Source organism: Streptomyces sp. NBC_00273, from assembly GCF_036178145.1.
In the GTDB taxonomy this organism is placed as follows: Bacteria; Actinomycetota; Actinomycetes; order Streptomycetales; family Streptomycetaceae; genus Streptomyces.
In genome coordinates, this window is record NZ_CP108067.1 from 9,352,775 (window position 1) to 9,579,208 (window position 226,434).

Consider the following 226,434-nt stretch of genomic DNA (forward strand, 5'->3'; position numbering starts at 1 on the left):
TCCGGCCGCTCCCGGATCCCGCTAGGGCCGTTGAGCCGGGTGGACGCGGCGATGATCTCTCTTCCGGCCGTCCGCCCAGCTCGTTCCGACGCACCCGCTCGAGGAGACACCCCCTTGGTCACCGCCGATCTTCCTGGCCCCGACTCGCTGCTGCGCCGCACGTTGGGGGAGTGGCGGATCGGATTGGTGGCATGGCGGCTGCTGGTCCTACAGACCGCAGATCCGGCGGTCGCCGCCGGCATGCGCGACTTCTCCACCTACCGCGCGCACCCCTGGCGGCGCATCGAGCACACGATGGACAGCGGGAAGCGGCTGTTCTTCTCCGACCGTGAAGGGCTGCGCCGCGAGGTCGCCCGCCTGGAGCGCACGCACCGCCGTCTGGCAGGGACCGACGAGCAGGGCAGGCCCTTCACCGCGTCCGACCCGGCGGTGCGGGTATGGGTCCTGGTCACCTTGTACGAGTGCATGACGGCGATGCGGGAACTCTCGGGACGCCCGCTGGCGCCGCCCGAACTGGAGCAGATGTACGCAGAGTTCCGTGCGGTGTGTTCCGAGTTCGGCTTGTCCGACGACCTGTTCCCGGCCACGGCCGCCGACGTGCCCGCGTACATGGACCGCACGATCCGCGAACGCCTCGAATACAGCGAACCCGTGCGCTACTTGCTCTTCGACATGCTCCGCGAAGCCCCCGCACCCCGCCGCCTCGGCCCCCTGAAGCCGGCTTGGCCGCTCATGCGCACGGCGGCCGCCCAGGTGATCGGCGCGCTGACCGTCGCGGACCTGCCGGAAGCCTTCCGCGAGCGCTTCGGCCTGCTCCGCACCCGCCGCGCGGCCCTGCTGTCCTTCATCCTGCACCGCACGATGCGCGTGCTGATGAACGCCCTGCCCGAGCACCGCCGCTACCGAACCTCACCGGCCGGCGCCGCCTTGACCCCACAACCCTCCACCGCCTCCACTGCCTCCGCCGACCACACGTCCACGCCGGCGGCACGCCCCGTCCGGTTTCCCGTACCACGTCGCCGCAAGGGCGGTGATTCCCGCCCGGCGCGTCTGCGTACCTTCTTCCACCAGGTCCTGGACCAGACCGGCGACGGCCGGATCAGCTCGGCCGATCTGCAGGCCATGGCGCACAACGTGTGCTGGCCGCTCGAACTCGCCGCTGAACGCGAAGCCACCGTCTACGCCGCCTTCGAGACGTGGTGGCAGCAGCTACGGACCGGCATGGACGCCGATGGGGACGGACAGGTGACCTGCGAAGAGTTCATCACCGCCATGCTCGCCGGAATCGACTCCGGGCCGGCCTACCTCGAGCAGGGACTGCACGTCGCGGTGCGGGCGGTCTTCCACGCGGTGGACACCGACGGCAGCGGACACCTGTGTGCCGATGAGTACCGCAGGGTCTTCGGCGGCTCCCGGGTCCACCTCGCCGAACTCAACCACGGGTTCCGCCAGCTCGACCACGACGGAGACGGCCGCATCACCGAAGACGAGTTCGTCCAGGCGTTCACCGACTACTTCACCGCCCGCACCGACAACACGGCCGGCAGCCAACTCCTCGGCCGCCCGTAGCGGGCGGCGTGCCGGGCGGCCGCTGAGCCCACGTACTCGGCCTCGCACCACACCCACGACCGCGCGCACGCAGCACGGCCCTGCCCGACCGTGCTGCCGTTCCCCACCGCCCGGCGGCCACTGCGGCGGACGGGCTCATTGACCGGTGCGGATCTCGTCGATGTGCTTCGCCAGCGCCTGCGTCTCTGCGATCAGCCGCGCGTGCGCCTTCTTCTGCTCCTGGTCACCCTTCGCCCTGAACGCGGCGCTGAAGTGGGGCTGGAGCTGGGTCCACCAGCCGTAGTCCAGCATCGCCCACGCCTGCGGACACAGGGGGGCGCGGGTCTTCGGGAGGTAGCCGCTGTCGACCAGGGACCGCTGGTACTTCTTCGGGTCGCTGCCCTCCAGGTAGCACAGGAAGTTGAAGGCCCGTTGCTGGGTGATGGGGTGGTCGCTCGACATGCCCTCGAGAGTCGGCGTGCCTTCCTTGCGGGCGATCTCGTCGAAGAGGATCGCGGCGGCCAGCGACGGTCCCGGCCCGACCTCGTTGACGGTGTAGAAGGACGCGTAGCCGTCAGCGGCGTCCTCCTCGAGGCCGAGGTTGGCCAGGAGGAGCTGGCGTTGCAGGGCGTGGCCCAGCTCGTGGCCGAAGATGAACTCGGTCGACAGCACGGTCAGGTCGTCGGTGTTGTACTCGGACGCGGGGAACGGGGCGGGCCGTTCGACGGTCTTCACGACGTCGGCGAGGGCCTTCTCGATCTCGGTCAGGAACGACGGCGGGATGAAGATCGTCCTTCCGTCGGGCTGGGTGACGGCGTCGGTGACGCCGGGCGGCACGTCGGCGGTGACCCGCACGACCATGTCGTGCGGGAGGGTGAGTGCTCGGTTCACCCAGTCGGCCGACCGCTCCAGCACACGCGACTTCCGGATCAGTGCCACGGCCTCCCGGTCCTCCGGTTTGACCGTCCGGGTCTCGTAGACGACCGTGACGGTGCCGGAGCGCGCCGCCTGGGGGCGAGGTCCGGCTCCCGGCTCCTGCCCGGCGTCGCGGGCCTCACCGCTGCACCCGGTCACGACGACCCCGACGAGGACCAGCACGCCTGACAGGGCGATCCGCGCCCTCTTCGAGCAACCAGCGGTGTTCGGCATCCTTGGTCGGCTCCCGTCGCATGTTCCCGCACCGATCCTCACGCCGGCCGCGGGCCCCTGCCCGTCGGGTCGCCCGTTCGGGGGACCGTTCGCCCGCTCGCGATCTTCCCCTCGCGCCTGCGGCCCCGGTCGCCCGGAGATGGGTGCTGACACCCATGGACAAGATCACCAGCGGGTTGCAGGGTGGCACGGAGCGCAGGTTCCAGCCACGGGTCACAGCGACGGAGAGAAGCAGATGCCGGGGGACCGGGCCTTGAGGAACAAGACGGGGGGGACAGCAGTGAGGGGGAAGACACGATGCCGGGCCGTGCCGGTGAAAGCGTTCCCCGCCGCCGGAATCTGCCCGGCAACGCTGGGCGCAGCCGCAGCATGGCTCACCCCCGGGCGCGAGCCGTCCCCGCCCTGCAACGGCCTGGCGCAAGACACGCACGTGCGGACCTCGATGGGGGCCGCGATCCAGCCCGGCATGAGCTGCGGGGCACTCGGAGAAGCCATCGTGAAGGCGACCGCAGGCAGCGAACCGGGCCGTCACACCCGAGCACAGGCGCAGGCGATGAAGGACGTCCTCTTCGCGCTCGCCCGGGTACAGCCGAAGAACTTCGACGTCGACCCCGCACTGAGGGTCCCCCTCGCCACTGCCCTGGCCGATTACGGGCCCGACCTGCACGAGATGCTCGCCGGTTTGGACAGCGATTACGTACTGAAGGCGGGCCACGACACGCCGCCCTGGGAAGCAGGGGGTACCTACCGCCTGTCGGTCTACCACACCGTGTTCCGCGCAACCCTGCGAGCGGTCGCCGAGGACCCCCGGGCCTACGCCTTGCTCCGGCTGGCCGAGACCCGCACCGCAGCCGAGCGGCTCGCCGCCGTCCCCGCAGGTGCGACCGGCAGCGAACTCTCGCTACAGCCGACGAGGAACGGCCGGCACGCGTGACGGCGACCGCGGCCGTGTCGAGCCGAGTGCGACGGGGTGCGCAGGCACCCGGCTTTGCTCAGGAGATGGGGCTCTGGTGGTACCGGATCTCGGGGCCGGGACGGTAGCGGCCCAGGAAGGAGGGACGGTGGGGACCTTCGACAAGGTCCAGCAGGAACTCCGTGACGGGGCCGGGAACCTCGTGCCAGTCGCCCTCCTCCGTCTCCACCACGACCCGCCAGTCGGCCGGGTCCGGCTCCTCAGGAAGGAAGGAGTAGACAGCGCCCCCTTCGTCTCCGCCCCATTCGATCAAGCCGCCGGCCTGAGGGCGGAAGGGGAACGGGTAGCGGTCGGAGCCGGAGCCGGTACACCCGCGCCCGGACGGCGGCCAGAGCCGCGCCACCTCCTCCGCCGTGCCGTTCACGGGCCGGTCCATCCAGAGGAATCCGTCGAAAGCGCCGGGCCCGTACAAGTCGAGGAACGCCTTGTAGTCGGCAGGGAGGCGGACACCGAGGTGCTCCTCGGCGGCCTCCCAGAGGCGCGGCCGTGCCCAACCCCAACAGGCCGGCTCGCCGAGCAGTTCCCTCAGCCTCTCCAAGGCGCCTGCCATTTCTCCTCCCAAACGACGACGTGACCACGGCCGTGAGCAACCCTCGCATGCGGCTACGACAGAGCCGTCAGGACGAGGCCATCACGACGGGGTTGCCGCTCTTGGCCCCACGGGCTCACCCGTCCGATTCGAGGAGCGTGGTGACCGTCCCGTAGCTGACGGTCTTGTCGCCCGTCGCGTCGACCGCGGCGATGATCCCGTCGAGTTCGGCAACGGAGACGATGTCAGCCAGGCCCTCCCGCAGCTGGTCGGTGTCGAAATGGGCGTCCAGGTGTCATGGGTGCGGACCTGTCTGCGTCCATGGCCCCATGATGCGACGCAGGGGGCGTCAAGGAATTCTTGACAAGTCGGCCGCGTCAAGGTTTCCTTGACGTATGTTGATCTTGAAGTTGAAGGCCCGGCATCGGAACCTCTTCCCTGCCTCCACCTCCATGGCCGCCGTGCTGCCGCTCGCCGTGAGCCTGCCGGCCATGACGGTGGTGTTCGGCGGCCGGCTCGGCACCGCCGTCACCATCGCCCTGATCGTCGCGGGCCTCGCGCTCATCGCCTGCACGGCCGGCCTGGCCGCCCGGGCGGCAGCCCGCGACTCGGCCGAGCGGGCGCGCCACGACGAGGCGGTCCTCGACGCCCTCGAACCCCTTGCCGGGTTGCACCGATGAGCGGCGAACCCCTGCTCCACCCGGTGGAGATGGACCGGATCCGGGAAGGGATCGCCGCAGCCGTCCTCGGCGCCCCCGAGGGGCTGGCCGACTCGCTCGAACACGACGCCCACGGTTACCTGCGCCTGGTGGACGCCTCGCGCGTCGGAGCCGAGGAGGCGAGCCGGCTCCTGCGCGAGGCAGTTCAGGGCGCCAGGGCAGCCGGCCACAGCTGGGACACGGTGGGCCGCGTCCTGGGGGTGAGTCGCCAAGCCGCCCAACAGCGCTTCGCGGGCAAGGGTGCGGCCGCGACCGCGTCGGCACCGTCCGCCGGGGGACCCGACGACCCGAAGCGCCGCACCCTCGGCGGGTTGACCGCGTTCAACGAGATGGCCGCCTTGGAGGAGGCCGGCCGTGACGGCTGGCACATGGTCGGCTACGGCCCCTTCTTCCACGAGGTGGAGGCGTCCGGCCACCCCTGGGAGCACTGCCGGGTCACCCTTCCTTCTCCCGCGCGACACCGGCGGCTGGAATCGGAAGGGTGGATGCCGGTCGGCGCGGGCTGGTTCCCGTGGCGGTACTACAAGCGGCCCGTCGACCCCGGCACCAAAGTCCCTACCTAGAGGGTGTCTTGTCGGTCGGACCGGACCAGGAACGGACCAGCGCGGTCCGTGCTGCTCGGACGCAGGCGCGGCACGGGCACGACGGGGGCGGGGGAGGAGGCCTGGGGGCGCGTACGTCCCCAGGCATCGGGATCTGAGCGTCACGAACTTCCCCACCCCGGCGGTCGCAAGCCCCCATGAAGGCGGTGACCGTGGGCAGCCCCTCCCGAACCTGTGGCCGAAATCCGCTGGACGCGGAACGGATACTGACGTCATGGCCGTTACTCAGCAGCTCGCCCGCATCCCGGAGGCGTATCTCGTCGCCTGCCGTCAGTCCGCCAGCGCGTCGCCGGACCGCGATCCCCACTGGGATCCACCGGCGTACGACGTGTTGGACCTGTCCTGGGCGCCGGCGCTGCTGAAACGCGTCGGGGAGGTGGCTGGACTGGAAGGGGCCCCTCTCGACGCTTTGCGCCGGGCCATCGACGGCGACACTGCTCTGGACCTCGACTTCCTCGACACTCACCCGCACGCCATAGCCCCTTTCGGGGGCGCCCCCACCGGCCTGGACGTCTCCCAAGTGGCGCGCGTCTGCGAACTGCTCGGCCAGATCGACATGCCCGCCCTTCTCGCCGCCCTGCCGGCCGACGAGCGTGACGCCGGATCCTTGATCGGCCAGGTGGGCGCTGTCACCGGCGGTCTGAGGGCGTACCTGCTGGAGCACTTCAACGCCTTGCGCGACTTCTACCTCGACGCAGCCGAGCGCCACCTGCTCGTCGTGCTCTGGTGGGACTGACCCGCAACCCAGTAGGCGTCCCCACCACGAGCACCTGGGAAACTGCGCGACCGTCCACACCCGCTCCTTTCGGCGGGGGCCGGAGTTGTCCCAGGCGCGGCCGGCCAGACCGGACCGGGGGACCGGAGGATCAGCAGCTCTGAGTCGCCATGCTTTACCAATCGGTCGACCCATCATCAGTGCAGGTCACATAGCTTCTAGTCATCCGAAGGGGGTCCGGCGGATGTTACGCCGGGCCGAGAAGGAGAAGTGTGTCGTGACCCTGATCAACCTGATGAACACCGCAGCGGATCTTCCGGAAGGGTGGCGTTCGCTCGTGCTGGGGGAGGTGGGCACTGCCTGCGTGAAGGTGCTGAGGATGGACGAAATGCCCGTCGAACCCGAGAGCCACGCAGCCACCGAGGCCCTGCTCGTCCTCGACGGGCAGCTCCAACTCGAAGTCAGCGGCCGGCGGATCTCGGTACGTGCAGGCGAGCTCTACATGATTCCGGCAGGAACGACCCACGCGGTCGGCCCCGACAGCCGGGGCACACTCGTGATCGTGGAACTCCGAGAAGACGAACTCGAAGACTCCCCGTAGGTCGCACCTGGGGGTCCGGTGGTCGGCCGCAGCCGGATTCCGGGTCCGTCGGCCGAACGGGGACCGGGCCCCGACGACATCACCCTGCCGGTCGGCACCGACACCGGTGTCTCAACGGCCCGGTGGACGAACCGGCCTGGATAGGGTGCTGGCATGGCGACGATCCTGCGGCGCCCCAGACCCGGATTCGCATGGGATTGGTGGGCCGTGGACGCCGCGGGATTCCTCGTGCAGTTCTGCGACGGGCCTGCCCCCGAGCACCTGCTCGCGCATGTGGACCGCGTCGACGCCGCATCTTTGTGGGCCGAGGAACACCGACCTGCATGGTTCAACCGTAGCCCCCTGCCGCTTCACGCCTTCGGCTGCAACGGCGAGTTGCCGACCTACACCCGGCAGGGTGTCCCGGACTTCCCGTTGCGGCTGTCCGACGCACCAGCAGTCATCGCGGAGGTTGCGGCCTTGGTCGAACTGAACCGGGCGGTGGGAGGTGCCTGGACGATCTACCTCGACGACGGATGGGTCTAGGCAGTCCCTTCATCTGGTCAGCTCGCTGACCGGATGAACATGGTGGCGCGGCGGACCTCGTTGCCCTGGCTCTCGCTCTCGTCGCGGGTGAGGGCGGAAGGGAGGCGACCGGGCAGCCCATATCCCGGGCGACCGCCAGCGGCAGGGCGCCGATCGAGGCCGGCTGGTCGACCACGACCAGTACCGTTGCGTGCTTGGCCCGGAGTTTCGCGAACGGCTCGCGGAGCTTGGGTTCGGTGTGGGGCAGGCGTCTGTGCCCCCGGATCATCAACCGCAAGAAGGGGGTAAGTCATGCCGGATCCGAAGGCCGGAGGCCCCCTTGCGGAGCCACGAAAAGGGTAACGGGGGCTGGCAGGTCAGTCCGCGGGTTCCAGCCCGAGGGCGCTACCCACCGGGATCGCCCGCCACATCGCGCTGACCTGCGGAAGCGTTTCGACGAACGTGGCGATCCGGGCCAGTGCAGCGGCACGTTCATGACCGATGGGATCGAAGTCGAAGCCCATGCTGTCGGCCCAGGCCATGTCTTCCAGGTCGGCCCAGGCGGGAGAGTCGGCAAAGAACAGTTCGAGTTCTACGTTCCAGCGCTGCGGCTGCCAGGACTCGTCATCCTCGTCTTCCTGGTCACCCTCGTTGCGCACCGCGAACTGCCTGGTGAAGACCAGTGCGGGGCGGTCCTCGTGCCAACTCCACCGCCCCCACTGCACGATGAACCCGTCGCCGTCGTCCTCTGCAGGCTCAATCCCGTCGACCGGCACCTGGACGAACTCCTGGAACGCAGACCATGCCCGCGCAACGTCGTCGACCGCATCCGGGTCAAGCCCGTGACGTCGAAGGGCGAGCACGAACAGCTCAGGACCGTTCTTCCAGTGCGCGGCCACGCCGGATGCTCAGCGACCCAGCCGGGCCGCGAGCCCGTCGAGCACGCAGTCCAAGCCGAACGCGAACTCGACGTCGGGATCGAGTTCCTCGGCTTCCAGGACGCGGCGGGCGAGCATCGGGTGTTCGCCCGCCGCGAGGACTTCACTGATGTACGGGCCGACGCTGCGCTGCCACTCCTCCTCGCTGAGCCCGGTGCGCTGCTCCGCGCGTCGAAGGGCCTGCTGGGCGGCGACCGAACCCAGTACGTACGCGTGCACGGCGCCGAGCGCCTGCGAGGCCAGGGTGATGTCGGGCGTGAGCGCGACCGCGGCGCGCAGCGCGGACTCCGATCGGCGCAACGAGTTGGGGCCGAGCGCGGGCCTGCCCGCCAGTTCACCCGCCAACCAAGGATGCCGCAGCAGCGTCGCACGCAACAGGTGCGCGACCGCCCCCAGACCGGCACGCCAGTCCTCGGTGGACTCGGGCAGCGGATCCTCGCCCTGTGCCGCGTCGACCATCAGGTCCACCAGCTCGTCGCGGTTGGTGATGTACCGGTAGAGCGATGCGGTCCCGGAACCGAGATCACCCGCGACCCGCCGCATCGACACCGCCGCCAATCCCTCCGCGTCCGCGACGGCCAGCGCAGCGGCCACGTACTGGTCCACCCCGGGCGCGCGTCGACGCGGTTCGGGGCGCGGCCGGGTCCACACCGACGAGGGCACGGGTTCGGTCATCGGGGCGGGTCCTTTCCTCGTTGACCCTCATCCTATCTTCTGGCTACGGTGTATCCATGACAGAGACGATGTATCCAGAAGTTCCGGTGCTCGTGGTCGGAGGCGGCAGCGTCGGCCTGATCACCACAGCACTGCTCACCCACCACGGCGTCCCCGCCGTGCTCGTCGAACGACGGGCCGGGCCGTCCGTGCACCCGCGCGCCACCGGCATCGGCCCGCGCACCGTCGAGGTCCTCCGCGAACTAGGACTCGACACCGCCGTCGACGCCGCCGCGGTCGACCTCCGGGGCGCCGCGGGCAAGGCGGTGGCACGGACCGTCGTCGAGATGGGCGCGGGCGACGTCGTGACCGTGCCCATGCCGACCCCGTCCGCCGACGAACTGGACGTGACGCCCTTCAGGCTGCGCGGCGTCTGCGCCCAGGACCGGCTCGACGCCGTCGTCGCAACCGACCTCGCACGCCGCGGAGCGGACCTGCGCTGGTCGACCCGACTGGTCGGCATCGCACAGGACGCCAACGGGGTCGACGTCGAACTGGAGGGGCCCGACGGCCGCTACTCGCTACGGTGCGCGCGCGTGGTCGCCGCCGACGGCACGCACAGCACCGTGCGGACCGCACTCGGCGTGGGTACCTCCGGGCCGGGCGACCTGGGCAAGTCGATGATCAACATCCTGTTCCGTGCCGACCTCCGACCGCACCTGCGGGGAATGTCCTTCGCCACCTGCACGATCACCACCCCACAAGCCCCCGGCCTGCTGGCCACCGTGGACGGCGAGACGAACTGGGTCTTCCACGTCCCCTGCGACGTCGACGCCGGCGAACGCCCCGAGGACTTCACGCACGAACGCTGCGCCGCGGTCGTCCGGGTGGCGGTCGGCGATCCCGAACTCGACGTCGAGGTGCGCAGCGTACTGCCGTGGCGGCCCAGGAGCGCAGCGGCCGAAAGCTTCGCCGTCGGCCGGGTGTTCCTCGTCGGCGATGCCGCGCACACCGTGTCGCCCCTGGGCGCGTTCGGCCTCAACACCGGGGTCGCCGACGCGCACAACCTGGCCTGGAAGCTGGCCGCCGTCCACCACGGCGAGGCCGGTGCCGGGCTGCTCGACACATACGCGCACGAACGCGAACCGGTCGCCGCGGCCACGCTGGACCAGGCGATGCGCAGGCTCGCCGACCCGCAGTTGCACTGGGGACGCGGACCCGAGGCCGACGCCGCCAGGGCGGCGGCGGGGGTGTGGGCGGCGCCGGTCGTGCACCTCGGCCAGAGGTACGACTCGGCCGCCGTCGTCGACCCGCAGCCACTGCTCCCCTCCACCGTGGACCTGGTGCTGGACGGATCGCCGGGTTCACGAGTGCCCCACGCGTGGATCGACGGGGTTTCCACGCTCGACCTGGTGGCGTCCCGGTGGACCCTGCTGGTGGGCGTCGCCGGTGACCGCTGGCTCGCCGCCGCGGCGGACGTCGCACTCCCCGTACATCGTGTCGCGGTCCCCTGGCTCCCCGACGAAGGGGCGCTGCTCGTCCGTCCGGACGGGATCGTCGCGATGCGCGCCACCGCGGCGGCGACGGATCCGACGCGGTTCCTCACCGAAGTCTTGGACCAGGTACTGGCCAGGCCGGTCCCGATACCGAGCACCTGAACGGGACACCTCAACGGAGGAGCCCCGAGGAGTCCCCTCCGCGGCCGGAGCTTCGTCGCGACGGAGGCCCCCAGGGGGTCTGTCAAGTCCCGAAAGCTCGCGGCATGACGTGGTGCGGGAGCGGAGGGCTTACTCAGGAGATGGAAGCACGCGTAGGGGACGGTCCCCGCCCAGGCGTTTCCAGATGTCCAGATGGCCGGAGTTCCAAATTTCCAGGTTCCACCTCCGGGATGTGGAGGCGTTGACGGTTCGGAAGGAGTGAGCGCATGCGAGTCACCACGGTGTACCCACCGCCCTGTGCTGGGGGGCGAGCGTCGTGAATTCCCTGCCCCCTTCCTCCGAGCGTCCCACCGGCCCGCCGCCCGGCCCGTTGTCGGGCCGGGGCGAGCACGTAGAGCCGCCGCCGCCCCCGCCGCCCCCGCTGCCGCCACCAGGCCCTCCGCCTCCCTCGGGGCCCCCGTCGGGGCCCCTACCGTTCTCGTCCGGCGGGTCTTCGCTACCGCCGGCGGGTGGCGGTGGCCGGGCTCGCGGGTGGCGATCGCGCAAGGCCGTACTGGGCGTGAGCACGGCGGTGGCCGTGGTGTCGGCGGCGGTCCTCAGCTTCACCGTGCTGGGCGGGAACACCGCGATGAGCGGTGAGGTCTTCCTCCAAGCCGCTCCGGAGGTCGGGCCCGACCCGTTCACTCCTTCGACGGCCACACGAGCCCAGAGCGTCGCCAAGGTCACGCCCATGACCGCGGGCATGAACGCGAAGGACGGTACGAGCCCCAACGGAACCACGGGTACTGCGAGCGCCACGAACGGTGCGCGCACGCTCGAGGTCGACGGCGGGTATCCCGGGCTGTACGGCGGAACGCGGAACGTCGCGAGCTGTGACGTCGAGAAACAGATCCGGTTCCTCACGCAGTACCCGGACAAGGGCAGGGCATTTGCCGTCTCGCTGGGCATCCGCCAGCCCGAGATCCCCTCGTACCTGCGGTCGCTGACGCCCGTCCGGCTGGGTTGGGACACCAGGGTCACCAATCACGGATACCGCAACGGCGTGCCCACCAGCTACCAGGCGGTCCTGCAGGCCGGCACTCCCGTACTGGTCGACGGCCGGGGCGTGCCCCGGGTCCGTTGTGCCTGCGGCAACCCCTTGGATCCGCCCGTCGCGGTCAGAGGCGGGCAGACGTACAGCGGCGCGAAGTGGTCCTCGTTCCGGTCGTCCGACCTCGTCGCGGTCAAGCCCGCCGTGAAGCCGGTGAAGACCGTCACGGTCTTCGACCAGGACCGCAGGGGATGGTACGCGCGCCCGAGCGGAGCGGCGGAGAGCAAGCACGACCGCGAGGTCCCGCCCCCGAAGGGCCAGACCCCCGGCTCTGCCTACCCGGTCCTGCCGGCGGCCCACCCGGGATCAGTCCAGCCACCCCCGAACACGACCCCGAACCAGCCCCCGAAGACCAACCCTGGCCAGAACCCCGGCCAGAACCCCGGGAACGCACCCGCTCAGATCCCGGGCAACGTCCCAGGCCAGAAGCCGGGCGAGGGCTCGGAGAAGGTACCGGGCCAGGACCCGGTGAAGGACCCGGGTCAGGAGACGGGCGAGAACCCGGGCCAGGAGCCCGGACCGGACGCAGGCAAGGAGCACGGCCAGGCCCCGGGCAAGGCTCCCGGGAAGAAGCCTGGCAAGGACTCGGGGCAGGAGCCGGGGAAGGAGTCCGGCCAGGAGACGGGCGAGGACCCGAGGAAGGAGCCGGGCAAAGAGTCCAGCCAGGAGACGGGTGAGAAGCCCGGCCGGGCTCCCGGGAAGGCGCCGGGCAAGGAGTCGGGCAAGGAGTCGGGTGAGAAGCCCGGCCGGGCTCCCGGGAAGGCGCCGGGCAAGGAGTCGGGCAAGGAGTCGGGCGAGAAGCCCGGCCGGGCTCCCGGGAAGGCGCCGGGCAAGGACTCGGGCAAGGAGTCGGGCGAGAACCCGGGCAAGGAGTCCGGCCAAGCCCCGGACAAGACCCCCGGGAAGGACTCGGAGAAGGTTCCGGGCCGGGATCCAGACCAGGATCCTGCGAAGGTGCCCGGTCAGCAGTCGGACGAGGGCCCGGGGAAGGAGTCGGGGAAGGCGCCTGACCAAGAGCCCGACAGGGGGCCCGCCCACGATCCTGCGAAGGTGCCCGGTCAGCAGTCGGGTAAGGGTTCCGGGAAGGTACCCGGCAAGGATCCTGGCAAGGGGGCGGGGCAGGGCTCGGACACGGCTCCCGGGAAGGCGCCGGAATCCGGCCACGACACAGGCCAGGACACCGGTAAGGAGTCCGGGAGGTTGCCGGGTCACGAGCCGGGCCATGCCCCGGACACGGGCGCCGGCCACGATGCCGGAACGGCGCCCGGGAACGGGTCGGGCCAGGGCCAAGGTTCCGGGAAGGCGCCGGGACAGGGTTCCGGGAACGGCCAGGGCCAAGGCCAGGGTTCTGGGAAGGTGCCCGGCCAAGGCCAAGGCCAAGGCCAAGGCCAAGGCCAAGGCCAAGGCCAAGGCCAAGGCCAAGGCCAAGGCCAAGGCCAAGGCCAAGGCCAAGATTCCGGAAACGGCCAGGGGCAGGGTCAGGGTTCCGGGAACGGCCGGGGCCAGGACCAGAGCCGGGGCCGGGATTCCGGAAACGGCCAGGGCCAGGGCTCCGGAAACGGTCGGGGTCAGGGTCAGGGTCAGGGTCAGGGTTCCGGGAACGGTCGAGGTCAGGGTCAGGGTCAGGGTCAGGGTTCCGGGAACGGTCGAGGTCAGGGCCAGGATCAGGGCCAGGGCCAGGGTTCCGGGAACGGCCAAGGCCAGGGTTCCGGGAACGGCCAGGGCAACCGCTCCGGCAACGGCTTCCGGCGGTGAGCCGAGGAGGAACAGTCCTGGCGACCCCGTGGGTCGAATACCCGGGCGATGACGCTCCGGCCGAGCCGCCGCCGGCTGATGCCCGCGGTGGCTGCGTCCGTGCGTGGGGCGACGAGAGCCACTCCATCGGTGACGGCCTGATCTCGTCGTCCCCGGACCGGTGAAGGCCCTTTCACGGCCCTCGTTCCTTGTCACGTTCTTGTGAAGATCGTTAGCATTTCCCGCAGTCGCCCTCCGGGGGTGCGGAGGGGGCAGCTGTGTCAGAGGTACCGGCATTGGCAGGGCGGCGGGAGGAGATCGCAACGCTCACCCGGGCCATCGAGGACCTCGGCGCCGGCAGAGGCACGGTCCTCGAGGTCGCGGGGGACCCGGGCATCGGAAAGACCGCCCTGCTGAACCTGCTCGCCCGGCTCGCCGCCGCACGAGGCGCCACCGTACTGCGGGCCCGGGCCCGGGCCCGTTCCGGCGAGGGGGCCAAGCCGTACCAGGTCTTCCGCGAGGCCTGGCAACGGTCCGCGCCCCCGACGGCCGCCCCCTATCCGCCCACCGCCGAGGCCGGTCCGCCGTGGGACACCGCCGCAGAACACGCGCTGGTACGCGCACTGCTCGACGGGTGCGCGCGCCGGGACGGAGGCCGCGGGAGCGTGATCGTCCTGGACGACCTCCACCACGCGGATCCCGCCTCGGCCCACCTGGTGGAAGCCCTCGCCGAGGAATGCGCCGCGCACCCGCTGGTCCTGGCTCTCGCCCTGCGACCCCGGCAGACCCCGCCGGCCCTGCTCGCCGCCCTCGACGACGCCTCGCACACGGGACGCCTCGTCCGCGTGGAACCCGCACCGCTGGACGCCGCGGCCATCGTCTCCCTGGCCGGTCGAGGGCCGGCCGAGCAGCTGGCTGCGGGCTCCCTGGGCAACCCGCGCGCCCTGCGCGTCCTCCTGGCGGCGGGCCACGACCCCGACCAGTGGCCGGCGCGGTCCGACGCGGCGGCAGGCCCGCTGCTGCGCGCCGCGGCGCCGGTGCTCGCCGAACTCGAAGCCCTCCCGGGCGACTGCGCCGAGGTGCTGGCCGCCGCCGCCGTCCTCGGAGAACCCTTTCGCCCCAGCGACGCCGCGCACGTGGCCGGGTACTCCGGCGACCGCACCGCCGCCGCCCTCGGCACTCTGGCCGCCGTCGACCTGATCCGGTCCGACGGACCGGCCGGCACCCTGGTCTTCCGCCACCCCGTACTGGGACACCTCCTTCACCACCGGATGAACCCCGGCCTGCGGCACGACGCCCACCACCGCGCCCTGGACCTGCTCGACGCCCGCGGCGCAGCGCCCGCCGCCCGCGCGCGGCACGCCGAACACGTACTGCCCGCCGCCGCCGACCCCGCCCAAGCCATACGCGTACTCGCCGAAGGCGCCGCCGAGGTCCTCGCCCGCGAGCCCGCCACCGCCGCCCGCTGGCTGCGCCTCACCCTGGATTACTCACCCACCGCAGGCGCAGGCGCAGGCGCAAGCGCAGGCGCCGGAGCCCGCGCCCGCCTCGCCCTGGACTGCTGCCGGGCGCTCACCGCCGCCGGCCGTCCGCAGGAGGCACGCGCCCTCGCCCACGAGCTCCTGCGCACCCCCGGTGTCCTGCCCGGTCGACTCCGTACGGAGGCACTGGCGGTGTGCGTCGGCGTCGAGCGCCTCCTCGGACGGTACGAGGAGGCCGACGCGACCGCCCGCACCGTGGTCGACGCCCTGGCCCGGCCCCTGTCGACACCGCTGCCCGTAGAGACGGCGGATCTCGTCTTCGACTACGGCCTCCTCCACGCCCTGCGCGGTACCGCCGCCGAGGTCCGCGGCCTCGCCCACGAAGCCGCCCGGGCCGTCGCCGGAGCGGACGAGGACGGACGCACCGCGCTCGGCGTCCTGGCCGCCTTCTGCGACAGCTACGTCGGCGACTTCACACGGGCCGCCCCCGAGGTCGCCCGGTGCGCCCGGCTCGTCGACTCCCGCCCCGACACCGTGGCGGGCCGCGCACCCGAGGTACTGGCCCTACTGGGCTGCGCCGAACTGTTCGTGGAGCGGTTCGCCGACGCCCGCCGCCACCTCTCGCGGGGCCTGGCCAGCGCGGGCGGCGGCGCGCACAAGCACATCGCCGTCAACCAACTGCTCGGCCTGTCGATCCTGGACCAGTGGGCGGGCCGCCTCGACACGGCACAGCACCACGCCCGCGAGGCCGAGCGGCTCGCCGGGGAGATCGGCGCCCCGGACGCCGCCGGACTCGCCATCGCCCTACGCTCCTCGGCACTGCTGTGGGCCACCCCGCGGCGCAGGACCCCCGAAGCAGTGGAGCTCGCCGAGGCGGGGCTACGGGCCACCGTCCCGGGCACCGGCTGGTGGGCGGGCTCCGCCCTGGGCCTGCTCGCAGTGGCCAAGCTGCTGGGCGGCGACCCGGCCGCTTGTCTGCGCACCCTGCTGGAAGGCGGCGGCGAAGACCTCGCGCTGCTCCAACCCCCCTCCCGAACCTCCCTGTTCGCGCTGATGACCACCGCGGCGGCCCAGTGCGGCGACCTCGCCGCTGCCGCAAGCGCCGCCCGCGCGGCCGACGCCGCCGCCGCACGGCTCGGCAGGCCGGCGTTCCAACAAGCACAGGCGGACCGAGCAGGAGCCGCACTCGCCCTCGCACAAGGAGACCCCGCACGCGCGGCCGCTCTCTCCCTGAACGCCGCACGCGCCTTCAGGGCCTTACGGATGCCGGTCCTGCGGGCATGGACGCTGATCGCCGCAACCCCCGCCCTGGCCGCGACACACGGAACCGCGGCGGCCCTCGGCCCACTCGACGAGGCCCTGGAAGCCGCACGGGAATGCGGGGCGCTGCGCCTGTGCGAAGACGGCGCGCGGGCCCGGGCCGCACTCACGGCCGCCACCCCCGCCTCCCGCCCGCCGGACCCGCTCGCCGCGCTCAGCGTCCGGGAGCGGGAAGTGGCCGAACTCGCCGCCGCCGGACTGTCCTCGCGGCAGGTCGCCGAACGCCTCGTCCTCAGCACCCGGACCATCGACACCCATCTCGGCAACGCCTACCGCAAGCTCGGCGTCTCCTCACGGGTGGCCCTCACCCGACTGCTCGGACCCCCACCGGGCGGCCTGGGAACCCCGGTTGCGTAGGTGCCTTGCGTAAACCTACGGATGTCCGCCGACAGACCGGCCGCGAGACTCCTCCACGACGGAGGTGCGCACCCGCACCCCGCCCCCGAACTCACCTCCCGTGGAGAGACCGTGCAGCTCAAGACCGCGCTGGGTGCCGTCGCACTCGGCGTCACCGTCCTCACCGCCGCGCCCGTCCTGGTGGTCCCGCAAGCGGCGTTCGCCGCCGACTGCTACACGAGCTGCGACCCCTGGGACGACTCCAACATCAACGACCCCATCATCATCACCGGGCCCACGCCGCCCGAGTCGGACCACCTCGGCCAGCCCTGGTTCCCGGGCGGCGGCGGCGGATCCGGCTCACAGACCAACGCCTACGTGGTCAGCCAGGGCCAGAAGTGGGAGGAGCAGGCCGACGACGACTTCAAGTGCACGCGCAACAGCGGTGACACCGTCCTCCAGATCAACCGCACCCTGACCTACACCGTGTCGGTGAAGGTCAGCGCGAACCTCACGGCCGACCTGACCGCCGCGCTCAAGGCCGCCGTGGGAACCGAACTCAACACCACGATCAGCAAGTCCTACGGACTGGCCACCAGCATCAACCCGGGCCAGAGCGTCGGCCTCTACGTCGAGTACCAGACCAACGTCTACGCGATCACCACCACCAGCGCCGCCGGCACGACCACCCAAGCGGTCAACGTCACCGCACCCACCGGCGTGGTCACCGCACGCAGCTGCTGATGGTCACTCCCTCCACCACGGCGGTACGACGGATCCGCCCCGTCGTACCGCCGCTGGACGCCGTCTGCATACCGGATGGGGCCCGCGCCCGTGCCCATGAGGCGCTGGCCACCCTCGCCGAGGCCACCGCCCTGCACCTCGCCAATCCCGACCTCTTCCACCGCCCCCGCATCCGCACACGGCTGCACCTGCGCCACGTCCACCCCGCCACACCCGCGCTGCTCGCGGAGCGCATCACCGACGCCGCCGAAGCCCGCACCACCGCCGGCCTGCTCGCCGTCGCCTCCGTACGGGACGAACTGCGCGAACGGCCCGGCCGACGGCCCTGCTTCTCCCCGGAATCGCTCGCCGCACTCCACCGGATGCTCGTGGCGGACGATCCGAACATCCCCGGCCCGGGCGGCTTCCGACGCGCCCCCGCGCGGGTCACCTGGCCCGACGGCCGGCGCTTCGCCATCACCGTCGCTCCGGGCCGCGCCCTACACGGTCACGTCGAGCGCTGGTACCGCTGGGCCGTGCGGAGCGCCTCGCCGGCGCTGGACGCCGCCGCGTTCGGGATGCTGCGGCTCTTCACCGTCCACCCGTTCCCCGACGGCAACGGCCGCACCGCCCGCCTGCTCGCCCAGTGCGACCTCGTGGGCGCCGGCCTGCTGCCCGGCCTGCTGCTCGACGTCGAGGGCTGGGTCGACGCCCACCGCGCGGAGCACGACGAGGCCGTCGTCGCCGGTGCCGAGGGGGAGTGGGAACGCTGGGGCGCCCTGTTCGCCCGGGCGGTCACCGACACGGCCCGGCACCGCACCGCCACCGTCACCGCGTACGGGAACCTCCTCGACGAGGCACTCGACCACGTCGCGTGCGACCCGGCCGCGGCCGAGGTGCTGGGCCACTTCCGCTCCGGCCCGGCCGTGTCGGCCCCGTGGCTGCGCGGACGCACCGCCCACGCCCCCGGGCCCGCACTGGCCCGGCTACGGGACGCGCGGATCCTTGTGGCTCACCCCCGGCTACGGGACGCGCTGGTCCACCCGGGACTGCTGGCCCTGCTCGACGCGCCGTACGAGGAAGCCGGTGCCGCGAGGACCACACCCTGCGCGGTGAGCGCGTAGCCGCAGCCGCATGGTTCAGCCTTCCGAAAGGCGGACGATGGCGTTCAACTGTTCGGCCAAGGTCGAGGGGACGGACGACGGGATCGGCTTGGTCACCCAGGCGCGGGGGCCCCTCACCGTGAGCGCATACGTGAACGCGGGGGCGCCGACCACATCGGGGTCGCCCGTCCAGCCGCCGGCGTTCATGACGACGTACCCGAAGCGGTACTGCGAGAGCTCGTGCCAGCGGATGAGCAGGTCACCGTCCTTCCCGGCGTGCCGCAGCCCCATGCTGGTGACGGCCAGGCGGTGGCCGCCCCGGACGGCGATGAGCTCCTCGAACGGGCCGAGGGCGTGCCGCCGACGCGCTCTGCGCACCGTCCAGGACTCCGGCGCAGCGGGTGCGACCAGATCCAGGGGGGTCCAGGGCTGCCGTTGCAGGTACTCCCTGACGAGTTCCGGCATCCGCGCGGGCACTCCCGTCCGCTGCGGTGGCGCGGGCGGGCCCGGCAGGCGTGGCCCCGGCGCACTGTGGTGAACCAATCACCCTCGTCAACGACCGTTGGGCTCATGGTCGATACGGCTTCGGGGGGTGGGGAACGGTCGGCTGCAGTGCCTACAGCTTCACCGCACACGGTGGTTGGGACGGGCGCCTGACCAAGTCCGAGAAGGCGCAACCACGTACTCGCGGGCAGCGAACGGGGCGCGAGGAGTTCCCTGCCTGGCCCGGACTCCAGCAGCAGCGGCGCGAGGCCGAGCGCAAGGAGCAGGAGGCGGCTGCACTAGCGGCGACGCGCTTCGCGCCGGCCTTGGCCAGGGCCGTGAAAGCCGCCGAAGAAATCATCGCGGATCCGGGCAGCACCACGTTCCGGACCCTGGAGCGTCGCCGCCAGGCGGTCTGCGCGGCCATGGAACAGCAGGCCCGCAGCACGGCCGCCGCCCGCCTCAAACCCTCCGAAGCAAGAGGGTACTTCGCTGCTGAAGACGAACTCCAACGGCTCTTGCAACTCACCCAGCAGCTGTTCCAAGCACTGCGCGGCGCGGAAGAACTCCTCCCTCCAGCCGAGGCGGTCAAGGCTGCGAAGAGCCGCTACGCCGCGCGCATCGACCAGATCGCGACGGAACGCTACGGCTCCCTTCCCACCAGCGGCGATGGCGCCCATACGGAGCGTCGCGCATGGGACGCGGCCCGGCGGCGCGTCGAGCAGTCGTAGCCGGAAGGTACGGCACAGCGGCAAGAGTGACGATTCATCTCACTTCGCCACGAAAGGGGGAGCTGTTGGGCGGCTGGGCGTCCGGCAGCGTGGTCGAATCCAAGCCGACGAGACACCCCCGTCGATATCGATCGTGCGCGCGAAGAAGAGGGGGTTCGAGCGCACCTCGCCCTTGGGGGAGGGCGGTTCCCCCCGCGGCGGCCCACGAAGCTACCGGCCGGTCCAACTGGCGGAAAACATCATGCAGTTATTCAGCAGCACTTAATATGACGGCCTGTGCCAGTGGCACAGGTGCCTCGTCAGCATCCGCGCTTGCCGCACGTCACGCCTCTGTCCGCTCTGGACGGGGAGATACGGAGCAACTCCTCCCGTGTATCTCGACAGCTACTCCGCGCGCGGTTTCCGCTCCCTGGCCCACGTCACGGACATCCCGATCAGCCGTCCCACCGTCCTGGCCGGCCGCAACGACGGCGGCAAGAGCGCGGTACTGATCGCGCTGGCCTTCCTCCTCGGTACGCACCGCCTGACCGACGAGGACCGCACCTACGCGCAGGACGAGGAAGGCGCCAAGGGACGACGGTGCGCCGAAACCTGGGTGGAGGGCAAATTCCGGCTCGACGCCGAGGAACAGCTCCACAGCGGGCTCGGCGAACACGTGCGCATCCGTCGGCGCTCACGACTGGGGGAGGCGACCTGCCTGGAGTACTTCGGCAGCCAGCCCGCCGATCCGCAACTGCGCGACCTCAGCCGGCTGCTCAAGCCGGCGCTGACGGCGCTCATCGCCGAGTACGGCCTGTCCCCGGCCGGAACCCTCAAGGAAGACCTCCTCGCGGAGCTGACGGCACACGCCAGGACACTTCCCCACGACCAGGAATGGCAGCCACTGCCCAAAGCGCTCGAGGAACGACTTCCACGGCTCTTGTCGTTCGGCGGGAAGGAGGAGCGCCCCGACGACGCCGTACGCATGGCTTTGAGCAGCAGCTACAAGACGCACCTGGAAGACGAGACCGTTCAGGGCCGCGTCCGGGAGATCGAGGAGGAGATCACCCAGCGGCTGGAGAAGGAGGCCGACTCCCTGTGCCACCACATCCGCCAGCACTGCGCCGAATACCTCAGCGTCAACGTCAAGCCCATGGTCTCCTTCAAAGGAGGCTTCCAAGGCGCCCCGCTGCACGTCTCGCGAGCGGACGGCGAGCCCGTCGACCTGACACGCGCCGGCCAGGGCAGCACCCGCCGCATCGCCCTGGCGGTATGGGAATGGACCAGCAACCTCCTGGAGAACGCCGAACTGGCCGCCTCGACGGAACAGGGAAGCACCCAACCCACGCAGACCATCGTGGTCTACGACGAGCCCGACACCCACCTCGACTACCGCCACCAGCGCACGGTCATGGACATCATCCGCAAGCAGTGCACCCTGCCCCACGTCAGCGTCATGGTCGCCACCCACTCGATGAACCTCATCGACGGCGTCGACATCGCCGACGTCGTCCACATGAGTCTCGGACCCAGTGGGCGCACCGTCATCGAACACCTCGATGACGACCAGCACGACGGGATCGACTTCCATCTCGGCCAGATCGCGGCATCACTGGGGCTGCGCAACTCCGTCCTCCTCCACGAGCGCTGCTTCCTGGCCGTCGAGGGCGACACAGAGCAAAAGAGCCTGCCGCTGCTGTTCCGCCTGGCCCAGAACATGTCCCTCCAGGCAGCGGGCATCGCCCTGTGGGGTTGCGAGAACAACGAGGGCGCCCTTCACCTGGCCCGCTACCTCGTCAAACACCGGCGCACCGTGATGCTGATGGTGGACGCCGACAGCCGCACCAACAAACTCTTCAAAGAAGAACGTCTCCGGCGCGCCGGCCTCGACCTCGAAAAGCACGTCTCCTACGTCGGAGAAGCCGAGGGCTACAACGAGCTCGAAGAACTCTTCAGCGACGATCAGTGGGCCCATGCCGCCAACACCCACTGGCCCCGCCCGGCCCCGCAGACCTGGCAAGCCGATGATTTCACCGCCCATCGCGACGGCAAGAAATTCAGCGCCCACATTCTCGGCATGATCCAAAACCAAGCCGAAGACAACAGCCCCAACGGCAAACCCGCCATGGTCTACGGGCTGGCCAGCACCCTCACCACGGCCCAGGACGTGCCTCGTCAGCTACGGGACATCTTCGCCCACCTGCAACAACTCGCTCACTGATCCGGCGCCGACCGCTGAGCACGACGCGCCCGCATACGCTCTTTGCGCTGCTCGTCGGTCGGCGTTTCCCACACGTGCCAGCCAACCGATTCCACCCATTGACGGGCATGGATCCGAGCATCGATCCCGCACCACCTGCACCCGCCCGGCGAGGGAACGCAGGCAGCACGAGCAGACCTTGGAGAGGACATCTCTCCTCCTTCCCACGTTCTCCATCTTCCCTGCCGACACTGACAATCACGCTGAGCGACAAAGCCGAGGTGTATGCGCATGAGGTTTCTCCACACATCCGATTGGCACCTGGGACGCCGATTCCATTCGGAAGACCTGACTCCCGCCCAGCGCACCTTCCTCGACCACCTCACCGACACCGCCCGCACCCAGAACATCGACGCGATCTTGGTGGCCGGCGACGTCTACGACCGAGCCATCCCCAGCCTCGACGCCGTACGCCTGTTCAGCCACGCCCTGCACGAGCTCGCGGACCTGAACGTACCGATCATCATGATCAGCGGAAACCACGACTCCGCCCACCGCCTCGGCGTCGCATCCGGCCTCCTGGCACGTACCGGAATCCACCTGCGCACCGACCCGGCCACCTGCCACACCCCCGTCCTCCTGGAAGACGCCGACGGCCCCGTCGCCATCTACGGCATCCCCTACCTCGAGCCGTCGATGGCCCGCACCCCACTCGAAGCCGGAGCCACCTCCCACCACGCCGTGCTGAGCGCAGCCCTGGACCGCATCCGCACCGACCTCGCCCAGAACCAGCCGGCCGGCACCCGCTCCGTCGTCCTCGCCCATGCCTTCGTCACCCCCGGCACCGGACAGCCCGAAGAACGCGAAGCGACCGAGGAATCCACCAGCGAACGCGACATCACCGTCGGCGGCGTCGCCCACGTAGGCGCCGACATCTTCAACGGCATCGACTACGTGGCCCTCGGCCACCTGCACGGTGCCCAGCGCATCACCGACCGCATCCACTACAGCGGCTCCCCCCTCGCCTACTCCTTCTCCGAAGCCCACCACACCAAATCGATCACCCTGGTCGACCTCGCCCCAGGAACCGCCCCCACCCTCACCCACCAGCCCTGCCCCGTCCCACGCCGTCTCGAACGCATCACCGGCTTCATCGACGACCTCCTGACCCACCCCACCTACGAGCCGCTCAAGGACGCCTGGCTCGAGATCACCCTCACCGACACCGCCCTCCCCTTCGAGGCCATGGCCCGTCTGCGCCGCCGCTTCCCCCACACCGCCACCCTCAAGCACAGGCCCGCCCGCATCCCCGCCCAGAACACGACCACCCCCACCTACAGCGAACGCATCCGCGGCCGCAGCGACCTCGACATCGCCAGCGACTTCATCCACAACATGCGCGGCACCACCCCCACACCGGACGAAGACGCCCTGCTCCAACAAGCCGTCGAAGCCTCCCGCCTGAACGAACAGCACAAGGAAACCGTCTGATGCGCCTGCACAACCTGCGCCTGCAGGCCTTCGGCCCCTTCGCCACCACGCACACCATCGACTTCGACGCCCTGTCCGCCGACGGCCTCTTCCTCCTGCACGGCGACACCGGCGCCGGCAAGAGCACCATCTTCGCCGCCATCTGCTTCGCCCTCTACGGCAAACCCCCCGGCGACCGCGACCTACTGCTGCGCAGCCACCACGCTCCCGCAGACCTCCTGACCGAAATCACCCTGGAGGTCACCCTCGCGGGCCGCCGCCTGCGCATCCACCGAACCCCCGCCCAAATGCGCCCCAAGCGCTCCGGCGAAGGCGAGACCCTCCACAAGCCCGAGACCCACCTCAGCGAATGGGCCGCCGACACCCACGGTCAGGGCCGCTGGGAAGCATCCAGCAAATCCCACCAGGAAGCCTCCGCCGAGATCACCGACCTCCTGGGCATGAGCCGGGACCAGTTCTGCCAGGTCGTCCTCCTACCCCAGAACGAGTTCACCAAGTTCCTCCACGCCGATGCCCACGGCCGGCGCGAACTCCTCGGCAAACTCTTCCGCACCGGCCGCTTCTCCTTCATCGAACGCTGGCTCAACGACCACAGCCGCACCACCGAGAAGAACCGCGACGCCGCCCGCGCCGACGTACTACGCCTGGCCGAACGCATCCACCAGGCCGCCGGCAGCGTCCTCTCGACCGAACGCACCGCGCCCGCCCCCGAGGACCCCCACACCCTCACCGAGCCCGCACGAGCCTGGGCCCAGGACCTCCTCCACGCCAGCCACATCCACTACGACGACACACTCCGAGCAGCCGCAACGGCCAAGGAGAACCTGACCAAACAGCAGATCCTCGAAGCCGCGGCACGCGAACTCCATCAGCAGCAAGCCACCTACGCCAGTGCCCGGCAGCAACTCGACCTGCTCCAGGAACAGGCACCGCACCAAGACACCCTGATCCACCGCCGCGACCAGGCCCGGCGCGCCCAACGAGCAGCACCACAGCTACACGCCGCCGACACCGCCGCAGACGACCACGCCCGCACCCGGCGCGCCGAGCGCAGCGCCCGCGAACACCTGCTGCCCGAACACACGGACCTGGATGCCGGTCAGCTGGAAACCGCCGAGCAGCGCACCCGGGCCGAAGCCGCCGTCCTGACCGCCCTCATCCCCGAAGAAGACACCGTCCGCCGACTGGCCGCAGAGCTGGAGCGCGTCGACGCCGAACGACAGGACTTCACCACCCAGCAACGCACCTCCCAGGACTGGCTCGAGGCAGAGCCCGACCAGCGCCGCGCCCTCGAAGTCCGACGGGACGCCGCCCGCCTGGCCGAACAAGAAAGCCGTCGCCACCACGACGCCCTGAACAGCCTCAAGGCCCGCATCGAAGCCGCCAAGCGCCGCGACACCCATCTCGGGCAAGTCGCCAAGGCCGAACAACACCTGGCAGACGAACAAGAGGCCACAGCCCAGACCGGCCAGACCTACCTCACCATCCGCCGCCAGCGCACCGAGGGCATGGCCGCCGAACTCGCCGCCACCCTCACCGACGGCGCCCCCTGTCCGGTCTGCGGATCCTGCACCCATCCGGCCCCCGCAGCTCCCCAAGACGGACAGCCCACACGCCAGGACGAACAGGACGCCGAAACCGTCCACGAACAGGCCAAGGCCGCACAGGAAGCCGCCGCGGCCGCCCTGCACGACCTCCGCGAACAGGCAGCCGCCGCTACCGGAGAAGCGGGCGAGACCCCGCTGAGCGACCTGCAGAGCCAACATTCCGCACTCGACGCCGAGCTGGCCGAAACCCTCGACCGCGCGGCCGACCAGGGCACCGTCGAAGAAGAACTCCGCACGCTCGACGCCGAGCACACGGCCCGGACCGAGCAACACAACACCGCAACGGCCGGCCTGTCCGCCCGCAACGCCGACTACGACACCCTCAGCCAGCAGCTCGCCGAGCTGACCGGCAAACTCACCGCAGCCCGTGGTACCCACCCCACCGTCGCCGCCCGCGCCGACGAACTCACCCGCACCGCCAACCGCCTCAAAGAAGCCGCCGAGGCCTCCCGCAGCCTCGCCGCCGCCGTCCAGACCCTCACCCACCGCACCGACGAGGCCACTGCCGCCGCCAAGGCCCAGAGCTTCGACACCCTGACGCTCGCCCAGCAGGCCCTCCTCAGCGACGAAGACCTACGCGCCATCGAAGAAGAGATCACCCAGTGGCGCGAGGACTGCGCCGTACACACCGCAGTCCTGGATAACCCGACACTGCAGCAGGCCGCCGCACGGCCCCCCGCCGACCTCGACACCGCCACGGCCGCACGGGCCGCCACGGACGACCAGCACGCCGCCGCAGCCGCTGCCGCCAGCGCCGCCCACACCCGCAACCAGGACCTCACCGCCCTGGCCGCCGAACTCGAGACCGCCGTGCAACGCCTCGGCCCGCTCGAACAGGCCCACAGCACCGCACGTCACCTGGCCGAACTCGTCACGGGCAACTCACCCAGTGCCCGCATCCGCATGCAACTGGAGGCCTACGTCCTGGCCGCCCGACTCGAAGAAGTCGTCACCGCCGCCAATACCCGCCTGCACATCATGTCCGAAGGCCGCTACACCCTGTCCCACTCCGACCACCAAGCCGCCCGCGGTGCACGCTCCGGCCTCGGCCTCCAGATCACCGACTCCTGGACCGGCCGCCCCCGCAAGACCGACACCCTCTCCGGCGGCGAATCCTTCTTCGCCTCGCTCTCCCTCGCCCTGGGACTGGCCGACGTCGTCACCCACGAAGCCGGCGGCAACCCCCTGGACACCCTCTTCATCGACGAAGGCTTCGGCACCCTCGACGAAGACACCCTCCTCAAAGTCCTCGACGTCCTGGACTCCCTGCACGCCCACGACCGCACCGTCGGCGTCATCAGCCACGTCCCCGAACTGCGCCGCCGCATCGCCCAACGCCTCCACGTCCGCAAGAGCCCGACCGGCTCCACCCTCACCCACCTGAGCGAAGCAGCCGAATAGCCCGACGCTCACGGACGGACGGACGGGACCAGGACGGGGCCGGGGCCTTGAACGCCCCCAGACGGGGCGGGGCGTCCCGCCCCGCCCGGACCGGGAGCCGGCCGCCCTCAGACGGCGGCCGGTGCGGGCTCCTCGCCCTTCACCTCCCCCGCGGGCGCAGGGGTGGCCTCGGGCACGGGCCAGGTGTAGAGCACCAGGCCCTGCCGGTTGTCCCTCTCGAGGCCGTTCTTCTCAACGAGCCGCTGCAGGGCGTTGCGGATGGTCTGAACCGACGTTGCCCGCTCGGGGTGCGCCTCCTCCAGCTCGCTCTGGATCTCGCTGACCTTCTTGGGCTCGCCGGGCTGCTTGGACAGGATGTCACTGAGAAGCCGGCCAAGCGTGGGGCCCGCCTGCACGGTCTTCCCGGCCCCGGCCACCGCGGTCTTCTTGACGGCCGCCTTCTTCGCGGTCGCGGTCTTCTCAGGAGGGGTCGCCGCAGCCGTCTTGGCAGTGGCCTTCTTGGCGGCCCTCTTCCTGGCCGCAGGCGCCTTCTTCGCCGACGCCGCGGCGTCTGCCACCTTCTCCGCCCTCGGCAGCGGCACGGCCGCCGCATCCGCGCCGTCGCGGACCGGGGGAGCGCTGCTCGAGGGCTGGACGGACACCGGCACCGGCGTCGGTACCGGCGTCAGCGTCGGCTCAGCGCTGACGACCGACGGCGTGTCCGCCAGCGCTGCGGCGAGCCACTTCTCCTCTCCCTGGAGCTTGCCCAGGCGTGTGCTGAGGGTCGCCTGCTCGGCCTGGTTGGCTGCGAGGGCGGCGGCCAGATGCTCCGCGTACTCGGTTTGGATCGGGGTGTTGACCGGCTCGTTGGCCACGGCAGTCCACGCTCCTTCTGGAGGGATGTGCGTTGGAGCGGGATGTTACTCGCCGCGGGCAGCAGCCGGTTGGCGTATCCCACCACCTCATCCCAGGGCGGGCGGCGCCCGCACCTGCCCGCGACAGCCCCATCCGGTCGGGGCCCGGCCGGCAACCCCCGCCTTCAGTACGGGAGAAGGCACACCGGGAACCGTCGCCGCGGCTGCTTCCCGATGCCCTCCGGGACGCTACCCGGCGGGGACCAGTTCGAGAGGGACCGTACCCTCGCTGACCATGACGTTGCGAAGACGGATGTGGGATGCGGCCTCCTGGACGCACGGGCGGGGGCGGTGGTGCTGGCTGAACTCGAAGGCCTGATCACCGAACTGGAACGGCTGACCACGCGGGCCGGCTGCTGCTGTTGAAGGCCCGGATGTTCCGCGCGTGGGTGCTGATCGACGAGGGCCGACCCGCTGGGGCGGAGGCCGACGCCGTCCTGCGGGCGTTGACACGGGACCGTGTAGGTACCGCCGAGTCAGGCAAGGTGTATCCCGATCCGCTTGCTGGCGACGCCGGAGGGCTCGAGCTCGCCACGGCCATGGCCCTCGACGGCCCGGGCCGCCACGAGGAGGCGAGGCGGAGGCCGGGTATCCCAGCTTCCCACCCGACGAGGTCGCAGTACGGCGCAGACCGCGCGGGGCGCCCCCTGTTGACGGATGCTCAAAGAGCCCGGTGGGAGGGGGTTTCCCGAGGGTTTCCCGTTTCCCGTTGCAGTGGGCGACCCGCGCCTCCTCGACACGCAGGGGCGGCGGGGCACAGTCTCGAAGTGCCCGACGGGCGGCCGGTCCGTGCTCCGTAAGACGAGCACGATGAGCACGCCGCGAACACCAAGACGAACACAACGCCCCGCGTGGACACCGCGTGGCACGGACAGGGGGACCAGACATGGCGATGCGGAGAACAGCAGTGGCGGCGGTGGCGGTGCTCACCCTCCTCGCCACCTGGGGAGGGGCCCACGACACCACGGCGGCCGCAGCACCGAAGAGGGCGGAGACGGCGGAGGCGTGCGGCGTGCTCGCCCCCGGGGCCTCCACGGCGGCCGAGCAGGCCGTAGGAGCGGCGTGCGGACAGATCGGTGTCTGGTACACCTGGGGCGGCGGCCACGGGCAACAGCCGGGGCCGACGTACGGTCAGGTCGACCCGAGCGACCCGGACAGCGCACACGACCCCGAGCGGCTCGGCTTCGACTGCTCGGGTCTGGTCCGCTACGCCTACCACCGTGCGGTCGGCGGCGACCCGCTCCCCGGCAACGCCTACCACCAGTTCCACTCACCGCAGGTACAACAGCGATTCACCGCCGTGCAAGGGACCGCCCCGCTGCTCCCGGGGGACCTCCTGGCCTGGGGTTCGGGGGGCGCCATCCACCACATCGCGATCTACCTGGGCGAGGGGAAGATGGTCGAGGCCCGGGAATCGGGCACCCGGATCACCGTCAGCGACGTACGGCTGGGCGGGGACTACGCGGGAGCGGTCCGCATCGCACCGGCCGCAGCACCCGGCACGTTCAGCACCTGGGGCACGGACGTGTGGACCCACGAGGAACCGTCCACCGGCAGCCCGGGGGTACACCGGTTCCCCGGCCCGACCACCGTGCGCATCGAGTGCCAGAAGCACGCCCAATCGGTGACGGCGGAGGGCTACACCAACGACGCCTGGTCCTACCTGCCCGAGTACCGGGCGTGGATCACCAACATCTACATCAAGGGTGCCGCCTGGCTGGACGGCGTACCCACCTGCCCCTGAGCAGCAGCCACCAGCACCGATCACGCACAACCGTCACCCGGCTCCCGAGGGAGCCCTTCCGAGGAGGAAGCATGTACGCAGGCAGGAAGATCGCCCTGGGCTTCGCCACCGTCGCACTCGCGGGCGCCATGGCCACCGTGACCGGCCCCGCCCAGGCGACGTCCGCCACCGGGACGAGCGCGGCCGCCGAATGCGGCGTGCGCGCCGACGGCAAGCTGTGGTGCGGCAACCGGGTGGGCGCCAAGGGCTACGAGCACCGCCGCTACGACTCCGCGGTGCGGGGGCCGCTGAACACGAGCCCCAGCTGGTTCCAGTGCTGGGGCCGCGGTGACCAGCACGCCGGCGGCAACAACGTCTGGTACTGGACCCAGCTGGACAACGGCCAGTGGGGCAACGTCGCGGCCGTGGACGTCCACACCTCGGTCGACCCCGCCCCGGGCCTGCGCGAGTGCTGACACCTTGAGGAGCGTGCCGCCACCTCCCCACCAGGAGGCGGCGACACGCGGAGGGGGCCGACGGCACGGCCGTCGGCCCCCTCACTCATCGGCAGGGATCAGCAGGTCCCGGCCGGCCGCTCCCGGACCACCAGATCGGTGGAGCCGGTGGTCGCGTCCAGCCAGGCGACCTGACGGCCCGCGCCGGCCGCCGGGTAGCTCTGCTCACCGCGGTTGCAGGAGACCCGCTCGCGACGTGAACCGTCGGTGGTCAGCTGCCACAGCTTGGGCAGGGACTCGTTGCGGTACCGGGTGTCGGGCGTCTGCGCTACCAGGGTCAGCGCGTCCTGCGAGACCGTCAGGTCGGAGGCGATGAAGGCGCCCGGCTTGTGCTCGCTGCTGACGATGTAGGTGCCGCGGCCGTCCAGGCCGGAGCTGATGACCGACATCAGACCGCCGTCGCTCTCGTCGGTGTCCGCCAGCCAGAACACGTTCTTGCCGTTGATTCCGGTCTGGCCGAGGCTCACCGGCTCGTCGAGCTGCTCGGTCATGACGGCGTTGCCGGTGGCGAGGTCGACGACCTCCACGCCCAGCCGGTAGGAACCGTTCTGCGGGTACAGCTTCGCGTAGGCGATCTTGTTGTCGCTGATGGAAGGCAGGGCGGTCAGCGTGTTCCACTTCCGCCCGTCGGTGAAGACCGGGGCCTTGTCGGTGGGCCGCATGTAGCCGACGTGCCGGCCGCCGAAGATGTCGTACTCCTCGAACACGACCGTGTTCTTCTCCACACGCAGACCCGCGACGCCCGTCGCCGAGCTGTACAGGGTCTTGATCGGGCCGCCCGCCACGGGACGGGTCAGGACGTCGACCGAGGTCGGGCCGTACGCCGTCCACACCACGGTCTTGCCGTCGGTCGCCGGGGCGGTGTGGTAGCGGCCGTCGTTGGGGCTGATCACCTTCGGGGCGCCCTTGCCGTCCAGGCGGCCGGCGTAGACCGAGTAGGGCTCGGATCCGTCGTCATTGGACTTGGAGGCCGTCCACCAGCCACCGCCCGCACCCACTCCGGAATCGGTGGTGTTCAGCTTCCCGAAGAGGGTGTCGGTGTCGATGCCCAGGGCCTGCTCCCAGTCCGGGACGATGCCGTGGGCGTTGAACGACCGCTTGACCGTGTTCTGCTGGGCGGAGGTCGCGCCCAGCGCCTTGGCCGCCGCGAGCACCGCGCCCCGGGCCTCGGTGAACCCGTCGAGCGGCGTCATGTACTCGGTGACGGCCTTGTACACGATCTTGTCGGCCAGGGCGCCGCCCAGGTCCTCGCGCATGTCCCACAGCGCGCCGGAGAAGATCGTCGAGTTCAGGTGCACGCCGCCGTTGTCGGTGGCGAACGACACGCCCAGGAAGCTCTTCGAGGTGGTGGCCCCGTCGTTGAGGTCGCGCAGGGCGCAGTCGGCGGCCGCCTTGGTGCGGCACAGGTTCTCGCCGATCAGGCCGGCGGTCGGATCGCTCATCGGCGTCCCGCTCGCGGTGACGTCGATCGCGTTGCCGAAGTAGTCGGCCAGGGCCTCGTTCAGGGCGCCGGACTGGCCCGCGTAGACCAGGTTCGCCGTGTGCTCGATGACCCCGTGGGTCATCTCGTGGCCGACGACGTCCGTATCGGCCGACATCGGCTTGAACTCCGCGTCCCCGTTGCCGTAGACCATCTTCGTGCCGTCCCAGAACGCGTTGGCGTAGGGCAGGCCGTAGTACGTCACGCCGACCAGGGAATTGACGGCCCCGCCGCTCCCGTCGAGGCTGTCGCGCCCGAAGTTCTTCTTGTAGAAGTCGTAGACCTGGCCCGCGTTCCAGTGGGCGTCCACGGCTCCTGAGTCCGTTGCCGCGGCGCCGAAAGCGGTGTTCGGAGAGGAGAACATGGTGATGCCGGAGGGCCACGTGCCCGAGGTCTCCGACACCGACTTGCCGCGTGCGTCCCACGTGCCCAGCAGGCTCTTGCTGGAGGCGCGCATGCGGCCCGCGTCCGCGAGCAGGTAGCTGCCGGCCGCCGGGTCGTAGGCGATGTCCAGCGAGGTCGCGGCGCCGCTCAGCCGGGCCCCGGACCCGGTCTCGGGGACCAGGTTCGACGGAGTGGCCGGCGGGCCGCCCGCCGTCGGGCCGTCGGCGGCCTCACCGGCCGTCCGGGCCGCGGGAGGCGCCATCGTCTTCAACGCGCTGTACTGGAGCGCCGGATAGCCAGAACGGGCGTCCACGTACACCTCGTCCACCACCGGTGCCCCGGTGCCGGGTGCGGTACCCCGCACGGTGACGCGGTAGGCGAGGACACCGCCGCCCTTGGGCAGGACGACGAGCCCCTTCGCGTCACCGGTCATGCCGGTGGCCGCCGGATCACCGGACTCGGACTGCGGCGCCCGGTTCTTGTCCAGGGCCGCTCCCAGCCGGCGGGCCGTGGCGGCCACCGCACGGCGGACCGCGACGTCCTCGCTGACCTGGGGGGTGACGTCGGTGCTCAAGGCGGTGAAGTAGTGCCCCGAGGTGCCGGTGACCACGCGCTTGCCGTCCTGCTTCTGCATGCGCACGACGTACTGGCCGCCCAGGACGTCGACACCGCGGTGCTTCTGTTGCAGCCGGACCGTCTCGTCCTTGGACCCGGTGGCCGTCGCCGCCAGGGGGACGAGGTCGCTGCCGGCCCGCGGGATCTTGTAGCGGCTCTTGTTCGCGGCGAGGTGCTGCCGTGCCGCGTCGGCCGGGGCGGCCTTGGCGTCCACCGGCTCCCGTATGCCCTCGACGAGCACCGGGGTCGCGGTGTCCTGGCCGGGAAGGGCGTTCGAAGGGCCGGAGTCCGCGGCCCACGCCGGCGACGCCTGCAAGGTCATTGCAGCGGCCAGCAGAACCGCTATTCCTCCGGCGGAGCGGAGCTCTTTCCGCCATATCCGTCGTGCGGCGGGGGTGGGCGCCGACGAACCTGCGCTGTACTTGGGCAAGAGGTCTCCTCAACCATGAGTGCCTGGTGCGTTGCTGTGAGTCGCCGCCATACAAGCGCCGCGGGCGGTTCCCGACCAGACCCGAACCCCCCTCAGAAGTGGCCATGCACACTTGTGGGGGCTCTGTGAAGGCGGTCAAAATCCCCCGCATGATCGAAACCGACCCGCACGACCGGACTCCGGCCCGCACGCAGGACGACAGCAGGGCGGTGATCCACACGGCCGCCGACCCGGCCGCCGTACTGCACGTACTGATCCAGCGCCGACAGGCCCTCCTGCACCAGGAGTCGGCGGACCTGAAGTCCCTGCGCTCCTACGCCGACCGGCTGGCCCACCGGCTGCCCCCGCAGCCAGCGAGAACCCCCGGCCCGCCGGCCGGCATCGAGATCCTCACCGGCACCGAAGCGGCCGGGGCCCGCCTCGACACCATGCTCGAAGCCGCCGAGACGGAGGTCCTGATCCTCGACCGCGCCACGCGGGCGTCCTCGCCGCCCGGCAGCACCGGGGCGACCGGCAGCACCGGGGCGACCGGCAGTACCGGGGAAGCGAGCGCGGACCGCATCCGCCGCCTGCTGGCGCGCGGCGTCGCCGTACGGACGGTCACCGACCGGCGCGGCACCGACTTCCCCGACCGGGCACAAGAGCTGATCGCCCTCACCGGACTGGGCCTCCAGGCCCGCATCGGACAGAGCTTGCCCACCGCCCTGGTCCTCGTAGACCGACGCACCTGCCTGCTACCCCCGCCGCCCGGCAACGACGAAGGAGGCGACGGAGCGGCCCTGGTGATCGGCGACCGCCTGCTGCACCGGGCCGCCCTGCCGCTGTTCGAATCCCTGTGGGTGCGCGCCACCCCCCTCGGCAACCCCGGCGGCCCCCTCACCGCGGACCAACGGGAACTCCTCGGGCTGCTCGCCTCCGGACTGAAGGACGAAACCATCGCACGCCGGCTCGGCGTGCACGTGCACACCGCCCGCCGCCGGATCACCCGCATGCTGGAGGAACTCGATGCCGACACCCGCTTCCAAGCAGGCGTCCAGGCCGCCATCCGCGGCTGGCTCCCCCCGCACCCCGACCCGGCCGGAGAGCACTTCACCACGTCCAGCGGCCCCGGGCCGACCGCGATGGCGAACGGCTGACCCACAAGGACGCGAACGGACCGGCCCGGTACCGCTGCGCGCACGTACGAGCAGTCGTCATACTGCTACGGCCCGCACTCCGCTGCCGGGCCAACCCCCGTCAGGACGGAGCCCCCATGCCTTCTTCGGCCGCTCTCATAGAGCCCTTCACCGAACGGCTGAACACCTTCGTCACCGATCCCCGGGCACGCGGGGACCTCCAGCGCTACTTCGGGATCAGCCAGCCCTCCGGCACCCCTGCGTACACCGGCAGCCGGTTCGAGCACCTAGCGGGCGGGGGAGACCGCCCGGACATCGCCGACCGGATCACCGCGGAGGACCTCGTCGCGGTGCAAACCCTGTCGGTGACCGTTCCGGCGCCCGTCGCACTGGACGTACTGGAGGGCCCTCTCGGAGCGCGGCTGTCCGATCTGCTGCAGGCCGTTCCCCGCGGCATCGACATGGCCGATGCCGCGGCCGCCGTCCTGTCCGACGGCTCGCCGGCGGCCCGAGCCTGGCAGGCCCTCCGTGACCAGCACGATGTCGGCTGGGTGATCGCGGGCAAACTCCTCGCCCGGAAGCGTCCACAGCTGCTGCCGGTCTACGACAGGGTCGTGCGCTGCGCCCTGGGGCGCCCGCACCCCTCGTACTGGCTTGCGCTGCACGCCGCACTGCGTGCGGACGACCACGCCCTGCACCGCCAGTTGCTCGCGCTGCGCACAGCCGCGGGGGTGGCGGAGACGGTGAGTGCGCTGCGGGTGTGCGATGTGGTGGTGTGGATGGGGCACCGGGCGGAGGGCCACGCCTGCCCGCGCTGACCCGGCCACGCGCCGGCCAGCAGTGCGGCGGGGGAAGCACGGCGTCCGTGCAACGTGTGCGGATCCCGAGGTCCGCATCGCCCCATGGGCCTGACACACCCGACGCCAGCAGACGGGACACCACCGAAGCGATCACCGGCACGCTGGTGCAGCGGGTTGTCAGTGCTGTTCGGCAGGGTGTGCACGTGACGAATCGAGACGAGGAACGTGGCACCCCCATCTGGGCCGGACTGCCTCCGGCGGCCAGAGAGCTGCTCATGGCAACCCAATGGGACGCCTTGCAGCATGCGTACGGGAGCGCTGAGGACACTCCGGCGTACTTGTGCCAACTCCTGGACGAAGATCCCGAGGTGCAGGCCGAGGCGCTGGGCATGCTCGACATGTCCGTGCTGCACCAAGGGTCCCTGTACAGCTCCACCCCGCCGGTCGCACGGTTCGTGGCAGCGATCCTGACGCACCCCCAGACTTTGGCCGAGCACGAGAGCTTCTTCCCCTGGGACGACCGGACGCGTCCCCTGCGGGCCGCACTACTGGACTGGCTCGGCCAGATCGTCGACTCGGCCGCCTACGGCGAGGAGCCGGGCAGCGAGGGCGAGTACGGGGATGAGGACGGGGATCAGTACGACGGCGAGGACGAGGACGAAGGCGAGCGCGAAGCGATCCGCGCGTGCCGGAGCATCCGTCCCGAGCTCTACGATGCGGTCGAACCGATCCTCGACGATCCGCATCCGGATACCCGAGAGGCCGCCCTCGGAGCGGTCACCCTGCTTCTGAAGGCACCCGACCTCGCCGAGTTCGTCCCCCGCGCCGCCCACCGCCTGCGGAGCGTTCTCGCAGCTGACGGCAGCCGACGAGAACGCGCGTCCGCAGCCCTGGCGATGGGCGCCTGGGGCCAGGACACCACCGACTTCCTCAACGACCCTGATCCGGCCGTGCGGGCGTGCGCCGCTCTGGCCTCCGGCTGTGCGCACGTGCCCCGAGCCACTGCCGTCCTGCTCGAAGCCCTGCAGAACCCGATCGAGGTAGACCACTGGTTCCCCGACCCCCTCCCTCAGGTCGACGGCTGGCTCCGCTTCACCCTCCTGGAGGCCGTCCTCGACCGTGTCGACGCCTTCGAGGACCTGGCCCCGGCGGCCATGGCCCTGATACCGCTCGCCAGCGACTACACCGTCGACCGCGACTGGGGTCCGCTGCTCGTCAAAGCGTTCCCCAACGGCTACAACCCTGGCCAGCCGCTGGCGGTGGGCCAACGCGAGCTTCTGGAAGCCGTCACCGCCCATGAAGAATGCTGGGGGAACACGGGCAACAAGCTCCGCTGGCTCAGGGAAGCCGGCCTGCCGGAGCGGCGCGACGCCGTCCGGGCCCTGCTCTGATCACACGGCCGTCGGCTGATCCGTTCGGGTCGACTCGAAGCCCGCGGGAGGATTCGATGCCGAGGTGGTGGACTGGGCACAGCCAGGAGTGGACGGAGCCGGGACACCGGCTGATCTCGGGGCGTGATCTCGTATCGCTCGCAGGCATCGCCGCCTTGCCCCGGCTGGTGCGCCTCGCGAAGGGGAGCGCGGGGGCTCGACACCTGGCTCGCCCAGCGGCACCTCCGCTACGTTGGCACAGGCTGCCTCGTGGCCTTCGAAGCGAACCTCTACTCGGTGCCGGTTCTACGGATCCGCCCGCGGCAGCTGGTCGAGATCAGAGCCACGAAGTCCCAGGTCACCCTGCATGCCACCACACCCGACTGCCAGGGAGAGGCCCGGCTGGCCACCCACCCGCGGGCGGTTGGCCGCGGCGCCCGCGTCGTGGACGGACGGCACTGGGACGGTCTGCCCACCGGAGCCGGCCGCCGCGTCACGGCGGGCGGAGACCTGCCCGCACCCCGCGGGCAGAACAGCGGGTCGGAGACGGGATCGCTGCTGGCCTTGCTGAACCCGGGCCGCGGCCACCCAGGTCGAGGTCGGCCGACGGCCGTTGTCGGTCTATGACGAGCTGACCGGAACCCGCCCCTTCATCGACCTGGTCCTCTCCGAAGAAACTCGCCGTCCGTGACGACCGCCGATTCCGCCTGGGCCTGCGACTGTCGAAGCTGCCGCACCGCGGAATGCTCGATGACTACGACTTCTCGTTCCGGCCCGAGCTCGACCCCCGCAAGGTCAAAGACCTCGCCACCCTCTCGTTCGTCGAGACCAAGGCCAACGCGGCCCTGCTCGGGCCGCCGGGGGACTTGCCGCCATCGAGCGAGACCGGCACGACTCGGCCTGACAGCAGGCCGGCGTCCCGGATCTACCTGGGCGAAGTGCCTCTACGTGCGGTGCCTCGACGGGAACTGCGAGCCCCCGACGTTCCCCTGAGAGTCGAGAACTCGTTCGCCCCCTCCACGAGTCGGCATGCTCCGGTGTCCTGATCGACAAGGATGGGCCAGTTTCCGCCCACTCGGATCGGACGCCCGTCCTCGTCCTTCGCGGTGGGGTGCCAGGTGAAGCCGAACATGCCCGTGACGGCCGGAGTCGCCCACAGGCCGAGCTCAAAGGCCCACTCGTCCCACCGCTCGGTCAAGCCACGACCGAACTCCTCCGCAAGGCGCCTCGCCTCACTCTCCTCCAAAGGACCCCCTCCTACGGCGTTCAAACCCACGGGCAGACCCTACGAGAATAGGCTCCGACCTGGTGCACGTATCTCCGTACTCGGCGGAGCACTCAGAGGAGTACGCCGACAGCCCTCGCCGCGGTAGCTCTCGGAGGCGCGGTGGACGGTGCGGCCGGAGATGTAGTTCACGGGCTGGTCGTGGCTGAGGCGGATCGCGATGGCCAGGGCGGTTCCGCCGTCGGCCAGGTCGATCCTCAAGGCCACCTCGTCGCCCAGGGCCAGGACGTCGGTGAGGAGTTCAAGAACCTCGGGTTCGTCGTTGGCGACTCGCCGGGACAGCAGCCGGTGGCCGCTCTCGTCGATCGCGACGCAGTGATGACGGTTCTTGCCTGCGTCGATGCCGGCCCAGATCGCGGCCATGTGGTGCCTCCGTGCGGTGGGGTGTGCTGGTGCCTCCCGACGGACGACCTCGCTGTCGATTCCCCACGGAGCGATCATTCGCAATTCCTGATTGGCAGCCGAGTCGTCGTGGGGTGTCGGACGGCCGATCGGTGGTTGCCACGACCGGCAGAAGGTTGAAAACCATGCCCGACGCCCTGGGTGGGAGAACCATACGAAGGGCTCGCCCTGTCCCGCAGACAAGGTAGGGAAGGATCGAGCGGATGTCCCTGCGCGGCAGCGCCGCAGACCGATGTCAGTGCTTGCAGGCAGGATCACGGGCATGACGCCGTTGCTTCTTTCCGACATCGAACGAGCCGTTCGCAGCAGCTGGAGTGCCGAGACATGCACGCCTGAGTTCCGATTGCGCTGGACCGAGGACAATCCGGCTCGGGACCAGTGCGGGGTGACCGCCATGGTGCTCAATGACCTGCTGGGAGGCGAGCTGATCCGCGGGGAGGTCCACGCCAACGGAGAGCGTGTGGACTTCCACTGGTGGAACCGCCTGAGTACGGGCATTGAGGTCGATCTCACCCGCGAGCAGTTCGGGCCCGAGGAGACTGTCATGGGCGGCGTTGTCATCCCCCGTCCGCCGGTGAACGAGTGGCGCAGGCTCCGTGAGGAGTATGAGCTTCTCCGCGACCGGGTCTTGGAGAAGCTCAATCGGCAGCAGGCGTCAGCCTCCGTGGCCGTGCCTCGGCAGCCATGTGTGGAGCTCGTGGACGAGATGGTCGAGCGTGTGGACGAGCAGGACCAGGTCTTGGCCGTGGTCGGCCGGGGCGAGGCCGTTCGCCGTGGCTGGTTGCATCGGATTGCCGTGACGGTATGCCGGGATCGGGAAGGCCGGATCCTCGTGCACCGCCGATCCGAGCACGTCGATCGGTTCCCGGGACACTACGAGGTGGGGTCGGGCGGTGCCGTTGCCCCGAGCGAGTCCTATGAGGAAGCCGCATCGCGCGAACTGGCCGAGGAGCTGGGTGTTCGAGCGCCGGTCCGGTTCATCGCGAAGTTCCTGAACCGTAGCGGGCTCAGCCCCCATTGGCTCGCGGTGCACGAGGCTGTCCTGCACGACAACCCGTGTCCTGACCCGGACGAAGTGATGTGGCACGGCTGGCTGTCGGAGTCAGAGCTCCTCAAGTCGATGCGGGAGAACCTGTTCACTCCGGATACCCACGACGTTCTGAGTCACTACTTCTCCGCCGTGGAGCGGAGAATCGTCTGATCGCCTCGGTCCTCCTCGCTTTGCCACCACAGACCCTCGATGGGGGACCACTCGCTGCGAGAGATCATCCGGGCTGACCTGTCGCAGCGAGGGTCGAGTGTTCTCATCGAACGTCGAGCGCCATCGGGTCGGTGCGGCTAGAGGTTCATGGCCCATGCGCACCCGGCCGAGGCGGTCGCCGCGTGTACCCCCTGGTGGGCGAGCCGTTCAACGCGGCCGTCGCCGGGAGTAGTGCCGATGTGGCCGCGCAGCGCGCCGGCAGTCTGTCGGCCCCGTCGTCAACTCCGGCTCAACCGTTGCGCGATGGCCTCCAGCAGCACATCCAGTGCCGCCCCGTGCGTCCGCCCCCGAGGCCGGGCCAACCCCACCCGGCTGGGCGAGACCCCGGAGACTGGACGGAACACCACGTCCGGGTGGGAGTAGAAACGGGGCACCGACGCCGGGGCCAGGGCCACGCAGCCGCCAGCCACCGCCCCGAGCCACTCGTCGGGACGGCTGGTGACCGCCCCGACCCGGACGGGGTGCCCGTCCCGCTCCTCCGTGGCCAGCCAGTGCTCCCTCCAGGCTCCGGTCTCGGCTCCGGCCGCGACGAACGGCTCGTCCGACAGCTCCCGGAACTCCACCGTCTCGCTGTTCGCCAGCGGATGCCGAGCTGGTAGCAGCACCCCACGCTCCTCAACGAACAACTCTCGCACCGTCAACATCTCCTGCCCCGGAAACGGCAAGCGCACCACTGCCGCATCCACCTCCCCCCGAGCCAGGCCGGCAGTCGGATCCGACCAGTCGAACTGCCGCAGTTCCACCCGCCACTGCGGCTGCGCCCGGCGGAACTCGGCGATGACCTCAGGTACGGCACCCACCGCGCCCGCGTCCAGGAAGCCCAGGCGCAGCACCCGCGCCGCCCGGCCGGTTGCCCGCACCGCCTCGTCCCAGCCGTCCAACAGTGCGGGCACCCGCGAGGCGAGCTCACGGCCAGCCTCGGTCAGCGCCATCCCCGACCGTGAACGCGCGAAGAGCCGTACCCCAAGACCGTCCTCGAGGCGCCGGATCTGCTTGGTCAGCGCAGGCTGCGAGACGAACAGCCTCTCCGCTGCCCCCGTCAGACTGCCCTCCTCCGCCACTGCGGCGAAGTACCGAAGCAGGCGCGTGTCCAGGTCCATGCCACCAGGTTATAGAAGCAGGTATTGGACGGTGCCGAAGTGCCCGCGGACCCTGAAGACATGACCGGTACCCAGCTCGTGCTCCTCGCCGTCACCCTGCTCACCGCCGCCGCCAACGTCGGTATCGCCGCCGCCGACCTCGCCGGGGCGCGCTTCGTGCTGGTCAACTCCGCGGAGGTGGGCGTTCCCCAATCCTGGCTACCCTGGCTGGCCGCCCTCAAACTGGCTGGTGCGGCGGGCCTCCTCCTCAGCCTCTTCGACGTCGCACCGCGCCTCCTCGGCGCCGCCGCGGCCTGCGGTCTCGTCCTGCTCTACCTGGGCGCGCTCGCCTTCCATCTGCGCGCCCGTGTGCTCTACAACCTCGCGTTTCCCGGCTTCTACCTCGCCACTGCCGTCGCCTCGCTGGCATTGACCGTGTCCTCTTGAAGGCGGCACCACTCAGTGTTCGATGAGAACACTCAGCCGTCGCTGCGACAGGTCACCGGCCCGGGCCCGGAGCAGGCGAGTGTAAACCGAACAACCTCACAAGGTTAATTCCAAGGATAATGAAATCGGGAATCCAAGGTTAAGGTGTGCTAGTTTCGGTATATGCCAACCGAGGATGAGCTGTTCGCGGCCGTGGATGCCCTGCTGACGGGTGAGCCCGAGATGCCACCGCCGGCGGAGCGGGCCCGGCTGCGCGAAGCGGCCGGTATCACGCAGGCCCGACTCGCCCAAGTCCTGCAGTCGACGACCCAGTCGGTGAAGAACTGGGAAGCGGGACGGTCCGAACCGAGGCCGCCGCGCCGTCAGGCATATCAGCGGCTGCTGGACGGCTGGGCCGCCCAGCACCCCGCCAACCCGAGCACGCCGATGCCCGCCACACCGGCCGCTGCCCCCGCCCCGGCCGTCTCCGTACCGGCCGCCCCGTCAGCCGCGCTCAGCAGTCCCGGCGTTGCCGAGTCCGTGGTCCGTCCGACGGCCACCTCGCAGCGACCCGCGGCGAAGAAGGCCGCCCGGCCCGCCACGCCTGCCCCCGCAACCCCCGCCGATCCCCGTTTCCCACACGGCCCGCTCGCCGTCCTCGACGGTGACGGCAGCGCGTACGCCGTCGACGGGATCGTGCTGGACTGCCCCGCCACCACCATCACGGAGTTGGTGGAGTGGACGTTGAAGGAGTCCGGGCTCGGCGCCCCGCGCCTGAACCGCAACGGCAAGGACTCCGACCCGCTGATCGTGCTCACGGCCTCCGCCGCCGTGCGGCTCGGACTCCCGGAGCGCCTCGAGGGCCGTGAGGAGCGCCGCTCCCTGCGACTGGCGGAGGACCACCCGGTCGTCAAGCAGATCGCGAAGGCGAAGTGGCAGCTCACGCAGCGCGGTTTCGGTCCGTGGGCGCGCGTCTACCGCAAGACCGAAGGCAGCACACGTCAGTGCGTGCAGCTCGCGATGCTGTCCTGGGACGCCCTCGATGCCCGGGCCTGGCCCGGCGTCGCCGACATGAACCCCGCCGACATCGCCCGTGTCCTGGGCGTCTACGCGCGGCGGGTCATCACCCCGCGCGGTTCCACCGCCGTGTCCGGGCTGGAACTGATGACCGCCCTGCGTCCGCCCACGCGCGCCGTGCAGGAGAACGGGACTTGGGTGTCGGGCTACAACCCCGGCAGCCTCGGGTCGGAGCCGGTGGACCCGGCCCCGCCGGAGGCCATTGCCGAACACCCCGTCGTCGTCCGGTCAGGCTGGAACGGGGGTTTCCTGAACGAGGAGGCCTACCAGTGGGTCCGCGACCCCGCCCTTCTCTCCGACACCGAGTGTCTGCTGCCGTACGCGGTGGGCCTTGACCTGAACACCGCCTTCCTCGCCGCGTCCGCACGCCTGATGGTGGGCCTGTCCGCCCCCGACCACTTCCACCGGCCGGTGTTCAACAAGAAGATTCCCGGCTCCTGGCTGGCCGACCTCTCCCACATCGGGCTCGACCCCCGCCTGCCCTCCCCGTTCACCCCGGACGGCACCCGGCCGACGGGCCCGGCCTGGTACCAGACCCACACCCTCGCCTACGCCCAGGAACTCGGCCACGACGTCCACCCCATCGAGGCCTACCTGCGCCGGGAGACCGGCGCGTACCTGGACCCGTGGCACGACCGCCTGAAGACCGCGTACGTGGACACCCTCGCCGACCTCGGAGTCACCGCCGACCTCACCGACGCCGACTTCCTGACGGCGATGGAGGTCCACCAGCAGACCGACCCGGCCATGGCCGCCGTCCTCGCGGCCGTCAAGGCCACGGTCAAGGGCGGCATCGGCAAGCTCCGCGAACGCCCCCAGGGCCGCACCTACCGCGACGGCGACCCGTGGCCCGCCATGCAACGCCCGACCTGGCGCCCCGACATCCGCGCCGCCGTCATCTCCAAGGCCCGCGTCAACATGCACCGCAAGCTCGCGAACATGGTGAAGCTGACCGGGCTGTACCCCCTCGCGGTCCTCTCCGACTGCGTCGTCTACCCCTCGCCCGGGCCCTCGCCGCTGGACTTCCTCCCGTACGCCGCCTCGGGCAAGCCGATCATGGGCGGTTTCCGCCTCGGCCCCACCCCCGGCCTGGCCAAACTCGAAGGCGTCCAGGAAATGTCCTGGGCGGTCGACCTGATGGAGAAGGGCCTCAACCCCGCCCGCCACATCAAGGGCGGCGACGCCGTCCTCGACGACGGCGAATAGGGCCGGACCGTGGCCCCCAGCAACGGCGTCGCCGGAGGCCACGGCGGACAGACCGCTCAAGCTGCACGACCTGAACCCCTGTTGAGGAGCTGAACCGCTGTGGGAGAGATCGATGACGCCATCGTTCGAGCCGACCAGGAGGCCTTCACCAAGGCCCCGCCCAAGACCTTGAAGGGCAGAATCAACTTCCTGCTCAGACAGCTGAAGTCGACCAAGGCCGTCGCCGCGGAGCTCGGGGTCAGTCAGCGGTCAGTGGAGCGTTACCGCAAGGGGGACCGGAGGACCCCGCCCAAGCCTGTCGCCGCCCGTATCGACGCAGCGGTACGCGCCCGCTGGCAGCCCGTGGTGCGCGGCCGCCGCCGCAAGCAGGCGGCCGCCAGCACCGGGATCACGGTGGAGACGCGGGCCCGGTTCGGCTACACGGCACCCGTCGGCACCACCGACGACGGCCGTGTCCGCCGCCTGACCGTTCACCTCCCACCCGCGTACGCGCAGCGCCTGTTCGACGCCCGCGCCCGGGGCGCCGATGACCGCGCACTGCGGGCGATCGTCGCCGAGGGACTCCAGGAGATCTACTTCAAGGACGGCGGAACCCGAGCCGACCAGCTCCGGGTCGAGTTCACCGACATCGACTACTTCGACGTCTCCTTCTGAACCGCACCACGAGGGCAGGACCGGCAGCCGTCAGTCGATGGCGGAGATGGCGTCGAGGCAGTAGCTGCAGCCGCCTTGGTAGCCGCTCAGATTCCGTTGATCGAGGGGTTGGAAGCGCGGGAGGCGGCGGGTCACGGCCCGAGGTGCGGGTGGTGGGCGCGATCACGGTGCCGTACTGGCGTGAGGGGCCCTGAAGGTGAGGGTGCACGGTGTGCACCCGGTCATGTGGGGCGGATCGGTCGACAACTGGCGGAACGTCACGCCCACCAAGGACTCCGTGTCCGTGAGCCGCACGGGCAACGCGTATCCGACATGGAGGTCGTGCAGTACCAGAAGCACCGGAAGTCGCTGTGGATCGCCCACGACAGCATGGTCCACACCAGCGGCTGCGGCCCCCCGACGGTTTCGACGGCTTGTTCTGCAAGGACCGTGACGACCGGACGTGGGTCAATGGCACCTGTGCGAAGAGCTGCTGAGATGAGGAAACTGCCATGAGTACGGGAAGATGGCTGTGGGTTTGCCTACACCGCTACGTCATGACCGCCGCTCTCGGCTGGCTGGCCGCGGCCCTGGTGCTGCCCGTTCTGGGCGACGATCCCTTCTGGTCGTCGTTCGGCGCGGGCCTGGGTGCGGGGCTGATCGTGGTGCCGCTCCTGACGGTCGTGACCATGTTCGTACTCGTCCTGCTGGCCGGTCGGCGGTTCGAGCCGCCGACCGGCGGTCCCTCGCGGATCCGGGGCGGCTGGCTGATCGTGTTGCCCCTGGTTCTGCTGCTGCCCGTGGCCCTGCTCGTGCCACTGCAGTACCTGTTCGTGCTCGGCGCGCAGCTCGCGTACCTGGTGTGGGTGCTGCCCTGTCAGGACGCCCGCGACACGGCGGAGGTGCTGCGCTCGCTCGCCGACCCGGCCGTCCCGGCGGAGCAGCGGGCCCGGATGGCACGGGCGGTCGCGGGACTGCAGGGCAGGCCGGTCGTCGAAGCCCTGGTGCAGACCTCGGCCGACGCGGAGCCGGAGGTCGCCGAAGCGGGCCTGGAGACCCTCTGCACCATTTGGCGGCGCGACGGAGTCGTCGGCGAGGACCTGCTGCTGAAGCTCGACCCGCAGGCCCAGGACCGCGTCCGGGCCCTCGGCGTCAGGGTGCGGAGCCCTTGGTGAGAACGGCGGCGATCGACCGCGCATGACACGGGCCCGGCCCTCCCGAGACCACTCGGGAGGGCCGGGCCACCTTTCTCTTCCCGGGGTCGAGGACACGGTCGGCCGCGGGGCCACGTGCTCCCGCGCGTCTCCCCGAAGGCCCTTAGACGTCATCTCATTTGGTGAGTTGGATAGGCTGGCGGCCGTGGCGGGGATCGTTGAGCGGCTGGTGCCGGATGAGTTGTGGATGTTGTTCCAACGGGTGGTGCCGGAGGCGCCTTCGCGGCCGCAGGGCGGTGGCCGGCGTCGGCACAGTGATCGGGAAGTGCTGGCCGCGATCGTGTTCGTGGCCACATCGGGCTGCACATGGCAGCAGTTGCCGAAGGCGTCGTTCGGGCCGTCGGGGGCGACAGCCCACCGGCGTTTCACCGAGTGGACGAAGGCACGGGTCTGGGCCAAGCTGCACCGCCTCGTCCTTGACGAGCTCGGCGCCCAAGGTGAGCTGGACTGGTCCCGCTGCGCGATCGACTCGGTGAACATGCGGGCCCTGAAAAGGGGGACCTGACGGGTCCGAATCCTGTCGACCGGGGCAAGTACGGCTCGAAGATCCACTTGATCACCGAGCGGACCGGTCTGCCCTTGTCCGTCGGTATCTCAGGGGCGAACGTGCACGACAGCCAGGCACTTGAACCCCTCGTCCGCGGCATACCGCCCATCCGCTCCCGCCGTGGACGCCGACGGCGCAAGCCCGGCAAGCTCCATGCAGACAAGGGCTATGACTACGCCCACCTGCGGAAATGGTTACGTCAGCGCGGCATCACACACCGCATCGCCTGCACCCTCATCTGCTACCGCCGACTCGCCAAATGAGATGACTTCCTAGGCCGGACCATTGGGCCGCTCAGCTGGGCATCGAGGAACCGTCACGCGTGGTTCGCGGCGTAGGGGGAGGCCGCGCGGTAGCAGGCGGAGTGGACGGTGAAGGCGAGCATCGGCTCCTTCCCCCCGCCCTGGAGGGCGGTGGCCTGTACCGAAAAGTGCTCCGTCTCGTTCACGGCGTAGATCTCGGGGTGCTGGTCCACGCTGTTGGTCTTGCCCTGCCTGATGATCTTCCAGCCATTCTCGCCAAGCGCCTGCCGCAGGGTCTCCATGCCGGTGTCGACCTGGTCGCCGGTCAGGCCGTACAGCGACCAGGAGTGGTCCATGGCGAAACGGTCGTCGGCGTACGTGTCGCATGGCGTGCCGCTCATGCCGGACTCCGTGACCCTGCCCTTGACCCCGGCCATCTCCAGCAGGCGGCTGGAGACCTCCCTCGTCTTCGTGCGCGCCGGGTCGGGATCCATCCGCACCGGCGTGTAGTTGAGTTGCGGGGTGTCCACCCCACACCCCACAGACAGCACCGACAGCGACGTGACGGCGACCGCAATAGCCAGAGCCCTCACACCCGAGACACCTCGGCGATCGACCGCGCGTCGTATGTCAACCACGTTGCACCTCGCCGCACCGCGCAGCGACCACCCTGGCCTGATTTCGATGCTCAACGACTGATCTCTCCATTTGTCGGTGCGGCTCTCGGAGCCGCCATGAGTGGGCCGCCACCGCTGGACCATCGAATACACCAGGGCCTGGCTCGCCGACTGCCGTCGACTCCACCGCCGCTACGAACGCAAAGCCGAACACTTCCTCGCCTGCACCCTAATCTGCTCCCCCAGACTCGCCAAATGAGATGACCTCTTAATCGTGCCCCTAGTTGGCAGAGTTGGCGCTCCTCCAGTGCGGCGACGCTGAACCGTAGGTACCGCTCGTCGGAGGGCGTCAAGAGGGAGCCCGGGAGCCCGGGAGCACGGCGACGTCCTGTTCCCGCACTGACCTGCACGCCCTTCGACATCCGCGGCATGACCAGCCCCCGCGGCGACGGTGCCCGGTGCCCGGCCATGCTCCGTGGCGGGCGATCAGGGCCACGATGCCGGAAACCTCCGTGGCGTAGGAGCGCCGAGCGTATTGCTACTCCAGCAGCTTTCACCGGGTGCAGTAGCTTGCCAAACGCCCCCTGGGAACGACCAGCATGCCGCAGTACAGGACAACCGGAGGATCGCCCATGCCCCGAGAGGCGCCGTACCTCGCAGTGGCCGACGTGCTGCGCGCACGGATTCTCGCGGGAGAGTGGGAGATCGGGGAGCGCCTGCCGTCCCGGGCGCGACTCGCCGTGGAGTACGGGGTCGGACGCAACGTCATGCAGAGGGCCGTGGACCGTTTGATCATCGACGGTCTCCTCGAAGGGCGTGCCGGATCGGGCACCTACGTCCGCATGCCGCGAGAGCGCCTGCGGTTGGTCCGCTCGCGACACCACGAACGTAGGGAGGGCTCCCGCCCCTGGCCGGACAGGAAGGAGCGGGGCAGGGCCGACGCCTGGGATTCACACAGCCAGGTGCGCGTACCCGCCCCCGAGGCAATCGCCGAGCGGCTCGCCATCAGCCCCGGGAACCTTTGCGTCAATACGCACTACGAGTTCCTCGCCGACGGGCAACCCGTCCAGCTCTCCGAATCCTGGGAGCCGATGGCCATCACGGACGGAACGCCGATCGTGCTGCCCGAGATGGGCCCCCTGGCGGGAAAGGGAGTGGTTGAGCGAATGCGCTCGATCGGCGTGGTCATCTCGACCGTGGTCGAAGTGCCACGCCCTGCTCGTGCCACCCGGGTGCAGGCGAACCTCCTGGGGATCAGCGTGGGAGACCTCGTGCTGCAGATCGAGCGGACCATCTTCGACACGGACGGACGTCCGGTGGAAACGGCCGACATGGTCATTCCGGACGCGCGCCGCGAAGTGGTCTACGAATTCGGAGTCGACCGCCCGTAGTCGTTGAAGGCATCAGAGAGACGTCACGCATTCGACAGTAGGGCATTGGAATGTCAAAACCTTTCCGGCTCGGCCTCTTGCACGATCGGGACTTCGGACGATTGTTCGCCGCGACTGCGCTCGGCCAACTGGGCGACCGCGTCATCTTCCTGGCCCTGCCGCTGGTCGCCATCGCGGCACTGCATGCCGATGAGTTCCAGGTCGGAGTGCTGACCGCGGTGACCACGGCAGGATCGTTACTGGTGGGGTTGCCGGCAGGCGCCTGGGTGGACCGCATGCGGAAGCGATCGGTGATGGTCAGCACTGATCTCGCTCGCGCGCTCGTCCTCTTGACGATACCGGTGGCGTGGTGGGCTGGCCTTCTCACCATCTGGTGGCTCTACGCAGTCGCCCTGGTTCATGGAATGTTGACCGTCTTCTTCGATGTTGCGTACGTCAGCTATCTCCCACACTTGGTCGGGCGCGGCAACCTCGTGGAAGGAAACTCAAAGCTGTCAGCAATACGCTCGGCAGCCAGTATCGGCGGGCCGGCGTTGGCCGGGCCACTGGTCGGCCTGGCAGGGTCCCCTGCAACGCTTCTGATGAGCTCGGCAGGGATGGCCATGTCGGGGTTGCTCGCGATCACCATCCGGAAACGCGAACAGGTGCCAGAGCCGAGCGGGAACCATCAGCTGGGTCGAGAGATCAAAGAGGGGCTGAAGTTCCTCATCAAGCATCCCGTCTTGCGCGCAATCGTGTTGGGGGATGCGATATTCAACGTCTCCCTGGTCATGTACCAATCCATGTTGTTGGTCTTTTTGGAGCGGGAGATGGGCCTCCAGTCCTCCGGCATCGGCCTCGTTCTGTCGGGAATGGGATGCGGCGCCTTGCTGGGTGCCCTGTTGGCAACCAGAGCCTCGAAGTGGGTCGGGCAAGGTCCGGTCATCTGGCTCGCGCCACTCGCCACCTGTCCGTTGACCGTCCTCATGCCGTTCGCACGCACGGGTTGGAGCGTGCACGTGGCTGCGCTCGGACTCGCGGCCCTTTCCCTGGGTGGAGTCGTGCGCGTGGTGGCTCAATCGAGCATCCAACAGGCCCTGACGCCAGATCGACTCCTGGCCCGGACGAGCGCAACAGCCCGGTTCGTTGCCTGCGGCGGCATTCCCCTCGGTGGGCTTTTGGGCGGAGCCTCTGGCTCTGTGTTCGGAGTAACGGACACCCTGTGGATCGGTGCAGCCGGTATGACGCTGAGCGCCCTTCCGGGCTTCCTCTCACCGCTTCGAACGCTTCGAACACTGCCCGCGGAGAAGGCCCCCGAGCTCGCACGCTGAGGCACGAGCCCCGTCGGCCTCCTCGACCCGCTCGGCAGGACCGGCGTGCCCGTAAGGGGAGCAGTCGCCGATGCAACAGGACGGTCAGCTCAGTCGGCCCCGCGGCGGGCCGTCGTAGTGCGGCGCTGCCCTCGTCACTGCCGTCTCCGACGCGGCCCGAAGTACCACCTTCTTTCCTCTCTGGAAAGAAGGTGGTACTTTCCTCATGAGAAAGTACATGGAAGATCGACGAGCAGGAACGCCAACATGACCGCTTTCGACGCCCAGACCGCCCTCAACGCCATACATCACCGTCAGGAGCAGACGCTCGACGAATACGTTCGCCATGCCCACTCCCGCCCCTACCTGATCATTTCGGCGCTGGGCCTGTTCGCCGTGTGCTCGTCCTTCGATCTCCCGAGCCCCTGGAAGGCCGCCGCGGTCCTGGCCGGGAACGCTCTGACCCTGGGAGGCCTCTTCGTGCACCAACGCAGGGCCCCCGTCCGCCGGAAGATCGTCGGCTCGGAGGCACTGTTCTACGCGGCCATAGGAGTGCTCCTTCTCGTGCTTTTCTGGGTGGTGGCCATCGGCGCCTACTTCCTCGGCCTGCCGGCACGGCACACCCTCGCCGCAGCCGTCACCGCCCTTGCCACCGTGGTCGCCTCGTACGCGCTGCGCCCGGTCGTCGGGACCATCATCCGCAGGAACGGCCACGCCTGATGGATCCTGACTTCGACGAGTTCCTGCACGTCCCGGCGCGACTCTCGGTGGTCGCGCTCCTGGCTCCGGCCGACTGGGTGGAGTTCGGATTCGTCCGGGACGCGGTCGGCACCAGCGACTCGGCCCTGTCCAAGCAGGCCGCTGCGTTGGCAGACGCCGGATATGTCGAGGTCCGAAAGACGCGGAACCGCACGGGACGGCAAACCCACCTCCGTCTCACCCCGTACGGGCGCCAGGCATTCCAGCGGCACGCCTCGGCACTGGAGCGGATCGTGGCGGCAGCGCGCAACCGCCCGGAATAGCCTCAGAAGTGCACCTGACGACGCGCAATGCGGACAAGACCGACGCGCCCGACGCCCGAACGGCCCGGACTTCCCGGACGGCGCGCGAGTTCGTGGGCCGTGGACGGCCTTGAGGAACTGCAGGTACAGCCGCTCACGCAAATGCGGCGGAGCGGCGGTGTCCGCGAGGCCGCCAGACCGTCAGCAGGATGTGACCGGCTCCCGGGCAACCACACGCCCAACTCCCCATCGGGACCCGGCAGATCACACCACCCCTGCGACGGTGAACATCGTGGCCCCGCCCCCCATGCACCCGGAGCCCCCATGAACCGTACCCCTGGTTTCTCCCTCTCCCGCCGCGGCCTCATGCGCACCGGTGTTGGCGCTTCGCTCGCCGCGCTCGGGTTTGGCGTCGGCGCTCAGACCGCTTCGGCTGATGTGACCGTGACCAAGCGGTTCGACCTCACGGAGTCGTCGTACGACCTGTTCCGGTCCAAGGACACGCACGGTGCACGCGTCCAGCAGAGTTTTGCCTTCGACTGGGTGAACAAGTTCCTGTTCGTGGCAACCAAGCGGAGCGGAAGCGACGAGTCCGACGGGGACCTGTGCATCAACAAGATGGACTTCGACGGGAACTACCTCTCGTACATGCACCTCAACGGCTTCGGCCACGGCGTCGCCTTCGCCGCGCTGCCGAGCGGTTCCGGCACCGAGCTGTGGATCGAGTGCGCCGCGAACACCAGCGGCTACGGCACCGCGCTCGCCCCCATCCGTTACACCGCCAACGCCACCCTGGACTCGCCGGCCGCCGCGGCCGCCTACCGGCCGATCTCCGGGGCCACCGAGTACACCTGCTCCGTCGACCCGGTCTACCGGCGCATGATCGTTCGATACCACACCAGCGCCGGCAAGCGCATCGCCGTCTACCCGCTCTCCGCCTTCGAGACGCGCAACTTCGGCTCCCCGCTGGTCGACTTCAAGCGCCGACGATCTCCGGCACCCCACAGGGCTACACCCTCTACGGCTCGTACATGTACTACCTGACGGGTGACGCGTACCCCGGCGACGGCACCCCCACCGGCGACGGCAACACCTACGTCACCACCGTCGACATCAAGACGGGCACCGTGACGCAGGGCCCCGTCCTCACCAAGGCCGGCTCCACCCTCCACCACCGCGAGCCCGAGGGCCTGGCGATCTACCGCACCGACGCCGGCGAGGCCCGACTCTTCATCGGCTTCACCACCGGCGTGGAGGGTGACCGGCGCTCCAGCATCTTCTACAAGAACGCGCTGGTCTGAGTCATGTCCGCCCGGCGGCGCGTCGTCCGCCGCCGGGCACCGGTCCCCGGCCCGAGGTCCCCGGCGACCGGCAGCCGTCCCCATCGTCCGCCGCCGTACCTGACGCCGTACGAGCCCCCTCGACGCGACGCCCTGACCAGTCGCTATTGTCCCTCTGCCGGGCCTGGCCCGGTTCGTGAAACGCGGGCTCCGCGGGGAGGGCAGGCACAGCGGTGGGCGACGACGACAAGACGGTGCAGAGGTTGGACCTGGAGGTCGACGAGCGGTCGTTGTCCCACCTGGGCTGGCGGATCGACGAGATCGAGGCGCGCCTGATCACCACGACCTACGGGGAGTGGGAGCACCACCAGGAGATCGCGCTCTCCGCAACCGCCCGGTTCCTCGGGGAGGACTGGTCCGACCGCTTCGGCGGCGGTGACTACGCGCCCGCCCTCCTGCTCGGAATCGGCCGCACGGGCTCGCCCACCCCACCCCTGTACAAGCGGCTTGTGATGGAGACCGTGACGAAGGTGTCCGAGCGCCCCCGGCGCATCTGCGAGACGAGCAGCTCGTGGGAGCGTGAGAGCCCCCTCGCGCCCGAAGAGATCACCTTGCGGATCACCGCCCTCGACGTGGAGGAGATCGAGTCCGACTTCGACCTCGCGCCCGAGAAGCACTCGGCGCTCCCGGTCGAGGTGATCGACGAATCGACACAGACCAGCGCAGTACGGCTCACGGTCACCACGAGCAGCGCCAATGTCCTGCACGACCTGTGGGACAGCCGGCTGCGCGTGCACCTCGCCGGCAGCGCCGTGTTCGGTGCCCCCGAGCAGCTGCTCGCCGCCCACCTCGCCGCGCACGACTGGCGCGACCAGGACTCGACGCTCGAGGACGTGTGCCCCTTCGAGGTGAGCCTGCCCGGACTGGTCGTCGAGGTCCTGGAGGAAGGGGGAACCCTGCTCCGTGAGATGGAGATCAGCTTGTACGGCAGCATCCCCGTGGGCGAGGCGGGCAAGCTGCCCGCGCGCAGGCCCCGTTGGATCGCCGACGCCAACTACGACCTTCCCCGCACCGCCCTTGAGCCCGCGCGCGTCATCGTCCGGATCGTGGACGACGACGGCCTGTGAAGTATCCGCCCGGGACCGGGCAGGACCAGGCGGGGGAGCGCGGCCGGGCCGCAGCACGCTGCCGTCACACGCGGCATTCAAGAACCTCTCCTCTGCCGAACCGTCCCCCCGCCGGCACCGGGAGACCGATCACGTGATCGGCTGTGTGGTCCCGTCAGGCAGCGCGCAGGTTTCGCCGGCGTAGGGCCGTGCCGTGACCTGCCCGCCCGCAGCAGTGCACTCGTCCCGGGTGATGTTCGGAGACGAGGCGGCTTCGGCGCTGACAGCACCGACGGCGCTCGCGCCGGCTAGGGTCGCCGCGGCCAGGGCGAGGCCCAGGATTCTTCGCACCCGCATGACTTCCTCCTCTCGGGCGCCTCCGTTCGGCCTTGGGGAGGAACAAATCTCAGGACGAGGGCGCCCTCCTACTCAGCATGGGCGTTCCACATGAGGCCCGCAGCTCGACGCCACGGGCGCAGGCCCGCCCAGTAGGGGTGGGTGCGTAGGCTCCCGGCGAGGGCGATCAGCCGGCGCCGCAGGTCGTACCGGCTCCGGGGCGGAGGCCGCGCGAGCTCGGCAAAGACCTGCTCGGTCCGCTGCCACGCCCTTTCGAGCGTGATCAGGTCCTCGGGGAAGCTAAACGGTGGTCACCGCATCCAATGTGAAATTCATATGCGATATCTCGGTCGGTGCCCCACACCGGTCATCGGCCGCACGCGGTGTGACTGATTCCCCATCATGTTCGTCAAGGGCGCCGGGTACGCGGTGGAGGCCGGGAAGTGATCCCGGCGCTCGCCGCGGCAGCGGGTGGGATCCTGAACGGATGAACGAGGCATCCGCTGCTCTGGCGACCGCCCGGTGGCCGCTGACCGCGGCTGGGGAGACTGATTGGCTGCGGGAGCTGGCCGACGATGACGGGCTCACCGGCTTCGTGCCGCCGGCACTGCCCGACGCCGCCTGGGTGCTCCACTCCATGTACGAACACGAACTCGGGCCCACCGACATGTCCTATGTCGCGTATCAACGAGCCGTGCTGAACGGCGGCGGGCCCGAGATCATCCCGGGCCTCGACCCCGCGGACGTGTTCGGGGGGACGCCGGGCGAGCCCCGCGGCCCGCGTTGGCGCCGGCTGCGCTGGGCGGAGCTCTCGCGGCGGACCGGTGATCCCGTGGCGCCCGAGGGGCGGCTGCCCTGCTACCGCTCCTTCCCCTCGCTCCGGGAGCCGAGCGGATGGCCGGTCGGCATCGACGGGCCGTCCGAGGGCAGCCTGGACCGGACCGACTGGAACCGCCTCGTCGACATCCTCACCGAGCACAGCCCGCAGGGTGCGGAGACCCGCTGCCTGGCCTACTACAACCCGCTGTTGCAGAGGGCCGAGGACTTCGACAACCTGCACGTCCGGGCCGGCACGCTCGCGGATGCCAAGGCGTTGTACGACCACCCCGAGGAGGACGGTTGGACCCCCTCCAACCTCTGGGCTCAGGACCGGTCCTGGGTCCTCTGCACGGACTACGACCTTTGGGCCACCAAGGTCGCGGGCCCCGCCCCGCTCGTCGAGGCCCTCCTGAACGACACGGAAATCGAGGCCCTCCGACTGCCCTGGGCCCACTGATCCCGACCGTCCGGCCTGGGAACGACGAGGTCTGGCCGAGAGGCCGTATGAGGCCTTATGAAGCGCACAGTCACCAGGGCGACATGAAGGTCTTCGAGGTGGGGCAGAAACGGACTGCGATCTGCACGTCGATGTCAGCGATCTCATCGTCCAGAGCCAACACCGCCCTGGCCAGGGTGCTGACCACAGCCGCAGGAGTCCCCTTCTTCGCGACCCCGGACCGGCTGACTGCCTTCGCCGGCCTTGCGCCGGTTCATGGGACGCGAAGCGTCGAAAGGGTGCCGATCGAGGGCCCACTTGGTGCTGTCAGAGGTGTCTGGCAGGGTGTGCCCCGTGAATGAGCAGGCGACGGATTCGCGTTCCGCAGCAAGTGGAGCGATACGGCGGACACCCACCCGCCCGGTCGACGTGGTGGGACTCGTACCCGGCCTGGCAGCATGGGCTCGGGAAGCCATCCGTCTCCACCCGAGGCGCGGCACGCCGTCGAGCAGGCAGAGTTCCGTGGGCGGTCCCCTGCTGTGGCCGGAGGACGAGGCGTGGCCGGCGTGCACGAGGCCGCACCAGGACCTCGGTATGGGCATGCCGAGCAGCGCGCCGGTGCCGATGGTGCCGGTCGTGCAGATCTTCCACGCGGACGTACCGTCCGGCGGCGTGGTGCCCTTCCCCCTCGGCAGGGATGTTCTGCAAGTCCTGTGGTGCCCGTTCAATCACCTTTCCCCGGCCTCACCATGGCCCGTGGTCCTCTGGCGCGACTCCGCATCCGTACGGGCCGTCCTCCCGACACCGGCAGCCGACCCGGAGGCCGACGACTGGCATGTGCCGGCGCCGTGCGTGGTCCACCCCGAGCGGGTGACGGAGTATCCGTCATGGGATCTACCGGAAGACCTGACCGACAAGTGGCAGGAGGACTTCCACCGGCTGGAGGAGGCGGCTCCGCTCCTGTCGTACGCCACCCACCTCGCCGAGGCGCCGGGCACGAAACTCGGCGGATACCCATCCTGGTTCACCGCACCAGGCGACACCGACTGCAAGCAATGCGGCCGACCGATGGACCACCTGCTCACCGTGACCAGCCACGAGAGTGACGGCGCCTCGTGGCGCACGTGGCTCCCGGCGGAGGACCGGGACGAAGACGGCCGCCGAGCCGTCCCTCTCGACCCCACCGGGCTCGACCTGGGCAGCGGGGGTGCGGTGTACGTCTTCGAATGCCGGTCCTGCCCGAACCGCCCCTTCACCCACTGGTACGACTCAAGCTGACCGACGTACCGCACGTGGCGGTCATGCCGTGCCGGCTGTCGCGCTACGGCTACGCCCAAGCCCGCCGAGCGCGGACTCGGCCCGGCGGGCCGTCCAGCGTGCTCGGCATACGTCCGTGTCCGGCGCCGAGCACGATGAGCACCACCCCGCTTGCCCCGCCCGGCATCGGCAGTTGATCACTCGCGGACCGGGGCCTGTTGCCGCAGTGATCGTGCGTTGCGGGTCATGGAGTGGTGGTACGCCGCCACGAACCGTCCGATGCCGAGCGGGAACTCGTGCCGCCGTTGTGCGTTCTGCGGCGCTCGCCTGTGGCGACGTCGATTCCCTCGAGCGTGACCGGCCAGGGCGCGTAGCGCCCTTTCAAAGCCGGTCGATGCCGAGAGCAGGGAGCGCGTGGCCGCCGCTCGCCATCGAGTCGGTGGCGGCGTCCGGCGAGGATGTCCTTGTTGCCGGGGACGCCGGTGGCGGCCGAGGCGACGGTCTGGGCCGAGCTTGCGGCGGGCGAGGACGAGGACGGTCAGCGCGGTGGCGGCGCCGCCGGCGGGGAGCGCGGCGAGAACGTCGGGGTGGGCGGCGAGGGATGCGGCGAGCGCGGTTCCGGCCGCCTGCCCGGTGCCGACCGACAGGATCAGCCAGGCGTACCCCTCGGTGCTGCGGGAGGCGGAGGCGAGAGCGTCCACGGTGTGGAAGCCGTTCGTGATGATCAAGGTGAAGAACAGCCCCGGGATCGCCGTGAGGGCGAAGGCCGTGCCGGGTCCGGGCTGGGCCAGCAGTGGCGTCCAGCCCAGGAGGAACAGGGCGCTGGTGGCGATGAGTTGGGACTTGGTCGTACCGGGCCATGCCCGGCGGGCGTAGATCAGGCTGCCCAGGAAGCTGCCGGTGGAGAACACGGCGGGAAGCAGCCCGCAGAGCATGGCCTGCCCATGGGTGCCGGCCATGCCTGCGGCCCACACGTTCATCGCTCCGAACGCGAACCCCGTTCCTGCCAGCGCGGTGAACAGCAGGACCAGGCCGGCGCTCATCAGCCGCCCTCTTTCGGCCACCCCGGCGGCTGGACGCCAGGTCTGCGAAGGTGCGGAGGTCAGCACGACCGTCGTGCCCACCAGCCCGAGGGCGGCGGTCGCGGCCAAGGCGGTGTCGGGCCCGTGCGTGGTCGCCAGCCACGAGGCGAGCAGGGGGCCAGCGATGTAGAGGAGTCCCTGCGAGCCGGTGTCAAGGGCTTGTACGACGCGGCGCCGCCCGAAGTCAGGCAGAACTGTCGGCCACAGCGCCCGCAGCCCTGCCTCCAGCGGCGGTGTGACCAGACCCGCGAGCCCGACGACCGCGGTCACCGCCGCGGGGTGCCCGCATGCGCGGATCAAGGGGAGCGCTGACAGGCAGCCGGCGTTGAGCAGCACCGCCGGTGTCGACACACGGGTTTGACCGTAGCGGTCCATCAGCCTGCCCTTGACCGGCTGGGACAGCCCGGACGCCAGCCCGTAGAGGGCGGCGAGCATTCCGGCGAAGGCCAGAGACCCCCCGTCGCCGGTGATCCACAGAACGAGCCCCACGGGAACCATGGAGTTGGGCAGGCGCCCGATCAGGGTGCCGCCGAGCAGGCGGACGACGTGGCGGCTGCCCAGTACGGCGCCGTACGTGGCGAGCGGCGGGGCAGTGGTCGGGTGTTCGGCCAGGGTCAACAGGGCAGGGCTTTCCATCAGAGGGAGTGCAGGGCGGGGGCAGGGCCTGGACCAGGGAGCCATCGTCGTCGCGCGGACGCGGCGGTGACCGAAGGTGCTGCGGCCACGGGCGTCGTGCCGACGGCCGGTGAGCGGGGCACGGTGCGGGAGGCGTGACATAGGGCGGCAGGACCACGGCGGCGTCCTCCAGGTGCCGGCCGATCCGTGCGAGGTCGTGGACATGATGGTTGGCTTGCACCGAGAGCAACCGCGGGCGGACGGCGAACTCACGGCAGGCCCGGGTGTTCCGCGTGGTTGCCCAGATGGCGCAGGTGTCGAGGAACCCGGAGTCGGGAGCGTAACCCGGAGCCGACCGGCCACCGCGGAACTTGTGATCTTCCGACAAGACTGCGGGAATTGACCGCAGTTGTGGCGGGCCGCACGCGCCTCGTGCGGCGCACGGACGATGACCGGTCGGCGCGGACGGAGTCACCTCCCGCGCAACGTGTCCTGGAGTCGGCGAACGGCGCCCCGGTGGAGGCCGGGCAGCCTCCTTCGGCCAGGAGACGCAGGACGTGCTCGCCCGGACCGTCGCGGTGGGCGCGTTCGCCGGCCGGCTTTCGTCGCGCCGGCCGTACTGCATTCAGTCGGCCGTCGATCGCCCCAGATCCACCCCGGCAACCAGAGTCGTGAGGAATCCGCCGGTGCGGACGGCGGCCTGGGCGGCGGTGAGGGGCATGGCCACCCAGAGAGTTCCGGGGGCAAGACCACAGGGCCGCCCCACCAGCACCCGCCGCCGATCGGCCCGTTGGCCTTCACGAGTACCAGGAACGCGGCGACGGCTGGCAGGACTGCTGGAGAGCATGCGCCGCCCCACCCGTGGCAAGGCCACCGACACTCCACGCTGACCGGGAGGCAAGCGCTTGCCCGGACGACTTCGGTGCTCAGGCCAGGGCGCTGGTGGCCATCTGGCCCGGCACGAGGATCGAGGCCACGGCGCCGGTCCTGGTGCGCCCGATCCAGACCGGGGCCCATCCCTCGGCGACGTCAAACGCGATGAGGTCGGCCTTGCACCCCTCGTTGCTGCTCTTCTCGAACCAGCCGCCGCTAAGGTCCTCGGTGTCCCGGTCGGGGGCGGGCGTCGTTCCCCACGAGGCTGTGGCCTGTCGGAATCGGTGGAATGGTGCCGTCAGCGCTTCCCAGGCCTCGGCGTCGGCGATGGCTCCCATGGCCTCGCTGTCAGAGTGGAACCCGGCTGCCGCGACGTCCGCATCCCCGATGTCGTCGTTCACCCCTACACCCGCCTCCCAGACGATCACCGGGTCGTCACTGACGCACAAGCGGGTGGCGGCACATTCCCGTCCGTCGAAGTACTCGCCGCCGTGCTCGTACGGCGCCTCCGTCCAAGCCGCCTCGACGCGGTACGTGCCCGGGGGAACGCGGGCCACGATCTCGCGCCCACGGTCCTCGGACCAGGGAGAATCGACGATCAACCGACCACTGGGGACACGGATCGTGGTGACTTTCTCCACCTCGACCACCTCGACGAACGTCGCAGGGTCGTCGGCGCGCACCCCAAGACGCGCGCCGGGCACGAAGACCGACTCCAGGAACCCTGCGTCCCGCGGACCTGCCACCAGTCGTGCATTCCCCACCCACGCCATCGCGCACCCCCGCATCTCCATCAACCACCGGCGTCGCCGAACCATACGTGGCACCACTGACACCGGGGACGTCCGATCCCGTGCTCACAGGGCGGCCAGGCGCCTCCACTGGACGTGGCCGGTGGTGAGCAGCTGGGCGCGGTAGTTGTCGCATGCGCGCGGACCCGCCCGGTCCGAGCTTGCAGGGCGTAAGCGCCTCCGACCGCGATTGCCGTGACCTCGGCCTGCGACCTGTGATCCAACGAGGTCCTGGGCCCGTTCAAGACGGTCCGGGAACCACCGGCTGGAGGGCAGGAGCAGGCGACGCGTGGCGTCTGTCAGGGCGCTCCCGCCGGCCTGAGGTCGGTGAGCACCTCGCGGGCCGCCCTCGCCCCCGAGGCGAGTGCCCCCTGGAGCGAGCCCGTCGCGCGGTGGTCCCCGCAGACATAGCGGCCCGGTGCGAAGCGGGTGGTCCGGGTGAGCGGCATCGGCGGGTGCATGGCGGGCAGGGCGTTGCGTACCGTCACGCGGTGCACCGGCTCCCAGGTTCCCGTGTCCACGCCGTACGCCTCGGCGAGTGCGGAGAGCACGGCGGCCTCTTCCGCCGGGGCGGGGGCACCGAGCACGGAGGTCGACACCAGACTCCGCCCGTCACGGGAGTAGCCGGGCTGGACCTCGGTCAGGACGCACGTGTTCAGGAACCTGCGGCGTGCGTCGACCAGCAGGGTGGGTTCCGTGAGGGGAGAACGTTCGACCGCGTGGTAAAGGGTCGTCACGGTCCGCCCCACAGGCGGCTCGAGGCCGGGCAGCAGGCGTGCCGCGGCGTTGGCTCCGGTGGCGACGACGACGGCCCGTGCCCGCACTTCCCCGTCTCGGCACGCCACCCCCGTTGGCGTCAGCGCGGAGACCGGCGACAGGGTGCGCAACATGCTCTGGGGCAGCCCGGCGGCTAGTTGAGCCGGGACGGCGCCGATGCCGTCGCGGGGGAGGCAGAGCGTGCCGCGCAGCATGCTGCGCCAGACAAGGTGGAAGAAGCGGGCGGAGGTCTCCAGGGAGTCCTCCAGGAATACCCCTGACAGGAAGGGCCGGAAGAACGTTTCGACGAAGTCTTCGGAGAAGCCCGCGTCGGCCAGGGCCGTGCGGGTGGTGACGTCGGGTCGGGCCCGCACGCGGGAGGCGGGTGCGAGCATGGCGTGGGCCGACAGGGCGCCGAAGGCGAGCAGGTCGCGCGGCTTGACCCGCCCGCCGGTGAGGAGACCGATGCCGTCGCGTGGGCGCCGCGTGGGATCGGCGAGTCGAAGCCTCCCGCCGTCGCTGTGGACCAGCACGCCGGGCGTGAACGGCCGCAAGAAGAGAGCGGGCAGGTCGAAGCGGCGCCTGACCTGCGGGTAGCTGGTGTTGAACACCTGGAAGCCGTGGTCGATGGTGAAGCCCGCGACCCGGTCGGTGCGGATGCGGCCGCCGACGGTGTCCTCGGCCTCCAGCAGACGCACCCGCAGGCCGGCCGCAGCGAGGTCCGAGGCGCATGCCAGTCCAGCGGCTCCCGCACCAATGACCACCACGTCGTGCCGGTCGTCCTGTGCCTCGGCCATGAACGCCCTCACACTTCTTGCCCGACTCGGATGGCTGCGGCTGTCGCCAGGCTACGCGCGGCTTCTGCGAAGCGAGGACGGACGCGCCGCACTTCGCTGGCCGCGGGGCCGGTCGCTCGACGCCGACTGCGGCGGCAGCTACTGAGCTACGGCGAGGCGCGGCCGCTGAGCCTGCCGGCGCCGTTGGCCTGAGCCGCCGGCCCGGCTACTGGGGCGGCTCGCACCGCTGGGGAAGCGTCACGGTCCCGGGCCGGTGCTCGAAGGTGTCCATGACCAGCCACTCGTCCAGCTCGGGGTCGTAGAGGTTCTGGACGCCGAACTGCAGTACCTGCCAGAAGGTGCCTCGGTCGTGCTCGTCGACGTAGATGTCGCCCAGTGCGAGCGGCAGGCGCGGATAGTTCCCGGGAGGCAGGTCCGGGAAGACCACGCCCACCCTCCAGTGGTTCACGCGTCGCTGCGGGGTGCGCCGTAGGGTCTCCGGCCCGACGAACCGGGCGTTCTCGAACCCCTGGTTCAGTGCCTCCAGGTTGAAGCCGGGGATGCGTGAGCAGGGATGCTCGTTCAAGCCGGGCCACTTGTACGTCAGTGTGTAGAGCGTGTCGTGGTAGATGAGGTTGGTGAACCAGATCGGGTACTGCGGGCCTCCCGCGGTCATCTGGCTGTCGCCGTCCTTGCCCTCCCAGGTGAACGGCACCGTGATGTCCAGGTCGCGGACGATCCACTTGCCCTTGCCCCGGAAGTCGCGGGGGAGTCGGGGCGGAGGCGGCGGGGGAGAGGCGTCCTGCTGTGCGGCTACGGTCTCGAACGCCGGCGCGGGTCCGGTCCGTGGCTCGGCATCGACCGAAGGCGGAGCCGCCAGGACGAGGGCGGCCGCTCCGACGAGAGCGGCCGGCGTAGCCGTCCGACGTCTGCCCTTCTTCCAGCCCATGATCTCCCTCAGTTGTCGTGTCGGGCGCCGTCACAATACGGAACAATTCCGGCGATGATGGGACACCATCCCCGGAATCGAATGTTCCGAAACCGGCGACTATCGAGCAGATCCGGCAGCGGGCCGCGGTGGTGTGGCTGCCCCGTGAATCGCTCCGCGGCCCGCCGAGCCCAGGCCAACAGCCGTCCACGACGCACCGCACCGTACGCAGTCGTCCGGTCTCGGGCCAGCGGGGGCGTTACGGTGGGCCGCGAGGGCCCTCTGAAGTCGGTCCGGGGATCGCGGCGGGTGAACCGATTTCCACCGAAGCGCGGCGGGAACCAACCGACTTCGCGACTTGCGCGGGTTGAAGAGCCGACCGCTACCCGTATGCGGGTGGGGCGCTCTGGAACCGGCCGGGGCCGGTGCACTTCGATGTGGGCAGCGGCGCGCACGTGCCGTTCTCGACGGAGCGGCACGCGGACGACGGCCGGTTCGGCCGCCCGAAGGCCGCTCTCCTGCGCGGTGCGTGCGCGGTGGATGCGCGTGCGGCCGGCGCGGGGCGGCTGCGCACCCGGTCGACCGGACCGCGCTCGACGACCAGCAGCCCCTGTACGAGGCCGACGTCGACCTGACCGGTCCGGTCGGAAACCCACACGGAGCGTGGGCCGCGTCAGCGAGCACCGCGCCGTCCTCGCTGACGGTCGACTGCTGCTCCGTGCCGTTCGCCGACAGAAGCACCACCCGGGTCCGTGCGAGTGCTCCCGTGCCTATCCGCCCCGGTTCGACGACATAGCGGCGGAGCCGAGGGTCGTGGTCGATGGTGACTGCTCACCTGCCGCTGACATGGGTGGCGAAAGGCCGTGGCATTCAGCATGCTCATGCCGACCGCCAAGCGTGGACGGCGGTCCGGCGGGAGGCGTACGCGAACGACCGGGGTCAGCTGGCCTCCCCGGTCGCGGTGACGGCCCGTTCGAACAGGAGCAAGGCCGACCAGGACCCGGCCGAGTGGCTGCCCGGCAGACGAGGCGGAGCGGGACCGGCCGTGGGACATCGCGGCCGGCTGCGGCGGCACCAACGTGGAGTTCACCCCGCCCCGTAGGACCGGGCTGGCCGAGAGCCGCCGGGAACGATGCCGTGACCGTAGAGACCCTCCTGGGCCCGTTGTCACAGCCGGCGGCTACCGTGCAGGTCAGCACGCAGCCAAGGCGAGGCGCAGGAGCGGGGAACGGGGAGCGGCAATGGTCCACGAGGTGGGGTACGCGCTGGCGCGGGATCGGGACGGAGCCACCGCCGATGCCTGAGACGACGTACGTGACCTTCGAGGAGTCCTGGGACGCGGCATCCCGTACCGGTGGTCGTGCGCTGTCCCCCGCGGAGGCGCGCGCCCGGGATGCCGCTGGCCTTCCGTACGCGGTGATCTACCGTGTGCCGGGTCGCGAAGTCCCGCTCGGGGTGCGGATGGTGGCATGGCAGGCCGGCATCCTGGATTCCTGGGCGTACGACGAGCACGGCCGCCGGACCGCCGAGGCCGAGCTGCGGCTGCGAACCGACGAGGGGCGGCTGTTGATCCGGCGCCTGCTCGTGCGGCGGTACCCGGACGCGCGGACGGCGGAGTTCGATGTGCACTGCCCTCGGACGGCGGTGGAGCTTTCAGACGGCGGTACCGCGCGTATCTCGCACCAGCCTGAGGGCATGCGGGGTGCCTCCCTGGAGGCGGAAGTGGCGGTGGCCGAGGAGCACCTGTGGACGGCCCGCCCCGGCTTCGACGACTGGCCGGCGCTCCCGGTCGAGGACACGCTGCCGGACTGGGTCGCCGCAGAGCTGGTCCGCGCGGCGTCCGAGTGGCGCCGGGAGCCCTCCCGGCTGCTCGCGTCCGCCGACTTCGACCGGGCCTTCCGGCCCGGCACCCACACGGCCGGGGTGACGGTCCTCGATTCGGCCCCGTGCGGCAGTGTGCGCGTGCCGAGTGGGGTGCTGGCGGTGGCTTGCCCGCGGAGCTGGGACGAGGTGCCGGGGATCACGGTGGCCGTGCCGCCGGGCACGTACCCGCTGAAGGCGGCCTTGGTTGAGGTCGCAGACAGAGGATATGGGCCCTACAAGGAGGTCACGGCCGTCCGGCTGCAGATCTGTGACGCCCCCGTGGCGGCCTGGGAGATGGCACTCGGGCCGGGTGACGACACGCTCCAGCTCCGTGCCGGAGAAGCCTTTGGCTTCGACACGGACGGGGCAACGGGCGCCTTCGGCGACGCCGGGGTCTGGCAGGACCTGCGGGACTTGCTGGAGCGGGCTCACCGGCCGGGTTCCCCGGAGGCCGACAAGCTCGCCAGCTCCGCAGCCGGCATGCACCTCGACGGCGGCGGCCTGGGCGCGGACCTGGCGGTCTTCTACACGGGCGGCGACGGCGTCTACCCGGTTTGGGTGGGCCGGTCCGCCTCTGGAGAGGTCGTCTGCGTCGACGTACGGACAGCCTTTGAGCGGGACCTCGAGGCGTGAGCTAGCTCGGCCCTCGAGTTCGCTTCGGCGTGCACGCGAACGGGGCCGGCCCACGGCGGCCCTCGGCGGCCCCTGGTGGCTCACGGTGGCTCACGGCGGGCCACGGTGCATTCAGCGTGGCCCGCCGCAGGTGCGGGGAGAGGACCCACCAGACCAAGGAAGCCAGGGGCGGAGCTCTCCGAGGCGAGGACGCCACCCGCAGCCGGAAGGGCCTGAGGGAGCCGTGCAGCGACCGTCAAGGAATTAGGGCGGCGCGGATGCCCCGTACGCCCGTCAGGCGATCGTCACCCTGCTGCGGGGGCGGACCCGGCAACGGCACACCCGGACGCGGGCACTTTGTCCGGGTGCGGATCGCACCCACATCAGCGCGTCAACGGTGGGCCGCACCCGGAAGAGAGGTGCAATGGCGACTGCGGGGAGCGGCACCTGCAACGGCCGCTCCCAGCCCCGTGGCGCTGTCGACCGCGGGCAGGTCCGGTAGCCGTCACACGTCGCTGGTCACCGCCCCGGTCGGCAGCCTCCAGTTCACTTCACCGTGGGCAGTGCCGCCGGGCGCCGTGACGTAGACGACGGTATGGGTCCTCCGAGGTGCTCCCGAGCGGTGGGTGGGAGGGCCTTCGAGCAGGTCACGGCGCTCTGCGAGATCCGAGATCCGAGATCCGAGAGTCAGGGTCGGCTTTGCCGTTGTGCTGGCGCGTCGTGCTGCCCGGCTGGTGCGGCTGGCCGGGCGAGTGCGCTGGGCCACCAGGCGCGCGGGCCGATGTCGATGACCAGCGCCGGTACCAGCAGTGAGCGCACGACGAGGGTGTCGAGGAGGACGCCGAAGGCGACGATGAAGGCGATCTGGACGAGGAAGGCGAGGGGGATCACCATCAGTGCGGCGAAGGTCGCGGCGAGGACCACGCCGGCGGAGGTGATCACGCCTCCCGTGGTGGTGAGTCCGCGCAGGACGCCCTGGCGGGTGCCCAGGACAAGGGCTTCCTCGCGGACGCGGGACATGAGGAAGATGTTGTAATCGACGCCCAGGGCGACCAGGAACACGAACCCGTAGAGCGGGACGGAGGCGTCAGTTCCGCTGAAGCCCAGCAGGTGTTCGAAGACGAGGGCGGACACGCCCAGCGTCGCGAGGAAGTTGAGGGCGACGGTCGCGACGAGCAGGACGGGCACGAGCACGGAGCGCAGGAGCACGATCAGGATCAGCAGGATGATGCCCAGGACGACCGGGACGATCACGGCGCGGTCGCGCGCGGAGGTCTGCTGGGTGTCGTACTGCTGGGCGGTGTAGCCACCGACCAGTGCGTTGGCCCCCGGGACCGCGTGCAGACGCTCGCGCAGCCGCTGGACCGTCTCCTTCGCGGCATCGCTGTCGGCGGCAGCCTCGAGCGTGGCGTCCAACCGCACCCGGCCGTCCACGACAAGGGGATCCCCCGTGCCCGGTCGGCCGCTCGCGGTGACCGGGGTGACGGCGTCAACGCCGTCTGTGGACTCGGCCGCAGCGCGCACTTGCGCGACGCGGCCGGCATCGGTGATGACGACGGCGGGATTGCCGGATCCGCCGGGGAAGTGCCGTGCCAGGGTCTGCTGGGCACTGACCGAAGGGGCGTCGTTGACGAAGATCTCGTCCAGCGGCACGCCCTTGGACGACAACATGGAAGAGAACCCGGCGAGTACCGCGAGCAGCAGTGTGGTGGATACCCACACGCGCCGCGGCGCGTGGTCGATCAGCTGGGCGATGCGCCGCCACACGCCGTGGCCCTCGACGGTGGCATCGGCGGGCTTGGGGGTGGCGGGCCAGTAGGCGGCCCGGCCCAGCAGCATCAGAGCGGCAGGCAGGAAGGTGAGAGTGGCGATCACCGAGCAGACGATGCCGATGGCACCGACCGGTCCCAAGGCGCGGTTGTTCGTGAGGTCGCTCGCCAGCAGCGCCAGAAGGCCCAGGGCCACGGTGGCCGCGCTGGCGGTGATGGCCCCGGCAGACCGGCGCACGGCAGCCACCGCGGCCTTCGCGCGGTCGCCCTGCCGGGCGAGTTCCTCCCGGAAGCGAGCTGCCAGGAGCAGGGCGTAGTCGGTCGCGGCCCCGATGACCAGGATGGACAGGATTCCCTGGACCTGGCCGTCCACACGGACCGCGCCGCGGTCGGCCAGAGCGTAGACCACGGCGCAGGCCAGACCGAGGGCGAACACCGAACTGATGATGATCACCAGGGGCAGTAGGACGCTGCGGTAGACCAGGAGCAGGATCAGTAGCACCGCTCCCAGGGCCACGCCGAGCAGCAGTCCGTCGATGCCGGCGAACGCGTCGGACAGGTCCGCCTGGCTGGCTGCGGGACCGGCGATCTGGACCGTGGTCCCCGGTACCCGCTGCGCCGCCTGCCGTACCTCTTCCAGGACTGCCGGGACCTCCTCGCCCAGGTCGGTGGCCAGCGGCACGACGGCCTGGAGTGCCCGGCTGTCGCCGGACACGACGGCCGGAGAGGGCGGAGCGGCGATGCCGTGCCTGCCGGCGAGACCGCCGACCGCCTGCGTGGCGGCCTCCTGCTGTCCGGCGCTGACACCCTTGCCGTCCGCCGTCCAGATGATGACGGCCGGGATGGAAGGCGACGTCTCGAACGCCTTGCGGGCTTCTAGAACCTGTGTGGACTCGGCGTTGCGCGGCAGGAATGCCGCCTGGTCGTTGGTGGCGACCTCGCCCAGCTTCCCCGCGTACGGTCCCAGCGTCCCGCCGATGCCGAGCCACACGATCAACAGCGCGAGCGGCACGATCCAGCGGGCCCAGCGCGGTGCGTTCTTCAAGGTGAGCCCCTCGCTCATAAAGTTAGGTCATTCATAAAGAATGTCAATCATCGAGAGACTATATGATCTGATCATGCGCGACACCGACAGCCCCTTGCCCTCACTTCCGGCCGACGACCCGATCGGGTTGCAGTCCTTCGCCGTCTTGCTGCGCCGGATGAACGCAGAGTTCAATCGCATCGCGCAGGAGTTCGCCCACTCCCAGGGCCTGCACCTCACTGACGTCCAGGCCCTCATCGCCGTTCTGGACGCGACCGACGGCGAAGAGGCCGGCCCCATGACTCCGGGTCGGCTCCGCAAGCAGATGAACCTCACGTCCGGCGCCATGACCGCATGCCTGGACCGACTGGAGAAGGCCGGCCACATCCGCCGCGTCCGGGCAGTCGACGACCGCCGGGTGGTCCACCTGCACTACGCCGAAGCAGCCAAGCAGGTCGCCCGGGAGTACTTCCGCCCACTGGCTCGCGGTACGGACGCCGCCCGCAAGGACTTCACCGGCGAAGAACTCCACGTGGTGGTGCGCTTCCTCGCTGAGATGAACCGACAGCTCGCCCTCGTGGGGCGATGAACCCCCTCCCGGCTGCGCCAGACACCCCCGTGAGCCCCCTCCGCCCGGGCGGAGCATTTGTTGGTCTGCGGGGGATCGTCAGCTGAACCTCGTCATCCGAGTGGCAGTGGCGCAGGCCCAGCGCTCGGGAGAGGTGGCCACTGACGGTGACTGCTCACCCGTAGCTGACATGGGTGGCGAAAGGCCGTGCCGTAGTCGTGCCGACCGCCGTCTCGGGCTCTGGCGCACCTTCTGTGGCGGTGCCCCGCTCCCGCTCGCCGGCCAGCGCCAGCGCGCGGGCTTCCTGCTGAACGTTTCGGCCCGGGCCCGTGCCTGAAGCGTCCAGGGCCCGTGGGCCGCGGCCTGTGCGGTACCGAGCAAGCAGGCGGGGGATCCCGCGTCCGGTGGAGCCAGGCCGTGAACTCGGCCGCCCGGGCCCCGTTGGACAGCAACGCGCCGACGGCCGGTGAGGTGGCCTCGCGGGCCAGGTTGCCGATGACGGCCGGGAGTTCCGTCGCGGCCGGGAGGACGCGGGACGGGCCTGCGCTGCTGTCGGTCGCGGGCGATCTCGTGCAGGGCCAGGAACACACTGGCGCGCGGGGGTGAATTCCGGCCCCGCGCGGGAAGCGGACACGCCGCGGGGAGGCTTCGGCGCAGTCCGCGCCGCGGCGGGACCGGCAGCGCTCAGCCCGGTAGGCGCACCGTCATCTCCACCGTCACGTCGTCTCCTGCCCCCAGCCCAAGCGGCGTTCGGACAGCGTTCTTGACGGGCAGCAAGTACCCGCCTTCCCTGGGGAAGAGCGACGTCTCGAAGGTGACTTCGCCGATACTGGCCTCGACAGGGACGACTCCCCAGCCGTAGGTGGCCGCCGAAGCCACCTGCCGTACGTCGGCGGACGGCTCTTCCGGCACGGGGACGAAATAGAAGGGCGCGGGACCACGCCACTCGATCACCTGACTGGCGAAGACCATGCGCATGAGGCAGTTCTCTCCTGGGAGGGCGGCGGGAGGCGTGTGGGTCCCGCTCACCCTACGCGGCGGCCACCCGTTGCTCGGAGGTCGGTTGGGCTTGCCGCCCGAGCGGGGTTGCTTCCCTGCGGAGCCCGGCCGCGGGGTGCGACCGGCCGCCCCGAGGTCGTCGACCCGGCGGTCCCCACCCACTTCTCCCTCTCGTACGCAGACCTTCTCGCCCTGCTCGCGGCGGCTCCGGTCCCGGTCCCGACCGCCGCGGACGCCGAGTATCCCGCCTGAGCCGGCCGGGGTCAGGCCGCAGAGCGGTGTCTGCCCGGCGTGTGGCCGAAGACGTTGCGGAACGCGTCGATGAACGCCCCGGTCGTCGACCAGCCGCACCGATGGGCCACGGCCGTCACCGTCTGCCCCTCCGCCAGCAGGATCAGCGCCTGGTGCAGGCGCAGTTGGGCGCGCCACTGCGAGAAGGACATGCTCATGTCGGAGGCGAACAGGCGGGTCAGGGTACGCGCGCTCGCCCCCACCTCCCGCCCCAGCGCGTCCAGGGTGCGGCCATCGGCGGGGTCGGCGGTCAGGATCTCGCAGAGCCGGCGCAGCCGTGGCTCGGTCGGGGAGGGCAGGTGCAGGGGTTGCTGCGGTGAGAGGACCAGCCGATCGAGGAGGACGCCGAGCAGGCGCCGGCGCTCGGGGCCCCGTGATTCCGGCTCCCGCGTGTAGGCCAGGAGCAACTCCCTCAGCAACCCGTCCACGTTGAGGACCACGGGCCGGTCCGATGCCAGTACCTTGCGGGAGGCCGGGAGGCCGATCAGGTGCAGGTCGATCGCGCCGTGCGCGCGGTGCGCGTGGACCGTGCCGGCCGGCACCCAGATGGCCCGGTTGGCGGGAGCCACCCACGTGCCGCGTCCGGTGGTCACGGTGAGGACGCCCCGGGCCGCGTAGACGATCTGGTGGTCGTCGTGCCGGTGCGGGTCGATGTCCGCTCCGGGGGCCATCCACTGGACCCGGGTCGGCGCGATTGGTTCATGGCGGATTCCACGCATTGATTGGCAGTTTATCGGAAGTGCGACACGAGGCGGGGCCGTGACGATGGCACGGTGCCCACGAACAAGCCCCAAAGCCTCCGCACTTCCACCCGCCCGCCCCGCAACCGCGCCATCACCCTCCTCGCCGTCGGACACGCATGCGTCGACGTCTACCAGGGCGCCGTCGCAGCCCTCGTCCCCTTTTTCGTCACCGAACGGGCCTACACCTACGCCGCCGCCTCCGGCATCGTGCTCGCCGCCTCCCTGCTCTCCTCCGTGGCCCAACCCCTCTTCGGCGCCCTCACCGACCGCAAGCCCCTGCCCTGGCTGCTCCCCGTCAGCACGCTCGTCGGCGGACTCGGCATCGCGCTCAGCGGCCTCGGCGACTCCTACGCCCTGACCCTGATCTTCGTAGCGGTCTCGGGCCTCGGAGTCGCCGCCTACCACCCCGAATCAGCCCGCATCGCACGTACGGCTTCCAGGGGCGGCCACACCGCCATGAGCTGGTTCTCCCTCGGCGGCAACCTCGGCTTCGCGTTCTCGCCCGCACTGGTCGCCCTCGTCATCGGCTTCGGCGGCCTGACCATGTCCCCGCTGCTCCTGCTGCCCGCGCTCGCCGGCAGCGTGCTGTGCCTGCCCGCCCTGCGGATCGTCCAACACGGACAGGACACCACCTCCGGCACCGCGCACCGCACCCCCGCCCCCACCCCCGCCACGGACGACCGCCGGTCCTTCCTCCGCCTCACCCTCGGCGTGATCTGCCGCTCCGTGGTCTTCATAGGACTCAGCACCTTCATCTCCCTCCACATGGCCCAGAGCACCGGGTGGGGGCCGACCGCCGGCACCGCGGCCCTCGTGGTCCTCTACTTCGGCGGCGCCATCGGCACCGTCCTGGGCGGCCGGCTCGCCGAACGATGGGACCGGGTCACGGTGATCCGCCGCTCCTACCTCCTGACCGTCCTCGCCGTCGCGGGCGTCGCCCTGACCCCCGGCCCGCTCGGCTACCTCTTCGTCGCGCTCGCCTCCGCCGGCCTCTACGTGCCCTTCTCGCTCCAGGTCACCCTCGCCCAGGACTACCTGCCCAACCACGTCGGAACGGCCGGCGGCATCACCCTCGGCCTCACCGTCAGCGTCGGCGGCATCGTCGCACCGGCCATCGGACTCCTCGCCGACGCCACCAGCCTGCGTACCGCCCTCATCCCCCTCATCGCGATGCCCGCCCTGAGCTGGCTCGCCTTCCGGGGCCTGCCCGAACCGGCCGCCACCATTGGGCCGGCCTGCCCCACCACCCCCGTCGAGCCTTCCGTCGAACCTCCCTCGGAGAAAGCGGAGTCACCATGACCGTGCCTTCGTTGCTGTGCTGGAGGTGGTGGGGGTGCTGCGGATGCCGGGGGCGGCTATTGCCCGGTTTCGCATGGGCGGGTCCGGCCGTCCGGGGCGGGGTGCTGGGGGCAGGTGATCAAGCCCTCGAACCGTTTCTCCGTCTCTTCATCGGACAGGTCACCGCCAATGGCGTGCCACCGTGGGAACCTCGAGGCGAAGGCCAGCCGGATGCAGAAGGCCTCCGACATGTGGGTGACCACGGCGAAAGCACCGGTGTCGGCCGGGTCCTCGTACGGGCCGAGTTCAGCTGTCAGACGCCGCAGTACCGGGACTGCAGCCCCTCCTCCAGCCAGCACTCCCGAACGGCTGCGATGGTGCGCCGTCGCTTCGCCCGGTAGGCGGCCTCCTGCGCCGAGCCCTCCGGCACGCCGACTGCCGTCGCGTTCCTCCGGCACAGCCGGGCCCTGGCACCGATGTGCTCCAGTCGCGCCTCGGCCGCCCCACCCACGCATTCTCAACAGCAGGGAGGAGGAACGCGAGCAGGACCTGCTCCGTAACCTGGACTGAGCACGGAGCCCGCATTCGTGCGACCCCACTGCACAATCCGGCGGCGAAGTCGGCTCCCACGTCATGTTCGGCCCAGCCGATGCCGAGTTCTGCGAGTGCGGTGAGTTACGCCTGGTCGAGCGTGTTGGGGCGGGCCGTCCTTCCTGCGGCTCGAGGATGGACGAACCTACCCAGGGCGCCTCATGGAACGAGCCGGGCTGCCCTCGACGAGCAGGACCCTGGCTGCCGTCACCCGTCACCCGTCACCCGTCACCCGTCACCCGTCACCCGTCGCCGGCCACCGCCGGGGCCCTCGGGGTGAACTCCAGCAGGGCACTTTCGGCCTGTCGGTGCCCGCTGCCTCACTACCTGCTTGCTTGCCAGGTTCGCCGTCTTCGCGGGCCTGTTATCTGGCGCGGTGCGCCGGGCCGGCGTCCGCAGCAGATGAGGGGCGCAGCCCGGGCGGACGCGCCCAGCCGGCGGCTGGGCGCGTCGTGCCACTCGGTCGTGCAGGTGCCGCGGGCCGTCTCAGTTACCGATGCCGGAGGTGCCGATGCCTGAGTTGCCGATGCCGTGGCTGCCGACGCCCGTGTTCGCGATGCCCGCGTTGCCCAGCCCCCAGTTGGCGATGCCAGCGTTTCCGACGCCATTGTTGAAGGCGCCGGCGTTTCCTACGCCGTCGTTGAAGGCACCGGCGTTGCCGACGCCATGGTTGCCGATGCCCGAGCTGCCCAGGCCGTCGGCGCTGGCCGCGCCGGCGCCGACGGCAGCGAGCATGGCTGCGGTGCCCAGCGCGGTCGCCACACGAAGAAGAGTCGTACGCATCGTTACATACCTCCTGCTTAGTGGATCTTTGCGCTTATGTCCCTAACATGCGGTCAGGTCATATATGGGGAGAAATGCTCGAATCTGGCGTGCTGTTTAGAGACTTCGCCCGACGGCGCGCGTGGGCCGCAGGTCGACGCCCCGGAGAGTCTGCTCCCCGTTGGGCTGGATGGGGTCGGCTGGCGACTGACCGTGATCGACTCTGCCGGGAGTCTCTCTGCCTCTAGGGCTCGCAGACTCGTCAGTTGCTCCGGTCGCGGGCGGTGAGCCGTGGCTGCGCAGCTGGCCGAAGGTCCCTTTGCGTGGGACGGCGTCGGTCTGGTCGCAAGGTGCGCCATATGCGCGAATCGCAAACGCTAGTGCGAAGAATTCCGCAGAACGGTTGTTACTTGATCAACTACTCCGGGCGGGTGAGGCGGGGGAAGAGTGCGCCCGGTGGTGCGCCGGAGCACGCCGCGCCGTAGGTGCGGTTCCCAGAGCGGGTGGGTGTAGCGGTCAGTGAATGTCAGGGGCACGTTCGGGGGGAATGCGTGCAGTACACAGGCGAGTGTGACGGATATGTCCGTGTCCGGTAACCGGCGTCGGTGGGGCTGCGGCGGGGCCCGTGTCGGGTCGAGAGTGTGGCCAACGGCTCACTCCGAGCCACCCCCGCAACTGCCTCTCCTCGCTGTTTCGGCTGGTGGGGCACTGTTCTTGAGGGAGCGTCACCCATGTCTTCTGCTTCTTCCTCCGTTCGTCGTATCGCCGCCACGGTCGTGGCTGCCGGCGCGGTCGTCTCTGCGGTCGCGCTGCCGGCGGCCGCCGCGGATGGTGACCGTCTCCACCAGCGGCCGCGGGTGGAGATCAGCCGGGTCCAGGCCGACAGCCCCGGACGTGACGACCACTCGAACCGGTCCCTGAACGCGGAGTGGGTGGAGATCACCAACACCACCCGCGACGCCATCAACCTGCGCGGTTGGACGTTGCGTGACAGCGACGGCAACCGCTACCGCTTCGACAACGTCCGCATCGGTAGCCGGGCCACGATCCGCATCCACACCGGCAACGGCCGCGACACCCGCACCGACCTCTTCCAGGACCGCCGTGAGTACATCTGGGGCAACCGCGCCGACACCGCCACCCTGCGCGACGACCGCGGCCGCACCGTCGACACCGAAACCTGGGGCCGCCGCTAACCCCCACCACCCCGCAGCCCTCACACCTAGCCGGGGATCCTGCGGGACATGACCGCACGGGCCGTCGCCCCACCGGGCGACGGCCCGCACTGCTGCCCTCAACGGAAGGCCCCCTGCCCGGCTTTGTCCAGGAGATCGGGTTCTGGCCGACGTCGGCCGAGCCGGCGGCTGGTGCACGTCACCGTGCCGTGCCTGGGCGGTCTCTCGCCACAAGCAACCGTTGCCGGGATCTCAGCGACTGCGAGTTGCCGTACGTCCATGCGTTGATGGTCGATCAACTTGGTGTGGCAGCCGGTCCTGCGGGAGGACAACGACCGGCCCCGCGAGCAGGTAGCCGTCTATGCCCTGGTCATCGACGAAACCCCGCACCGAGCTGGACCGCGAGGCTCGCGGGGTTCCATCAGGGCCCCTTTGCACTCTCGCGGGGGTCGGTGGCTGTGATCTGCTCGATGAAGCGACGTACCTGTTCCTCGACTGGCTCTTGCGAGGACACGGACATGACGTGCCGGCGGTACGTACCGCCTTCGTCGAGCCGGCCGGTGACGAAGTGCATGACCACCTCAGCAGACGCCCCCCGCGCTTGAACACAGATGCCGTGTACGAACGGCTGGCAGTCCCACCGCTCGTACCAGTCGGTTGCGGCGATCCGGCGGGCCAGTAGACGGGCCGCCGTGTCCACGGGCTCCTCCCAGCTGTGGTCAGCTACGAGCCGGGCCAGTTCGGCGTCGTACTGCGCGGCGTCGAAGCGGACCTCGGGAGGGACGGGCACCCGGATGTCGTTGGTGTTTTGCCAGCTCACCCACTCGACGTGATCGCCACGACGCTGGATGGTGACGAACACTCCTCCACAACAACCGGTTTCGCAGTCGTTGTTCGACAGTTCGACACGGCGGGGTTCGCGAGCGGCCCACAGCGGCCACGTCTCCGATGAACCGAGCCACTTCTGCTGGTAGCAGCTTGAGTCGCCGTCCGGATGTATCTCCTCCAGCACGTCCCGGCCGTCGATCAACGGACGTATGCCCGCCCCCTTCATGAACGCCTGCGGATGCGGAAGGACAGGACGGAGAGCAAGGACGCTTACCGGCGCAACGTGTTCCATGTCGCCCATGATCCCCGCTCGGGAGCGCCAGATGAGATTCCCGTCGGTGAGCCTCGGCCTCACCTCTCTCGACGTAGCTCCAGCCCTGTCTCGCCCGTCCGAGCGCGTCCGTGTGCACCGGTTGGGGACTGAGCGCAGTGAGCGGGCAACAGCGCGGAGTGGGCGAGAGAAGCGGCGAGCGTCACCGCGGTGTGGCAGCGGGTGAGGCGTTCCTCCGCGGCTCATCTCCTCGCTGTGCCGCTCACCCGTCCAGCTTGGCGGTAGCAGCCACGGGGCAGCGCCCGGAGGCAGCATCCGGGAGAGGGAACGGAGCGTGATCTTCAGTGTCCGCAGCGTCGAAGGGCGCGGACAGGGGATCAAGCGCGCCCTATCCGGACCTTAAGGGACAGATAACAGCGCGCCCGTAGCCCCTCAGAGGCCCGTTCCGGCCGCAAACCGTGCTTAGGGTCACGGGTGTTGACCAAGACACTTTCGATGCTGCCGCTGCACCGGCGGATCGGCTTTACCAAGAGGTTTCTGATGTCCCGAAAGCGAATTGCCCTGGCCTGTGCGGCCGTGGTCGTCGGGGTCTGCTCCGTCGTCATCCCCGTAGCCGCCAACGCGGGAGAGGAAAAGGACGGCTTCAGCGCCGCCTGCCGTGTCGCGGACCAGGCCACCGTGTGGTGGGCGTCCGGCGAGGTCTCCCTGGCCAACAAGGGAGACCGGCCCGTACGCGACTGGACCGCCGAGTTCGACGTGTCGCAGGGGCAAGTCACCCTCGACAACCCCTGGGCGTACGAACTCCGCCAGGCCGGCAAGCACGTCACCATCAAGCCGATCGCCGACCGCGCCGACGTGGCCGCCAGGGGCAACCAGGCCTTCAAGGTCGGGATCAACCCCGCCGGCAAGGGCATACCCAAGATCACCGGATGCAAGGTGAACGGCGCGTCGGGCAACGGAAGCGACACCGGCACGAACACGTCCGTCCCCGCAGACGGCGGCTCCTTCGTCAAGGACGACACCGCCGTCCACCTGATGTGGAAGCCGCCCGCCGGCGGCGCCGAGGTCGTGCGCTACGAGGTCTTCCAGGACGGCAAGCAGGTCAAGACCGTCAAGGACACGATGACGGACATCGAGCGCCTGGCCCCCGCCACCCGCTACGCGTTCAAGGTCCGCGCCGTCCGCGCCGACGGCCGCACCAACGGCTTCAGCAAGGACATCGTGCTCACCACCCTCGCGGCGCCCGGCCAGGACAAGGCGAAGCCGGTCATCCCCGCGGACCTGGAGGCGTCGGCCTCCGGCCCGTACCAGGCCGCCCTGAGCTGGCGAGCGGCGACCGACGACGTCGCCGTCACTGGCTACCGGATCTACCGCAACGGCGCGAAGGTCCAGGAGGCGGACGCCAAGGCAACCTCGGCCACCGTTTCCGGCCTCACCGCGAGCACCGCCTACCGCTTCAAGGTCACCGCCGTCGACGCCTCCGGCAAGGAGTCCGACCCGACCCGCGAAGCACAGGTGACGACCACCGCGGCCCCCGACGGGACCAGCGGCACCGCCACCCCCGGCGACTTCGCCGCCACCACCGCCACCAAGCAGGACGGTGGTGTCACCCAGCACTACCTGAACCTCACCTGGTCCGTCCCGCAGGGCGTCGGCCAGATCACCACCTACCAGGTCTACCTGAACGGCAAGCCTGCCCAGACCTTCATGTGGGGCACCGGCGACCCGGTGCTGCCAGTCCCCACGGCGAAGGGCTTGCGCGAGGTGCTCGTCGGCGCCCACCCCGGCGCGACGTACACCGTGAAGATCCGGGCGCGCCTCGGCGACGGTACGTGGGGCGCGTTCTCCCGCGAGCTGACCGTGAAGACAGGCAGCTGACCGGGCGCCCGCCCCCCACGCGCATGACCGACCCCATGACCAGGAGCATCCCCCTCATGAGTACGACCCGCCCCGCCGCCACGACGTCCCCCGACCCGGCACGGCCCCCGGCCCGCCGCACCGCCCTCCTACGCCTCACCGCACTCGTGGCCCTCCCCCTCGCCGTGACCACCCTCGGCTCCGCGCCCGCCTCCGCACACGGCTCCACCGCCGACCCGGTCAGCCGCAGCGTGGCCTGCACCAAGAACCCGAAGGCGAGCGAGGCCTGCCGGCTGGCCCTCGCCCAGAGCCCCGGCATCCCCGGCGACTGGAAGTCGATCGTCCAGGGCCGCGCCATCGACCACAGCACCCCGACCTCCTCCCCGCAGCACCGCGCCCGCATACCCGACGGCAAGCTGTGCAGCGCCGGCAACGCACAGTTCTCCGGCCTGGACCTGCCGCGGGACGACTTCCCCTCGACCACACTGCCCGGCGGCGCCGAGTACGACCTCCGCTACGACATCAGCGCACTGCACAACCCGTACCGCATGGAGATGTACGTCACCAAGGACGGCTACGACCCGAAGAAGCCGCTGAAGTGGTCCGACCTGGAGGACACCCCCTTCCTCAGCGCCGACAACACCGCGGCCACAGCGGCTCCTTCGGGCTTCCTCGGCGCGAAGGCGTTCACGTTCAAGGCGGTGCTCCCCGAAAAGAAGGGCAAGCACCTGATCTACACGATCTGGCACGGGCTGAAGCGGCCCGACGGCTCCTTCCAGAGCGAGGAGGCCTTCTACTCCTGCTCGGACGTCACCTTCAAGTAGGCGGACGCCGGCAGGCCCCACACCCCGAGCCCGGGCACCCCCTTCCCCGGGCTCGGGGGCTCAGCGTGAGCAGGCGTGGCAGCAGCAGCTGAGGACTTCGAAGGCCACGCCACCGAGGTCCTCAGCATCGCTGGCTCGTCCGTGGGTTCGGTGTTCGGCTGAGAGCCGTCGCCTTCAGTCGGCCTTGGGCCGCCCGGTCGAGGCCAGCGCCGAGGCCGTGCGGCCACCGCCCCACCAAGCCGCGAACGCCGTCACGAGCGTGCCGAGCTCCACGGCGGCCACCAGTGGTCCTGACATGGCGATGCCCTGGGCGGCGTCCAGGGCTCGGCCTCCGTCCAGACTGGGAGGTCGCCCACCCCCTGGGCGGAGGCTCTCGACGGCGTACGGATGGCCGGGTTCCGGGACCGTACGGGCAGCAGGCTGGACATGCGGGTGCTGCCGCAGCCCGCGGCGTGATCGTCGTCATCGCGCTCGGAGCCGGCCCGATCACGATGGAGAGCGCCTCCGGGCACCAGCCACCGGGAGGACTCGTCGCCTTCCTGTCGCCAGGCCCGGCCCGCATCCGCGGCGAGGGCGTTGCATGCGTCGAGGTGGCGTTGTCACCCGGGCCGCCTACGCCATGCTGGGCGTGTCCCCACTCGAACTGGACCGCTCCATCACCGGACTCGAGGACCTCTGGGGGCGGCACGCTCGGCTACTGATCGAGCGGCCTCGAACTCACGGACGGATTCCGCAGATGACGGAAGGCCGCCGGAGCCCCGCCCATGGCGGCCGAGGTCGCCGCGTCCTGGGACGTCATCGTGGCCGGCCGCGGCTGCGGCCGAGTACGGGTCGGTGACCTTGCCGCGTCCTGCGGATGGAGCCGCAAGCGGCTCTGGGCCAGGCTCAGCGCCCAAGCCGGCCCGATCCCCAGGCGCGCCGCCGTGCTGGTCCGCTTCGACCAGGCCGCTCGGGCGCTCCGCGCCGGCGCGCGATGTTGCCGTGGCCTGTGGACATGCCGACCAGCCCCATCTTCACCGCGACATCCAGGCCCGCCGGGTGCACGCTCGGTGGACTGGCCGGCCTGACCGCGTCCACCGAGGCCTGACACACCGAGGTCCGAGCAGCACAGACGGCGGCAGGCCGGGAGCGCGTCGTCCGGCTCGCGTTCGGGAGCATGGCCGCGCACACCCTGCGCGCAGCGGTCCGCCTGGAAGTCGTGGAACTGATCGGCGACGGACCGCGCACAGCCGCCGAGGTGACCCCGACGGGCGCGCTCCTCGGCCCCGGGCACCCCGACTCCCTCGCGTCGTTCGTCCGCGTGTTCGCCGATCCGGCGATCGTCAGCGCCTGGGAGCACCTGCAGAGCAGCGACCGTACGGGAGAGATTGCGTTCAATTCGGTTTTCGGCAGGGACTTCTTCAGCCATCTCGCCCGACACCCCGAGCTCTCCACGGAATTCAATGCGGCAATGGGCCAGGTCGCCTCCGAGACCGCCGCCGTCCTGCCACGAGCCTTCGACTTCAGTCGGTTCGCCTCGGTCACGGACGTCGGTAGGGGCAACGGCACCCAGCTGGCCGCCGTCCTCGAAACACACCCGGGTCTCGCCGGCGTGGTCATCGATACTGCCGACGGCCTCGCAGAGGCTGAGAAGACACTGGCGCGGCACGGGCTGGAGGACCGCTGCTCCCTCATTGCCGGGGACTTCTTCCAGTCGGTCCCGCGGGGCTCGGACGTGTGCCTCGTGAAGAGCATCCTGCACGACTGGACGGACACCCAAGCGGTCACGATCCTGCGCCACTGCCGCCAGCTGCTGCCACCTGGTGGCGTAACGGCCGCGATGGGCCGCCTCGTGTCGCCGGGCTGGTGAGCCTGGTGCTGGGTCGGGTGCGCAGGCGCGGGGTAGGCAAGGGGCAGCAACGACTCGACAAACAGGGGGATCGAGTTGCTCATGCCCAGCGATGCGCCTGTGAGGATCAGGGTGTTGCACAGTGACGGGCTGGTCCAGGACGCGCAGCAGAGCCGCAGGATCTTCCAGCACTGGGCGCGGCGGGACGAGCTGTCGGACGAATGGGCTGCCGAGTGGGCTGCGTACGCCCTGCCACACCCCGGCGTACTGGGGTGGCGGCTTGACGGCCGCTGCTGCCAGGAGCTGCCTGTGGGCTGAGCCAGGAGCGAATCCGGGGCAAGCACTCCGCCGCCTCGTGATTGCCCCGCCCCGTGAAGGCTGCCGGGCGCCGAGCAGTATGTGTGAAACTCCCTCTGAATGATCACTCGGGGGGAGTTTCGCGTTGAACGCGCTGTTGAAGAGGGTGTGGATCGGGCTGGCCGCGACCTTGATCGTGAGTCTGGCCGCCGTGGTCGCGCCGGACCACGTTCAGATAGACGACGACGGGCGCATCCACCTGGGCGCGCCCGCGCCCACGCCGACGCCGTCCTTGGCCACGGCGGCGCCCGCACCGGAGTCCACGTCACCGCCCCTCACACGGGACGCCGTGGACGAGGTGATCCGGACCGCGGTCAGCGCGGCGGGCCTCGACCCGGCGCAGGGCCGCCCGACCGTCGCGGCCGACGCCAACTCGAACAGGACGGGCTGGATGGCCATCCGCGAGAGAACCGCCGCGCCGTCGGAAATGAATGCGATCTGTGCCGACCTGGAGCGCCAGGGCTGGACGCTGAACCCGAACCCGAAGGGCGACGGCCCTGATTCCTCCCGCAGCTACAAGCGCGGGGGCTGGTACCTGCTCGTGAGTACGCGTGGCAAGTCCCAGGCGCCGTCCAGCACCTCCGCCTTGACCGACGCGCAGACCTACCTGACCCTGACCGGGTTGCAGCTGAACCTTTCCGACATCCCCCTCCCCGAGATCACCGTCCGCATCGGCTGACCCCTCGCAGAGAAGCCCACACCGTCGCCCCGGGTCACCCCGGGACACCCCGGGCCCTGGACCCGGCCGAGTTGGCCGGCCCTGTGCGGGAGTACTTGTCCCACCTGTAGCCGCGCCTGACGCAGCGAAGTGCATGAGGGCTTGGAGGCCGTTCCGAAACGCCTCACCGCTCCTGCCTGACCCGGGGGCAGGGCGACGCTCGCCGGGGTCGTGCACGCCGTACGGCCGTCTGCGGTTTCACGCCGAGTTCGCCGAGTCGGCGTTGCTTCTCGGCGTTGAGCCGGTCCCAGTCCCGTCGTTGGGTGGCGAGCCACTGTCCGATGTCCTCTCGGTGCCGGGTCACTCCAGGGACGATCGCGGTCGGCCCCGGCGACCTCGTCGAAGGGCGGGGCAAGGCAGGCGCAGTGGCGCAGTGGCGCTGCCAGTTGACGGTCCACCCGTGTTCGCGGGGGGTTCCAGTCGGGGTGATCGCGGCGAGCTGTGCCGCTCGCCACTGCGCCCGATCGGGGGTCTTTGTCCAACCCGCCTGGCCTGCGGATATTCGTGAGCCGCTGACCAACGGGCCCGTCGAGGCCCGGTGCTGTGGCGCGCCGCTGGTCGGACAGCCACCTGCCGAGCGGGTACACGCCCTCGACATGGTCGTGCGGCACGTCCAGCCCGCCCTCGCGCTCGCGGTACCGCCAATGCGGCTTCCAGGCAGCGTCGCCAGTCCTGGCGTTCGGCGTTGGAGACCTGGTAGCTGATCCATTTCGCGATCAGAGCCGGATCGCGCGGCGCGGCGAACCGGAGCCGCAGCCGGCGTTCCTCTTCGCCCTCCTCCTGTGCCTGACTGACCAGCAGTGACGGGTTTACGACACGCTTCCGTCCCACCTGCGGAATCGCGAGCATTTCCACGGCGCGCTCGCCGTGCGCCCGGAGACCGTTCGGAACCCACATGGGACGGTCGTAGGACCGTTGGTCTGTGGGGGAGCGTCAGCCGAACCTCGTCATCTGAGTGTCAGTGGCGCAGGCTCAGCGCCCTGGGGCGGCCACTGACGGTGACTGCTCACCTGCTGCTGACACGGGTGGCGAAAGGCCGTGTCATCTTCATGCCGACCACCACCCAGACCTCCCAGGACGAGCGACGCCCCTCACATCTTGACGGCTTCTGCGATCTGCAGGGCGGCCTGGGCGGGCGTGAGGTGTGTGGTGTCGACGACCTCGGCCTCGGCGTGCAACCACGTACGGGCCGCCTCGGCGTAGGGCTCAAGGTGCTGGAGACGGAAAGGTGAGTCGGGGCCGAGAACAGTATCGCCCGCGATGCGCGCGCGGAGGGTGTCCTGGTCGGCATGGAGGACGAAGTGCTGGACCGGAATGGCATGCTCGGCAAGGCCCGAGCTGATCTCGCGCCAGTACTCCTCGACCAGGACGGTCATGGGCATCACCAGAGTGCCGCCGGTGTAGTCGAGGACGCGGCGGGCGGTCTCGACCACGAGCGGCCGCCACGGCGGCCAGTGCTGAAAGTTGTCCGTCCTGGGCAGTCCTGGCTGGATGTCCATGAGTGTCTCGCCGACCTTTTCAGCGTCGAACACCCGTGAATCCGGGATCAGCTGCTGCACGAGCGCACTCGTCGTCGTCTTGCCCGCGCCGTGCGTACCGTTGAGCCATACGATCATGGGACCCGATGCTAGTGCTAGGCGGCCCAGGGGCACCGAGTGCGGCGGAAATCCGGTACGGCGTCGGCGCCCATTGGGGTGGCGTCGCCTGTCTTTGTGGACACCTACCGTGCTCTGACTCCGTGACTCCTGTCTTGCATGGGTCAGGAGACGTACACGCGCACAGTAGGCGCCGAAGGCGCCGTGAACTGGAGCCGGTTCCTGCCTTCCTTCCCGAACCCGGTAGGAGGAGCGCAGCGGTCGGGGCTATGCGGGCGGCGGCGTGTGGCCGCTGTCGAGATCCGGTCGAGGCGGTGGTGGAGTACCGCGACGGCCGACTCCGGCGTCCGCTGGCTGACGAGCATGCTGGTGGCCATGGTCGCCGTCATGGCGAGCAGGCTGATCGCCTCCGTGCCCGCGTCGGAGCCGGGGTCGGCCAGGCCGCCCTTCTGCGCTTGGCGGAACAGGTCGGTGAGGGCGTTCTCGGCGGCGTTGGGATTGGCGATGAAGGGTTGGGCGGCGAGGGCCGGCCTCGTTGGTGACGGAGGGGACCGACTGGGAGGAGGGAGGCCAGGAGCGGTGCCTCGATGGTCGCTCGTGGACCCGGTTCTGGTCTGGCGGCGGCGAGGCGGACACCCACACGTGCGGTGAAGCGGTCGGTCAGGTGCTGGAGTCCACCTGGATGAGGGCTTCGGCGATCTGGTGCGCCGTTCCTCGTGGTCCATGCGCTTCGGCATGCGTCGTGCCTCCGACTGTCGGTGGTGAGTCTGTGAGCGGCAGTCCCGGACCTGTTTATGGTACCGACGTATCAATGACGTGGTACGGTCGTATTACGAAGAGCGGATCTTTCCCGGAGGTGCCCGTGCTCGAGAACACGACCCGAGTACGCCGTGACATCGGCTACTACGTGAATGACGAGCTGCGCGACCGGTACTTCGCCACCTGCGACGTCCTCTACGCGAAGGGCGCGCCCGCCCGCGCCGAGGCGGACGTCGAGACGAGCTTCGGCACCACGCACGTCTACCGGTACGGCCCCACTGATCCGGCAGCCGAGTCACGCACACCCGTGGTCCTGATACACGGTTCGGGAGGCTGCTCCGCCCAGTGGTACCCCAACACCCTTGCCCTCAGCGCCGAACGCCCCGTCTACGCTCTCGACACTCCCGGTGATCCCGGCCGCAGCGTCCAGCGCGAGCCCATGTGGCAGCCCGAGCGCGCGGCCCAGTGGCTGGACGAGGCCCTCGACGCACTGGGCCTCGACAAGGTCCACCTGATCGGCTCCTCGTACGGTGGCTGGTTGGTCATCAACCAGGTCCACCGTCGGCCCGAACGGCTCGCCTCGGTCACCGCCCTCGATCCGGGCGGCCTGGAAAAGGTGGGCCTGCGCTTCTTCGTCTGGATCTTCGCCAGCCTCTTCGCCACCTACGCTCCCAAGGCCTGGCGCCCCCGCCTCGCCAAGTGGCTGGAACAGCCGGTGCTCGTCGTCCCCGAGCTCCGCGCGATGATCCAGGCCAGCGTGAAGGCCTTCCGGATCCGCCGCCCGGCCCCGCTGCCGCTGTCGGACGCCGAACTGGGCTCCATCCGGACGCCGTTCTACCTGATCATGGGCAAGCGCAGCCTGCTCGTGCACCCGAAGCGCCAGTTGGAACGCGTGCCGCGCCTGATACCCGGCGCCCGCGCCGAGATCGTCGCCGCGACCGGCCACGGCCCGCAGATCGACCACCCCGACCTGGTCAACGCCCGGATGCTGGACTTCATGGAGGACATCGACTCCCTCGACCCGGCGGCGACGTGAAGCGCCACGAACACACAGCCGGACCCCGGCGGGAGACCCCGCCGACCCGAACGGTCAGCCCGCAGCCCGCATCCCGGGCCGCCGGCGTTCGACCGCGAGACCTACAAGCAGCGGAACACCGCCGACCGCTGCATCAACATGCTCAAGCAGTGGCGCGGTCCGGCCACCCGCTACGACAAGACCGGCACCATCCACCTCGCCGCCCTCTTCGTCTGGTCAGTACGGTGATCCGCAGGAAACGACCTAGCCCTGGAGCATCGGCGGCCCTGGGCGGGGCCGCCCATGGCCCAGGGGTCAGCCGCGGCGGTTGAGTTCGCCCGGCGGGATGTACACCCTGCGTGCGGGCGACAACTTGTCGAAGCGGGCCTGCTGGCGGACGTGTTCCTCTATCTGCAGCCCGTCGAGATTCTTCGTTCGTGTGGCCCTGTCGCCCCAGAGGAGGAACGCGACCAGGGCGCCGACCGGCAGTCCCACACATGCATAGAAAATGATCAAGCCGTTCACAGCCCCCCAGCGAAGATCAGCAAGCGTACTGAGTCTGCTGGCGGCGTCGGGTACCAGTCAAGGGTGGGCGGTTGGTGGGCTGCATCTGGTCGTCCCTGCAGGCCACGATTTCCCTGCACGCCGCAGCGGGTGTCGACCTGGCGGTGTTCATGCCGCAGGTGGGCCGGATGATGACCGAGGTCCATCAGGCCGTCACCGTGAACATGGTGCGTATCAGGGCGGAGGGCACCGACCGGTGGGCGGGCCTCCTGAAGACGACGATGCCGGAAGGCCTGGTCCGGGACGCGATCCTGGCGTCTCTGGCGCGTCCCTGGCGTGGCCGGACAGCGTGGCTGCCATGGGCCGCCTGGAAGCCGCCGGGATCGACGTCGCCCGGATCCTCACCGACGCCCAACGGGCCGGGGTCGGCGTGGACCAGGCCGCGGCCGCCGCCGAGCCCGCGCCCCGGTCGCCCGGGAGGGGACTGCCGCGGCCACGTCCGCCGTCGCTGCCGCACCGGCAGCCGGCCCGGGCCGTCACCGCCGCAGGCCGCCGCCGACCCGAAGCCCAAGAAGGACGATGTAGTCAGTCAAGGCATGGACGTGGGATGCCGGGTCGTCACCGGCTCCAGCCCCTTGGGCACCGCGGCCCGCATCATCGGCACGGCCGTCGCGGGCCGCAACGCCTGCGACGCCGTCCGGCTGCCGTACAGCGGGCGCTACGGCGGTGAACGCAGCCTGCAGCACGGTCAAGCCAGCAGCCGACAGGTCGCTCCACCCGGCCGCCGCCCCTCTCCGCGCTTGGCAGATGCAGCCGGGCAATGCCGACGCGTACCAAAGGGCCCTTCACCGCGTTGCCGAGCTCGCCATCGCCGAAGCCCAAGGTGCTAGGGGAGGCGTCCCGACGTTCTGAGCGTCGGAGTTGTCCATCGGGGCCACGCACCCCGTTCCTTCTGTCGTCAGGCTGACGTCGGCCAGAAGCGGCTCGGCAGCATCATCGTCATCGCGGTGTGTTCCGGAGCGATGAGCAGAGGGAAGACCGGCTCGCTCAGTACCCGTCCTGGGAGATGCCTGCGGGCGACGATGATGTCGGTGCAGTAGACGGCCGCACTGCCCGTGAGCCGCCGGGGAACCTCCAACCGCATCTCCCGATCCATCTCGCTGGCGAGCATGCGTGAGAACGCGGCGAGTTCAGGGTCTTGCTGCCGGGTCCCCTTCAATCCGTACAGCTTCCGCGCGATGTCGAGGAGCAGGTCAGGGCCGTCGTCGAAAAACGTGGTGTCAGGGCTGTAGATCACGGCAGCCGGGAGGTCGTGCCAGCCGCGCACGAACAGATCGTTGTTCGCCTGCACGATGGCTCCCCAGACCAGCCGCCCCTCGGTCAGCAGCACGTCCTGGGCCTTCAAGATCTCCGCCAGCGGATCCTCGCGCTCCATCCAGTCGGACCTGGGTATGCGCAGGTATCTGAACTTGTCGAACCAGGAGAAGCGGCGCGGCGCCTCGCCGAGCGATGCCCTGCACTGGGCGATGGCCATTGTTGATCCCGTCACGCCGCAGAGCGTAGCCACCACCCCCAGCGAACCCGAATCCGGGCCTGCGTCCCGAAGAACTCGGCCGAGCTGAAGGCAGAAGCGCGGGATGTCTTCGGCCCACACCATGAACAGCAGCACGGCCGTCTTGACGACCAGGATGGCCACGAGCCCGTTCCTGTTGCTCCTGCTCAGCGGGTATTCACGTCACGCGGCAGACCTCCGGTGTCCGGGGCCATCGAGCTCTCCCGGGCTACCGGTCGTTGTCCGGTGGGTAGGACAGACACGGCTGCTGGCGAAGAGGCCGTGTCGGAGCGGGGCGAGAGGGGCGGTCGCATAGGCCGGCAGGGGCGCGGGCCACGTCAGGTACGCAGTGCGTCCGAGCGCGGGCGCACTCGCGGCCCCGTCGCTCTCCGAGGAGATGTGGACGGCCTTCGTGTCCGTCCGTCCGTCTGCCGGCCGGCCGGCCGTGCTGCTGCTGTTCAACATGCCCTGTTCGCGGCCGTGGTGACGTCGGTGCGCTGTGCCTGGGCCGCCCGCCCGGGCGATGGCGGGACGCGCACGGGTCCGACCGGCCGTCATGTGGTTGGATCACGCCCGACTGAATCTTCTGCGGTGGGAGGACACGATGGGGGCTCGCGGGGTGCTTTTCGCGCTGGACGCCCTGGACGCTGAACGCATCCTGGCCTGCCGGGGTGATGACGAGGTCATCGCCTTGGTCGAAGAGGTCGAGGAGGGTTGGGCCAGGGACCATCTCTTTGAACTCGACAAGTCCTGGGACGCTTTGCACCGCTGCCTCACCGACGGTGATCTCGCCTTCGGGAACGGCGAGTACCCCTTGTCGCACGTCATCCTCGGAGGGAGGCTCCTGCACGAGGGCGACTACATCGTCTGTTATGTCGCCCCGGACCAGGTCCGCGAGGTCGCGGCAGCTCTCGAACCCCTGGATGAGCAGTGGCTGAGCCACCGTTTCGCCACGCTGACGTTCGACGCCTACCAGGGTGCCGGCGACGCCGAGGACATCGCTTACACGCAGGCCTTCCTACCGGGATTGAAGAACTTCTACCGCACCGCGGCGCAGAACGGTCGCGCGGCCATCTTCACCGTCGACCAATAGGTCGGGGCCGTCCCGCAGCCCGGCCGGGGACAGGGGGCCGGTCAGCGGGAGGGAGGGGAGGCAGGCGCCGTCTATCCCCGGGCGCCGGCATCTTCCGGGCTCGGCCCCGTGGGACTGGGTTTGAGTGCTGGGTTCGTGGCAGGCCGTTGGAGATTGGCAAGGCCCCGGGCGCGTCCCGTGATAGCTCCGGACGCGCTACTGAAGTCCATGGGCAGCGTGTACGCCATGACCACATTCATGCGGCCACCGGCTCCGCGCACGGGCAGCGGCTGAGCGTCGGCCCCGCGTTGAACGTCATGCCGTGGCAAGAGCCCCGCACTGTTCGCTTTCCGGGTGCCCGCCCTTCCCGCACGCACGCTGGCCGGAATGCCCTGCCTCGAGAGTGCCGAGTGCCGAGTGCCGAGTGCCGCCACGCGTGACGCGAGGGAGCCGAAGACGTGCACGACGATCGCCCCCCCAAGACCTTGGCCTACCTACTGCCGGCCGAGTGGTTCGAGCAGTACATGGCACAGCACTCGGCAGAAACGGGAGCCGATCAGAGTGCCGCCTGAGAGGGCCGGACAGCAGGCAGACCAGGAGTCCCTTCGCCATGACGGGCCCAGCCCGTCCACTTCGATGGCCCCGGCGGGGAGAAGCCCCGCCGCACCCCGCAGGCCCTGCGCCTGGCCATCCAGGAACACGCCCCGCATCTGCTGCCGGATTTCGAGGCCCACTGGCGCCGCGCGATCGGCGACGCCTTCAACCTCACCCCGGTACCGGCCTTCTTGCGCCTGTGGTGGACCCAGTACGCCATCGCCCGCGCCCCAGGCCTGGCAGCCCACCTGCGCGACCTCGAAGCCCGCGCCGCGAAGTCCGAGGACCCCGAGGAGTCCGCCCGGCTCGTGGCCTCGACCAGTCCGGGTGGCCCGCACATCGCCGACCTCGCCGGTGGTCGCGGCTGGCTCGACTTTGCCTTCGCTCGCCGCCATGCCGACCCGCAGATCAGCGTCACTGTCGCGCTCTGGGCCTGACCGTCCGGCCGTACCGGACGCGCGCTTTCCCAGTGCTGGGAGCGAGTCGGCCGTGCGGTCGTTCCCGCAGGATCTCGGCGTCGGCGCCCCGGACCGGGTGGACCGCGTGACTGGACACGCCGATCGGCACCGGGCCGATCTCACCGGCCAGCCGCTGACGGTCATGGACCGGGAACGCCGGAGCGGCGTGCCTGTCGGGTTCGACGCGGGCCTGCTCCACGCCTGCGGCCTGCGCGTCCCCGAGGTCGAAGCCTGCGTTCGGGCCGAGTTCACCGACATCGCCGACGCCCTGATGGACCGCGCGCAGACCTCGCCGGACGATCGCCCCCGTTCCACCACAGTGTTGACAGGTGCACGGGAGGCGCCGGTCCCTCTGTACGGGTGGGGTCGCTCCCCGGCCCGTCGCGTCAATTGGAGACCCTACCCGCAAGAGGGTGGGATGGAGAGTGCGGGGAGCCGCCGCACCAGTAGGGGCCGCTCCCAGCCCCGTTGCGCTGCTGGCTGCGGGCAGGTCCGGCAGCCGCGCCAGACGTCGCCGGGCACCGCCCCGGCCAGCAGCCTCCAGCCCGCATCCGAAGCGGGTCTTCGTGACGCGCCTGCTCCGTAGCTGTAGCCGTAGCCGCAGCCGGCCTGGTGCCGGGGGAGGGGGCGGGTCAGTCCGTTTTGGTCTGGGTGCGGCGGGCGTAGGCGCGGGCCGCGCGGGCGCGGTCGCCGCAGCGGGTGGAGCACCAGTGGCGGCGTCCGTTGCGCAGGAGGTAGCGGCTGCAGGGGGTGGAGCGGCAGGCGGTGAGGCGCTCGGCGTCGGGTCCGGTGAGCAGATCGGCGGCGTTGGCCGCGAGGACGGCGAGGGCGTGCTCGACGATCTGGGTGACGGGGTGGGCCGCCTCGCGGTACAGGCCGCGGTCCGGGTCCCAGTGGAGGAGGGAGGCGGCGGGGGCTCGGGTGAGGGCGTCGTTGACGGCGGTCAGCGCGGCAGCTGGGGCTGGCAGCCCGGCGGCATGGGCGGCAAGCAGGGCGCGGATCTGTTCGCGCAGGGAGCGGAGCCGGCTGGCGCATGTCTCGATCAGCCCGGTGTCGGCGGGGGCGAGACCCCGTTCGACGAGCCACTGTTCGGCGGCGGCGGGAGTGGCGAGGAGATCGACGGAGTGTCCGCCGGGCAGGGTGACGGCGCTGTTGGCGAGGTCGAGGGCGGGGTGCTGCTCGGCGCCCGGCGCGGGGGGCGGTTCGATGGTCGCGATCTCGTCCATGACCCTCATGGTACAACCCCACCTTTTCCATGATGCTCACGTTAGAGCTTGTGTTTATCCGTGAGAACCGCTTAACGTGGCTCACGGATGAACCGCTATCTATCCGTGAGGTGTATGTTTCGTGACTGCCACCAGCACCACCCCCGAACAGTGCTCCGTCCGAGTCTTCGGCGGCCCCACCGCCCTTCTCGAGTACGGCGGTCTGCGGTTCCTGACCGACCCGACCTTCGACGCTCCCGGCGACTACCAGAGGCCGGGCGCCCCGCTCCTGGTCAAGACCGCACCCTCCAGCGGCACCCCCGATGAACTGGGCCGCATCGACGCGGTCCTGCTCTCCCACGACGAGCACGCCGACAACCTTGACACCTCCGGCCGGGCCCTCCTCGCCGACGTCCCCCTCACCCTCACCACCCCCGGCGGCGGACAGCGCCTGGGAGCCAACGCGAGGGGCCTGGCCGACTGGGAGTCCATCGAGCTCGACCGCCCCGAAGGCGGCACCGTCACCGTCACCGGCGTGCCCGCCATCCACGGCCCCGGACCGCGTGAGGAGATCGAGCCGATCGCCGGGCAGGTCGTCGGATTCGTCCTGACCGGCGAAGGACTGCCCACCGTCTACGTCAGCGGCGACAACGCCTCCCTCGACCTGGTCAAGGAGATCGCCGCACGCTACGCCCCCATAGACACCGCCGTCCTGTTCGCTGGCGCTCCCCGCTTCCCCGTCCTCTTCAACGGCGAACCGCTCGTCCTGGACAGCGCCCAGGCCGCCGAAGCCGCCGAGATCCTCGGCGCCCGCCGGATCGTCCCCGTCCACTACGACAGCTGGGCCCACTTCACCGAAGGCCGTGACCAGCTGATCGCGGCCTTCGCCGCAGCGGGCCTCGGCGACCGCCTGGACCTGGGCGACACCGACTGACAACCCCCGGCCGGAGGCTGCGCCTTTCATGTGGCAGACGCGACGCGGGGCTCTGCCGCAGAACCGGCTCCCTCCCGGGTCTGATCCTGGATGGCCAGTTCGTGGTGTGGATGCGGAGGCGGCCGGTCGTCGCTCCGATGGCACGGGACGGGTGAAGGCGTTCGGCATCGGACAGAACGGCAGGATGGGGTGGCGATCGTCCGTATCCAGGCTGCGGTAACAGGTCGCACGCACACCTGATCCTGGGGCGGCGGTCCTCCCGCTGCCCCACTTCGCGGCAGCCGACCGGGCGGGGGCGTCCGGCCGGCTGGCCGGGGGAGGGCCGGACGGTTCCTGCTGTATATTGGATCTTGAGCTCGCGGCCGTGGATGACGGTTGTGGAGCCTGGCGTTGGTGGTCCAAGGAAAGACATCCCACTTCCCGTGGGGGAATGCAGGTGCAAGGCCTGCCCAGCGCTCGATCAAGGCCCCGGCCTCCTCACGGAGGACGGGGCCTTCTTGCTGCGCGGGACCTCCCGTGTGGGGGAGGGACCCCGCGTCGTGTCAGTTGCCTGTCCGCCGTGCCCTTTCCCGCTCGAGCGCGACTTCCCCGGCCTGGAGGCACGGCTGGAGGACAGCACGTCCAGCGGTGCGCGCGCCGGCACGCACCGGACCGCGACCATCAGCCACCGGGCCAGCGCGGCCGCGCTCGGCGATTCGGTGCTGTACTCGGCCGGCTCGACCCCTCCGCCGTGCTGGTGGAGAGGCAGTACTTCGCCTGTGCGCTATTCCTCAGCTTGTGGCTGTGGCTGTGGCTGTGGCTGTGGCAGGGCCTTGATGGGTTCGGCTGGACGACCCGAGTACGCTGCGGTCAGAACGGGGGTTAAAGATCTTGAACTTCGATGTGCCTGGCCCGGAAGCCGCCTGGCTAGAGGCGCCCATCTCAGCCTGCCCAAACCCGAATCCTGCGTGGCAGACGAGTATGTGGTGGTACGTCGCAGGCCTGTTCCGCGAAGTCGCCTGCCTCGCGCCTCCGCTGGAGGCCCTGGCGCACCGTTTGAGGCTGTCGATCGAGCACGGCTGGGAAGAGCTCTCCGAGGTCGATGTGGCGATGGTTCAGATCAGAGGGATCCACTTCGCTCTCTACCGGCTGAACACCAGCCCTTTGAAGGACACCATCGTGTCCGTCCTCAAGGACACCGAGGACGACGAAGCCGCGATCAACACCCTTCTCACCGCCCTGGGTATCGGTCCTGACACAGTGACGTATCGGGGAAACGTACGAAGCGACGAGGCCCAGTGACTGCCTGCTGGACATCCGATTTCACACAGCCTTGGGATCGGTACTGGTGCGGGCACAGGAGTACCGTTTCGGAGGTGTCCACGTAGCGACGGACTGTCTGGCGGTTCCTCCGAAGCCGCGTTCGCGGGCTTCGGGGTGTCGGTAGACATGTGCAACCAGGTACACCCGTCCGGGTGCCCAGGTCAGCGATCCCCTAATGATCGGCGGGGAGAGGGCCGACGGCGTCTTCGAGGCCGGCGTGGGCGGGCAGGGTGTACCGGCGGGTGGTGTCGAGGCGGGCGTGGCCGAGCAGTTCGGCGACGAAGACGATGTCCACGCCGGCGCGCAGTAGGTTGGTGGCGAGGGTGCGGCCGAGGACGTGGGCGGAGAGGGCGGGGTAGCCCGCGCCGTCGAGGATGTCGCCATCGGCGGCGAGTTCGTCGATGAGATCGGTCAACGGCGCACCCGATAGCGCAGGTGAAGCACCCGGTTGCCCTGAATCACCACGTCAGGATCCTCCAACAGGTGCTGCGCGTGGACCGACCCGAAGTAGCGCTTGCCGGACCCGAACACGACGGGTACGACGTCCATGCGCACCTCGTCGATCAGGCCCGCGGCAAGCACCTGGCCACCGACATCGCCAGCGGCGACCTCGACCATGCGGTCACCAGCAAGCTCCTGCGCCTTGGCCACGGCTGTTTCGACGCCGTCGGCGAAGTGAAACGGCGCCTCGGGGTCCCAGCTCTCGGGCTTCGGCCGGTGCGTCACGACGACCACGTGGTCGATCCCGCCCGGCGGCTTCCCGTCCCAGCCGTCCGTCAGGTCGAAGACGCGGCGGCCGACGATCGTGACTCCGATCTGGTCCCAGTACGGCCGGGTGTAGTCGTAGGACGTCTGCGACACCTTCAGCTCGCCGCTCTCGTCCAACGGGACGTCACCGCTGGACAACCAGTCGAACAGCGGTCCGGGCTGGTCGTTCTCGTCCGCGACGAAGCCGTCCACCGACACCGAGCTGTACATGACCACCTTGCCCACCGGGCTCTCCTCTGCTTCGGGGTGCCCCAAATTAGCGTGTCGTGAGCTGTCGCTCTCGTAAGGAATCCATCGGCCGGCAGCGGCCAGTCGTCCAGCGCATGGCCGGGATGTTCGCGCAGGAACCGCCGCCGGACTTCGACGCAGGTCGCCCCAGTCGACCGGTCCGACGGGGTTGATCGCGAACACGGTGGCGACGAAGCGGTAGGTGCGGGCCAGCCGCTTCGGCATGTCGCCGATGAGCTTCTTGAACCGCCGGACGGCTGGCCGCTACCGGTCGATGGCATCTGTGCAGCCGTGGACGAAGAGGAGCCAGGACCTCGGCATGTCTTGGTCCCGAGTCGCCAGGTAGCGGGTCCGGCTGTCGTCGGCGTAGCTGGTCCGATGGTTGGCAGTGCTGGGGTGCGGGCCGAACAGGTCTGCGACGGTGACCGGCAGCAGGTAGTGCGTCCCGTCGTCGAGCTGGCGGCGGAAGCATCCAGCGCCAGGGTCTTCCATCTGTTCCATGCCCTGCCGCTCAGCCGGCCAGGTGTACGTGGCGCCGGGGCAGGACGCCCGACGTGATCTCAGATCGTTGGGGGTGCACTGGAGGATGTCGCAGAGCGCGACGAAGGTGTCCATGCTCAGGCGCTGCGGGGGCTGGGGCACCAGCCGGTAGACCCGCTCCCGCGACAAGGCGATGGCCCGCTCTGCCAGTACGGGTACCAGGTCGGAGGTCTGGTACGTCTCCCGCTCGGCCATCAGCCGGCGCAACAGCCACTGGTAGCCCATCTTCTGATTACGACACTATGTCCCAGTCCTCGCCCAGCCGCTGGCGCATCGACGCCTCCAGCAACGCCGTGCGGTACTCGTTCGACACGCCCGTGTAGATCGCAGTCGTAGCCGCCTGCGAGTGTCCGACCTGCTCCTGCACGAACCGCGCCGGATACCCGAACTCGGTCAGATGCGTGATGTAGCTGTGCCTTGTCTCCCCAGAGGCCGTAGGCGGATTACTCCGTGTTGGTACGGAGCTGGTGAATCTCGGAGCCGACGTTTGCCGAGCTGACGATGTGCTGTGTTGCTATGCGGGCGTTCGCGCGTGGCGGGGACCACACGTGCGGACGACAGGGGGTCAGGCTCGCGGCAGTTCGGGTCGCGTCGGTGATCACGCGCTGTTCCTGCTTCAGTAGCCCCGGACGAGGAGTTTGGCTCTGGTCTGGGGCCATGTGGTGTGCAGGTAATGGTCCTCGGCGGCGCGCCAACGCCTGATCCACGCCTCGGGGTTCTCGCCGCGTGCTCGCACGCGCTGCAGGCATACGCTTCGCGGGGTGTCGACGTAGGCGGTGAGGTGGTAGTAGTGGGCCAGCTCCGGGCGGGTGGAGTAGACCCCTTCGACGATCACCACGGTTCCAGAAGCGATCTCGCGCCAGGCCCCGAGTTGTCCGGTGTTCCAGTCGTAGAGCTGGTAGCGGGCAGCCTGGTCGCCCCGCAGCGGGATCAGGACCTGGTCCCGGAGGCGTTCCCAGTCGAAGTAGCGGTGGTAGCCCTGTTCCGCGTCGAGCAGTTCCCGCTCGCGGTCGGGCATCGGACGGTAGAAATCGTCGACGTGGACGATGACGGCGCCGTCGAGGTGTCCGGCCACCGCGGCAGCCAACGTCGTCTTGCCTGATCCTCCAGTGCCATCGATGGCGACGATCCTGGTGGCCCCTTGGGCCTGGGACAACTGCAGGAGGCCGTCGGAAACGTCCTTCGCTCGCTCCGCCACGTCCACGAGTTGCTGATGCGTCCGCAGCTCGGTAGTCCGCGCGGCACTCGACAGCACAATCTCCTTCGCTTCCCCGAGGCCGACTCCCCGCAGTTCCCGGGTGACAACGATCGAGTCCATGACCCCGGCCCCGAGGTCCCGCAGCAGCCGCTGGACATGTTCCATGCCCTCGTCCTTGTCCAGCAACGGTCCACATTGCTCGACCAGGTAGGCAAGTCGTGCGGCACGCTCGGGAGAAAGGCCCTGGACGTTTTCGAACATGAGGACTCCTCGTGGGCGGCGTGCAGGGCGGGGACAAACTACTTTCTGTGCACCCCGGGAGGCCACTTGTTTGCCGGCCGCCTGGGGCGGGCCGGTTGCGGAACGTGAGTCAGCTGCACGATCCGATCGAAGTGCTGCAGACGAGGGGAAGCCGGGTCACACGGTTGGCCGCAGTGGCGGTCGCTCGCAGGTGTCGGTTCGACATGCTCGGCCCAGACGGGCCGGTGGCAGAGGTGGTGGGTGGCCTGCGGGCAGCCGGCGGAGTCACACATCCCGACCGGCGGCCGGTCAGCGGTGGGGGTGCCGGCGAGTTTGGGGCAGAGCGCGCGAGGGGTCGGCGAACGAGCAGAAGTTCGCCGGGCCGATGTGCAGGTTCTTGGCGTGCTTGGTCAGCAGGTTCAGCACGTCCCGGTCACCGCGCTGGGTCCTGGGCCCCGCCGGGGTGCGAACTGTAGCCCTCGGTCGTGCGACCCCGATGTGCTTGAGATGGATCTCGGCTGCGAGGACACCACCGGGCCGGTAGGCCATCTCCAAGGCCAGAGACCGCCTGAGCATCCGCAGGTTCGCGGGCCCTTTCGGGGAACGGTGCGAGTCCGAGTCGCCGTCCAGCTCGGGAGTTGACCCAGTTGCGGAACCCAGCGGTTGCGGACGGTGGAGGAGAACCGGCCGAAGAGCAGGGCTCCGTGCTCGGGGTCCTCGTGGAGCTGTTCGGCGAGTTCGACGGCGCGATGGACCTGCTCGATGACGACCCCTTCGTCCCGGTCCCGCCGAGCGGCTGGCCCTTAACGACCTTGCTGGCGATCCGGTAGCGGGTGAATCCGATTGGCCGGCGGAGGATCGACCAGCCGGGGACCCAGCCGCTGGATCCGCGGCCCCACCGCAGGCCGCCGGGATCGGGGCATCCTCGCCCGTCGGCCGGAAGAGGTCTGGCGGTCGCGTGCCCTCTTCCCTTGACTGCCGTTGATCAATGCGTCATCCGATCAACGGAGGGGAATCCGATGAAGAAGCTCAGCATGGTCGTTACCATCGCCGGCCTGATCCTGGCGGGAGCGACGACGCCGCAGGCGATGGCTGCCGACGAACCGCACCCCGTCACCAAGGAATGCCCCGGTGGTAACCAGTACTACGGGGACGCCGACTTCATGAAGTTCTGGGAATGCTCCAACGGCATCGCCTACCGCTTCGACTGCCCCGCTGGCCTGCACTGGGATCTCAACTTGCTGACCTGCAACTACCCCGAACAGGCCAACCGCGTCGAAGGCGACCACCTCCACAACTAGCCGTGCTCGCCGGCCCCGGAATACTGAGCACGAAAGGTGTCCCCTGAACCTGACGGTTGGCCCGCGGTGCCGAGCCCGGAGCCCGCCGGACGATCAGTGCTCTGGCCGGGGGGTTCCGTAGTGGGTTTTCGCTCCTGCGTGGTCTACTCGAGGCATGGCCACCTCGAACTTGGACTACTGCGGCTCTGGATTTTGGGTCCGCGACGAGCAAGCCGAAGTGTGGCTGTACCTGCTGGCGCAGGAGGCGAAGGCGGTCGCTGACGCTCCGGAGTGGTTGGCCGGTGCCTGCGACGACTGGGAGATGCGGGCCACGACCGGCTTCGTGGGGTTCGTTTCGTCCTGTCTCGACGAGCATCTTGGGACGGACCCCGCTCGGGTCGCGCTCGCGCTGCACCTCTCGGAGCGCGTCCTGCAGCGACTGCTCGGACGGACCCCCGCCATCCCGAAGGATCTCGTCAACTCCTACGGCACGGGCGGCCATGACGCAGGCTTCGACGTGGACCTGCCCGTCGAACCCATGCTGGCGTGCGGTCGTGCGTTCGCGAGCCTTCTGCGTAAGCAGCTCCCGCCAGGACACGATAGCTGGGCCTGCTGACCTCGGCCGTAGGCCGTCTCCCGGGGAGCGGCGGCTCTGTTGGCGCCGAGTCGAGCACAAAGGTTGTCCATCGGGGCCGGGTATCGCGCTCGGTCACAGGGGTGCGAAGCTGGAATGAAAGCGGGCTCATCGCAGCAGGTCCGATACGGCCCGTCCGGTCCGGCGTCATCTCGTTCGGCCCGGTCACTTCTCTGAACCAGCGACTGCCTTCCGTCGAGGTAGTCGAGGTAGTCGAGGCGGTCGGCAAACCTGTGGCGCGTGCGCACCAACCCGGGTCAGGATGCGGTCATGCGTGATGTGCGGAGCGATCCCGAGTTGCAGGAGCTGGTTCGACGGTTCGTCAGGCCTGAGCGGCGATACCTTCGGTTGGGCGGGAGTCTCCACCGGATGAACGCGGCCGAGCGCTCCATGTTCCTGCGGGATCTGGCGCAGGCTGCGCACGAGATCACTCCCGCGGAGCTCGGCATCCTCTTCGAGGGCGGCTGGCGCGAGCGCAAGACGGCCGCCTGGCTGGTCGCTGTGGCCCACAGAACCGAGTTCCGCGACCTCATCGGCCGGCTCCTGCTCGCCAGCGGGGGGCCGTACGCGGGTGCGGCGTACTGCGTCGCCCTCGCGACGTTCGGCACTGCAGCGGATGCCGAACTGCTCAGCGCCTACCTTGATCACTACTTGTCGCGTCCCGACCTCGACTACGACCAGCCAACCGTCCTCGGGACACTCCTGTACCTCGATGAGATTCTCGGCTCCGACTCCGCATCGGGGTTCATTGCCCCGGGAGGCCCTTGGGACCGGTGGCTCGAAGCCCGGGTCGCGGCGGCCCTCGACCCGCACGACTGCCGACAGGGCATACAGCGACTCTGCGCTTTCGTCGCCGAGACCGCTGAGACCTTCGCCCCGCCGGTTCATGGGAGCCAGCAGCCATGACCGAGCGGGACGTCATCCTCAACGAACTGGCCCAGGGCCTGCGCCCGATGTCACGGGGCATCGAGTGGTTCGACGCGCACGACCCGCAGGAGCAGTCCGAGGTGCTCCTGTTCCTGCGCCACTACTGCATGCAGGCCCGCGCCGTCACCGAAGACGGACCGGAAAGCATCCGCCGCGCCGGGCTGCGCCCGACGCACACGCCCGCGGTTCTGATCACCCGCGGCCCGATCGACCAGCAACTGGGGAAGATCGTCGGGCTCACCCCCGTCGACGAACGCCGCAAGGCGTTCCGGCTACTGGTCGCAGTACTCGCGGTCGCGGACGAACGGCGCCGCGAACGGTTCTGTTCCGACGGATGCGGTCACTGGTGGCACACGCTGCCCGTCGCCGATGAGTGATAGCGAGTCTTCGTGCCGCTGTTCTCGGCCCCTGGACTTCATCTGCACCAAGACGGTGTGACGGCAGCGCCCATGCGCGCGTGTCGTAGGCGTCGGAGCCGATCACCGTGTTCAGGGCCCGCAAGGCGTCATCGTATGGGTGACGGTCGAACTGGAACGGGCCGAATGGCACGTAGTCGCGGGGCCGTCGCCCTCGCCGAGACTCTGTCCGGGCTCGGCATGACCCCGATATGCGACGAGTACCGAGCCGCCCTGGAACAGGTCATCGCGGCCAAGGCCACCGGCGAGTGCCTCCCGACCCGGTAGCGGGGACGCAGCAATGCGTTCCCGCTACCGGACACGACTCGTCCACCACTCCGAAACCCTCATCACCTGGGCAGCCATCACTCTCATGACCGGCCGTATCGCCAAGGGAAGCAAGACCCTCGAGTGGTTTCCACCCACGGGCTTCGGGAGGGGGTCCGGGGGTGGATGATCGGGTCATGAGCCCCGCATTAGATCTGCAGGCAGAGTTCCGGACCGAGACTGCAGTGGCGTTCTCGTTCCTGCATGAGGAAGCGGGCTTCGCGCATCCGGAAGCGACGGAAATCCTGCCCTTCAGTGGCACTGCACTGTTCTTCCGCGGCCCCGGACTGGACGTGGAAGTGCAGCTCTACGACGGCCGGGAACCCGAGGTCGTGACCAGCTTGGCCGTCGTCGGACCAGACGGCGTCAGGGGACGGCGGGCTGGACTGGACACGCTCTACGTCGCCGCCGGATGCGGGCCGGCCCAGGACGTTCCCGGTCACGCCCCGAACCGACGGTCGACCCTCAAGCGGGTTGGCCAGCACGCCACGGCATTGCGCCAACTCATGTCGCACCTATCGGCCCCTGACCTCGGCCAGTTGATCACCAGTCTCACCGTGCTGCCACGAGAACAGTGACGTCAGGCTGCTTCCTCGGAGCAGGTGACCCCAGCACGATCAGCCGGCCGCAGCACCTCTAAGTCGACTTCGCGCACGTGACTCTTCCGCGGCTGCTCGCGACTGAACGCCCTTCTCCAGGTCCGGGCCGCAGCCTGATGAGACATCCTTGGCGCTTGCTTCCACAGATCAACGCGTGACGCGGCGTATGGGGCAGGACGCTCTGCTCCGGGATCACGTCACTGACACGCTGCTGCCGAACGTCCCCGACCAGGATGACCCTGGTGGAGTGACCGAAAGATCGCTCCACGCTGTTCTCCGCGCGGCGGCACGCTCGCGCCGGAGTCGAGGAAGTCCTGCCGGTACTGCACAGCGAACTGCCGCACGCGAAGTCCTCACTGGGCAGCGGTGTCAGCTCGTCCTCCTCCTGGCGGAAGTTGACGCCGATGGAGGTGAGCTTCCCGCGAAGGATCCACCGCTCAGGCAAGTTCGCCCAACGCGTGCAGCTGTGCGAACTCGTCGGCGAGCATGCCCATGACGACGAGGTCGTGGTGCCGGCCGGCGAAGAACACGTGATCGCGGAGGCGACCCTCCTCGACAAAACCGAGGCGACGATGAAGTGCCAGCGATGCCTCGTTGTGGGCGAAGATCCGCGCCCCGCACTTGTGATAGCGCCGCTCAGCGAACATGAAACGCATCAACATCACCACGGCTTCTGCTGCGTAGCCCTTGCGCCGTTGGTCAGCACCCATCGTGATGCCGTACTCGAACCAGCCCGCACGGGGATCAGAGTGGTGCGAGCCGACGGCACCGACTATCTCCCCTGTGTCGACTGCTTCGATTGCCAACCCGAAGCAGTCGCCATCGAGTTTGGCAGCAGCCTGCTCCTTCGCCCAGGCACGGAAGCCCTCGGCGGAACGGGGTGGATGCAACACATTTCCCAACCGCTCCTCGTCGACGGCGAAGCGCATGAACGCCGTCCAGTCGTCGGGCTCGATACCGCGAAGGCGTACTCGGTCGCCAGTCCAGAACGATGTCATCCCCTATTCGATCATGCTGCAGCGTGCGATGCACAGGCTCTTCGGAACCCGATCGATACTGCCCCCGTCACGCCGGGGGAGCCACGTCATCTTGGTACGTCAGTGGAGCAACGAAACGCTGGTGCGGTGGAGCCCAACGAAGTGCCTACAGACCCCCGGGCGGTCAGGGCGCGGAACCGTTGGTGTGTCCGACCGTTGAAGGGCCGGGTCGCACGCCCCCACGCACTGCGGACAGTCCAGGGCGGGTCGGGGATCGAGACGGTGGAGTGTCAGAGTTGGATTCGTGTCCGCCGCGGATGAGGTCGTCGATCAGCTGGACGGTCGACCAGATGGCGCTGCACGCCAGCCCGACGACCAGAGCGATCGACACGGAGCGCAAGACAGTCGAGGAGCGGTTCCTCCGACCGGGGTCGCCCGGATCAGTGCCACCAGCAGGAGGCCTTCGGCGAGGGGAATCGCCCATCGGGGCCCAAGACGCAGGTCGTCGGGCAGGAACAGGGTGAGCGCGGCAGAAGCGATGAACGCTGTGGCCATCGGCCAGCGACTCCCGGCGTAGACGGCAGGTTGCGGCTCCGGCTCGCGCGGATGATCTGCCGCTCCTTGCAGGTGAAGGCACGCGGCGCGAATTCCTCGGCGACCGTGTCTGGGACGCTCGCTCCGGATGGCCCGGGGCTGGACCTTGGATCCACGGTAGACCGGGAGGGCTGGGAGAACGGGGGATTGTGGGGCTGGCATGTTCCGAATCCATACGCCTGCCAAGGCAGCAGACCGACGGCGCTCTCGGGGCTTCGAAGGGGGAAGAGCCGTACGGATTCGACCAAGACGTTGTGAGTACCGTCCGTGCTCAGGAGCGGTGATCTGGATTCATGCCGCGATTACCGCCGCGCGGTGCTCCCGGTCGTACCTGAGCCTTGCCGGGCTGCACTGCTGGAATCCAGCCCGGCCGGTGAGGCTCGATTCAGCGTCGATCCCGACGGTCTTCCCGACGGTCTTCCCGGCGGTCCTCGCGCCGGTCACTGCGGCGACCGACTCCGTGGGCGACGACCGCGGCCGTGCCCACGACGGCCGCAGTGCGAGCGACAGGGGCGCCGATGACCCCACGTCGTCCTCTGCGCATGGGGGCGAGGGGCATTTCATTCTCCTTCTTCGTCGGCTTGGATCGAGGCCAGGATCGCCTGGATCGGAATGCGCCCGTTGGCGATGAGCTGGCCTCCCGAGCGGCGTGCGGCGGAGGCGAAGGGCCCCGCCCACACGTTCTCCCAGACCAGCACGCCGGCCGTCGTGCCGGGCTCCATGGCGGCGGCCAGGTTGACGACGTCCTCTTCGGCGAGCAGACCGGCCAGTTTCGCCTCTGCGGCGCGCAGTTCACCAGCGTCTTCGAGGTCGTCAACCTCCAGCACGTCGAGCTCGCCGTCCGCCCCCTTCGTCAGGATGACCAGGTCCAACACCCGGATGATCCCCGAGGTGACCAGCTTGTCGAGCTCTGCGGCCATCTCCCCGGTGAAATGCGAGGTAGCCGGTGGGAACTCGACGACCAGGTAGTCGACCGGCCCCAATTCGTCGGTGTCAGGTGATGCCATGTCTGCACTTCCGTTCTCTCGATGAGAGCCGGTCCGAGGCCAAGCGCTTGGTCGCCGCCTGACAGGTTCTATGACCTCGAGTTCCAGGTGCGCCTGCCTGTTTGTCCGGCCCGGCGCAGAGCGCCCACATGATGAGAATGCCGACAGCGACGAGCCCGCTGTGCAGAGTCACGAGCTGACAGTGTGCCGTCTGCCCCCGCTCAGGCACTTCTCGAAACCTCTTCCGAGAAGGATGTGGGACTGATCCTCACAGCTCGAAATGGGCCCATCGAGGGTCGCCGATTCCCAGCCTTTCACAGCGGCTGTGGGCCCGCATCCTGGCAGAAGTCGAGTGCCCACGCAGCGCAGTGCCCGACAGTGGCCGCTGTCGGGCACTGCGGCTTTCCGCGCGCTGCCGCACCTTCCGTCGACACCTTCCGATCCGACCCCAGAGGGTTGCCGCATACCGTTCGCGGTGCAGCCGACCACACCGCTGACTCCAGGACGCGCAGGGACGGTGCTGACGGGTCTGCGGCTGATGCTCATCCTCGGCGGGGTGGTCGCGGTACTCACCCTGCCCGCCACGACCGGGCGGACCACGCCTACGACGCACGATCGATCGGGTGAACCACCCGGCGGGGACTGGGCCGTCTGAATGACCGTCAGGCCGCCTCCGATCGACAGCGGTGAGCCCGCCAAGTGCGCAGCGATGCCCCGTGGTATCACCTCGGGGAAACGCCGGTGAATCGCCACGTTCTCGACGGACATCGATGCCGAGGAGTTGATTCGCATGTCGGCCGATAGTCCCGTCGGAGCACCGGGGGCGTCATCGACGGACCCCTTCGCCCAGGTCAGGACTCGCGGCTACATCGGGCTCCTGGTCATGGCGGCGGTGCTCGGAGTGCTGATCTCCGTGGGTGCGTACGGCTTCCTCGCGCTCGTCGATGAGCTCCAGCCCTGGGCCTACACCGACCTGCCCAAGGCTCTGGGATTCCGGGAGACCCCGCCTTGGTGGCCCCTGCCGCTGCTCGCCGTGGCAGGCCTGCTGGTCGGAGTGACCATCCGCCACCTCCCCGGGATCGGCGGCCACAAGCCGGCCGAGGGGCTGTCGGTGGCGGGTGCGCCGAAACCGTCGGAGCTTCCCGGCATCCTCATCGCGGCCGTTGCCACGCTGGGCCTCGGCGCGGTCCTGGGACCCGAGGCTCCGCTCATCATGCTCGGCAGCGGCGTGGCCCTCTGGCTGGTGCGCCTGCTCAAACCGAGCTTGCCCCCGCAGGCCGGGGCCGTAGTCGGCGCCGCGGGCAGCTTCGCAGCGGTCAGCACCCTGCTCGGGTCCCCCATTACCGGGGCCTTCCTGCTCATGGAGGTATCGGGGATCGGCGGGCCGATGCTCGGGGTCGTGCTGGTACCGGGGCTTCTCGCCGCCGGCATCGGCTCGCTCGTCTTCATCGGCATGGACAACTGGACCGGTCTCGGCACGTACTCCTTGGCAATTCAGGACGTACCGCACGCCAACCCGCCCACCGGCACCGAATTCGGCTGGGCACTCGTCATCGGAATCGCGGCGGCCCTCGCCGGCACGGCCATCCGACGGCTCGCCCTATGGCTGCAGCCCCGCGTCGAACGGCACCTGCTTCCCGCCACCGCACTGATGGGCCTGGTGATCGCCGGGCTCGCCATCGCCTACGCCCAGGGCACCGGGAAAGCCGCGACCGAGGTGATGTACTCGGGGCAGAGCGCCCTGGGTCCACTGCTCGCGGACAGCGCCACCTACAGCGTCGGCACCTTGACGCTGCTCGTCGCCTGCAAGGGGCTTGCGTACTCCGTTTCACTGAGCGCCTTCCGAGGCGGCCCGATCTTCCCGGCGATGTTCCTGGGGGCGGCGGGCGGTATCGCCATGTCGCACCTTCCAGGGCTACAGCTCGCCCCGGCGTTCGCCATGGGCATCGGAGCCATGTCGGTCACCATGCTCAGGCTCCCGTTGACGTCGGTGCTTCTGGCCACCCTGCTGCTCGGGTCGCAGGGGCTCACCGTCATGCCGCTGGTCATCGTCGCGGTGGTGGTCGCCTACGTCGTGATGCTCAGGCTCAGCCCGGCTCCGACCGGCAGCTCCGGGGCCGGCACGCAGAAGGGCCCTGCCCCGGCATGACGCACCACAGGGAGTCGCTCGACGACCATGTCGTTTGGAGCGTGATCAGGTCTTCGGGGAACGGAAAGTTGGTCTCACGCCAAGCGAAGCATGTATTCGACTCTCTCCGTGAGCGGCACGCCCGGGTCATCGGCCGTAGGTGACCTGTGGCAGCGAAGATGGACTGCCGCAGGCCAGGAGGCCAGGAGGCCAGGGGGCGCTTGCAGCGGTGGTGGCTCACGGACATCGCCGCCTCGGCGTCCCGGTCCTCCTGGTCGCCGCACGTCAACCCCTCGACGTTGACCAGATCGCTAGAGAGCGGACAACTGTTGCCGAGATCATCGGGTCGTGTTGACTGCAATGACCCGCCACAGCGCTTAAGGCCTCAGGACCTCAGGACCTCACGAGCTCAGCCGAGCCCGAAGTGAATCCCCTCGCCGGGCTCCTGGAAGGTGATCTGGTCGGGAACTTCGTCAAACAGAACGAGCAGCACGTCAGAGCCAGTGTACGGCGGCCGGGGTGACCCGTCCGGTGTGGACGCCGGGTCGGGCGTGTGGAGGTGTGCCACGCCATTCGACCAGGCGAATCGGGCCGATTGTGCCGTGCCGGAACTGTTCACTACGGGGAGTTCGGACGGGACGTACTTCCCACCGCTCACGACGACCACGGGCTGACCGTCCCGGTATTCAATTGACAGGGTCGCGATGTCCTCGGGCTTGACCTGGTCCGCCGGGATCGGCGTCGGTTCGGGCGCCGTTGTTTCGGGGGACGGAGACGATCCGAGGTTCGCCATCTGCTCGGATGACATCTGTACCTTGGCGGGGCCCTTGGCGTTGGGAGTGGTCTCGGACATGGCGTCTCCTCACTGGACGGCTCGCTGCCGACGCGCCTGGATCCTCCCATGACGAAGCGTCAGCACTGCTGCGGTCCATCCTCGCTGTCACAGGCCAGTAGGTCTGGTGGTAGAGCGAGGCCACGGCAGAGCTGTGACGCCGTTCGCGGCGCGGCGCAGCTCCGTCATGTGCGAGGCCCCCGCCCCAGCGGCCCCGTACCGGGCCCTGCGGCGCGGGCGTAGGGTTCGGCCCCTTCCCCATGCTGGGCGTGGGCTTGGCGGTGGGGCGCACGGCAGGCCTGGGCGGGATCTACCGCTCTCTGGGCCAGCACCATCTCCGTGCCGAGCCGGCTAGCTTGTCGGCCGGCGTCTCAGTTCACAACGAGGCGGGCGCCGAGGAGAACGGCGATGAGCTCGGCAGTCGGCAGCGCTCCCGCCCGCGGTGCGACCCGGTCCCCGCTCAGGACTGCGAGCTGCCGTCCGCGGACCGCTAGGGCGTGTTGCGAAAGTGCGTGCGGTGGTGGACGTCGCGTAGTACTCCTGGGGGACATAGAGACACGTCTATTCTCACTTGGAGTCGTCGATGGCCGTTCGCCGTGTCGTGCCCAACATCCAGTCGGAGGCCGCGCAGGAGAGCCGGGAGTTCTATGGCCTGCTGGGCTTCGAGGAGGTCATGAACCACGGCTGGATCATGACGCTGGCCTCCCCGTCCAGCCCGGCAGCGCAGATCAGTGTCATGACCATTGACAAGACCGCGCCCGTCGCCCCCGACATGAGCGTCGAGGTGGACGACGTGGATGCGGCCTATGCGGTCATGCGGGAGAGCGGTGCGGAGATCGTGCACCCCTTGCAGGATGAGGAGTGGGGCGTGAGGCGGTTCTTCGTCCGCGATCCCAGCGGACGGGTGGTCAATGTGCTGGGCCATCGGTGACTGCCCTATCCGCACCTCTGGTGAAAGTGCCGGTCACAGCCACTCGTTGATGGCCGCGACGAAGACGGTTGCTTCGTTGCGGACGGCGAGCTTCTCGTAGCGGGTGGCCACTGCCCGGTGCCTTTTGAGGCGGTTGATACCGCACTCCACCGCGGGCCGCTCGCGATAGTCGATCTTGTCGAACCTCGGCGGGCGGCCGCCGCGTGAGCCGCGTTTCTTGCGGTTGCGGGCCTGGTCGGCTTGTCCGGGATGGTGCAGCCGATCCCGCGACCCCGCAGGCAGGCACGGTTCTTGCGGGAGGCGTACGCCTTGTCGGCCCGCACCCGGTTGGGCCGGGTGCGCGGCCTGCCGGGCCCGACGCGACGCACCCGGATCTTCTCCAGCACGGGCTCGAACTGTGGGGAGTCCCCGCGCTGCCCGGCCGTGATCACGATCGACATCGGCTTCTGGCCCTGCTCCACGGCCAGGTGCAACTTGGTGGCCAGGCCGCCGCGCGAGCGTCCGAGCCCGTGGTCGTCCGGCTCAGTGGCGACGCCGCCGGGCGGCTAGACCTGCAGGTCCCCTTTTCCGTGCCCCGGCGGCGTGCTGGTGGGCCCTGCAGACAGTGGAGTCGACGTCGATGTCCCAGATGATCAGCTGCTGCGCCTCGGCCACGGCCTGCAACTCGGCAAAGATCTGCTGCCAGGTGCCGTCTCGCTGCCAGCGGCGGAACAGGTCGTACGCCCGCCCCCAGGGCCCATACCGCTCCGGGACATCCCGCCACGGCGCCCCGGTACGGGTGCGCCACCGTATGCCGTCGATCAGCTGCCACCTGGTCCATGTCGGCGGGCGTTCCGGCGTCTTGCCCACCGGCAACAGCGGTTCCAGGCGGGCCCACTGCACATCCGTCAAAACTCCACGTGCCACGAAGCAAGATCATCCCCCTCAAGATCCACTTTCGATGCACGCGCTAGTGGGCCCTCCTGGGAGGAACCCCTATGCCCGTCAACACCCCACAGCCCCAGGGCCCCCGGTACGGCAGGCACCCGCGGGAAACCCGGGCACCGACCCGGTCGTCCTGCTGCTTCTGGCCCTCGTCGTCACCCTGCTCCTGGGTGCCGTTGCGTACGTGGTCTTTGTGCACCCGAAGCGGGCCGACCCGGACCTGGCCGCCGCTACCGTGGCTGCCCCGCTGGTCGCTGTCCTGATCGCGGTGCCGCCGCCCGTGGCGCGGACGGCACGACGGCCGCAGCGCAGCAGCGGCAGACGAACCGGCGCGGATCGCTACCGCCGCGGCCCGCGCCGCCGCAGGCCCAGCCCGGCCACGTGAAGTTCACCCGCATGAGTGGAGGTTGAAGTTGATGCCCCGTACGCGTACGCGGGAGACCCGGTCCAACTGCACCGGCTGTTGAGGCCGCGCGGTGCGGGCGGGGTCGTGGGCGAGGGCGGTGCGCTGGTGGAGTGGGACTGATGGACGATGGACTTCGGGGACGCGCACGCGGGCGCGGTTGGTGTACCGGTCGGCTTACGACGGCCGGGCTCGCCGCCCGAGCGCAAAGGAATTGCGTGCCGTGTGCGGGTGCGGATGGCGCGGCGCCGCCGCGTATCGCCTGGACTGGGCGCCGGTCGGCGACCGGCCCCTGTACGGCGCGGACGTCGACCTCACCGGACCGCTCGAGGACTGGACCGCGCACCTGTCCGTCGTCCGTAATGCCGCCGTGCCGCTTCCCGAGCCGCTGGCCGTGCTCCTGGCCGCGATGGCCGGGCAGTTGACCGACACCGCCGCGGACGCGCCGTTGGCCGCGCTGCGCGCCGCCGGTGCGCTGGAGCGGATCGCCGCCCGGACGGGCCGGACGGTCGCTGGCGCACTGTGTGACGACGGCATGTCCGCCGAAGCGGTGGCCACCGAGCCCGGTACCACCCGCTCCAAGGCCTTGGTCCTGCTCCTGACTGAGCAGGCCAGGTAACGGCACGGGTCGCCGATTGCCGGTCGCTCGCGAGACCAGTCCGCCACAGTGCGTCAGTAGCCGGTGCCGCGCTTGACCTGGGTCCGCTCGATGCTGTGGGTCGCTCCCTTGCCGTCCAGTGTGTGACATGCGTCGGCGATGTCCTGGGTCAGGCGGTCGATCTGTTCGCGGCTCAGGGTCTCCTTGACCAGGGCGCGCAGGATCTTCACCCGCTCCGCGTTGGGCGGAAGGGTGTATGCCGGCACCATCCAGCCCCGCTCGGCCGAGAGCTGCCAGGCGATGTCGGACTCGTCGTAGGCGTGCTTGCCAGCGAGCCGGAAAGCGACCAGCGGCAGCTGCTCGAGGTCGCTCCCGATCACTTCGAAGCGGCCGCTGCTGCGCAGGTTGTCCGCCAGTGCGCGGGCGTTCTCCTGCATCGTCTTCATGACGTAGGTGTAGCCCTGGCGACCGAGCCGCACGAAGTTGTAGTACTGCGCGAGCACCATCGACGCACCGGTGGAGAAGTTCAGCGTGAACGTCGCGTCGGTCTTGCCCAGGTAGTTCTCGTAGAAGACGAGGTCCTTGGCGAGGTCGGCCTCTTCGCGGAAGACCAGCCATCCGATGCCGGGGTAGACCAGTCCGTACTTGTGTCCCGAGACGTTGATCGAACGGACCTGCTCGAGCCGGAAGTCCCATTTCGAATCCGGGTAGAGGAAGGGCCAGACGAATGCGCCGCTGGCGCCGTCGACATGGATCGGAATGTCGAGGTCCCGCTTCTTGCGAACGTCCCGCAGGAGCTCGTCGATCCCGACGACATCGTCCTTGTGGCCGGTGAACGTGGTGCCGAGGACGGCGACGACACCGATCGTGTTCTCGTCGAGATGGGGCTCAACGTCCTCCGGGCCGATCGTGTACTTGTCCTCGGCAAGCGGCACGACCCGCGGCTCGACGTCGAAGTAGCGGCAGAACTTCTCCCACACGACGTGGACGTCACCCCCGAAGACCAGGTTGGGCCGGTCGACCGGAAGGCCGGCCGCCTGGCGGCGCTCGCGCCACTTCCACTTCAACGACAGCGCGCCGAGCATGATCGCCTCGGATGAGCCCTGGGTCCGGCATCCGGTCGTCCTGCCGGGCGCGTGGAAGAGGTCCGCGAGCATGCGCACGCAACGCTGCTCGATTTCGGCGGAAATGGGGTACTCCGCGTGGTCGATGAAATTGCGGTGAAGGTTCTCGGCGATCAGCCGTTGGGCCTCCGGCTCCATCCACGTGGTGACAAACGTGGCGAGGTTTCGCTGCGGGTCGCCCTCCATGGCGAGATCCACGTCCACGAGCCTCATCGCGTCCGTAGCGGCCATGCCTTCCTCGGGGAAGGTCTCCGAGGGAGCGGGCACCGTCAGGAATCGGTTGCCGAACAGAGCCGAGTCGTCGCGCTTGGTCATGCCTCGATTCAACAGCGCCGGAGCCTGCCGCGGTCGAGAGACACGCCGCGCGGCCGGCGCGGTCAGCGACGCCGTCACGACGGGCCAGGCGCGTGCCGAGGAAGACGGAGTGCGGCAGTCGGCAGGCTGGGCGCGGGGCCTTCCACCTGGGAAGCAACGAATGGTCTGCGAGCCCGCCGTTGACGACGGGGAGGTGGCCGCAGCCCTGGCGGACGGGCGGCTGGTACTCACCCTGGCCACTGAGGACACGTGGGGCGGTGACCCGTCCGGCCGCCGGCCGGACTCGGCTCCCGGGCGGCCCGGGCGGACGTGGTGAAGTGCCCTGCTGTACCCGCACCGTCCGCGCTGGGTCGTGAAAGCGGACGGGGGAAGGACCAGCACCCGGCCTCGCCGTGACCGCTTGGCGGGCGGCGGCTCGGTGTGGCCGGCCTGCTCGGCGGTTCCGCCGTCGCCCGGCGCGGCGGCCTGCGAGCTGACCCGCAGAGGGTATCCGCCGGAGCCGCAGGCATCCCGCGGTTCCGGCTCCGCCTCGATACCGCCCTGCCCGGATCACCCCACGTCCTACTTGAGGGGGAGCGGACTACCAGGGCGCGGGTGGTGACCGCCGGGCGCGCCGAAGCAGGTCGTAGGACGCCGCGTACCAGCGGTGATCGTTTCTGTGTCAGGCCGGTGCCGTGGTCGCGCCCGAATGGAGGCGCGGAGCATTCGGGAGCAGATTTCCGCCAACTGTCCGGATGCCGCGTGGTACGGGAGAGGGACCAGGGACGGCTCTTCCTGGGGATTCGCTGCTGCCCACCGATGCAACACAGTGGGCACACCAGCGATTTCACCGGAAGAAGGATGGCACGCCACTCATGAAACGCCTCGCACCGCTGCTCGCCACGGTCGGACTCGTCGCGACCTCCGTGCCCCTGCTGACAGCGCCCCAGGCAGCTGCCGCCCAGGTCCCCGGCTACATGCGCCAGCAGCCGGACTGGCACCGTTGCAGCCCCGAGCAGCCGGCGACGTACGAGTGCGCGACCCTCAAGGTGCCGCTTGACTACCGGCACCCCGAGGGCCGCATGCTCGACCTCGCGATATCCCGGATCAAGACCGAGAACCCGGGCAAGCGGCGGGGGGTCCTGCTCTTCAACCCTGGCGGCCCCGGCGTTTCCGCGTTGTTCCGGCCGGTGGGCCTGAACACGAGCATACCCAAGGACGTACGGGACCAGTACGACCTCATCGGCTTCGATCCGCGCGGGGTCGGCAAGAGCAGCCCGATCTCCTGTGGGCTGAATGCGGACGAGGGGGGCCTCGGCGGTCCGTACCGGCCCGAGACCTTCCCCTCAGACGTGGCCTGGGCGCGAAGCGTCGCCGACAAGTGCCGGGAGAAGTCCGGCGACGTCATTCCCCACATCACCACCCGCAATACGGCCCGCGACCTGGACGTCATCCGTGCGGCGCTCGGCGAGCGGAAGATCTCGTACCTGGGTTACTCGTACGGGACCTACCTCGGCGCGGTGTACTCCCAGATGTTCCCGCAGCGCACCGACCGCTTCGTGCTGGACAGCGGGGTGGATCCGCAGCGCGTCTGGCGCGGCATGATCCAGGTGTGGGCCACCGAAGCGGAGCCCGCGTTCGCGCGGTGGACGCGGTGGGCCGCGGAGCGCTCGGACCGATACGGGCTCGGCACCACTCCCGAAGCCGTGTCCGCCACCTTCTGGGATCTGGTGGCCCGGGCCGACAGGGACCCGATCATCCAAGACGGGCAGAAGGTCACGGGTGACTACCTCAGGTCAGAACCCTCGCTGTTCTTCTCCCCGTACGGAGCCTCGGCCGTCATCAAGCACCTCAAGTCCCTGGCCGAGAACGGGCCCAAGCCGGCGGACGGCGACGCGCCGGATCTGAAGCAACTGCTCGCCGAGGCCCGGGCCTCCGGCGCGAACGCCTCCGAGCCGAACGCAGCGGTGCCGGGCGCGGCAGCCGCCGGTTCCGGCGGCGACGGCATGGCCGTCTACTGGTCCGTCGTGTGCGGGGACACGGATGCCTGGCCGCGCGATCCCGATCAGTACGCGCGGGACGCGGCGCGGGACAAGGCGAAGTATCCGCTGTACGGGGACTTCGCGTCGAACATCAAGCCGTGCGCCTTCTGGCAGCGGCCGGTTGAGCCCGCGACGCCCATGAAGACCCGGGCCGACGTGCTGACCGTGCAGAACGAATGGGACTCCCAGACCCCGCTGGTCAGCGGCCAGGGCCTGCACAAGGCGCTCAAGGGCTCACGGATGGTGCTGGCGCTGGGCGGCGAGAAGCACGGGGTGTACCTCTCCGACCCCGCATCCTGCGCCGACGTCACGGTCAACAAGTACCTCGCCACGGGCCGGCTGCCTGCCGCAGACGTGACCTGCCAGGACCCGCCGCCGTTCCCGTAGGGGGGGGCGAGGGCACGGAGCCGACGGCATGGCTCCGGCCAAGTGGAGGTCGCCTACGGCCGCTCAGCTGTGACCACCGGCCAGCAAGGCACCAGAGAACCGTCCGGACCCGAGCGCACCCCGGAGTCGGGCCGCTGCCCGACTCTCATCGGCAACGGAGGCTGTCGTCCAGGGTTCACTCCGGACTGGAGGCGCGGCTGGAGGACAGCACTGCCAGCGAGGCGCGCACCGGCACCTACCGAACCGCGACCACCGGCCACCGGGCACCTGTGCCGAGGGGTGTTGTCGGTGGCGGCGGCGACCACGGGGAGATGAGCGCCGGTATCGCGCCCGACGGCCCGCGCGCGGGTGTCGAGGGGCTGTGTGAGCACATCCGGGGTGCCCTCGAAGACAGGGCGCCCCGGCTGCTCGGCAGCTCCCTGCGGGAGGTCGCAAGCTGCGGCTGCTCAAGGATCAACTGCCCGTAGTAGGCGGCGCGCAGAGTCGTATTGATGAGCTCGTCGTTGTCATTTGACCTGCGGGTCCTGATGCAGCGCTTCATGTGACAAGACGGCACCGACGGGTCGGAAGTCCTCGTAGCGGAAGCGATGGTGATACAGGATCGCCGGGCCGTTCGGCCCAATGAGGACGTGGGCAGTTGCTGCCGGACTCGGTGGTGTGCCGAAGTAGACGCGCTGGAAGACACCGCTACGGCTCGGTGACCGCCCCTGACCTGGTTGAGAAGGTGCGGTTGTCGCTCGTCCAGGTGATGACGGGGCCTTCTGCCTCGGTAGATCCCGTTTCAACGCCACGATGCTGCAGCTGACGCAACCGTGGGAGCTGGTGTGGTTTCTGTCGATGCGCCGGGCGCGATCAGCCTGGTGGTGCCGGGTAACGTCCGGGCGCTGGACCCGGCTCCGGCGATGTTCGAGGCGATGCTGACGGGATGGACGCGGCAGCAGCAGAGCCGTTTGTTGTCGAAGAAGACGATCGGGGACCGGCTGGGTCTCGTGCGCCGGTTCACGCTGTACAACGGCACCTACCCGTGTGAGTGGACACCGGAAGACGTCGAGGCCTACTTCTCCGCCCGACTGTCCGGCATCTCCCCGCTCGCGCACTCCACGGTGCGTGGCCAGCAAGGCGACCTTCAACCGTTCTGAACGTTCGTCACCGACGGACGGTACGACTGGGCATCCGCCTGCCAGGAGGCGTTCGGGCAGGTCCCGGTGCAGGTGTGTCACGAGTGGAACAGCGCCGATTGGCTGCGTCGGTGGAAAACTAAGAACGGATGTCGGCGGGCTCCAGGATCATCCGATGCTGGGCTGGCTGTTGAGTGTCGCCGAGTTCTAGGAACACCCTATTGACCCGTGTCGGGCATCGGGTCCAGGGGCGGTGCAGCATCAGAACGTGCAATCGATAGCATCCTGTCGCGACGTTGCAGTGGTCTGACGAGGTGGGGAAGCTATGAGCGAGGACGTCCTGTCGATCATTCCGAGTGATCCGCAGTGGCAGCCTGCTCGCGATGCGGTTGATCGCGTCATCGCGCTCGTCGAGGAGCTGACTCCCGGAGTTGCCGACGGCGTGGACGTGGAGATCGACGTGACGTGGCACGACGTGGTGACCGCTGTTGACTGCGGGGGCAACCTGGCAAGGATCGGTTGCCCCTTGTGCCAGGCAGCAATCGACACGGAGTGGTGGGGCGACCTCCTTGAGGCTCGCTGCGACGAGGGGTTCACCACGCTCGCGATCGAGGTCCCGTGCTGTGGCGGATCAACCACTCTGGATGTGCTGGATTACGACTGGCCGTGTGGATTCGCCCGCTTCGAGATCGCCATCTGGAACCCCGAACGCCTCTGGTTCAGCGAGGACGAGCTGACGGCGCTGGCGGACCGACTGGGCCATCCGGTCAAGCAAATCCGGGCCCACATCTGAACCTCGGCAGCTCAGGCGGTTGCTTGTTGCTCGGCGCATGCTCGGGTAGTGGCCAGGGGGTCGGAGTCGGTGGCGGCCTCGAGGATGTTGCCGCCGAAGGTGAGGCGATCGACGAGTGCACGGCGAAGCCGAGAGATTGCGTGTTCATGAGCGCTGACCCTTCCGATGGATTGGTGCGGTCCGGCTTGCGCGGCTCAGGCAACCCCTGCCCTTCGGGCGTGCGCGGGAGGATGCGGTGCTCGGTGGGCAGGGTGATCCCGGCGACCTGCGTGTAGCCCGGGAAGTAGTGGGGGCAGGGGCAGGGGCTGGCGGCATGATGCGGACGTCGTAGAGCGCCCTGCTGGCCCTTCATCTTCCACACGGCACCGCTCTGGATCAGGTGCGCGGAGACCGTCTCCAGTTCGTTCCAGCGCGCGAGACCGCTGCGGGCCGCCACGGTTTCATGAGTAGATCTGTCATCGCTTCTCCTCCTTCCGGGCTACTGCGAATCGGTGAGGAACGCTTCGACGCCGGCGGCGAACTCGGCGTGGTGCTGGAACAGGGACCCGTGGGCCGAGTCGGGGTAGATCTTCAATCGCGCCTGCGGGAGCAGACCGGCGAGCAGGTGGGAGTAGCGGGGGAGGACCATGGGGTCGCCGTCGCCGTCGCCGTTGGCGACGAACACCGGTACCGGGATCCCAGGTGGTGACCGCGTCGTACTGTGCTTGGCGTGTCTGCCACGTCGTAGGCGCATCCAGTTCTTCCCGGGTGAACATCCACCTCATGCCTTCTCGCCGGCCGACCGGCTTTCCGAGGAGCAGGTGTAGGAGACGTCGAGCACCCGCGCGGGATCGATTTCCGGAGCACCGACCGCGTCGATGACCCAGCTCGTCCACCCGTGCATACCGAGGCGAGTACGACGCGTCGTGCGAGCGCGGGGCGGATCAGCGCGATCTCCTGGGCCACGAAGGAGCCGACGGAGAAGCCGAGGAGGTCGACCTGGGCCAGGTTCGGGGCCTCGGCGAAGGCGATGACGTGCCGGTTCTGAGCCAGGGCGTCGACCAGCGCGGGATCCCAGCAGTCGAGGTTGCCCCGGAAGTGCATGAGCAGGAGCAGCGGCACACCGACTTCGCCGACTTCGCGGTACGGCTACTCGATGCCGTTGGCGGCGGACACCGTGTGGATGGGCGCCTGGGCGTAGGGCCGTGTCATGGGGGCAACGGCAACGGCAACGGCAACCGCATCGGAGAACGGGACGGCGCGCGGCGGGCGTGGTGCGCGTGAGCGCATCCTGGGGGCGGTGGAGGAGCCTTTCTGCACCCGTGGCATCCACGCCACCGGCGTGGCGGCGCTGATTGAGGCCGCGCACGTCTCGCCCCGGACCTTCTCCGTGCGCTTCCCTACCAAGAATGCGCTGGTGGAGGGGTACCTCCGCCGGTTCGAGTCGGAGGAGTCGATTGCTGCCGAAGCGGAGCTGGAGCGCGAAGACCTGCCCCCTGCACAGCGGCTTCTGGCGATCTTCGACCCCGCCGAGGGGGATCCGCCGACGCTGATCCGCGGATGCCCTTTCCACAACCCCGCCATCGAGGGGGCTGGAGAACTCCCGGAGGTAGCCCGCCTTGCGCAGCGGCACAAACGGACCTTCCGTGATCGCCTCGTGGCCACAGCCACAGAAGCCACAGAAGCCAACTAGCCGGAGCAGCCGACCCGGACGCCCTCGGCAGGCAACTCGCCGTGATCTTCGAAGGCGCCGACGCACTGGTGGCCTCCTACAACGACGCGCAGGTGTTCACGGATGCTCGGCAGGCAGCCAACACGCTGCTGGACATTGCTTTGCGTGCCACGCCCGGACGGTAGATCGAGGCGACAGGACGGCAGGTCTGCTTCGGGAACATCGAGGTCTACCGCATCGAGGGCGACAAGATCGCCGAGGAGGGGCTCGCACCGGCCATGACCAGCCTCATCCGGCAGATCTCGTGCGACGCTGGTTACTGACCCAGGTCGGGCTGCCTGCCGTGCGTCGGAGATCCGGCGGATGTACCAGTTGCGCGTGTGGCACCGGCTCGGGACGCGGTGCGGCCACATACCAAATGCGGATGGTCAACGCGCTGCTCGGCGTGATCCAGGCCGAGCTTGCGACGGCTGGCGCTGGAGTTCCACGGGCTGCAACACAGCAACGGTCTAGCATGAAAAGCGAGGCTCATCTCCTGGCCCGGGCCGCAGCGGCAAGGAGGCCCACATGGCGTTCGACACGACTGGTTTCGAGCAGGCGGACAACGGCCGTTACATCCCGATCTCCGACCACGGACTGATCGGCGATCTCCGTACGGCCGCCCTGGTCGGCACGAACGGCACCATCGACTGGTACTGCTGTCCCCGTTTCGATGCGCCCAGCGTCTTCGGATCCATCCTCGACGCCGACCGGGGCGGGTCGTTCGAGCTGGCCGCCGAGGTCCCGACCCGCACCAGGCAGTTCTACTTCCCCGACACGAACGTGCTGATCACGCGGTTCTTCGCCGCGGACGGCGTGGCGGAGATCCAGGACTTCATGCCCGTGGTCGACGACTCGCGCGAGGCGGCCAGGCACCGGCTGATCCGACGAGTGATCTGCGTGCGCGGAACCCTCCCGTTCAGGGCGCGGATCGCCCCCCGCTTCGGCTATGGCACCGAAGCGCACACCGCGCACCTCGAAGGCCACACGGCACTGTTCCGCTCCCCTTCACTGGCGCTCGCGCTGACGGCCACCGCCCCCTTGGAAACGGACGGCCGGGACGTATGGTCGAACTTCAAGCTGCTTGAGGGCGAGTCCAACGTGTTCGCCCTCGACCAGATCGGCGACGATGCCCCGCCCCGGGCGTGCCCGCGCGCCGAGGCGCAGGAGCAGGCCGAGGCGACCGTCCGGTTCTGGCGCCACTGGCTGGCCGGTTCGCGCTACCACGGGCGGTGGCGGGAGATGGTGAACCGCTCCGCACTGGTGCTGAAGCTGCTCACCTACGCGCCGACCGGCGCGATCGTCGCCGCACCGACCACCAGCCTGCCCGAGCAGATCGGCGGCGAGCGCAACTGGGACTACCGCTACGTCTGGGTCCGCGACGCCGCTTTCTGCGTCTACGCGATGCTGCGCCTGGGGTTCACCTCGGAGGCCGAGGCGTTCATGGGATTCATCTCCGAGCGCGGCATCCTGCGGGGCACGGGGGAGACCGGTCCGTTGCAGATCATGTACGGCATCGACGGGCGCACCGACCTGCCCGAATACGAGCTTCCGCATCTGGAGGGATACCTGGGCTCCGCACCGGTCCGGGTGGGCAACGCGGCCACCGGCCAGCTCCAGCTGGACATCTACGGTGCGCTGATCGACTCGATCTACCTCTACGACAAGTGGGGGCAGCCGATCAGCAGTGACCGCTGGGACCAGGTCGGTGCCGTGGTGGACTGGCTGTGCGAGCACTGGGACCAGCCCGACGAGGGGGTGTGGGAGACCAGGGCGGGCCGGCGGAACTTCGTGTACTCGCGGCTGATGTGCTGGGTGGCACTGGAGCGCGCGATGCGCATGGCGAACCGCCGCGGTCTACCGGCGGACCTGACCCGCTGGCGGGAGTCCCGGGACGCGATCTACCGGCAGATCATGCGGCGAGGCTGGTCGGCCGAGCGAGGGGCGTTCGTCCAGGGACTGGACGACCACGTGCTGGACGCCTCGCTGCTGATGATGCCGATGGCCAAGTTCGTCTCGCCCACCGACCCCAAATGGCTCTCTACCCTGGACGCGCTCACCACGGACCTCGTCTCCGACTCGCTGGTGTACCGCTACGACCCGACCGCAAGCCCCGACGGCCTGCACGGCCCCGAGGGCACCTTCTCGATCTGCTCGTTCTGGTACGTGGAGGCACTGGCCCGCGCGGGCCGGCTGGAGGAGGCCAGGCTCGCCTTCGAGAAGATGCTCACCTACGCCAACCACCTCGGGCTGTTCGCGGAGGAGATCGGCCCGACCGGAGAACAACTGGGCAACTTCCCACAGGCCTTCACCCACCTCTCGCTGATCAGCGCCGCCTTCAACCTCGACCGTGCCCTGGGCTGACGCGGCATCACAGCCGCCCGCGTCCTCAGCGAACGCGCAGTCAGCCTCCGCCGCTCAAGCCGGCATGTGCTCGCCCCCCCCGGCCTGCACCTCGACGCGGCCCAGTACGACACCCGAACTGGCCAGGGTGGGCGCGGACGTCAGCTGGGAAGAGCCGAGCCCGTGGACACCGCCGCCCGCCTGCTGGCCGAGGCCCTCCAGCCGGTCCAGTTCCTCGGGCCAGTCCGTATCGGCTGCGGCTCTCCTGGCGAGGTCGCCGAGGGCGTCCTGGTCCTTCACGTGCCGTAGCAGCCACGTGTACCGAGTACCTGGAGGGCGGCCATGCCAGCCAAGCGGCACTGTAGGACGACGATCGGGCTTCCCCTCCGGGGCCGTCCCGGCGGGAGCCCGCGGTCCGCACCCACACTGCGCGTCCAGACGCGCGGCTTGCGGCAGGCCTGTGGGTCACATGGCGGCGGCGTAGGTGTTGGCGACGGGGGTGAGGCGGACGCCGTGGTCGTTGAGGTCGTCGACCACGTCGGACCAGTCCAGGGCCGGCGTGCCGGCCCCGCACCCGCCGACCCCGGCGGGGACATCGAGCGGTAGCACGGGCCGCTGACCGACGGCTTGAACATCCCCAACTCGGCGGCCGAACCAAGGCACTCCACACCCAAGGGCATCCGACCGCCCGAGCGCGCCAGGCGTGCCGTCGTGGCTACGGATGCGAACGGCGAGCACGACGCGGGCCTCCCCGAGCTGTCCGATGGCCGACGGCCATCACAACCGGGTGCAGGACTGCAGACTGGACGGCGTGCGCCGTCTTGATCGGCCCCAGGGGCGACTACCGCGCTATTCCGCGATGCGAGGTGGCAGCCGCCGTGTGATTCGGTCGAACAGCTCGGTCAGAGGCTCGCCGAGGTCCCGGCCGAACTCGGTCAGCCCGTAGGTGACCTGGGGCGGCGTTGTCGGCTCGACCTCCCGCCAGACCAGGCCGTCCTGGACCAGCGTGCGCAGGGTCTGGGCGAGCATCTTCTCGCTGATGCCGTGGATGCTCTCGCGCAGCTCGTAGAACCGGAGGTCGTTGCTGCGCAAGGCGATCAGCACCCAGATGCCCCACCTGCTGGTCACGTGGTCGACCACACTGCGCGCTGGGCAGTCCGTGTGAAACACGTCATACCGCTGCACCGGCCCGGCATGGTTGAGCTGCGCGCTTTCCGTCATGGGATGAGCTTACCGAGAGGTATGTCCTTACCAATAGTTAGCCCGGCTCCTAGCGTCACGGCCAAAGAGGACTTTCGACTAGGAGCTGATCATGATCGTGGTGACCGGGGCTACCGGCAACATCGGCCGACCGTTGACGCAGGCGCTGGCGGAGGCGGGCCAGAAGGTGACGGCCGTCTCGCGGCATACGGCGCCGGTGCCGGACGGAGTCCGGCACGTGGTGGCCGACCTGGCCGAGCCGGCCGGCCTCAGGTCTGCGCTGGCCGGGGCCGAGTCGTTGTTCCTGCTGCTGTCCGGCGATTTGCACTCCGCCGGAGCCAGCCCTGCCGACATCATCGGCGAAGCTGCGGCCAGCGGGGTCCGCCGGGTCGTCCTGCTCTCCACGCTGGGCGTGGCGACCAGGCCCTTCGGCCCGACGCGGATCGCAATGCGCACGCTGGAGGACACACTGCGCGGGTCTGGCCTGGAGTGGACCATCCTGCGGCCCGGCGGCTTCGCCTCCAACGCTCTGTGGTGGGCCGAGTCCGTCCGCGCCCGGCAGACCGTCGCCGCGCCCTTCGGCGACGTCGGTGTGCCGATCATCGACCCGGCGGACATCGCCGCAGTCGCGGCGGCCTGCCTGCTGGATGACCGGCACAACGGCAGTGTGTACGAGCTGACCGGCCCGGAGGTCATCACTCCCCGCCAGCAGGCACGTGCCATCGCCGCCGCGCTGGGCTCACAGGTGACGTTCCACGAGCTCACCCGGGACGAAGCCAAGGCCGCCATGACCCGAAGCATGCCGGCAGAGCTCGCCGACGACACCCTGGACATCCTCGGTTCCCCGAGCCCGGCCGAACTGCGCGTCAGCCCGGACGTCCAGCAGGTACTCGACCGCGCCCCGCGCTCCTTCGCCGACTGGGCCGCACGCAATGCCGCCGCGTTCCGCTGAGACTGGACAGCACTGCTGAACTGCTGTTCTTGCTCGGCGATCCACTGTGCCCGCGCGGCGTGGGTAGGGCTACACGCTCAGCGTCCGCGATGTACTCATCGTCCACGATCTTGCGCAGCAGGTTCGCCGCGGATCGCGAATCCACATCCCGCCGGGCCGAGGCCGTCACGCTCCCGTCACGAATCGTAGCCGAGGGGGTGAGTGGTGACCGTGCCAGCGTGGTGGGTGGAATCCCCACCCCACGCATGTGAGGAGTCGCCGTCATGGGCGGTATGGAGGACGAGCGCCAGGAGCCGGGCAAGGGCCGCGAGGAACAGCAGCGTCCCCAGCGCCCGCAGCGGCCCGGTCCGGGCCCGGTCCGTCCCGAGCCCGGTACCCCGGCCCGCCGCGGCGGCCGGCGCCCCGAGGAGACGGAGGGGCGCCGAGAGGAGGATCTGCTCCGCAACGAGCGCGACCTGCGCGAGGATTTCTGAGTGCGAGCCGTATCCCACGCAGGCAGAGCCCGGCCGGGCCCGTAGCTACCTCGGTCGGGCTCTGTCCTGTCGTCGCCGGGTCCGGCCGTGCGCGCCCTGCCGCTCCCTGTATGCCGAAGCCCCGGGCATGGCTTTGTTCACGTTCAGCAGCAACGTTCGTCAGCATGCCTGCGTGAACGCCTCGGCACCACAGCCGCCACGGAGTGCGCCGTGGCGCCCGCCAAGACCATCGCGTTCGGCCTCCAGTCCCTCCTCGACGGCTTCGAGGCCCGCCTCACCGCCGACCGCGCCAGCCGGCGCGAGTGACCTGCACCCGGACAACACCCGCCGGTAGGCGTTTTCTTGGCCTGCGCGCGGGCTGGCTCGGCTATGGCAGGTGGAGGGTCACGCAGGTAGGGCCACGCGATGAACGAACCTCACAGGCCACATCGCCACCTGCGGTAACTGCGGTGACCTGGATGCCCCAGGCGTTCTGCGGGACTGTGATGGGTACGCTGACGCGCTGGTTGACCTCGCCCTTGTCGTTGGGGCGAAGGGTGCTCTCGTAGAGGCTCTCGTTCGCGACGGACTCTCCGTTCTTGTTCACGCCATCGACGTACACGTCGATGGTGGCCCACCTGTCGACACCGTCCGCGTGAACGTCGAAGCGCACCCTCAGATCGGGTCTGTGCCCATCGATGATCACCCGAGTGACGCTGGGGCGACCGTTACCACCTGCCGCTTCGGCAGCGCCGACGACGGCCACGCTCAATGCCGTCATGTAGAAGATCACCCCCAGCACCAGGACCACGGTCTTCCAGATGTTGCCCCGGTGAGTGGGGTGGAGCAGCAGGGCCACGACGCTGCAAGCGATGGCCAGGATGGCGCACAGGGAGGCGACGTGAATGGGCCAGGACTCATTGTTGAGGGCAACAAAGACCATATCGCTCGTTAGGCCGAGGGTGGTCATGATCCCCGCAACGGCGACCAGGGCGCCGGCCAGGATCTTGGCGACGTCGTCCAGGCGCTTGCCGACGCCGGCTTGTACCTCCTCCGGTTCCGCCGTCGGCGGCTGATGCTCGCGGCCCGCGCCCGGCCTGGGGACCCAGCTCATGGCACCACGCTACGGTCGCGTGGGGAGTCAGGCCGTGCGGGCCTAGCCCGAAGGGGGAAGGGGAGACCGAAAGACCGGTCACAGTTCGTGAAGACCACCTTTCCAACGAGGTAGACCCGGCATGTACGCCGGCATCCCCACGAGAACAGAGCCAAGCAGCGGGTGGCCCCGGTCCATCGGCTGCCTGCTACTCACCAAACTTCCTTGAGTCTGTTGAGAATCGAACAAAGTGGGGTGAGGGGACGCCCTGGTCGATTGCATGACTGCCGACACCCGGCATCCGCCAACACGGTGAGAAGTTCTGGGCGGACCTCCTGGCGCACCGTTCCGCTGCCGAGCCTGACCAGGCGGAGGGTGCGGGGGTCCAGCTGATCCCCGCACCCCGCCCCCCGCACGCTGCGGCTCAGGGGCACACGGGGCCGACCGATTGGCCCCGCAGGTACGCCGTCCGTTCTTCCGGGGTGAAGTCGCGGTTGACGGACTGGCAGATCTTCTTGATGGCTGCGGCGGGCGCGGGGAGCGCGACTTTCCACAGTCGCGCCGTCTTGTCGAAGCTGCCGGAGGCGACGGTGCGGCCGTCGGGGCTGAACGCCAACGACGCCACGCTGTCGGAGTGTCCGAGGAGTGTGGTGCGGGTCTTGGCGGACTCGACGTCCCACAGCCGCACGATGCCGTCTGTGCTTCCGCTCGCGATGGTGCTGCCGTCGGGGCTGAAGGCCACCGCATTGACGTCGCTGGTGTGGCCGATCAGCGTGCGGCGCGTCTTGCCCGTGGCCGCGTCCCACAGCCGCACGGTGCGGTCGAAACTGCCCGTGGCGACGGTGCGTCCGTCCGGGCTGAAGGCCACTGATGTCACCCGGTCGGTATGGCCGGTGAGGGTGGTGCGGGATTCGCTGGTGGCCACGTCCCACACGCGCGCCGTACGGTCGCCGCTTCCGGTGGCGAGAGTGCTTCCGTCGGGGCTGAACGCCAGCGAACCCACGAAGGCGGTGTGCTCACCCATGACCGTCTGGACCTTCCCGGTCTTTACGTTCCACAACGCTGTCACCCCGTCGTCCGCGCCGGTCGCCAGGGTCTCGCCGTCAGGGCTGAACGCCACCGCGTTCACCTTTTCTGCGGGAACGGCGATGGTGCTGCGGACCTTGCCGTTGGCCACGTCCCACAGCTGTACCTCGCTGTCCCAGCGACCGGTGGCGAGGGTTCCTCCGTCGGGAGCGAAAGCCACCGAAAGTACCGCGCCGTGGTGGTTGAGGGTGCTGTGGGGCTTGCCGGACGCCACGTCCCACAACTTGACCGCCCCCAGGGCTTCGCCGGTGGCCAGGAGACTGCTGTGGGGGCGGAAGGCCACTGCCAGCACGGCGCTGGTGCGCCCCGTCAGGATGGTGCGGTCGGCCACATCCCACAATCGCACGCTGTGGTCGAGGCTACCGGAAGCGACGGTGCGTCCGTCGGGGCTGAACGCCACCGATTTCACCTCGTTGGTGTGCCCGAGGAGGGTGGCGCGGACCGCTCCGGTGGCCACGTCCCAGATCTGCACGCTGTGGTCGGCACCTCCGATGACGAGCATGGTTCCGTCAGGGCTGTACGCCATGGAGTTGACATCCCCGTAGAGCGTGGTGCGGGCTTTCAAGGTATCCACGTCCCACAGCCCTACCGACCCGTCGCCGTTCTCGGTGGCGAGGGTGCGGCTGTCGGGGCTGAACAGCACCGAGCCCACGAGGCCTTCCATCTCGGGCAGCGTCCTGAGGGCCGCTCCGCTGTTGACGTCCGAGAGCCGCACGGTCGTGCCGCCGCCGCTGGCGAGGGTGCGACCGTCGGGGCTGAACGCCACCGCGTGCACGATGTCGGTGTGCTCATGCAGGGTGGTGCGGGACTTTCGGGTGGCCACGTCCCACAGCCGTACGGTCGTGTCGTTGCTGCCGGTGGCGAGCGTCTTTCCGTCGGGGCTGAACGCCACGGAATTCACCTGGCTGGTATGCCCGGTCAAGGTGGCGAGGGGCTTGCCGGTGGCCACGTTCCACAGCCGCACCGGCCCTTCGTTGCTGCCGGTGGCGAGGATGCTGCCGTCGGGGCTGAATGCCAGTGAGACCACGGCCAGCGAAACGTGGTCGAATGTGATGCCGGCCTTCCCGGTGGGCGTGTCCCACAGCCGTGCGGTGCCGTCTGTGCTTCCGCTCGCGAGGGTGTGTCCGTCCGGGCTGAACGCCACCGCGTGTACGTCGTGGCCATGGCCCAACAAACGCCGGTGCAGAGGCAGAGCCGCGGCGTTGTTCAGGCTTTCCAGCCCTTCGGGCGTATGGCTCGCGCGGTACGCCTGGATGGCCAGCAGCGAGGCGAGCTCAGGGTTCGAGGTGATGAGGGTGTTGGACTGGGCCGCGAGCTGACGGGACTGGGCTGCCTCGCGTGCGCTGACCGCTGACCGCCACTGCCAGAGGACGCCGACCCCCGCGATGAGAGCGAGTGCGAGCAACGCGGCCAGGATCGTGTTGAGCCGCCGGCTGCGCCGGATGACGGCCCGTTGGCGGTCTCGGCTGGCGGTGAGGAAGGCTGCGATGTCGCCGGGGAGGCGGCGTTTCTGCGACAGTTCGAGACCTTCCGCCAGTGCCGTACCGCCGAGCAGGTCGCCCTGGTCGGCCTTCTCCGCCCAACGGGCCTGCCGTTCCCTCGTGGCGTCGAGCCATTCATGGAATCGGCGGTCCAGCCTCGCCCATTCGCGCAGCGTGCCCCAGTCCCGGATGAGCGCGTCATGGATCAGTTCGGCCACCGGTTCGCCCGGAGGTGCTTCCGCGTTTCGCGGGTCGCGAAGTGTCTGGGTGGTGATGATCCGGTGGCGGGTGAGCGTGGCGATGACACTGTCGACGTCGGTGCCGGGTGTCTCGTCGGGCTCCACCGCCAGCTCGCGCAGTTCACTCAAGGGGACCTGGGCGCGGACAGGCGGGACACGACGGCTGGGGTCGGCGGGGTGCACCAGTGAGGTCAGGATGCGGCGGGCGATGGGCCGTTGATCTGGCGACAGCTCGTCGAGGGCGCTGTCGCACCAGGTGGTCAGGCTGCCGCTGACCGCTCCGATCCGACGGTAGGCCTCGTGGGTGAGGTATCCCTCCTTCCGCTGGCGCCACAGTTGGCTGAGGGTCAGCTCCAGCAGGGGGAGCACGGTCGCGGGTGCCTGTCGGTCGGACGCTTCCTCGGGGGTGACCGCGAGGACGTCGGAGATGATCCGCTCCGGCAGCCCGGGCTGGAACCGAAGGCCCACGTCCACGGCGGGGAGGGTGATGATGTCGTGCAGGTCCCGGTCGCTCAAGGTGCCCGGAACGTTGAGGAGTCCCGGCGTCGCCGCTTCCAGCAGACCGGGGGCGAGAGCGGCCAGCTGGGGATAGAAGTCGTCGCGCATGACCAGGATCACGCTGAGACCGGTGTGCGAGTCGACCGCTTCGACGATCTGGTCCGCGACGGCGCTGGGGTTGCTCCGTCCGCCGTCGACCATCCCGTGGCCATTGGCCGCCCGGGTGAAGAGCTCCTCGAACTGGTCGATGACCAGCAGGATGCGCTGGTGGCCCGGTCCGGCCGCGAGCCGTTGGGAGACGGCCGCACCGATCCCGTCCGCGCGTGCCCCGGGCAGCCCCGCCCGTTCGATCTCCGCTGCCAGATCCTGCCGCGGCCGCACGAGCACGGTCAGCCAGTTGTCACCGCCCGGCACCTCTCCCTCGGCCAGCGCACGCAGTACCCCCGCCTGCATCAGCGACGACTTGCCCGATCCCGACGGCCCGAGCAGCAGCGTCAGACGTTGCTGGCGGGCCAGGTTGGACACGACCTGCCGGACCGCGTCCTTCCGGCCCTGGAACCACCGGGCGTGCTCCTCCTTGAACGGCTCCAGGTCCCGGTACGGGCACACCGCCTGTTCCACCAGGTCTGGCAGCACCTCCCGCAGTACCTGCGTCGGCGTGACGTACGCAATGTTCTGGCCACGTTGGAACCGGTCGGGTGCGGTGATCTCGGTCAGCATGCCGACGACCAGACCGGTCACCTCGTCCAGGACGGGCCCGCCGCTGAAGCCGGTGGTCAGGTCGTTGGCGTCGGTCAGCTGCAGGAGGGCGCTCTGTCCGACCGTGGCCGATAGCACATCGCTGGCGACGCCGGATCCGTAGTGCCCTTCCGACGGGGCCTGCGCGGGGAACCCGTACGAGCGCACCTCGTGCCCCCGGCACCCCTCCGCGGAGCCGAGCGGGAGCGGCTGTGCACCGGCCGGCGTAGCGTCGAGCCGGATGAACGCCACGTCCTCGCGCTCGGCTCCCCGCCACAGCTCGGCCGGCACCTGCCCCTGCACGCGTTCCGCGCCTTCGACGCGCGGGAAGGCCAGCAGGACCGCGCCGCCCGGGCCGCTCCCGGCCGCCTCGACGACGTGCGCACACGTGACCACCACGTTCTCGGCGACCAGGAAGCCGGCCCCGGCCACAGTCCCGTCCGGGGTGAGGATCTGGGCGACTGCCGCCAGTAGATCCGAGGAGGTGCCGCCGCTGGTGTCGTGGCCCTTGCCGGCCATCTGGATCAGCTCCCTGTGGACCGTGCACGTCGGCGGTCGGGGCCGTCGCCGTTCCAGGACACGGTCACCTTCAGGTGGCAGCCCGCCTGGCTCTTGGTGATCACTGCCCCGGCTTCGAACGCGAGGTCGATGCCGAACTCGACGGCGATCTGGTCGGGTCCCGCTTTGCGCAGCTGGTCGAGGGCGGCGCTTGCGACCGCCGTGACCGGCGCCAGCGCGGCTTCCAGCGTCACCGGCAGTTCGCGCACGGAGTCACCGATGCGGCCGGCCTTCACGGGCCCCTCCTGCCGCACGGCGCCCGGTTCCTCGACCAGGACGAAGCCACCGCCGTCCAGCGGAATCCGCGTCACTGGTGTCGCCACGCCTCGCCCGCCTCTCGATCCGATTCGCCACAGGGACGCCACCAGGCTTCACCGCAGGGACCTGCGTCGCACCACGGGCGGTCTGTACGTGTGAGAGCCCCCTCCGCACGTGTTCCGCCGCTCGCCTTGGCAGGTGGGCGGCGAAGAACGACCGTACGAGGCCAGGTGTTCGCACCGTATCGGGGCCGCGAAGACGACCAGGATCAGGCGCTCGCGGCCGCCGAACCCGCCGCCTTCGTCGGCGCCGGCATCACCCTCCCAGCGCACCGCCGCCGTCTGCCCTCTCCGGAACCCTGTGGACCTGTGCGACCGCGACCAGGGAAGCCTTCCACCTGCGGTTCCTCGCTCAGAGCGCGGTGCCGGACGCGCAGATGACGACCGTGGGGGAGGTGGCGCACCTGATCGAGGTCGTCACCGGCTCCGCCGCCATCTTCACCACGGATAACGACGGCGGGTGGACCGTGTGCGAGGGCGGCCCGCTCAAGCTGTGGGAACGGATCGAGCACCTCCTGGACGCCTATGACGCGGCCGGCCGGCCGGCCCGGGCCGGAGACCTTCACCCTGGACGTCTACGACGGCGGACAGCGGTGCTGCCTCCCTCGGAGTCACGCTCGTCGTCGACAGCGACCAGGGCGTTCGCCGCGGCGATCCCGTCGAGATCGCGGCGCAGCGCGGCCGCCCGCGCGAGGTTGTCGGCGCGGTCGGCCGCGAGGCGTTCGCAGGCGGTCGTGAAGGGGGGCGAGTCGTGCGAGTCGTGCCTTCGCCGCGACGGTCCTGCCGGAGGCGGTGGCCTTGCCGCCAGTGGCCTTGGTGCTGCCGGTCCGTTCGACGCTGGCGCGCAGTGCGCGCGGCGAGGGCGGTGCCGCTGCTCATCGCTGCGTGCGGCGGGTGAGGCGGGCGGCGGCGAGGTGGAGGACATTGTCGATGGGGGACCCGGGTGGGCTGTCGAGATGGGCGGCGTGGCTGCGCAGTATCGAGACCAGGTGCCGGCCGACCGACGGGGCTTCGGCGGGCATGCCTCCATCGAGGGCGGCCGCGAGCATGTTGGCGAGCTCGCGGGTGTGGTGGGCGAGGGCGTCGGCGGCGAGCCGGGCGGCCTCGGCGGGGCGGTGGCGCCGGGTGAGCTGCTGGGTGAGGGTGGCGAAGGCTTCCCCGGGCAGGGCGGGGAGGAGCTGCTCGGCGTCGAGCTCGTTGGCGAGGCGGCGCAGCATGGCGGCGGCGGTGGCGCGCGGGAGGTTCGAACGGACGTCGATAGGGCCCTGGTTCGGAAGGGTGACGATCAGGCGATGAGTGTCGAGGGAAGCGAGGGTGACGATGTCGGGTGCGCGGTTCACGGGGGTGGGACTCCTTGGCCGGGGTCGAAGTGGTTCTCACGCACGCGGACACGGCGAGGCGCTGGAACAGCACCGGTGAGCTGTTGTGCGGGGTCCATGGGGCGCGGTCGGAGTGGATGCGGTGCGGGACGCGGCGATTGCGGCGGCTCCGGGGTTGAACCTTGAGTTAGGGGTCGTCGGTCAGGTTGTCGAAGACGGCCGCGAGGGTCTCGCCCCAGACGGACGTCTTCTTAATTTCCTCACATGTGGAAACTAATTTCAACGTATGCTGAAACTCTCACCGAGGGGAAGCCCCTCCTGCAACCGTCACGGAAGGTGATGCGGTGTGACTGGTCGAGGCCCTCGGGGCGAACGCGGAGTGCAGGCGGACAAGATCATTGCCGTCGCCCGCAGATCCTTCGCCACACGCGGCTACGCCGCGACCTCACTCCGGGCCGTCGCGCAAGAGGCCGGTGTCGACCCCGGCTTGGTGAACTACTACTTCCGCACGAAGATCGGGCTGTTGGAAGAGGTGATGCAACCCCCCGAAGCGTTCGGCGCAGCCGTGGCCGCCGCCGCCGAACAGCCCATGGACCGTCGAGGGCACGCCTTCGTGCAGGCCGCCCTGAACCTTTGGGAGGACCCCGTCTCTGCCGAGACCCTGCGCTCGATCATCCTCACCGCCGCACAGGAGCCCGTCGCCCTGCAACGCCTGCGGCAGCTGTTCTCCGAACTCGTACTGGCTGCCGTCTCCCAGAGCCTGCCCGACACCGAACGCAACCTGCGGGCCAGCCTCATCTCCACCCAGATCGTCGGCATGGTCATGAACCGCTACATCTGGCAGCTCGGCGCCATCGCAACCCTCCCCGCCTCCTCCGTCACCGACCTCATCGCCCCCACCATCCAGCACTACCTAGTCGACCCCCTTCCCCCGAGCCTCAGCGACGACAGCCGGAGCCCGGGCTGACCCAACCGCTCCAGCGAATCCCCCCAACCGATCTCCGGCGCACCACAGAGCCGGCCAGGCGCGCGGCGGCCGTTCTGCTCCCGCTCTACCTGCTCCTGATCGTCTTGTTGTCACTCACTGCGGATGGGAAGGAGCCTGCCCGGCGCGGGGCCCCTACTGCGAAAGCTACGGCGCCCAGGCGTACGCTCGACTGTTCGACAACAACCTGAACGGCGCGGGGGGAGCACTACGGTGAACGGGACGACGAACCCGGCCCGGCAGCGCCCTGCCGGTGGCGGGCCCGGGCTGGTGGGCGTGGTCGTGTGCGCCCTCCTCCTCGCCCTGGGCAACCTGGTGACCGGCTACCTTGCGTTCCTGGCGTACGCGGTGGGGCCGGCCGGCTCCTGGGACACCGAGGGCCTCGACCACGCCAAGTACGCGGCGGGCCTGGGGCTGGCCCTGGCTCTGGTGACGGCACTGCTCTCGTGGGTCTTTGTGAAGGCCGAGTGGGTGGGCCGGGGATGGTTCGCCGCTCCGGCGGTACTGGCCGTGGCAGTACTCCTGCGGCTGACCCTGCTCGCGCCCTCGCTCTGACGACACGCGCACGCACCGCCGCATGCGGCGGGCCCGACTTCGGAGTGCCGAAGCAGGCCTGTTCGCTAGGCCGTCTCTTTCGGATCTTGCCGGGCCCGCAACGCCCGGCACCGTACCTGGCCGCGTTGTCGGGGCGCCCGAGTACGTCCAGTACTACGGCCAGCACGACATCACCACCACCGGCGTCCTGATCGGCACCCCGACCTACATGGCCCCCGAACGCTTCGGCGGTACCTTCGACTTCCGCTCCGACCTGTACCCGTGCACATCGACGGCTGAGGCACCGGTGGACCGAGACGACAGAGGTGCGGTTCGTGCGGGGTGACGACCGTCAGATCCAGACGGAGGTTCCGGGCGGTGCGGGCTCGGATACGTGAAGGCGGCCGCCGCCTGGCTCCGCACTCCCGGACGCGCCGAGGGCCAGGCCCGCTTTGACTTCGCCCGGCCGGACGGAGCGGAGGTCGGCTCTGTCCTCGGCATCCGGTTCCATGAGCGGGGGGCTTGTGTGTGCACCTAGATCATGCGGTCGCGCCCGTGCGGGATGAGGACGGCCGCGAGCAGGTGCTGGGGGTATCGGTGCCTCGGCACCGGCCGGCATGTCTGCATTGGCACGGAAGCCTTCGCGCGGCCCATCGAGTGGTTCGTACTCGACGAGTGCGAGATGACCGAGTGCGGCCTGTCCACGCCGGCGGTCGAACGGATCAACCGCTCCAGGAGAACTCACTCGACGTCACCATGGGCTCCGGGGAAGGCCCGGGGACGGCTCGCCGCTGTCGGCGAAGACGCGCGCCCATGGATTCAGGGGCAGGCCGAGGCACGGCGGCACCTGTTCTCACTCCTGGAACGGGCCGTCGACGCGCGCGACCCCGTAGCCACGGGTCGGCTCGTTGTGCGGGTCAACGCGACCGCGACCCATCACCGAACCGACGGCGAGGTCGCCATCACGGCCGCCGCAGACGGGGTCTTGGCCGACTTCGCCCGCCAGCAGCAGGCCGAGGCCGAGGCCCTGCTCGCTGAGCACGAAGACCAGCGGGCCAGGGAGGAAGCCGAACGCGCGCGAAGGCTTCCGAGGACCCTTGAGGGCAAGGGGCCGGCCAGCCGTGGAAAACGGTGCACCGGCTGGTGAAGGACCTCGAGCGTGCGGCGGCCGTGGCCGGTGACCGGCTCGAGGCCGATCAGCGCCTGCAGATCGAGAAGTGGAGGACCCGTCGGAACTCGGCAGGCGGTGCGCTCGGAGTGCTCGTACGAAGCCGGTGCCGGCTCCCCGCGGGCCGGGGCGAAGCGGGAGCTGCCGTGGTTCGAGCAGGTGGAGCGCTGTTCGTGGTTCGCGCAGCCCTGGCCGCAGTCCGGGCCAAGGTGGGCAAGGGCTATCTCGACGGCGACGGCGACGGCGACGGCATCGGCAGCTGCCCCATGACGAATGCCTCCGTCTGATCATCAGCGAACGGAAGCCCCGCACTGAGCCGCCCCCCGCCCCCGCGTCCGCGGCCGCGTTCCATGTGGCGGGTCACGGATGTCGCGAGCCATACCTGCAAGGCCGGGCCCGGGGTGCGCTGCAGCTCGCCGGGCAGCCACCCGCACCCGCCACGGGTCGCCCAGCTCCGGCCCAACAATCAGAACAACTGCCTGAAGGTGTAACCGATTTGGGGGAACCGACCCCCTCCGTGTCGGTGCATGCTGACATGCTTTGGTTTCCCCGTCTGTTCTGCGCAAGGAGAGTCACGTGGTCGCCTCGACGCCGCCCGCAAGCTGGACGGAGCAGGATCGCGAGTACTACCTGCATCAAGTAATGCGGGGTGGCTGGTCGCGGATGCGGCCGTACTCGTTTTTCTTCCTGCTCCTGGCAGTGGGCCTCGCCGAAACCGGTGCCACGCGGGAGGACCTCGAGCGCGGACTCCGCAACAGGGACAATCCCCAAGGCGACTTGGAAGCCCCCTGCTGGGAAGCCCCTGACGACTTCGATGAGGACGAGCAAGCCCGGCATGCGAAGCTCATCGAGCTTGCTGAACTGTACGCCTCGCACTACGGGCGGCCGCCTCTGCGTACCCACGCCGATGTACTGGACCTGCTACTGGTCGCAGGAGTTGTCTACGAAGTCCCCGATGTGGTTGGCGTGCCACGGATCTTTCCCAAGGTTCCGACGCCTGTGCCTGCGGATGTGTTCCCTCTTGACGAAGAGGAGGCCGCTGTTCAGCGACAGATGCTGATCGATAGTGCGTACGAAGGTCCCTCCTGTCGAATCATTGAGCTGTTCGAGCCCGAGGGAGTGCGCCGCAAGGAGATCGTGACCAGCCTGGACCGGCTGGCCCGGCTCATCGAAGGAGACCCTGGGGATGCACGCGAAGCGATTCGTCTCCTGACAGAGGCCGGCGACTTCACCACGACTCTCGACGTCACCAACGTGCCTTCGCACAAGGTCTTCCGCATCCAATGCGACTGGGAGCGGTTCGACAAGGAGCGGATCAGTGTCCACGGTATGACCGAGGACGGAAAACTCGCGGTGACGCTGCCCAGCGACCTGGCCTGACATCAGGGCGGTGGTGGTCCCTGCCCGGCGCTGGCCGCCCCTGGCGGGGGTGCCTCAGGGGGCGGGGGTTTCGTAGACGACGGTTACGCGGCGCGGTGGACCGCCACGGTGTTCGGGCAGTCCTCGGCGATGCCGAGCAGCGCCTGGCGTTCGGCGTCGTCGGCCGCGAGGTTCCAGCGGAGTTTGGTGGCGGTCAACTGCGCCGCGTACTCGCAGTGGTAGCCACCGGCTGGCGGCAGCCACTGCGCCGGCCGGGTCCTTGTCGGCCTTGGACCGGTTCGACTTCGCGGTGACCGCGATCAGCGTCAGCGGGGACGCCTGGTCCTTGGCGTACGCCTCACGCCGGGCCGAGTCCCACTCGAAGCCGCCAGCTGGCGGGGAGCGTCATTCGAGATGAGCGGAACTCCGGAGCCTCGGCGGCGACTGTTGCGGCTCCGTGGCTGCTGCGATTCGGGCGCCGGAATCGGACGCGTCGCCCCTGTCAGTGCTGCCCGGCATAGTGCAGGGCGTGATCAACGATTTGGAGAGCATCGACTGGGCGTCCATGGGGCACGCCTACGGGCAGGCCGATGATGTTCCGCAATGGCTGAACGACATGGCCTCGCCCGACGCCGAGCTCCAGGAGCGGGCATTCAGCAGCTTCTACAGTGCGGCCCATCACCAGGGTGACGTGTACCCGTGCATGATGGCCAGCCTGCCCTTCTTGTTCGCAATGGCCGACGACCCCTGCACTCCTGACCGGGCGTCGGTGGTCGCGCTGATCGCGAGCATCGGCCGTGAAGCCGTCGAACGCGAAGACCCCGGCAGCATCTGCATCGGCCCCGACGGTGAGGAGTCCACCGCCTACGAGGACACTGCGGCACTGATGCGCGGGCGCGGCCAGGCATTCGTCGGCTATGCCCGTGATGCTGACTCCCGGGTGCGGGGGACGGCAATCGAAGGGCTGGGGCTGTTCCTGGATGATGCCGAGCGGGCAGTGGCGGCCCTTGGGGCCCGGCTCGACTCTGAGGGGCGGGACCATGGAGCGACTGCTGGTGGTCCGGACGATGGCCGACCTGGCGCTGCGACTCCCGGCGGCACGGGTACCGGCGAGGGCATGGTTCGACATCCTCGCCGACGGTGTTGAAGTGGATGCCGATCTCCGTCTCGCGGCGATCGTCCAACGGGCCCGCTGCGCTCCCGAGTCCATTGACGACACCACGGTGACCACCGCAATCGGGCTCCTACGCCAGGTCACCCCGATACTCCGGCCCAAGGAGAACGAGCAAGAGGACGAGAGCCGGGGTTTGGGAACGCGGGTCGGGCAGGCGAGGTGAGTGCGGATGTTCCTGAACCGGCCGTGGTTCAGGCCGCGTGCATCGCTCCGTGCCCACGACGATGCTCGGGCAACAGAGTCAGGTCCACCGGGAACTTCACCGCACCGTCCGCACACAGCGCCGCTTCCGCCAGCTCGAACAACTCATCGCACCGTGCGATCAGATACTCGTAGAACTCGCCCCGGAAGCGTGACGCCCCCGCGAACGCGTCCCTCCGGACAACATCAGGCAGCTGACTCACCCTCACGGCCTTCGCCGTGGTCATGTGCACCTTGGTCGGAGCAGATCGTCCTGGTGTGGGCCGACGGCGGCTACGCGGGTCGCCTGGTCAGCTGGGCGAAGCAGCAACAGGGGCTCGCTCTGGAGATCGTCAAGCGCAGCGACGACGCCTCGGGGTTCGTGGTGCTGCCCGGACGCCGGGTGGTGGAACGCGCGCTGAGCTGGCTGATGCGCTCACGGCGCCTGGTGCGCGACTACGAGATGCTGTCCGCCGTGCATGAGTAGATGCTGCTGTGGTCGATGACGATGCTCATGAGCCGCTGGCTGGCCCGGCGGTGAGCGTGAACCGTCCCGGGGTGGGTCCGGGCCTTTACCCGTGAAGGCCCGGACCCACGATCGAGGGCGTCATACAGCACGATCTGGTTCGCGGAACGGTTGAGGATCCACAGCACGCGATGCCCACGTGGTGTCCCGGCTCCCCCCGGACACACACGCGCCGAATTCAGAGGTATCGAGATCCTTGAGGGACTCCAGTACCAGAGTGGCAATCGCAAAGCGAGGGTCGCAGCGATCGGCGGCCTCGGGAACGGCGACGACCGTCATCTGGGCTGACACGCCAGCGAGGACGCCGTTGAGCGAGTCCTCAATCACAATGCATTCGTCGGGTGACGCACCGAGGGCGGCGGCTGCGCGGAGATAGGCGCCCGGGTGGGGCTTGCCGTGTTCGTCGTCTTCGGCCGAAAACACGGCATCGAAAGATCGGTCAAGGCCGGTGCTCGCGAGCGCATGCCGAATCACCGACTCCGGCGAAGATGACACGACGGCCATCGCCCTCGATGCACGCGCGCACGCCGCGACGGCGTGTTCGGCGCCGGGTTTCAGCGCCACTCCCTCCAACCTACGGCACACGGCGGCCACGATCTGCTGCTCGACGTGGTCGGGGTCGGCTTGAATGGTGGCCCGATCGAACCAATAGGCCACCATGTCCCTTTGCCGCAGCCCGCGCGTCGCCGCCTGCATTTCCGTTGTGAGGTGCAGGCCAAGCGGACCGAACACTTCACGCTTTGCCGCGTCCCAGATCGGCTCGGAGTCGATCAAAAGGCCGTCTAGGTCGAATAGGACAATCGGTTGCATCGGTTGCTCTTTCGTTGGCGATCACGCGAGGACGAGACGATTCGCTGCCCCGCCGTGCATGAGCAGATGGTGCCGTGGTCGATGACGATCCTCATGAGCCGCTGGCTGGCCCGGCGGTGAGCGTGAACCGTCCCGGGGTGGGCTCGTCTGCCCAGCCCCGGTCGGCCAGCCGCTTCGTCTTCGATCGAACTCCTTCCACATTAGCCGGAACCGGCTCCAATCCGAGTACGGCAGTGATCTCCTGACAGGACATCACTGGCTTCCCGTCGGATGCTTGTTCGGTGAGCGTGGCGAGGATGCGCTGGTAGTGGGGAGCGAGCGCGTCCATGGAAAGCGCGGGACGTCACACCGGGACGATCGAGCCCGATCGCGCGGCCCTCGGTAGGGGAACCTCGGCGGGCGCGTGCGTCGTGGGCTCCGACCCGGAAGATTCACCGGCTTCCGGGCCAGCTTCGCCTGCCGGTCCGGGCCGCGGCCCGGACAGAACCTCGCCAACGCGCTGCCGGGCGATCAGCTACTCGTGCCAGGCTGTCTCCGCTTCGGCGAGCTCAGCGAGTACCCGGTCCGCCACCTCCCGAAGCTCCTCCACGCGCTCACGCGCAGCCAGCTCCCGCTCCTCCAGGAGACCCACCACCGACGCCATCCCGGCACCTCCACCAACGAGACAACCCAACGGCCCGAGCATGCCTTGCCATGCCGGCATCATGCCTGAACTGCGGAAACCAGCCGTTCAAGTTCGGTACGACAACGGCTTCTAAGGCCTGCGAGCCCGATCTCGTTGAACTTGTGGATCACGTCGCGGACGGTGTCCTCGTCCGCCTGGACCAGTCGTGCGATGACCGGGACCGTGCTGCTGCCGGCCGAGGCCAGCAGCATCATCGCCCGCCGAAACCGCACAGAACTGGTACTGCCCCGCCGGACGACGTGCTGGAGTTTCTGCCCCTCCTGCCCGCTCAGCCCACGGACCCTGACTGGTTGCGCCATCCCGCCTCCCCACGCTGGTTGGAAGCGTCGTCACTTCCAACCAGCACAACGAGCAACCCGGCAAAGGCTCGCGGTCACAGCACTGGGGATCGTCATAGATCAATGGTCACGCGGCTGCCTGCACCAACCCTTTGGAGACGCAGCTTCACGCTCGCCCGTCAAACGTCGACGGTAATGATCAAGATCCAGCCTCACAGGACGAAGCCGGAAGATGAAGAACAAGCTCAGCGGGAGAGGCAGGCCACCATGCGCGCGCAACGAGGGCACCGCCCCGGCTGCCGACGGCATCGGCCTCCAGCCGCCCACCTACGGCCTTCCCTCCCCGGTCCTTCTGGCCCGCGCGGACCGGGGCTTCGCCCGGTTCCTCGGCCGGCACGGCGAGGACCAGACGATCGGGCCTGCGGAGAGGACACCTGCGCGAAGACGCCCAGTAGCGAGGCTCGCCGTGCACACCAGCAGCCACACGGTCCTGCACGACCCCGACGGCCTGATCGAGGCAGAACTCCCGCTCGACCGCGAACCGTACGAGAGCCTCGTCAAAGCCGTCCTCGCCTGGACCAGCGAGGACACGCTCGCCGTACGCGGATACGAGCAGATCTACCTCCAACTCACCGGGCACGCCCGGGCAGTCGCCGCCGACGTCCGGCGCCGCGCGAGCCAGCTGCCGAAGAGCAGCGGTCGGCGGGCGTTCGCCGACGTCGTCCTGCGGGAGGTGGAAGGCTCGCTGTGCGCGACCCTGGAGGGCACCGTGCACTGCGTCCAGAAGCGAGCCCGCCTCGTCCCGCGCCCTCTACGAACGGTTGGACCGGCTGGAGGCCGGGCTCGCCCCGAAGGGGGGTGCACCGGAAGGGGCTGGACAGTTGTCTGGGGGTTGTACTAGGCGGGGGACCGGAGGTACTGCCAGAGGTGTGCCCCCCCGATGCTGGTGATCTTCCGTTTGTGCAGGTCAGACGCCATGGGCGAGCCCCTTTCGGAAAGCGACACCTCTGATTCGTTAGCAATGAGAGGTTCTGGATCTCTGAGGGCCTGGCGGGCGGTGTCCAGCCCCGTGGGGCTCTCGGGTTCGGGATCTTCGATGGATGAGCTGCCGCACGGTGACGCGTTCTTCCTCAAGAGCTTCGAGATCTGGACACGGCGTGCGCCCGTGCGGTCCGGCGGTGCCGCGCACGGCTGATGAGGTGGCGGACCTTGGAGTCCTGGAATCAGTGCGCCGTGCGGCCCCGCGTGCTCGTGTTCGAGAGCGGCGCCGGGGAAGGGGCGGGATCCATGGATGCGTTCTGCGGGATCGACTGGGTGGAGGGACACCACGACATCGCGCTCGTTGACGACACCGGCAAGCTGCTGGCCAAGTGCCGGATCAACGAAGATCTGGACGGCCACCGGCTGCTGCTGGCCGAGCACGGCGACACTGCGGAGACGGGCCGGCCGTGGCGTTGGTGGCAGTGCACAGGCGGCTGGCCACGGTCCGCTGGTGGTGCGGCGGTTCGCTCGCGGAGTGGGGCGTGGCGGGGCGGTCGGCCGACAGGCGGGCGGTGAACCGGGGCCAGGCGATCAGGACGATGGGGTAGATGGCGTAGCCGATGCGGGTGGCCGGGGATAGCGCTATCGCCAGGAGCAGCCCCAGGGCCAGCCTGTCGGCGGCGGCGACGGTACTCCGCGGCGGGCGGACCAGCAGGGACGCCCCCATACCCACCGCGCTCAACGCGATCAGCGCCGTGGTCACTGCCTTGCCGTGAGGAATCAGTAGAACGATCAGGTGCCCGAGCAGGGGACTCTGGGCGGAAGACGCCGTGGGGCCGAGGCCCAGCGGGTAGAGGACGACGTTCTGGTAGAAGGCGTTGATATCGACCAGCACCGCGGGTGTGATGGTGAGCGCGGCCAGCCCGGTGGCCGCTGCCGCGCACCTGAACGCGGCGCGCCTCCCGCCCCGTACCGCGAGTACGGCGACGATCACCGGGATGGCCGGCCAGGCGGTCCACTTCAGAACGGCGGCTACCCCCACGACCAGGCCGGCGCGCCCGGCGTGACCCCGCTGTGTGAAGGCCAGGGCCAGGCAGAGCAGTCCGATGACCGGCGGGTCCACGCCGCCGATGCTCAGGGGCAGCGCGACGACAGGACAGGCGATCAGCCACAGGGCGCCCGTCAGCCCGGCGGTGGCGCCGTGCGCGGTGCGGCTTGGCCCCGTAGCGAGGCCCCCGCCCCCGATCAGCACCCGGACGGCTCCCGCTACGGCCGCGAGGAACCCGACGAGGAACCACACGCGGGCGCTGGCGAACGGGGTGTCACCGAACAGCAGGTGCGGTACCCCGAAGAGCGCCATGCCGGGAAGGTAGGGGTTGAAGTCCCGTACGGCGTGCGGCGCGGGGTTGTATGGAGTTCCGGTGGAGAACAGCAGGTCGGCCGCCCGTTCCACGACGCCGACTTCCATCTGCGCCCTGCCGATCACCGACAGGTACAGCAGCGGTATCACCGCAGCACCGGTGACGGCGACCACGGCGGGAGTGCGGGCCCACGGCGTGGACGACAGCGCCGCGAACAGAGCCGCGCAGGCGTATCCCGCCGCGCCGACCAGGCCCCACACCTTCTGCGAGGTGTGGTCGGGAGACGCCAGCCCCACCACGAGTGCCGACACCGCGCACGCCAGCAGGACCAACCGGTCCCACCGTCGTCCGCCGGCGAAGGGCTTGGCTGCGGAGCGAGACCGTGACCGAGGCTCCTGTTTCCGAGCGGCTTGCGACATCAGGCATCAACCTTTGAAGAAGAGGTGAGGGCATGAGGGCATGACGAAGTGAGGGCGAGGGGGGAAGTGGGAGAGTGCCACCGGTACCGGAGTGCTTCCGGAGGGGTTCGAATCGCGGCTTTGGCAGGCGTGGCAGGGTCCGGCGACAGCGACAGCGACAGTGGACTGCCGGGCGCCGGGCGCCGGGCGCCGGGCGCCGGGAGCCGGGTTCCGGTGGCCCGGTCTGTGACGGCGGTGCGCGCTCCTCCGGTGTGGAGGCCGCGCACCGCACGTAAGGCTCTTACTCCGGCGCGGGCTCCGGCGACCGTCATCGCGCCGGTCCCCGGGGGCGACGGCTGTGGCGGCACCGCTGTTGGCCGGGGATCGGGACGTCATGGCCGCGGCGCCGTACGCGGGGCCGGACACGTGCCGCGCGGGTCTCGACGGCACGGTGGCACGGCGCCAGGCAGGCGCGATCGCGGGGAGGGTGCCCGGCGACCGGCCCCCGCCTGACCTGGGACTTCGTACCGTCTGCCGGTTCGTCAGGGCGGCTGGGGACGGCGTAGACAGGCACTCACACGGCGGCACTCATGCGGCAGTGCTTACAAGCCGGTGCTCATGAGGCAGCGCTTACGAGGCAGTGCCTACGAGCCGCAGGGCGGCGCTCACTCGGTGGCGCTCGCGCCGCGCGGCGTGCCGCCCGTACAGCTCTTCAGCACGCGGTACGCGGCGAAGACCAGTACGGCGACGAGGGCGCAGGTGAGGGCCGTCGCCATGAGCTGGAGGGGCCAGTAGTGGGCGAGGGGGTGGAAGTCGCGGTAGTAGCCGACGGCGTCGAGCTTGTCGTACGTGGCGCGGCAGTCAGGGAAGACGTCGCCGCCGCAGTAGGGGTTCGGCAGTCGGGCGCCGGTGGAGGTGAGGATGCCCTCGTCGACCGCGATCCCCGTGCCTGACGGAGCGCCCTGCACCCGGTTGCGCACCTGGGTCACGCTGGGCCACAGGTAGGGCAGCGCCGTGTGGACGATGGCGAACACGCCGGTCGTGGCGACGACGGAGGTGCCGAGGGCGAGCAGGGAGCGGCGCCAGAGCAGACCGACCAGGACTCCGACGACGAGGCCCAGGAGGGCCAGGGCGACCGTGAGCGGCCCGCCCGAGTAGAAGGTCGGGAAGTCGGACCAGGACTTCGCGGTGTCGATGCGGCCGTTCCCGGCCGACCAGGCAAGGTGGTGCAGCGCGACCACGAGTCCGGTGCCTGCGACGACGAAGGCGGCCGGGAGGGCGAGTTTGGCGGTGAGCCAGCGCACCGGGGAAACCGACTGGGCCCAGGTCAGCTGAGCGGTGCCCGTCTCCAGTTCCCTGCTGGTCAGTGTGGCCCCGGCCCAGGCGGCTATGAGGAAGGGGAGGGCGAGGACGGCGAAGGTGGTGGCGGAGTAGACGTCCTTGTAGCGGATGATCGCGGGCTGGTCGTAGGTGCACTTCGACGCCCCGGCACACGCGTTGTACTGCTCCCACGCCGCCGCGGAGGCGTCGGTGAGCGGGCCGCCCAGCCACAGCAGCGCGGCCGAGAGTAGGACCACGAGGCCGCCCCAGACGCACAGCGCCGGCCGGTGCAGGCGCAGCAGCCACCGGGTCAGACGGGGCGCGGGGGACGGGTGCCGGGTGGCCGCGGGAGCGGTGGGGGCAACGGCGGTCATGCGGGCTCCTCCTGGGGCATGGCGGAGGCGGAAGCCGCTTCCTGGGTCGTGGGGGAGGCAGAAGTGGAATCAGAAGCGGAAGCAGAATCGAAGGCGGGGCCGAGAGCGAGCGGGGGCGCCGCCGGATTGCGCAGGTGGGCGAGGAGCAGCGCCTCCAGGGACAGGTCGTTCGTCTGCCAGCCGGCGGGCAGCGGCCCTGCGGGGCGGACGAGGGCGGTGACCTGGCGACCGGTGATACGGGATTCCACCGTGGTGTGCGGGGCCAGGTCGAAGCCGGCGCCGGCCTCCCGTGCGGGCCCGGTGATCAGGGAGTGCGCGGCGAGCAAGTCGTCGATGTCACCTGCCAGACGCACCCGGCCGTCGCCGATCAGCAGCAAGTGGTCGCAGGAATCCTCCAGTTCGGCGATGACGTGTGAGGACATCACGATGGTGGTGCCGTACCGCGCGGCCGTGGCCATGAGCGTGCCCATCAGCTCGTGCCGGGCCAGCGGGTCGAGGTCGGCCACCGGCTCGTCCAGCAGCAGCAGTTCCGGCCGCTTGGCGAGGGCCAGGGCGAGCGCCACGCGGGTGCGCTGGCCGCCGGACAGGGAGCGGACACGGGCTCCGAGGTCCAGGCCACCGCCCGCCGCGACCCGCTCCGCGGTGTCCGCGTCCCAGCTGTCGGGGTTGAGATCGGCGCCCATGCGGAGCGTCTCGGCGACGGTGAGCTGCGGGTACAGCGGTTTGTCCTGGGAGACGAAGCCGATCCGCGGCCGCATGTGGGCCGGGTGCCCGCCGAGCACCGTGACCGAACCCTCGCTCGGGGCGATCAGCCCCGCCGCCAGGGCGAGCAGCGTCGACTTGCCCGCGCCGTTGGGCCCCACGAGCGCACTGACACGTCCGGCCGGCAGCCGAAACGTGCAGTCACGCAGGGCCCACCCGCCGCGCCGCCGGAACGCCTTCCCCAGCCCGGTTGCCTCGATGGCACTGCTCGTCATCGGTGATCCTGTTCCTTCTCGGTGGTATCGAAGTGCTCGTCCAGCACGACAGCGAAGAGTGCCGCCACGTCATCCCGCTCCAGGCCGGCCGCCCGAGCTCGCGACGCCCACTCGGAGAGCTCGCCCCGCAGTGGAGAGTCACTCGGTGTGGCACCGAGTGATCTGCGAACGAAGGTGCCGAGGCCTCGACGGGCCTCGACCAGGCCCTCGCGTTCCAGTTCCCGGTAGGCCTTGAGCACCGTGTTCGGGTTGACTGCCGTGGCCTCCACGACCTCTCGGGCAGCCGGAAGCTTGTCGCCCGGCTCCAGCAGGCCCAGGCGCAAGGCCTGCTTGGTCTGCTGGACGATCTGTACGTAGGTGGCAACCCCGCTGCGCCGGTCGATCCGGTATTCGATCATCCCGGCAAACACCCTTTCACTATTTGAGTAGTGAATAGTGGATCGAGGAGGACGCGGATGTCAAGGAGAGCGCCAGCCACGTGGTCCGGCACACGTCGCTGCGCTGGCGGCAGGTGCGTCTGCGGCGGGCCCACGTACGACGGCCCCCGAGGGCCGCTCGCAGTGACGGCGGAATCGCGTTTCCGTATCGCGTCGCTGACGAAGGCCTTCACCTCACTGGCACTGGTCCGCCCGCTGCGGGACAACTGCGTCCCGCTGCGCACACCCGTCGTCGAACTGCCCGACCACGCGCCGGACTGGCGGGCCGGCGGACCGGCGGACCGGCGGACCGGCGAGAGTCTCACCGTCGAGCAGATCCTGGGTCAGGTCTCCGGCCTGCGCGAATCGGTGGACGCGGCAACCGTGAAGGCGCTGGGTGAGGGGGCACCATGACGGCGCGGCCCCCGTGCAGGGGTCGCGTGTGGGCGGGGCTTGCGAGTTCCCTGTGGTGGGTGCTGTCCGCCACGGACCGCATCGTCGTGGAGGGGGAACGTGATGGTGTGGACGGGCAGGCAGCGCCGTACCGGCGCCGGTGTGCTGGTGGCGACGGTCCTGGCCACGGGCGGCTGATGGGCCGGCTGGTCCCGATGCGGCCACCTAGCCGTCCTCGACCCCAACCACCAGTGGACGGGGGTGCGGTTTGCTTCCTGGCGGAAGCCCGCGTCACCGCGCCCCGCCAGCAGTAGCTGACCTGTGACAACCGTCCCTGCTTCGCTGGCACAGGTCAGTAGCCGCGGCTGGTCTTAGAACACGATGCTGCAACACGGCTAAGCGTTGCACCCTCACCTGCACAAACAGCGGCCCACAGCCATCAGGGGACCTGTGTTGCCGCCCGTGTTGCACCGCCGTCCGGTGCCAGAAGGCAAGACGAAGGCCCCGGGGGTCACGACGTCCCGGGGCCTCCACTTCGCTGACCTCCCAGCTCAACGACGAGCGGGGCGACGTGTCACGCCCAGTCCACGTCCAGCTTCACGATCACCGGCTACGTTTCGCCGTCGACGGTGATCTCCTCGCCGTGGGCGCGGGGCAGCGGCCGGTGGGCGCCTTCCTGCTCGACCCGCTGCGGTGGCGGGCCGGCCGTGGGCGCGGCCGTCGAGGAGCCACGCCCACCGGGTCGGTACCGAGGTACGGATACGCGGGTGGGCTGGAATGTCGCCCCGGTCGACCCCCGGGCAGCGGGCGCAGCTGCTCGACGGTGCCCCCGGTGCTGTACTCGGCAGGCTCGACCCGCCTCCGTACTGGTGGAGAGGCGGTATACCGACTGTGCGCTACTCCTCAGCTTGACGCTCCCAGGACTCGTAGGGCCGGACGTTGAGGTGTCAGCACTCCTGACCCGCTGGCAGCAGGGCGACGGCGCCTCGGCGATCCCAGCGCAGCAAAAGGCCCGTCGCGACGACGCGAACGTCAGAACGCGCAACCAGTCACCAGGCCTATCCACTTGCTGTGGCTGCCCCGGGCCGGGCCGCAGCCGCTTAGTTGTCTCGGCACCGGAACCGGGACGCGGCGAATCCACGTCGATCATCAGGACGACCCAGTGCGATATGCCGAGATGACACGACGGAGACCGCAGCATGCCTACCGCCGAAAACCGTGCCCAGCCCGCACTTGCGGCCCGGGTGAACGACTACGACAGCTTTGCCGAGGCGTACTCGGCCCTGAGCGAGACCAGTCTCCTGAACGCCTACTACGAGCGGCCCGCGATGCTGTCCCTCGCCGGGGACGTGGCCGGCCGCCGGATCCTTGACGCCGGCTGCGGCTCGGGCCCCCTGTTCGGTGCACTTCGTGATCGGGGTGCTCTCGTCACCGGCCTCGACTCCAGCGCCGAAATGGTGGCGCTGGCCCGGCGCAGGCTGGGCGCCGACGCGGCCCTGCACGTGGCCGACCTGGGTGACCCGCTACCGTTCGCCGACGGTGCGTTCGATGATGTCCTCGCCTCGCTGGTCCTGCACTACCTGGAGGACTGGGGGCCGACGCTGGCCGAGATGCGGCGAGTGCTCAGGCCCGGCGGTCGACTGATCGCATCGGTGCAGCATCCTTTCGTGGACTACGCCATCCAGGATCCTCGGCCCGACTATCACGCGACCACCAACTACACCCAGGAATGGACCGACCTGGTGGGGCAGAACGCCCGGATGAGTTTCTGGCGCAGGCCACTGCACGCGATGACCGATGCCTTTACCGCGGCCGGGTTCCGTCTGGCCGTCATCAGCGAGCCACAGCCCGACCCGGCGGCCCGTGAGCTCTACCCCAACGACTTTCAACGCTTCTCGACCGCCATGTGCTACCTGTTCTTCGTCCTGGAGGTACCCCCGGCTACCAGCTCGGCCGAGTAACGAGCACCTGCGGTCGGCCCAGTGGCGACGTGCTCGCACCGGCCGACGGGGCAGGCCACTATGCGAGAGATCGGACCGCCCGGCGGTTCCTCAGAAGCCTTCGCGGGCTTCGTGGAAGAGACGGGTGGCATCGGTGCAGCCGTTGACGAGGAAGGGGCAGGACCTCGGTACGCCCTAGTCCCGAGCCGCCAGGTAATGGGTCCGGCTGTCGTTGGCGTAGCTGGCCCGGTGGTTGGGAGTGCTGGGGTGCAGGCCGAACAGGTCGGTGACGGTGATCGGCGGTAGGTCGGTGACGGCTTCGATCATTGCGGTATTGCGTGCGGTGAGAACGGGGAGACTGTGTGAGCGCAGGAGTGCACTGACGCCGAGGGGGTTGTGGGGCGGCCCGGCGCCTGGCCGGGCAGCAGGTAGTGCGTCCCGTCGTCGAGCTGGCGCCGGAAGTATTCAGTGCCGGGGTCTTACATCTGTTCTTCGATCAGGAGGGCGAGGCGGGGTGGGACGAGGACGGGGTGGCGGCCCAGCGTGAGGAACGCTCCTTCCGGTGTACGCCGGAACTGGGTGGTCGTGAGCTCGGAGATCCGGCTGAGCGGCAGGGCGTGGAGGACGACGAGGGCGCCTGTGATCCGTACTTGGCGTGGCAGCGTGCTGTCGGTCAGGCAGCGGCGTAGGTGGTGGGTGTAGTCGTGTTCGGTCAGGAAGCTGCCGGCGAAGGTCAGCCCTTCGATTGACCTTCTCCCTCTACGGACCTGCGGCCCCTGACCGGCAAGAACGACAGCAGGCAGCACGTGCGAAGTGTTGCAACCGATGCAATTCCTGCTGTTTGCGGCCGTCTGCCACAGCGGGACACCGATGCGGTACATCCATAGTTCCGGTGTCGAGTTGCTGGCGTTCGTAGAGGCGTACCCGCTCGATGGCCGTCCCGTCGGGAAGGACCGGAGTGATCGGGGCCGACGAGGAAGGGTCGGACACGGTCAGGTGCGGGCCAGCTGTTCCTGCCGGGCTTGCTGGCACTGCTTGAACAGGGGGTTCCCGCCCACCCCGTAGCGGCACGTCGAGGTGTGGCACCCGGCGCAGGGGCCGGTCAGGCTGGGTGCCCAGGTGTCGTTCTGCGGGCGGGGCGTGGGGGTGGTCTGCTCGTTCATGCTGCTGCCTCCCCGTCCGTCGGTGCGGGGCTGGGGGTGCGGGCGGCGCGCCGTAGCTCGATGGAGACTGTGCGCCAGGCGGTGGGGGTCGCCCAGTAGGGATGGGTGCATAGAGTTCCGGACAGGGCAATCAGCCGGCGCCGCAGCGAGGTGGCACCGCCCACGGCGGGGGCCTGCGCGAGTTCGGCGTAGGTCTGCTGCCACGCCCTTTGGAGCGTGATCAGGTCATTGGGGAAGCGGAACGGTGGTCTCGCAGCAGATGAGCCGTGACGCAGTAGTGGGAGGCCAGCCACCGGCGCCGGGATGCCGTTGGACATCGAGATGTCACGGCCGACCCAGTCCACGACCGAGGCCACGCCGCCGTTCGGGAACGGGCGCGCGCTCACGACCGTCTCTACCCCCGGGTGGTGCGACGAGAGCCGGCCGCCGTCGACCGAACGACAGGAGCGCTCCGTGCCCGCGCTACGCCGCCCGTCCCGCGTGACGGCGATCTACCTCACCTTGGCCACCGTACTGCTGGCCGCCGGCGTCTTCGCCGTCCGGCAGGGCCCGGCGGCGGGCCTTCTCCCCGAAGCGACATGGGGCGGCTGGCGGTCCCAAGAGGTGCTGCACTGGTCGGCACACATCCGAGTCAACACTTGGGCGCACGCCGCCGAGGCGGAGATCCACATGGGCAAGGCCGAGTCGATCACGCTCAAGGCGTACGGCGAGGACGCCCACGGCATCACGAACATGGACCCCACTGCCTTCACCCTCACCCCCGACGGGAAGCTCACCGGGCGCGAACTCACTGTCATTGACTGATACTTGACGGAGTGACCGCATGGCCGCGGGGTTCACTCAAAGACCCGGCGCGTTGGCCAGCCCGACCTGCCAGGTGTACGCAACCCCGAACGGCCTTTATGGATTGCCCGGGCTCGCCCGACTTCGCGAAGCCCTCGTTGCCGCGCGTGGCCACTGCCATCTCCCGTTGCGCAACTCGCTGACACGCTCAGGTCCAACGACACGGGACTGGCACCGCGTCGATTCGACGGCGAGAGCACCGCCATACAAATGCTCCCTGTACAGATCAGCCCCTGTGGGGGCGGTCCGCGACCGGTTCCAACAAGCGTGGCAACTCGACCGAGGTGCCAAGTGGTGTAGCGCGTGTGCGGGTTTCGCTTCCCAGATCTCTGACCTGTGATTTTGCGGCCGAGTGGGAGCCGGACTGGCCCCGCGGGGAGTCGGCCCCGCGTCGGCGTCGGCGTCGGCTCGGCGGGCGCCGGATGGTGGGCCGGGGGGTCTCGGCGCTCGCCGTTGATGTGGCGCAGGCTGCGGTGTCCGTGTGGGCACCGGTGATCGGAGGCGGCGCAGGTCGTGACCACGGCCTACGGGTCGTGTGCGGATTGGAGTGGGGTTCATGGTGCGTTTGGTGCGTGAGGTGTTTGACGAGTCCGAGGCTGCGGGCCGGTTGCGAGTGCCGGTCGCGGCGTGGCGGTGGGCGACCGGTACGAGTTTGGGCCCGGCCGCGGATGTCGGGCCGGGCCGGTGATCGCGTGCGGTGGTGGAGGCCGCCGACCCCGAAGCCGTGCGGGCCGCCTTGCGGGGGGCCGGTCGGTGCGGGGTGGGCTGCGGGCCGGTTGCCGGAGGCGCTCGACACCCCGTTGGCACGGTGTCGGCCGCGGGTGACCGCTGCCGCGGTCGGCCACCTGGTTCGGGTCGAGGGTCGAGCTCCTGGTTCACCTCGGCGGTGAGGTCGAGTTCCTCGACGTCCACCCGCACCAGGTCAACACGCTCGCGCGCCGCACGGAATGCGCGGGGCCCGGGGCGGCACGCTGCCCCGGGCCCCGCGCACGTCAGCGGCGTTTCAAGCCTGCTTCGGAGCCGCCTGCTGCACGACTTCGAACGACCAGACCCGGGACCCGGAAGCCGCGGGCTTCGGCCGCTCGCCACCGACTGCCCCGGCACCCGCATCACCCTGGTGCGCGGCCTTCATCGGCCCCTCCAACCACGCCAGGAAGTCCTCCTCCGAACGCCACCGCGTGTACACGGGGTACTGGTCGGGGCCCTCCATCGGCCGGAGCAGCTCGAACCACTCGAAACCGTCCGAACCCGCCACGGCCCCCGCCCGCGAGGCGAACCGCTGCTCTAGGACTTCCCGCTGCTCGGCGGGGACGGCCAGTGCGTTGATCTTCACCACGCTGGGCACATGGCACCTTTCAAGAAACAGCGGCCGGTACTGCGCGTGGCCTTGACCATGCGCGGGAAGTCTCTTACATCCGTCAGTTCAGCCGGTGATCCGGACCGACTGAGGGCCGCCGATATGGGACCGCGCCTCCCCGGGGCCGATCGTGGTGACGCGGGTCGCGCAGGTCGTGCCGAGGTAGATGGTCATCCTCCTGTTCGTCTCGTTGGCGATCAGATCTGCCCGGACCTGGAGAGCGAGACAGACGTTGTCCGGTGGGTCGACGATCCGGAACTCGGCTTGATTGACGTCGAAGTACCGGATCGTTCCTGTGGCGGCTTGTGCGTTCGTGGCCAGACCCGTGGCGAGCACGGCCGCTGCGCCGACGGTGAGGCCGATCCTGCCGAAGCGTGAGAGCGCGTGGCGGATATGCATAGAGGCATCCGTTCCTCATGGGCGATGTTCGGGCAGCTCAACGTTCACACGTCAGTTTCGTCAGTTCTCGTCTCGACACCCCATTCACTCGAACATGGCAAGGAAAAACGTTCAGCTATTCGCCCGATGGGGCGGGAAGTGTCAATCCCGGTTCGGGAGGCGTCTTCCATTCCTTAAAATCTCTGCCGTTATTCGGAAACGCCCACGGGCATACGGACCCGGCGGGCGGGTCAGGGTGCAGGGGCCAGTCCTGACACAGCCAGGCAGAGGCCACCCCAGAGTGCTGGCACAATCTCGCCCGGCCGCCGCCAGCGTGGGGCGGACTGGAGCCTGCCTCTGCCCTCAAGCTCGTTCGCCTGCAGGTCGGCGTCGCACCGCGGCATTCCTCAACAGCACTGGAGCCGAGGGGCACACCCAAGGCCGCGCGGGCCGCCTCCCCCAGCGCCGCGGCGTTTTCGACCGGGCAGGTGCGCAAGGTCGACCGGCCGGTCTGGGCTTCGGCTGTTGCGAACGTACTCTGAATCGCGCCGAGGACGGCGCGCTTGGGGATCACAGGATGGAACCCGACGGCCCAGTTCCCCTTTGCAGGATCACCGGCCCTGGTGGCGGGCTTCACCCCTTCGGGTGTGGATAGATGCTGCTCGGAGCAGGCAGGGTGGAGGCCGGGCCCACGGCCGCCAAGCTGACCGACTACCCGCCGGATGAACAGGGCTGGCGCCGGGTCCGCTACGACGGCACCGCCATCGCGTCGCGCGCACGATCCGGCCGACATCCGTGTCTTCCTCGCCGCGGCCGGGCTGGAGAACGCCGAGGACGTGGACCTCACCGACACCGACAGCGACTTCGTGGAGTGGAGAGGCGCCGACCCCGAGAAGTGGAACCCGTCTGATGGTCTGCGGGGGAGTGTCAGTGGAGATTCATCAGCTGGTTGTCAGCGGTGTAGCCCCAGCGAGCTGGTAGCTGACACCTTCAGGCCGTGACGTACTGGTGCCGACGCGAGTGGTGAATATCCACGTCATTCTCACGCCGACCATCACGCCGCCCAGCTGTATGGATCCCCACGAGCTGCGGGCGCACCCGTGGTGGCCGCCCATGGCCGCTGCGCGCGAGATGAGTCGTACGACCGTACGTCTAATCCGGCACCGTCCCAAACGCGTTCGAACCTCGGATCCATCCAGTCCGGGGAACCTCTCCACTCGGGGGAGAGGAAACGATCGGCCCCGCCGCGCGGCGCCCTAGCGTGGAGTGGATGAAGCACCTGTCAGCTGGCTCATCGGTGGCTGCAGCCCTGCTCCTGACCGCTCCGCCTCCCGCTGCGGCCGTTGCTGCTGCGCCGTGTGTCAGGGGTGAGTCCGAGTCGCGGTCGCGCACGTCGGTGGACGACGGCGAGATCAGATGGACGGCGAACACGGCCTACGCCGACGCGTACAAGCATCGGCTCAAGGCGTGGCAGTACCCCGGCCACACGATCAGGCTGGCTCCCGATTCGGCGACCACCGTCAACGACCTCGAGTTCGTGGACTACAACGCCCCCAAGGACCATGCCGCCGCGAAGTGGAACTACCGTGGAGGCCCCGGCCAGACCGACTACATCCGCTTCAACACGGTGGCGATGAAGGACGCGAGCCCCACCAAGCGCCGGCAGATCGCGGCGCACGAGCTGGGCCACGCCCTGGGGCCGTGCCACACGTCGGACGCTGGCGGCTCGGGCTATGTACGGTCGCTGATGTGGCCGACCGCCCACGAATACTTCGATCGCCCCCAGGACGTCGACCGAGCCAAGCTGTGGGGCTGATCATGAGCGTGAAGACGTGGGCGATGACCGGGACCGCGGCCGCCGTGCTCCTCGGAAGTGGCTGGTACGCCTGGGAGAGCAGCGGCGCATCGCACACGGAGAGCCTGTGCGGGATCCCGTCCGGCGGCACGGATGCCGAGGTGGCGACCGGCGCGCAGGGCATTGCCGTGGTGGAGGCCACAGGGGAGGCGGCGCACGACCCGCAGGCCGTCGGCGCCGAGAACCCCGATCTCGTCACGACGCCGGTACGGATCCTGGAGTCGATGAAGGGGAGGTTCGCCCCGAGCATCGGGGTGTCCCAGCGGGTAGAACCCGGCGGGACGCCCGGCTCGTTCAAGGTGGCTACCTCGAACCGCGAGGTGATGATGGAGCCGGGGGAGCGGTACGTGGTCGCGATCGGCCCCGGCGACCTGCAGGCCCGCCCGGGAACGACGACGTTCGCCACACTGATCCAGCCCGCACACCGAGGGACGGCCGAGGAAGTCGACTACTGGCGGAGCGTGATCGCGAAGGCCCTGCCGAAACCCGTCTGCGACGACACCGTCAGCTAGCAGGGGAGGGACGGCAGGCCCCGCCGCAGCCGCTGCTGCGCCACCGACGGCACGTGACGAACCAGGACTTCTGCCAGCCTGCCGCCGCATCCGCGCGACGGCAGGCCGAGCCGCGCCGTCCAACCGGGCACCGGCGCAACTCCCATGGACACCGCGGGGCGGACCCGTCGGCGCTCACCGGCCTCGTCGCCCGCCCTTCCCAGAACGGCTGCCACGAGGCGAGGCTGCCGCGGCCACACGCCGGTCAGGTGTGGATGCGGCTGTTGGGGCCGTCCTGGCCGTCGTCGGCGTCGTTGAACCAGTGGTCGCCGGCGCCGAGGTAGCGGAAGGAGTGGGTTTTGCCCTTGGGGAGTTCCACGGTGACGGCCCGGTTGCCATCCTTGCGCGGGGTGAGGACGTGAACGCAGGGGCGCCAGTCGTTGAAGTCGCCGACCACGCTGACCTCTGCCGGGTGAGTGCCTGGAGTGTCTGCGGGCAGGACGAAGGTGACCTTGACGGAGTTCTTGCGCAAGGTGCGTTCCAGCACGTGGAGCTCCTGACGGGTCACCCGCCCGCTCCACCTGGCACGACCCGAGGCGCTCCCGCGTGCCACCGCCCGGATGGGAAGAGCGGACGACAGGTTGTCCCACGCAGGCAGGACCTGGCCGGTGCCCGATAGGGGTCCAGCCAAGGTGAGCCAACAAGCCGCCACCGCGCCCCCGCGGTCTACACCGCTTCATGCCTGACTTGCGGCGGTACGTACGACAAGCCGTGGCGCCGTATCCGGCCCTGACCTGGTCAGCCTTCCGATGTGTGTGGGTGCTACACCCAGGTGTAGTTCGCGTCGGTGACGGCGTCCAGGGCCGCGTTGGTGACGGCGGCGTGCGGGTCGGCGAGGGCAGCGAGGGCGGGGCCGATGGGCGGGAAGATGGGCAGCTCGGCGGTCTTGCGGTAGTCGATCCACTCGATGACGCCGACCTCGTGGCTGCCGTCGGGGAGCTCGTCCAGTTCCTGTTCGGCGAGTGTCTTGCGGAGGTCGGGGCTGATGTGGAAGCGGTAGATCAGGTGGAGCTTGCGGGGCGGCGGGGTGGGGCCCGGGCGGGTCACTCGCTGGTCGACGACCCACATCAGGTCCCCGCCCTCGGCCGCGGCCGTGTCCAGCCCGAGTTCCTCGGCGAGCTCGCGGGCGAGGGCGAGGGTGAGGTCTTCGCCGTGCTCGACGTTGCCGCCGGGCGGGGTGTAGTGGGTGGAGTCGGTGCGGTCGCGGCGGATGAGGGCGACGTCGTCGCCGCAGAACACCAGCGCCCCAGTCCGGATCTTGATCCTTGAGAACGGGGCGGGTGCGGCAGGGGTGTTCGTCATGGCCACCAGTATTCCGGCGGGCCCAGGTGCTGGGCGGGCTTTGCCCCGAGCTCACCGGCCCGGAACCGGACACCGTTTCCGCTTACGGGCGGCAGGCGGCAGGCGGCAGGCGGCGGGCAGGCCCGGCAGGCAGATGCCTTGAGCCCCTCGGTCGCTTGCTGAGCCTCGATGATCCGAGGTTGTCGCTCAGATGAGGAAGGCCGGCAGGCGCTGGTTCACGACCTCGTCGCGGGGGAGGAACAGACCGAATCGGGTCTCTATGAGCGCCAGTGTGTGGCGGTCGCGGTCGAGGTAGGACTCGCCGTCCGGTCGTGCGTACGCGCCGTCCGGGTGCAGCACGCCAGCCGCTACCAGCTCCGGCAGCAGCAGGTCCGGCTGCTCACCCCATCGCCAGCCTTCCTCGCCGATCCCGAAACTGCAGACGTCCGCACCGTCCCTGGCATAGGAGAACATCGCCGGCGGATGGTCCGGTGAAGGATCCAGGTGAATGGCTTCCACGCCGTTCCGGGAGATCTCCACCAGCCTGTCACCCCCGTTGCCCATCCCGTATTCAACGGCGAAGGCCCAGCCACCGCAGGCACCGACCCGCACAACGTCATCGTCGTCAGTCGCAAGGTCCAGAACCATGTTCCATGCCTCTGTGTCCGTGATCGGCGACACGACGGATCCCGGCGTGCCGCCCATCCGCACGCCCAGTTCCTGCGGCTCGATGCCACGCGCGAAGACCACGCCGTGCTGCCAGTCGTCCTGATCCACAAGCCACTGAATGCCGCTACTCATGGCGTCTCCCCCCCCCCACGGGCGCAGACAGTACCTCCATCCGCACCCACCGAAGTGATCACCCTAGTCGGCAGTACCGACAGGGCCGCGTACGAGGATTGGACGCCTGGCCCCACCAGGGCGATGGTGGACTCTCCAGCGATCACGGTGGCCGCCTGCTGATCTCGGAGCCCGCCGAACGCTTCTCTGGGTGGTGCAGGTGCAGCTGAGCCCGTGCAGGTGAGCCGGATTCCGTGTCAGCCCGGCCAATCGGTTCGAGGCTTTCAGCGATACCAGTCGAGGGGTTCCGCCGCGTACGTGCCGTCGGAAAGGATTGCGTCAGTCAGCTCGAACCGCCGCCGGCGATCGCCGGCCGGCTCCTGCCGGGCGATGACGGTTCCGGCGGGGCGGCTACTGACGATCTGCACCGCGTGGCCGTCCGGGGCCCGCGCACCGATCAGGGTGTATGTGCGGGCGGGTCTCGTTGCTGCCCCGTCTTCGCCCCGTGCAGTGCCGCGCCGGGCAGCACGCCTACGGCGGGCTCGTGCGTCGAGGCCAACAAATGCGACCACGGCGAGGCCGCCCAGAACCTCCGCGATCGAGCCCGCGATTACGTCGTTCAGCATATCGGTGAGTTCTGTTCCTCTCTGTCGGTTGCCCGCAGCGAACGTCCCCCGAGGGACCGGTCGATGGGACGCGCCCGTGTGCCCGGAAGACGTCCGTGAAGCCGGGCCTTTCTGCGCTGGCGCCCCATTGAGACAGACTTCGAATTCACTGCTCCTCGACACTTCGCGGGGTTCTAAAGTGCGGACGTGACCCGCACTGAGGCATCCCCGGCGGATCGAGAGCTGCTTGACCTCCTCCACGACCGCGGCCTGGCCGTATCAGCGGCGCAACTCGAACGATGGCGCCGAGCCGGCCTGCTTCCGCGGCACGCCCGTAAGGCCCTGGGCCGAGGACGGGGTTCGACATCCGTTCTGGACTCCCGCACCGTGGAGATCGCCGATGTCCTGACGCGTTGCAGCGGGCAGGGCAAGGACCTACGAGCCACAGCCCTGGCCTGGTACTTGCGAGCCGGCACACCAGGAGCGCACTCCCGCCAGCCGGTCCCGGAACCGCCCTTCGAACCCGTGCGTGACGCACTCGTCTGGGCCCTGCGCCGCAGCCCCGTCCAACGTCTGATCGAGCAGGCCCGACGAGCCCGCGACGACATCGACACGGACAACCTCTACGCCGACGCCGACAAGTTCCTCGCGCGCTCGCCCGGCCTCTTCGGCCATCCGGGACGCATGCGCGAAGCACTCCTCGACAGCAGCCAGGACATCCAGCCACCACCACGTGGCGGACAGCGCAGCCTGGTGAACCTCATTGCCTTGCTCGGGCTGCCGTCGGGGGAGGTGAGCGGGGAAAGCTTCGCGCAGGCGATGGCCAGCTCCGGACTGCACTTGGGATTCGACTGCGAGACGCTGGCCGCAGCCTTTGAGCACGCTGGGCGTGACGGAACACTGGACCATGTTCTGCACGCGGCACGGCAGCATGACGTGGTGGCCGAGGCCGAAGCAGTCAGCCCTGAAAGGCTGGCCCGTGCACGAGAAGTCGCCCGCATCTTCGGCTACTGCGGCAGTGTGTACCTGATGCACGGCCTACTGCTCCCGGACACCCCCGGCCAGCAAGCCATCCGCGCGGAAATCGACGAGCTGGGCATGGGCGAAGTCGTGCTCGCGGCAGCCCGAAGCTTCACCAAGGTCGAGGCGGCCAATGTTCTCAGCCTGTGCCTGGACCCCTTCTTCGACCACGTCAGTGAGCAGCTCAACGAGGTCATGTCCAAGAACATCGACCGCGTCTTCCGCCGCCCCGGAGAGCTGGACTCGGCTGAGGAGTTCATGGCCGGATGGCTGGCAGCGATCCAAAACGCAGCAGGGCAGGAATCGTAGCCCGAGGCTGTTCCGGGTCGGGGCCGTGTCGCTTCCGCGGCCCCGGCAATGACCGGGCATGAGCACCATCAAGCATTGACGACACGAGCTATGACGGGTCGTGGCGGACAACTGGAAGGTGGCGGTGCGGACGGGCGCGGCCCAATCCGGGGGCACCGTGTGTCCACTGCACCCCGGAGACCCGCCACACCAGCCACTTCAACCAGCAAATCTTGAAGATGGCGAGGCTTCACTCTCGAGCGCCGAAACCGTGCGCCGTCCCTCACAGCCTTCGGGGCCCGACTCCGTCCTCGGCGAGCGCGTCGCCCGGGTTCAGTAGGGCGCAGGCCTTCATCGACAGGCATCCGCAGCCGATGCATCCGGTGAGCTCGGCCTCGAGCCGCTCGATGGTCTGCCGGCGCTCCTCCAGCCGACGCTTCCAGCCACGCGAGGCGAGTTGCCACTCCTGGTGACTCGGCGGACGGTCGAGCGGCACATCGGTGAACGCCTCCCGGAGGTCCTGCAACGGGATGCCGATCCGTTTTGCCACCGAGATCAATGCGATCCGGCGCAGCATGTGCCGCGGGTAGCGGCGCTGGTTGCGATTGTCGCGTTCGGACGCGATCAGGCCGAGCTCTTCGTAGAACCGCAGTGCGGAGACCGCCGCTCCGGTCCGCGCGCTCACCTCGCCGATGCTCAGCCAGTCGTCAGGCGCGGCCCGTTCGGCGCCGGAACGGTAGCTCGTCATACAAGGCCTCCTCTTGACCTCAAGTCTACTTGAGGCCCTACGGTCGCCTGCGTTGCACCAGAACGGCAAGCAAGAACGAGTGGGAGAGGATGGCAGTTCGATGACGTTTGTGATCGCTTTGCCCTGTGTGGATGTCAAGGACAAGGCATGCATAGATGAGTGCCCTGTCGACTGCATCTATGAGGGTGAGCGGATGCTCTACGTCCACCCGGACGAGTGCATCGACTGCGGCGCATGTGAGCCGGCGTGCCCCGTTGAAGCGATTTTCTTCGAGGACGACACCCCGCAGGAATGGCAGGACTTCAATACCGTGAACGCCGAGTTCTTCTCCGACCTCGGCTCCCCCGGCAGCAGCGCCAAGCTCGGTCCGATCGGCAGGGACCATCCGATCGTGGCGGCGCTGCCGCCTCAGGAAGCCGATTGAGCACGAGAGCAGTCACGTCAGACCCTCCGACCGGCACGTTCGAAGATGGCAAGGATTCCTTGAACAGCTCGGCCGAAGTGTCGCTGGTCAGACCTCCGCCAGGACGGCCGCCTGTTCAGGATGTGCAGCTAGGAGGATGCTCTCCGAGAGCGCGTACAGGGTTTGGCCCGCACTCGCCGTGAGCCACCACGCGGAGCGGCAGCACGGCGTGCCGTCGTCGGTCGGCGTTCGTGGCCATGAATGATCACGAGGATGGCCTCTCATCCAGTACGCGCGTGGTATCCCGTCCGTGGCGGACAGGGCGGCGCCGGAGAGGACGACGGGCCCGGATCGGAGTCGACAGCGGTGGCCCGAGGAAGCACAGCACGTGCTGATTGATCGGACCTTGGTGACATCGACCCCGCATGGGAAGCCCCCTCCGGCCCGCCCGGCAGCCGCCGACAGCAGATGGTGGCGTTCAAGTCGCCGGAGCGCGGCGGACGCGCATGGCACGCCGACCCCACCACCGTGACCCGGGCGTGAGGGCCAGCTCGCGCTGTCGCGCTCCGCTGGCCTTCGCGGGGCGGGGTCGGGACACGAACCGGTCGGCGGCCGGTGAGGTTGGCGGCGGCCCGGTGGTACTGCTGCCCCCAGAGCGCTCTGGGCACCGGGCCTCACCCACGCACGCCAGATCGGCGCGGGCCGGCCACGACCTTGACCGCCACCCGCACCGGTCCAAGCGCGGCCCGGAGAAATGGTCCTGACACCTGACGCTGCCACCACCACGAACGGCGACACGACCGTGCTCCCCCTGCTGGAGCTGACATTCAGTCAACTGTGGCGCCAGCGGGTCGCGTCGCAGCAGCACCACTCAGCAACCCCCGCGCGCAGTTGTTTGGCCGCAGGTGACTTCGTCGGCGTGAGCCGCCCGCTCGTATCCGCCGCCCAGGCCAAAGGCGCGGCTATGTCCCGTAGACGTGGTCCGTAACGACGGTGCGGCGTACGTCCGCCTCCAGCATCGCCTGGGAGCGGCGCTGCGCGTTGATGTAGCCCCTCCCTGTCGGGCTGGTTCGCATTCCACGTGCTGAACAGGGTGGCCGGCGCCTCGGTCTCCCATTCGGTGGCGCCGATCGAAGGCGGGTACGCCACAGCGGACTCCTGCATGTCCTCGGCGTCCGCGGACTGCGCCGGGGCGCTGTGGAGGACCTGCCGGGCCATCGCGTTGCCCCTGTGCCAGTCGCCGCCGTGGTACCAGCAGCAGGCACTGCCGGCCCGACGCGGAAGGGCCTGCCGCATCCAGCGCCACCACCACGCCACGCCGGCCGGCATGCACTGCTCAGCCCAGACATCCTGCGGCGGCATCCGCCATCTTGACCGCGTCGAAGCCGCTCTCCAGGAACAGTTCCAGCGCGGTGACGGCCGGATGGCGGCGGGTGCACAGCTTCATGCTCTCCCGCAGACCCGGGCCGGGACCCGGGACCTGCGGCCGGGCCCGAGGTCGGGGTGTTCGTCGTCTCCATGCGTCCAGCGCAGCGAGAATGCGTTCCTGAGTATCTTATGTAACTGGGTTGCATTTTCTGGCGGGAGGCGCTTTCCTTGAGACATCGCACCGAGCCGGTGAGGGACCGGCCCGACAACGAGGGGGAGTTCGTCATGAACGACGCAATGAACGACGCATCGAACGGCGGGAGCGACGTCGTCATCGTGGGCGCCGGCCCGACCGGCCTGACGCTTGCCTGCGACCTGGCGCTGCGCGGCTTGACGCCGCGGATCCTGGACCGGCGAGAGGCACCGCACCGGGAGTCCCGCGGCAAGGCACTGCGACCGGGCAGCCTGGAAGTGTTCGCGCGGTTCGGGGTAGCCGACCGGATCACCGACATCGGCCGCTCGCACGTGGTCTTCCGCAAGTACTTCGACGGCGCGCACGCCGCGGACACGCCCGTCGACGACGCCTGCCTGATCGGCCAGTGGCAGGTGGAGGAGGTGCTGCGCGAGCGGCTGGCCTCCCTCGGCGTCCAGGTCGAGTTCGGCGCCGAGGTCACCGGGATCGAGCAGGACGACGACGGGGTGAGTATCACCCTGGCGGACGGGCGGTCCCTGAGGTCCGGGTACCTCGCCGGCTGCGACGGTGGGCGCAGCACCGTGCGCAAGCAGCTGGGTATCTCCTTCGAGGGGTACGGCGGCGACGGCGAGCAGGCGATGGTGGTCGGTGATGTCCGGGCACCGGGCCTGAGCCGGGAGTACTGGCACCAGTGGTTCACCTCCGACGGCGGAGCGATGATGCTCTGCCCGATACCGGACACCGTCTCCTTCCAGCTCCAGGCCTCTCCCGAGACCGATGCTGAGGGTCGTGCGCTGCCGCCGTCGCTGGAGGGCTTCCAGCGGCTCTTCGACCGCCACGCCCGGATGGCCGGCATCCGCCTGACGGACGCCACCTGGCTGTCGACCTGGCGGGTCAACGTCCGGATGGCCACCCGGATGCGGGAGGGCCGCGTCTTCCTCGCCGGCGACGCGGCGCACGTCCACCCGATAGCCGGCGGGTTCGGGATGAACACCGGCATCGAGGATGCCGCGACCCTGGGGCGCGCCCTGGGTGGGGAGATACCCCTGGAGGCCTACGAGGCCGAACGTCTCCCGGCCGCGGCACACCTGCTGGCCGACACCAGCGCACGGATGGAACGCGTGATGGCGGCGGTCGCGACACCGGGCACCGGCGTGGAGGCCGTGCTCGACTGACCCGGACGAGCCCGTACTGGACCGACATCGACGCCGCGGACGGAGCCGGGCAGGTACCCGCGGCGCTCCGCCGCCTGGCGAAGGGGGTGCTGTCGGGGCTCCCTGACCCTCCGCTCCAAGCCCGGATGCGCCGTCCAGGGCGCCGGTTGCGGCGGGGCATCCACCGGCTCCGTTCCTGAAGCAGCGGGCAACCGGCACCGTGCCGGCCGGTGGAGGTGAGATAGCCAAAGCCGATCCCCAGAACCCCACCGGCAACGGTTCACCGGAAAGCCCTTCGGTAGGCGCTGAAGCTCACGCCCAACTCGGTGGTGTTCCGCTTCTCTGGCCAGGACCTGACCACCGCCGGTACCTACATCGAGATGGCCTCCCGCCTCACCGAACCCATCTTCCTGGGCCGCCCGATCCTCGCCATCCAGAACCGCGTCAAACGCTGAAACGCGCCCACCCCAGGCGGGTCATGCGCCATACGGTCCGCCACCGCATCGGTTGTCGTGGTAGGCAGGGCACTCGGTTCCTTCGAAGGACCCGGCCCACCATGATCGGAGGCCGGACAGGGGTGGCCGCTGCCTGATGGTGTAGGCGATCCAGGTGGCGAGGTAGATCGGGACCAGGATGGTGGGCAGGTGGCGGTTGGCCAGCCATACGCGGTTGCGGCCTGTGTTGCGGTTGCAGACCGCGTGCAGGGAGGCTGCGGTGAGTGGGTGGCGGAGAAGCAGGTTCGCGCGGTAGTTGATGTCCCAGCCGACGTCCAGGGCCCGCCAGACGAAGTCGGCTCCTCGGCCTTTACGTCGTGACCGCCACACCACGGCGCTACCGCGCCGCAACAGACCGCCTACCTGGAAGCCCCGCACGTCGTAGCCGTCGAGAGCCACGGGCCCACGCCCGCGACCCCCGGCCTGCAGCGTGTTGCGCGACCGGAACTACTTCTTGTTCGTCGTCTTGTCCGCCAGGTCTTCCTCGAAGGGCTTCTCGCACGCGGGCCCGGTGTCGACGAAGATGAAGCTGTCCTCATCAGTCCCGTCCGCCCAGCCCTGGGGGCGGTGGCTCGCTATGAGGCGCCAGCCGGTCTTGTCCAGCGCCTTGACGATCGACTGCCGCTCCTCGTTGCTCCCGCCCTCCTTCCAGCCCCCGTTGACCAGCGCGGCGACCGTGGCGTTGTAGGACTTTCTCGAGTCAGTGGCTTTCGCGCCGTCCGACTGCCACCTGACCGTGCAGGACTTGAGGATCGGCGGGACGTCGTTCCGGGGCTTCTCGGTGAACCTGGCCGCCGTGGCGGCGGTCTCTATCTCCTTCTTCACCGCCGCGACGTCCAGGCTGCCGCCGGATCCCGCCTTCGCCGGGGCGGAGTCTCCGGCTGACGGTGCGTCATCGTCGTGTCCCTGAGTCGAATCGCCTTCACTGCCGCACCCTGCGATCAACAGCACCGCACCGGCGGCCGCGGCCGCCCACCTCACTTTGCGCGCGACGACGCCCCCCTTCACGTCCGCGGACCCATGCCCGCGATCAAGGCAGCAGTCTGCCACCGCCGTACGCGCCGGCGCGAACGGCGTTCGCTCACGGCCCAGATGGCGGCACGGCCGCGGCCCGTCAGGGCTGGGGGTGGAAGCTCCTGTGCGGCCGAGGGGTTCGGTCAGGCCCGGCGGGCGGCGACCCGAGCCACGCCGGTCCTCGGCCTTGAGTACGTACCCGGGGGCTGCCACACGGCCCCGGCCCAGGGTCGATCCCTCGGACTTGCAGCCTCCTCAGGGCAGCAAAGCGGTAGGGCACCCTGCAGCTGGAAGCGAGCGGGCGCGATCCGGCAGGCCAGCGCGCTGACTTCGAACGCCCACCACCACAAAGCAGCCGCCGCAGGTCGGGGAACACCGCACGGTTCGAATGACGCACCCCGCCAGCTGGGGCATCGGCGGCGTGGACAGCGGCGCGGCGTGAGGCGTACGCGAACGACCAGGGCCAGCCGGCTCGCTGGTGGCGGTGACGGCGCGTTCGAACCAGTCGAAGGCGGACCAGGATCGGCGGAGTGGCTGCCGCCGTCCGTGGACGCGTTGTGCCGGTACGGCGCCGAGTGGAACGCGACCAAGCTCCGGTGGGGCCTCGCGGTCGACGATGCGGAGAAGGGCCGGCTGCTCGACATCGCGGCCGGCTGCGGCGGCACCGACGTGGAGTTCCCCCCCGCCCCGTAGAACAGCCCGGAGACGAGGGCCGTCGCCTCGACAGGCGGCGGCCCCTTGCTGTGCTCCTCAGTGGCTCGTGAGCGCAGGGTGTCTGGGCGGTTCCAACGACATGCGCTGTTGGGCCGCCGGGGGTGTGGGTGGCGGCGCGGGCGGGGCAGGGTGGCAGGCGGGAACGCATCGGAGGGTGGTGTGCTGGTGGAGTGGGACTGGTGGACGGTGGAGTTCGGGGACGCGCACGCGGGCGTGGCGGGTGTCCTTGTCGGCGGTGGTGAGCCTGGGCCGGTGTACTTCGATGTCGGGAGCGGCCCGAACGTGCCGTCGACCTCGCACTGGTCGGCCTACGACGGCCGGCACCGTCGGCCACGGGCCGAGGCGCTCCGGGCGGTGTGTGCGTGCGGATGGCGCGGTGCCGCCGAGTACCCGCTGGACTGGACGACAGTCGGCGACCGGCCGTTGTACGAGGCAGACGTCGACCTGACTGGTCCGCTCGCGGACTGGAACGCCCACCTGTCCCTCGTCCGCGACAGGGCGGTACCGCTGCCCGAGCCGCTGGCCGCCCTCCTGGTCGAGATCACTGAGCAGCTGACCGCCGCGACGACGGACGCGCCGCTGGCCGCGCTGCGCGCCATCGGCATGCTGGAGCGGATCGCCACCCGCATCGGGCGGGAGGCGGCAGGCTCGCTGGCGGAAGGCGGCGTGTCCGCCGAGACAGTCGCCACCGGGCTCGGGACCACCCGCTCCAAGGCCATGGTGCTCCTTCTGGCCGCGCAGGACAGGTGACAGCACCGGCTGGCATCGGGCGTGCGCGGCTCGGGGCGAGGGGGCGCGGCCTGCTGTAGGGCGACAGGTATGTGAATCGCGGGCTTGTGTGCGAAGAATTCCGCAGAACGGTTGTTACTTGATCAACTACTCCGGGCGGGTGAGGCGGGGGAGGGGTGCGCCTGGTGGTGCGCCGGAGCGCGCCGCGCCGTAGGTGCGGTTCCCGGGGCGGGTGGGTGTAGCGGTCAGTGAATGTCAGGGGCACGTTCGGGGGGAATGCGTGCAGTGCGCAGGCGAGTGTGACGGATATGTCCGTGTCTGGTAACCGGCGTCGGTGGGGCTGCGGCGGGGCCCGTGTCGGGTCGAGAGTGTGGCCAACGGCTCACCCCGAGCCACCCCCGCAACTGCCTCTACCGACTTGTTTCGGCTGGTGGGGCACTGTTCTTGAGGGAGCGTCACCCATGTCTTCTGCTTCTTCCTCCGTTCGTCGTATCGCCGCCACGGTCGTGGCTGCCGGCGCGGTCGTCTCTGCGGTCGCGCTGCCGGCGGCCGCCGCGGATGGTGACCGTCACCACCAGCGGCCGCGGGTGGAGATCAGCCGGGTCCAGGCCGACAGCCCCGGACGTGACGACCACTCGAACCGGTCCCTGAACGCGGAGTGGGTGGAGATCACCAACACCACCCGCGACGCCATCAACCTCCGCGGCTGGACCCTGCGTGACAGCGACGGCAACCGCTACCGCTTCGACAACGTCCGCATCGGTAGCCGCGCTACCATCCGCATCCACACCGGCAACGGCCGCGACACCCGCACCGACCTCTTTCAGGACCGCCGCGAGTACATCTGGGGCAACCGCGCCGACACCGCCACCCTGCGTGACGACCGCGGCCGCACCGTCGACACCGAAACCTGGGGCCGCCGCTAACCCCCACCACCCCGCAGCCCTCACACCTAGCCGGGGATCCTGCGGGACATGACCGCACGGGCCGTCGCCTCACCGGGCGACGGCCCGCACTGCTGGGCAGGCGGCGGCACCGAAGGGGGGTTGGTGGTGGCGGCAACCAGGGGGGGGGGAGATGAGCACCGGTATCGCGCCCGAGGGCTCGTACGCGGGTGTCGACGGGTTGTGTGAGGACATCCGGGGCCCCTCGCCAGGTGGGTGCCCCGGCTCGGTGACCATGTTTACCGGTCGGTGTCCGGGCCGGCCGAGGTGGGTGCGGCTGGTCGGTGCGGTCGAGGACGCAGTCGAGGTCACGATGCTCCCCGGAGACGGCGCGACCGCGCGGGCCGAACTGCACGTGGCGGCCGCCAGGTCTTCAACGGCTGCGGCGGGGCGGGCGGGGACGGATGTGCGGGGTGTCGGCGCGCGGCGGTTGCTCTCGGCCTGCGTGTTCCCGTTGCCTTCTATCCCGGACCGGAAGGCCGGCTTCCGGTGGGCGGAGCGCGGCCCCGACCCGGGCCTCCCTCCCCCGGCCGGTCGGGGCTACTTGCTCTCTTCCCCTACCGGGCAAGGTGCGTCTCTGGCACCGCACGGGCCGGTGGCGCGCTGCCCTCCGGCTGCACGTGCCGCGCCGCCGGGCTGGCCCGCCGGGCGTCGCAGGTCACGGGAGGCGGGAGCCGAAGAGGAGGGCGAGCAGTGCGAGGGTCGGCACTGCTCCAGCCCCGCCGAGAGGGGGAGCCGTGTGGTTCGGCCGGGTGGGTCGGGAGGCGGCTGGCGCACTGGGCTACGGCGGCGTGTCCGCCGAGATGGTCGCCACCGGGCTCGGGACGACCCGCTCAAAGGCCGTGGTCATGCTCTTGATTACGCAGGACTGGTGATGACGAGCTCCCCAACATCGGCCCTGTTGGTTTCCCTGGACCTCTGCACCGTCCAGCCCCACGGCACATCCACCACAAGTTCGGAAACTGACCCGGCCCGGAATAGGGCTGCTTTGCTCCGTCCCGGGTTGCCGGTGCGCCCGCGCGTGCTAGGAGTTCACCCGGTCCGAAGGACGACCATGACTTGGCGGAACGGCTGGTCGGTATGCGGCGGGAGAACGGGATGCAGGAAGGGGGCAGTCAGCTGCTGGGGACTTCCTGACGAAGCAGCTTCAGAAATCCTCCCGGGTCGAGCTCGCAGGAGCCTGCGCTCAGGACCCGATTGCCTCGTGGCACAACCCTTAGGAAGCGACCCTCCTCAGCCGCAGCACACCGTCGGGCAGTTGTTCGCCCGCGCCGGTGGGGCCGATGGGTGGCCGTGCCGTGGGCAGGAGTTCGAGGCGTTCGCAGTGCCAGCCGGCCTCCTCGAAGGCGGCGAGGTCGGTGAGGCCGTGCATGGTCAGGGCCGTTCCGGCGGCGCGGGCGGCGACGGTGAGGGTGCGTGCGGAAGCCGGGGAGAGGACGTCGCAGATCCATGCGCTGCCGGCGCCGGCCGCTTCGCCCGCCGCCCCGGCCAGGGCACGGACCTGGCCCGCGGTGAGGTAGGCGAGCAGCCCCTCAGCCACGAAGAGGGTTCTGCGACCCGTCGTGCGGGGCTGCAGGAGCTTGGCGAGGGCGGCGGGTTCGCGTAGGTCGCAGCGGACTCGTTCCACCGGGACGGGCGCCGTCGCGACGGGCAGCAGGCGGTCCTTGAGGTCGAGGACGGGGGCACAGTCGATCTCGACCACCCGACAGGAGCCGGGCCAATCCAGGCGGTGGGTACGGGCGTCGAACCCGGCGCCGAGGTTGACGCAGACGTCCCAGGACTCGGCCGGCAGCAGCTCTGACAGCAGGCGGTCGACCGCGAGGGTGCGGGCGATGACGACGGACGTTCCCGCGGTGTGTCGGGTGACGCGCGCGATGGAGTTCGGGCAGCGGCGGGCGAAGCGGTCGGCGTAGGGGTCGCGCAGCACGCCGTCCGGATCGGCCGTCGCGCGAGCCCGGGCGAGCGCGGTGAGGTACGCGGTGGCGGGGACCTGTTCGGCGAGCGGAGGGTGGGCGGCCGGCACCGCTACTCCCACCGGAACAGGCGCGAGGCCGTCGCCGTGCCCAGGACGACCACGCCGGCCAGGACGCCCAGGTCGAGGGCGACGTCGGTGGCGCCGTCCAGCCAGGCGTGCTGGAGCAGCTCGACTGCGTAGGTCGCGGGCAGCGCGGCGGCGATGGTCTTCATGGCGTCGGGGAATATCTGCAGGGGGATGGTCGCCCCCGACAGGAAGATCATGGGGAAGTAGACCAGGTTGGCGATGGCCACCGCTGCCCGCTCGGACCGTGCGACCGCGGCCACCACACCCCCGAGCGCGTACATCGCGAGGGCGGAGAGGACCAGGGCCCCGGCCGTCGCAGCGGCCGCCGCGGGGGAGGCCGGCAGGTTGAGGTCGAAGAACAGGTACCCGGCGGCGACCAGGAGCAGGGCGCCGAGCAGACTCAGTGCGAGGTTGACCAGCCCCTGGGCGATGAGGAAGGCGGACGCGTCGACCGGCGTCGCGCGGAAGCGCTTGAGGACCTTGCGGTCCCGGTACTCGGCGAGGCCGAGGGGAAAGCTCATCAGCCCGGTGACGGCGACCACCAGGACCAGGTAGGCGGGAACCGACATGTCCACCGTCCCGCGACCGTCGAACTGCTCGGACGGTTCGTTGCCGTAGATCCCGCCGAACATGCAGAGCATCAGCACCGGGAAGGCGAGGGCGAAGAAGACCGGGGCGAAGTTCCGCCTCGTCCGACGCCACTCGAACCGCACTATCGGCCACAGCGTTGCCATCTCAGGCCCCTTCCTTCGCGGCGGAGGCGCCGACCAGCCTCAGGTAGGCGTCCTCGAACGTCGGGGTACGACGGCTCACAGCCGACGGCGGGAGTCCGGACCGCGCGAGCAGACCCACGATGCGGTCGTAGTCGGCGGGGTAGCTACCGGCGAACTCCCACCGGTCCGGCGCGCCGGACAGCCGGGTCAGCCCGAGGCCGCCAAGCCGCTCCTCGATCCCGGCGGGCCGGCTGGTGCCCGTGCTCGGGTCTCCGAGGTCAACCACGAAGGTGGATGGGCCCGCGTGCGCCTCGGTCAGCCGCGCCGGCGCGTCGAGCGCGACCAGCTCCCCGGAGCGCAGCACGCCCACCCGGCCGCAAAGCGCCTCGACCTCGTCCATCGCGTGCGAGGTGAGCAGCACCGCGACGCCGCGGGCGGCGAGGTCGAGGACCGAGCGCCACGTCTCCCGGCGCTGGTGCGGGTCGAGGCCGGTGGTGAGTTCATCGAGGATGACCAGGCGGACGTCGCCGATCTGGGCGAGGGCCAGGGCCAGCCGCTGGCGCATGCCGCCGGAGAGGTCGGCGATCAGGCTGCGGCGGCGCTCGGCGAGGCCGAAGGCTTCCAGCAGCGCTGCTGCGGAGCCGGGTGCCCGGTAGATCGCCTCGTAGAGGTCGCACAGCTCACCGACCCGGGCCCGGCTGGGGAACTGGGATTCCTGGAGCTGCATACCGAGCAGCCGGGTGACCGCGGCGCGGTCGCGGCGGGGGTCGTGGCCACAGACCGTGACCGCGCCGCCGCGTACGGGCCGCAGGCCGCCGACCGCCTCGACGATCGAGGTCTTGCCCGCCCCGTTCGGTCCGACGAGCCCGAACACCTCCCCGGGGAGGATCCGGAACGAGACGTTGCGGACGGCGACGAACGTGCCGTAGGCGACGGTCAGCCGGTCTGCGTGGACGACGGCGCCGTGCCCGGGGCCGGGCGTCGGCTGTGACGCGGCCGTCGCCGGTTCGGCGGATGGCTGGTTGGTGGTCACAGGCTGAGCCTCCCGGGGGCCGTGCGCGCTCCTGGGGTCGGGGAGGCGCCGAGGTTGGTGTAGAAGCCGGCGAACGACATGTGCAGAACGAGGGCCGGCAGTATCCCGCCCGTGGCGGCGGTCAGTAAGCCGCCGACCGCGCCGAGGACGAGGCTGGAGGTGCCCAGCACGTACGCCTGGGTACGGGTGGAGACCAAGGCGATCTGACCGGCCGCGAACAGGCAGGTGCTGAACGCCAGGGCGAAGGCAGGGCCGCTTCCCAGTGCCCCGAGCCCCAGCAGGATCACCCCGCGGAAGAGCACTTCTTCGAACAGGGCCGCGGCCGCCGGGACGATCCACCGGTAGTGCCGGGGCAGCGCGAGGATCGAGGCGATCCACTGGATGCGGGCGATTTCGCCGGGGACGTCCGCCCGCGGGACGACCCGGTAGAGCAGCGACACGCAGAGGATGGTGGCGCTGGAGGTGCCGAGGACCGCCAGGAGCAGGGCGAGCGCCGTCCCGGGCTCGGGGAGGTCGAACACCTGGTGGAACGCGAGCGGTGTGGGCGCGAGCAGCACCGCCAGGGCCAGCGAGCCCAGCACCAGGTACACGACGGTGCCGAACACAGCGAAGGCCGCCTCCGGGCGCAGTCCCGTCCGGCCGGCGAGCCACAGTGCCGTCCGTCGCCGGCGTGCCGGATCGTTGAATGGCAGCCGGTACAGGGCCAGCCAGGCGGAGACCACGGCGGTGGTGAGCGCGGTGAAGGCGGGCACGCTCATCCGGCCACCTCCCGTCCACCGGCCGGCCGGGCGGCGTGCTCCTGACGGACGGCCAGCGCGAAGACCACTACGTTCTGGGCGAGGTGCGCCACCAGTGGCACCGCCAGGCTGCCCGACACCACCATGAGCAGCCCGAAGACCGTTCCGGACAGCGTCTTCTGCGCCACCGCGAGCCCGCCGAAGAACAGGTGCCCCACCGCGTACGCCACGGCGGCCGTCACGACCGCGACACCGACCGGCAGGCGGAGGCGCTCGTGCAGGACACCGATCCACAGGCCCCGGTAGAGCAACTCCTCGGCGACCGCGGTGGCCAGAACGGCCGCCGCGTACCCGCCGCCCACCACGCCGCCGCCCCGGTGCACCGCGAGCCGTGGCCGGCCCGTTCCGTCCAGCAGCCGGGGCACCGCGCCGAGTGCGAACTCCGCGCCGACCAGCGCCGCGCCGACCATCGCAGCGGCCGACAGCCAGAGCGCGCCGGTCCGCCAGCCGGTCAGCGCTTCCGGGACGAAACCGCCGTCGGCCGCGACGGCGAGGGCCACCGCGGTCACCAACAGGTAGGCGGCCGGGGCGCCCAGCAGCCCGCGGCGGGCGACCCGGCCCCCCCGGTCCGCACCCGCCTTCGCCGCGGGGCCGAACGCCGTCGCGACGCGGATCAGTTCGGCGGGCGCGACGGTGGCCACCAGTACCAGTAGCTCAAGGGAGCGGGTGTGGGACCACATGGGTCACACCCCCATGCTCTCGCATCCGGGGATGGCCCTTCGGGGGGAACCCGGGCAGGCACATGCTCAGCAGCTCCGGCACGACGGCCCGGACGACGCGCCACGGGGTGTCGGCCAGCTCCGGCGGAGTGAAGTCCAGGTAGCCCGCGAACTCGCTGACGCCCGCCAGGTCCGCCAGCAGCCGACGGATCGCCGCCGTGTCGCCGTCCGCGTAGCTCGGCAGCGCGGCGAAGCCGATCCGCCCGTCCACGCGGCTCTCCACCGCGGTGAGCTTGCGCTCCGCCTCCCCGGGGGCGGCGAACCACAGCACGTTGGTGTCCAGGTCGGTGTAGGCCGAACTCGTCTGCGCGAAGTGCACGTTGGGCAGGTCGAAGACCGTACTGAACATGCCGATCCCGAGGATCGCGGTCGCCTCCGCCGCACCGCGCAGCAGCGCCCGTCGAGGGTCCGGGTCTGCCTGCAGCCCGAACGCGATGTAGGGCAGCTTCCCGTCCTGGCGCACCAGGGTCACCCCGATGTTCGGCAACGGCAGCTCCGGCCGAGTCAGCAGGCTCGCCCGTACCTCGTACGGCCCGTCCGGGGCAAGCCCCGCCGCTGCGAGCAGCTCGCGGCCGTCCGCGTCCAGGTCGATCAGCGGAGCCTTGGCCCCGGTGTACCAATTGAGGATGAAGGCGTCGATCTGCACGGCCTCGACGAGTGCGCCGAGCAGCGCCTTGTCGAGCGACACATGGGCCGCGGTCCCGGTCGAGAACGAAGGGGTGAACAGTTTGTCGGCCGCGCCCGGGTCGCTTCGGAAGCCGAGGAAGACCAGCTGCGCAGGCAGGTACACCTCCTCGCCGGGCCGGGTGAGCGACGGGCAGGCGATCCACGCGATCACGTCGTCCTCGGTCGGCAGCTCCGGCGAGTACCGGTGCATCATCCGGGCGACCTGCCGCTGCTGTTCGGCGTCGAAGACGCCCAGCAGCTCCGGCGGCAGGCACCGGTGCCGGGAGGACAGCGAACGGTAGGACGCGTACTCGACGCGCTCCGCGAACAACGGCATCGCCATGATCGCCGCGTAGCGCTCCACCGCCTCGCCGGTGAGCCGGGTCACCGCCTCCTCGTGGGTCGAGCCGTAGCCGGCCAGGTGGTACTGCATCTGCATGTGCGGGTCGTCCAGCGCCAGCCGGTGGTACTGCGGCATCGCTGCCGTGGCCGAGCGCAGGTACGGCTCGCCCTCCACCGCGGCGACCGAGACCAGCATGCCGGGCAGGATCCCGCCCTGGTTGCCGCCGATCCGCCCGTACCGGGCGAGCGCCTCGCCCATCCCGGGGTGGCCCAGGATAGGGATGCCGCTCATCGGCCCCCTCCGAGCGCCTCGCGCACGTGCCGGTCGACGATCACCCGGCTGCTGAAGTTGATCTCCCGTACGACGTCCCGGGCGACGTGCCCGCAGGCCGGGCAGGTCCCGATCCGCAGCACGTCCTGCGCCTGGATCTCGTACGTCGGCAGGTAGATGCTCAGCGCCCGACCCAGGAAGCGCGACGTGCCGAGCGAGCGCAGCAGCACCGCCTCGTTCACCAGGTGGGCGCAGATCAGCGACTCCACGCCGCTCGCCCGTCCCGTGCCGCCGGGTGCCGTGGCCCCGACCATGCTGTGGTAGCCGATGTGGTCCTCCAGCCGGGACAGCGAGCGCTGTTCGAAACACTCCAGACAGCCGGTACGCGGACTGTCCGCACCCACGACGGTCGCGAACGGGCCGTCGACCAGACCGACCACCACCGGCTTCTCCAGGTGACAGGCGAGGCGGTTGAGAGCGCGCAGCGCCAGGATCGAGGCCTGCCCGAGGTGGACCACCAGCGAGTCGCAGTGCTCCACGCCGGCGCTCAGCCGCTTCAGCGCGTCCGCCGCGGCCAAGCCCCCCATCCCGGAGGTCAGGTCGGCGCCGCGCAGCCCGTCAAGGAAGTCCGACGGCAGCAGCTCCAGCGGCAGGCCCAGGGCCTCGGCCTGGCCGGCCACGTACGCGGCGGCGCTGGGCGAGTCCGCCGCGAACGCGACCGTCGCCTCGGCCGACTCGCCGGCGCCGTACAGGTCCAGATTGCCGAGCAGCGCCCGGGCCATGTCCCCGCCACGCTCGGACGCGCGGTCGTACGCGAGGAACCCGGCCTGCCGCAGCTCGGTGACCGCCAGCTGCAGGTTGGCCCGCTCGACCGGCGTCAGGCCCACGGCGTCCGCGAACGTCCCGTCGGCCGCCTTTCCCGCCGCCAGCGTCTCGAACAGTCCGGTCATCGCGGACAGGACCGCGGGCGATTCCGCCCGCAGGTCGACGTTGACCTCGGAGAAGTTCCAGATCCCCCAGCGAAGTCGGATGACCCCCGGCTCCACCGCGAGGAGCCGGACCGAGGTTGCCAGGACGATTCTCGAATCGGAGGGCGAAAGGGTCATGGCTCAGGCCTCTCCGTGTCCCAGGAGCGTCAGGTGCACCACGTGGCGCGACGTGCCGTCGCAACCGAGTGTCCGTTCCAGCGCCTGCTTGTCGTACCCGCCCTGGTCGCAGCCGATCAGGCCCAGCGAGGTCCGGGCCAGGTGCACGTTCTGCGAGATGCCACCGACTTCGATCAGCGCGAACACCAACCCGCTGTCCCCGTACTTCTGCGAGTTGCCGTACAGGTCGTAGACGTACACCAGGGCCAGGGCGGCCTTGTCGACCTCCATGTCCGCCGTCGGTAGCTGCCGGCTCAACTCGACCGGCCGCGATGTCGGCGGGTACGGGAAGAGGGTGTGGCCGTGCGGCTGGTACTCGTACGCGCCCGGGGCCAGGCCCTTCACGTGCTGGGCGAGCACCGCCAGCCGGACCGGGTACAACCCGCCGCCCGAGGGCGCGTTGCGCAACGCCACGGCGGCATCGCCGTCCCGGGCCGTCGGCACCGGCAGGCTGCCCGACACCCCTTGCGCGTGCCACAGCACCGTGGCCAACTCCTCCAGCGACACCGGCTTCCCCGAGAACCCCCGACCGCTGCGCCGGGTGCCGACCGTGTCCGTCAGACCGCTGCGCAGCCGCCGGTGCGGGGGCAGGGCGATCGCCCCGTCCGTCCGCTCCGCGAGGTCGCTGTGCGCGGTGGAGAGCACGGCGTCGTGGCCGTAGAACCTCGATACACCCAACTGCATCCCGAGATCCCGACCGCTGCGGCGGTGGTTGAGCAGCAGCTCCTCACCCAGGAAGCCGTGCACGACTGGACTCCATCGGCCGCGCACCACCGACTCCGGAGCCCGCACCACCGTCGTCGCGCTGTACATCGATACGGAGGTGTGTTGCTGACCGAAGGCCGCCACCGTCGCCAGATGGCTGTTGTGGTCCAGGTGGTCGGAGACGGCTTCCTGCGAGTCCTTCAGTGACATCTCGGCCTTTCCCTCGACGGGGCGTGCGACGGCTGTGCGCGATGCGGCTCGTGCACCGACGACTTGTCGGAGGACAGTCCGCGCTGAGGAAGTGTGGACGTCGAGCGGAGCCGGTGACTCCGCTCGACACTGGCGGCTACCAGCTGCAGCACGAGCTGCAGCAGCAGTTCCCGCCACCACAGGTGGTGCTGGCTCCTGGAGCCACCTGGACGAACGCACCGCCGGTGGCGGTGCTGCCGACCTGGCCGGAGAAGCTCAACATTGTTTCCTTCACCTCCAATCGAGGGTGCGAAGGACAAGGGCCCGGACCGCTGGCCGCCTGGAGCGTAGCAGCCTCCACGGACAGCGAGAAGAGGTCGCGCGATGCCTCAACTGGCCCAATTTGAAATGCAGTTGACTCCCACCATGTGCTGGCGACGGCTTGTGCTCAACGCCCTTGAAACATGTGCGGACGTGCTGCGAGGGAGACGGTAGAGATCGAGCGTTCGGGCTCGGCGTCCGGGTGTCTCCGTGTCCTTCGTCAAGGACGTGGGGCCGGGTTGGGGGTTGGTCGGGGTGCTCATGCAACGAGGGTGCTGGTGGGGGGCGAGATGCGTCGGAGGTGCCGTCTCGGAGCATGGCGAACAGGACGCTGATGCGTTGGCGGGCGAGGCGGAGGACTGCGGCAGGCATGCGACGAATCCCTGCCCCGGGCCTGGGCCACCCGCGCAGGCGAGTGGCTGAAGGTCCCCCCGCCTTGGATGAGACGACGTGGGCCCGGATGGACGCTCTGGTGGCAGCCGAATGCGAGCTGAGCCGCGGCCGAAGGCCGGGGTCCCGCCCTACCGCAGACCGACCGGCGGTTCGAACCGCACGCGCGGGGTCCAGGGCTCGCCTTCGGCAGCCGGAAGCCGGACGGGAACCCGCCCGCGCCCGCGCCCGGGACCAGGCTGGGAGGCAGATCCTCCCGAGGCATTCGGGAGTGGCCTAACCGCAGCCGCGGGACCTCTGCCCCGTCCGGCTCGGCTTCGTTTCATACGGTCGGCTGCGGAGTAGCCGACTGCGGGCTGGAAGGAGCTGAACAGTGAGCTGGCCGCTCTGCGCGGCAAGCGGGACGCCGAGGCCCTGCGCCTACGGCCCCAAGTCCGGCCGGCGGTGATAGGCAGTCCCGCCGCGTCATGACCAGCCCGGCTGCCTGGCGGTGGGCTCTTTCTCGTCGGGCTCGTTGAAGTAGCTGGCGAGCTCCTCGGTGTCCCAGAGCCGTGAGCAGAAGCGGCACGTCGTGAGGTCGGCCCGGTCGTCCGGGTTCACGCCGGCGGGGGACTGCCGCACTACGAGGGCCGCACCGGGCTGGTGCGCACGTGACCGCCCTGTTCGGTCAGCCAGCGGGCGTAGCCGGGGGTCGCGGGATCGTTGCGGGCGCTGAGCCTGCCGGTCGAGTGCCCGCGAGGCCTCCAGGCTGGCCTGTGACAGGGCGCCACCCGGCAGGATCGCGAGGCACTCCTTGGTCGACCCGTGAGCGAGCCCCTCGAGCCGGTTCTGGATGGCGTCCATGCCCACCAGTCGCCCCGTGTCGTCGACCTCTGGGTTCGGCTGAAGCTCCGCGAACTCGGAGATGCCTTGCCCAGCGGCCGCCTTGGGCCTAGTCAGCTCCTCATGGCGCCGGGCCAGATCCTCTCCCTGGCGGCGAAGCAGCAGTGCGAGCCCCAACTCGGTGCTGACCGCGCGCAGCGTGCCCGGAGTGTCCCGCGACGGCCGCAGCAGATCGAGGTCGACGAGCCGGTCCAGGACTTCCCGTGCCTGTGCCCCGGTGAGACCGAGCCGTACGCACAGGTCCGCGAAGCCCTCCGTCGCATCGGCCAGCTTCGCGCGGTACACGGCCTCGGCCTCCGGACCCAATCCCAGAGATCGCAATATTTCCCAGCTCCCCAGCCGAACAGTGCCCGTTTCAGGAGGTGGGCCCACCCGCCCCAGCCATCGGCGTGCGGACCGTAAACACGGAGTGCGAACGGACCATCGCCTGGCTCCACGGCTTCCGCTGGCTCCGCATCCGTTGGGAACGAGCTCCTACAGCGGGACGGTGGTGCCGGGCTCGAGGCGGTCGATCGGGGTGCCGGTCAGGCCCTTCTCGCCGAGGAGATTGGCGGTGGAGCGCTGGCCGAGGTCGCTGAGCATGAACTCGTGGATCTGGATGATGCGCTCGGGCTTGACGGCGCGGACGTAGTCGGCGGCTTCGCCGAGCTTTGTCCATGGGCCGCTGGTCGGCAGCAGGAGGGTGCGTACGGGAGCGTCGGGCGCGAAGTAGGCGTCGCCGGGGTGGTAGACGGCTCCGTCGTCGAGGAGGTAGCCGACGTTGTCGGGGCACGGGATGTCGGCGTGGATCAGCGCGTGGCGGTGGCCGTGGACGGTGGCGGTGATGGAACCGATGCTGAAGGTGTCGCCCGCGGCGACGGCGTGGACGCGGCCATCGTGGCTGCCGAGGGTGGCTGCGACCATGGCTGTGCCGTATACCTGCAGCCCGGGCTGGGCTTCGAGAGCGGCGGCGACGAGCTTTTCGTCGAAGTGGTCGAAGTGTTCGTGGGTGATCAGGACGGCGTGAGCCTGGGTGACGGCCTCTGCCGCGTTCGGGGTGAAGGTGCCGGGGTCGATGACCAGGCGGGTGCCGTCCTTCTCGAGCGTGACGCAGGCGTGGGCGTGCTTGGTGAGCTTCACAGCGGGTCCTTTCCGAGCCAACCGGATATCTGCAACCAGACTGTACAGTGTGGTTGTAGATATTGCGCCGCGAACGTCGACTACGGCTTGACTCCGGCGCCCCGCCCCTCGCTGCGGCGGGGACGGTGGCGCTCCTGTAGCGCCAAAGCAAACAATGGAGTCAAGGTGTACAGTTTGGTTGATGGATGTGGGTAAGCTGGCATCGTGGACGAGAATCAGCTGGCTGAAGAACTTCGCCTGACCATCGGACGGCTCGTTCGCACTGTGCGCGCTGCCGACGAGATGCCGTCCGGCGAGGCCGCCGTCCTGGGCTACCTGGACCGCAGCGGCCCGCTGACCACTGCCGATATCGCACAACAGCGGGGAGTCAGTCACCAGTCGGCCGCCAAGGCGGTCAAAGAACTCCTGGCCCAGGGGCTTGTGCATGCCGAGGCGCACCCCAGCGACGGGCGCAAGCTGTTGCTCCACCTCACGCCGACGGGAAGCGGCCGTCTGGCCGAAGAGCGCCGAAGGCGCGCGGACTGGCTCGGCACCGCGATCAATGATGTCCTCAGTTCCGATGAACGAAAGACGCTTGAGGCGGCGCTGCCTCTGCTGTCACGCCTGACCACACACTTGAATGGCAAGTAGCCCAGGGGCTGTCGTTTGGGTCATCGAGCGCTGTGCATTGTGAAGTTGCAGGTCACGAGTCTGGTGTGCGTGATGGCCGAGATGCCCATGTTGGTCGCGTACGGATGACTTCGGCGAAGATCGTCGGTCGCCGGGAGACTTCGTGCTTGCCGCGCACCGCCACCTGAAGGCCAGGACTTCGGTGTAGTTGGAATGGTGCCCGGTGGGCTGCGTCCAGGATCGCGGTCCAGGGCGTGGCACCCGTTTCCAGCACCGTGACGAACGAGTGCGGTCAGCCGGGGATGAACTGCGAGGCAGTCCTCGCGCGGCCGTAGACGTGGCAGAACAGCCGTTCCGGCGAGCACGGCGCATCTGACCGCAGCCAGGGCGAGACGTCCACGGCCAGGACAAGCCGGCCGTCGGGGAACCGCGGGAGCGGCAGGCCGGCGAGCACCGTCCGCAGCCGGCCGGCGTCGATCCGGCCGGGATCGAGGCCGTCGTACATCGCTCCGTGCCCGCGGCGGTGCTCCGGCAGCGGCGTCAGATCCACTGCAGCCTTCACCGCCCGTCCTGGTCGCAGCACATGATCAGACGAAAGGCCACTCCCACGTTCGGTGAATCCACAGGCGAGCCACCCCGTTCGAGACGATGCTCGATACCTGGAGACGAAGAGGCTCAGTCGGGCAGCGCCACGGTGAGGTCCACTTCAATGAGCTGCCCCGTGAAGCCGAGTTGCGCAACACCCAACAGCGTGCTGGCGGTGGTGAACGCCGGCCCGAGAGCTGAGTCGGTGAGCCGACGCCAAGCGACGCCCAGAACGTCTCTGTCATCGCTCCGCACATAGATCACCGAGCGCACCACATGTTTCGGCTCGGCATCAACCGCAGCCAAGGCAGCGAGTGCGTTTACGACAACCTGGTCGACTTGCACCTCAAGCGATCCGGAACCGACGAGGGAACCAGTCCGATCGAGAGGGCACTGCCCCGCCAAGTAGGCCATACGACCGCTCTCCACCACGGTGATGTGGTGATAGCCGGGCGTCTCATGCAGCTGATCGGGGTTGATACGAGTGATCTTCGCAGTCATGCACGCGAGTTTGACCGGCTTACTGCCGGTGCGCATCGCATTTTGTTCCACCGAGCAACACTCACAGCATCCAGAAGGTTAGAGAACAAGCTAAGACCGTGTCCTACATGGTGAGGTTGAGGAAGCGTTTGTAGCAGCAGATGGCTGCGGCCAGGCCGAGGAAGGCCAGGTAGTTGCGGGGATGGCGTTCGTAGCGGTGGTTGAGCCGGCGGTAGCCGGTCAGCCAGGACATCGTCCGCTCGATCACCCAGCGGCGGCGGCCCAATCGTTCGCTGGATTCGATGCCCTTGCGGGCGATGCGGACCCCGATGTGCTTGCCCCAGAGCCATTGCCGCAGGTGGGGGATGTCGTAGGCCTTGTCTGCGTGGGGTCGTGTCGGCTTGGAATCGGCTGCGTGGGATTCGTGTCCCATGTGGAAATGGGACAGCATCGGCTTCAGTCCGAGGCTGTCGTGGGTGTTCGCAGCGGAGAGGCCGACGTGTAGGGGCAGTCCGCCCGCATCCGACAGGACGTGCATCTTGGAACCTGGCTTGCCCCGGTCCACGGGACTCGGACCTGTGAATTCGCCCCCTTTTTAGCGCGGACGTGGGCGGAGTCGAGGACCACACGGGCGAGGTCGACCAGCCCTTGCTCGTCCAGGAGCTGGAGGACCTTCTGGTGAAGCCGCCCCCAGACCCCGGCTCTGGACCAGATGACAAACCGGCGGTGCACAGTCAACTTCGACGCCCCGAAGCAGGGCGGCAGTGCCCGCCAGGCACATCCGCTGACCAGCACGTAGATGATCGCGGCAAAGACCGCCTCATCATCGATGTTCGCCATCCCACCGCCCTGCGGCCGAACCCGCGTCGGCGGCAACAACGGCCGCACTATCTCCCACAATCCATCCGGAACGATCCATCCCCACCGCCCACTCCCCATGCCCACCACAACGCCCAACAAGCCATGTAGGACACGCTCTAAGAGCCTGGTGATGATGGGCGCGGTGGTTCGAGTATGGGCTACTGGGTCTCATCAGGCCTTTCCGACCGCCGCGCAAGGTCTTCGACTTCTTCCGCCGCTGGGCGCGCCAGGACGTGTTCACCGCGATCCACGCCGAGCTGGCGAAGGAGGTCCGCCGCCGCGCGGGACGCTCCGCTCAGCCGACGGCCGCGATCATCGACGCGCAGTCGATCAAGGCCGCAGGCCACCAAGGTCCCGGCGGACCACGGTGACGACGGCGAACTCGTGCCCTGGGGCCGCCGGACCTTCGGCCTCGACCTGGAGATTCCTGACCACCCCGGCCGCCGCAAGAGCAGGGGCTTCAAGGCCAGTCCCAAACGCTGGATCGTGGAACGCACCCTGGCGTGGATCACCCGGCGGAGCCGCTGCCTGTGCGACGCCCCCGGCCATGGGGGTGCGGTAGACGGGGCGGGTCAGTGTTCGAGGTCGGCGCGCATGGCGGCGAACAGGCGGGCGGCGTCGGCCGGGGTGGTGCGGGGGAAGAGCGCGACGGCGGCGGTGGTGGTGTCGGACCAGCCGCAGATGACGTCGGTGGCGTTGGCGGACTCGGGCAGGCTGAGGCACTCGAGGGATCCGCCGAATGGGCCGGGCTGGTACGGCTTGGCGGTGGTGGGGGTGCCGGTGGAGCCGTTTTGCAGCGCGTAGTCGATCAGGCCGCGCCAAAGGTGCTCGCGACGCTTGTTCGGGTCCTCGGGAACGCTGTCGACGCCAACGAAAAGGATGCGGCGGCCGGAGGTCTGCCCGGCACGGTTGTAGTCAGCGACCACCAGGTGCATGCCGTCACGCATCTCGCCCGGGTCAACCGGGACGTCGGAGACCGCGCTGGCGCCGGTGGCCTTGGTGAGCCCGCCGGCGGTGGCGGCCTCGGCCAGCGTGTGCTTGCCCGAACCGGCGGGCGAGGTGGAGGAGGCGGGCGCGGAGACAGGGGCGGTGGTGGTGGGAGGGGCGGGAGGGGCTTCGGCTTCGGCTGCGGGGTCGCAGGCGGTGAGCGTCAGCGTGGTTGCGAGGGCGATCGTGGCGAGGAGCGTGCGGGGACCAAGGATGGGCATGGCAGAGTCTCCCGGGGTGTGGTGGTCGGCTGGGCTGCTGGGCCCAATGGCCGCACGCTAGTGGCCGACTCGGCGGGCGGGTGCCCCGAGCCCAGTTCCCTTACAGCACCGGGACATGGCGGTGACGCAAGAGCCTGGTGATGACGGGCACGGTGGTTCGAGTGTTGCGGGACGCGGCCGGTAGACGCTGGACGGGGGAGCGGTGGTGATGACGGGCAGGCGGGCTGTACCGGCGCCCGGTGCTGGCGGGGACGGCGGCGCCGCGTGCGGCTCCTGGGCCGACAGAGCCGGGCACGAGACCGTCGTCCTGTCCTTGAGCCTGCCGGCCGGAACAGTGGCGCTGGCCAGCGCGTGGCGCGGGTGCCCTGCACCTTCCGCGCCCCCGCTCCGCCGGCGCCGGACACCGCTGGGCGGCCGGTGTGCTCGACCTGCCGGGAGGCGGACCGGGAGCGGTCGCTGAGGCTGCTGAAGGCGATCGACGAAGTCGGCGACGGGACCGGCATGGCGGGGGAGTGGCCGGAGTGCGAGCGGACCGTCCTGCACAGCGTCGCAGGACTCCCGGGCCGCGAGTACCCGCCGCCGGGCCACGGCCACCCCCCGCCCGTGCGGAGCGCCATGGGGGTGGGGCCGAGGGTGTGGAGGTCCGTGAACCGGTTCACGGAGCGGTGCGGGGCGCGGGCGGCAATGCGGACAGGGCCAGCCCGGCGGGTGCGGGTCGGCCCTGTCGCGTGCAACATTCGTGCGGCAATGCGGTGCTGCTGTGTCCCTGTCTGCGAAGTCATCCTCGGCCTCGGCGACCAGGCCCCGCTCTGGAACAGCTGAAGGTGCACCCGGCCGCGCGCTCCCGGATGGTGCCGTTGGCCAGGGACGTCCTGTTGGGGCGGGAGGCGGGCCTCCTGGTCGGCTCACACCAGTGGCCCCTGTCGGCCGCCCGCATGCAGAACATCCGTAAGGGCGAGAGCAGACATTCCGTCGTTCGGCACCTGAACCGCCTGACGGTCGGTACTTCCTGGAAGCAGGCCCCCGGGACGGCCCTGGTGGGCCGCCTTGTGGATGCGACGCTCCACTCCCTGATCACGGCCGCTGTCCGCGCCGCCCGGGTCCCGGCTGTGGGTCTCCCCGGCCGCGCCCCGCTCATCCACGGTGGCGAGTCGCTGAGCCTGCTGAAGGTGGACCTCCTGGAACTGCGCACCACCGATCGTGGACAACGCTGCCAAGATGGTGGAGGCCAACAAGAGGATCGGACAGCCTCCTGACCCTGCAGTTGGTCCGTGAAGTGCCGGGAGGCCGCCGAGGCCTGTGCCTGCTTGAGGTAGATCACGACGTCGTTCTCCAGCGGAAGACTGCGTCCCGGTTGAAGGCGAGGCCGGGGCCGCATCTTGCGGAACTTGAACCTGGAAGGCGGTGGGGTCAGCGGCGAGCCAGGAGCTCTTCCAGACGCAGCAGCACCTCGTTTACGGCGCTCGTCACATCTCAGCCGAACACCACGTTCTACGCCGAGGCGGACGATGGCGACACGTGGTCCGGACCGTACGTTGTGACGGTGCCGCTGGAGCCCTTCGGCGACTGCTGCTGGGGGCTAAATACCACTACAGGGCAGACAGTGGGGATGCGCCTTCTGACGAGCGACTACTCCCAGTTCAACTACGTTCGCGCGGTCGAGCTCGGCTGACTGTGCCGTCTCACGTGCTGACAGGGCGGTGGAAGGCGACGCTAGCTCGTCAAGGTTGCGTCCTTTGAGGTCCGCCATTCGGTCGCCACCACCTCGTCGTGCGGGCACGCTTGGGGTGACTGTAAGGAGCTACGCTCCAGCACGAGGATCTTGGGCCCGAGACGAGATCCGGACCACGGACCCCTCTCTGAACCGGGCGGCCAAACTTACCTGGCAACCAGTCAAGATCACCTGTCATCGGGCATGCACGGTTCCGCCAGGCCCTGGATCTGTACCGCCCCGAGCAGTCACGGCGTTCTGGCGGCGGCCTGCTTCTGCGAAGGTCAGGCGACCGCAGACCGTACGGGTCGGCAGCCGGACCATGCCGGTGTTGCCGTTTCACTCCGCTTCGCCCAGCATCAGCCCGAGTCCCACCATGCGGTTGGCGGTCCTTCGCTCCCGGTACGCATGGGTTCGGCAGGCGTCATCGCAGTAGAGGCGCCGGGGTGGGGCGTCCCTGGCAACCGAGCCCCACATGAGGTGCAGAAGCGAACGTGGGCCATGTGTCCAGCGTTGCTCATCTGGCCCCGGCCATCCAACTTCGTCCAGGTTTGCTGTCACCGGACAACGGCCTCATGGCTGCGTAGGTCAGAAGCAGGAACGGTTGCCGGTAGCTGGACCCGCAGGCCACCCTGATCTACCTCGCCGACCACGTCGACCCTGGACAGGAAACCTGCCTGCCCGAGATCGCCGCCCGTGATCTACTGCCGGTCATGCCGTTGCTGATGCTGGACCTCGACAACACCCTGGTCGACCGCGACGCTGCCTTCCGCGACGCCGTCACCGCATTCCTCACAGAGCACCACCTGCCCGACACGGACCTGGCGTGGGTGATGACCGTCGACGCCAGCGGTTATACCGCCCGCCACGAGGTCGCCGCGGCCATGACCGACCGATACCGGAACAACATGCCCGCCACGGCAATCCATGCCCTGCTTGACCGTGGCGCCGCCGATCGCGTCGTGCTGACGGACTCCTCCCGCGAAGCTCTGGACAAGGCGCAGGCAGACGGCTGGACCTGCGTGATCGTCACCAACGGCCGTACGACCCAGCAAGAAGCCAAGATCCGCCATACCGGACTCGACCAACTCGTCCAGGGCTGGGTGATCTCCGAGACGGTCGGCCGCAAGAAGCCCGAACCGGAGATCTTCCACGCTGCCGCCGCTACCGTCGGAGTGCCCCTCACCGGCGCATGGGTCATCGGCGATTCCCCGCATGCCGACATCGCTGGCGCCAATGCGCTCGGGCTTCGAAGCATCTGGGTATCTAACGGACAGGCATGGGCCCAGGACTCCTACCAACCTACCCATGTCGCCGAGGACATCGCCACCGCGATCGACTACGTCATCAGCGCGGAGAGATAAGGCACGACCAACCCCGCTGGTCGTTGAGGGACTGGGACGCACACCGCTCCGGGAGCTCCATCCGTTCCCCCGGGTCTGCCCGGAGCGGGTCCTGTTCCTGACACCTGACGTGTTCCGTCCCTTGCTGGGCGCACCCCCAGGGGACGGCTGCCGACGCACTTGGCGGCCGAAGCGTCAGGTGTCAGGATCAACCCCTCACATCCGGGTGACAGGGGTGGGTCGGCGTGCCATTCGGGTCCGCAGGGTGGGTCGGAGGGTCTTCCGATACAGGGTCGATGTCCCGCAGGATCCCGGTCCTGCCGTGTACGTCCTGGACGCGTGCCCGATGTCGTTCCGGTCGATCACCCCGCCACCTCCGGTCTCAAGAGTGGGGGTGGCGCCGGATGACGATGTTGCGGTCGGACACACCGGACAGGTTCCCAGCAGGGCGGTACACGGCCCGCCGTGCCGCTCTCCCTCGCTTACTGGGTGAACCGGCCGCTGCGCCGCCTGACGGTCCTGAACATCGTCTGGCTCGGATAGCTGCTCCCGCGCTGGTATCCCGTTTGCCCGGCCCCGCGATCAGGCCGGGGGCGGGCACCGTTGTCCTCTGGGGGCGTTGGAGCGTGCTGCCCGGGGTGAGGAGCGTCGGTGGCACCCGGCTCGTCCACCCCGGCTCGGCCGGATGCTCTGCCGTACCCGGCAAGGGCGCGCCGCCGTCTGAGTGGTGAAGACCCCGGCGACGCCCGCCGGACGGAGCCGGATACGGCGTTTAGCCCGCGTCGAGGATGGCGCCACCCGGCGGTGACGGGTTCAAGCGGAAACGTATTCTCGCTGTTCATGACGTTGCGAAGTCGGTTGTGGGGTGTGTCTTGCTGGGTGGCATGGGCGAGGGGTGGTGGGGCGCCGTGGCACCAAGCGGCGATCGACGATGCCCACCGCCTTGTGTGGGAGGGCTCGTTCGAGGCGGCGGAGGCACGGGCGCGGGCCGTCGTCGCTGCTCGTGAGGGTGTGCGGGGGCGCGATCGGCGGCCATGGGTTGTTTGGCAGGGCAGGTACTACGCCATTCTGGCGGCGGTCCTTCACGGCCGGGGAGCGGCGGTGTTGGCTGAACTAGAAGGCCTGATCGCCGAACTGGATCAGCTGACCGGCGCGAGCCGGTTGCTGCTGCTGAAGGCCCGGCTGTTCCGCGCGTGGGTGCTGATCGACGAGGGCCGACCCGCTGAGGCGGAGGCCGAGGTTGGGGCCGTTCTGTGGACGTTGACGCGGACCATGTACGTGACCGATGTCTGGGCGCTGGAACTGGATGCTTTGGTGTGCATGGGTGATGTCCTGTGCGCGCTGGGCCGGTATGAGGAGGCGGAGACGATCGCCCGTGGGCATCTGCCACGGGCCGAGGGAGACCTGGCGTTCGGTCTGCATGTCCTGTTGCTTCGCAGTCTGTCGGGCCAGGAGCGTCATCAGGAGGCCCTGGCCGAGTCCGGCGGGCACCACCCCGAGTCGTCTCCCGCCGACTCCGGAGTGCACGAGCTCGCCACTGCCGTCGCCCTGCACGGCCTGGGCCGCCACGACGAGGCGAGGGAAGAGGCCCAGCGGGCGCTGACCGCATGCGAACGCTACCTCCATCCCAGCCACCAACGGGTGGGCGAGATCCGGGCGCTACTCACCCTCATAGCCCCCGCCTGACACGACGCCTGTGGGCACCGGACGGCTCGCGGGTCGCCGCTGACCGTCTCGGAAGCTCGATCCACGGGCCGTAGTGGGCCAGTGGGGTCCCTACCGGCGGCCGAAGTGCTTCTGCCAGGGCGTCGCGGCGGTCGGCGGGGTGCTGGAGCGCGGGGTCGAGGAGGTAGACGCCGTCGTTGAACGCCTCGAATCCGACCGTCTCCCCTGGACCCATCGACTGGGCGTCCGTCGAGGACTGGCTCGGACTGCGGCTGCCGGCTGACTACAAGCGGCTCGCCGACCGGTACGGGCCGCTGGACTTCGGTGAGTACGTGTGGATCCACGTGCCGTGCGTCCAGCAGGACCGCTTCGACTACGGCGAGCTGCTGCGCGCGACGCACCGGCAGGCGCGGATCGAGGCGCGGGAGCTGCCCGAGGCCGAGCGGCCCGTGTTCCACCCCGAGCCCGGCGGCCTATTGGCCTGGGGCTGCACGCGGGGCAGCGACGTGTTGTTCTGGGACACCTCGGCCTCCGTCGACCCCGACAAGTGGACCGTGATGGTCCGGCACTCGGGGGCGGTGCCGGGCAGTGGCCTGCTCCGGTGGCACCCGTACGACCTGACGCTCACCGACTATCTGCGGCACACCGTCCGCGACACCTGGGAGCTCCCTTCTCCTCCCGGCCCGCTGCTGGGCCCGCTGCCGGGCACGGTCGCGCGGACCGTCTTCCTTCCCGACGCCCAGGCGTGGACCCCGCCCGCGCCTGTCCCGCCTCGACTCACTGAGGCCGAGCACCGAATCGCGCTGGAGACCGGCACGGGGCTGGACGCACTGAGGCTGCTGTCGCCGCCACCCGAGCGGCCGTACCTCGGCAACGGCTCCTGGGAGGGGCTGTTCGCCGAGCTGGGCACACGGCTGCCCGGGGAGTACGTGCGGCTGATGGACGGGTACGGCGCCGGCATCTGGAGCGGGTGGCTGCGTTTGCACACCCCGCTCCGGACCGGCAAGCGGCGTTTCCTCACGCACGTCGAGGACACAGCGGACGCCTACCGGCAGCTCAAGGACGCCAACGCGGGCTGGTACCCGCTGGCCGTCTGGCCCGAGCCCGGCGGCTTCCTCCCCTTCGCCAACTCCATCGACGGCGACTACCTCGGATGGCTCACCAAGGGCGGGGATCCCGACACATGGCCGCTGATCGTCTGGCCCCGCCACGCTGACCAGGGACCGCCACTCGAAGGCGGCCTGATCGACACCCTCCTCGACTGGCAACGCGGCATGCTGGTCACGCATGGGTTCGCCACCCTGGACGAGGACGACGACCCTGTCGAGTTCGCGGACTTCCGGCCCTGGGACGACCACGCCTACTGGTGAGCCCTCGGCTGACGGTTGCCCGGTTGCCCGGTTGCCCGGTGCGCTGGGTGTCGTGCTCGCGCCGCCGTTGACGATGCGCCGGCCGAGGCGATGCCCGTGCCGTCCTACTTCGGGTGGATGAGACAGCCAACGGCCGAGAACCATGCTGCAGAGGTTCGGTGGTGCCACGTAGCGCGCTGATTCGGTGACAACTACCCCGTGCACCCACATAACCGCAGGTCATCACGGGCTCGGTGACAGCCACCGTGCGTCGGTACGCCCACTAGGGCGCAGGCCGTCCGGGTGGGACACCGTCTCCTCAGGGCGCTTCAACGCCAGGCTACCCGGAAGACGGGTGCAACGGCCACTGCGAGTAGCCGCCTGGGGCTGCTCCCAGCCCCGTGGCGCTGCCAACCGCGGGCAAGGTCCTCGGCTGCCGTCACAGGTCGCCGGCCACCGCCCCGGTCGGCAGCATCCAGCAGTGCCCGGCCGCCGCCACAGGTACGCCGCGCCCATACCGGCATCACGTGAAGACAGATGCCGGTGGACCGCCGCGGTCGGCTCGACCGACGGCGGGCGGCCGGCGGCCCCAGGAACGAGGGAGGCAGCCTTCCACGAGCGAGCCCGCGTCGTCGGGGGAGTGAGTACCGGCTCACGGGCCTCTGCTGGCCCGCGACGGGGGCGATTGTCAGGCGTGGCGTTATCGGCCTCGGCGAGGACCGTCGCTCCCTGCCAGCACGGCCGAGGCGCGGTAAGCACGACGGGGTGACAAGCCATCCGGCATGGGCTTGCGTGCCGTGAGAGCCGGCCCAACCGGCGGGGCAAGCCCAAGGCGAGCCTGGGCAAGCCCTCCCACAGCGTCTTGCGGCTTGTCCCGGGCTCGGTGCGCAGGTGGGAACGCAGGCCGTCAGTGCCGGTGGCGCCAGTGCTGGTGGACCTTGAGGACTTCGTAGCTCCATGCGGTGTGCTGCTGGGTGTCGGCCGGGCATCTCCAGCCGAGCTGTTCGGCGACGGCTGGGAAGCGGGGGTGCAGCTGGCGGTCCCCGACCGCGACGAGTGCGGACATGAGAGGTTCTTCCTTGCGGCTGTCTTCGTCGACCAGCCACAGGAGCACGCATTGGTCGTCGGCGTGGAAGCGGGGCATGCCGGGCAGGCGTTTGTGGATCTGGGGCCAGGTGGTGGTGGAGCCGGCGCGGGCGGTCTGTTCGAGCAGGGGCCGTAATGTGGTCGCGATTTCCCACAGTTGTCCGGTCTCCAGGAGCGCCGGCTCGTTCCTGCAGGACGGGCAGGGCTTCACCGGCACCGGCACCGGCATTGGCACCGGAGCCAGAGCGGGGGTGGGGGCCTGGGGTGGTACGGAGGAACGCCGAGGTGCCGCAGACGGCGTGATCTTCCGGCGCGGCGGCTGGACAGCAGAGGAGTCGCCGGCCCGGGCGACGTCCGGTCGCACTTTGGGCGCTGCGACTGCCTGTTCGGGCTGTGGTGGGACGGCCTTCGAGGGTGCCGCGGCGGCCTGGCGTCGTTCTTCCTCCTGCCACCGGCGAGAGCCCAGGATCTCTTTGAGGCCCTGCAGCTCTGCCCGCTGCTCGCGGGTCTCACTCGGTGGAGCTCCGGCCGCCTGCTGCCATGCCAGGGCGTACAGGTCGGCGGCGACCGCGACCGCATACCGGTCGATGGCCCGCTTCAGTTCGGTCAGGGTGTGATTCAGCGTGCGGCGGACCGTGGCGATCTCCATCGCGGTCCTGGGAGCCCGGCCGGTGGTCCGGCGACGGAAGTCCGTCTGCCACGCCGCACCACCGCTGAGCCGCACCCGATTGTTCCCCAAGCCCATACTCCCCCCGAGCTGCGCAACAGATCCCCAAACGGTCGGGCAAGCCGCAGCCCAGACACAAGAGACCGGCCAGTCCACAACCCTGCGTTCCTTTGCGCAGCGTTGTCTGCGGGCAGGCTGGGCAAGCCGTTCCGAACGGAGGCTTACCCAGCCTTGGCCGGAGCACACCGGCGATGGGGCGTCGGCCGTGGTCCACCTGGGCTTCTCGGGGCGGCCGTGCCTGACGGATGGCCGGTGGCCGATTCGGAGTTGCACGCTTCGACCCGGACGAGAGCACCCCGGGCCGGGACCGCCAAGGCTCGCGCGGTACCGGAGGTCACCTGCTGGACGGAATCAGCGTTCGATGTGCTGGGCCACGGCCTGTGCCCAACGAGCTCCCTGGTTCGCCGGTGCCGCCTCGCGCAGCGACGCATTGTGCTCGCCCTGCCGGGAGTCTCCGGTGTCCTCCAGCGAAGGCGTGTCCACGGGGACGCTTCCCGGGAGCATCCAGCGTTCCTCCTCATGAGCGCCGTGTGCCATGGCGATCACATAGGACCGGCCTTCGGCCATCCGGGTCCTGTCGCCGTCCGCGTACACGACGCTCACCGTCACCGAGGCCGGCGGCGCGCCCTTGAACGCCCTATCCACCTGGGCCCGGTAGTCGACGCGGACCGGCCCACCGCCGAAGAGCGGGGCGTGCTCGCTGCTGCCGGTGATCCGCACCCACACCAGCTCGTCGGCGTGACCGGCGACCTCGCGGTCGTCGGTGGCCCGGTAGCCGACGTCCGCCGACGAAGTCGGGGGAAGGCCCGGCTCGAGTACGACTTTCGCGGCGCCCAGTGCGACGGCGGCAAGGACGAGCGTGGCACCGGCCAGGGCCCAGGTCTTCTTCTTCACGGTCATCATCCCCACAGCAGCGCGTAGTTCTTCTTGTCCTGAGCCGTCGGTGCCGACGCCATATCACCGGTGTGCGGTGCCATCAGCGTGGCGTATCTCGACGGATCCTTATGGCAGAAGCCGAGAGCGTGTCCCAGCTCGTGCGCGGCAGTCTTCCGCCTGGCCTCGGTCGTCGTCAGGTTCGCCAGGTTCAGCCAGATCACGTCGGTGCCCGGCCCGTGCTCCCAGTAGCCGTACAGGTCGCGCCACTGCCCGTCCGTGCGGTTCGTGTCCTTGAACTCGACGTCGGCATAGCTCGTCGCGTCATCCTTGCGGATCCTGACCGTGCCGAGGTTCCAGGACCGCACTGCGTGCGACAGGGCGTCGTCAAGGCTCGTCGCGTCGTCGTACGTGAGTTCCTTCCCGTCGACGGAGGAGTTACCGCGGGAGTCTGCGGCCTGCCCACCTGAGTACTTCGTCCAGCACGCCGCGTACGCCGCTGCGGCCTCGGCGGATGCGTCCGGGGCCAGCGGAGGCGCAGCCGCTGTCAGACCGGCGACCAACAAAGTAACCGTGAGCGTGATCCGTAACGGCTTCATGCCCGTCACAGTAAGGAGCGGATTTCGGACCGGATCGTTTCACCGTTCCCGCGTCGCTCGGATGGGGGTGTTCTACCTGGCTGGCTAGGGCGTTGCCCACCGGTCCCGTGACACTGTGCAGCCGACCCCAAGAGTTCGACCGCCAGGCGCCCGCGCCTTTCTCCGAAGCCAGATCGGCACCGATGAAGCGGCAGATCAGCCGATGGCGCGCGCCCCGAAACCCGAGAGCTAGAGGTGGCGCACCAACCCTCACATCCACCAAAACCCCGGCCGAAATCGCCCGGCGCGCGTTGCACCTGGGCACGGACCCGGGCCGTGCGGGGGCGCACGACGTCGCACTGCTCGACATCCTCTGGACGGCACTGACCGGCGTCGTCCACGCCTTCGCCCTCGCCGGGTCCGAGGGCGTCACCGCATCCGACCTGGCCCCCTACGCCAAGGGCGTCGCCGCGCTCCTGCCCGACGTGATCGACGCGTTCGCCGAGCAGGTCGACACCGGCAGCTACCCCGCCGGGGGCTCCAACCTCCGCTCGGCGGCGGCGATCATGTCCCATGTCCTCGAGGCCTCGCGCAGCTGGGGCGTCGACAGTACGGTGATCTCTGCCGCCCATGAGATCGCGCGCCGGGGCATGGCGGCCGGTTACGCGGACGACTCCTACGCCCACGTCGCCGAACTCCTCCGCGGCTGAACCCGCCTCTCAGCCAGGACGGGGCGCCGTCGCTGGGCCAGTACTCCAGCTGTAGGTCGTGATCTTCATGTCTGGGATGCGGCTTGTCGCCGGCAAATGACCGGCTCGTGATCGTGCCTGGTGGTGGCGGCGCCAGGCGGACCAGTTGAGCCGATGGGCCGGGCCGTGATCGGGCCGGACAGCGATGGTGATGAACAGACGCCGGATCTCGTTGCAGGTCAGCGGGATCAGGTCGTCGGGTCCAGCGGACCGTGGTTGCACCGGATCAGCAACTGGTGGCGGCCCCGTGCCGCTTCGGCGAGGCCGATGACAGCCCAGTCGTAGAACCGCTGTCCCTTTGCTTCGCGTCCGACCGAGAGCCTCTGCCAAGCTCGTTTCGGCACCTTCTTCACCAAAGCATCGGCACGGAACGTGCCTGCGCCGATGGGTACTTCGGCCGAGCAGGCCACGGCAAGGACGTATCCGATGCCGCGTTCCTCCAAAGCCGTCCGCCGTTTCGGGTTGCCGCCGTAGACCTCGTCACCCGTGACCCAGCCGATGCGGTGTCCGGCGGTCAGGAACCCTTCGACCATTACCCGGGCCAGTCCCGGCTTCGTCGCGAAGACGGCGTCCTCGCCGAGCCCCGCGGCCCGGCAGCGGTCCGGGTCGCACGTCCAGGAGCGCGGGACGTACGGCTCCCGGTCCACCGTCGCGTGCCCGCGCTCGCCGGCGTACACGAGGTAGACGGCGACCTGGGAGTTCGCGACCCTTCCGGCGGTGCCGGTGTACTGGCGCTGGACGCCGACGGCGGGGGTGCCGTTCTTCACGTTGCCGGTCGCGTCAACGACCAGCACAGCGGCCTCGTCATGGAGGTGCTCGACGACGTATACGCGCACCTCGTCGCGGACGGCGTCAGCGTCCCAGGAGGCCCTGCTCAGCGGGTGCTGCATGTGCTGCATGCCGTGCGGGCCGGTTTCCCCGACCCACTCGGCGATCGTCCACAGTTCTTGCACGGCAGGTCCGACAGCAGGCCCAGCACCAACCGCCCGGCCGCAAGCGCGGTTCGTACCGGGCGAACCGGCCCGCGATACGGTTCCGCACCGGCCCTATCAGCAAGATCACGATCTACGGCTGGAACTTGGCCGTTTCCTCTTCTGACCGTTGTCGGATCCCCCAACGAACACAGGCGTCACTCGGCTCGGTGGTTGGAACGAGAGCGTTTCCACACGCGTTCGAATGCTTCCGATGGGCAGATCGGTTCGGTGCTCCCGCTGAAGCGGGCGAGCCAAGTGGCACCGGCCTGTCGGTGTCCGTCCGTATCAGACAAATTCCAAGCCGCCAGTGCACGTCCGAAATCGGTCTGCGTGGTGTCTTCCATGATGCTGATCAGCAGCGATGCGTATGCATCCTTGTCTACACTAGCCAGTTGTTGACCAGCCTTACTGCTAAGGGCGGGGTCTCTGGCAAAGCGCATCAGCCACATGATGCCGGCTTCTCGGTGTCCATCCAGCTGAGCCAGCCCCCAGGCCGCCCAAATACGATCCTCCCCGTTGAAGGTGGTCTCTTCCACGAAGCGGGTCAGCATTGTCGCCGCGGCTTCCTCATACTCGTCCATCAGGGCCAGTTGCCAGGCCGACCACACACGGTCGTAGTCATCGACTGTGGCGTCTTCGGCGAAGCGGGCAAGCCATGCCGCTCCCGCTTCCCTCTCGTCACGTACCTCAGTCAACGCCTTGGCGGCTTGCATGCGATCGTGCACCTTGAGGCTGGTGTCTGCGGTGAAGCGTGCGAGCCAGGTCACACCGGCCTGCTGATATCCCTCCACCCGAGCCAACATCCCAGCAGCCAACGAACGCTCGTCCGCTTCGAGCAAGGTGGCCCGAACAAAGAGGGTCAGCCACGAGGCACCAGTCTCTTGATATCCCTCTAGCTGACCCAGGGTGCCGGCTGCTGCCACGCGATCCCAGATCCTGGCGTCGTCGTCCTCAACGCGTTGGATCAGCAGGTCCGCACCGGCCTCCAGATGTCCATCCAGCATGGAAAGCCACCCGGCCGCCTTCACGCGGATTTCGAACGGATCGTAGATGCTGGGCTGCTCGACCAGGCGGCGAAGACGGTGGGCGATGGGCTTCAGGGGAAGGTTCGTCTTCAGGCCCAGCACCTGCACGACGAGGGACTGGATCGTTTCCAGTTCCCCGCGTTCCGCCAGGATTTCCAATCGCCGAGTCGTCTCAGTCGCGGTGCTGTCCCCGGCGCTGAGGAGACCGTCGAGGAGGAATCCGAGGTAGGACGGGGGGCGGCGCGGAGGCTGTGGGGGACTTTCGATGGCGGAGGGTTCTTGGTGGGGGAACAGATCGTGGAGCAGCTGGACACGAGCTGCCTCGTCGCGCGTGGCGTGGCGGGCGGCATGGAACTCGAGGAAGGTCTGGTGGAGGAAGTCGAGGTCGTCTGCGCGCTGGGTCAGGATGCCGGTGGGCCGCAGGAGGTCGCCCAGGAACGCGTGCCAGAGGTGCTCCTTGACTTTCTGTGGACGGTTGGCCTGAAGGTGTGAGGCCAGGATTTCGACGGCGGGTGCGGTGCTGCCGTTGACCCTTTCGTAGGCGAGGTGGTCAATCAGTTCGGGCAAGTGCTCGCGCACCTGTTCGGCGGCCTGCTCGGCGGCCTGGTTGTCCCTGGGGATCTGGTGGCGGTCCTTCAGCCGTCGGATGGCCTCGTCATGGGTATTCATGATGTTCTTGTGGGCGTTCTGTTCGTAGATCAGCTCGACGAACGACTGGTAGGCACCGGTACGGCCGTTGGGCAGGGGACGGATGGGATCAGCCGCGTAGAGCTGGCAGAGCACGAGGGCCATCAGCGGGATGCGGGCCAGGACTTCCAGGCGGGAGTGCTTGAGGCCGGCGATGAATGCCTCGACGTGGCGGACAGGGTCGTCCAGGGGGCGGAACCAGTGTGTGGCGTAGGTGTGCAGGTCGTCGCGGGAGAAGGGCTGTAGTTCGTAGCGCGGCACGTGCCGGCCCAGGGTGCCGAGTTCTGCTGCGGGCAGGGGGCGGGTCGCTACGACGAACCGGTACAGACCCGGCGCGGCCGCAGCTGCGCCGGCGAGCATCGCCAGAACAGCGTTGCGGGTATCTGTGTCGGGGATCTCGTCGATGCCGTCGACCAGGACCAGCCAGGACACCCCGGCTCGTGGCGGGTGGCGGAAGAAGTCGGCTGTCAGCTCATCGAGCAGCCCGACCTGCCGCAGGTTGGCAGTCACGGTTCTGGCGAGGACCGTGGGCAACGGGTCCGTGCCGATCAGAGCGGCGGCGCTCACCATGACCGGGATCGTCTCGCCGGTCCTGCCGCCCAGCCAGCTGTCGGCGGAGTCGGCCAGGTGAGCGCAAAGCAGGGTGGACTTGCCGCCGCCGGGTCCGCCCAGCAGTACGCACATGGCCCGGTCTTCGCGGAAGACCTCGGCGGCGGGCACCGAGGGGCCGTCCTGGTTGCTCGCTGCCGGGGTGTGAGCCTGCTGGCGCACGTAGACATCGGCCAGGGCCGGCAGGCTCGGGACGCCGGGGACGCCTGGATAGGGGTGCCGGCGTGCCGCCTTCTCGGCGACTTCCAGGTACGCCTCCAGTTGGGTCGTGCCACGGGGTTCCGCCTGATCGCGCAGACGGGACAGTTCGTCTCTCTCCGTGCCGTCAATACCCGCTGCGTTGAGAATCGCCCTGAGAGTAGCGGCCTCTGGCGGCCCCTTGTCGAGGTTGAGCGCGTTGCTGACCGTCGCCTTACCGACCGACTCGCCGTTGAGCTGTGCCTGCCTGACGATGTCGGCCTGCTTCAGCTTCAGACGGGCCAGAGCGCCCTTCAGCCGATTCTTCAGTTCCCTGTTGGCGCTGTCGCGCCGTGCTGGCCCCGTATCGGACACCCTGCCCCCTGACCTTGTTGTTCATCCTTGTTCATGTGAACCCGGTGAACGCCTCCCGCGCCGATTCTTTACTCGACCGGCCGGCCGGTCCCGTCTGAATCGGCATGATCGTTATGGAGGAGTACCGGATGACCTTCGAACTGGTGGTGGCCAGCGGCCCCGTTCTGCTCGTGGCGGTGCTTCTACTGCGGCGGCGCAAGGCTCAGTCGAAGCCGGTGGGACTGGCTCGCGACGTCCGCGACCTGATCACCCTGCGCATGGTCTTGCGAGACGCCAAGCCTGGCCAGCGCGAGAGCCTGCTGGCGGCACACCGCAAGTGGCGATGTGAGCCGAGGAAGAAGCCCCGAGGCTGAAGCCTGGAGACCAGCACGGGCGGGGACAGTAGAGCCCCGCCCGGTGCCCGGTTCATTCCTTCCGTCGTCATCGTCGGGTCGACGGCATCCGGGTCGTGTCGTACACCGTCTGCCGTCCGTCCGTGTATCGCTTGCACACGAGACGTCCTCGATGCCCAGCTGCCCGGCTAGGTGCTCCACCACCGGCCACAGCACATCCAGCGGGTCCTCGCCCTGGAACAGGCCCACGTACGGCACCGTGCACGTCTGAAGCTCGAACCCGAGCTGGTGATGCTGAGTACGCCGCAGCGCGATCAGATCCCGGTCCACGTCGTCCAGGAAGAAGAACCGCTTCAGCTCGGGCCGCGTCGGCTCTGCGGCGAACTTCCCGTACGCCGCAGACTGTTCATCAGTCAAGAACTCCACGGGCATGTACCCGATGTAACCACCCGTAGCGAAAGACCGTGGATCTTTCACCGAAAGAACCGTCTGGTGGGTGTCGCCGTGCTAGCGGATCACGGCGGCGCATCCGTGGTCAATCTCATCGATACGAGCTGTTTTGTAGGTCCCCGAGATCGGAGAGCCCCGTGGGTTCAGAGAAACTAAAGCCTGTTCAGCGGGAACGCGGGGGTGGACTGCGGCGAGGCGGCGGGCTTCGGTCGTGACCTCGGCATCGATCTCAGCTACTGCTTTGTCGCCGCCGTATCCGAGGAAGGCGTACTCGTCATCGAGTTCGGCGAGCCGTGCGGTCAGGGGCAGCAGCTCACCCCTCGAGTGTCATTGACACCCTGAATCTCTATCACTGCGTTCCGGTAATCGTACAGCGATTTTCACGGCCGCCATCGCGGGCAGACCCTCACCACCGCGGAGCAATGATGGAGGACCTCTCCGCCGCCGACCGTGCGTCACACACCCTTATCCTCATGGATGTTCATCTGTAAGAGTTCTGCGACAGGCCTCGGAGTGGCCGCGTTGCCGCAGATCAACGTTCGCGGAAGAAATCAATAAGCCGTGATGCGCGGCCGGATCGGCACCGGACTATGCCCATAGAACAGTGTCAGAAAGTCGACGCGCTCAAGAACTTGAGGGGCACCCTTTCTGCACGATCTGGTGGGTGCAGCCATCCCATGACGACGACACCGCCGATCTCCTCGCCCCCGTTCCGGCCGTACGGACCGGTGGCCTCGTGAGATACGCACGCGTGTCGACGAAGGGGCAGTTGCTCGACCGGCAGGTCCATGCGCTCACCGAAGCAGGGTGCATCCGGATCTTCGCCGACAAGACGTCAGGCAAGAACATCGAGCGCGAGGAGCTGTGCAAGGCCCTCGACTTCCTTTCGCGAAGCCGACACCCTCGTCGTCCCGTCGCTGGACCGGCTCGGCCGCTCTCTTCAGGACCTCATCGCCATCGTGTCCGGCCTACGGGAGCGCGGTGTCGACTTCACCTCGCTGCACGAGACGCTCGACACGACCACACCCGGCGGACGCCTGGTCTTCCACGTCTTCGAGGCCCTCGCGGAGTTCATCCGCGAACTCATAGCGGCCACGTCGTCGAGTCGAAGGAGCCCGTCCGGCGCCTGGGAACAAGGCCGATGCCCGCGTCTGGCGGGAGTCGGACCTGCCGGCGGCTGGGGCCGGGACGACGGTCGTCGCGGACGGCGCCTACCTGGGAACCGGGCTGATCGTCCCGTACTGCAGAAGGGCCGGACGCCCCCTCCTGCGCGGCCAGGAAGAGAACAACGCCGAATACCGGCGGGTGCGGGCCCGCGTCGAGCACACCTCGCCCGCATGAAGAACTGGCAAGGTCCTCCGCGACTGGCGCCAGGAAGGAGACGGCCTTCACCACGTCGTCGCCACCATGTACAACCTCGCCATGACGCGGTGAAACAGCAGGCCGGACGACACACCGACCTTCCCGTACCCACCCTTCGGTAACACCCCTTTAAGAGGCCCTAACAGAAGTTGTTGATCATGTGACTTTCGGTTCGGGTGGTCGTTGGTCTGGTCGTGGGGAAACGCCAGTCACGGCCGTGGATCGTGTCGGATGAATTGTGGTCGCTCGTCGAGCCGTTGCTTCCGGATCCGGCGCCGAAGCGGGTGGAGGGCCGTCCGCGGGTGCCGGACCGGCAGGCACTCTGCGGGATCCTGTTCGTGCTGCATACCGGGATCCAGTGGGAGTACCTGCCGCAGGAGCTGGGGTTCGGTTCCGGGATGACCTGCTGGCGGCGTCTGGCCGCGTGGAACGAGGCAGGTGTGTGGGACCAACTGCACCTGGTGCTGTTGAAGAAGCTGCGGGTCGCAAGGAAGCTGGACTGGTCGCGGGCGGTGATCGACTCCTCCCATGTCAGGGCCGCTCGGCGGGGCCCAAAAGCGGTCCCAGCCCGGTCGACCGCGCTCGGCCGGGTAGCAAGCACCACCTGATCGTTGACGGGCAGGGCATCCCGCTGGCTGTCTCGCTGACGGGCGGGAACCGCAACGACGTCACTCAGCTGATGCCGCTGCTGAACAAGATCCCGTCGGTCGCCGGCCTCGTCGGCCGGCCTCGCAGACGCCCGGACAGTGTTCTGGCCGACCGCGGCTACGACCACGACAAGTACCGCCGCCTGGTCTGGGCGCTCGGCGTCAAACCCGTGATTGCCCGCCGCGGAGTCCCACACGGCTCCGGCCTCGGCGTCTACCGGTGGGTCGTGGAACGGACCATCGCCTGGCTTCACGGCTTCCGCCGGCTACGGATCCGATGGGAACGACGCGACGACATCCACGAGGCCTTCCTCGGCCTCGCCACCTGCCTCATCACCCACCGCCACGTCCAACGCCTTTGTTAGGACCTCTAAGGGGCAAGACGCGGAGCGCACAGCACCGCCATCGTGAAGGAGCACGCGGATGGATCCTGCTGTTGTCGTCACGGCGGTGCCCCTGGCACTGGGCTATCTGGTGAGGCTGCGGTACCGCTGGACCATGGAGAGGTGAGAGGTCCGCAAGGCCGAACTGGCCCAGATCGGGCTGTCGGAGAGGGCCCGGTCGCTGCCAGCAGGCAACAGGCTCTCACTCCTCGACGTACAGGAACTCCGGCCCGTAGGTCTTCCCGCTGCCGTCGGGCAGTTCCAGTTGAACGAGCTTCCGCGCCTCGGTGCGCATCCCGCCCATGTGGCCGATCGCCGGGAACAGCATGTCCGAGTCACCCGTCAGCCAGGCTGCCTGCAGCGCCCGCAGCATTTCGCTGAAATGTGTGTTGAACGCTGCGAGCACCTGCTGAACCTCGGGCGTCGGCGCGTTCAGCCCGCCGTTGACCCAACCGCCCTCGGGCACCCGCCCCATGGGGAAGGCCGGAGGCAGCGGGACATCGTCGCCCTTGAAGTCCCAGACGGCCGGATTCTCCGACATCTTGATCAGCTTCTTGCCGCGGAACATCTCCCGGAACACGTAGAAGTGCGCCAGCTCGCCGGGCTTGCCGGGGAAGGGGTTCTCGGGTGAGGCGGAGGTGCCCTCGCCCTGCTCCTTGATGATCTCGATCGCGGTTCGCACCTTCTCGATGCTGTCGAGCGGAACGATCTTGTTGCCCTGGCCGTGGCTCTCAAGGGAGAAGTCGATCTGCCGGTCGCCGTTGATCAAGTGCTGGTGTGCCTCGAACGCTTCTTCGATCGCGGTATAGAAGGCCCCAATCGTGGCGAAGGTCCCGAACTGGGCGACCGGGCGATCCGGGCGCTCGATCTCGGAGAACATCTCGACCGAGTCCTTGGTCAGTCCCTCCAGGAAGACGATGAGTTCAGGCCGCACGCCCCCCGGCAGCGCGCGCTCGTACTTCGGCACCACCTTGGGATCGGCGAGGACCGGCGTCCCTCCGATGGTGGTGAGCATGTTGCACACCAGTCCCATATGGGTCATCTCATCGAAGATGATCTCCCGGATGTTCTTGGCGACCGCCGCATTCGTTTCCTTGATCGACCACAGGGCGCTCGCGTACGGACCGATGGTCGCGATCTCCACCATGATCGCCTGCTGAAGGGAGTTCTTCAGCCACTCCGCATCGCGGTCCGCCGGGAGAACACCCAGCAGCTCGACGATGGCGTTGCTCTCATACTCAAGGACCTGGGTCATGCCACACCTGCCTCATTTGTGTGCAGACAGGATGAAACGCTATCCGTCTGGCAGGCCGGGCGAGCGAGGTGCGGGCGAGCCCCGGGACGGTTCACCCCATCGGGGCAGGGCAGGCCCCCTCGACGCCCGCGACCACGAGCCCACCTTGCTCGCCCCCCGTTACCGTCTTCGCTGCCTCCGCAATGGGGCTGCCGGCTCACGGCACCGGCCGCCAGGTCCACGGCGGCGGCGACGTCCTGGTCATGCTCGCCAACGGCCGCATCACCGCAAACGCCGCCGACTTCGCGAAGTCCCAGCGGCTCCACCTCGTCGACCGCCACGTCCTCGCCGAATGGGCCAGCGGGTCCCGCCCCCCCCTGTGGGAACTCCTGCATGCACTTCCTTCAGGCGGCCGCTGGGCCAGCCCGTGAACACGGCTCCCCAGCTCGTCAGGCGTCCGGGAGAACCCTCGATCGGGCGTGTGCCGGAGCTAGTGCTTTTCCTGCGGTGCGGCTGGCGACAGGCCACACGGGGTATTCGGGTCGCACCTGGTCGACGGGGCGCTCGATGCAGTCGGCCGACCACCCCGGATGCCTATGCGGCTCTTCTGCCCGCAGATCGTTACCGACACGGGGACGAAGGTGTCCAAGCCCCTGATCCGCGAAGGCCGTGCGGAGCTGCCCGCGGGTGCGGCACCCTGGGTCCTCGACACCCGCCAATGGGAGGGAACGCCGGGCGATCACGCGGAGAGCCTGCTGGCGCTGGCCGACGTGCTCTCCTCGGACCCACGCCACTTCTTCCGCTCGTACTCGGCTCCGGAGATCTCCCGCATGATGACGACACGGAGCCTGAAAGCCGGATGAGCCCAACCGCTACAACGCACCAGCTGAACCTGTACCGCAAGTACTTCGAACTGGTTACCGCAGGGACCAAGAACATCGAAGTCCGAGTGAAGTATCCGCACCTGGAGAACATCTCGGCCGGCGACCGGATCGTGTTCGCTGTCAAGGAGTCCGAAGTCCGGTGCACCGTCGATGTCGTGCGCGTCACTGAATACACCTCGTTCGAGGCCCTCCTCGATGGCGAGGGTGCCGCGAACGTCAACCCAACAGCAAACCGGGAACAGCAGCTCGCCAACATCCGGGGCATCTACGGGCTGGAGAAAGAGGCTCTCGGGGCTCTCGCGATCGAGATCAAACTGACCGCCTGAGGGCGACACCCCGATGGCACGCCTAGATTCACTGGGGCAGGTGGGGGCTGACCCCGGCCCTTAGAGGTCCTAACAAAGGCGTTGGACGTGGCGGTGGGTGATGAGGCAGGTGGCGAGGCCGAGGAAGGCCTCGTGGATGTCGTCGCGTCGTTCCCATCGGATCCGTAGCCGGCGGAAGCCGTGAAGCCAGGCGATGGTCCGTTCCACGACCCACCGGTAGACGCCGAGGCCGGAGCCGTGTGGGACTCCGCGGCGGGCAATCACGGGTTTGACGCCGAGCGCCCAGACCAGGCGGCGGTACTTGTCGTGGTCGTAGCCACGGTCGGCCAGAACACTGTCCGGGCGTCTGCGAGGCCGGCCGACGAGGCCGGCGACCGACGGGATCTTGTTCAGCAGCGGCATCAGCTGAGTGACGTCGTTGCGGTTCCCGCCCGTCAGCGAGACAGCCAGCGGGATGCCCTGCCCGTCAACGATCAGGTGGTGCTTGCTACCCGGCCGAGCGCGGTCGACCGGGCTGGGACCGCTTTTGGGCCCCGCCGAGCGGCCCTGACATGGGAGGAGTCGATCACCGCCCGCGACCAGTCCAGCTTCCTTGCGACCCGCAGCTTCTTCAACAGCACCAGGTGCAGTTGGTCCCACACACCTGCCTCGTTCCACGCGGCCAGACGCCGCCAGCAGGTCATCCCGGAACCGAACCCTAGCTCCTGCGGCAGGTACTCCCACTGGATCCCGGTATGCAGCACGAACAGGATCCCGCAGAGTACCTGCCGGTCCGGCACCCGCGGACGGCCCTCCACCCGCTTCGGCGCCGGATCCGGAAGCAACGGCTCGACGAGCGACCACAATTCATCCGACACGATCCACGGCCGTGACTGGCGTTTCCCCACGACCAGACCAACGACCACCCGAACCGAAAGTCACATGATCAACAACTTCTGTTAGGGCCTCTTAGTGTGCCTTGGGTCTCCCGAAATCGCTTTGCCCGGTGGGTGGTGCGGTGGTCGGCACGGTGATTGGTCCGACGGTCGGTCCGGGAGTTGGTCCTGCGGTCGGTTCGGTGGGCCGTTGGTCGCCTGGGGGCGCCGGGCGTACGGTGTCGCTCCCCGCTTATCGGACCACGTAGATCATATTGTTTGCTGTTCGGGCGGCTTCCGCTCGAACGTACGAGACGGGGAGTTCTACCATGCGCATCCACCGGAGCCGTGCTGCGGCCCTTACCACCGCCGTCGGGTTCGTCCTTGCACTGACCGGCTGCGGGGGCGGCGGCACGGACGGGGCGCTCAAGGCGCCAGCGGCCGGCACGGGCACGTCGGCGGCTTCCGGCACCCCGGCCGCTTCCGGTACGGCGTCGGCGTCGGCGACTCCGACGGCGGCCGGTCCGAGCGGCACCGGCGATCCGGCGGGCGCCGCCGGCCCGACGCCGACGGGCCCCGACGGCAAGGGGAAGGCGACGTACGGCGCCGACGCGACCACCGAGGATGCCTACGCCTACACCCACCCGTGTTCCGCCAGGAACCTCACCGTCAAGGTCACCTCGGCGCAGGGCTTCCCGGCGACCGTCCGGGTCGTCACGGTGACCAACAACGGTTCCACCACGTGCGGACTCGACTTCCACCCCGCCGTCGGCTTCAGTGCCAAAGGATCCGCCCTCGGCATCCAGGCCACGCCGCCCGAGGGTCTGGGCGGCGCGCCGGCGCACCCGGTGCGGCCCGGGGCGACCACGTACGCGGCGGTGGACCTCAACCCCTCGGGCGGCGGCGGTCCCGTGGCCGACGAGATCAACATCCTGGCCGACCCGAGCCACATGCCGAACGCCGACGGCGTCAGCCTGCCGCTCGCCACCACGGGTACCGTCGCCAAGCCGAGGGTCGGGCTCTACCACTTCACCGCGCGCGACTCGTTCGACACCCTCTGACCGGGCGCGGCGCGGCTGCCCCGCAGTTGGTGGGCGATGGCCTGCCCAGCCCGGCACAGAAGCAGCAGCCGCCGCCCCATTTGAGAGTGCGGCCACCCCTGCTGAGGACGAGAACGCGTTCAACGACTGCGCCGTGTGATCGAGGTGGGCACATCCATGCACATTGGACGACGCCGCCCGCAATCCGGCTGATCAGCCGGATGCAGCGGACAGCACCACGTCCACGAGCCTGTCCGCCGCATCCGGCCGCCCGTACGTCCGGGCCCGCTCCGCCATCGCCGTCCGCCGGGCGGGGTCGGTCAGGAGCGGGCCCACCGCACTCTGCAGAGCCGGGCCGGTGACCTCACCGAGCAGGGCCGGTGCCGCCCCTGCATCGGCACGCGCCCGGCCCGAAGCCGAGGCGCCGATCGTCATGTTCGTGCCTTGGTCACCCTCCCCTTGATTCTCACGATGCCCAACGTCCCGGCGGGCGATACCGTTCGCCATCAGCGGCCGGTGCGGCGGTTCGGCGCGACCGCCATGTGGTCGCGGGGAGGAACTGGTCGACTTAACGGCGCGACTACCTGGCCAGAACACCCCGCGACCGCACCCGCTTCTGGCCGCCCGCGGTGGCGGCCGTGGCGGGGTGCGGCCATGGTGCAGCCGTCGCTCCCGAGGGGGCAAGGGCAGGGCACCCATCAGCCCGTCAGGGACGTCCACATGGTCAGGGGTCGGTCCTCGACCGTGATCTGGTCCTCGTGGCCGTGGCCGTCGCGGATCACGATGATCCGGTACTGGTCCTGGTGGAACACCCAGAACAGACTCATGCCGTTGATCCGCTGCATGTCCGGGACCGCGAGGAATTCGTCGACCCTTGTGATCCCGGTCAGTGATCGCCATAGGTCGAGCCCTCGGTCGCCGCGCTCGAGGGCGTCCTGGTGCAACCTGCCGTCGGCGATCGAGATGAGCCGGTAGACCTGACGACCCATGATGGTGTGGAAGACCCAGTAGTGGCTCTTGCCGTTCACCCGCTGCATGTCGGGCACCGGCAGGAAGGCGTCCACCCTTTCGATGCCGCTGAACGAGGCCCAAGCGGAGAGGGAACGGTCCGGCAGGTCGGTCCCGGCCCCCTGCTCGGGAGGGAGCCCGGACTCGGCGCCGTCGGCGATCCAGATCCGCCGGTAGACCTGCCGGCCCTCGACGGTGTGGAACAGCCAGAACCGGCTGCGGCCATTGATCCGCTGTTCGTCCGGGACGGGCAGGACCGCGTCGACCTTCGTCACTCCGAGGTAGCACGGCCACATGGTCAGCGGCCGGTCGGGGCGCTCGATGACGTCCGTGTGCTCGTCCCCGTCGGCGATAGAGACGGTTCGGCAGACGGCGCCGTCGCTGCCCGCCCCATACGCCCAGTACCAGCTCTTGCCCTTGTCCCGTTGCATGTCGGGGATGGGCAGGAAGGCGTCGGTCGGCCGGACTACGGTGGGCGGCTTGTCGGTGAGCCGACCGTCACCGAGCAGCCGTAGCAGGGTCAGCGAGGGAGCGAAGGCGTAGACGGACCCCTCGGTGAAGACGAACTGGCTCAGGCTCAGCTGCGTGGTCTTGCCGGGGGTCTCGTAACTGAGCTTGCCGGCGGCGCCGACCATTCCGTCGGGGCCGGGCTTGTTGGTCCGGTTGGGTGGGAAGTCCGGGCTGTCGATCCATGCCTTCTGGATGAACTCGAACTGCTGCACAAGGTCCGACTGGTAGCAGACGAAGAGCAGGCCGCGCTTCTCGTCGGGCCCTCCGGGGCCCTCCGAGGCGGGGTCGAAGGGCGCGCCGTACGGGGCGCCGCGTCGGATGATCCGGCGGCGGTCCATCACCGGATTCTCGTCGAACGGCGGATCACCGGGCTTCTCCTGCAGGCCGTCCCGGGGGTTGGTCTTGCGCAGGTGCGAGAAGAGCGGGGTGATGAAGCCCTCGGGGTCGTTGCGGTAGCCGAAGTCGTTGTCCTCCCCGGCCAGCGCGCTGGAGGGCCGGTCGGCATTCGGGCACGTGGCGACGGGGGTGCCGGACCGCCACCGGCCGACGAGGCGGGCGGCCAGCCACTCCGTGGTGGCCTCGGGCGGCACCACCTTGGCCTGCTTGAGCGCCTTCAGCTGCCCGGCGACCTGGAACCAGAAGCCGGGGACGTCCTGGCCGAGCCGGCGCACCACCTGGAAGCTGCCGTTGTCAGCCCAGTCGGGCGTCTCGTGCGGCACGCCGCCGACCCGGTCGTGCCCGACGACGAACTCGCCGGGCGGGATCAGCCGAGTGCCGTGATGGCCCTTGACGTACTCGGGCTTGACGGGGTCCGGCTCGTCGAAGCCGATGACACCGGGCTCGCTGACGCCGTCCTTGAAGCCGAAGTGCTCCTTCCCCCTCCGGCTGCCGGACAGGGTGGCGGCGTCCTGCTGGAACACGATCACGATCTTGGCCGCGGCGCACGCCTCGCGCTGCTGTCTGACCGTCGCCTGGAGGTCCTGGACGGTGTCCGAGGCGACGGTGAGCACGGCGTGGACGACCTGGCCCTTGCCGTTGCCGAAGAGCCACATCTCCGGCGAGCTGTCGCCGGTGTCTCCGAGTGCCCGCTTGTCCGAGCCCTGCTTGAAGGCCTCCAGACCGCTGCCGGGCTTGACGGAGGGCAGCGGGTCCTTTCCGGTCAGCTCATGCAGGCCCGCGCAGGTGAAACTGACGTTGATCCAGGTGGCCTTCAGCGCCTTCGGGTCGTCGCCGGCCGAGGCCTTCCTGGCCTTGCTGAAGGCGGCATTGAAGGTCGCCACCTGCCTCGTCGTGGAAATCTGCGGTTCCAGCGCCTTGACCCAGGTGCGCGCCCGCGCTGCATCCTCGAACTTGAGGAACAGCAGGGTCATCTGGTCCTTCTTGAAGCCGGCGATCACATCGCCCTGGATGTCGTCGCTCTCACGCAGCTTGAGATCGTCCACGATGCTCTCCCTAGAAGATCGACACCTCCGCGCCGATGCTGCGCAGAGTAATCAACAACGTATGCGGCACTCCCGCGTCCTCCCACCGACCGACTGGCCGATTGCGCCGACCGCCACTCATTTACGCCTCGAATGCGCTGGTAAGAGGCGTGAAGAAACCTTTGGTTTGGTCGGAGTCACCCGCCTGCGCGTCTCGGGTGACAGTCGACCGGCGCGCCTCAACATTGAAGATCGTCACTGTGCGTGAACATGTGGCAGTCCTGGTGCAGCCCGTGTCAGCCGATGTGTCCCCCAGCCGGGGCCGCTGCGCCTTCCTCTCGCCAGCAAGGAGTCCCATGTCCCGCAGCAATCCGCGCCTATCCGCCCGCCGGAGGCTCGCCACGGCGATCTCAGTCTGCGCCGCCACCGCGATGGCCGTGTCCATGGCCCTGGCGTCGGCAGGCCCCGTACTCGCCCACACCGGTCACGGAGACGAGGGCGATGCCGTCCCGTACGGCCCCGCCTCCCGGGCGGCGAGCGCACCGGTCACCGTCGACCCGGAGGAGGCTGCGACGCTCGGCAAGGAACACGCCGCGGAGCACGCCCGCACCCGGATGGCCATGGCCGGCGTCGGCGAGTACCCGCAGACCACCCGTACGGAGCGGCTCAAGGCACTGACCGCCTCCCAGGAGAAGGCCAACGCGTCCTTCGACGCGGCCGAGTTCGGCCGGTTCCAGGAGTACTTCCAGTCCCCGGACTTCGCGGCCCACGTCGCGCTGCTGCCCACCGGCAAGGTCCTGCTGTTCTCCTTCGAGCGGATCGAGACCAACCCGCAGAATGAGCCCGCCCCCACCCAAACCATCGGCAAGGAGAACGCCGGCCGTGCCTGGATCTGGGACCCGGCCAAGGGGACCGGCGCCGGCGCGTTCACCGAGAAGAAGCCGCCGGTCATCAACATGCCCGACGGCAGGAACGAACCCCGCCCGGCCCCGTTCTTCTGCGCCGGCCACTCCTACCTGCCCAACGGCATGCTCGGCGTCTTCGGCGGCAACCTTGGCGGCAACGGAGGCAGCGGCGCCAAACTGTCCCTGGTCTTCGACCCGTGGGCGGAGGAGTGGTACCTGAACAAGGACATGTCCGTCGGCCGGTGGTACCCGAGCGTGGTCACCGGCGCCGACGGGCGCCAGGTGATCATGTCCGGTCAGTCGGAGCTCGGCTGGGGCACCCCCACCCCCGTCGTCGAGCGCTTCCCCGCCGCGACCCACCAGGTGCCCTTCGAGAAGTCGGTCAAGCCGATCGGCTGGGGAGTGGACCAGCTCAAGACCGAAGCCCCCTTCAAGTGGGACTATCCGCAGCTGTTCTCGCTGCGCGACGGGAAGATCTACGGACTCGGCCGCTCCGTGGACCAGCAGTGGCTCTTCGACACCGCCGCCGACACCAAGACCGACCTGCCGGACCGCCCGGACATGAACAAGGGCAAGCCGGGCCCGGACGGCGGGGAGTGGAGGCGCAACTACGGCTCCGCCGTCCCCCTGCCAGCCGGCTTCAGAGGCCCCGACTCGGTCCTGGTCCTCGGCGGCGACCGCAACGACCCGAACACCTACCGTCTGGCCGGCGGCAAGTGGAACACCGAGAAGCCCCGCGCCTTCGGCCGCACCCAGGACGACACCCTGCTCCTGCCGAACGGCAACCTGCTCACCGTCAACGGTGCCTTCGACATCCGCGACTACGGCAACGGACCGTACAACCCCAACGCCGATCTGAAGTACCGCCAGGTCGAACTGCGCGACGAGAGCGGCGACTGGAAGCTCGGCCCCGTGCAGCGGCTTCCGCGCGGCTACCACTCCAACGCCGTGGTCCTCCCGGACGGCCGAGTCATGATCACGGGCGACGAGCTCCAGCAGCTCGCCAACGACCCCGACATCACCGACAACAACAACGGCAGCATCGAGATCTTCGAGCCCGCCTACCTCCACCAGGGCAGTCGCCCCTCGCTCGGCCTGATCTTCAACCCCAGCGTCGTCTACAACGAGAAGATCACGGTCAGTACGAGCACGCCCAACGACGTCACCCGCGCCGTCCTGCTGGCCCCGACCACCGCCACCCACTCGATCAACACCAGCCAGCGTCACCTCGAACTACGTATCAAGAGCCGCAGCGGCAACTTCCTGGAGCTCCAGGCCCCACCGACCGCCGCCGCGGCCCCGCCCGGTCACTACATGCTCTTCCTCCTCAACGAGGAAGGTGCACCGAGCAAGGCGGGCTGGATCCAGGTCAAGCCCCCGACGACCGCCGCAACGGGTGCCACCGCCACCAAGACGACGCCCGGCGACTGACACCCGTCGGCGCTTCGGGGCGAGCCCCCAGCCTGGTCACGGGACACGGCTGGGGGCTCAATGCGGATCGTCCGCGCACAGTGGACGTCGTGCGCCGGGACGCCGACGACGGCGGCCGCGCCCCGAGCGAGCGGCTGCGGGCGGGCTGAGCATGGGGTGGGGCGCCGCTGGAGGGGCGGCGGGGGCGGTGCGGGAGGCTGGCAGGGGTTGGGGCCTACAAGAAGCCGTCGTCACCCGGCGATAGCAGCAATGAAGTGGCACTTGGCGGGGCGGAGGCGGCGGTGCCAGGTCGGTTGTCTTCGGCGACGTGGACGGTAAGGATTCCCAATCGTCGTTGTCAAGCAGTCGGAGTGTGGTGCGGGAGGGCGAGCTCGTGGTCAGGGACGTGCGCCGTGGTGGTCCTCTGTGCCAGCTCCGAGAGCTGCTCGGGCATCAGCCAGACGCTCCCTGGACTCGGCTATCCACTCTTCGCCCATGTCCAGCGGCACGGAGACAACGATCTGGGTGCTGGGCCCGTCATGGACTTCGACCACGTAGGGGTCGTCGGCAATGAATCGGAGGTAGGCCGTGCGGCCGGATCGGGGCCAGTCCGCCGTGAACGGCTCGTCGAGGTCGGCCTCCTGCTCGTTCTCCTCGATGGCGTCCAGAAGCCGGCCCCAATCTGAGAGGTCCTCGGAGTCGAACCCGAGATAGACGGTTCCGTTCACGAAGCCGCTTGTGACGACGGCTTCCGCGTCGTAGTGCCGGACGCCCAGGCTTTCGAGGGTGGGCTCGATTGAACGCAAACGAACGGTGACGCCCTGGCCAGGGTCGGCCAGCCGGATCAGTTCAATCGCATCGGACTGTGTGTTCGTGTCCATGGCCGGGAACCTACGGCAGGCGCTCAGCAACGACTACGACGGGTGTGCGTTCCGCGTCCGCTGACAAACACGTGATAGTCATGCCGCGGCTGGTTCCGGTTGAGGCGGCTGGGCTGTCCATCGGCGTTGGTCGCGGATGAGGGCCCACAGAACGTCGAGACGACGGCGGGCGAGCGCGCGAATCGCCTGCTTGTGGCTCTTGCCCTCGGCTCGTTTGCGGTCGTAGAAGGTCTTCCACGTGGGACAGAAGCGGGCAGTGATCTGGGCCGAGAGATAGAGGACGCGCAGGAGCGTGCGGTGGTAACGGTGTGGCCGGGCGCATGTTGCCTCTGATGCGACCGGAGTCCCTTGGGACCGGTGCGAGTCCGGCGACACCAGCAAGGCGGCCCGCGCTGCCGAAAGCGTCCATGTCACCGCCGGTGCAGGCGATGAACTCCGCCCCCCAGCAGCGGGCCCATGCCCGGCATGCTGAGTACTACTTCGGCATGGCGGTGCTCTCGGAAACGGACCGCGATCTGCGCGTCGATGCCAGCGATCTCTTCGTCCAGAGCGAGCACAGCCCTGGCCAGGGCGTGGACCACGGCAGCGGCAGTTCTCTCCCCGGCCACGGCAGTGTGCTGTGCCTGCGCCGCGGCGACGGCCGCATCGGCCATGGCTTGGGCGCCACGGACTTTGCGGTTCTGCATCCAAGCCACGAGTCGGGTCGTGCCGACCCGGCGCAGGCCGGCCGCGGTCTGGTAGCCGGTCAGCAGGATGAGTGCGGCCTTGGAGGCGGCGTAGTTGAAGGTCCGTTCCAGGGCGGGGAAGTACTCCAGGAGCTGGTCTCGCATCCGGTTGATGGCGCGGGGGTGGTCGGCTGCGAGGTCATAGCGGCGGGCGGTGAGGATCTTCAGGTCTACCGCGATCTCGTTCCACTCCTGCAAGGGCTGCGGGTCCCGACGCATCCGTGCCTCATCAGCGATGACGTAGGCGTCCTTCGCATCAGTCTTGCCGTCTCCGCGGTAGCCACGGGACGCGTGGTGGACTGTCCTGCCTGGAATGTAAAGCAGCCGCTGACCATGGCCGGTCAGGAGAGCGATGAGCAGAGCCCCGCCGCCGGCGTTCAGGTCGACGGCCCAGGTCACCGGACTGTCCTCGGCCAGGGCGAGGACATCGCCTATCAGCTCCAGGAGCTCGGGCTCCTTGTTGGGAACCCGGCGCGAGAGCACCTTCGTTCCCTCCGTGTCGATCGCCGTGCAGCGATGCGCGGCCTTGCCAGCATCCGTCCCCGCCCAAAGCTCGGGCACCCGAGCTTCCCTGGTCGATCGGTTGACTGGTCCCTTCAGACGACCACGCCGACGTGTCCTTACGAAGCGATTTCTGTTCGCTCATCCCAATGAGTGGCCGTGTCGTCGCGGGGCACTGGGCGGCCAATCAGTCAAAGCCACAACCACGGCATGAGTGCTGCAAAGCTACACACAGGCCACCGGGTCCCCGATCGTACGAAGGACCGGAATCACCCCGCCAACACGGTAAGGAGCGCTGTAGTTGGCCCCTGAGCGTTCTAGTTGGCCCGCCTGAGCGATTTGGGTGGCCCTCAGAGAAGTGAGACAAGTCCGGTGGCACGCCGTGTCCGGTCAGGAAGGCAAGGACTGGACCAACATCCCGGTGCCGCTACGTAGGCTGCGTGACCTGCCACCGCAGACGTCCGGTACCTCGCCGGGGGTGGCTCCTCGTGTTACTCCGCGGGCGTGATCCGCCAGGTGCCGTGGCGTACGTCGAGCGTCGCGGTGAGGTCGGCCTGTTGCGGGAACGAGATGCCCAGCCGCCACGGGTCTGGCAGGGCGGCCAGCCCGATGGTGACCAGATCCTCGGTGACGGTGCCCAGGGCTCCGATCCAGTGGGGTGCGGCGGCGATCAGCTGCTCGGGTATCCAGGGCCCGGGCTCGGGAACGCGGGAGAAAGGCTCCTCGGTGAGTTCGGCGAGGGCGGAGCCGGCCAGCAGGCTCAGCAGTCGCGCCAGGACCGCGGCCGGAAGGGCGGGGTCTCGGGTCTCCAACAACACGTAGCAGTCGTCGTGGCCCGAGAACCAGACCCGGGAGTCTCCCAGGCGGCTCAGGAGCGGCTCGTCGACGCCGGTCGTGCCGAGCACGAGGGCGAGCTCGTCGAGCTGCTCCGGGGTCACGTCGGCGGGCACGTCGATCAGACTCAGCTCGTACGGCGACCAGGTGCCGTCGAGGAGACGGGGCAGGAGGTCGCGGTCCATCACCAGGAGCTCCTCCGGGAGTCCGTTTGTGCCGGACGCCCAGGATCCGAGGGGGTGGACCGTGCACGGCACGCCGAGCTCGGCCGCGATCAGCGCGGGCTGCAGCGGATGCCAGTCCTCATCAAGATAGGAGTTGGTCTCCAGCGACACCACTGCGACCGCGTCGTTCGCCACGGCCACGAACAGGTCGACCAGCTCGCCCGCCTGGGCCGCACCGGCGCTGACCCGCCACAGCCCCTCGGCCTCGCGGACGCTGAAGCTCAATGGGAACGGCTGGCGCTCAATGCCGACACTGTTCACGCTGAACGCGCCCTGCTGCCCGACCTCGATCATTGCCCCACCCCCGAGAACCCGCCGGACGCCACTGCCCAGCCCGCATCCATCAATCATCGCCGGTCAGCGGGGCGGGCCTGCCACTGCCGACCACCCCTCGACGAGGGCGTGGTCCAGGGATCACACCCACGCGTAGTTCACGTCTGGCACGGTGCTCAAGGCCGTGGCGGGGACTCGACGATCTCCTGCGCGTTGACGGCGTACGGCGTGTGCGAACTCGCCGGCGTCGGCAGCGACCTCACCTTCTTCGCAACTCCGGACCGACTTGCCGCTTTTGCCGGGCTCGCACCAGCGCCGCATGACTCAGGCAAGGAGATCGGCAACCTCCACCGCCCCCGCCCCTACCACCGCGGCCTCCAGCGCGTCTTCTACATGTCCGCCCTGACCAGCGTCCGCTACGCCCCCAATTCCCGGACCTTCTACGACCGCAAGCGCGTCGAGGGGAAACGCCATACCCAGGCTGTGATCGCTCTCGCCCGTCGCCGAGCGAACGTCATGTGGGCCCTGATACGGGACCGGCGCCTCTACGAAGTCGTTCCACCGGGGATCACGGCGCCGCTCTGATCTTGGTGCCGTCCGTCAAGGACTGCCTGTACTTGGCGGTGTCCGGCTTGCTCGCGAGACCAGACGAGCGTCCGGCGGCGCGGATCCTTGTGGTCCCAGCTGTCGTAGTCCATGACGGCAACGGTGTCCGACAGCCGCCACCGCGAGGAACTCCATGAGGCTTCAGGCACCTCCACCAGGCCGTCGAGGAGTTCGATGGCCGAGGTGGCAAGGCTGTCCATGGGCCATGGCTTCCACGTCGCGACGGTGTCGGTGAGGGCATGCGATTCGATCAGATGCGGGAGCGACGGGGCGATAGGGAGGTAGGGACTGCCACCGTCGATGTCGGTGCCCACACTGCCGTTGGTGTGGATCAAGTCCCGGCACGGCTTTGACACACGCTCGCCGGTCCATTCGAAGTACGAGCCCCCTCTTCCCAGGTCCTGCCATGCTGCCGTCTGCAGACCGAGGTGGTCGTACTCCCACCCGCGGGCGGTCTCGTACCGATCCCCGTTCACAACCCAGCTACGGCGTACCTCGTAGCGCAGGCCTCCGAACTTCTGCTCGAATCCCTCGCATCGGATGATGAGATCCATGGGAGCGGGGACGAGTTTCCCCGAGCGGTCACGCACTTGCCATAGCTCTATCGGCAGCCCGAACCGAGAGGGGCACTCACGCCGGGCTGAGCGACGCAGGAGGTCTTGTGCGCGCGCCGAGAGCTCGGATGGATCTTCCAGGATGTGCATCCTGAACTTCTTTTCCAAGGGAAGGTGTGGCTGTCAGGCAGTCAGGCTACCGGCCATCAGCACGGGTTTTGCGGCTTGACTTCTCCATTGGGAAGCTCCTGTTGGGAAGCTCCTGAGCGTGATAGCTGACCCGCGGGGTAGCGGGTAGATCATCGCGATCGGGTTGCCTTCTACGCTGTGCGCGGCCAGGGCGGCGGCGGTCGCGAAGCCGGCTGCGACGGTCAGGCGGTGCGGCCCGCGATGTTTCCGTCGTGCGGGTGACACGTGGAAGCGGGGATTTCCGGTCCCGCAGCCACAGCTGTACTGGCCGGCGTAACGATTCGGCCCTGGCCGAAACGACTGGAGGGGCGAGCAGGGCAGCCCGCAGCATCTGTGAGGAAGACAGCGGCGGCGGCACGGCAGCCGCCCATGGCTCCACCGCCGCCGCCCTGCACACCCACCACCTACAGGAGAAGCCATGCGTACACGTACCCGGGTCATCGGCACGTTACTGGGTGCCGCCCTGCTCGCAGGCGGCACCGTCACCACCGCGGCTGCCGCGCCGCAGCCTGCGGCCCCCTCGGCCACCGAGTCCGTCTCCGACGTCACGTCCACGCTCCCCAGGTGGCGCCCCACCCACAAGCGCTATCCCAGCTACGACTCCTGCAACTGGGCCGGCCAGACCGCCTGGGAGAACGACGCCCGGGTCACCGAGTGGGACTGCCGCTCGGTCGAGTCGGGAGAGCGCTACGAACTCTGGCTCAACGTGGTCTGACGGGACGACGGCCGGCCCAGGACGTCTTGCGCGCACCCGTCCACGGGGGGTGGGTGCGCGCAGCCCTGTCCTAGTGCAGCTTCCAGGTGAACTTCCCGCCGCCCACCCAGCGGACCGCGTCCGGGTCGTCCAGGTCGTGGATCGTGATGCCGGCAGCCGCGGCGAGCAGGATCACGTCCGTCATGGACTTCGCCGTGCCGAACAGCTCGCCGTCGATCTCCACGAGACGGAACGGCGGTGACGCGCTTGGTGGTTCGGGGTGCGTGTGGTCTTGACGCCGCGGAGTCGCACTCGGGGTCGATGCCGCAGATGTGGCAGGACCAGGTCGTCAGCGCGATAAAGTAGGCCATCGCGGCCCAGGGTCGCTGTTCGGGCAGGTCATGCCTTTTCGAAGGCGTCCCCGGGGCGAGTCGCATCACGAGCTCGGTGCCCTATGCCCTGGCTGTCGACCCTGCCGGCGACTGCTGGCTCTCCTTGGCAGCGCGTACGAGAGGGTCGGCGGCATACCCACGGGTTGATGGCGTAGACGGGGCGGCCCGTTGCCCGAAGGCAGGCGACCAGAAGACCGCGGGAGGTCTCAATGGCCACCGGGATGGAATCCTGCGGACTATCGCCGTGCTCGGCGAGCATCTGAAGCAGCTGGTCGAGCCCTTCTGCGGAGTCATCGATGCGAGCGCGAGCCAGCAGCGACCCGGTTTCGTCGACGACGGCTATGTCGTGGTGGTCGCTGGCCCAGTCGATGCCGCAGAACGCTCTCACTCGCCTCACGCTTTCTCATCGAATCTGTGTTGTGGCTGGTCACAGCCGTGCAGGGCATGCGTCTCTCTAATGGAAGGGCTCGGTGGCCCGACATCCGACTAGCCGTTCATGACCCCAGCGACCTGCGGGGCCCACGGTCTTGATCGGAGCTGGAAGCTCCCGAGCACGTAAGAGGTAGTCCCCGCAGGGGGCTTGGACCACGATCATCATCGGTGACCAAGTGGTCGCTCTCGATGCCAACGGCGAGCGTCAGCACACGTCAGTCTTCTTTAAGGGCTCACGGCCCGGATCAACGGAGGACGTCGTGCTGACGCCGGCGATCGGCATCGAGGAGATGTTTCTACGAGCTCAGCTCTCGCCCATTAGATCAACGGCCGCAAGAGACATATCGTGGTCGACACCAAAGGAACGCCCGTCATGATCATGGTGACCCCGGCCGCCATGACCGACAGCGACGCGGCCCGCGAACTCCTCTGGCGCCTTCGCCTCACCCAGCCGCAGATCACCCAGGTCTGGGCGGACTCCGCCTACGCCGGCCAGCTCGTCGACTGGGCCCGGGACTTCCTCAACATCACCCTGCGATCCGTCTCCCGGCCCAAGGGAGCCAAGGGGTTCGTCGTCCTTCCCCGGCGCTGGCGCGTTGAGCGGACCATCGGCTGGATCATGAACGCCCGCCGCAACGCGCGAGACTACGAACGCCTGCCCCTGCACAGCGAAGCACACCTGAACTGGTCACTCATCACCCTCATGACCAGGCGTATCACCCACGGCGGCAAGCCCAGGGCAGATCGCTGGGACAAGAAACCCCACCTCGCGAGCTGACAGCCCAACCAGCCATGCCGGGCAACACCTCCTCAGAGTGCCGAGGAGAAAGAAACCGCATGGGGGTGAAGGCCGTCGGCAACGACAACAGCGGCGATTTCTCGCGACTGCGTCCGGCCGAGCCAAACGACGGCAGAAGACTCGGCGCAGAATGTCACAAGATCAGCTCGGTGAGACTCGTCGCTGGTCCGCTCGAACCATCCACCGAGAAGGCTTTCCGTTTCGCGGGGCGCGCTTCGGCCCGCCGAAGAATCCCTCCAAAACTTGCAGAACGTCTCAGTCAGCGTCGACCACGCGGTGGCATCGGCGAAGCACCCCATATTCGTCTCGGAGTTGAACCCGATCCTGTCTCCTGGCCGTATCTGCTCGATGTCGTCACTCACGCTGAGAGCCATCTCCCAGCTGACCACCTGCTCCGGCGAAACACAGAGTCGGACCGCTGCGACTTCCCGGCCGTCGAAGTCCTCACCCATGAACTCGTACGGCCCCGTCGTCCATGCCGCCTCCAGCCGATAGACACCGGGCGGAAGCCGCTCGGCCAGTTCCCGGCCTGCACGCGTCTTGAAGTCCGGATCAGTGTCTTCCGGCCACGGCGAATCGACGATGAGACGACCGCTTGGAACACGGACCGTCGTCACCTCCACTACCTCAGCGACTTCGACGAACGTCAGCGGATCACGGGGCAGCGTTCCCAGCCGCGTCCCTTCCTTGAACACCGCATGCAAATACCAGCTCTCCTGAGGTCCTGCCACCAGCCGAGCGTCTGTTGTGCCATCCATAGCCGAAGGGTATGCAGCACTGCTGACACTCACGTGTGCGGCCCGGCTTCCCTAGCTTGATGCGACGATCAGGGCCCGCCAGCTCCAGCAGGGCCGCAATTCGGGGATCGAAAACACCTTCTGAGAGGGTGTTTAGCGCTTTATTGAGGCTGTTTGAGCCAGTATGGGCTTGCGGTCGGTTGGGACTGCTGGGGTTGGTGTGGTTCATGATGTGGGAGTGGCCGTCAGGCGGGCGTCTTGCTCTGCCTTCTCCTGTTTCATCCCAAGGCGCCGGGTTTCACGCCGTGTGCTTCGGGCGCCGGTCCGCACGCCCGGGCCGGCTGGGTAGCCCAGAATCATGTCTGAACGCCGCCGATACCCGAGCGATCTGTCCGATGCCCGGTGGGAGCTTGTCGAGCCGGTTCTGACCGCGTGGCGGTCCGAGCGCCGTGGCCGCGGCCTGGACATCGGCCGGCCACCCGACCACGACTTGCGCAGTTTGCTTGACGCGGTGCTCTACGTGAACCGGACGGGCATTCCATGGCGGTACCTGCCGCACGACTACCCGCACTGGAACACGGTCTACGCCTACTTCGCGCGCTGGCAGGAGGAGGGCGTCTTCGACCAGCTCAACACGCTCCTGCGACGCCAAGTCCGCAGACGGGAGGGCCGGGAGGAGGAGCCGACGGCGTGTGTCATCGACTCGCAGAGCATCAAGACCTCCACCAACGTGCCGGCCTGTGAGCAGGGCATCGACGCCGGCAAGAAGATCGTCGGGAGGAAGCGGAGCATCGTCATCGACACCGTCGGGCTCCTCCTCCAAGTCCTGGTCACCGCTGCGAGTGTGCAGGACTCGATCGCCGGCCAGACTCTCATCGAACGGGTCGCCGCCGACCATCCCACCGTCCGCAAGACCTGGGTCGACGGAGGCTACCGCCAACACCTCGTCGAGCACGCCGCCACCCTCGGCATCGACATGCACATCGTCCGCCGCGACCCCACCACCAGGGGATTTTCAGTCCTGCCGCGAAGGTGGACCGTCGAGAGAACCCTCGGCTGGCTCATGAACCACCGCCGCCTGGCCCGCGACTACGAAGCCCATCCACACCGCTCCGAAGCCATGATCCACCTCGCAATGATCAACCTCATGACCCGCAGACTCACCTCCGAATCTACCCCCAGCTGGCGCGGCGCATGAAACGCCCTCAACCCGGCAATCCGGGATGAAACAACGGGATGAAACGCCCTCTGAAGTACGCGGCGGCGGGTGCTTCCTTGGCCGCGACCCCGGCGATCTTGTGGGCGCTGTGCCAGGAGCCGTTGTACTCGCCGGCCCACAGGCTGATCGCCCTCCGACACACGGGCGTCCGCGCGGAGGATGACCGAGCTGACCCATCTTGTCCTGGTCTCCTACAAGCTCCCCGACACCGGCGAGATCCTCCGCTCCAGATCGTGCCGTCCAAGAGCCACGAGGAACGTCTCCTGCCCGTCAGCCCCGAGCCGGCTAGCGTCCTGGCCACCATCGTCAAGCGCCTAGGTGACGCGAACGACCGCAAGATCCCGCTGGTCTCCCGCTACGACCACCACGAGCGCGTCACCGGTCCGCAGCTTCCCCGCCTCTTCCAGCGCCGGCCCTACTGGCAGGCGCAGGTCTTGAACGAGACCTGTCGGGCGCAGAGTAGATGTCAGTTCGGCGCAGGGTTTCGTCAGTAGCGCGCCATAGGTCAACTGCTCCAGCGGGCCACGATGGCGTGATCGACGCGGAAGAGGGCGTCGCACTCCGCGCAGTACGCACTGCCGAAGACGTAGGTCAGCTTGTTCGCGACTTCGTGCTGACCATCGGCGAGAGCACGCGCGTGGAGCCGCTTGGCTAGCCCTTCCAAGAGGGAGGGGTCTGCGGGCTGCAACTCCCCACGGTGCCCAGCGGTCTCGTTCATGTAGAAGCCGTCGGTCGTTGAAAAGTGGCCGTATTCGCCGAACACCACGAAGTTCTCGGCCTCACACATAGGGCATGGAACCTCGAACTCCTCACCGCTGAGACCGTGCAGTTCCTCCCCCCACACCTCGACTCCCTCGAAGGCCAGCTGGGCTTCCAGCAGTTCCACATAGCGATCTGGACTGCCGGTCAGCGACGGATGGCGCAGTGCCCGCTCCACCAGCTCGATCAGCTCAGCGATCTCGGCAGCGTAGGCATCTTTTGGATCAGGCGTCCCGTGGGGCCGGTCGGTGCTGGCGACGATGGAAGCGGCCAAGAGCAAGGGCATGGTTCGGTCTGTAGCCGTCAACTGGCGCGCCTTCTCGGCGAGCGCGGGCAGGGCGGCGTAGCTCGCGGGGTAGACCGTTCCTTGGTGGCACAGGCGGGACCAGAGCTCGTTCCACGCGGGACCCTCCGGGTCGGGCCCGGCTGCCTTGAGGAGGCCGGGCACGTCTTCGGCGGTGCCGTAGGCATGGGTGAGCTGAGACCATTCCGTCATAGGGCTGATCAAAGCAGACGCTTCCAGCATCAAAGACTGCGCCCTGGTGTCGGGCGATACGAGAGAGTCAGTGGTCGGCGGCGTGGTGCGTGGCGGCTCTGGGGATTCTCTGGATCTTCGTGCTGTGGTGAACGCCGTCCTGGACGTACAGTGACGCGCGGGGCCCCTGCGGTGAGGGCTGCGTGGGGCTACGCCCACTACCGCGACAGGATCGCCCGTGCCCCGCACAGTCCGCTAGACCTGGAGTCCTTGGCCTACCGTGCTGGCGGCGCCGCTGGCCGCATCGTGGCGATCGAGGCGATCTGGGACGGCGACACCGTCCACGACTGGTTCTTGAGACTGCTGGCCGTCACCGCCGAACCCGCGGAAGAGCATGTGCTGGCCACCATCTACGCGAGCACGGCCAAGCGGTACCTAGGCGAGGACGAGGACGGCAGCACACGTCATCCGGCGGGGATTGCCACTGAAAGGGCTGGTAGCGGTCTGGCCGCCCACCTTTCGGTTCCCTTCCATTTCGCGAGTCCGGACATGCCGGACGACGAGGCTCCGCGCTGGCAGCCGACCACCTTGAGCGAGCCCGGCCTTTAGCGGTTATTCGGTCGGCTTCGGTTTACGGGCTCTCTCGGGTGGCGATGGCTGCGTCGTACGCGTCCAGGGTCCGGTAGAGGATGGAGCGGCCGACGTTGAGGTGCCGGGCGATCGAGGTCACGGATTCCTTGCCGTCGCGGCGCCGTAGCGCGACGGCGAGCATGTCGCCGTCGACGACTGGCGGGCGGCCGCCGTGGTTGCCCTTCTCGGCGACGGTATCCAGGCCGGTCAGGGTCCGTTCGTGGATGAACTCCCGCTCGACTTCCGTCATCGCGGCGAACACCACGAAGAGGATCTTGCCCGCGCCCTGCGGGTCGTACATCCCGGCGAGCGGGCCGCTGAGGATCTCCAGGCGGTGGTCGCGTTCGGCGAGGTCCTGCGACGAGGTGATGAGCTCGACCATGTTGCGGCCCAGGCGGTCGAGCATGGTGACGGTGAGGGTGTCGGCCGGGCGGAGGTCGGCGAGGGCGGTGTTGTACTCGGGGCGGATCTTCTCCCGGGTGCCGACCTTCTCGACGTAGATGCGCATGCAGCGGGCCCTTTTCAGGAGGCGGACCTGTCCGGCGAGGTCTTGGCCCTTGCTGGAGACGCGGGCGTAGCCGATGCGGTCGCCGGCCCGCGCGAGGAGTTCGGGGTCGAGGTCGGGTTCGGGGCCGGGCTGCCAGGTGCGGCCGGGCCCGCGTGCGGCGGGGATACGGATCGCGGGCCCGACTTCAGCGCGGGGGTCTTGCCGTAGCGGCCGGTGCGGTAGTCGACGGCGACGACGCCGGAGTGCGCCCGGCACACCGACCCGGGCGGCGCCCCGCACCGCGGGAACGGCTCTCGCTCGATCAGCTCGGCGCGGGCGATCTCGTCCAGGCCGCTGTCCACGTGTTCCCCCTCCCGCCCGTCCGCTCGATGCGGACCGTCCCGCATACCCGTCCCGCTTCTCCAACGTGCCCGCGGGTTCCGGGACGCCTCCGCCGACTCCGGTGCCGCGAACGGAGGCCGTCCCGGAATCGACCGATCCCGGGACGCACGGGCAAACGATGGCCGTACAGATCTGCGCCCGCACACTGAGCCGATCAGTCAGCCAGTGTTAGCGCTGAGGTTGGCCACAGGGTAGCGACAACCGGACTTTCTGTGACGGCTCTTGGAGGCCGAGGTGCTGCTGCCCAGCCCGCGTCGCCCTGGGTGGCTGATCCTGCCAATCGTGTGATCATGGACGCGTCGCATTCCTTCGCCCGCGAGGTGATCTTTTTGACGAAGGTGGCACTGCGTTCCTACGCACTGTTGCCTCGGCAGTACGACGAACGGAAGGTGCTGGCCTCCACGATCGATCCGTGGGGCCGTGCTCTCTGGCTGATCTGCCCTGACGCCCGTTTCCCCTCCAGGTGGGCCGGCCGGGATGTTCCGGCGCCCGCGCATCTGCCCTTCGACGCCCTTGTCGTGATCAGCGACCAGGGTGCGGTCCGGGAGCAACCCCTACACGGAGTGGCTGTGGACCCGCATGCCTTCGACGCCCTCCCGGGTGGCGGTTTCGTCGTCTCCGGCAGAGGAGGGCCGAACGCACGATCCGGCCAGATCTTCGGCCCCGACGGCCGCTCTCGGCGCCGGTTCCCACTGGGCACGCACCTCAAGCACCTGGTCGCGGACCGCCGGTCCGGCTTCTGGACCGGGTACGCCGACGAAGGGATTTACAGCGATGACCGCGTCAGCGCAGGAGGGCTAGTCCGCTGGGACGGCAGGGGCAACCACGTATGGGCCCTGCGTCCCCCGGCGCCTTACCACCATGTGGCGGAGATCAGCGCCATCAACCTCTCCGACTCCACGGTCCACGCCACGTACTGGCCAGGTGCACCGCTCGTCGAAACAGGACCCAGCGGGGTACTCCGTATCCGCCCCATCCCGGTCTCGGACCCGTTCGGCCTCGCGATCCGCAGTGACCGGCTGCTTCTGCTCGGAGGGAGCGAGCGGGGCATCGACACCGCTACCCGGGTGGATGTCGTCCACCACCTCCGACTGACGGACGACGGAGCCGTCGTCACCGGCCGCGAGAACCTCGTCTTCCCGAACGGCGACCCAGTCAGACGCTACGCCCGTCCCGTCTCTCGGGGCCCGCACATCTTCCTGCGCACTCTCCGCACGCTGCGGCAGTGGTGGGTACTCACCTCGCCATGACCCTCGGCCCGTACGGGGTGGTGGCGACCTGGCGCCACGACGGAGCTCCGCTGCAGTTGGCCTGACCCCGCCGTGATCAGCGTGGACAGGCCAGGAGTGACTGCCCACCGCTCGTCGCCGCCCACCTCGCCTACCACCGCAGCCAGGGCGCCACCGACAAGGACCCTCTCTTCATCCACGACAAGGCCCCGGGCAACAAGAGCCCGGAACTCCGCCTGCGCGAAGCCGTCATGCGCACCTGCCACCGCATTCACTTCAACCCGGCCTGGCTCCACCGCTCCCACTACCGCCACGGCGACGAGACCGCCCACGACGCCGCGGCCGCCGGACGGATGCACTACCGGGGCCTGGACCTCATCCCCCTCAGTGACGACGTGCGGGACCGCCTGTGACCGCGCCCTACTCCGGCCGCCCCATTCGCCGCGAGGGCCCGCAGCGGCGCCGCGACTCCGTGCAGAAGTCGTACGTCATCAAGCGGCGCCTCCTGGCCGCCGGGATGACCGGCTGGCAGCTCGCCGACCTCCTCGGCGTCCACGAGCACCAGATCGACCTCGAAGAACTCCCCGACCTGCCCGTCCGCGTCCTGCTCGAACTCGCCCGCCGCCTCGACATGCCCCCGGCGACCCCGGACGGCGCGGGCTGATCCGGCAAAAGAGACGGCCTAGGTGTATTGATCACGAGCGTTGTTGACACTCGGCAGGTCTTGAACATGGCGAAGACCTCCGGTGTGGTGGGAGCTGTCTAGGAACTCACCGCACGGAGGTCTTCGTGTCCCACCGTAATGCTCGGCTGACCGTCTTCGGTAGGCGCCTGCTGGTCGAACGAGTCGTCTCTGGCCGCCCGGTCGCCCACGTGGCCGCCGAGATGGGCATATCGCGGGCCACCGCCCACAAATGGATGCGCCGGTGGCGGACGGAAGGCGAGGCCGGACTGCACGACCGCTCCAGCCGGCCACGCACGACACCGCACCGGACTTCGGCCGCCATCGAGGCGAGGGTCTGTGACCTGCGCCGGACCCGCAAACTGGGGCCCGCCCGCATCGGCCCGGTCCTGGGACTGCCCGCCTCGACCGTCCACCGCATTCTGACCCGGCATGGTCTGCACCGCCTGGCCTGGATCGACCGCCCGACCGGCACCCCGATCCGCCGCTACGAACGCGAGCGACCCGGCGAACTCATCCACGTCGACGTCAAGAAACTCGGCCGGATCCCCGACGGCGGCGGCCACCGCTTCCTGGGCCGCAACGTCGGCAGGCCAGTGCGGGGAATGGGTTTCGACTACGTCCACTCCGCGGTCGACGACCACTCCCGCCTGGCCTACAGCGAGATCCACCCGGACGAGAAAGTCGCGACGTGCGCAGGCTTCCTCACACGCGCCGCCGCGTTCTTCCACACCCAGGGCATCACCCGCATCGAACGCGTTCTCACCGACAACGCGTGGGCCTACCGCAAAGGCCTGGCCTGGAAGGCCGTCCTGGCCGACCTCGGCGCTGCCGGAAGGCTCACCCGTGCCTACCGGCCTCAGACCAACGGCAAGGTCGAACGTTTCAACCGCACCCTCCTCGACGAGTGGGCCTACCTACGGCCCTACACCTCGAACGACGAGCGGACCGCGGCCCTGGCAGACTTCCTCCACACCTACAACCATCACCGCTGCCACACCGCACTCGACGGCAAGCCACCCATCAGCCGCGTGAACAACCCTGCGGGTCAATACACCTAGGAGGCGTCCGCCCCGGCCAGGTCTTCCGCCCGGGCCTGCCCGCGGAAGGCCGCGGGCGGCAGGCCGTAGGCCTCGCGGAATGCCCGGCTGAACGCGGACGCGTGCCGGAAGCCCCGCCGGGCGCCGATGACGTGCACGGGCACCTCCTGGTGCAGCGGGTCCGCCAGGTCCTGGCGTGCCCGCGCGAGCCGCTGGCCCTGAAGGAAGACCGCGACTGTCGTCCCGTTCCCCTCCTGCTGGAACACCCGGTGGAGATAGCTGACGGAGATGTGGTGGGCGGCGGCGATCGCGGGGACGTCCAGCAGCGGATCGTCGGCGTTGTCCCGGATGAAGGCCATCACGCGGAGCGCCAGGGCGCGCCGGTGCGTCTCCGGGGTCAAGGACCGGTCCGCTTCGAGGACGCCGGCGAAGAGCGAGGCGACGAGATCGGCTAGTACGCCGCTCAGGCGCGGGCCCTCGGCCGGCCTGTAGGACCGGCTGTCCTTGGTCACCTGGTCGAGGAAGGTGGCCAACAGGGCACCCATTCCCTCCCGGGCCGAGATGCGCTTGCCGATGACCCGGCCGGCGGTGTGCGGGGGCAGCGGCAGCAGCGCCTTGGGTACCTCGACCCCGATGATCTCGACGGAATGCGGGCCGGAACTGATCTCGAACGGCCGTGACGTGTCACTGGTGTGGATGTCGAACACACCGTGCACCACGGTGTCCTTGCCCAGGGTGACCGCTCCCGCCCCGCGCTTGATCAGCGAGAGGTGGAACGCCTCGGGGTCCGACCTCGCTATCAGCTTCGGTGTGCGCTTGAAGGTCAGGGGACGGCATTCCATCGGATAGACCGTGATCCCGCCGAGCGAGATGACGCGCTGGTTCACCCAGAAGTCGGCGGCGTGCTCACTGCGCATCTCCATGGGCGCATGCGTCTCCGACATCAGGGCCCGCCAGCTCTCGAAACGGTCGGCGGGCGCTAGTTCCGCGCTGCGGAACGTTCTCTCGGGCAGCATGATCACGGGTTTACACCGGCCGTGGCGGCCCGCGCAACAAGAGCCGGGGCCCGGGGCGCGGGCGGCGGGGCGACTCTCCGTCAAGACACTGTGCACGCCAGGCCAATGCGCGGTGCTCCGGGGCTTGGCAGAGTGGGCGCCGGACGGTCAGTGAGGGGATGGGAAACCGGAGTTCCCGCCGACGACCGGGGGCCTCTCGCGGGCCCGGTACTGAGCTGACGCCGCCCGAGGACGGGGGTTTCGGGCGGCGTGATCTCAGTGCCGGAACCAGGCAGTCTAGATCCAGCCCGGCTCCGGCCCCTTGCCCCCCGACCACGGCTCCAGGTGAACCCGGCGGAACGACCTGCGGGCTGTCGGCGCCGGCGCTTCACTGCCTGCGTGACCCACGCCCACGAGGACCTGGAGCTTGCCGCCGGCGCACTGTCCGCCATCGACGCGGGCGCGCAGACCGAAGGGGTCCGAGTGCTCGTCCGCATCGCCCGCCAGGACACCGCCCAGCGGCGCCAGGATCCTCAACTACGACCGGCCCGATCAGGACCCCGCAATCGGCGAACACCGTCGCGGCGGACACCGGCGACCCGGCCAGCTTCCGTGACCCGAGCGCGTATACGGACACGACGCCAGCCACCGCTGCGCCCGCTCTGAGCCTGCCGGGCTTCAGCGGGAATCGTCGACGCGCTCGAGCAGGTCCAACAGGGCGGAGCGGTCGGCTGCGGACAGGTTCGCGTAGCAGGAGGCGAGGACCTCGTCGGCGATCCGGTGCCCCGCGCTCAAGACCTCTTCGCCGGAGGGGGTGAGGTAGTGCTCGATGCGCCGGCCGGTGCCGGGCCTGCGTTCGATCAGGCCGAGGGCCGCCAGCCGGCCTGCGAGGGTTCCGAAGGCCTGCTCGCTCTGGAACGTCGCCGGGGCCAGGGTGCGGGCCGCGGCGCCGGGCGCGCGACTGATCGCACGGAGGGCGTCCCACTGGGCCAGTGTCGTGCCGACGGCGGCCAGGCGGCTGTCCAGTGCGCGGTGCTGCCTGTACTGGGCCTGCTTCACCGCTCTTCCGAGGAGCTGCAGTTCATTGGGCATGCGTCCAGCCTAGAGCACGACTAAGCTTGTTTATATCAACATGTTTAGTTACGGTCGGGGCATGCCTACGAACAAGAGCGTCGCCCTGTATCAGGACCTGTCCCTCACACTGACCGAAGCCGGTTCCGGCAGGCCGTGCCTGGTCCTGCACGGCGGCGGAGGCCCGGCCACCGTCGCCGGGCTCGCGTCCCACCTCGCCGGGACCGTGCACGCCGTCACGCCGGTTCACCCGGGATGGGACGGGACCCACCGCCCGGACTGGCTCACCGGCATCGATGACCTCGCCCTCGTCTACCTCCACCTCCTCCACGACCGCGGGCTGCGCGACGTCCTCCTCGTCGGCTCGTCGATCGGCGGCTGGATCGCCGCGGAGATGGCCGTACGGGATACCGGCGGAGCCGTCACCGGGCTCGTCCTGATCGATCCTGTCGGGGTCCACGTCGAGGCCGAGCCCATCAGGGACTTCTTCGCGCTCGATCCCCGGGGTGTGGCCGAGTACGCCTGGCACGACTCGGCGCGCTTCCACCGTGATCCGGCTGAGCTCACCGCCGATCAACTGGCCGTACAGCGGGACAACATGGCCACGCTGCGCGTCCTGGTGGGGGAGCCCTCCATGTACGACCCGAAGCTGCTCCGCCGGCTGGGGCGCGTAGATGTTCCCGCTCTGCTGCTGTGGGGTGAGAGCGACCGCATCGTCACTCCCGCGTACGGCGCCGCATACGCCGAAGCCTTCGCTGACGGCAGGCTCCAGGTCATCCCCGAGGCCGGGCACCTGCCGCAACTGGAGCAGCCGGGGGCTACCTTCGCCGCGATCGACGGCTACCTGTGTGACGCGATCACGACCCCTGCCGCGGCGCGGCAGGCCCCGTAGGCTCCAGCGGAACAGTCAGGGAAGTCTCCTACGACACGGGCGGCAGCGACCGCTGGATCCGGCATGTGGGCGATCTGCAGTTCCTCGGGGCCTGGCTGCAGCACCCAGACTTCCGCCTCGTCAAGTAAGCACCTCGCCTACCGCGACCGACGCGCACACCTGCAGAACCTGTTCTTGGCAGTGCGACGGGCCGCACGGCAGGGCTAGGCAGCCCTAGGGCAGCTGGGAGCTTCCAGCGAAGAACAACGCTAGGAAGTTGATCCGGGTGTTGGCGGGCTGTCGCTCGCGACAGGCAGCGCTCCGGAGCGCATCTCAACGACGACCCTGAACATTACGCGCGTGTTGACCTGGTCGGATCTGAAGCGTTCCTGCACGCTCACGCGATACGGCAACGGTTCCTGGTCGAGGTGGCGCGCTTGATCGCCGTTCCATAGGGTCGGACGCTGAGCCGGCACAACCGGACCCCGAGCGATACCGGCAGATGCACGACGAACCCGGCGCGCGTGAGCACCGCTTGGGGCAGTTCAGTGCCAAGCGGGTCCTGGTCAGGCTGCCGGGGCGGTCAGGACGGCCTTGGCCGCCAGTCGGAGATTCCTGATCATCGGATTCGGATCGCCCTTGCGGCTGACCAGGACGACCTGGCTCGGGGGAGCGCCCTCGACCGGGACGGTGACGAGGTCGGGACGCAGCGAGCTACGCTGATCGCCGACCGGTAGCACGGCGATCGCCCTGCCACTCGCGACGAGTTCGAGCTTGTCCTCGTAGCTCTCGATCGGCGGCACGCCCGCCCCGAGGATCCGGTAGGAAGTCCAGTCCGCGGTCTCGAACGCGCACGGCGCCGCCTCCTCGCCGGCCAGTTCTTCCGCGGTCACCGACGCGCGGTCGGCCAGAGGATGGCCGCGCGGGACCACCAGCATTCGGGGCTCCTCGTACAGCGGAGTGGTGAACACATCGTTGGCGGCGAGCGGCAGCGGGGCCCGCGCGATCAGGGCGTCGACGCGCTTGTCGGACAGCGCCCCGACGTCGCTGCAACTCAGGTACCGGGTGGCGATCTCGGCGTCCGGGTAACGGCGGCGCAGTTCCCGTACGGCGGCAGTGATCACCAGGTCTTCAACGTAGCCGATGGCGATTCGTTCGGTCTCGGCTTGTTCACGCACGGCCAGCTCGGCCTGGCGGGCGGCCTGCAGCAAGGCTTGGGCCCGGGGGAGGAACCTCTGGCCGGCCGGAGTGAGCCGGGTGCCCTGGGGCACACGGTCCAGCAGTCGTGCGCCGAGATACTTCTCGAGCCGTTGGATCTGTCGGCTCAGCGCCGGCTGGGCCACGTGCAAGTCAGCGGCGGCCCGGCCGAAGTGCTGGTGCGCCGCCACCACGGTGAAGTAGCGCACCAGCCGCAGTTCCAGGTCCTGTCCGAGATCGTTCACCCTTGCAGCGTACGCATCATGCCGTTTCGGAATGAGCAGGTTGCCGAACTGGTCTTGGACGGCCATGCCGTCCTGGGCCTTGACTGAGGAGCAACAGGAGCAACGTTTCCCCAAGAAAGCGACAGGCGCGATGAAGGCGATCCAGTTCCACGAAGCGGGCGGGCCGGAAGTTTTGCAGTATGACGAGGTGACCGTTCCCGACATCAGCCCGGGGGAGGTGCTCGTCCGGGTCCACGCGGCGGGTGTCAACCCGCCGGACTGGTACCTGCGTGAGGGGATGAAGGTCATGCCGGCCGAGGTGAGGCCGGCACTGGAGTTCCCCCTGATCCCCGGAACGGACATGTCGGGCGTGGTCCAGGCGGTCGCTCCGGACGTGCTGGGGTTCGCCGTCGGTGACGAGGTCTTCGGCATGCTGCGGTTCCCCGGATTCGACGGCCGGACATACGCCGAGTACGTGGCCGCGCCGGCTTCGGACCTGGCTCACAAGCCGGCTGCTATCGACCACGTGCAGGCGGCCGGGGCGCCGATGGCCGTGCTTACGGCCTGGCAGTACCTGGTTGATCTCGGCCACGAGGTGCCGTCCCCTTTCACCGGCCAGGTGCACCAGCCGGTGCCGATCACGCCAGGGATGACCGTGCTGGTCAACGGAGCAGCCGGTGGAGTGGGCCACTTCGCGGTGCAGTTGGCGAAATGGAAGGGGGCACACGTAATCGCGGTGGCCTCGGGCCGGCACGAGCAGTTCCTGCGCAAGCTCGGCGTCGATGAGTTCATCGACTACACCAGGACGCAGGCCGCGGACGTGGCCAGCGGCGTCGACCTGGTGATCGACACCGTCGGTGGCCCGGACAGTTCACGCTTCCTGACCGTGCTCAAGCGCGGCGGCACCATGCTTCCGGTGTTCTTCGCCCAGTACGACCCGGAAGAGACGGCGAGTCTGGGCATCACGGTCTCGAACATTCAGGTGCGTTCCAACGGCCCCCAGCTCGCCGAGATCGGGCGTCTGTTCGATGAGGGCAAGCTCCAGGTCGGGGTGGACAGCACCTACCCGCTGCCCGAGGCGGGCAGCGCACACACGCGAGCCGCGCAGGGCCACATCCAAGGCAAGATCGTGCTGACAGTGGTCTCGTGATCGCCTAGCTCAAGCAGGCGGTGGCGCACTACGCCCACGCCCTGGACGAGCTGAATGTGCCCGAGCTGGCAGCGGTCCTGACCCAAGACACCACCTGGACCTTCACGATGCCCGGACGGGGAGTGCTCGGCCCTGTCGCCGGGCGCGGGGCGGTGCTCGATCTTATCTGTGACGGGCACACGGCCCAGACCGGAAGGGTGCGGCACCACCTGGGTGATGTCGTGGTCACGACGATGGACGCCGCCACCGCTGAGGTGCGGGCTCATCTGGTGTGGGTTCGACGGTGGGTGGTGGATCGCCGAGCTCACCCTGACGCTGGACAACACCTTTTAGGGCAGGGCTGGGTCGTTTCCTGCGGATCACCGCGCTGACCAGATGAAGACGGCGGCGAGGTGGAGTCCGGCGAGGTAAATGGTGGCGGTCTTGTCGCAGCGGGTGGCCAGGCCGCCCCACTGCTTGAGTGTGTTGATGCAGCGTTCGACGGTGTTCCGCTGCTTGTAGGCGGTTTTGTCGAAGGCCGGTGGCCGACCGCCTTTGCTGCCGAGGTGTTTGCGGTTGGCGATCTGGTCGGCCGGCTGCGGGATCACGGCCTCGATCCTGCGTCGACACAGATGCTCGCGGATTGCGCGGGACGAGTAGGCCTTGTCGGCCAGCACGACGACGGGGCGGGTTCGCGGCCTGCCTTTCGGGCTCGTGACCCGGATTGCGGCCATGACCTGGGTGAACGCCGGTGCGTCCCCGGCCTGGCCTGGGGTGAGGACGAATGCGAGGGGCCGGCAGCGGCTGTCGGCGGCGAGGTGGATCTTCGTGGTCAGCCCGCCGCGGGATCGCCCGAGGGCATGGTCGGCCGGCTCGTGGGCGGGAGCCCCTTTTGACGGGCCCCGGCTGCGTGCTGGTGGGCGCGGACGATCGTGGAGTCGACGGCGACGACCCAGTCCAGGTCTTCTTCGGCGTCCGCCTGGGCCAGCAGGGCGCCGAAGACCCGTTCCCACGTGCCGTCGATCGCCCACATCCGCAGCCTGCTGTGGGCGCCCTTCCGCGACCCGAACTGCTCGGGCAGGTCCATCCACGGACTGCCCGTGCGGTACTTGAACGCGATCGCGTCGATCACCTGCCTGTGATCACGCCACCGCCCACCCCGCCAAGGTGTCCGGTCCGGCAGCAACGGCTCGATCCGCGCCCACTGCACGTCAGCCAACGACACACATCAACCAACGATCAGATGATCGGTAAGAAACGGCCTAGCGGATCTGGTCCGTCGCCCATGCGGCCCACTCGCGGCGCATCGCGTTGAAGCGGAGGCCGTACTCCAGGGCGATCTTGCCGTTCACCGAGAGCGGGTCGTCGCCCCAGTCGATGGAGTCGGCTAGTTGGCGCAAGGCCTCGTGCTCCTGCTCCGACAGCTCCATGAGTTCGGTGAGGTAGCTCCGCGCCTGGTCCGGCGTGATCACGTTGAGGAAGAACACACGCAGCAAGATGTCGCTCCGGGTGTTGCGTTGGGGCTTGATCTCCGTCAGCCAGTGGCGCAGCTCCGCGAGACCCTCGTCGGTGAGGGTGTACTCCTTGCGGCCGCGCGGGCCCTGGGCCGAGACGCTGATCAGCCCGCTGTCGGCGAGCTTGGACAGCTCCGTGTACATCTGGCTCTGCGTGGCGGGCCAGACGTTGGCCAAAGAGGTCTCGAAGCGCTTCAGCAGGTCGTAGCCGCTGGCGGGGCGCTCTGACAGGAGTCCGAGGAGGGCGTGTCGAAGGCTCATGTCATCACTTTACCTTCCACTGTTGACATGTCGAGAATGGAAGTTCTAGTTTCTATATGTCAGAATAGGAATGTCAGCAACTCGGGGGTCTTGGATGTCGTACTTACGCACCTTCCTTCCATGGATCGTCTTCGCCGTGGTCCCGTCCGCCCAGTGGCAGTGGGGGGCGCTCGCTGGTCTGCTGGTGGCGGTGGGGGTGATCGCCCAACAGCGGCGTACAGGAGTCGGCTTCGACGCTCTGATCATGGAAGCCGGCTCGGCCGTCTTCTTCGCGGTCCTGGCGGCCGTCTCCTTCGCAGACCCCCATTCGGCCGTACACGCCTACTCGGCGGCGCTCTCCTCGGCCACCCTGGCCCTCATCGCTGGGGCCTCGCTGCTCGCGGGCAAGCCGTTCACGCTGGGGATAGCCAAGCGCACCACCCCACCCGAGGTCTGGAGCCTCAAGCCCTTCGTCCGGGTCAACGCGGTCATCACCGCTGTGTGGACGGCCGCCTTCGCCGTCACGGCGGGCGCCCTCGCGGCCCTCGCCCACTCCGGCCAGGACCACTCCACGACGGCGACGCTCGTCCAGGCCGCCGGGTTCGTCGTTCCCATGCTGTTCACCGTGCGCTACGTCGCCACAGTTCAGGCCAGGGCGAAGGCCAACGGCTAGGGCTGGGGCTACCGGCCTGCGGTCGGGTCGGGCAGCGGCTTGCCCTCGCACGAGGCGTCCTCGGTCGGCATCCGGCCGTCGACGAGGAAGCCCTCGACGTACGCGTCCACGCAGGGGTTGTACGACTGGTAGACGCCGTGGTCGCCGCCACCGACGGTGATCAGCCGGGATCCGGCCGTCCCCTGGTGGGCCCGCAGCGCGCCCTCGTAGTAAGTGGCCGGGTCGTGGAGCGAGTTGAGCATCATGATCGGCGGCAGCCCCCGCCCGGTGACCTGCACCCGGGGCGCCTGGGAGCGCGGCCAGGCGGCGCAGACCGAGGCGAAGGTCAGCTCACGGGCCCCGGCCATCGGGTACGCGACGCCGTCGGCCGCGCTCCGGCGGACCCAGTAGGCGCTGTCGTGGTTCCACGGGGTGTCCTGGCAGATGACGGAGAAGAAGTCCGCCGCGAACTGCGCCCCCAGTGGATGCTTCAGCTTCTCGGCCAAGGCCTTGCGGGCGGCCGACGGAACCGCCTCCGGGTGCTCCAGGACACCGAGCAGCATCGCCAGGTCGGGGAAGCGGTCGCCGCTGTAGATGGTGGAGGTGGCGGTGGCGTCGAGGTGGTTGGGGGTGACCGTCGTCCCCTCCAAGTCCAGCGGGTGCTCGCCCAGCGCGCGCCGCAGCCGCTCGTACGAGGCCTCGGCCTCCTCGGCGGTCCTGCCCCAGTGGTACGTCGCATCGTTCGCGGCGAGCCAGGGTAGGAAGTCCTGTTCGAACCGGCGCTGGAAGCTCATCGGCTGGCCCGTCAGGAACTCCTGCCAACTGCCCGTGAAGCCGATGTTGCTGTCGAGCACCACCCGGTCGACCCGGCGCGGGAACTCGGTTGCGTAGTAGGCGCCGAGGAAGGTGGCGTACGAGGGTCCGTAGTAGGACACCTTCGACTCGCCGAGCAGCGCCCGGAACAGGTCCATGTCGTGCACGGCCTGGTCGGTGGTGATGAACGGGAGCAGATCGCCCGACCGCCGCTCGCAGTCCCGTACGAAGTTCCGCGCCCGGTCCACGGTGGCGTCCACTGCCCGGCGAGAGCGGTCGCGCAGGTCGCCGCTGGTGAACAGGGCGTCCACCGTGTCCTGGTCGGAGCAGACCACCTGCGTGCTCGCCCCGACCCCGCGCTGGTCGAAGCCGACGACGTCGTACGCGGCCGCCACCTTGGGCGAGTACGCCGCCAGCCCCGCCGGCCGGCCCAGCCCCGAGGCGCCCGGCCCGCCGGCCGCCATCATCAGCACGCCCCGCCGCGCGGCGGGGTCCGCGGCCCGGTGCCGGGACACCGCGACGGTCAGGTCCGCCCCCGTGCCCGGGTGGTACCAGTCGCGCGGCACCGTCATGGAGGCGCACTCCAGCGCACCGGACTGGCACGGCTGCCAGACGAGGCGCTGCTGCGCGTACCGCGCGGGCACGGCCGGCGCGCCGCCCTTCGCCCCGGCGGCACTCGCCGGCGACGTGGGCAGGGCGGCGAAAGCGAGCAGCCCGCACGCTGCGGCCGTGGCCCACCGCGCGGGCTTCTTGAAGAGGTGCATGTGACTGGTTCCCCCGGTCGGAGTGATTTGGTACACCCCGATCCTCGGAGAACCCGGCCCACCGGACGATCCCCCCACTGCCCGTATTCGGGGTGGTGCCAGCACCACCCCGGCCCAGCTCGGCCGCCCCGACCCCGTCGAGGCCGGACGCGGCCTCGAAAGTCGGAACTCCCGGGCTGCCCCCGACGCGGGGTCCTGGAGCTTGCCGTCGATCAGGAGCCGGTTCTCAGAGGACATGGCCGCCGCTCCCCGGCTCAGTGGCGGACGCCGTGATCGGCGCCGTCGTGGGGGCGGGCAGCTCCGGGGAGACCGTCGTGTCGGTGGCCGGCCCGGTGGTGGCCGCGATGGTCTCCGCGCGGGTGCGTAATGGAGCGTTGGGACCACCAGGGTGTGACCCGGCGCCAGCGGACATACGAGAACGCCGTGGGCAACGCCGCCCAGCCACTGCTGGAACGCATCAAGCAGGCGCAGCGGGGCGACCGGCCCACGGCGAGGCTCACCACGCTGAGCCTGACCTGAAGGGTGGACCACGCCTGGCCGATGAATTCCCAGTTAGACCGTGTCCTACATGGTGAGGTTGAGGAAGCGTTTGTAGCAGCAGATGGCTGCTGCCAGGCCGAGGAAGGCCAGGTAGTTGCGGGGATGGCGTTCGTAGCGGTGGTTGAGCCGGCGGTAGCCGGTGAGCCAGGACATCGTCCGCTCGATCACCCAGCGGCGGCGGCCCAATCGTTCGCTGGATTCGATGCCCTTGCGGGCGATGCGGACCCCGATGTGCTTGCCCCAGAGCCATTGCCGCAGGTGGGGGATGTCGTAGGCCTTGTCTGCGTGGAGTCGTGTCGGCTTGGAATCGGCTGCGTGGGATTCGTGTCCCATGTGGAAATGGGACAGCATCGGCTTCAGTCCGAGGCTGTCGTGGGTGTTCGCAGCGGAGAGGCCGACGCGTAGGGGCAGTCCGCCCGCATCCGACAGGACGTGCATCTTGGAACCTGGCTTGCCCCGGTCCACGGGACTCGGACCTGTGAATTCGCCCCCTTTTTAGCGCGGACGTGGGCGGAGTCGAGGACCACACGGGCGAGGTCGACCAGCCCTTGCTCGTCCAGGAGCTGGAGGACCTTCTGGTGAAGCCGCCCCCAGACCCCGGCTCTGGACCAGATGACAAACCGGCGGTGCACAGTCGACTTCGACGCCCCGAAGCAGGGCGGCAGTGCCCGCCAGGCGCATCCGCTGACCAGCACGTAGATGATCGCGGCAAAGACCGCCTCATCATCGATGTTCGCCATCCCACCGCCCTGCGGCCGAACCCGCGTCGGCGGCAACAACGGCCGCACTATCTCCCACAATCCATCCGGAACGATCCATCCCCACCGCCCACTCCCCATGCCCACCACAACGCCCAACAAGCCATGTAGGACACGCTCTAAGACCGTGTCCTACATGGTGAGGCGGACGAGTCGCTTGTAGCAGCAGATGGCTGCTGCTTAGGCTTGTCCCGCAAACTTCCTGATCAGGGCCTGATGGCATGATCGAGGCGTGATCAGTGAACCCGGTCAGTCTGGTGCGATGAGGTATGTCCTGTTTGATGTCGATGGCACGTTGATCGATGCCGTGGACAATCAGCGCCTGGTCTGGCAAACGTGGGCAGAGCGGTCCGGGCTGGACCCCGATGAGGTCTACCGGGTGGCGCTACGGACGAGGCCGATGGAGACCTTCGCGCAGGTCGCTCCGGACCGGGACGCTCAGAAGTGCCTGGCCGAACTGCACGAGCTGGAGGACGAGGACGTCCGCACTG

Annotated in this window: 210 protein-coding genes and 30 pseudogenes (1 of these 240 running past the window's edge); 130 read left to right on the forward strand and 110 right to left on the reverse strand. The window is 69.4% G+C overall.

The features are described 5' to 3' along the window. The first annotated feature begins 114 nt into the window (after positions 1 to 114). On the forward strand, positions 115 to 1,569 hold the full coding sequence (locus OG386_RS41890) for an oxygenase MpaB family protein (protein WP_328792555.1): 1,455 nt from the start codon (positions 115 to 117) through the stop codon (positions 1,567 to 1,569). A gap of 135 nt (positions 1,570 to 1,704) precedes the next feature. On the opposite strand, the gene OG386_RS41895 is transcribed toward OG386_RS41890, so the two are convergent. Beyond that, complete coding sequence (locus OG386_RS41895; RefSeq protein WP_328792556.1) at positions 1,705 to 2,697, reverse strand: DUF4344 domain-containing metallopeptidase; 993 nt, start codon at positions 2,695 to 2,697, stop codon at positions 1,705 to 1,707. A 307-nt stretch (positions 2,698 to 3,004) separates the two neighbouring features. Here OG386_RS41895 and OG386_RS41900 point away from each other — a divergent pair, with 307 nt between their 5' ends. After that, the gene (locus tag OG386_RS41900) at positions 3,005 to 3,631 is read left to right on the forward strand and encodes a hypothetical protein (RefSeq protein WP_328792557.1); all 627 of its coding nucleotides are present in this window, start codon (positions 3,005 to 3,007) and stop codon (positions 3,629 to 3,631) included. A 58-nt stretch (positions 3,632 to 3,689) separates the two neighbouring features. Here OG386_RS41900 and OG386_RS41905 read toward each other — a convergent pair whose 3' ends face one another. Beyond that, the gene (locus OG386_RS41905; RefSeq protein WP_328792558.1) at positions 3,690 to 4,220 is read right to left on the reverse strand and encodes an SMI1/KNR4 family protein; all 531 of its coding nucleotides are present in this window, start codon (positions 4,218 to 4,220) and stop codon (positions 3,690 to 3,692) included. Between the two features lie 374 nt (positions 4,221 to 4,594). Between OG386_RS41905 and OG386_RS41910 the strand changes: the two genes are divergently transcribed. From OG386_RS41910 to OG386_RS41930, 5 genes are all read left to right on the forward strand, one after another. After that, on the forward strand, positions 4,595 to 4,879 hold the full coding sequence (locus OG386_RS41910) for a hypothetical protein (protein WP_328792559.1): 285 nt from the start codon (positions 4,595 to 4,597) through the stop codon (positions 4,877 to 4,879). Further along, positions 4,876 to 5,481 (forward strand): hypothetical protein, encoded by a 606-nt coding sequence (locus OG386_RS41915; protein ID WP_328792560.1) that lies wholly within the window; start codon positions 4,876 to 4,878, stop codon positions 5,479 to 5,481. Before OG386_RS41910 ends, OG386_RS41915 begins: the two co-directional genes overlap by 4 nt. Positions 5,482 to 5,734: 253 nt before the next feature. After that, entirely contained in the window at positions 5,735 to 6,256 is a 522-nt protein-coding gene (locus OG386_RS41920; protein WP_328792561.1) for a DUF1877 domain-containing protein, read from the forward strand. Between the two features lie 256 nt (positions 6,257 to 6,512). Continuing rightward, positions 6,513 to 6,836: a cupin domain-containing protein gene (locus OG386_RS41925; RefSeq protein WP_328792562.1), complete on the forward strand. Its 324-nt coding sequence runs from the start codon at positions 6,513 to 6,515 to the stop codon at positions 6,834 to 6,836. Positions 6,837 to 6,989: 153 nt separating this feature from the next. Next, complete coding sequence (locus tag OG386_RS41930) at positions 6,990 to 7,361, forward strand: hypothetical protein (RefSeq protein ID WP_328792563.1); 372 nt, start codon at positions 6,990 to 6,992, stop codon at positions 7,359 to 7,361. Here the strand turns inward: OG386_RS41930 and OG386_RS41935 are convergent. The 3 genes and pseudogenes from OG386_RS41935 to OG386_RS41945 form a co-directional block, all read right to left on the reverse strand. Further along, positions 7,276 to 7,614 (reverse strand): annotated as a pseudogene (locus OG386_RS41935) (IS110 family transposase); the annotation flags it as partial. The gene OG386_RS41930 and the pseudogene OG386_RS41935 sit on opposite strands and share 86 nt — an antisense overlap. Before the next feature lie 103 nt (positions 7,615 to 7,717). Continuing rightward, entirely contained in the window at positions 7,718 to 8,239 is a 522-nt protein-coding gene (locus OG386_RS41940; protein WP_328792564.1) for a hypothetical protein, read from the reverse strand. A 9-nt stretch (positions 8,240 to 8,248) separates the two neighbouring features. Next, positions 8,249 to 8,953 (reverse strand): TetR/AcrR family transcriptional regulator C-terminal domain-containing protein, encoded by a 705-nt coding sequence (locus OG386_RS41945; RefSeq protein WP_328792565.1) that lies wholly within the window; start codon positions 8,951 to 8,953, stop codon positions 8,249 to 8,251. Between the two features lie 56 nt (positions 8,954 to 9,009). Here OG386_RS41945 and OG386_RS41950 point away from each other — a divergent pair, with 56 nt between their 5' ends. From OG386_RS41950 to OG386_RS41970, 5 genes are all read left to right on the forward strand, one after another. Beyond that, positions 9,010 to 10,590 (forward strand): FAD-dependent monooxygenase, encoded by a 1,581-nt coding sequence (locus tag OG386_RS41950; protein WP_328792566.1) that lies wholly within the window; start codon positions 9,010 to 9,012, stop codon positions 10,588 to 10,590. 559 nt (positions 10,591 to 11,149) lie between these two features. After that, complete coding sequence (locus tag OG386_RS41955; RefSeq protein WP_328792567.1) at positions 11,150 to 13,435, forward strand: DUF6777 domain-containing protein; 2,286 nt, start codon at positions 11,150 to 11,152, stop codon at positions 13,433 to 13,435. Between the two features lie 257 nt (positions 13,436 to 13,692). Further along, positions 13,693 to 16,572 (forward strand): helix-turn-helix transcriptional regulator, encoded by a 2,880-nt coding sequence (locus OG386_RS41960; RefSeq protein ID WP_328792568.1) that lies wholly within the window; start codon positions 13,693 to 13,695, stop codon positions 16,570 to 16,572. Positions 16,573 to 16,683: 111 nt separating this feature from the next. Beyond that, positions 16,684 to 17,295, forward strand: a complete 612-nt coding sequence (locus tag OG386_RS41965) for a DUF6426 family protein (protein ID WP_328792569.1) — start codon at positions 16,684 to 16,686, stop codon at positions 17,293 to 17,295. Continuing rightward, positions 17,295 to 18,398, forward strand: coding sequence for a Fic family protein (locus OG386_RS41970; protein WP_328792570.1), 1,104 nt, complete (start codon positions 17,295 to 17,297; stop codon positions 18,396 to 18,398). The genes OG386_RS41965 and OG386_RS41970 overlap by 1 nt, the downstream gene beginning before the upstream one ends. A 15-nt stretch (positions 18,399 to 18,413) precedes the next feature. Here the strand turns inward: OG386_RS41970 and OG386_RS41975 are convergent, their stop codons facing one another. Next, positions 18,414 to 18,842, reverse strand: a complete 429-nt coding sequence (locus OG386_RS41975) for a hypothetical protein (RefSeq protein ID WP_328792571.1) — start codon at positions 18,840 to 18,842, stop codon at positions 18,414 to 18,416. A 356-nt stretch (positions 18,843 to 19,198) separates the two neighbouring features. Here OG386_RS41975 and OG386_RS41980 point away from each other — a divergent pair, with 356 nt between their 5' ends. The 4 genes from OG386_RS41980 (at position 19,199) to OG386_RS41995 (ending at position 26,269) form a co-directional block, all read left to right on the forward strand. Further along, the gene (locus OG386_RS41980) at positions 19,199 to 19,591 is read left to right on the forward strand and encodes a hypothetical protein (protein WP_328792572.1); all 393 of its coding nucleotides are present in this window, start codon (positions 19,199 to 19,201) and stop codon (positions 19,589 to 19,591) included. 370 nt (positions 19,592 to 19,961) lie between these two features. Beyond that, entirely contained in the window at positions 19,962 to 21,791 is a 1,830-nt protein-coding gene (locus OG386_RS41985) for an ATP-dependent nuclease (RefSeq protein WP_328792573.1), read from the forward strand. A gap of 270 nt (positions 21,792 to 22,061) precedes the next feature. Continuing rightward, entirely contained in the window at positions 22,062 to 23,261 is a 1,200-nt protein-coding gene (locus OG386_RS41990; protein WP_328792574.1) for an exonuclease SbcCD subunit D, read from the forward strand. Continuing rightward, positions 23,261 to 26,269, forward strand: coding sequence for an SMC family ATPase (locus OG386_RS41995; RefSeq protein WP_328792575.1), 3,009 nt, complete (start codon positions 23,261 to 23,263; stop codon positions 26,267 to 26,269). Before OG386_RS41990 ends, OG386_RS41995 begins: the two co-directional genes overlap by 1 nt. Positions 26,270 to 26,376: 107 nt before the next feature. Here OG386_RS41995 and OG386_RS42000 read toward each other — a convergent pair whose 3' ends face one another. Next, positions 26,377 to 27,123, reverse strand: a complete 747-nt coding sequence (locus OG386_RS42000) for a hypothetical protein (protein ID WP_328792576.1) — start codon at positions 27,121 to 27,123, stop codon at positions 26,377 to 26,379. 925 nt (positions 27,124 to 28,048) lie between these two features. On the opposite strand from OG386_RS42000, the gene OG386_RS42005 reads away from it, so the two are divergent. After that, positions 28,049 to 28,906: a C40 family peptidase gene (locus tag OG386_RS42005; RefSeq protein WP_328792577.1), complete on the forward strand. Its 858-nt coding sequence runs from the start codon at positions 28,049 to 28,051 to the stop codon at positions 28,904 to 28,906. 71 nt (positions 28,907 to 28,977) lie between these two features. Continuing rightward, positions 28,978 to 29,361 carry a hypothetical protein gene (locus OG386_RS42010; protein ID WP_266601713.1) on the forward strand — a complete coding sequence of 128 codons (384 nt, stop codon included), beginning with the start codon at positions 28,978 to 28,980 and terminating at the stop codon, positions 29,359 to 29,361. A 98-nt stretch (positions 29,362 to 29,459) separates the two neighbouring features. Here OG386_RS42010 and OG386_RS42015 read toward each other — a convergent pair whose 3' ends face one another. Beyond that, complete coding sequence (locus tag OG386_RS42015; protein WP_328792578.1) at positions 29,460 to 32,201, reverse strand: M4 family metallopeptidase; 2,742 nt, start codon at positions 32,199 to 32,201, stop codon at positions 29,460 to 29,462. Positions 32,202 to 32,458: 257 nt separating this feature from the next. On the opposite strand from OG386_RS42015, the gene OG386_RS42020 reads away from it, so the two are divergent. The 5 genes and pseudogenes from OG386_RS42020 to OG386_RS42040 form a co-directional block, all read left to right on the forward strand. Beyond that, positions 32,459 to 33,445 (forward strand): helix-turn-helix transcriptional regulator, encoded by a 987-nt coding sequence (locus OG386_RS42020; protein ID WP_328792579.1) that lies wholly within the window; start codon positions 32,459 to 32,461, stop codon positions 33,443 to 33,445. A 116-nt stretch (positions 33,446 to 33,561) separates the two neighbouring features. Continuing rightward, complete coding sequence (locus OG386_RS42025; RefSeq protein WP_328792580.1) at positions 33,562 to 34,242, forward strand: DUF6308 family protein; 681 nt, start codon at positions 33,562 to 33,564, stop codon at positions 34,240 to 34,242. A gap of 185 nt (positions 34,243 to 34,427) precedes the next feature. Continuing rightward, complete coding sequence (locus OG386_RS42030) at positions 34,428 to 35,615, forward strand: HEAT repeat domain-containing protein (RefSeq protein ID WP_328792581.1); 1,188 nt, start codon at positions 34,428 to 34,430, stop codon at positions 35,613 to 35,615. 249 nt (positions 35,616 to 35,864) lie between these two features. After that, positions 35,865 to 36,221 (forward strand): Mu transposase domain-containing protein, encoded by a 357-nt coding sequence (locus OG386_RS42035; protein WP_405786035.1) that lies wholly within the window; start codon positions 35,865 to 35,867, stop codon positions 36,219 to 36,221. A gap of 10 nt (positions 36,222 to 36,231) precedes the next feature. Beyond that, positions 36,232 to 36,457, forward strand: a pseudogene (locus tag OG386_RS42040) (ATP-binding protein); the annotation flags it as partial. A gap of 494 nt (positions 36,458 to 36,951) precedes the next feature. Here OG386_RS42040 and OG386_RS42045 read toward each other — a convergent pair. Continuing rightward, positions 36,952 to 37,242: pseudogene (locus tag OG386_RS42045) on the reverse strand (IS110 family transposase); the annotation flags it as partial. A gap of 301 nt (positions 37,243 to 37,543) precedes the next feature. Between OG386_RS42045 and OG386_RS42050 the strand changes: the two are divergent. Together OG386_RS42050 and OG386_RS42055 are read left to right on the forward strand one after the other, a co-directional pair. After that, positions 37,544 to 37,927: pseudogene (locus OG386_RS42050) on the forward strand (YunG family protein); the annotation flags it as partial. A gap of 60 nt (positions 37,928 to 37,987) precedes the next feature. Continuing rightward, entirely contained in the window at positions 37,988 to 38,482 is a 495-nt protein-coding gene (locus OG386_RS42055) for an NUDIX hydrolase (RefSeq protein ID WP_328793543.1), read from the forward strand. 278 nt (positions 38,483 to 38,760) lie between these two features. Here the strand turns inward: OG386_RS42055 and OG386_RS42060 are convergent, their stop codons facing one another. Beyond that, entirely contained in the window at positions 38,761 to 39,642 is an 882-nt protein-coding gene (locus OG386_RS42060) for a LysR family transcriptional regulator (protein ID WP_328792583.1), read from the reverse strand. Between the two features lie 60 nt (positions 39,643 to 39,702). Here OG386_RS42060 and OG386_RS42065 point away from each other — a divergent pair, with 60 nt between their 5' ends. The 5 genes and pseudogenes from OG386_RS42065 to OG386_RS42085 form a co-directional block, all read left to right on the forward strand. Beyond that, positions 39,703 to 40,068 (forward strand): DoxX family protein, encoded by a 366-nt coding sequence (locus OG386_RS42065; RefSeq protein WP_328792584.1) that lies wholly within the window; start codon positions 39,703 to 39,705, stop codon positions 40,066 to 40,068. A gap of 162 nt (positions 40,069 to 40,230) precedes the next feature. Then, entirely contained in the window at positions 40,231 to 42,330 is a 2,100-nt protein-coding gene (gene tap / locus OG386_RS42070; protein WP_328792585.1) for a telomere-associated protein Tap, read from the forward strand. Positions 42,331 to 42,429: 99 nt separating this feature from the next. Beyond that, positions 42,430 to 42,984 (forward strand): telomere-protecting terminal protein Tpg, encoded by a 555-nt coding sequence (gene tpg, locus OG386_RS42075; protein ID WP_328792586.1) that lies wholly within the window; start codon positions 42,430 to 42,432, stop codon positions 42,982 to 42,984. A 491-nt stretch (positions 42,985 to 43,475) separates the two neighbouring features. After that, complete coding sequence (locus tag OG386_RS42080) at positions 43,476 to 44,138, forward strand: hypothetical protein (RefSeq protein ID WP_328792587.1); 663 nt, start codon at positions 43,476 to 43,478, stop codon at positions 44,136 to 44,138. A gap of 226 nt (positions 44,139 to 44,364) precedes the next feature. Further along, positions 44,365 to 44,951, forward strand: a pseudogene (locus OG386_RS42085) (IS5 family transposase); the annotation flags it as partial. 89 nt (positions 44,952 to 45,040) lie between these two features. On the opposite strand, the gene OG386_RS42090 reads toward OG386_RS42085, so the two are convergent. Next, on the reverse strand, positions 45,041 to 45,496 hold the full coding sequence (locus OG386_RS42090; RefSeq protein ID WP_328792588.1) for a hypothetical protein: 456 nt from the start codon (positions 45,494 to 45,496) through the stop codon (positions 45,041 to 45,043). 208 nt (positions 45,497 to 45,704) lie between these two features. Between OG386_RS42090 and OG386_RS42095 the strand changes: the two are divergent. From OG386_RS42095 to OG386_RS42130, 8 genes and pseudogenes are all read left to right on the forward strand, one after another. Then, positions 45,705 to 45,842, forward strand: a pseudogene (locus tag OG386_RS42095) (IS5/IS1182 family transposase); the annotation flags it as partial. A gap of 373 nt (positions 45,843 to 46,215) precedes the next feature. Beyond that, a complete protein-coding gene (locus OG386_RS42100; RefSeq protein WP_328792589.1) occupies positions 46,216 to 46,974 on the forward strand; it encodes a GntR family transcriptional regulator in 759 nt (252 codons plus the stop codon). Between the two features lie 50 nt (positions 46,975 to 47,024). Next, positions 47,025 to 48,284, forward strand: a complete 1,260-nt coding sequence (locus tag OG386_RS42105; RefSeq protein ID WP_328792590.1) for an MFS transporter — start codon at positions 47,025 to 47,027, stop codon at positions 48,282 to 48,284. Between the two features lie 246 nt (positions 48,285 to 48,530). Then, positions 48,531 to 48,983, forward strand: a complete 453-nt coding sequence (locus OG386_RS42110) for a hypothetical protein (RefSeq protein WP_328792591.1) — start codon at positions 48,531 to 48,533, stop codon at positions 48,981 to 48,983. Then, positions 48,983 to 49,285: a winged helix-turn-helix domain-containing protein gene (locus tag OG386_RS42115; protein ID WP_328792592.1), complete on the forward strand. Its 303-nt coding sequence runs from the start codon at positions 48,983 to 48,985 to the stop codon at positions 49,283 to 49,285. Before OG386_RS42110 ends, OG386_RS42115 begins: the two co-directional genes overlap by 1 nt. A gap of 303 nt (positions 49,286 to 49,588) precedes the next feature. Then, positions 49,589 to 50,308 (forward strand): phage baseplate protein, encoded by a 720-nt coding sequence (locus OG386_RS42120; RefSeq protein WP_328792593.1) that lies wholly within the window; start codon positions 49,589 to 49,591, stop codon positions 50,306 to 50,308. Continuing rightward, complete coding sequence (locus OG386_RS42125; protein ID WP_328792594.1) at positions 50,296 to 50,565, forward strand: phage baseplate protein; 270 nt, start codon at positions 50,296 to 50,298, stop codon at positions 50,563 to 50,565. The genes OG386_RS42120 and OG386_RS42125 overlap by 13 nt, the downstream gene beginning before the upstream one ends. A gap of 212 nt (positions 50,566 to 50,777) precedes the next feature. Continuing rightward, positions 50,778 to 51,671 (forward strand): hypothetical protein, encoded by an 894-nt coding sequence (locus OG386_RS42130; RefSeq protein ID WP_328792595.1) that lies wholly within the window; start codon positions 50,778 to 50,780, stop codon positions 51,669 to 51,671. 129 nt (positions 51,672 to 51,800) lie between these two features. On the opposite strand, the gene OG386_RS42135 is transcribed toward OG386_RS42130, so the two are convergent. Continuing rightward, entirely contained in the window at positions 51,801 to 52,007 is a 207-nt protein-coding gene (locus OG386_RS42135) for a hypothetical protein (RefSeq protein ID WP_328792596.1), read from the reverse strand. A 466-nt stretch (positions 52,008 to 52,473) separates the two neighbouring features. Between OG386_RS42135 and OG386_RS42140 the strand changes: the two genes are divergently transcribed. Then, on the forward strand, positions 52,474 to 53,262 hold the full coding sequence (locus OG386_RS42140; protein WP_328792597.1) for a hypothetical protein: 789 nt from the start codon (positions 52,474 to 52,476) through the stop codon (positions 53,260 to 53,262). 573 nt (positions 53,263 to 53,835) lie between these two features. Continuing rightward, positions 53,836 to 54,519 (forward strand): DUF1963 domain-containing protein, encoded by a 684-nt coding sequence (locus tag OG386_RS42145; protein ID WP_328792598.1) that lies wholly within the window; start codon positions 53,836 to 53,838, stop codon positions 54,517 to 54,519. Between the two features lie 176 nt (positions 54,520 to 54,695). Here the strand turns inward: OG386_RS42145 and OG386_RS42150 are convergent, their stop codons facing one another. From OG386_RS42150 to OG386_RS42165, 4 genes are all read right to left on the reverse strand, one after another. After that, entirely contained in the window at positions 54,696 to 56,216 is a 1,521-nt protein-coding gene (locus OG386_RS42150) for an MFS transporter (RefSeq protein ID WP_328792599.1), read from the reverse strand. A gap of 905 nt (positions 56,217 to 57,121) precedes the next feature. Then, entirely contained in the window at positions 57,122 to 57,772 is a 651-nt protein-coding gene (locus OG386_RS42155; RefSeq protein ID WP_328792600.1) for a DUF4241 domain-containing protein, read from the reverse strand. Between the two features lie 386 nt (positions 57,773 to 58,158). Continuing rightward, positions 58,159 to 59,412 carry an NAD(P)/FAD-dependent oxidoreductase gene (locus tag OG386_RS42160; RefSeq protein WP_328792601.1) on the reverse strand — a complete coding sequence of 418 codons (1,254 nt, stop codon included), beginning with the start codon at positions 59,410 to 59,412 and terminating at the stop codon, positions 58,159 to 58,161. A 205-nt stretch (positions 59,413 to 59,617) separates the two neighbouring features. Then, positions 59,618 to 60,340 (reverse strand): hypothetical protein, encoded by a 723-nt coding sequence (locus OG386_RS42165; protein ID WP_328792602.1) that lies wholly within the window; start codon positions 60,338 to 60,340, stop codon positions 59,618 to 59,620. A gap of 874 nt (positions 60,341 to 61,214) precedes the next feature. Between OG386_RS42165 and OG386_RS42170 the strand changes: the two are divergent. After that, a pseudogene (locus OG386_RS42170) lies at positions 61,215 to 61,337 on the forward strand (HNH endonuclease); the annotation flags it as partial. Between the two features lie 278 nt (positions 61,338 to 61,615). Beyond that, positions 61,616 to 62,815: a DUF4241 domain-containing protein gene (locus tag OG386_RS42175; RefSeq protein ID WP_328792603.1), complete on the forward strand. Its 1,200-nt coding sequence runs from the start codon at positions 61,616 to 61,618 to the stop codon at positions 62,813 to 62,815. A 666-nt stretch (positions 62,816 to 63,481) separates the two neighbouring features. On the opposite strand, the gene OG386_RS42180 is transcribed toward OG386_RS42175, so the two are convergent. Continuing rightward, positions 63,482 to 65,626, reverse strand: a complete 2,145-nt coding sequence (locus OG386_RS42180; RefSeq protein ID WP_405786028.1) for an MMPL family transporter — start codon at positions 65,624 to 65,626, stop codon at positions 63,482 to 63,484. Between the two features lie 55 nt (positions 65,627 to 65,681). On the opposite strand from OG386_RS42180, the gene OG386_RS42185 reads away from it, so the two are divergent. Then, complete coding sequence (locus OG386_RS42185; RefSeq protein ID WP_328792604.1) at positions 65,682 to 66,176, forward strand: MarR family winged helix-turn-helix transcriptional regulator; 495 nt, start codon at positions 65,682 to 65,684, stop codon at positions 66,174 to 66,176. A 663-nt stretch (positions 66,177 to 66,839) separates the two neighbouring features. Here the strand turns inward: OG386_RS42185 and OG386_RS42190 are convergent. After that, complete coding sequence (locus OG386_RS42190; protein WP_328792605.1) at positions 66,840 to 67,133, reverse strand: DUF1905 domain-containing protein; 294 nt, start codon at positions 67,131 to 67,133, stop codon at positions 66,840 to 66,842. Positions 67,134 to 67,241: 108 nt separating this feature from the next. On the opposite strand from OG386_RS42190, the gene OG386_RS42195 reads away from it, so the two are divergent. Beyond that, entirely contained in the window at positions 67,242 to 67,406 is a 165-nt protein-coding gene (locus OG386_RS42195; RefSeq protein WP_328792606.1) for a hypothetical protein, read from the forward strand. Between the two features lie 11 nt (positions 67,407 to 67,417). Here OG386_RS42195 and OG386_RS42200 read toward each other — a convergent pair whose 3' ends face one another. After that, positions 67,418 to 68,164 (reverse strand): AraC family transcriptional regulator, encoded by a 747-nt coding sequence (locus tag OG386_RS42200; protein WP_328792607.1) that lies wholly within the window; start codon positions 68,162 to 68,164, stop codon positions 67,418 to 67,420. 54 nt (positions 68,165 to 68,218) lie between these two features. Here OG386_RS42200 and OG386_RS42205 point away from each other — a divergent pair, with 54 nt between their 5' ends. Continuing rightward, positions 68,219 to 69,487, forward strand: a complete 1,269-nt coding sequence (locus OG386_RS42205) for an MFS transporter (protein WP_328792608.1) — start codon at positions 68,219 to 68,221, stop codon at positions 69,485 to 69,487. Positions 69,488 to 69,779: 292 nt separating this feature from the next. On the opposite strand, the gene OG386_RS42210 is transcribed toward OG386_RS42205, so the two are convergent. Both OG386_RS42210 and OG386_RS42215 read right to left on the reverse strand, forming a co-directional pair. Further along, positions 69,780 to 69,977, reverse strand: a complete 198-nt coding sequence (locus OG386_RS42210; RefSeq protein ID WP_328792609.1) for a hypothetical protein — start codon at positions 69,975 to 69,977, stop codon at positions 69,780 to 69,782. Positions 69,978 to 70,543: 566 nt separating this feature from the next. Further along, entirely contained in the window at positions 70,544 to 70,819 is a 276-nt protein-coding gene (locus OG386_RS42215) for a hypothetical protein (RefSeq protein WP_328792610.1), read from the reverse strand. 731 nt (positions 70,820 to 71,550) lie between these two features. On the opposite strand from OG386_RS42215, the gene OG386_RS42220 reads away from it, so the two are divergent. Next, on the forward strand, positions 71,551 to 72,015 hold the full coding sequence (locus tag OG386_RS42220; RefSeq protein ID WP_328786614.1) for a lamin tail domain-containing protein: 465 nt from the start codon (positions 71,551 to 71,553) through the stop codon (positions 72,013 to 72,015). Positions 72,016 to 72,415: 400 nt separating this feature from the next. Here OG386_RS42220 and OG386_RS42225 read toward each other — a convergent pair whose 3' ends face one another. Next, positions 72,416 to 73,123, reverse strand: a complete 708-nt coding sequence (locus OG386_RS42225; protein WP_328792611.1) for a hypothetical protein — start codon at positions 73,121 to 73,123, stop codon at positions 72,416 to 72,418. A gap of 510 nt (positions 73,124 to 73,633) precedes the next feature. On the opposite strand from OG386_RS42225, the gene OG386_RS42230 reads away from it, so the two are divergent. Next, positions 73,634 to 74,971: a fibronectin type III domain-containing protein gene (locus tag OG386_RS42230; protein ID WP_328792612.1), complete on the forward strand. Its 1,338-nt coding sequence runs from the start codon at positions 73,634 to 73,636 to the stop codon at positions 74,969 to 74,971. 56 nt (positions 74,972 to 75,027) lie between these two features. Beyond that, the gene (locus OG386_RS42235; protein WP_327380727.1) at positions 75,028 to 75,774 is read left to right on the forward strand and encodes a lytic polysaccharide monooxygenase auxiliary activity family 9 protein; all 747 of its coding nucleotides are present in this window, start codon (positions 75,028 to 75,030) and stop codon (positions 75,772 to 75,774) included. A 174-nt stretch (positions 75,775 to 75,948) separates the two neighbouring features. On the opposite strand, the gene OG386_RS42240 is transcribed toward OG386_RS42235, so the two are convergent. Continuing rightward, a complete protein-coding gene (locus tag OG386_RS42240; protein WP_328792613.1) occupies positions 75,949 to 76,071 on the reverse strand; it encodes a hypothetical protein in 123 nt (40 codons plus the stop codon). An 820-nt stretch (positions 76,072 to 76,891) separates the two neighbouring features. Here OG386_RS42240 and OG386_RS42245 point away from each other — a divergent pair. From OG386_RS42245 to OG386_RS42255, 3 genes and pseudogenes are all read left to right on the forward strand, one after another. Beyond that, a pseudogene (locus OG386_RS42245) lies at positions 76,892 to 77,584 on the forward strand (methyltransferase); the annotation flags it as partial. A 153-nt stretch (positions 77,585 to 77,737) separates the two neighbouring features. Then, positions 77,738 to 77,920 carry a hypothetical protein gene (locus OG386_RS42250; protein WP_328792614.1) on the forward strand — a complete coding sequence of 61 codons (183 nt, stop codon included), beginning with the start codon at positions 77,738 to 77,740 and terminating at the stop codon, positions 77,918 to 77,920. Positions 77,921 to 78,044: 124 nt separating this feature from the next. Then, complete coding sequence (locus OG386_RS42255; RefSeq protein ID WP_328792615.1) at positions 78,045 to 78,638, forward strand: hypothetical protein; 594 nt, start codon at positions 78,045 to 78,047, stop codon at positions 78,636 to 78,638. A 1,130-nt stretch (positions 78,639 to 79,768) separates the two neighbouring features. Here the strand turns inward: OG386_RS42255 and OG386_RS42260 are convergent. Then, the gene (locus OG386_RS42260; protein ID WP_328792616.1) at positions 79,769 to 80,293 is read right to left on the reverse strand and encodes an AAA family ATPase; all 525 of its coding nucleotides are present in this window, start codon (positions 80,291 to 80,293) and stop codon (positions 79,769 to 79,771) included. Between the two features lie 841 nt (positions 80,294 to 81,134). On the opposite strand from OG386_RS42260, the gene OG386_RS42265 reads away from it, so the two are divergent. Next, positions 81,135 to 82,067, forward strand: coding sequence for an alpha/beta fold hydrolase (locus tag OG386_RS42265; protein WP_328792617.1), 933 nt, complete (start codon positions 81,135 to 81,137; stop codon positions 82,065 to 82,067). Positions 82,068 to 82,361: 294 nt separating this feature from the next. On the opposite strand, the gene OG386_RS42275 is transcribed toward OG386_RS42265, so the two are convergent. After that, positions 82,362 to 82,571, reverse strand: a complete 210-nt coding sequence (locus OG386_RS42275; RefSeq protein WP_328792618.1) for a hypothetical protein — start codon at positions 82,569 to 82,571, stop codon at positions 82,362 to 82,364. A gap of 937 nt (positions 82,572 to 83,508) precedes the next feature. Beyond that, complete coding sequence (locus OG386_RS42280; RefSeq protein ID WP_328792619.1) at positions 83,509 to 84,246, reverse strand: hypothetical protein; 738 nt, start codon at positions 84,244 to 84,246, stop codon at positions 83,509 to 83,511. A gap of 460 nt (positions 84,247 to 84,706) precedes the next feature. On the opposite strand from OG386_RS42280, the gene OG386_RS42285 reads away from it, so the two are divergent. Continuing rightward, the gene (locus tag OG386_RS42285; protein WP_328792620.1) at positions 84,707 to 85,195 is read left to right on the forward strand and encodes a YfbM family protein; all 489 of its coding nucleotides are present in this window, start codon (positions 84,707 to 84,709) and stop codon (positions 85,193 to 85,195) included. 596 nt (positions 85,196 to 85,791) lie between these two features. Continuing rightward, a pseudogene (locus OG386_RS42290) lies at positions 85,792 to 86,091 on the forward strand (DUF6247 family protein); the annotation flags it as partial. 767 nt (positions 86,092 to 86,858) lie between these two features. On the opposite strand, the gene OG386_RS42295 reads toward OG386_RS42290, so the two are convergent. After that, positions 86,859 to 87,461 (reverse strand): CGNR zinc finger domain-containing protein, encoded by a 603-nt coding sequence (locus tag OG386_RS42295; protein WP_328792621.1) that lies wholly within the window; start codon positions 87,459 to 87,461, stop codon positions 86,859 to 86,861. Positions 87,462 to 87,573: 112 nt separating this feature from the next. On the opposite strand from OG386_RS42295, the gene OG386_RS42300 reads away from it, so the two are divergent. Both OG386_RS42300 and OG386_RS42305 read left to right on the forward strand, forming a co-directional pair. After that, positions 87,574 to 88,365, forward strand: coding sequence for an MBL fold metallo-hydrolase (locus tag OG386_RS42300; protein ID WP_328792622.1), 792 nt, complete (start codon positions 87,574 to 87,576; stop codon positions 88,363 to 88,365). A gap of 870 nt (positions 88,366 to 89,235) precedes the next feature. Further along, positions 89,236 to 89,646 carry a hypothetical protein gene (locus OG386_RS42305; protein WP_328792623.1) on the forward strand — a complete coding sequence of 137 codons (411 nt, stop codon included), beginning with the start codon at positions 89,236 to 89,238 and terminating at the stop codon, positions 89,644 to 89,646. 193 nt (positions 89,647 to 89,839) lie between these two features. Here OG386_RS42305 and OG386_RS42310 read toward each other — a convergent pair whose 3' ends face one another. The 6 genes and pseudogenes from OG386_RS42310 to OG386_RS42335 all read right to left on the reverse strand — a co-directional run bounded on the left by OG386_RS42310 (position 89,840) and on the right by OG386_RS42335 (position 93,217). Next, on the reverse strand, positions 89,840 to 90,082 hold the full coding sequence (locus OG386_RS42310) for a site-specific integrase (protein WP_328792624.1): 243 nt from the start codon (positions 90,080 to 90,082) through the stop codon (positions 89,840 to 89,842). Next, positions 90,079 to 90,660: a dihydrofolate reductase family protein gene (locus OG386_RS42315; RefSeq protein WP_328793545.1), complete on the reverse strand. Its 582-nt coding sequence runs from the start codon at positions 90,658 to 90,660 to the stop codon at positions 90,079 to 90,081. The genes OG386_RS42310 and OG386_RS42315 overlap by 4 nt, the downstream gene beginning before the upstream one ends. A 564-nt stretch (positions 90,661 to 91,224) precedes the next feature. Beyond that, a pseudogene (locus tag OG386_RS42320) lies at positions 91,225 to 91,428 on the reverse strand (helix-turn-helix domain-containing protein); the annotation flags it as partial. A gap of 7 nt (positions 91,429 to 91,435) precedes the next feature. Further along, a pseudogene (locus tag OG386_RS42325) lies at positions 91,436 to 91,630 on the reverse strand (tyrosine-type recombinase/integrase); the annotation flags it as partial. A gap of 189 nt (positions 91,631 to 91,819) precedes the next feature. Beyond that, positions 91,820 to 92,662 (reverse strand): uridine kinase family protein, encoded by an 843-nt coding sequence (locus OG386_RS42330; RefSeq protein WP_328792625.1) that lies wholly within the window; start codon positions 92,660 to 92,662, stop codon positions 91,820 to 91,822. Between the two features lie 288 nt (positions 92,663 to 92,950). Further along, positions 92,951 to 93,217, reverse strand: coding sequence for a hypothetical protein (locus OG386_RS42335; RefSeq protein ID WP_328792626.1), 267 nt, complete (start codon positions 93,215 to 93,217; stop codon positions 92,951 to 92,953). 128 nt (positions 93,218 to 93,345) lie between these two features. On the opposite strand from OG386_RS42335, the gene OG386_RS42340 reads away from it, so the two are divergent. From OG386_RS42340 to OG386_RS42370, 7 genes are all read left to right on the forward strand, one after another. After that, the gene (locus OG386_RS42340; RefSeq protein WP_328792627.1) at positions 93,346 to 93,471 is read left to right on the forward strand and encodes a hypothetical protein; all 126 of its coding nucleotides are present in this window, start codon (positions 93,346 to 93,348) and stop codon (positions 93,469 to 93,471) included. 189 nt (positions 93,472 to 93,660) lie between these two features. After that, positions 93,661 to 93,942 carry a carbohydrate-binding module family 14 protein gene (locus tag OG386_RS42345; RefSeq protein WP_328792628.1) on the forward strand — a complete coding sequence of 94 codons (282 nt, stop codon included), beginning with the start codon at positions 93,661 to 93,663 and terminating at the stop codon, positions 93,940 to 93,942. Positions 93,943 to 94,096: 154 nt separating this feature from the next. Next, positions 94,097 to 94,537 carry a hypothetical protein gene (locus tag OG386_RS42350; protein WP_328792629.1) on the forward strand — a complete coding sequence of 147 codons (441 nt, stop codon included), beginning with the start codon at positions 94,097 to 94,099 and terminating at the stop codon, positions 94,535 to 94,537. Positions 94,538 to 94,795: 258 nt separating this feature from the next. Continuing rightward, positions 94,796 to 95,461, forward strand: coding sequence for a DUF6000 family protein (locus tag OG386_RS42355; protein WP_328792630.1), 666 nt, complete (start codon positions 94,796 to 94,798; stop codon positions 95,459 to 95,461). Next, positions 95,458 to 95,859, forward strand: a complete 402-nt coding sequence (locus OG386_RS42360) for a DUF5958 family protein (RefSeq protein ID WP_328792631.1) — start codon at positions 95,458 to 95,460, stop codon at positions 95,857 to 95,859. The genes OG386_RS42355 and OG386_RS42360 overlap by 4 nt, the downstream gene beginning before the upstream one ends. Positions 95,860 to 96,024: 165 nt before the next feature. After that, positions 96,025 to 96,165: a hypothetical protein gene (locus OG386_RS42365; protein ID WP_328792632.1), complete on the forward strand. Its 141-nt coding sequence runs from the start codon at positions 96,025 to 96,027 to the stop codon at positions 96,163 to 96,165. Positions 96,166 to 96,341: 176 nt separating this feature from the next. After that, positions 96,342 to 96,782 carry a hypothetical protein gene (locus OG386_RS42370; RefSeq protein WP_328792633.1) on the forward strand — a complete coding sequence of 147 codons (441 nt, stop codon included), beginning with the start codon at positions 96,342 to 96,344 and terminating at the stop codon, positions 96,780 to 96,782. A 458-nt stretch (positions 96,783 to 97,240) separates the two neighbouring features. On the opposite strand, the gene OG386_RS42375 is transcribed toward OG386_RS42370, so the two are convergent. Both OG386_RS42375 and OG386_RS42380 read right to left on the reverse strand, forming a co-directional pair. Further along, positions 97,241 to 97,801: a GNAT family N-acetyltransferase gene (locus OG386_RS42375; protein ID WP_328792634.1), complete on the reverse strand. Its 561-nt coding sequence runs from the start codon at positions 97,799 to 97,801 to the stop codon at positions 97,241 to 97,243. 1,133 nt (positions 97,802 to 98,934) lie between these two features. Further along, positions 98,935 to 99,381, reverse strand: a complete 447-nt coding sequence (locus OG386_RS42380) for a DUF6325 family protein (protein ID WP_328792635.1) — start codon at positions 99,379 to 99,381, stop codon at positions 98,935 to 98,937. 496 nt (positions 99,382 to 99,877) lie between these two features. Between OG386_RS42380 and OG386_RS42385 the strand changes: the two genes are divergently transcribed. Both OG386_RS42385 and OG386_RS42390 read left to right on the forward strand, forming a co-directional pair. Continuing rightward, positions 99,878 to 100,015, forward strand: coding sequence for a hypothetical protein (locus OG386_RS42385; protein ID WP_328792636.1), 138 nt, complete (start codon positions 99,878 to 99,880; stop codon positions 100,013 to 100,015). Positions 100,016 to 100,150: 135 nt separating this feature from the next. Next, positions 100,151 to 101,509, forward strand: coding sequence for a chloride channel protein (locus OG386_RS42390; RefSeq protein WP_328792637.1), 1,359 nt, complete (start codon positions 100,151 to 100,153; stop codon positions 101,507 to 101,509). Positions 101,510 to 101,897: 388 nt separating this feature from the next. Here the strand turns inward: OG386_RS42390 and OG386_RS42395 are convergent, their stop codons facing one another. Then, complete coding sequence (locus tag OG386_RS42395) at positions 101,898 to 102,341, reverse strand: hypothetical protein (RefSeq protein ID WP_328792638.1); 444 nt, start codon at positions 102,339 to 102,341, stop codon at positions 101,898 to 101,900. Between the two features lie 562 nt (positions 102,342 to 102,903). Here OG386_RS42395 and OG386_RS42400 point away from each other — a divergent pair. Further along, positions 102,904 to 103,251 (forward strand): VOC family protein, encoded by a 348-nt coding sequence (locus tag OG386_RS42400; protein WP_328792639.1) that lies wholly within the window; start codon positions 102,904 to 102,906, stop codon positions 103,249 to 103,251. Between the two features lie 33 nt (positions 103,252 to 103,284). On the opposite strand, the pseudogene OG386_RS42405 reads toward OG386_RS42400, so the two are convergent. Then, positions 103,285 to 104,157: pseudogene (locus OG386_RS42405) on the reverse strand (IS5 family transposase). A 202-nt stretch (positions 104,158 to 104,359) separates the two neighbouring features. Here OG386_RS42405 and OG386_RS42410 point away from each other — a divergent pair. From OG386_RS42410 to OG386_RS42420, 3 genes are all read left to right on the forward strand, one after another. Next, positions 104,360 to 104,560: a hypothetical protein gene (locus OG386_RS42410; protein WP_328792640.1), complete on the forward strand. Its 201-nt coding sequence runs from the start codon at positions 104,360 to 104,362 to the stop codon at positions 104,558 to 104,560. A 15-nt stretch (positions 104,561 to 104,575) separates the two neighbouring features. Beyond that, complete coding sequence (locus OG386_RS42415; protein ID WP_328792641.1) at positions 104,576 to 104,701, forward strand: hypothetical protein; 126 nt, start codon at positions 104,576 to 104,578, stop codon at positions 104,699 to 104,701. 100 nt (positions 104,702 to 104,801) lie between these two features. Next, positions 104,802 to 105,197: a hypothetical protein gene (locus OG386_RS42420; protein WP_328792642.1), complete on the forward strand. Its 396-nt coding sequence runs from the start codon at positions 104,802 to 104,804 to the stop codon at positions 105,195 to 105,197. A gap of 53 nt (positions 105,198 to 105,250) precedes the next feature. Here the strand turns inward: OG386_RS42420 and OG386_RS42425 are convergent, their stop codons facing one another. Beyond that, positions 105,251 to 106,615: a glutamate decarboxylase gene (locus OG386_RS42425; protein ID WP_328792643.1), complete on the reverse strand. Its 1,365-nt coding sequence runs from the start codon at positions 106,613 to 106,615 to the stop codon at positions 105,251 to 105,253. Between the two features lie 854 nt (positions 106,616 to 107,469). Here OG386_RS42425 and OG386_RS42430 point away from each other — a divergent pair. The 3 genes from OG386_RS42430 to OG386_RS42440 all read left to right on the forward strand — a co-directional run bounded on the left by OG386_RS42430 (position 107,470) and on the right by OG386_RS42440 (position 110,934). Then, positions 107,470 to 109,023, forward strand: coding sequence for an alpha/beta fold hydrolase (locus OG386_RS42430; RefSeq protein WP_328792644.1), 1,554 nt, complete (start codon positions 107,470 to 107,472; stop codon positions 109,021 to 109,023). 812 nt (positions 109,024 to 109,835) lie between these two features. After that, entirely contained in the window at positions 109,836 to 110,162 is a 327-nt protein-coding gene (locus OG386_RS42435) for a hypothetical protein (protein WP_328792645.1), read from the forward strand. A gap of 304 nt (positions 110,163 to 110,466) precedes the next feature. Beyond that, positions 110,467 to 110,934 carry a hypothetical protein gene (locus OG386_RS42440; protein WP_328792646.1) on the forward strand — a complete coding sequence of 156 codons (468 nt, stop codon included), beginning with the start codon at positions 110,467 to 110,469 and terminating at the stop codon, positions 110,932 to 110,934. An 11-nt stretch (positions 110,935 to 110,945) separates the two neighbouring features. Here the strand turns inward: OG386_RS42440 and OG386_RS42445 are convergent. Both OG386_RS42445 and OG386_RS42450 read right to left on the reverse strand, forming a co-directional pair. After that, positions 110,946 to 111,065: pseudogene (locus OG386_RS42445) on the reverse strand (IS21-like element helper ATPase IstB); the annotation flags it as partial. Positions 111,066 to 111,412: 347 nt separating this feature from the next. Beyond that, on the reverse strand, positions 111,413 to 111,598 hold the full coding sequence (locus tag OG386_RS42450) for an alpha/beta fold hydrolase (RefSeq protein WP_328792647.1): 186 nt from the start codon (positions 111,596 to 111,598) through the stop codon (positions 111,413 to 111,415). 615 nt (positions 111,599 to 112,213) lie between these two features. On the opposite strand from OG386_RS42450, the gene OG386_RS42455 reads away from it, so the two are divergent. From OG386_RS42455 to OG386_RS42465, 3 genes are all read left to right on the forward strand, one after another. Further along, entirely contained in the window at positions 112,214 to 112,606 is a 393-nt protein-coding gene (locus OG386_RS42455; RefSeq protein WP_328792648.1) for a TetR/AcrR family transcriptional regulator, read from the forward strand. A gap of 41 nt (positions 112,607 to 112,647) precedes the next feature. Continuing rightward, positions 112,648 to 112,770 carry a hypothetical protein gene (locus OG386_RS42460; protein WP_328792649.1) on the forward strand — a complete coding sequence of 41 codons (123 nt, stop codon included), beginning with the start codon at positions 112,648 to 112,650 and terminating at the stop codon, positions 112,768 to 112,770. Positions 112,771 to 113,152: 382 nt separating this feature from the next. Then, positions 113,153 to 114,988, forward strand: a complete 1,836-nt coding sequence (locus tag OG386_RS42465; RefSeq protein WP_328792650.1) for a glycoside hydrolase family 15 protein — start codon at positions 113,153 to 113,155, stop codon at positions 114,986 to 114,988. A 54-nt stretch (positions 114,989 to 115,042) separates the two neighbouring features. Here OG386_RS42465 and OG386_RS42470 read toward each other — a convergent pair whose 3' ends face one another. The 3 genes from OG386_RS42470 to OG386_RS42480 all read right to left on the reverse strand — a co-directional run bounded on the left by OG386_RS42470 (position 115,043) and on the right by OG386_RS42480 (position 116,188). Next, positions 115,043 to 115,267 carry a hypothetical protein gene (locus OG386_RS42470; protein WP_328792651.1) on the reverse strand — a complete coding sequence of 75 codons (225 nt, stop codon included), beginning with the start codon at positions 115,265 to 115,267 and terminating at the stop codon, positions 115,043 to 115,045. A gap of 165 nt (positions 115,268 to 115,432) precedes the next feature. After that, positions 115,433 to 115,576 carry a hypothetical protein gene (locus OG386_RS42475; protein ID WP_328792652.1) on the reverse strand — a complete coding sequence of 48 codons (144 nt, stop codon included), beginning with the start codon at positions 115,574 to 115,576 and terminating at the stop codon, positions 115,433 to 115,435. Between the two features lie 240 nt (positions 115,577 to 115,816). Continuing rightward, complete coding sequence (locus OG386_RS42480; RefSeq protein WP_328792653.1) at positions 115,817 to 116,188, reverse strand: winged helix-turn-helix transcriptional regulator; 372 nt, start codon at positions 116,186 to 116,188, stop codon at positions 115,817 to 115,819. A 91-nt stretch (positions 116,189 to 116,279) separates the two neighbouring features. Here OG386_RS42480 and OG386_RS42485 point away from each other — a divergent pair, with 91 nt between their 5' ends. Together OG386_RS42485 and OG386_RS42490 are read left to right on the forward strand one after the other, a co-directional pair. Beyond that, positions 116,280 to 117,119 carry an SDR family oxidoreductase gene (locus OG386_RS42485; RefSeq protein ID WP_328792654.1) on the forward strand — a complete coding sequence of 280 codons (840 nt, stop codon included), beginning with the start codon at positions 116,280 to 116,282 and terminating at the stop codon, positions 117,117 to 117,119. 263 nt (positions 117,120 to 117,382) lie between these two features. Beyond that, on the forward strand, positions 117,383 to 117,592 hold the full coding sequence (locus OG386_RS42490) for a hypothetical protein (RefSeq protein WP_328792655.1): 210 nt from the start codon (positions 117,383 to 117,385) through the stop codon (positions 117,590 to 117,592). A gap of 367 nt (positions 117,593 to 117,959) precedes the next feature. Here the strand turns inward: OG386_RS42490 and OG386_RS42495 are convergent, their stop codons facing one another. The 4 genes from OG386_RS42495 to OG386_RS42515 all read right to left on the reverse strand — a co-directional run bounded on the left by OG386_RS42495 (position 117,960) and on the right by OG386_RS42515 (position 124,921). After that, positions 117,960 to 118,685, reverse strand: a complete 726-nt coding sequence (locus tag OG386_RS42495) for a hypothetical protein (protein WP_328792656.1) — start codon at positions 118,683 to 118,685, stop codon at positions 117,960 to 117,962. A gap of 403 nt (positions 118,686 to 119,088) precedes the next feature. Next, on the reverse strand, positions 119,089 to 123,225 hold the full coding sequence (locus OG386_RS42500) for an nSTAND1 domain-containing NTPase (RefSeq protein WP_328792657.1): 4,137 nt from the start codon (positions 123,223 to 123,225) through the stop codon (positions 119,089 to 119,091). 5 nt (positions 123,226 to 123,230) lie between these two features. Continuing rightward, a complete protein-coding gene (locus OG386_RS42505) occupies positions 123,231 to 123,587 on the reverse strand; it encodes a CU044_2847 family protein (protein WP_328792658.1) in 357 nt (118 codons plus the stop codon). 869 nt (positions 123,588 to 124,456) lie between these two features. Continuing rightward, positions 124,457 to 124,921 (reverse strand): hypothetical protein, encoded by a 465-nt coding sequence (locus tag OG386_RS42515; RefSeq protein ID WP_328792659.1) that lies wholly within the window; start codon positions 124,919 to 124,921, stop codon positions 124,457 to 124,459. Between the two features lie 325 nt (positions 124,922 to 125,246). Between OG386_RS42515 and OG386_RS42520 the strand changes: the two genes are divergently transcribed. Further along, entirely contained in the window at positions 125,247 to 125,867 is a 621-nt protein-coding gene (locus OG386_RS42520) for a TetR/AcrR family transcriptional regulator (RefSeq protein ID WP_328792660.1), read from the forward strand. Between the two features lie 231 nt (positions 125,868 to 126,098). Next, entirely contained in the window at positions 126,099 to 126,440 is a 342-nt protein-coding gene (locus tag OG386_RS42525) for a hypothetical protein (RefSeq protein ID WP_328792661.1), read from the forward strand. Positions 126,441 to 127,272: 832 nt separating this feature from the next. Here OG386_RS42525 and OG386_RS42530 read toward each other — a convergent pair. Beyond that, a complete protein-coding gene (locus OG386_RS42530) occupies positions 127,273 to 127,461 on the reverse strand; it encodes a hypothetical protein (RefSeq protein WP_328792662.1) in 189 nt (62 codons plus the stop codon). A gap of 702 nt (positions 127,462 to 128,163) precedes the next feature. Between OG386_RS42530 and OG386_RS42535 the strand changes: the two genes are divergently transcribed. Together OG386_RS42535 and OG386_RS42545 are read left to right on the forward strand one after the other, a co-directional pair. Continuing rightward, entirely contained in the window at positions 128,164 to 128,967 is an 804-nt protein-coding gene (locus OG386_RS42535; protein ID WP_328792663.1) for a DUF6042 family protein, read from the forward strand. 508 nt (positions 128,968 to 129,475) lie between these two features. After that, the gene (locus tag OG386_RS42545; protein ID WP_328792664.1) at positions 129,476 to 130,093 is read left to right on the forward strand and encodes a hypothetical protein; all 618 of its coding nucleotides are present in this window, start codon (positions 129,476 to 129,478) and stop codon (positions 130,091 to 130,093) included. Positions 130,094 to 130,314: 221 nt separating this feature from the next. Here OG386_RS42545 and OG386_RS42550 read toward each other — a convergent pair. Then, a pseudogene (locus OG386_RS42550) lies at positions 130,315 to 130,548 on the reverse strand (NF041680 family putative transposase); the annotation flags it as partial. A 29-nt stretch (positions 130,549 to 130,577) separates the two neighbouring features. On the opposite strand from OG386_RS42550, the gene OG386_RS42555 reads away from it, so the two are divergent. Continuing rightward, entirely contained in the window at positions 130,578 to 130,787 is a 210-nt protein-coding gene (locus OG386_RS42555) for a hypothetical protein (RefSeq protein WP_328792665.1), read from the forward strand. A 120-nt stretch (positions 130,788 to 130,907) separates the two neighbouring features. Here the strand turns inward: OG386_RS42555 and OG386_RS42560 are convergent, their stop codons facing one another. The 3 genes and pseudogenes from OG386_RS42560 to OG386_RS42570 all read right to left on the reverse strand — a co-directional run. Further along, complete coding sequence (locus tag OG386_RS42560) at positions 130,908 to 131,636, reverse strand: HAD family hydrolase (RefSeq protein WP_328792666.1); 729 nt, start codon at positions 131,634 to 131,636, stop codon at positions 130,908 to 130,910. 514 nt (positions 131,637 to 132,150) lie between these two features. Next, positions 132,151 to 132,279 carry a hypothetical protein gene (locus tag OG386_RS42565; RefSeq protein WP_328792667.1) on the reverse strand — a complete coding sequence of 43 codons (129 nt, stop codon included), beginning with the start codon at positions 132,277 to 132,279 and terminating at the stop codon, positions 132,151 to 132,153. 104 nt (positions 132,280 to 132,383) lie between these two features. After that, a pseudogene (locus tag OG386_RS42570) lies at positions 132,384 to 132,620 on the reverse strand (helix-turn-helix domain-containing protein); the annotation flags it as partial. Positions 132,621 to 133,065: 445 nt separating this feature from the next. Here OG386_RS42570 and OG386_RS42575 point away from each other — a divergent pair. Together OG386_RS42575 and OG386_RS42580 are read left to right on the forward strand one after the other, a co-directional pair. After that, a pseudogene (locus tag OG386_RS42575) lies at positions 133,066 to 133,549 on the forward strand (restriction endonuclease). A 337-nt stretch (positions 133,550 to 133,886) separates the two neighbouring features. Next, a pseudogene (locus OG386_RS42580) lies at positions 133,887 to 134,048 on the forward strand (IS110 family transposase); the annotation flags it as partial. Here OG386_RS42580 and OG386_RS42585 read toward each other — a convergent pair. The 4 genes from OG386_RS42585 to OG386_RS42600 form a co-directional block, all read right to left on the reverse strand. After that, the gene (locus OG386_RS42585; protein WP_328792669.1) at positions 133,978 to 135,273 is read right to left on the reverse strand and encodes a glycosyltransferase 87 family protein; all 1,296 of its coding nucleotides are present in this window, start codon (positions 135,271 to 135,273) and stop codon (positions 133,978 to 133,980) included. The pseudogene OG386_RS42580 and the gene OG386_RS42585 overlap by 71 nt on opposite strands. A gap of 731 nt (positions 135,274 to 136,004) precedes the next feature. Beyond that, positions 136,005 to 137,033 carry an ABC transporter permease gene (locus tag OG386_RS42590; protein WP_328792670.1) on the reverse strand — a complete coding sequence of 343 codons (1,029 nt, stop codon included), beginning with the start codon at positions 137,031 to 137,033 and terminating at the stop codon, positions 136,005 to 136,007. Then, positions 137,030 to 138,010 carry an ABC transporter ATP-binding protein gene (locus OG386_RS42595; protein ID WP_328792671.1) on the reverse strand — a complete coding sequence of 327 codons (981 nt, stop codon included), beginning with the start codon at positions 138,008 to 138,010 and terminating at the stop codon, positions 137,030 to 137,032. The genes OG386_RS42590 and OG386_RS42595 overlap by 4 nt, the downstream gene beginning before the upstream one ends. Further along, positions 138,007 to 138,408: a GntR family transcriptional regulator gene (locus tag OG386_RS42600; protein ID WP_136233079.1), complete on the reverse strand. Its 402-nt coding sequence runs from the start codon at positions 138,406 to 138,408 to the stop codon at positions 138,007 to 138,009. The genes OG386_RS42595 and OG386_RS42600 overlap by 4 nt, the downstream gene beginning before the upstream one ends. Positions 138,409 to 138,570: 162 nt before the next feature. On the opposite strand from OG386_RS42600, the gene OG386_RS42605 reads away from it, so the two are divergent. Further along, entirely contained in the window at positions 138,571 to 138,840 is a 270-nt protein-coding gene (locus OG386_RS42605; RefSeq protein ID WP_328792672.1) for a serine hydrolase, read from the forward strand. A 1,178-nt stretch (positions 138,841 to 140,018) separates the two neighbouring features. Further along, the gene (locus tag OG386_RS42610) at positions 140,019 to 140,780 is read left to right on the forward strand and encodes a class I SAM-dependent methyltransferase (protein ID WP_328792673.1); all 762 of its coding nucleotides are present in this window, start codon (positions 140,019 to 140,021) and stop codon (positions 140,778 to 140,780) included. A gap of 174 nt (positions 140,781 to 140,954) precedes the next feature. Here the strand turns inward: OG386_RS42610 and OG386_RS42615 are convergent, their stop codons facing one another. The 4 genes from OG386_RS42615 to OG386_RS42630 all read right to left on the reverse strand — a co-directional run bounded on the left by OG386_RS42615 (position 140,955) and on the right by OG386_RS42630 (position 142,308). Then, the gene (locus OG386_RS42615; RefSeq protein ID WP_328792674.1) at positions 140,955 to 141,086 is read right to left on the reverse strand and encodes a hypothetical protein; all 132 of its coding nucleotides are present in this window, start codon (positions 141,084 to 141,086) and stop codon (positions 140,955 to 140,957) included. A gap of 152 nt (positions 141,087 to 141,238) precedes the next feature. Beyond that, positions 141,239 to 141,565 (reverse strand): hypothetical protein, encoded by a 327-nt coding sequence (locus tag OG386_RS42620; protein WP_328792675.1) that lies wholly within the window; start codon positions 141,563 to 141,565, stop codon positions 141,239 to 141,241. Between the two features lie 186 nt (positions 141,566 to 141,751). Then, positions 141,752 to 141,922 carry a hypothetical protein gene (locus OG386_RS42625; RefSeq protein WP_328792676.1) on the reverse strand — a complete coding sequence of 57 codons (171 nt, stop codon included), beginning with the start codon at positions 141,920 to 141,922 and terminating at the stop codon, positions 141,752 to 141,754. Further along, on the reverse strand, positions 141,919 to 142,308 hold the full coding sequence (locus OG386_RS42630) for a hypothetical protein (RefSeq protein ID WP_328792677.1): 390 nt from the start codon (positions 142,306 to 142,308) through the stop codon (positions 141,919 to 141,921). Before OG386_RS42630 ends, OG386_RS42625 begins: the two co-directional genes overlap by 4 nt. Before the next feature lie 67 nt (positions 142,309 to 142,375). Here OG386_RS42630 and OG386_RS42635 point away from each other — a divergent pair, with 67 nt between their 5' ends. Then, positions 142,376 to 142,726: a hypothetical protein gene (locus OG386_RS42635; RefSeq protein ID WP_328792678.1), complete on the forward strand. Its 351-nt coding sequence runs from the start codon at positions 142,376 to 142,378 to the stop codon at positions 142,724 to 142,726. A gap of 1,042 nt (positions 142,727 to 143,768) precedes the next feature. Here the strand turns inward: OG386_RS42635 and OG386_RS42640 are convergent. Both OG386_RS42640 and OG386_RS42645 read right to left on the reverse strand, forming a co-directional pair. Then, entirely contained in the window at positions 143,769 to 144,110 is a 342-nt protein-coding gene (locus tag OG386_RS42640; RefSeq protein WP_328792679.1) for an antibiotic biosynthesis monooxygenase family protein, read from the reverse strand. 78 nt (positions 144,111 to 144,188) lie between these two features. Then, positions 144,189 to 144,521 (reverse strand): hypothetical protein, encoded by a 333-nt coding sequence (locus OG386_RS42645; RefSeq protein WP_328792680.1) that lies wholly within the window; start codon positions 144,519 to 144,521, stop codon positions 144,189 to 144,191. Between the two features lie 1,375 nt (positions 144,522 to 145,896). Here OG386_RS42645 and OG386_RS42650 point away from each other — a divergent pair. Beyond that, the gene (locus OG386_RS42650) at positions 145,897 to 146,316 is read left to right on the forward strand and encodes a hypothetical protein (protein ID WP_328792681.1); all 420 of its coding nucleotides are present in this window, start codon (positions 145,897 to 145,899) and stop codon (positions 146,314 to 146,316) included. Positions 146,317 to 146,318: 2 nt separating this feature from the next. Beyond that, positions 146,319 to 146,867: a hypothetical protein gene (locus OG386_RS42655; RefSeq protein ID WP_328792682.1), complete on the forward strand. Its 549-nt coding sequence runs from the start codon at positions 146,319 to 146,321 to the stop codon at positions 146,865 to 146,867. A gap of 244 nt (positions 146,868 to 147,111) precedes the next feature. On the opposite strand, the gene OG386_RS42660 is transcribed toward OG386_RS42655, so the two are convergent. From OG386_RS42660 to OG386_RS42675, 4 genes are all read right to left on the reverse strand, one after another. Continuing rightward, on the reverse strand, positions 147,112 to 147,414 hold the full coding sequence (locus tag OG386_RS42660) for an isoamylase early set domain-containing protein (RefSeq protein WP_328792683.1): 303 nt from the start codon (positions 147,412 to 147,414) through the stop codon (positions 147,112 to 147,114). 254 nt (positions 147,415 to 147,668) lie between these two features. Beyond that, positions 147,669 to 148,208, reverse strand: a complete 540-nt coding sequence (locus OG386_RS42665) for an NUDIX domain-containing protein (RefSeq protein ID WP_328792684.1) — start codon at positions 148,206 to 148,208, stop codon at positions 147,669 to 147,671. Between the two features lie 186 nt (positions 148,209 to 148,394). Next, on the reverse strand, positions 148,395 to 148,988 hold the full coding sequence (locus OG386_RS42670; RefSeq protein ID WP_328792685.1) for a DUF6461 domain-containing protein: 594 nt from the start codon (positions 148,986 to 148,988) through the stop codon (positions 148,395 to 148,397). 263 nt (positions 148,989 to 149,251) lie between these two features. Then, positions 149,252 to 149,593 (reverse strand): hypothetical protein, encoded by a 342-nt coding sequence (locus tag OG386_RS42675; protein ID WP_328792686.1) that lies wholly within the window; start codon positions 149,591 to 149,593, stop codon positions 149,252 to 149,254. A 366-nt stretch (positions 149,594 to 149,959) separates the two neighbouring features. Here OG386_RS42675 and OG386_RS42680 point away from each other — a divergent pair, with 366 nt between their 5' ends. After that, positions 149,960 to 150,901, forward strand: a complete 942-nt coding sequence (locus OG386_RS42680; RefSeq protein WP_328792687.1) for a hypothetical protein — start codon at positions 149,960 to 149,962, stop codon at positions 150,899 to 150,901. Between the two features lie 262 nt (positions 150,902 to 151,163). On the opposite strand, the gene soxR is transcribed toward OG386_RS42680, so the two are convergent. Then, positions 151,164 to 151,628 (reverse strand): redox-sensitive transcriptional activator SoxR, encoded by a 465-nt coding sequence (soxR, locus tag OG386_RS42685; RefSeq protein ID WP_328792688.1) that lies wholly within the window; start codon positions 151,626 to 151,628, stop codon positions 151,164 to 151,166. Positions 151,629 to 151,728: 100 nt separating this feature from the next. On the opposite strand from soxR, the gene fdxA reads away from it, so the two are divergent. The 3 genes from fdxA to OG386_RS42700 all read left to right on the forward strand — a co-directional run bounded on the left by fdxA (position 151,729) and on the right by OG386_RS42700 (position 155,201). Continuing rightward, positions 151,729 to 152,052: a ferredoxin gene (gene fdxA, locus OG386_RS42690; protein ID WP_328792689.1), complete on the forward strand. Its 324-nt coding sequence runs from the start codon at positions 151,729 to 151,731 to the stop codon at positions 152,050 to 152,052. A 1,632-nt stretch (positions 152,053 to 153,684) separates the two neighbouring features. Next, the gene (locus OG386_RS42695) at positions 153,685 to 154,767 is read left to right on the forward strand and encodes an FAD-dependent monooxygenase (RefSeq protein WP_328792690.1); all 1,083 of its coding nucleotides are present in this window, start codon (positions 153,685 to 153,687) and stop codon (positions 154,765 to 154,767) included. 308 nt (positions 154,768 to 155,075) lie between these two features. Then, positions 155,076 to 155,201, forward strand: a complete 126-nt coding sequence (locus OG386_RS42700; protein WP_328792691.1) for a hypothetical protein — start codon at positions 155,076 to 155,078, stop codon at positions 155,199 to 155,201. A 21-nt stretch (positions 155,202 to 155,222) separates the two neighbouring features. Here OG386_RS42700 and OG386_RS42705 read toward each other — a convergent pair whose 3' ends face one another. Beyond that, positions 155,223 to 155,639, reverse strand: coding sequence for a hypothetical protein (locus OG386_RS42705; RefSeq protein WP_328792692.1), 417 nt, complete (start codon positions 155,637 to 155,639; stop codon positions 155,223 to 155,225). Positions 155,640 to 155,687: 48 nt separating this feature from the next. After that, entirely contained in the window at positions 155,688 to 156,248 is a 561-nt protein-coding gene (locus OG386_RS42710; RefSeq protein WP_328792693.1) for a hypothetical protein, read from the reverse strand. A 410-nt stretch (positions 156,249 to 156,658) separates the two neighbouring features. On the opposite strand from OG386_RS42710, the pseudogene OG386_RS42715 reads away from it, so the two are divergent. The 3 genes and pseudogenes from OG386_RS42715 to OG386_RS42725 all read left to right on the forward strand — a co-directional run. Further along, positions 156,659 to 156,947, forward strand: a pseudogene (locus tag OG386_RS42715) (HNH endonuclease); the annotation flags it as partial. Between the two features lie 180 nt (positions 156,948 to 157,127). After that, positions 157,128 to 157,718 (forward strand): hypothetical protein, encoded by a 591-nt coding sequence (locus OG386_RS42720; RefSeq protein ID WP_328792694.1) that lies wholly within the window; start codon positions 157,128 to 157,130, stop codon positions 157,716 to 157,718. Positions 157,719 to 158,158: 440 nt separating this feature from the next. Then, entirely contained in the window at positions 158,159 to 158,623 is a 465-nt protein-coding gene (locus tag OG386_RS42725; protein WP_328792695.1) for a lamin tail domain-containing protein, read from the forward strand. Between the two features lie 1,234 nt (positions 158,624 to 159,857). On the opposite strand, the gene OG386_RS42730 is transcribed toward OG386_RS42725, so the two are convergent. The 10 genes from OG386_RS42730 to OG386_RS42775 form a co-directional block, all read right to left on the reverse strand. Then, positions 159,858 to 160,664, reverse strand: coding sequence for a class I SAM-dependent methyltransferase (locus OG386_RS42730; protein WP_328792696.1), 807 nt, complete (start codon positions 160,662 to 160,664; stop codon positions 159,858 to 159,860). Between the two features lie 2 nt (positions 160,665 to 160,666). After that, on the reverse strand, positions 160,667 to 161,416 hold the full coding sequence (locus tag OG386_RS42735) for an ABC transporter permease (protein ID WP_328792697.1): 750 nt from the start codon (positions 161,414 to 161,416) through the stop codon (positions 160,667 to 160,669). 1 nt (position 161,417) lies between these two features. Next, complete coding sequence (locus OG386_RS42740; protein WP_328792698.1) at positions 161,418 to 162,428, reverse strand: ABC transporter ATP-binding protein; 1,011 nt, start codon at positions 162,426 to 162,428, stop codon at positions 161,418 to 161,420. After that, on the reverse strand, positions 162,425 to 163,186 hold the full coding sequence (locus OG386_RS42745) for a CPBP family glutamic-type intramembrane protease (RefSeq protein ID WP_328792699.1): 762 nt from the start codon (positions 163,184 to 163,186) through the stop codon (positions 162,425 to 162,427). The genes OG386_RS42740 and OG386_RS42745 overlap by 4 nt, the downstream gene beginning before the upstream one ends. Further along, entirely contained in the window at positions 163,183 to 163,905 is a 723-nt protein-coding gene (locus OG386_RS42750) for a CPBP family glutamic-type intramembrane protease (protein ID WP_328792700.1), read from the reverse strand. The genes OG386_RS42745 and OG386_RS42750 overlap by 4 nt, the downstream gene beginning before the upstream one ends. Then, positions 163,880 to 165,244 carry a YcaO-like family protein gene (locus tag OG386_RS42755; RefSeq protein WP_328792701.1) on the reverse strand — a complete coding sequence of 455 codons (1,365 nt, stop codon included), beginning with the start codon at positions 165,242 to 165,244 and terminating at the stop codon, positions 163,880 to 163,882. Before OG386_RS42755 ends, OG386_RS42750 begins: the two co-directional genes overlap by 26 nt. Continuing rightward, positions 165,241 to 166,329, reverse strand: coding sequence for a hypothetical protein (locus tag OG386_RS42760; protein WP_328792702.1), 1,089 nt, complete (start codon positions 166,327 to 166,329; stop codon positions 165,241 to 165,243). Before OG386_RS42760 ends, OG386_RS42755 begins: the two co-directional genes overlap by 4 nt. Positions 166,330 to 166,332: 3 nt before the next feature. Continuing rightward, positions 166,333 to 167,283: a SagB/ThcOx family dehydrogenase gene (locus OG386_RS42765; RefSeq protein WP_328792703.1), complete on the reverse strand. Its 951-nt coding sequence runs from the start codon at positions 167,281 to 167,283 to the stop codon at positions 166,333 to 166,335. A gap of 1,155 nt (positions 167,284 to 168,438) precedes the next feature. Then, the gene (locus OG386_RS42770) at positions 168,439 to 169,140 is read right to left on the reverse strand and encodes a hypothetical protein (protein ID WP_328792704.1); all 702 of its coding nucleotides are present in this window, start codon (positions 169,138 to 169,140) and stop codon (positions 168,439 to 168,441) included. Positions 169,141 to 169,329: 189 nt separating this feature from the next. Continuing rightward, positions 169,330 to 169,974: an MBL fold metallo-hydrolase gene (locus tag OG386_RS42775; protein WP_328792705.1), complete on the reverse strand. Its 645-nt coding sequence runs from the start codon at positions 169,972 to 169,974 to the stop codon at positions 169,330 to 169,332. Positions 169,975 to 170,178: 204 nt separating this feature from the next. On the opposite strand from OG386_RS42775, the gene OG386_RS42780 reads away from it, so the two are divergent. Beyond that, the gene (locus OG386_RS42780; protein WP_328792706.1) at positions 170,179 to 170,604 is read left to right on the forward strand and encodes a MarR family winged helix-turn-helix transcriptional regulator; all 426 of its coding nucleotides are present in this window, start codon (positions 170,179 to 170,181) and stop codon (positions 170,602 to 170,604) included. A gap of 193 nt (positions 170,605 to 170,797) precedes the next feature. On the opposite strand, the pseudogene OG386_RS42785 reads toward OG386_RS42780, so the two are convergent. The 3 genes and pseudogenes from OG386_RS42785 to OG386_RS42795 form a co-directional block, all read right to left on the reverse strand. Continuing rightward, positions 170,798 to 171,172: pseudogene (locus OG386_RS42785) on the reverse strand (transposase); the annotation flags it as partial. A gap of 86 nt (positions 171,173 to 171,258) precedes the next feature. Next, on the reverse strand, positions 171,259 to 171,669 hold the full coding sequence (locus OG386_RS42790) for a RidA family protein (protein WP_328792707.1): 411 nt from the start codon (positions 171,667 to 171,669) through the stop codon (positions 171,259 to 171,261). Positions 171,670 to 171,772: 103 nt separating this feature from the next. Further along, positions 171,773 to 172,587 (reverse strand): IS5 family transposase gene (locus tag OG386_RS42795; protein WP_328793546.1). Its coding sequence is split into 2 segments (ribosomal slippage): positions 171,773 to 172,245 and positions 172,245 to 172,587, totalling 816 coding nucleotides; the frame shifts between segments, so codons are not numbered across the junction. A 155-nt stretch (positions 172,588 to 172,742) separates the two neighbouring features. Here OG386_RS42795 and OG386_RS42800 point away from each other — a divergent pair. Beyond that, positions 172,743 to 172,880 carry a hypothetical protein gene (locus tag OG386_RS42800; RefSeq protein ID WP_328792708.1) on the forward strand — a complete coding sequence of 46 codons (138 nt, stop codon included), beginning with the start codon at positions 172,743 to 172,745 and terminating at the stop codon, positions 172,878 to 172,880. A 201-nt stretch (positions 172,881 to 173,081) separates the two neighbouring features. Here the strand turns inward: OG386_RS42800 and OG386_RS42805 are convergent, their stop codons facing one another. Beyond that, positions 173,082 to 173,717 (reverse strand): hypothetical protein, encoded by a 636-nt coding sequence (locus OG386_RS42805; RefSeq protein WP_328792709.1) that lies wholly within the window; start codon positions 173,715 to 173,717, stop codon positions 173,082 to 173,084. 857 nt (positions 173,718 to 174,574) lie between these two features. On the opposite strand from OG386_RS42805, the gene OG386_RS42810 reads away from it, so the two are divergent. From OG386_RS42810 to OG386_RS42825, 4 genes are all read left to right on the forward strand, one after another. Beyond that, entirely contained in the window at positions 174,575 to 174,973 is a 399-nt protein-coding gene (locus tag OG386_RS42810; RefSeq protein ID WP_328792710.1) for a hypothetical protein, read from the forward strand. Between the two features lie 1,168 nt (positions 174,974 to 176,141). Next, on the forward strand, positions 176,142 to 176,792 hold the full coding sequence (locus OG386_RS42815) for an HAD family hydrolase (protein WP_328792711.1): 651 nt from the start codon (positions 176,142 to 176,144) through the stop codon (positions 176,790 to 176,792). Positions 176,793 to 177,875: 1,083 nt separating this feature from the next. Continuing rightward, a complete protein-coding gene (locus OG386_RS42820) occupies positions 177,876 to 178,457 on the forward strand; it encodes a hypothetical protein (protein ID WP_328792712.1) in 582 nt (193 codons plus the stop codon). Between the two features lie 176 nt (positions 178,458 to 178,633). After that, positions 178,634 to 179,806, forward strand: coding sequence for an SMI1/KNR4 family protein (locus tag OG386_RS42825; RefSeq protein ID WP_328792713.1), 1,173 nt, complete (start codon positions 178,634 to 178,636; stop codon positions 179,804 to 179,806). Positions 179,807 to 180,692: 886 nt separating this feature from the next. Here OG386_RS42825 and OG386_RS42830 read toward each other — a convergent pair. The 3 genes from OG386_RS42830 to OG386_RS42840 form a co-directional block, all read right to left on the reverse strand. Continuing rightward, entirely contained in the window at positions 180,693 to 181,610 is a 918-nt protein-coding gene (locus OG386_RS42830) for a hypothetical protein (RefSeq protein ID WP_328792714.1), read from the reverse strand. A 339-nt stretch (positions 181,611 to 181,949) separates the two neighbouring features. Next, positions 181,950 to 182,492, reverse strand: coding sequence for a hypothetical protein (locus OG386_RS42835; RefSeq protein ID WP_328792715.1), 543 nt, complete (start codon positions 182,490 to 182,492; stop codon positions 181,950 to 181,952). A 5-nt stretch (positions 182,493 to 182,497) separates the two neighbouring features. Next, positions 182,498 to 183,070, reverse strand: a complete 573-nt coding sequence (locus OG386_RS42840; RefSeq protein ID WP_328792716.1) for a hypothetical protein — start codon at positions 183,068 to 183,070, stop codon at positions 182,498 to 182,500. A 290-nt stretch (positions 183,071 to 183,360) separates the two neighbouring features. Between OG386_RS42840 and OG386_RS42845 the strand changes: the two genes are divergently transcribed. Beyond that, positions 183,361 to 183,759: an imine reductase family protein gene (locus tag OG386_RS42845; RefSeq protein ID WP_328792717.1), complete on the forward strand. Its 399-nt coding sequence runs from the start codon at positions 183,361 to 183,363 to the stop codon at positions 183,757 to 183,759. A 65-nt stretch (positions 183,760 to 183,824) separates the two neighbouring features. On the opposite strand, the pseudogene OG386_RS42850 reads toward OG386_RS42845, so the two are convergent. Together OG386_RS42850 and OG386_RS42855 are read right to left on the reverse strand one after the other, a co-directional pair. Further along, a pseudogene (locus tag OG386_RS42850) lies at positions 183,825 to 184,860 on the reverse strand (IS701 family transposase). Between the two features lie 67 nt (positions 184,861 to 184,927). Beyond that, positions 184,928 to 187,645, reverse strand: a complete 2,718-nt coding sequence (locus tag OG386_RS42855) for an NACHT domain-containing protein (protein WP_328792718.1) — start codon at positions 187,643 to 187,645, stop codon at positions 184,928 to 184,930. Between the two features lie 128 nt (positions 187,646 to 187,773). Between OG386_RS42855 and OG386_RS42860 the strand changes: the two genes are divergently transcribed. Next, positions 187,774 to 187,998 carry a hypothetical protein gene (locus OG386_RS42860; protein ID WP_328793591.1) on the forward strand — a complete coding sequence of 75 codons (225 nt, stop codon included), beginning with the start codon at positions 187,774 to 187,776 and terminating at the stop codon, positions 187,996 to 187,998. A 97-nt stretch (positions 187,999 to 188,095) separates the two neighbouring features. Here OG386_RS42860 and OG386_RS42865 read toward each other — a convergent pair. Further along, a pseudogene (locus OG386_RS42865) lies at positions 188,096 to 188,409 on the reverse strand (DUF4158 domain-containing protein); the annotation flags it as partial. A 198-nt stretch (positions 188,410 to 188,607) separates the two neighbouring features. On the opposite strand from OG386_RS42865, the gene OG386_RS42870 reads away from it, so the two are divergent. The 4 genes and pseudogenes from OG386_RS42870 (at position 188,608) to OG386_RS42880 (ending at position 190,801) form a co-directional block, all read left to right on the forward strand. Further along, complete coding sequence (locus OG386_RS42870; protein ID WP_328792719.1) at positions 188,608 to 188,769, forward strand: hypothetical protein; 162 nt, start codon at positions 188,608 to 188,610, stop codon at positions 188,767 to 188,769. A gap of 394 nt (positions 188,770 to 189,163) precedes the next feature. Continuing rightward, a pseudogene (locus OG386_RS47080) lies at positions 189,164 to 189,515 on the forward strand (recombinase family protein); the annotation flags it as partial. Positions 189,516 to 189,531: 16 nt separating this feature from the next. Further along, positions 189,532 to 189,861, forward strand: a pseudogene (locus OG386_RS42875) (transposase family protein); the annotation flags it as partial. A 122-nt stretch (positions 189,862 to 189,983) separates the two neighbouring features. Next, a protein-coding gene (locus OG386_RS42880; RefSeq protein ID WP_405785725.1) for an IS5 family transposase occupies positions 189,984 to 190,801 on the forward strand; the annotation gives its coding sequence in 2 pieces (ribosomal slippage) (positions 189,984 to 190,313 and positions 190,316 to 190,801; 816 coding nt in all). 220 nt (positions 190,802 to 191,021) lie between these two features. Here the strand turns inward: OG386_RS42880 and OG386_RS42885 are convergent. Then, complete coding sequence (locus OG386_RS42885) at positions 191,022 to 192,074, reverse strand: ferritin-like domain-containing protein (RefSeq protein WP_328792720.1); 1,053 nt, start codon at positions 192,072 to 192,074, stop codon at positions 191,022 to 191,024. Between the two features lie 182 nt (positions 192,075 to 192,256). On the opposite strand from OG386_RS42885, the gene OG386_RS42890 reads away from it, so the two are divergent. From OG386_RS42890 to OG386_RS42900, 3 genes are all read left to right on the forward strand, one after another. Beyond that, positions 192,257 to 192,484, forward strand: coding sequence for a hypothetical protein (locus tag OG386_RS42890; RefSeq protein WP_443053279.1), 228 nt, complete (start codon positions 192,257 to 192,259; stop codon positions 192,482 to 192,484). Positions 192,485 to 192,694: 210 nt separating this feature from the next. Continuing rightward, a complete protein-coding gene (locus OG386_RS42895) occupies positions 192,695 to 192,916 on the forward strand; it encodes a hypothetical protein (protein ID WP_328792721.1) in 222 nt (73 codons plus the stop codon). Further along, complete coding sequence (locus OG386_RS42900; RefSeq protein ID WP_328792722.1) at positions 192,913 to 193,263, forward strand: ASCH domain-containing protein; 351 nt, start codon at positions 192,913 to 192,915, stop codon at positions 193,261 to 193,263. Before OG386_RS42895 ends, OG386_RS42900 begins: the two co-directional genes overlap by 4 nt. 69 nt (positions 193,264 to 193,332) lie before the next feature. Here OG386_RS42900 and OG386_RS42905 read toward each other — a convergent pair. Further along, positions 193,333 to 194,168: pseudogene (locus tag OG386_RS42905) on the reverse strand (IS5 family transposase). Between the two features lie 278 nt (positions 194,169 to 194,446). On the opposite strand from OG386_RS42905, the gene OG386_RS42910 reads away from it, so the two are divergent. Beyond that, positions 194,447 to 195,178, forward strand: a complete 732-nt coding sequence (locus tag OG386_RS42910) for a DUF4232 domain-containing protein (protein WP_328792723.1) — start codon at positions 194,447 to 194,449, stop codon at positions 195,176 to 195,178. Between the two features lie 192 nt (positions 195,179 to 195,370). On the opposite strand, the pseudogene OG386_RS42915 reads toward OG386_RS42910, so the two are convergent. Then, a pseudogene (locus OG386_RS42915) lies at positions 195,371 to 195,559 on the reverse strand (UDP-N-acetylglucosamine--N-acetylmuramyl-(pentapeptide) pyrophosphoryl-undecaprenol N-acetylglucosamine transferase); the annotation flags it as partial. Positions 195,560 to 195,855: 296 nt separating this feature from the next. Next, on the reverse strand, positions 195,856 to 198,117 hold the full coding sequence (locus tag OG386_RS42920) for a Dyp-type peroxidase (RefSeq protein WP_328792724.1): 2,262 nt from the start codon (positions 198,115 to 198,117) through the stop codon (positions 195,856 to 195,858). 335 nt (positions 198,118 to 198,452) lie between these two features. On the opposite strand from OG386_RS42920, the gene OG386_RS42925 reads away from it, so the two are divergent. Beyond that, positions 198,453 to 200,432, forward strand: a complete 1,980-nt coding sequence (locus tag OG386_RS42925) for a galactose oxidase early set domain-containing protein (RefSeq protein ID WP_328792725.1) — start codon at positions 198,453 to 198,455, stop codon at positions 200,430 to 200,432. Positions 200,433 to 200,809: 377 nt separating this feature from the next. Here OG386_RS42925 and OG386_RS42930 read toward each other — a convergent pair whose 3' ends face one another. The 3 genes and pseudogenes from OG386_RS42930 to OG386_RS42940 form a co-directional block, all read right to left on the reverse strand. Next, complete coding sequence (locus tag OG386_RS42930; protein ID WP_328792726.1) at positions 200,810 to 201,292, reverse strand: DUF5959 family protein; 483 nt, start codon at positions 201,290 to 201,292, stop codon at positions 200,810 to 200,812. Positions 201,293 to 201,370: 78 nt separating this feature from the next. Further along, positions 201,371 to 202,578 (reverse strand): annotated as a pseudogene (locus OG386_RS42935) (IS110 family transposase). Positions 202,579 to 203,009: 431 nt separating this feature from the next. Further along, positions 203,010 to 203,870 carry a hypothetical protein gene (locus tag OG386_RS42940; RefSeq protein ID WP_328792727.1) on the reverse strand — a complete coding sequence of 287 codons (861 nt, stop codon included), beginning with the start codon at positions 203,868 to 203,870 and terminating at the stop codon, positions 203,010 to 203,012. A 216-nt stretch (positions 203,871 to 204,086) separates the two neighbouring features. Here OG386_RS42940 and OG386_RS42945 point away from each other — a divergent pair. Beyond that, positions 204,087 to 204,434 (forward strand): annotated as a pseudogene (locus OG386_RS42945) (transposase); the annotation flags it as partial. Here OG386_RS42945 and OG386_RS42950 read toward each other — a convergent pair. Continuing rightward, on the reverse strand, positions 204,395 to 205,159 hold the full coding sequence (locus tag OG386_RS42950; RefSeq protein WP_328792728.1) for a hypothetical protein: 765 nt from the start codon (positions 205,157 to 205,159) through the stop codon (positions 204,395 to 204,397). The pseudogene OG386_RS42945 and the gene OG386_RS42950 sit on opposite strands and share 40 nt — an antisense overlap. A gap of 457 nt (positions 205,160 to 205,616) precedes the next feature. On the opposite strand from OG386_RS42950, the gene OG386_RS42955 reads away from it, so the two are divergent. After that, positions 205,617 to 205,913, forward strand: a complete 297-nt coding sequence (locus tag OG386_RS42955; protein WP_328792729.1) for a hypothetical protein — start codon at positions 205,617 to 205,619, stop codon at positions 205,911 to 205,913. A 70-nt stretch (positions 205,914 to 205,983) separates the two neighbouring features. Here the strand turns inward: OG386_RS42955 and OG386_RS42960 are convergent, their stop codons facing one another. Both OG386_RS42960 and OG386_RS42965 read right to left on the reverse strand, forming a co-directional pair. After that, entirely contained in the window at positions 205,984 to 206,136 is a 153-nt protein-coding gene (locus OG386_RS42960; protein ID WP_328792730.1) for a hypothetical protein, read from the reverse strand. 272 nt (positions 206,137 to 206,408) lie between these two features. Further along, positions 206,409 to 206,672, reverse strand: a pseudogene (locus OG386_RS42965) (IS110 family transposase); the annotation flags it as partial. Between the two features lie 366 nt (positions 206,673 to 207,038). Here OG386_RS42965 and OG386_RS42970 point away from each other — a divergent pair. Continuing rightward, positions 207,039 to 207,479: pseudogene (locus OG386_RS42970) on the forward strand (transposase); the annotation flags it as partial. Between the two features lie 47 nt (positions 207,480 to 207,526). Here OG386_RS42970 and OG386_RS42975 read toward each other — a convergent pair. Beyond that, the gene (locus OG386_RS42975; RefSeq protein ID WP_328792731.1) at positions 207,527 to 208,273 is read right to left on the reverse strand and encodes a DUF4241 domain-containing protein; all 747 of its coding nucleotides are present in this window, start codon (positions 208,271 to 208,273) and stop codon (positions 207,527 to 207,529) included. Between the two features lie 337 nt (positions 208,274 to 208,610). Here OG386_RS42975 and OG386_RS42980 point away from each other — a divergent pair, with 337 nt between their 5' ends. Beyond that, the gene (locus tag OG386_RS42980; RefSeq protein WP_328792732.1) at positions 208,611 to 209,450 is read left to right on the forward strand and encodes an IS5 family transposase; all 840 of its coding nucleotides are present in this window, start codon (positions 208,611 to 208,613) and stop codon (positions 209,448 to 209,450) included. Positions 209,451 to 209,704: 254 nt separating this feature from the next. Beyond that, entirely contained in the window at positions 209,705 to 209,965 is a 261-nt protein-coding gene (locus tag OG386_RS42985) for a hypothetical protein (protein ID WP_328792733.1), read from the forward strand. A gap of 11 nt (positions 209,966 to 209,976) precedes the next feature. Here OG386_RS42985 and OG386_RS42990 read toward each other — a convergent pair whose 3' ends face one another. Then, positions 209,977 to 210,726 (reverse strand): hypothetical protein, encoded by a 750-nt coding sequence (locus OG386_RS42990; RefSeq protein WP_328792734.1) that lies wholly within the window; start codon positions 210,724 to 210,726, stop codon positions 209,977 to 209,979. 249 nt (positions 210,727 to 210,975) lie between these two features. On the opposite strand from OG386_RS42990, the gene OG386_RS42995 reads away from it, so the two are divergent. Beyond that, a complete protein-coding gene (locus tag OG386_RS42995; RefSeq protein ID WP_328792735.1) occupies positions 210,976 to 211,314 on the forward strand; it encodes a hypothetical protein in 339 nt (112 codons plus the stop codon). 22 nt (positions 211,315 to 211,336) lie between these two features. Here OG386_RS42995 and OG386_RS43000 read toward each other — a convergent pair whose 3' ends face one another. Together OG386_RS43000 and OG386_RS43005 are read right to left on the reverse strand one after the other, a co-directional pair. Then, complete coding sequence (locus OG386_RS43000; protein WP_328793550.1) at positions 211,337 to 211,918, reverse strand: recombinase family protein; 582 nt, start codon at positions 211,916 to 211,918, stop codon at positions 211,337 to 211,339. Next, positions 211,858 to 212,184, reverse strand: a complete 327-nt coding sequence (locus tag OG386_RS43005; RefSeq protein ID WP_328793592.1) for a hypothetical protein — start codon at positions 212,182 to 212,184, stop codon at positions 211,858 to 211,860. The genes OG386_RS43000 and OG386_RS43005 overlap by 61 nt, the downstream gene beginning before the upstream one ends. 330 nt (positions 212,185 to 212,514) lie before the next feature. On the opposite strand from OG386_RS43005, the gene OG386_RS43010 reads away from it, so the two are divergent. From OG386_RS43010 to OG386_RS43025, 4 genes are all read left to right on the forward strand, one after another. Then, entirely contained in the window at positions 212,515 to 213,474 is a 960-nt protein-coding gene (locus OG386_RS43010; RefSeq protein ID WP_328792736.1) for a hypothetical protein, read from the forward strand. A 230-nt stretch (positions 213,475 to 213,704) separates the two neighbouring features. After that, entirely contained in the window at positions 213,705 to 213,866 is a 162-nt protein-coding gene (locus OG386_RS43015; RefSeq protein WP_328792737.1) for a hypothetical protein, read from the forward strand. Then, a complete protein-coding gene (locus OG386_RS43020; RefSeq protein ID WP_328792738.1) occupies positions 213,863 to 214,117 on the forward strand; it encodes a hypothetical protein in 255 nt (84 codons plus the stop codon). Before OG386_RS43015 ends, OG386_RS43020 begins: the two co-directional genes overlap by 4 nt. 125 nt (positions 214,118 to 214,242) lie before the next feature. After that, positions 214,243 to 215,196, forward strand: coding sequence for an IS481 family transposase (locus OG386_RS43025; RefSeq protein WP_328786939.1), 954 nt, complete (start codon positions 214,243 to 214,245; stop codon positions 215,194 to 215,196). Here OG386_RS43025 and OG386_RS43030 read toward each other — a convergent pair. Together OG386_RS43030 and OG386_RS43035 are read right to left on the reverse strand one after the other, a co-directional pair. Next, complete coding sequence (locus OG386_RS43030) at positions 215,193 to 216,191, reverse strand: AraC family transcriptional regulator (RefSeq protein WP_328792739.1); 999 nt, start codon at positions 216,189 to 216,191, stop codon at positions 215,193 to 215,195. The two genes, OG386_RS43025 and OG386_RS43030, sit on opposite strands and share 4 nt — an antisense overlap. Positions 216,192 to 216,848: 657 nt before the next feature. After that, complete coding sequence (locus tag OG386_RS43035) at positions 216,849 to 217,262, reverse strand: MarR family winged helix-turn-helix transcriptional regulator (protein WP_328792740.1); 414 nt, start codon at positions 217,260 to 217,262, stop codon at positions 216,849 to 216,851. A 61-nt stretch (positions 217,263 to 217,323) separates the two neighbouring features. Here OG386_RS43035 and OG386_RS43040 point away from each other — a divergent pair, with 61 nt between their 5' ends. Together OG386_RS43040 and OG386_RS47085 are read left to right on the forward strand one after the other, a co-directional pair. Then, entirely contained in the window at positions 217,324 to 218,133 is an 810-nt protein-coding gene (locus OG386_RS43040) for an alpha/beta fold hydrolase (protein ID WP_328792741.1), read from the forward strand. A gap of 14 nt (positions 218,134 to 218,147) precedes the next feature. Then, a pseudogene (locus tag OG386_RS47085) lies at positions 218,148 to 218,261 on the forward strand (DUF6368 family protein); the annotation flags it as partial. A gap of 417 nt (positions 218,262 to 218,678) precedes the next feature. On the opposite strand, the gene OG386_RS43045 reads toward OG386_RS47085, so the two are convergent. Continuing rightward, positions 218,679 to 219,554, reverse strand: coding sequence for a LysR family transcriptional regulator (locus tag OG386_RS43045; protein ID WP_328792742.1), 876 nt, complete (start codon positions 219,552 to 219,554; stop codon positions 218,679 to 218,681). Positions 219,555 to 219,684: 130 nt separating this feature from the next. Here OG386_RS43045 and OG386_RS43050 point away from each other — a divergent pair, with 130 nt between their 5' ends. Together OG386_RS43050 and OG386_RS43055 are read left to right on the forward strand one after the other, a co-directional pair. Beyond that, positions 219,685 to 220,683 (forward strand): NADP-dependent oxidoreductase, encoded by a 999-nt coding sequence (locus tag OG386_RS43050; RefSeq protein ID WP_328793551.1) that lies wholly within the window; start codon positions 219,685 to 219,687, stop codon positions 220,681 to 220,683. A gap of 56 nt (positions 220,684 to 220,739) precedes the next feature. Then, complete coding sequence (locus OG386_RS43055; protein WP_328793552.1) at positions 220,740 to 221,054, forward strand: nuclear transport factor 2 family protein; 315 nt, start codon at positions 220,740 to 220,742, stop codon at positions 221,052 to 221,054. On the opposite strand, the gene OG386_RS43060 is transcribed toward OG386_RS43055, so the two are convergent. Continuing rightward, a protein-coding gene (locus OG386_RS43060) for an IS5 family transposase (protein ID WP_443053280.1) occupies positions 221,043 to 221,887 on the reverse strand; the annotation gives its coding sequence in 2 pieces (ribosomal slippage) (positions 221,043 to 221,545 and positions 221,545 to 221,887; 846 coding nt in all). The genes OG386_RS43055 and OG386_RS43060 overlap by 12 nt on opposite strands. 37 nt (positions 221,888 to 221,924) lie before the next feature. After that, positions 221,925 to 222,437, reverse strand: a complete 513-nt coding sequence (locus OG386_RS43065) for a PadR family transcriptional regulator (protein WP_328792743.1) — start codon at positions 222,435 to 222,437, stop codon at positions 221,925 to 221,927. A 94-nt stretch (positions 222,438 to 222,531) separates the two neighbouring features. On the opposite strand from OG386_RS43065, the gene OG386_RS43070 reads away from it, so the two are divergent. Beyond that, entirely contained in the window at positions 222,532 to 223,089 is a 558-nt protein-coding gene (locus OG386_RS43070; protein ID WP_328792744.1) for a hypothetical protein, read from the forward strand. An 8-nt stretch (positions 223,090 to 223,097) separates the two neighbouring features. Here the strand turns inward: OG386_RS43070 and OG386_RS43075 are convergent, their stop codons facing one another. Further along, positions 223,098 to 224,645: an alpha/beta hydrolase gene (locus tag OG386_RS43075; protein WP_328792745.1), complete on the reverse strand. Its 1,548-nt coding sequence runs from the start codon at positions 224,643 to 224,645 to the stop codon at positions 223,098 to 223,100. A gap of 366 nt (positions 224,646 to 225,011) precedes the next feature. On the opposite strand from OG386_RS43075, the gene OG386_RS43080 reads away from it, so the two are divergent. Further along, entirely contained in the window at positions 225,012 to 225,164 is a 153-nt protein-coding gene (locus OG386_RS43080; RefSeq protein WP_328792746.1) for a hypothetical protein, read from the forward strand. A 45-nt stretch (positions 225,165 to 225,209) separates the two neighbouring features. Here OG386_RS43080 and OG386_RS43085 read toward each other — a convergent pair. Further along, positions 225,210 to 226,024, reverse strand: a protein-coding gene (locus OG386_RS43085) for an IS5 family transposase (RefSeq protein ID WP_328793553.1) whose coding sequence is annotated in 2 segments (ribosomal slippage) — positions 225,210 to 225,682 and positions 225,682 to 226,024 — 816 coding nt in all. Because the reading frame shifts where the segments join, the coding sequence is not laid out codon by codon here. A 151-nt stretch (positions 226,025 to 226,175) separates the two neighbouring features. Here OG386_RS43085 and OG386_RS43090 point away from each other — a divergent pair. Then, positions 226,176 to 226,434, forward strand: partial view of an HAD family hydrolase gene (locus tag OG386_RS43090; protein ID WP_328792747.1) — the start only. The gene runs 428 nt beyond the window's last position; 259 of the gene's 687 nt are visible here — the first part of the coding sequence; it begins with the start codon at positions 226,176 to 226,178; its stop codon lies beyond the right edge, outside the window.

Bases quoted from the DNA above. Each gene is read 5' to 3' on its own strand.
- OG386_RS41895 (WP_328792556.1), bottom strand. From the start codon at position 2,697: ATGCCGAACACCGCTGGTTGCTCGAAGAGGGCGCGGATCGCCCTGTCA.
- OG386_RS41905 (WP_328792558.1), bottom strand. From the start codon at position 4,220: ATGGCAGGCGCCTTGGAGAGGCTGAGGGAACTGCTCGGCGAGCCGGCC.
- OG386_RS41910 (WP_328792559.1), top strand. From the start codon at position 4,595: ATGTTGATCTTGAAGTTGAAGGCCCGGCATCGGAACCTCTTCCCTGCC.
- OG386_RS41915 (WP_328792560.1), top strand. From the start codon at position 4,876: ATGAGCGGCGAACCCCTGCTCCACCCGGTGGAGATGGACCGGATCCGG.
- OG386_RS41920 (WP_328792561.1), top strand. From the start codon at position 5,735: ATGGCCGTTACTCAGCAGCTCGCCCGCATCCCGGAGGCGTATCTCGTC.
- OG386_RS41930 (WP_328792563.1), top strand. From the start codon at position 6,990: ATGGCGACGATCCTGCGGCGCCCCAGACCCGGATTCGCATGGGATTGG.
- OG386_RS41945 (WP_328792565.1), bottom strand. From the start codon at position 8,953: ATGACCGAACCCGTGCCCTCGTCGGTGTGGACCCGGCCGCGCCCCGAA.
- OG386_RS41950 (WP_328792566.1), top strand. From the start codon at position 9,010: ATGACAGAGACGATGTATCCAGAAGTTCCGGTGCTCGTGGTCGGAGGC.
- OG386_RS41970 (WP_328792570.1), top strand. From the start codon at position 17,295: ATGGTCACTCCCTCCACCACGGCGGTACGACGGATCCGCCCCGTCGTA.
- OG386_RS41975 (WP_328792571.1), bottom strand. From the start codon at position 18,842: ATGCCGGAACTCGTCAGGGAGTACCTGCAACGGCAGCCCTGGACCCCC.
- OG386_RS41990 (WP_328792574.1), top strand. From the start codon at position 22,062: ATGAGGTTTCTCCACACATCCGATTGGCACCTGGGACGCCGATTCCAT.
- OG386_RS41995 (WP_328792575.1), top strand. From the start codon at position 23,261: ATGCGCCTGCACAACCTGCGCCTGCAGGCCTTCGGCCCCTTCGCCACC.
- OG386_RS42005 (WP_328792577.1), top strand. From the start codon at position 28,049: ATGGCGATGCGGAGAACAGCAGTGGCGGCGGTGGCGGTGCTCACCCTC.
- OG386_RS42010 (WP_266601713.1), top strand. From the start codon at position 28,978: ATGTACGCAGGCAGGAAGATCGCCCTGGGCTTCGCCACCGTCGCACTC.
- OG386_RS42015 (WP_328792578.1), bottom strand. From the start codon at position 32,201: ATGACCTTGCAGGCGTCGCCGGCGTGGGCCGCGGACTCCGGCCCTTCG.
- OG386_RS42020 (WP_328792579.1), top strand. From the start codon at position 32,459: ATGATCGAAACCGACCCGCACGACCGGACTCCGGCCCGCACGCAGGAC.
- OG386_RS42025 (WP_328792580.1), top strand. From the start codon at position 33,562: ATGCCTTCTTCGGCCGCTCTCATAGAGCCCTTCACCGAACGGCTGAAC.
- OG386_RS42055 (WP_328793543.1), top strand. From the start codon at position 37,988: ATGGTCGAGCGTGTGGACGAGCAGGACCAGGTCTTGGCCGTGGTCGGC.
- OG386_RS42060 (WP_328792583.1), bottom strand. From the start codon at position 39,642: ATGGACCTGGACACGCGCCTGCTTCGGTACTTCGCCGCAGTGGCGGAG.
- OG386_RS42065 (WP_328792584.1), top strand. From the start codon at position 39,703: ATGACCGGTACCCAGCTCGTGCTCCTCGCCGTCACCCTGCTCACCGCC.
- tap (WP_328792585.1), top strand. From the start codon at position 40,231: ATGCCAACCGAGGATGAGCTGTTCGCGGCCGTGGATGCCCTGCTGACG.
- OG386_RS42080 (WP_328792587.1), top strand. From the start codon at position 43,476: ATGAGTACGGGAAGATGGCTGTGGGTTTGCCTACACCGCTACGTCATG.
- OG386_RS42100 (WP_328792589.1), top strand. From the start codon at position 46,216: ATGCCCCGAGAGGCGCCGTACCTCGCAGTGGCCGACGTGCTGCGCGCA.
- OG386_RS42105 (WP_328792590.1), top strand. From the start codon at position 47,025: ATGTCAAAACCTTTCCGGCTCGGCCTCTTGCACGATCGGGACTTCGGA.
- OG386_RS42110 (WP_328792591.1), top strand. From the start codon at position 48,531: ATGACCGCTTTCGACGCCCAGACCGCCCTCAACGCCATACATCACCGT.
- OG386_RS42115 (WP_328792592.1), top strand. From the start codon at position 48,983: ATGGATCCTGACTTCGACGAGTTCCTGCACGTCCCGGCGCGACTCTCG.
- OG386_RS42120 (WP_328792593.1), top strand. From the start codon at position 49,589: ATGAACCGTACCCCTGGTTTCTCCCTCTCCCGCCGCGGCCTCATGCGC.
- OG386_RS42125 (WP_328792594.1), top strand. From the start codon at position 50,296: ATGTACTACCTGACGGGTGACGCGTACCCCGGCGACGGCACCCCCACC.
- OG386_RS42135 (WP_328792596.1), bottom strand. From the start codon at position 52,007: ATGCGGGTGCGAAGAATCCTGGGCCTCGCCCTGGCCGCGGCGACCCTA.
- OG386_RS42140 (WP_328792597.1), top strand. From the start codon at position 52,474: ATGAACGAGGCATCCGCTGCTCTGGCGACCGCCCGGTGGCCGCTGACC.
- OG386_RS42145 (WP_328792598.1), top strand. From the start codon at position 53,836: ATGGGCATGCCGAGCAGCGCGCCGGTGCCGATGGTGCCGGTCGTGCAG.
- OG386_RS42150 (WP_328792599.1), bottom strand. From the start codon at position 56,216: ATGGAAAGCCCTGCCCTGTTGACCCTGGCCGAACACCCGACCACTGCC.
- OG386_RS42160 (WP_328792601.1), bottom strand. From the start codon at position 59,412: ATGGCCGAGGCACAGGACGACCGGCACGACGTGGTGGTCATTGGTGCG.
- OG386_RS42165 (WP_328792602.1), bottom strand. From the start codon at position 60,340: ATGGGCTGGAAGAAGGGCAGACGTCGGACGGCTACGCCGGCCGCTCTC.
- OG386_RS42175 (WP_328792603.1), top strand. From the start codon at position 61,616: ATGCCTGAGACGACGTACGTGACCTTCGAGGAGTCCTGGGACGCGGCA.
- OG386_RS42180 (WP_405786028.1), bottom strand. From the start codon at position 65,626: ATGAGCGAGGGGCTCACCTTGAAGAACGCACCGCGCTGGGCCCGCTGG.
- OG386_RS42185 (WP_328792604.1), top strand. From the start codon at position 65,682: ATGCGCGACACCGACAGCCCCTTGCCCTCACTTCCGGCCGACGACCCG.
- OG386_RS42190 (WP_328792605.1), bottom strand. From the start codon at position 67,133: ATGCGCATGGTCTTCGCCAGTCAGGTGATCGAGTGGCGTGGTCCCGCG.
- OG386_RS42200 (WP_328792607.1), bottom strand. From the start codon at position 68,164: ATGCGTGGAATCCGCCATGAACCAATCGCGCCGACCCGGGTCCAGTGG.
- OG386_RS42220 (WP_328786614.1), top strand. From the start codon at position 71,551: ATGTCTTCTGCTTCTTCCTCCGTTCGTCGTATCGCCGCCACGGTCGTG.
- OG386_RS42225 (WP_328792611.1), bottom strand. From the start codon at position 73,123: ATGGGCGACATGGAACACGTTGCGCCGGTAAGCGTCCTTGCTCTCCGT.
- OG386_RS42230 (WP_328792612.1), top strand. From the start codon at position 73,634: ATGTCCCGAAAGCGAATTGCCCTGGCCTGTGCGGCCGTGGTCGTCGGG.
- OG386_RS42235 (WP_327380727.1), top strand. From the start codon at position 75,028: ATGAGTACGACCCGCCCCGCCGCCACGACGTCCCCCGACCCGGCACGG.
- OG386_RS42240 (WP_328792613.1), bottom strand. From the start codon at position 76,071: ATGTCAGGACCACTGGTGGCCGCCGTGGAGCTCGGCACGCTCGTGACG.
- OG386_RS42260 (WP_328792616.1), bottom strand. From the start codon at position 80,293: ATGATCGTATGGCTCAACGGTACGCACGGCGCGGGCAAGACGACGACG.
- OG386_RS42285 (WP_328792620.1), top strand. From the start codon at position 84,707: ATGGGGGCTCGCGGGGTGCTTTTCGCGCTGGACGCCCTGGACGCTGAA.
- OG386_RS42295 (WP_328792621.1), bottom strand. From the start codon at position 87,461: ATGAGGGTCATGGACGAGATCGCGACCATCGAACCGCCCCCCGCGCCG.
- OG386_RS42330 (WP_328792625.1), bottom strand. From the start codon at position 92,662: ATGTTCGAAAACGTCCAGGGCCTTTCTCCCGAGCGTGCCGCACGACTT.
- OG386_RS42335 (WP_328792626.1), bottom strand. From the start codon at position 93,217: ATGCTCAGGCGGTCTCTGGCCTTGGAGATGGCCTACCGGCCCGGTGGT.
- OG386_RS42345 (WP_328792628.1), top strand. From the start codon at position 93,661: ATGAAGAAGCTCAGCATGGTCGTTACCATCGCCGGCCTGATCCTGGCG.
- OG386_RS42350 (WP_328792629.1), top strand. From the start codon at position 94,097: ATGGCCACCTCGAACTTGGACTACTGCGGCTCTGGATTTTGGGTCCGC.
- OG386_RS42360 (WP_328792631.1), top strand. From the start codon at position 95,458: ATGACCGAGCGGGACGTCATCCTCAACGAACTGGCCCAGGGCCTGCGC.
- OG386_RS42365 (WP_328792632.1), top strand. From the start codon at position 96,025: ATGGCACGTAGTCGCGGGGCCGTCGCCCTCGCCGAGACTCTGTCCGGG.
- OG386_RS42370 (WP_328792633.1), top strand. From the start codon at position 96,342: ATGAGCCCCGCATTAGATCTGCAGGCAGAGTTCCGGACCGAGACTGCA.
- OG386_RS42375 (WP_328792634.1), bottom strand. From the start codon at position 97,801: ATGACATCGTTCTGGACTGGCGACCGAGTACGCCTTCGCGGTATCGAG.
- OG386_RS42380 (WP_328792635.1), bottom strand. From the start codon at position 99,381: ATGGCATCACCTGACACCGACGAATTGGGGCCGGTCGACTACCTGGTC.
- OG386_RS42390 (WP_328792637.1), top strand. From the start codon at position 100,151: ATGTCGGCCGATAGTCCCGTCGGAGCACCGGGGGCGTCATCGACGGAC.
- OG386_RS42395 (WP_328792638.1), bottom strand. From the start codon at position 102,341: ATGTCCGAGACCACTCCCAACGCCAAGGGCCCCGCCAAGGTACAGATG.
- OG386_RS42400 (WP_328792639.1), top strand. From the start codon at position 102,904: ATGGCCGTTCGCCGTGTCGTGCCCAACATCCAGTCGGAGGCCGCGCAG.
- OG386_RS42425 (WP_328792643.1), bottom strand. From the start codon at position 106,615: ATGACCAAGCGCGACGACTCGGCTCTGTTCGGCAACCGATTCCTGACG.
- OG386_RS42430 (WP_328792644.1), top strand. From the start codon at position 107,470: ATGAAACGCCTCGCACCGCTGCTCGCCACGGTCGGACTCGTCGCGACC.
- OG386_RS42440 (WP_328792646.1), top strand. From the start codon at position 110,467: ATGAGCGAGGACGTCCTGTCGATCATTCCGAGTGATCCGCAGTGGCAG.
- OG386_RS42465 (WP_328792650.1), top strand. From the start codon at position 113,153: ATGGCGTTCGACACGACTGGTTTCGAGCAGGCGGACAACGGCCGTTAC.
- OG386_RS42480 (WP_328792653.1), bottom strand. From the start codon at position 116,188: ATGACGGAAAGCGCGCAGCTCAACCATGCCGGGCCGGTGCAGCGGTAT.
- OG386_RS42485 (WP_328792654.1), top strand. From the start codon at position 116,280: ATGATCGTGGTGACCGGGGCTACCGGCAACATCGGCCGACCGTTGACG.
- OG386_RS42490 (WP_328792655.1), top strand. From the start codon at position 117,383: ATGGGCGGTATGGAGGACGAGCGCCAGGAGCCGGGCAAGGGCCGCGAG.
- OG386_RS42495 (WP_328792656.1), bottom strand. From the start codon at position 118,685: ATGAGCTGGGTCCCCAGGCCGGGCGCGGGCCGCGAGCATCAGCCGCCG.
- OG386_RS42500 (WP_328792657.1), bottom strand. From the start codon at position 123,225: ATGGCCGGCAAGGGCCACGACACCAGCGGCGGCACCTCCTCGGATCTA.
- OG386_RS42560 (WP_328792666.1), bottom strand. From the start codon at position 131,636: ATGCAACCGATTGTCCTATTCGACCTAGACGGCCTTTTGATCGACTCC.
- OG386_RS42565 (WP_328792667.1), bottom strand. From the start codon at position 132,279: ATGGCGTCGGTGGTGGGTCTCCTGGAGGAGCGGGAGCTGGCTGCGCGT.
- OG386_RS42590 (WP_328792670.1), bottom strand. From the start codon at position 137,033: ATGACCGCCGTTGCCCCCACCGCTCCCGCGGCCACCCGGCACCCGTCC.
- OG386_RS42595 (WP_328792671.1), bottom strand. From the start codon at position 138,010: ATGACGAGCAGTGCCATCGAGGCAACCGGGCTGGGGAAGGCGTTCCGG.
- OG386_RS42600 (WP_136233079.1), bottom strand. From the start codon at position 138,408: ATGATCGAATACCGGATCGACCGGCGCAGCGGGGTTGCCACCTACGTA.
- OG386_RS42610 (WP_328792673.1), top strand. From the start codon at position 140,019: ATGCCTACCGCCGAAAACCGTGCCCAGCCCGCACTTGCGGCCCGGGTG.
- OG386_RS42615 (WP_328792674.1), bottom strand. From the start codon at position 141,086: ATGATCGAAGCCGTCACCGACCTACCGCCGATCACCGTCACCGACCTG.
- OG386_RS42625 (WP_328792676.1), bottom strand. From the start codon at position 141,922: ATGAACGAGCAGACCACCCCCACGCCCCGCCCGCAGAACGACACCTGG.
- OG386_RS42645 (WP_328792680.1), bottom strand. From the start codon at position 144,521: ATGCATATCCGCCACGCGCTCTCACGCTTCGGCAGGATCGGCCTCACC.
- OG386_RS42655 (WP_328792682.1), top strand. From the start codon at position 146,319: ATGAGCGTGAAGACGTGGGCGATGACCGGGACCGCGGCCGCCGTGCTC.
- OG386_RS42665 (WP_328792684.1), bottom strand. From the start codon at position 148,208: ATGACGAACACCCCTGCCGCACCCGCCCCGTTCTCAAGGATCAAGATC.
- OG386_RS42670 (WP_328792685.1), bottom strand. From the start codon at position 148,988: ATGAGTAGCGGCATTCAGTGGCTTGTGGATCAGGACGACTGGCAGCAC.
- OG386_RS42675 (WP_328792686.1), bottom strand. From the start codon at position 149,593: ATGCTGAACGACGTAATCGCGGGCTCGATCGCGGAGGTTCTGGGCGGC.
- soxR (WP_328792688.1), bottom strand. From the start codon at position 151,628: ATGACGAGCTACCGTTCCGGCGCCGAACGGGCCGCGCCTGACGACTGG.
- fdxA (WP_328792689.1), top strand. From the start codon at position 151,729: ATGACGTTTGTGATCGCTTTGCCCTGTGTGGATGTCAAGGACAAGGCA.
- OG386_RS42695 (WP_328792690.1), top strand. From the start codon at position 153,685: ATGAACGACGCAATGAACGACGCATCGAACGGCGGGAGCGACGTCGTC.
- OG386_RS42725 (WP_328792695.1), top strand. From the start codon at position 158,159: ATGTCTTCTGCTTCTTCCTCCGTTCGTCGTATCGCCGCCACGGTCGTG.
- OG386_RS42735 (WP_328792697.1), bottom strand. From the start codon at position 161,416: ATGGCAACGCTGTGGCCGATAGTGCGGTTCGAGTGGCGTCGGACGAGG.
- OG386_RS42745 (WP_328792699.1), bottom strand. From the start codon at position 163,186: ATGAGCGTGCCCGCCTTCACCGCGCTCACCACCGCCGTGGTCTCCGCC.
- OG386_RS42750 (WP_328792700.1), bottom strand. From the start codon at position 163,905: ATGTGGTCCCACACCCGCTCCCTTGAGCTACTGGTACTGGTGGCCACC.
- OG386_RS42755 (WP_328792701.1), bottom strand. From the start codon at position 165,244: ATGAGCGGCATCCCTATCCTGGGCCACCCCGGGATGGGCGAGGCGCTC.
- OG386_RS42760 (WP_328792702.1), bottom strand. From the start codon at position 166,329: ATGACCCTTTCGCCCTCCGATTCGAGAATCGTCCTGGCAACCTCGGTC.
- OG386_RS42765 (WP_328792703.1), bottom strand. From the start codon at position 167,283: ATGTCACTGAAGGACTCGCAGGAAGCCGTCTCCGACCACCTGGACCAC.
- OG386_RS42790 (WP_328792707.1), bottom strand. From the start codon at position 171,669: ATGACTGCGAAGATCACTCGTATCAACCCCGATCAGCTGCATGAGACG.
- OG386_RS42805 (WP_328792709.1), bottom strand. From the start codon at position 173,717: ATGCCCATCCTTGGTCCCCGCACGCTCCTCGCCACGATCGCCCTCGCA.
- OG386_RS42815 (WP_328792711.1), top strand. From the start codon at position 176,142: ATGCCGTTGCTGATGCTGGACCTCGACAACACCCTGGTCGACCGCGAC.
- OG386_RS42840 (WP_328792716.1), bottom strand. From the start codon at position 183,070: ATGAAGCCGTTACGGATCACGCTCACGGTTACTTTGTTGGTCGCCGGT.
- OG386_RS42860 (WP_328793591.1), top strand. From the start codon at position 187,774: ATGACCTTCGAACTGGTGGTGGCCAGCGGCCCCGTTCTGCTCGTGGCG.
- OG386_RS42885 (WP_328792720.1), bottom strand. From the start codon at position 192,074: ATGACCCAGGTCCTTGAGTATGAGAGCAACGCCATCGTCGAGCTGCTG.
- OG386_RS42890 (WP_443053279.1), top strand. From the start codon at position 192,257: ATGGGGCTGCCGGCTCACGGCACCGGCCGCCAGGTCCACGGCGGCGGC.
- OG386_RS42900 (WP_328792722.1), top strand. From the start codon at position 192,913: ATGAGCCCAACCGCTACAACGCACCAGCTGAACCTGTACCGCAAGTAC.
- OG386_RS42910 (WP_328792723.1), top strand. From the start codon at position 194,447: ATGCGCATCCACCGGAGCCGTGCTGCGGCCCTTACCACCGCCGTCGGG.
- OG386_RS42925 (WP_328792725.1), top strand. From the start codon at position 198,453: ATGTCCCGCAGCAATCCGCGCCTATCCGCCCGCCGGAGGCTCGCCACG.
- OG386_RS42930 (WP_328792726.1), bottom strand. From the start codon at position 201,292: ATGGACACGAACACACAGTCCGATGCGATTGAACTGATCCGGCTGGCC.
- OG386_RS42940 (WP_328792727.1), bottom strand. From the start codon at position 203,870: ATGATCGAGGTCGGGCAGCAGGGCGCGTTCAGCGTGAACAGTGTCGGC.
- OG386_RS42950 (WP_328792728.1), bottom strand. From the start codon at position 205,159: ATGCACATCCTGGAAGATCCATCCGAGCTCTCGGCGCGCGCACAAGAC.
- OG386_RS42955 (WP_328792729.1), top strand. From the start codon at position 205,617: ATGCGTACACGTACCCGGGTCATCGGCACGTTACTGGGTGCCGCCCTG.
- OG386_RS42975 (WP_328792731.1), bottom strand. From the start codon at position 208,273: ATGGATGGCACAACAGACGCTCGGCTGGTGGCAGGACCTCAGGAGAGC.
- OG386_RS42980 (WP_328792732.1), top strand. From the start codon at position 208,611: ATGTCTGAACGCCGCCGATACCCGAGCGATCTGTCCGATGCCCGGTGG.
- OG386_RS42990 (WP_328792734.1), bottom strand. From the start codon at position 210,726: ATGACGGAATGGTCTCAGCTCACCCATGCCTACGGCACCGCCGAAGAC.
- OG386_RS43010 (WP_328792736.1), top strand. From the start codon at position 212,515: ATGGACGCGTCGCATTCCTTCGCCCGCGAGGTGATCTTTTTGACGAAG.
- OG386_RS43015 (WP_328792737.1), top strand. From the start codon at position 213,705: ATGCGCACCTGCCACCGCATTCACTTCAACCCGGCCTGGCTCCACCGC.
- OG386_RS43030 (WP_328792739.1), bottom strand. From the start codon at position 216,191: ATGCTGCCCGAGAGAACGTTCCGCAGCGCGGAACTAGCGCCCGCCGAC.
- OG386_RS43035 (WP_328792740.1), bottom strand. From the start codon at position 217,262: ATGCCCAATGAACTGCAGCTCCTCGGAAGAGCGGTGAAGCAGGCCCAG.
- OG386_RS43040 (WP_328792741.1), top strand. From the start codon at position 217,324: ATGCCTACGAACAAGAGCGTCGCCCTGTATCAGGACCTGTCCCTCACA.
- OG386_RS43050 (WP_328793551.1), top strand. From the start codon at position 219,685: ATGAAGGCGATCCAGTTCCACGAAGCGGGCGGGCCGGAAGTTTTGCAG.
- OG386_RS43065 (WP_328792743.1), bottom strand. From the start codon at position 222,437: ATGAGCCTTCGACACGCCCTCCTCGGACTCCTGTCAGAGCGCCCCGCC.
- OG386_RS43070 (WP_328792744.1), top strand. From the start codon at position 222,532: ATGTCGTACTTACGCACCTTCCTTCCATGGATCGTCTTCGCCGTGGTC.
- OG386_RS43075 (WP_328792745.1), bottom strand. From the start codon at position 224,645: ATGCACCTCTTCAAGAAGCCCGCGCGGTGGGCCACGGCCGCAGCGTGC.
- OG386_RS43080 (WP_328792746.1), top strand. From the start codon at position 225,012: ATGGAGCGTTGGGACCACCAGGGTGTGACCCGGCGCCAGCGGACATAC.